The 230,686-nt window shown below is 64.5% G+C and carries 187 protein-coding genes and 1 tRNA gene (2 of these 188 cut by a window edge); 87 read left to right on the top strand and 101 right to left on the bottom strand.

What is annotated here, in order from left to right; genetic code table 11:
- The 3 genes from GGR36_RS14065 to GGR36_RS14055 all read right to left on the bottom strand — a co-directional run.
- Positions 1–35: the 5' portion of a hypothetical protein gene (locus GGR36_RS14065; protein ID WP_183635352.1), read on the bottom strand. Its footprint begins 691 nt before the window's first position; the window shows 35 of its 726 coding nt (coding positions 1–35); it begins with the start codon at positions 33–35; its stop codon lies beyond the left edge, outside the window.
- A 129-nt stretch (positions 36–164) separates the two neighbouring features.
- Complete coding sequence (locus tag GGR36_RS14060; protein WP_183635351.1) at positions 165–944, bottom strand: hypothetical protein; 780 nt, start codon at positions 942–944, stop codon at positions 165–167.
- Positions 945–960: 16 nt separating this feature from the next.
- The gene (locus GGR36_RS14055; protein WP_183635350.1) at positions 961–1,830 is read right to left on the bottom strand and encodes a hypothetical protein; all 870 of its coding nucleotides are present in this window, start codon (positions 1,828–1,830) and stop codon (positions 961–963) included.
- A 334-nt stretch (positions 1,831–2,164) separates the two neighbouring features.
- On the opposite strand from GGR36_RS14055, the gene GGR36_RS14050 reads away from it, so the two are divergent.
- Positions 2,165–2,335 carry a hypothetical protein gene (locus tag GGR36_RS14050; protein WP_183635349.1) on the top strand — a complete coding sequence of 57 codons (171 nt, stop codon included), beginning with the start codon at positions 2,165–2,167 and terminating at the stop codon, positions 2,333–2,335.
- A gap of 129 nt (positions 2,336–2,464) precedes the next feature.
- Complete coding sequence (locus GGR36_RS14045; RefSeq protein ID WP_183635348.1) at positions 2,465–2,992, top strand: hypothetical protein; 528 nt, start codon at positions 2,465–2,467, stop codon at positions 2,990–2,992.
- Positions 2,993–3,021: 29 nt separating this feature from the next.
- Here the strand turns inward: GGR36_RS14045 and GGR36_RS14040 are convergent, their stop codons facing one another.
- Positions 3,022–4,113, bottom strand: a complete 1,092-nt coding sequence (locus GGR36_RS14040) for an NADH:flavin oxidoreductase/NADH oxidase (protein WP_183635347.1) — start codon at positions 4,111–4,113, stop codon at positions 3,022–3,024.
- 32 nt (positions 4,114–4,145) lie between these two features.
- Positions 4,146–5,165, bottom strand: a complete 1,020-nt coding sequence (locus GGR36_RS14035) for a zinc-binding alcohol dehydrogenase family protein (protein ID WP_242533265.1) — start codon at positions 5,163–5,165, stop codon at positions 4,146–4,148.
- Positions 5,166–5,282: 117 nt separating this feature from the next.
- Between GGR36_RS14035 and GGR36_RS14030 the strand changes: the two genes are divergently transcribed.
- From GGR36_RS14030 to GGR36_RS14020, 3 genes are all read left to right on the top strand, one after another.
- Positions 5,283–6,194 (top strand): LysR family transcriptional regulator, encoded by a 912-nt coding sequence (locus GGR36_RS14030; RefSeq protein WP_183635346.1) that lies wholly within the window; start codon positions 5,283–5,285, stop codon positions 6,192–6,194.
- Positions 6,195–6,432: 238 nt separating this feature from the next.
- Entirely contained in the window at positions 6,433–6,603 is a 171-nt protein-coding gene (locus GGR36_RS14025; protein WP_183635345.1) for a hypothetical protein, read from the top strand.
- 125 nt (positions 6,604–6,728) lie between these two features.
- Positions 6,729–7,454 carry a restriction endonuclease gene (locus GGR36_RS14020; protein ID WP_183635344.1) on the top strand — a complete coding sequence of 242 codons (726 nt, stop codon included), beginning with the start codon at positions 6,729–6,731 and terminating at the stop codon, positions 7,452–7,454.
- A gap of 239 nt (positions 7,455–7,693) precedes the next feature.
- Here the strand turns inward: GGR36_RS14020 and GGR36_RS14015 are convergent, their stop codons facing one another.
- From GGR36_RS14015 to GGR36_RS22290, 5 genes are all read right to left on the bottom strand, one after another.
- Entirely contained in the window at positions 7,694–9,832 is a 2,139-nt protein-coding gene (locus GGR36_RS14015) for a DEAD/DEAH box helicase (RefSeq protein ID WP_183635343.1), read from the bottom strand.
- Positions 9,833–9,941: 109 nt separating this feature from the next.
- Positions 9,942–11,078 (bottom strand): FRG domain-containing protein, encoded by a 1,137-nt coding sequence (locus tag GGR36_RS14010; RefSeq protein ID WP_183635342.1) that lies wholly within the window; start codon positions 11,076–11,078, stop codon positions 9,942–9,944.
- A 101-nt stretch (positions 11,079–11,179) separates the two neighbouring features.
- Positions 11,180–13,168 (bottom strand): OPT family oligopeptide transporter, encoded by a 1,989-nt coding sequence (locus GGR36_RS14005; protein ID WP_183635341.1) that lies wholly within the window; start codon positions 13,166–13,168, stop codon positions 11,180–11,182.
- A gap of 133 nt (positions 13,169–13,301) precedes the next feature.
- Positions 13,302–13,646, bottom strand: coding sequence for a diacylglycerol kinase (locus tag GGR36_RS14000; RefSeq protein WP_183635340.1), 345 nt, complete (start codon positions 13,644–13,646; stop codon positions 13,302–13,304).
- Positions 13,643–14,335, bottom strand: coding sequence for a phosphatase PAP2 family protein (locus GGR36_RS22290; protein WP_183635339.1), 693 nt, complete (start codon positions 14,333–14,335; stop codon positions 13,643–13,645). The genes GGR36_RS14000 and GGR36_RS22290 overlap by 4 nt, the downstream gene beginning before the upstream one ends.
- Before the next feature lie 185 nt (positions 14,336–14,520).
- Here GGR36_RS22290 and GGR36_RS13990 point away from each other — a divergent pair, with 185 nt between their 5' ends.
- Positions 14,521–15,189 (top strand): hypothetical protein, encoded by a 669-nt coding sequence (locus tag GGR36_RS13990; RefSeq protein WP_183635338.1) that lies wholly within the window; start codon positions 14,521–14,523, stop codon positions 15,187–15,189.
- Positions 15,190–15,210: 21 nt separating this feature from the next.
- Here the strand turns inward: GGR36_RS13990 and GGR36_RS13985 are convergent, their stop codons facing one another.
- Positions 15,211–15,786, bottom strand: coding sequence for a DUF3568 family protein (locus GGR36_RS13985; protein WP_183635337.1), 576 nt, complete (start codon positions 15,784–15,786; stop codon positions 15,211–15,213).
- Positions 15,787–16,125: 339 nt separating this feature from the next.
- On the opposite strand from GGR36_RS13985, the gene GGR36_RS13980 reads away from it, so the two are divergent.
- The 5 genes from GGR36_RS13980 (at position 16,126) to hflX (ending at position 23,275) form a co-directional block, all read left to right on the top strand.
- Complete coding sequence (locus tag GGR36_RS13980) at positions 16,126–16,605, top strand: FKBP-type peptidyl-prolyl cis-trans isomerase (protein WP_183635336.1); 480 nt, start codon at positions 16,126–16,128, stop codon at positions 16,603–16,605.
- A 116-nt stretch (positions 16,606–16,721) separates the two neighbouring features.
- Positions 16,722–17,531, top strand: coding sequence for a hypothetical protein (locus GGR36_RS13975; RefSeq protein WP_183635335.1), 810 nt, complete (start codon positions 16,722–16,724; stop codon positions 17,529–17,531).
- A gap of 247 nt (positions 17,532–17,778) precedes the next feature.
- Positions 17,779–20,193, top strand: coding sequence for a carbohydrate-binding module family 20 domain-containing protein (locus GGR36_RS13970; protein WP_183635334.1), 2,415 nt, complete (start codon positions 17,779–17,781; stop codon positions 20,191–20,193).
- A gap of 267 nt (positions 20,194–20,460) precedes the next feature.
- On the top strand, positions 20,461–21,762 hold the full coding sequence (locus tag GGR36_RS13965) for a TolB family protein (RefSeq protein ID WP_183635333.1): 1,302 nt from the start codon (positions 20,461–20,463) through the stop codon (positions 21,760–21,762).
- 160 nt (positions 21,763–21,922) lie between these two features.
- On the top strand, positions 21,923–23,275 hold the full coding sequence (hflX, locus tag GGR36_RS13960) for a GTPase HflX (RefSeq protein ID WP_183635332.1): 1,353 nt from the start codon (positions 21,923–21,925) through the stop codon (positions 23,273–23,275).
- 93 nt (positions 23,276–23,368) lie between these two features.
- Here hflX and GGR36_RS13955 read toward each other — a convergent pair whose 3' ends face one another.
- Entirely contained in the window at positions 23,369–24,316 is a 948-nt protein-coding gene (locus GGR36_RS13955; protein WP_221229590.1) for a hypothetical protein, read from the bottom strand.
- Between the two features lie 296 nt (positions 24,317–24,612).
- On the opposite strand from GGR36_RS13955, the gene GGR36_RS13950 reads away from it, so the two are divergent.
- Positions 24,613–25,656 carry a hypothetical protein gene (locus GGR36_RS13950; RefSeq protein ID WP_183635330.1) on the top strand — a complete coding sequence of 348 codons (1,044 nt, stop codon included), beginning with the start codon at positions 24,613–24,615 and terminating at the stop codon, positions 25,654–25,656.
- Between the two features lie 318 nt (positions 25,657–25,974).
- Here the strand turns inward: GGR36_RS13950 and GGR36_RS13945 are convergent, their stop codons facing one another.
- The 4 genes from GGR36_RS13945 to GGR36_RS13930 form a co-directional block, all read right to left on the bottom strand.
- Entirely contained in the window at positions 25,975–26,838 is an 864-nt protein-coding gene (locus GGR36_RS13945; protein ID WP_183635329.1) for a GH12 family glycosyl hydrolase domain-containing protein, read from the bottom strand.
- Positions 26,839–27,182: 344 nt separating this feature from the next.
- Positions 27,183–28,373, bottom strand: a complete 1,191-nt coding sequence (locus GGR36_RS13940) for a cyanophycinase (RefSeq protein WP_183635328.1) — start codon at positions 28,371–28,373, stop codon at positions 27,183–27,185.
- Positions 28,374–28,607: 234 nt separating this feature from the next.
- Positions 28,608–29,048: a tetratricopeptide repeat protein gene (locus GGR36_RS13935; RefSeq protein ID WP_183635327.1), complete on the bottom strand. Its 441-nt coding sequence runs from the start codon at positions 29,046–29,048 to the stop codon at positions 28,608–28,610.
- Positions 29,045–30,532, bottom strand: a complete 1,488-nt coding sequence (locus GGR36_RS13930; RefSeq protein ID WP_183635326.1) for a multiheme c-type cytochrome — start codon at positions 30,530–30,532, stop codon at positions 29,045–29,047. Before GGR36_RS13930 ends, GGR36_RS13935 begins: the two co-directional genes overlap by 4 nt.
- 267 nt (positions 30,533–30,799) lie before the next feature.
- Between GGR36_RS13930 and GGR36_RS13925 the strand changes: the two genes are divergently transcribed.
- From GGR36_RS13925 to GGR36_RS13910, 4 genes are all read left to right on the top strand, one after another.
- Positions 30,800–31,432, top strand: a complete 633-nt coding sequence (locus tag GGR36_RS13925) for a diguanylate cyclase (RefSeq protein WP_183635325.1) — start codon at positions 30,800–30,802, stop codon at positions 31,430–31,432.
- Positions 31,433–31,575: 143 nt separating this feature from the next.
- On the top strand, positions 31,576–31,893 hold the full coding sequence (locus GGR36_RS13920; protein ID WP_183635324.1) for a co-chaperone GroES: 318 nt from the start codon (positions 31,576–31,578) through the stop codon (positions 31,891–31,893).
- Positions 31,894–31,943: 50 nt separating this feature from the next.
- Positions 31,944–33,566 carry a chaperonin GroEL gene (groL, locus tag GGR36_RS13915; protein WP_183635323.1) on the top strand — a complete coding sequence of 541 codons (1,623 nt, stop codon included), beginning with the start codon at positions 31,944–31,946 and terminating at the stop codon, positions 33,564–33,566.
- A gap of 143 nt (positions 33,567–33,709) precedes the next feature.
- Positions 33,710–34,762, top strand: coding sequence for a hypothetical protein (locus GGR36_RS13910; RefSeq protein ID WP_183635322.1), 1,053 nt, complete (start codon positions 33,710–33,712; stop codon positions 34,760–34,762).
- A gap of 179 nt (positions 34,763–34,941) precedes the next feature.
- Here the strand turns inward: GGR36_RS13910 and GGR36_RS13905 are convergent, their stop codons facing one another.
- Positions 34,942–35,880: an NADP-dependent oxidoreductase gene (locus tag GGR36_RS13905; RefSeq protein WP_183635321.1), complete on the bottom strand. Its 939-nt coding sequence runs from the start codon at positions 35,878–35,880 to the stop codon at positions 34,942–34,944.
- A 138-nt stretch (positions 35,881–36,018) separates the two neighbouring features.
- Between GGR36_RS13905 and GGR36_RS13900 the strand changes: the two genes are divergently transcribed.
- Complete coding sequence (locus tag GGR36_RS13900; protein WP_183635320.1) at positions 36,019–36,957, top strand: LysR family transcriptional regulator; 939 nt, start codon at positions 36,019–36,021, stop codon at positions 36,955–36,957.
- A gap of 153 nt (positions 36,958–37,110) precedes the next feature.
- Here the strand turns inward: GGR36_RS13900 and GGR36_RS13895 are convergent, their stop codons facing one another.
- The 4 genes from GGR36_RS13895 to katG all read right to left on the bottom strand — a co-directional run bounded on the left by GGR36_RS13895 (position 37,111) and on the right by katG (position 45,314).
- Positions 37,111–37,938: a substrate-binding periplasmic protein gene (locus GGR36_RS13895; RefSeq protein WP_183635319.1), complete on the bottom strand. Its 828-nt coding sequence runs from the start codon at positions 37,936–37,938 to the stop codon at positions 37,111–37,113.
- 306 nt (positions 37,939–38,244) lie between these two features.
- Positions 38,245–40,323, bottom strand: coding sequence for a methyl-accepting chemotaxis protein (locus GGR36_RS13890; protein WP_183635318.1), 2,079 nt, complete (start codon positions 40,321–40,323; stop codon positions 38,245–38,247).
- Positions 40,324–40,576: 253 nt separating this feature from the next.
- Positions 40,577–42,958, bottom strand: coding sequence for a penicillin-binding protein 1A (locus GGR36_RS13885; protein ID WP_338086698.1), 2,382 nt, complete (start codon positions 42,956–42,958; stop codon positions 40,577–40,579).
- Positions 42,959–43,109: 151 nt separating this feature from the next.
- Positions 43,110–45,314: a catalase/peroxidase HPI gene (gene katG, locus GGR36_RS13880; RefSeq protein ID WP_183635317.1), complete on the bottom strand. Its 2,205-nt coding sequence runs from the start codon at positions 45,312–45,314 to the stop codon at positions 43,110–43,112.
- 420 nt (positions 45,315–45,734) lie between these two features.
- Between katG and GGR36_RS13875 the strand changes: the two genes are divergently transcribed.
- A complete protein-coding gene (locus GGR36_RS13875) occupies positions 45,735–46,664 on the top strand; it encodes a hypothetical protein (RefSeq protein WP_207064437.1) in 930 nt (309 codons plus the stop codon).
- 305 nt (positions 46,665–46,969) lie between these two features.
- Entirely contained in the window at positions 46,970–47,245 is a 276-nt protein-coding gene (locus tag GGR36_RS13870; RefSeq protein ID WP_183635315.1) for a type II toxin-antitoxin system HicA family toxin, read from the top strand.
- Between the two features lie 227 nt (positions 47,246–47,472).
- Here the strand turns inward: GGR36_RS13870 and GGR36_RS13865 are convergent, their stop codons facing one another.
- From GGR36_RS13865 to GGR36_RS13825, 9 genes are all read right to left on the bottom strand, one after another.
- Positions 47,473–48,228, bottom strand: a complete 756-nt coding sequence (locus GGR36_RS13865) for a hypothetical protein (RefSeq protein ID WP_183635314.1) — start codon at positions 48,226–48,228, stop codon at positions 47,473–47,475.
- 146 nt (positions 48,229–48,374) lie between these two features.
- A complete protein-coding gene (locus tag GGR36_RS13860) occupies positions 48,375–49,397 on the bottom strand; it encodes a hypothetical protein (RefSeq protein ID WP_172202413.1) in 1,023 nt (340 codons plus the stop codon).
- Between the two features lie 28 nt (positions 49,398–49,425).
- Positions 49,426–51,090 carry an energy-dependent translational throttle protein EttA gene (gene ettA, locus GGR36_RS13855; protein WP_172202414.1) on the bottom strand — a complete coding sequence of 555 codons (1,665 nt, stop codon included), beginning with the start codon at positions 51,088–51,090 and terminating at the stop codon, positions 49,426–49,428.
- A gap of 91 nt (positions 51,091–51,181) precedes the next feature.
- Positions 51,182–52,177, bottom strand: a complete 996-nt coding sequence (locus GGR36_RS13850; RefSeq protein WP_183635313.1) for a hypothetical protein — start codon at positions 52,175–52,177, stop codon at positions 51,182–51,184.
- 6 nt (positions 52,178–52,183) lie between these two features.
- Positions 52,184–53,659 (bottom strand): MBOAT family O-acyltransferase, encoded by a 1,476-nt coding sequence (locus GGR36_RS13845; RefSeq protein ID WP_183635312.1) that lies wholly within the window; start codon positions 53,657–53,659, stop codon positions 52,184–52,186.
- A gap of 216 nt (positions 53,660–53,875) precedes the next feature.
- Positions 53,876–54,505 (bottom strand): carbonic anhydrase, encoded by a 630-nt coding sequence (locus GGR36_RS13840; RefSeq protein ID WP_183635311.1) that lies wholly within the window; start codon positions 54,503–54,505, stop codon positions 53,876–53,878.
- 181 nt (positions 54,506–54,686) lie between these two features.
- Positions 54,687–55,616, bottom strand: coding sequence for a hypothetical protein (locus tag GGR36_RS13835; protein WP_183635310.1), 930 nt, complete (start codon positions 55,614–55,616; stop codon positions 54,687–54,689).
- Positions 55,613–56,293, bottom strand: coding sequence for an RNA polymerase sigma factor (locus tag GGR36_RS13830; protein ID WP_207064436.1), 681 nt, complete (start codon positions 56,291–56,293; stop codon positions 55,613–55,615). Before GGR36_RS13830 ends, GGR36_RS13835 begins: the two co-directional genes overlap by 4 nt.
- A gap of 58 nt (positions 56,294–56,351) precedes the next feature.
- Positions 56,352–58,127 (bottom strand): vWA domain-containing protein, encoded by a 1,776-nt coding sequence (locus GGR36_RS13825; protein WP_183635309.1) that lies wholly within the window; start codon positions 58,125–58,127, stop codon positions 56,352–56,354.
- A gap of 168 nt (positions 58,128–58,295) precedes the next feature.
- Here GGR36_RS13825 and GGR36_RS13820 point away from each other — a divergent pair, with 168 nt between their 5' ends.
- The 3 genes from GGR36_RS13820 (at position 58,296) to GGR36_RS13810 (ending at position 64,047) form a co-directional block, all read left to right on the top strand.
- Positions 58,296–59,336 (top strand): adenosine deaminase, encoded by a 1,041-nt coding sequence (locus tag GGR36_RS13820; protein ID WP_183635308.1) that lies wholly within the window; start codon positions 58,296–58,298, stop codon positions 59,334–59,336.
- Positions 59,337–59,469: 133 nt separating this feature from the next.
- Positions 59,470–63,456 carry a Pls/PosA family non-ribosomal peptide synthetase gene (locus tag GGR36_RS13815; RefSeq protein WP_183635307.1) on the top strand — a complete coding sequence of 1,329 codons (3,987 nt, stop codon included), beginning with the start codon at positions 59,470–59,472 and terminating at the stop codon, positions 63,454–63,456.
- A 3-nt stretch (positions 63,457–63,459) separates the two neighbouring features.
- The gene (locus tag GGR36_RS13810) at positions 63,460–64,047 is read left to right on the top strand and encodes a 4'-phosphopantetheinyl transferase family protein (RefSeq protein ID WP_183635306.1); all 588 of its coding nucleotides are present in this window, start codon (positions 63,460–63,462) and stop codon (positions 64,045–64,047) included.
- On the opposite strand, the gene uvrA is transcribed toward GGR36_RS13810, so the two are convergent.
- Entirely contained in the window at positions 64,034–66,856 is a 2,823-nt protein-coding gene (gene uvrA / locus GGR36_RS13805) for an excinuclease ABC subunit UvrA (RefSeq protein ID WP_183635305.1), read from the bottom strand. The genes GGR36_RS13810 and uvrA overlap by 14 nt on opposite strands.
- A 111-nt stretch (positions 66,857–66,967) precedes the next feature.
- Here uvrA and GGR36_RS13800 point away from each other — a divergent pair, with 111 nt between their 5' ends.
- Positions 66,968–68,419: an MFS transporter gene (locus GGR36_RS13800; protein ID WP_338086697.1), complete on the top strand. Its 1,452-nt coding sequence runs from the start codon at positions 66,968–66,970 to the stop codon at positions 68,417–68,419.
- A gap of 309 nt (positions 68,420–68,728) precedes the next feature.
- Here GGR36_RS13800 and GGR36_RS13795 read toward each other — a convergent pair whose 3' ends face one another.
- Entirely contained in the window at positions 68,729–69,058 is a 330-nt protein-coding gene (locus GGR36_RS13795) for a hypothetical protein (protein ID WP_183635304.1), read from the bottom strand.
- Between the two features lie 203 nt (positions 69,059–69,261).
- Positions 69,262–69,573 carry a helix-turn-helix domain-containing protein gene (locus tag GGR36_RS13790; RefSeq protein ID WP_183635303.1) on the bottom strand — a complete coding sequence of 104 codons (312 nt, stop codon included), beginning with the start codon at positions 69,571–69,573 and terminating at the stop codon, positions 69,262–69,264.
- 121 nt (positions 69,574–69,694) lie between these two features.
- On the opposite strand from GGR36_RS13790, the gene GGR36_RS13785 reads away from it, so the two are divergent.
- From GGR36_RS13785 to GGR36_RS13730, 12 genes are all read left to right on the top strand, one after another.
- Entirely contained in the window at positions 69,695–70,168 is a 474-nt protein-coding gene (locus GGR36_RS13785; protein ID WP_183635302.1) for a hypothetical protein, read from the top strand.
- Positions 70,168–70,623, top strand: coding sequence for a hypothetical protein (locus tag GGR36_RS13780; protein WP_183635301.1), 456 nt, complete (start codon positions 70,168–70,170; stop codon positions 70,621–70,623). Before GGR36_RS13785 ends, GGR36_RS13780 begins: the two co-directional genes overlap by 1 nt.
- Before the next feature lie 359 nt (positions 70,624–70,982).
- The gene (locus GGR36_RS13775) at positions 70,983–71,471 is read left to right on the top strand and encodes an HAD domain-containing protein (RefSeq protein WP_207064435.1); all 489 of its coding nucleotides are present in this window, start codon (positions 70,983–70,985) and stop codon (positions 71,469–71,471) included.
- 794 nt (positions 71,472–72,265) lie between these two features.
- Entirely contained in the window at positions 72,266–73,171 is a 906-nt protein-coding gene (locus tag GGR36_RS13770; RefSeq protein ID WP_183635300.1) for a DUF4007 family protein, read from the top strand.
- Entirely contained in the window at positions 73,164–76,622 is a 3,459-nt protein-coding gene (locus GGR36_RS13765; RefSeq protein ID WP_183635299.1) for a hypothetical protein, read from the top strand. The genes GGR36_RS13770 and GGR36_RS13765 overlap by 8 nt, the downstream gene beginning before the upstream one ends.
- Positions 76,600–77,427, top strand: coding sequence for a phosphoadenosine phosphosulfate reductase domain-containing protein (locus tag GGR36_RS13760; RefSeq protein WP_183635298.1), 828 nt, complete (start codon positions 76,600–76,602; stop codon positions 77,425–77,427). The genes GGR36_RS13765 and GGR36_RS13760 overlap by 23 nt, the downstream gene beginning before the upstream one ends.
- 70 nt (positions 77,428–77,497) lie before the next feature.
- Positions 77,498–79,834 (top strand): ATP-binding protein, encoded by a 2,337-nt coding sequence (locus GGR36_RS13755; protein ID WP_183635297.1) that lies wholly within the window; start codon positions 77,498–77,500, stop codon positions 79,832–79,834.
- Positions 79,770–81,788 (top strand): hypothetical protein, encoded by a 2,019-nt coding sequence (locus GGR36_RS13750; protein WP_183635296.1) that lies wholly within the window; start codon positions 79,770–79,772, stop codon positions 81,786–81,788. Before GGR36_RS13755 ends, GGR36_RS13750 begins: the two co-directional genes overlap by 65 nt.
- A 31-nt stretch (positions 81,789–81,819) precedes the next feature.
- Positions 81,820–83,667, top strand: coding sequence for a hypothetical protein (locus tag GGR36_RS13745; protein ID WP_183635295.1), 1,848 nt, complete (start codon positions 81,820–81,822; stop codon positions 83,665–83,667).
- Positions 83,660–85,186, top strand: a complete 1,527-nt coding sequence (locus tag GGR36_RS13740; protein ID WP_183635294.1) for a hypothetical protein — start codon at positions 83,660–83,662, stop codon at positions 85,184–85,186. The genes GGR36_RS13745 and GGR36_RS13740 overlap by 8 nt, the downstream gene beginning before the upstream one ends.
- The gene (locus GGR36_RS13735) at positions 85,183–90,456 is read left to right on the top strand and encodes an FtsK/SpoIIIE domain-containing protein (protein ID WP_183635293.1); all 5,274 of its coding nucleotides are present in this window, start codon (positions 85,183–85,185) and stop codon (positions 90,454–90,456) included. The genes GGR36_RS13740 and GGR36_RS13735 overlap by 4 nt, the downstream gene beginning before the upstream one ends.
- 225 nt (positions 90,457–90,681) lie before the next feature.
- A complete protein-coding gene (locus GGR36_RS13730; RefSeq protein ID WP_338086696.1) occupies positions 90,682–91,581 on the top strand; it encodes a TIGR04255 family protein in 900 nt (299 codons plus the stop codon).
- Between the two features lie 328 nt (positions 91,582–91,909).
- On the opposite strand, the gene GGR36_RS22285 is transcribed toward GGR36_RS13730, so the two are convergent.
- Genes GGR36_RS22285 through GGR36_RS13710 form a run of 4 tightly spaced genes read right to left on the bottom strand, consistent with a single transcriptional unit; the run spans position 91,910 to position 98,229 of the window.
- Positions 91,910–93,859 carry a TnsD family Tn7-like transposition protein gene (locus tag GGR36_RS22285; RefSeq protein WP_338086695.1) on the bottom strand — a complete coding sequence of 650 codons (1,950 nt, stop codon included), beginning with the start codon at positions 93,857–93,859 and terminating at the stop codon, positions 91,910–91,912.
- Entirely contained in the window at positions 93,859–95,298 is a 1,440-nt protein-coding gene (locus GGR36_RS13720; RefSeq protein WP_183635290.1) for an ATP-binding protein, read from the bottom strand. The genes GGR36_RS22285 and GGR36_RS13720 overlap by 1 nt, the downstream gene beginning before the upstream one ends.
- On the bottom strand, positions 95,279–97,420 hold the full coding sequence (locus tag GGR36_RS13715) for a Mu transposase C-terminal domain-containing protein (protein WP_183635289.1): 2,142 nt from the start codon (positions 97,418–97,420) through the stop codon (positions 95,279–95,281). The genes GGR36_RS13720 and GGR36_RS13715 overlap by 20 nt, the downstream gene beginning before the upstream one ends.
- 5 nt (positions 97,421–97,425) lie before the next feature.
- Complete coding sequence (locus tag GGR36_RS13710; RefSeq protein WP_183635288.1) at positions 97,426–98,229, bottom strand: TnsA endonuclease N-terminal domain-containing protein; 804 nt, start codon at positions 98,227–98,229, stop codon at positions 97,426–97,428.
- A gap of 369 nt (positions 98,230–98,598) precedes the next feature.
- On the opposite strand from GGR36_RS13710, the gene ssb reads away from it, so the two are divergent.
- A complete protein-coding gene (gene ssb / locus GGR36_RS13705) occupies positions 98,599–99,108 on the top strand; it encodes a single-stranded DNA-binding protein (protein ID WP_183635287.1) in 510 nt (169 codons plus the stop codon).
- 177 nt (positions 99,109–99,285) lie between these two features.
- Positions 99,286–100,077 carry a nucleotidyltransferase domain-containing protein gene (locus GGR36_RS13700; RefSeq protein WP_183635286.1) on the top strand — a complete coding sequence of 264 codons (792 nt, stop codon included), beginning with the start codon at positions 99,286–99,288 and terminating at the stop codon, positions 100,075–100,077.
- A 120-nt stretch (positions 100,078–100,197) separates the two neighbouring features.
- Here the strand turns inward: GGR36_RS13700 and GGR36_RS13695 are convergent, their stop codons facing one another.
- The 3 genes from GGR36_RS13695 to GGR36_RS13685 form a co-directional block, all read right to left on the bottom strand.
- Positions 100,198–100,497, bottom strand: a complete 300-nt coding sequence (locus GGR36_RS13695) for an HU family DNA-binding protein (RefSeq protein ID WP_281391266.1) — start codon at positions 100,495–100,497, stop codon at positions 100,198–100,200.
- A gap of 96 nt (positions 100,498–100,593) precedes the next feature.
- Positions 100,594–100,827, bottom strand: coding sequence for a hypothetical protein (locus GGR36_RS13690; protein WP_183635285.1), 234 nt, complete (start codon positions 100,825–100,827; stop codon positions 100,594–100,596).
- A gap of 23 nt (positions 100,828–100,850) precedes the next feature.
- Positions 100,851–102,494, bottom strand: a complete 1,644-nt coding sequence (locus tag GGR36_RS13685) for a response regulator (RefSeq protein ID WP_183635284.1) — start codon at positions 102,492–102,494, stop codon at positions 100,851–100,853.
- Between the two features lie 154 nt (positions 102,495–102,648).
- On the opposite strand from GGR36_RS13685, the gene rapZ reads away from it, so the two are divergent.
- The 3 genes from rapZ to GGR36_RS13670 all read left to right on the top strand — a co-directional run bounded on the left by rapZ (position 102,649) and on the right by GGR36_RS13670 (position 104,515).
- Positions 102,649–103,491 carry an RNase adapter RapZ gene (rapZ, locus tag GGR36_RS13680; protein ID WP_183635283.1) on the top strand — a complete coding sequence of 281 codons (843 nt, stop codon included), beginning with the start codon at positions 102,649–102,651 and terminating at the stop codon, positions 103,489–103,491.
- A gap of 102 nt (positions 103,492–103,593) precedes the next feature.
- Positions 103,594–103,983: a NusG domain II-containing protein gene (locus GGR36_RS13675; RefSeq protein WP_183637069.1), complete on the top strand. Its 390-nt coding sequence runs from the start codon at positions 103,594–103,596 to the stop codon at positions 103,981–103,983.
- Positions 103,964–104,515, top strand: coding sequence for a Gx transporter family protein (locus tag GGR36_RS13670; RefSeq protein ID WP_183635282.1), 552 nt, complete (start codon positions 103,964–103,966; stop codon positions 104,513–104,515). Before GGR36_RS13675 ends, GGR36_RS13670 begins: the two co-directional genes overlap by 20 nt.
- Here the strand turns inward: GGR36_RS13670 and GGR36_RS13665 are convergent.
- The 5 genes from GGR36_RS13665 to thiD (GGR36_RS13645) all read right to left on the bottom strand — a co-directional run bounded on the left by GGR36_RS13665 (position 104,512) and on the right by thiD (GGR36_RS13645) (position 109,482).
- Positions 104,512–105,273 (bottom strand): substrate-binding periplasmic protein, encoded by a 762-nt coding sequence (locus tag GGR36_RS13665; RefSeq protein WP_183635281.1) that lies wholly within the window; start codon positions 105,271–105,273, stop codon positions 104,512–104,514. The genes GGR36_RS13670 and GGR36_RS13665 overlap by 4 nt on opposite strands.
- A gap of 112 nt (positions 105,274–105,385) precedes the next feature.
- Entirely contained in the window at positions 105,386–106,612 is a 1,227-nt protein-coding gene (locus GGR36_RS13660) for an MFS transporter (RefSeq protein ID WP_183635280.1), read from the bottom strand.
- A 100-nt stretch (positions 106,613–106,712) separates the two neighbouring features.
- A complete protein-coding gene (hemL, locus tag GGR36_RS13655) occupies positions 106,713–107,996 on the bottom strand; it encodes a glutamate-1-semialdehyde 2,1-aminomutase (protein ID WP_183635279.1) in 1,284 nt (427 codons plus the stop codon).
- A gap of 71 nt (positions 107,997–108,067) precedes the next feature.
- Entirely contained in the window at positions 108,068–108,694 is a 627-nt protein-coding gene (gene thiE, locus GGR36_RS13650; RefSeq protein WP_183635278.1) for a thiamine phosphate synthase, read from the bottom strand.
- On the bottom strand, positions 108,691–109,482 hold the full coding sequence (thiD, locus tag GGR36_RS13645) for a bifunctional hydroxymethylpyrimidine kinase/phosphomethylpyrimidine kinase (protein WP_338086694.1): 792 nt from the start codon (positions 109,480–109,482) through the stop codon (positions 108,691–108,693). The genes thiE and thiD (GGR36_RS13645) overlap by 4 nt, the downstream gene beginning before the upstream one ends.
- A gap of 140 nt (positions 109,483–109,622) precedes the next feature.
- On the opposite strand from thiD (GGR36_RS13645), the gene GGR36_RS13640 reads away from it, so the two are divergent.
- The 6 genes from GGR36_RS13640 (at position 109,623) to GGR36_RS13615 (ending at position 120,067) form a co-directional block, all read left to right on the top strand.
- A complete protein-coding gene (locus GGR36_RS13640) occupies positions 109,623–109,775 on the top strand; it encodes a rubredoxin (RefSeq protein WP_206256560.1) in 153 nt (50 codons plus the stop codon).
- 162 nt (positions 109,776–109,937) lie between these two features.
- Complete coding sequence (locus tag GGR36_RS13635) at positions 109,938–110,294, top strand: response regulator (RefSeq protein ID WP_183637066.1); 357 nt, start codon at positions 109,938–109,940, stop codon at positions 110,292–110,294.
- Between the two features lie 27 nt (positions 110,295–110,321).
- Positions 110,322–110,687, top strand: a complete 366-nt coding sequence (locus tag GGR36_RS13630; RefSeq protein WP_221229589.1) for a response regulator transcription factor — start codon at positions 110,322–110,324, stop codon at positions 110,685–110,687.
- A gap of 16 nt (positions 110,688–110,703) precedes the next feature.
- Positions 110,704–111,225, top strand: a complete 522-nt coding sequence (locus GGR36_RS13625; protein ID WP_183635276.1) for a chemotaxis protein CheW — start codon at positions 110,704–110,706, stop codon at positions 111,223–111,225.
- A gap of 64 nt (positions 111,226–111,289) precedes the next feature.
- Positions 111,290–113,443, top strand: a complete 2,154-nt coding sequence (locus GGR36_RS13620) for a methyl-accepting chemotaxis protein (RefSeq protein WP_183635275.1) — start codon at positions 111,290–111,292, stop codon at positions 113,441–113,443.
- Between the two features lie 36 nt (positions 113,444–113,479).
- A complete protein-coding gene (locus tag GGR36_RS13615; RefSeq protein WP_183635274.1) occupies positions 113,480–120,067 on the top strand; it encodes a hybrid sensor histidine kinase/response regulator in 6,588 nt (2,195 codons plus the stop codon).
- 107 nt (positions 120,068–120,174) lie between these two features.
- Here GGR36_RS13615 and GGR36_RS13610 read toward each other — a convergent pair whose 3' ends face one another.
- Genes GGR36_RS13610 through GGR36_RS13595 form a run of 4 tightly spaced genes read right to left on the bottom strand, consistent with a single transcriptional unit; the run spans position 120,175 to position 123,796 of the window.
- On the bottom strand, positions 120,175–120,903 hold the full coding sequence (locus GGR36_RS13610) for an NYN domain-containing protein (RefSeq protein WP_183635273.1): 729 nt from the start codon (positions 120,901–120,903) through the stop codon (positions 120,175–120,177).
- Positions 120,904–120,934: 31 nt separating this feature from the next.
- Positions 120,935–121,921, bottom strand: a complete 987-nt coding sequence (locus GGR36_RS13605; RefSeq protein ID WP_183635272.1) for a serine/threonine protein kinase — start codon at positions 121,919–121,921, stop codon at positions 120,935–120,937.
- 52 nt (positions 121,922–121,973) lie between these two features.
- The gene (locus tag GGR36_RS13600) at positions 121,974–122,822 is read right to left on the bottom strand and encodes a DUF6671 family protein (protein ID WP_183635271.1); all 849 of its coding nucleotides are present in this window, start codon (positions 122,820–122,822) and stop codon (positions 121,974–121,976) included.
- The gene (locus GGR36_RS13595; RefSeq protein ID WP_207064432.1) at positions 122,819–123,796 is read right to left on the bottom strand and encodes a sodium-dependent bicarbonate transport family permease; all 978 of its coding nucleotides are present in this window, start codon (positions 123,794–123,796) and stop codon (positions 122,819–122,821) included. Before GGR36_RS13595 ends, GGR36_RS13600 begins: the two co-directional genes overlap by 4 nt.
- 96 nt (positions 123,797–123,892) lie before the next feature.
- Between GGR36_RS13595 and GGR36_RS13590 the strand changes: the two genes are divergently transcribed.
- Together GGR36_RS13590 and GGR36_RS13585 are read left to right on the top strand one after the other, a co-directional pair.
- Positions 123,893–124,801, top strand: a complete 909-nt coding sequence (locus tag GGR36_RS13590; protein WP_244971066.1) for a LysR family transcriptional regulator — start codon at positions 123,893–123,895, stop codon at positions 124,799–124,801.
- Between the two features lie 85 nt (positions 124,802–124,886).
- On the top strand, positions 124,887–125,765 hold the full coding sequence (locus GGR36_RS13585; RefSeq protein ID WP_183635269.1) for a TIGR02285 family protein: 879 nt from the start codon (positions 124,887–124,889) through the stop codon (positions 125,763–125,765).
- Between the two features lie 68 nt (positions 125,766–125,833).
- Here GGR36_RS13585 and GGR36_RS13580 read toward each other — a convergent pair whose 3' ends face one another.
- From GGR36_RS13580 to GGR36_RS13535, 10 genes are all read right to left on the bottom strand, one after another.
- On the bottom strand, positions 125,834–127,849 hold the full coding sequence (locus GGR36_RS13580; RefSeq protein ID WP_183635268.1) for a M13 family metallopeptidase: 2,016 nt from the start codon (positions 127,847–127,849) through the stop codon (positions 125,834–125,836).
- A gap of 128 nt (positions 127,850–127,977) precedes the next feature.
- Positions 127,978–128,436, bottom strand: coding sequence for a DUF4440 domain-containing protein (locus GGR36_RS13575; protein WP_207064431.1), 459 nt, complete (start codon positions 128,434–128,436; stop codon positions 127,978–127,980).
- 38 nt (positions 128,437–128,474) lie between these two features.
- Positions 128,475–129,101 (bottom strand): glutathione S-transferase family protein, encoded by a 627-nt coding sequence (locus GGR36_RS13570; protein ID WP_183635266.1) that lies wholly within the window; start codon positions 129,099–129,101, stop codon positions 128,475–128,477.
- A gap of 466 nt (positions 129,102–129,567) precedes the next feature.
- Positions 129,568–130,521: a phosphatidate cytidylyltransferase gene (locus tag GGR36_RS13565; RefSeq protein ID WP_183635265.1), complete on the bottom strand. Its 954-nt coding sequence runs from the start codon at positions 130,519–130,521 to the stop codon at positions 129,568–129,570.
- Positions 130,518–130,937 (bottom strand): hypothetical protein, encoded by a 420-nt coding sequence (locus GGR36_RS13560; protein WP_183635264.1) that lies wholly within the window; start codon positions 130,935–130,937, stop codon positions 130,518–130,520. Before GGR36_RS13560 ends, GGR36_RS13565 begins: the two co-directional genes overlap by 4 nt.
- Entirely contained in the window at positions 130,934–132,244 is a 1,311-nt protein-coding gene (locus tag GGR36_RS13555; RefSeq protein WP_183635263.1) for a phosphatase PAP2/dual specificity phosphatase family protein, read from the bottom strand. Before GGR36_RS13555 ends, GGR36_RS13560 begins: the two co-directional genes overlap by 4 nt.
- Complete coding sequence (locus tag GGR36_RS13550) at positions 132,228–134,003, bottom strand: bifunctional alpha/beta hydrolase/class I SAM-dependent methyltransferase (protein ID WP_183635262.1); 1,776 nt, start codon at positions 134,001–134,003, stop codon at positions 132,228–132,230. Before GGR36_RS13550 ends, GGR36_RS13555 begins: the two co-directional genes overlap by 17 nt.
- A gap of 2 nt (positions 134,004–134,005) precedes the next feature.
- Positions 134,006–134,617, bottom strand: coding sequence for a CDP-alcohol phosphatidyltransferase family protein (locus GGR36_RS13545; RefSeq protein ID WP_183635261.1), 612 nt, complete (start codon positions 134,615–134,617; stop codon positions 134,006–134,008).
- A 161-nt stretch (positions 134,618–134,778) separates the two neighbouring features.
- The gene (locus GGR36_RS13540) at positions 134,779–138,687 is read right to left on the bottom strand and encodes a DUF3683 domain-containing protein (RefSeq protein ID WP_183635260.1); all 3,909 of its coding nucleotides are present in this window, start codon (positions 138,685–138,687) and stop codon (positions 134,779–134,781) included.
- Between the two features lie 271 nt (positions 138,688–138,958).
- A complete protein-coding gene (locus GGR36_RS13535; RefSeq protein WP_183635259.1) occupies positions 138,959–139,474 on the bottom strand; it encodes a cysteine hydrolase family protein in 516 nt (171 codons plus the stop codon).
- 151 nt (positions 139,475–139,625) lie between these two features.
- On the opposite strand from GGR36_RS13535, the gene GGR36_RS13530 reads away from it, so the two are divergent.
- Positions 139,626–140,576, top strand: coding sequence for a helix-turn-helix domain-containing protein (locus GGR36_RS13530; RefSeq protein WP_183635258.1), 951 nt, complete (start codon positions 139,626–139,628; stop codon positions 140,574–140,576).
- An 11-nt stretch (positions 140,577–140,587) separates the two neighbouring features.
- Here the strand turns inward: GGR36_RS13530 and putA are convergent, their stop codons facing one another.
- Positions 140,588–144,511 (bottom strand): trifunctional transcriptional regulator/proline dehydrogenase/L-glutamate gamma-semialdehyde dehydrogenase, encoded by a 3,924-nt coding sequence (putA, locus tag GGR36_RS13525; protein ID WP_183635257.1) that lies wholly within the window; start codon positions 144,509–144,511, stop codon positions 140,588–140,590.
- A 195-nt stretch (positions 144,512–144,706) separates the two neighbouring features.
- Between putA and GGR36_RS13520 the strand changes: the two genes are divergently transcribed.
- The 6 genes from GGR36_RS13520 (at position 144,707) to GGR36_RS13495 (ending at position 150,171) form a co-directional block, all read left to right on the top strand.
- The gene (locus tag GGR36_RS13520; protein ID WP_183635256.1) at positions 144,707–145,450 is read left to right on the top strand and encodes a DnaJ domain-containing protein; all 744 of its coding nucleotides are present in this window, start codon (positions 144,707–144,709) and stop codon (positions 145,448–145,450) included.
- Between the two features lie 34 nt (positions 145,451–145,484).
- A complete protein-coding gene (locus GGR36_RS13515; RefSeq protein ID WP_207064430.1) occupies positions 145,485–146,300 on the top strand; it encodes a DnaJ domain-containing protein in 816 nt (271 codons plus the stop codon).
- A 92-nt stretch (positions 146,301–146,392) separates the two neighbouring features.
- Entirely contained in the window at positions 146,393–146,890 is a 498-nt protein-coding gene (locus GGR36_RS13510) for a lipocalin family protein (protein WP_242533262.1), read from the top strand.
- The gene (locus tag GGR36_RS13505; RefSeq protein WP_183635253.1) at positions 146,887–147,162 is read left to right on the top strand and encodes a hypothetical protein; all 276 of its coding nucleotides are present in this window, start codon (positions 146,887–146,889) and stop codon (positions 147,160–147,162) included. Before GGR36_RS13510 ends, GGR36_RS13505 begins: the two co-directional genes overlap by 4 nt.
- A gap of 105 nt (positions 147,163–147,267) precedes the next feature.
- The gene (locus GGR36_RS13500) at positions 147,268–148,926 is read left to right on the top strand and encodes a magnesium transporter CorA family protein (protein ID WP_207064429.1); all 1,659 of its coding nucleotides are present in this window, start codon (positions 147,268–147,270) and stop codon (positions 148,924–148,926) included.
- A gap of 66 nt (positions 148,927–148,992) precedes the next feature.
- Positions 148,993–150,171 (top strand): HD-GYP domain-containing protein, encoded by a 1,179-nt coding sequence (locus GGR36_RS13495; RefSeq protein ID WP_183635251.1) that lies wholly within the window; start codon positions 148,993–148,995, stop codon positions 150,169–150,171.
- 14 nt (positions 150,172–150,185) lie between these two features.
- On the opposite strand, the gene trhA is transcribed toward GGR36_RS13495, so the two are convergent.
- The gene (gene trhA / locus GGR36_RS13490) at positions 150,186–150,830 is read right to left on the bottom strand and encodes a PAQR family membrane homeostasis protein TrhA (protein WP_183635250.1); all 645 of its coding nucleotides are present in this window, start codon (positions 150,828–150,830) and stop codon (positions 150,186–150,188) included.
- Positions 150,831–151,157: 327 nt separating this feature from the next.
- Here trhA and GGR36_RS13485 point away from each other — a divergent pair, with 327 nt between their 5' ends.
- The gene (locus GGR36_RS13485) at positions 151,158–151,505 is read left to right on the top strand and encodes a hypothetical protein (protein WP_183635249.1); all 348 of its coding nucleotides are present in this window, start codon (positions 151,158–151,160) and stop codon (positions 151,503–151,505) included.
- A gap of 137 nt (positions 151,506–151,642) precedes the next feature.
- Here the strand turns inward: GGR36_RS13485 and GGR36_RS13480 are convergent.
- Together GGR36_RS13480 and GGR36_RS13475 are read right to left on the bottom strand one after the other, a co-directional pair.
- Positions 151,643–151,716: transfer RNA gene (locus GGR36_RS13480), tRNA-Gly, on the bottom strand.
- Between the two features lie 85 nt (positions 151,717–151,801).
- Positions 151,802–153,583: an autotransporter domain-containing protein gene (locus GGR36_RS13475; RefSeq protein ID WP_183635248.1), complete on the bottom strand. Its 1,782-nt coding sequence runs from the start codon at positions 153,581–153,583 to the stop codon at positions 151,802–151,804.
- 152 nt (positions 153,584–153,735) lie between these two features.
- Here GGR36_RS13475 and thiS point away from each other — a divergent pair, with 152 nt between their 5' ends.
- From thiS to GGR36_RS13450, 5 genes are all read left to right on the top strand, one after another.
- Positions 153,736–153,939: a sulfur carrier protein ThiS gene (gene thiS, locus GGR36_RS13470; protein ID WP_207064428.1), complete on the top strand. Its 204-nt coding sequence runs from the start codon at positions 153,736–153,738 to the stop codon at positions 153,937–153,939.
- Positions 153,940–153,956: 17 nt separating this feature from the next.
- Positions 153,957–154,742, top strand: coding sequence for a thiazole synthase (locus tag GGR36_RS13465; RefSeq protein WP_183635247.1), 786 nt, complete (start codon positions 153,957–153,959; stop codon positions 154,740–154,742).
- Between the two features lie 105 nt (positions 154,743–154,847).
- Complete coding sequence (trmB, locus tag GGR36_RS13460; RefSeq protein WP_183635246.1) at positions 154,848–155,564, top strand: tRNA (guanosine(46)-N7)-methyltransferase TrmB; 717 nt, start codon at positions 154,848–154,850, stop codon at positions 155,562–155,564.
- Between the two features lie 2 nt (positions 155,565–155,566).
- On the top strand, positions 155,567–156,088 hold the full coding sequence (locus GGR36_RS13455; RefSeq protein WP_183635245.1) for a GNAT family N-acetyltransferase: 522 nt from the start codon (positions 155,567–155,569) through the stop codon (positions 156,086–156,088).
- A gap of 12 nt (positions 156,089–156,100) precedes the next feature.
- Entirely contained in the window at positions 156,101–156,982 is an 882-nt protein-coding gene (locus GGR36_RS13450; protein WP_183635244.1) for an aldo/keto reductase, read from the top strand.
- Positions 156,983–157,003: 21 nt separating this feature from the next.
- On the opposite strand, the gene GGR36_RS13445 is transcribed toward GGR36_RS13450, so the two are convergent.
- Positions 157,004–157,294, bottom strand: coding sequence for a hypothetical protein (locus GGR36_RS13445; protein WP_183635243.1), 291 nt, complete (start codon positions 157,292–157,294; stop codon positions 157,004–157,006).
- A 206-nt stretch (positions 157,295–157,500) separates the two neighbouring features.
- On the opposite strand from GGR36_RS13445, the gene GGR36_RS13440 reads away from it, so the two are divergent.
- On the top strand, positions 157,501–158,022 hold the full coding sequence (locus tag GGR36_RS13440) for a Spy/CpxP family protein refolding chaperone (protein WP_183635242.1): 522 nt from the start codon (positions 157,501–157,503) through the stop codon (positions 158,020–158,022).
- 85 nt (positions 158,023–158,107) lie between these two features.
- On the opposite strand, the gene GGR36_RS13435 is transcribed toward GGR36_RS13440, so the two are convergent.
- The 8 genes from GGR36_RS13435 to GGR36_RS13400 form a co-directional block, all read right to left on the bottom strand.
- Positions 158,108–159,208, bottom strand: a complete 1,101-nt coding sequence (locus tag GGR36_RS13435; protein ID WP_183635241.1) for an alkene reductase — start codon at positions 159,206–159,208, stop codon at positions 158,108–158,110.
- A gap of 93 nt (positions 159,209–159,301) precedes the next feature.
- On the bottom strand, positions 159,302–159,898 hold the full coding sequence (locus GGR36_RS13430; RefSeq protein ID WP_183635240.1) for a TetR/AcrR family transcriptional regulator: 597 nt from the start codon (positions 159,896–159,898) through the stop codon (positions 159,302–159,304).
- A gap of 61 nt (positions 159,899–159,959) precedes the next feature.
- Positions 159,960–161,396, bottom strand: a complete 1,437-nt coding sequence (locus GGR36_RS13425) for a cryptochrome/photolyase family protein (protein WP_183635239.1) — start codon at positions 161,394–161,396, stop codon at positions 159,960–159,962.
- Positions 161,397–161,470: 74 nt separating this feature from the next.
- Positions 161,471–163,483 (bottom strand): transglycosylase domain-containing protein, encoded by a 2,013-nt coding sequence (locus GGR36_RS13420; RefSeq protein ID WP_183635238.1) that lies wholly within the window; start codon positions 163,481–163,483, stop codon positions 161,471–161,473.
- A gap of 1 nt (position 163,484) precedes the next feature.
- A complete protein-coding gene (locus GGR36_RS13415; protein WP_183635237.1) occupies positions 163,485–164,576 on the bottom strand; it encodes a tRNA nucleotidyltransferase/poly(A) polymerase-related protein in 1,092 nt (363 codons plus the stop codon).
- Positions 164,576–165,220: a glutathione S-transferase family protein gene (locus GGR36_RS13410; RefSeq protein ID WP_183635236.1), complete on the bottom strand. Its 645-nt coding sequence runs from the start codon at positions 165,218–165,220 to the stop codon at positions 164,576–164,578. The genes GGR36_RS13415 and GGR36_RS13410 overlap by 1 nt, the downstream gene beginning before the upstream one ends.
- Before the next feature lie 15 nt (positions 165,221–165,235).
- On the bottom strand, positions 165,236–166,198 hold the full coding sequence (locus GGR36_RS13405) for a complex I NDUFA9 subunit family protein (protein ID WP_183635235.1): 963 nt from the start codon (positions 166,196–166,198) through the stop codon (positions 165,236–165,238).
- A gap of 24 nt (positions 166,199–166,222) precedes the next feature.
- Positions 166,223–168,178 carry a lytic transglycosylase domain-containing protein gene (locus GGR36_RS13400; RefSeq protein ID WP_183635234.1) on the bottom strand — a complete coding sequence of 652 codons (1,956 nt, stop codon included), beginning with the start codon at positions 168,176–168,178 and terminating at the stop codon, positions 166,223–166,225.
- Positions 168,179–168,286: 108 nt separating this feature from the next.
- Between GGR36_RS13400 and GGR36_RS13395 the strand changes: the two genes are divergently transcribed.
- The 3 genes from GGR36_RS13395 (at position 168,287) to GGR36_RS13385 (ending at position 170,604) form a co-directional block, all read left to right on the top strand.
- On the top strand, positions 168,287–168,907 hold the full coding sequence (locus GGR36_RS13395) for a 5-formyltetrahydrofolate cyclo-ligase (RefSeq protein WP_338086693.1): 621 nt from the start codon (positions 168,287–168,289) through the stop codon (positions 168,905–168,907).
- 66 nt (positions 168,908–168,973) lie between these two features.
- Entirely contained in the window at positions 168,974–169,606 is a 633-nt protein-coding gene (locus GGR36_RS13390) for a lysophospholipid acyltransferase family protein (RefSeq protein WP_183635233.1), read from the top strand.
- A complete protein-coding gene (locus GGR36_RS13385; RefSeq protein WP_242533261.1) occupies positions 169,603–170,604 on the top strand; it encodes a phosphatidate cytidylyltransferase in 1,002 nt (333 codons plus the stop codon). The genes GGR36_RS13390 and GGR36_RS13385 overlap by 4 nt, the downstream gene beginning before the upstream one ends.
- A gap of 64 nt (positions 170,605–170,668) precedes the next feature.
- Here GGR36_RS13385 and GGR36_RS13380 read toward each other — a convergent pair whose 3' ends face one another.
- Positions 170,669–171,847, bottom strand: a complete 1,179-nt coding sequence (locus GGR36_RS13380) for an NAD(P)H-dependent flavin oxidoreductase (protein WP_242533260.1) — start codon at positions 171,845–171,847, stop codon at positions 170,669–170,671.
- 167 nt (positions 171,848–172,014) lie between these two features.
- On the opposite strand from GGR36_RS13380, the gene GGR36_RS13375 reads away from it, so the two are divergent.
- The gene (locus GGR36_RS13375) at positions 172,015–172,701 is read left to right on the top strand and encodes a hypothetical protein (RefSeq protein ID WP_183635232.1); all 687 of its coding nucleotides are present in this window, start codon (positions 172,015–172,017) and stop codon (positions 172,699–172,701) included.
- On the opposite strand, the gene lptM is transcribed toward GGR36_RS13375, so the two are convergent.
- Positions 172,698–172,874: an LPS translocon maturation chaperone LptM gene (gene lptM, locus GGR36_RS13370; protein WP_183635231.1), complete on the bottom strand. Its 177-nt coding sequence runs from the start codon at positions 172,872–172,874 to the stop codon at positions 172,698–172,700. The genes GGR36_RS13375 and lptM overlap by 4 nt on opposite strands.
- A gap of 111 nt (positions 172,875–172,985) precedes the next feature.
- Here lptM and cyaY point away from each other — a divergent pair, with 111 nt between their 5' ends.
- Positions 172,986–173,312 carry an iron donor protein CyaY gene (cyaY, locus tag GGR36_RS13365; protein ID WP_183635230.1) on the top strand — a complete coding sequence of 109 codons (327 nt, stop codon included), beginning with the start codon at positions 172,986–172,988 and terminating at the stop codon, positions 173,310–173,312.
- Between the two features lie 34 nt (positions 173,313–173,346).
- Here the strand turns inward: cyaY and GGR36_RS13360 are convergent, their stop codons facing one another.
- Positions 173,347–175,728: a penicillin-binding protein 1A gene (locus GGR36_RS13360; protein WP_183635229.1), complete on the bottom strand. Its 2,382-nt coding sequence runs from the start codon at positions 175,726–175,728 to the stop codon at positions 173,347–173,349.
- A 170-nt stretch (positions 175,729–175,898) separates the two neighbouring features.
- On the opposite strand from GGR36_RS13360, the gene GGR36_RS13355 reads away from it, so the two are divergent.
- The 13 genes from GGR36_RS13355 to GGR36_RS13295 all read left to right on the top strand — a co-directional run bounded on the left by GGR36_RS13355 (position 175,899) and on the right by GGR36_RS13295 (position 193,913).
- A complete protein-coding gene (locus tag GGR36_RS13355; protein ID WP_207064426.1) occupies positions 175,899–176,978 on the top strand; it encodes a type IV pilus assembly protein PilM in 1,080 nt (359 codons plus the stop codon).
- Positions 176,975–177,568, top strand: a complete 594-nt coding sequence (locus GGR36_RS13350; RefSeq protein WP_183635228.1) for a PilN domain-containing protein — start codon at positions 176,975–176,977, stop codon at positions 177,566–177,568. Before GGR36_RS13355 ends, GGR36_RS13350 begins: the two co-directional genes overlap by 4 nt.
- The gene (locus tag GGR36_RS13345; protein ID WP_420847496.1) at positions 177,562–178,242 is read left to right on the top strand and encodes a type IV pilus inner membrane component PilO; all 681 of its coding nucleotides are present in this window, start codon (positions 177,562–177,564) and stop codon (positions 178,240–178,242) included. The genes GGR36_RS13350 and GGR36_RS13345 overlap by 7 nt, the downstream gene beginning before the upstream one ends.
- Positions 178,239–178,772 carry a pilus assembly protein PilP gene (locus tag GGR36_RS13340; protein WP_183635227.1) on the top strand — a complete coding sequence of 178 codons (534 nt, stop codon included), beginning with the start codon at positions 178,239–178,241 and terminating at the stop codon, positions 178,770–178,772. The genes GGR36_RS13345 and GGR36_RS13340 overlap by 4 nt, the downstream gene beginning before the upstream one ends.
- Entirely contained in the window at positions 178,769–180,904 is a 2,136-nt protein-coding gene (locus GGR36_RS13335) for a type IV pilus secretin PilQ (RefSeq protein ID WP_183635226.1), read from the top strand. The genes GGR36_RS13340 and GGR36_RS13335 overlap by 4 nt, the downstream gene beginning before the upstream one ends.
- A gap of 194 nt (positions 180,905–181,098) precedes the next feature.
- Positions 181,099–182,367, top strand: coding sequence for an Ig-like domain-containing protein (locus tag GGR36_RS13330; RefSeq protein WP_221229588.1), 1,269 nt, complete (start codon positions 181,099–181,101; stop codon positions 182,365–182,367).
- A gap of 100 nt (positions 182,368–182,467) precedes the next feature.
- On the top strand, positions 182,468–182,992 hold the full coding sequence (locus tag GGR36_RS13325) for a shikimate kinase (RefSeq protein WP_207064424.1): 525 nt from the start codon (positions 182,468–182,470) through the stop codon (positions 182,990–182,992).
- A complete protein-coding gene (gene aroB, locus GGR36_RS13320) occupies positions 182,962–184,056 on the top strand; it encodes a 3-dehydroquinate synthase (protein ID WP_183635224.1) in 1,095 nt (364 codons plus the stop codon). The genes GGR36_RS13325 and aroB overlap by 31 nt, the downstream gene beginning before the upstream one ends.
- On the top strand, positions 184,053–185,177 hold the full coding sequence (locus tag GGR36_RS13315; RefSeq protein ID WP_183635223.1) for a deoxyguanosinetriphosphate triphosphohydrolase: 1,125 nt from the start codon (positions 184,053–184,055) through the stop codon (positions 185,175–185,177). Before aroB ends, GGR36_RS13315 begins: the two co-directional genes overlap by 4 nt.
- A 5-nt stretch (positions 185,178–185,182) precedes the next feature.
- A complete protein-coding gene (locus GGR36_RS13310) occupies positions 185,183–185,872 on the top strand; it encodes a transposase (protein WP_183635222.1) in 690 nt (229 codons plus the stop codon).
- Positions 185,873–186,077: 205 nt separating this feature from the next.
- Complete coding sequence (locus tag GGR36_RS13305) at positions 186,078–190,763, top strand: glutamate synthase-related protein (protein ID WP_183635221.1); 4,686 nt, start codon at positions 186,078–186,080, stop codon at positions 190,761–190,763.
- Between the two features lie 23 nt (positions 190,764–190,786).
- Positions 190,787–192,271: a glutamate synthase subunit beta gene (locus GGR36_RS13300; RefSeq protein ID WP_183635220.1), complete on the top strand. Its 1,485-nt coding sequence runs from the start codon at positions 190,787–190,789 to the stop codon at positions 192,269–192,271.
- 235 nt (positions 192,272–192,506) lie between these two features.
- The gene (locus GGR36_RS13295) at positions 192,507–193,913 is read left to right on the top strand and encodes a M48 family metalloprotease (protein ID WP_183635219.1); all 1,407 of its coding nucleotides are present in this window, start codon (positions 192,507–192,509) and stop codon (positions 193,911–193,913) included.
- A gap of 36 nt (positions 193,914–193,949) precedes the next feature.
- Here the strand turns inward: GGR36_RS13295 and GGR36_RS13290 are convergent, their stop codons facing one another.
- Entirely contained in the window at positions 193,950–195,686 is a 1,737-nt protein-coding gene (locus tag GGR36_RS13290; RefSeq protein WP_183635218.1) for a sensor domain-containing protein, read from the bottom strand.
- 150 nt (positions 195,687–195,836) lie between these two features.
- Here GGR36_RS13290 and GGR36_RS13285 point away from each other — a divergent pair, with 150 nt between their 5' ends.
- Positions 195,837–196,928, top strand: coding sequence for an MBL fold metallo-hydrolase (locus GGR36_RS13285; RefSeq protein ID WP_183635217.1), 1,092 nt, complete (start codon positions 195,837–195,839; stop codon positions 196,926–196,928).
- Between the two features lie 21 nt (positions 196,929–196,949).
- Here the strand turns inward: GGR36_RS13285 and GGR36_RS13280 are convergent, their stop codons facing one another.
- From GGR36_RS13280 to GGR36_RS13265, 4 genes are all read right to left on the bottom strand, one after another.
- Positions 196,950–197,990 (bottom strand): S66 family peptidase, encoded by a 1,041-nt coding sequence (locus GGR36_RS13280; RefSeq protein WP_183635216.1) that lies wholly within the window; start codon positions 197,988–197,990, stop codon positions 196,950–196,952.
- Positions 197,991–198,114: 124 nt separating this feature from the next.
- Positions 198,115–198,372 carry a YkgJ family cysteine cluster protein gene (locus tag GGR36_RS13275; protein ID WP_183635215.1) on the bottom strand — a complete coding sequence of 86 codons (258 nt, stop codon included), beginning with the start codon at positions 198,370–198,372 and terminating at the stop codon, positions 198,115–198,117.
- The gene (locus GGR36_RS13270) at positions 198,372–199,106 is read right to left on the bottom strand and encodes a hypothetical protein (protein ID WP_183635214.1); all 735 of its coding nucleotides are present in this window, start codon (positions 199,104–199,106) and stop codon (positions 198,372–198,374) included. The genes GGR36_RS13275 and GGR36_RS13270 overlap by 1 nt, the downstream gene beginning before the upstream one ends.
- On the bottom strand, positions 199,103–199,765 hold the full coding sequence (locus GGR36_RS13265) for a YceH family protein (RefSeq protein ID WP_183635213.1): 663 nt from the start codon (positions 199,763–199,765) through the stop codon (positions 199,103–199,105). The genes GGR36_RS13270 and GGR36_RS13265 overlap by 4 nt, the downstream gene beginning before the upstream one ends.
- A gap of 289 nt (positions 199,766–200,054) precedes the next feature.
- Here GGR36_RS13265 and GGR36_RS13260 point away from each other — a divergent pair, with 289 nt between their 5' ends.
- Complete coding sequence (locus GGR36_RS13260) at positions 200,055–201,668, top strand: methyl-accepting chemotaxis protein (RefSeq protein ID WP_183635212.1); 1,614 nt, start codon at positions 200,055–200,057, stop codon at positions 201,666–201,668.
- Between the two features lie 192 nt (positions 201,669–201,860).
- Here GGR36_RS13260 and GGR36_RS13255 read toward each other — a convergent pair whose 3' ends face one another.
- The 13 genes from GGR36_RS13255 to thiD (GGR36_RS13195) all read right to left on the bottom strand — a co-directional run bounded on the left by GGR36_RS13255 (position 201,861) and on the right by thiD (GGR36_RS13195) (position 218,467).
- Positions 201,861–202,271 carry a phosphate ABC transporter substrate-binding protein gene (locus GGR36_RS13255; protein ID WP_183635211.1) on the bottom strand — a complete coding sequence of 137 codons (411 nt, stop codon included), beginning with the start codon at positions 202,269–202,271 and terminating at the stop codon, positions 201,861–201,863.
- A 10-nt stretch (positions 202,272–202,281) separates the two neighbouring features.
- The gene (locus GGR36_RS13250; RefSeq protein ID WP_183635210.1) at positions 202,282–203,520 is read right to left on the bottom strand and encodes a porin; all 1,239 of its coding nucleotides are present in this window, start codon (positions 203,518–203,520) and stop codon (positions 202,282–202,284) included.
- 198 nt (positions 203,521–203,718) lie between these two features.
- Positions 203,719–204,132 carry a phosphate ABC transporter substrate-binding protein gene (locus tag GGR36_RS13245; RefSeq protein ID WP_183635209.1) on the bottom strand — a complete coding sequence of 138 codons (414 nt, stop codon included), beginning with the start codon at positions 204,130–204,132 and terminating at the stop codon, positions 203,719–203,721.
- 13 nt (positions 204,133–204,145) lie between these two features.
- Positions 204,146–205,402 (bottom strand): hypothetical protein, encoded by a 1,257-nt coding sequence (locus tag GGR36_RS13240; RefSeq protein WP_183635208.1) that lies wholly within the window; start codon positions 205,400–205,402, stop codon positions 204,146–204,148.
- A 157-nt stretch (positions 205,403–205,559) separates the two neighbouring features.
- Positions 205,560–207,020, bottom strand: a complete 1,461-nt coding sequence (locus tag GGR36_RS13235; protein WP_183635207.1) for a diguanylate cyclase domain-containing protein — start codon at positions 207,018–207,020, stop codon at positions 205,560–205,562.
- A 158-nt stretch (positions 207,021–207,178) separates the two neighbouring features.
- Positions 207,179–208,378 carry an ABC transporter permease gene (locus tag GGR36_RS13230; RefSeq protein WP_183635206.1) on the bottom strand — a complete coding sequence of 400 codons (1,200 nt, stop codon included), beginning with the start codon at positions 208,376–208,378 and terminating at the stop codon, positions 207,179–207,181.
- 13 nt (positions 208,379–208,391) lie between these two features.
- Positions 208,392–209,612, bottom strand: coding sequence for an ABC transporter permease (locus GGR36_RS13225; protein WP_183635205.1), 1,221 nt, complete (start codon positions 209,610–209,612; stop codon positions 208,392–208,394).
- Between the two features lie 81 nt (positions 209,613–209,693).
- A complete protein-coding gene (locus GGR36_RS13220; RefSeq protein WP_183635204.1) occupies positions 209,694–210,377 on the bottom strand; it encodes an ABC transporter ATP-binding protein in 684 nt (227 codons plus the stop codon).
- Between the two features lie 80 nt (positions 210,378–210,457).
- Positions 210,458–211,402 carry a hypothetical protein gene (locus GGR36_RS13215; protein ID WP_183635203.1) on the bottom strand — a complete coding sequence of 315 codons (945 nt, stop codon included), beginning with the start codon at positions 211,400–211,402 and terminating at the stop codon, positions 210,458–210,460.
- Positions 211,403–212,221: 819 nt separating this feature from the next.
- Positions 212,222–213,406: an efflux RND transporter periplasmic adaptor subunit gene (locus GGR36_RS13210; RefSeq protein WP_183635202.1), complete on the bottom strand. Its 1,185-nt coding sequence runs from the start codon at positions 213,404–213,406 to the stop codon at positions 212,222–212,224.
- A gap of 121 nt (positions 213,407–213,527) precedes the next feature.
- Complete coding sequence (locus GGR36_RS13205; protein ID WP_183635201.1) at positions 213,528–214,127, bottom strand: hypothetical protein; 600 nt, start codon at positions 214,125–214,127, stop codon at positions 213,528–213,530.
- Between the two features lie 129 nt (positions 214,128–214,256).
- On the bottom strand, positions 214,257–217,568 hold the full coding sequence (locus GGR36_RS13200) for a DEAD/DEAH box helicase (protein ID WP_183635200.1): 3,312 nt from the start codon (positions 217,566–217,568) through the stop codon (positions 214,257–214,259).
- A 53-nt stretch (positions 217,569–217,621) separates the two neighbouring features.
- Positions 217,622–218,467, bottom strand: a complete 846-nt coding sequence (thiD, locus tag GGR36_RS13195) for a bifunctional hydroxymethylpyrimidine kinase/phosphomethylpyrimidine kinase (protein ID WP_183635199.1) — start codon at positions 218,465–218,467, stop codon at positions 217,622–217,624.
- Positions 218,468–218,634: 167 nt separating this feature from the next.
- Here thiD (GGR36_RS13195) and GGR36_RS13190 point away from each other — a divergent pair, with 167 nt between their 5' ends.
- From GGR36_RS13190 to GGR36_RS13180, 3 genes are all read left to right on the top strand, one after another.
- Positions 218,635–219,363, top strand: coding sequence for a transporter (locus GGR36_RS13190; protein WP_183635198.1), 729 nt, complete (start codon positions 218,635–218,637; stop codon positions 219,361–219,363).
- 101 nt (positions 219,364–219,464) lie between these two features.
- On the top strand, positions 219,465–221,105 hold the full coding sequence (locus tag GGR36_RS13185; protein WP_183635197.1) for a methyl-accepting chemotaxis protein: 1,641 nt from the start codon (positions 219,465–219,467) through the stop codon (positions 221,103–221,105).
- A 112-nt stretch (positions 221,106–221,217) separates the two neighbouring features.
- Complete coding sequence (locus GGR36_RS13180; protein ID WP_183635196.1) at positions 221,218–222,294, top strand: acyltransferase family protein; 1,077 nt, start codon at positions 221,218–221,220, stop codon at positions 222,292–222,294.
- Here the strand turns inward: GGR36_RS13180 and GGR36_RS13175 are convergent, their stop codons facing one another.
- From GGR36_RS13175 to GGR36_RS13140, 8 genes are all read right to left on the bottom strand, one after another.
- Positions 222,295–222,894 (bottom strand): NUDIX hydrolase, encoded by a 600-nt coding sequence (locus GGR36_RS13175; RefSeq protein WP_183635195.1) that lies wholly within the window; start codon positions 222,892–222,894, stop codon positions 222,295–222,297.
- A gap of 29 nt (positions 222,895–222,923) precedes the next feature.
- On the bottom strand, positions 222,924–223,574 hold the full coding sequence (gene alkB, locus GGR36_RS13170; protein ID WP_183635194.1) for a DNA oxidative demethylase AlkB: 651 nt from the start codon (positions 223,572–223,574) through the stop codon (positions 222,924–222,926).
- Positions 223,575–223,600: 26 nt separating this feature from the next.
- Positions 223,601–224,083, bottom strand: coding sequence for a hypothetical protein (locus tag GGR36_RS13165; protein WP_183635193.1), 483 nt, complete (start codon positions 224,081–224,083; stop codon positions 223,601–223,603).
- Between the two features lie 96 nt (positions 224,084–224,179).
- Entirely contained in the window at positions 224,180–226,171 is a 1,992-nt protein-coding gene (locus GGR36_RS13160) for a peptidase U32 family protein (RefSeq protein WP_183635192.1), read from the bottom strand.
- Positions 226,172–226,292: 121 nt separating this feature from the next.
- Positions 226,293–227,000: a substrate-binding periplasmic protein gene (locus GGR36_RS13155; protein WP_183635191.1), complete on the bottom strand. Its 708-nt coding sequence runs from the start codon at positions 226,998–227,000 to the stop codon at positions 226,293–226,295.
- A gap of 324 nt (positions 227,001–227,324) precedes the next feature.
- Positions 227,325–227,558: a hypothetical protein gene (locus tag GGR36_RS13150; RefSeq protein WP_183635190.1), complete on the bottom strand. Its 234-nt coding sequence runs from the start codon at positions 227,556–227,558 to the stop codon at positions 227,325–227,327.
- 198 nt (positions 227,559–227,756) lie between these two features.
- Positions 227,757–228,752, bottom strand: a complete 996-nt coding sequence (locus GGR36_RS13145) for a sensor domain-containing diguanylate cyclase (RefSeq protein ID WP_183635189.1) — start codon at positions 228,750–228,752, stop codon at positions 227,757–227,759.
- 188 nt (positions 228,753–228,940) lie between these two features.
- Positions 228,941–229,840 (bottom strand): LysR family transcriptional regulator, encoded by a 900-nt coding sequence (locus GGR36_RS13140; RefSeq protein ID WP_183635188.1) that lies wholly within the window; start codon positions 229,838–229,840, stop codon positions 228,941–228,943.
- A 154-nt stretch (positions 229,841–229,994) separates the two neighbouring features.
- Here GGR36_RS13140 and GGR36_RS13135 point away from each other — a divergent pair, with 154 nt between their 5' ends.
- Both GGR36_RS13135 and GGR36_RS13130 read left to right on the top strand, forming a co-directional pair.
- The gene (locus tag GGR36_RS13135; RefSeq protein ID WP_183635187.1) at positions 229,995–230,540 is read left to right on the top strand and encodes a carboxymuconolactone decarboxylase family protein; all 546 of its coding nucleotides are present in this window, start codon (positions 229,995–229,997) and stop codon (positions 230,538–230,540) included.
- 33 nt (positions 230,541–230,573) lie between these two features.
- Positions 230,574–230,686 carry the start of a YHS domain-containing (seleno)protein gene (locus tag GGR36_RS13130; protein WP_183635186.1) on the top strand. 391 nt of this gene lie beyond the right edge of the window, so only the first 113 of its 504 coding nucleotides appear in the window; the start codon lies at positions 230,574–230,576; its stop codon lies beyond the right edge, outside the window.

Genomic DNA, 230,686 nt, shown 5'->3' with positions numbered 1-230,686 from the left:
CTCGCGAGTGATAGTGCCGCAACGGCGATGGCCATCAGCCGGTTTCTGAGCATCTCCGTTCTCATTGTTTGCATGGACTTGATTCGCGGTTTCGGTACTCGTGCCCAGTAACGGATTGCCAGGCCGCCAGCCTCGTCGGGCACCCTGTTTCGGCCGGTTGAGGTCTATTGAACACAACTGTTGTCGGGCGGTGGGTCTTCGGGAATCTTCTTTCCGTTCAGAGATACCGGCTTCGCGAGAAAGCTCTGCTGCGACCATGACTTGCCCAGCTCAAAGATCAGCGCGTCAGTCGTCACCACGGGCGGGGACCACGTCTTTCCGTGATCATCTGAAAAGGACTGATAGACGGCATCGAACGTCTTTTCCCGGAAAAAACCTTCACGACTGCGGTGCAAGGGTTGTTCATAGACGAGTCGCTTTCCGGTCGGAAGGATGAAGGCGAAGTAGTAAGTGGCGTCTTTGATGCCGGCATCGTCCATCTGCTTGCGTTTCTCTGGCGGCAAGCGGTCCGGCACGAAACCTACACCGCCGGCGTCGAGCAATTCCCATGGGAGTTGTTCGCTCGAGAACCATCTGCCATCGGCTTCCCGAAACGTGTGTGGTCCCAATACGACCCCGTTCAAGACGCCAACATGCGCACAAACGGCTTCGAGGCTCGAGCGAGTCCTGTTGCCGTGGTAGTCAACTGCGACGGGCGTGTCGGTGACCTTGCCCTTCTTGTCGCGATAGCGTGCATCCCAGCTATGTCTGTCCGATTCGCGGGAGGCATGGACGAGCGGCACGGGCACGAGTGAGTAGTCGTACCTGGAACGGAACAGCACATGCGTGCCGTCGGGAAGCTGGCAATCGAGCCGGTCTTCCCTTTCGATGGCTTGGGCGGCAAGACTCGCCGCACAGCAGGCTGCGGCGAGGGTCAGGCGGCTGATCAGGAGGGGCGAAGGCATCGTTTCCTCGGCTGCTTTACAGCGAGGCCGGATCGAACTTCGAAGGGTCGAGCGGCTGTGAGAGGTGCACTTCGGTCGCGGTGCTGTCCACCGCGGCGGGGTCGCCCGCGCCGGCGCCCGGCTGCAGGATCTTGACAGCCAGCACTAGATTGTCCTGCCCCGCCACGCCCATCATCGGCACCGGCTTGCTGACCTGGGCGACGCACTCCGTCATGCGCTGCGCGGGGAACTCGTATTCCTTGCAGCGCTGGCCGGCGATGCTGCGTGTGCGGCCGGTGTCGACCACCGGGAACGCATCGGATGCGCTGGTGAGCAGGGTCGGGACCGCGCCGGAGGCAGCGAGTTGCTTGACTGCGGCTTCAAGGGCCGCGGGGTCGTCGGGCGTTTCGTCCAAACGCGCGTCGTAGGTGCTGCCGTGTCGCCCCCAGCGGATGTGGCGACCATTCGCAAAGCGCGCCTCGAAGCTCACCACCTCGCGGATCGGGCCGTAGGTGCAGTCTTCGCTCAGGCTGGAGTACTCATAGCCATGTTTGTAACTGGCAATGCGATCGCTGCCGAAGTAGCGCTCGGTGCGAAGGGTGCCGATGCGTGGGTCCAGCAGGTCGAGCGTCAGGGCAGGGGCGGCCGGCAAGCCCTGGGCTTCGCGCGCCGCAGCGCAGTTGTTCTGCAGCGTCAGCGCGATCTCCCGGAGCCATGCTGAAGGCACATCTTCGATTACGACGTAGTGCATGGCACTCGCTGCGGGTGTCGGCGCTGGGGCTGGCGCGGGGGTCGGGCTGCTGCTGACAGCCGGCGTGGGGCTGGAGGAGTCGCCGCCACCGCCGCCACAGGCGGTCACGAGAAGGGTGGTGGCGAGCACGCCTGCAAGACTGGTACGGTATTTCATGGGGGCCTCGAATGACATCTGAAGAGCGCCGGCCCAAGTGTTGTTTCGTTCAAGGCGGGCCGACGATGCTGCTGTGGCATGAGTATGCCAATGCAATAATCGCTGCCGCATGCGTTGCGACGCGGGCCTGTGATCCGGGTCACGTCGTCCGCCAACTCAAGTGCCCGGGGCCGTCACGCGGCGTGCCGTGGCGCCGTCTGCGGCCGGTTTTCTGCAGCCCGTTCCGCGCCGGCTGCAGTTCATCGCACGCCCGTCGCGGCCATCAGGGCATTGATCCATCCTTCACTCAACGCAGCACCGAACGCTGCCCCCAAGTGAAAGACAGGAGACCGCCATGAACGCCCTTCGCATCCGCCCGACCCAAGCCCTCGTCGCTGCCCTGATCGCCTTCGCCGGTGTTGCCGGTACGGTAGGTACGACCGTGATCGGATACCAGAAGGTCGCGGCGCAGGCTGTGGTACCCGCCAGCGTGATGGTGGCAACTGCGGGTCAGAACCGCGGCTGAATCCCAGCCGCGCCCTGCCCCGTTTCTTGAGAGGGCGGGACGCGCAATGCGCTGGGCCCGCCACGCGGTTCATGCCAAACGACTTTTCGAGTACCGTCCACCTGCACGGATTGCCGGAGAGGAGTCGCCATGGCTTTGACACTGAAGGACCAGCGCTGGATCGGATTGACCAAAGGCAGGGATGATCAAGGGTGTGGTGTCGCGTGCATCATCAGCGTGCTGACTTCCCTCGGTGCGGCGCCGACAGATTCGGCCGACCAGATCTTCAAGGCGGTGCAGGCGACCCGGCTGACTCGTCACCTCGGGGCTACGCCCGCGAACATTGCGGACTACCTGATCCAGCAAGGCCGTACCGTCTGGTACAGCATTGACCTGACGCATTTGACCCCGATCGCGGGCACGCTCTCGCTCGGACTGCGCTCATCCAATGCGACCAAATTGCCGCACCCGCCCGCCCACGGCGCAATCACGGCGGGTGGACCGCCGTATTTCATCCATTTCCTGAAAATCAAGGGGGCAAATCCGGCGGGGCATTTCGTCGTCAGCGACGGCCAGGGGAGCTACATGGACCCCGGCGCGCCAGGTTACGCAAAGATCGGTGCCTTCCCCGCCTGGAAGCACTTCTACGACACCGGCGTGACGCTGATCGTGCAGTAGCTGGCCGACGGAACGCGCGCGCGGCGCCGTCACTTGAAGAGCTTGTGCACGCCGTGTGGCTGCGAGCGCCAGTACTGCGGTGGTGCAGTGACCTGCGCGCCGAGCTTGGCGGCCGCGTGCCACGGCCAGTGCGGGTCGTAGAGCATGACGCGCGCTACGCCCACCATGTCGGCATGGCCGTTTGCGACGATGGCTTCGGCCTGCTCGGCGTCGGTGACCAGGCCGACCGCGATGGTCGGCAGCCCTGATTCGGCGCGGATGCGTGCGGCCAGCGGTACCTGGTAGTCCGGTGCCGGCGTGATCGCCTGCAAGGGCGATAGCCCGCCGCTGGAAACATGGATGAAGGCGCAATGGCGCTTGGCCAGTGCCTGCGCGAAGACCACGCTCTGCGCGATGTCCCAGCCGCCCTCGACCCAGTCGGTCGCCGAGATGCGGATGCCGACCGGCACGCTCGCCGGTAGCGCCTCGCGCACCGCATCGAACACCTGCAGCGGGAAGCGCATGCGGTTTTCCTGAGAGCCGCCGTATTCGTCTGTGCGAGCGTTCGACAGCGGTGAGAGGAACTGATGCAGCAGGTAGCCGTGCGCGGCGTGGATCTCGATCGCGTCGAAGCCGATGCGATGCGCGCGCTGCGCGGCCGTCACGAATGCCTGCAACACGCGTTGCAGGCCCGCCTGATCCAGCGCGAGCGGCGTGGCGTCGTGCTCGTTGAAGCTTAGTGCCGACGGTGCCACGGTCTGCCAGCCGCCCTGAGCCTCGCGCAATGCGGGGCCGCCGACCCAGGGCAGCGGGTTCGAGGCCTTGCGCCCGGCGTGACCGAGCTGGATCGCCAGCGGCATCTTCGAATACTTGCGCACGCTGTCGATGACCCCGGCCAGTGCGGCTTCCGTCGAATCGGACCAGAGGCCCAGATCCGCCGGCGAGATGCGCCCGGCGGGTTCCACCGCAGTGGCTTCGATGATCAGCAGGCCGGCACCCGAGAACGCGAGCTGGCCGAGGTGGATGCGGTGCCAGTCGGTGGCGTGGCCGTCTTCGGCCGAGTACTGGCACATCGGCGCGATGACGATGCGGTTTTCAAGCGTGAGGGGGCCGATCGAGTACGGCGTGAATAGTTGGCTCATGGTGTTCGTCCTTGTCGGGGCGCCGCGGCGCCTCAGAATCCTTCCAGCACGATCTTTCCGATCACGGTGCCGGTTTCCTGCAGACGATGCGCCTCGCGCAAGTTGGCGGCGTTGATCTTGCCCAGATGCCTGCGTGCCGTGCTGCGCACCGCGCCCTGATCCACCAGCTTCGCCAGTTCGCTCAAGAGATCGTGTTGTGCCTGCATGTCGTCGGTTTGATAGAGCGAACGGGTGAACATCAGTTCCCAGTGCAGGCTCAGGCTCTTGCGCTTGAGCAGGCGCACGTCGATCGCGTCGGGGTCGTCGATCAGGGCTAGCTTGCCCTGCGGTGCGAGGATCTCGACCAGTTGCGCGAAGTGCTGGTCGGTCTGCGTCAGGCTGATCACCTGGTCCACCGGCGGTAGCCCGAGCGCCGCGATCTGCAGCGCCATCGGCTGGCGGTGATCGATCACATGATGGGCGCCGAGTGTGCTGACCCACGCGCGCGATTCCGGCCGCGACGCGGTGGCGACCACCGTGAGCCCGGTGAGCTGGCGCGCGAGCTGGATCAGCACCGACCCGACGCCGCCCGCGGCGCCCACGATCAGCAGCGTGCTCGGCTTGCCGGCGCCGGCCAGTGGCACCTGCAAGCGATCGAACAGCAGTTCCCACGCGGTGATGCCGGTGAGCGGCAGCGCCGCGGCATCGGCGGCCGACAGCGACCGCGGCCGCAGCGCGACGATGCGTTCATCGACCAGCTGGAATTCGGCGTTGCTGCCGGGCCGGTCGATCGCGCCGGCGTACCAGACCTCGTCGCCCGGCTTGAACAGCGTGACCTGCGGGCCCACCTCGACCACCACGCCGACCGCGTCGAAGCCCAGCACGCGGGCATCGCCGGTGACCGGTGCGCCCTTGCGGACCTTGGTGTCCACCGGGTTCACCGACACCGCCTGCACCTGCACCAGCAGGTCGCGGCCCGCTGCCTGTGGGCGTGGCAGTTCGAGGTCGATCAGGCTGTCGGGCGCGTCGATGGCGCCGGGTTGGCGATAACCAACGGCTTTCATGAGGGACATTGGGGGCTCCTGTGAGTGCGGTGAGTCAATGGCTGCACTCTACGACGTCGTCGTGCGCGCGGTAATCCGGCTGAGGTTTGAATTACTATCAAACAGAATTTGAAATTAGGGGCCGCCATGCCGCATCTGTCCGATATCCAGCTCTTCATCCGCGTCAGCGAGGCCGGCGGGATCAGCGTCGCGGCACGCCAACTCGGTTTGACGCCTGCCACGGCCAGCGCGGCGCTCAAGCGGCTTGAACGCGAACTGGGCAGCCAGCTCTTCGAACGCTCGACCCGTTCGCTGCGGCTCACGCAGGCCGGGGAAGACTTTCTGCGCTACTGCGTGCAATCGACGCAAGCATTGGAAGAGGGCATGGCGGCGCTGCGGCAGGGGCGCGATTGTGTGTCCGGCGAGATCCACCTCGGCGCGCCGTCCGACCTCGGGCGCGACTATCTCGACGAGGTGCTGGAACCCTTCCGCCAGCAGCACCCGCAGGTGCGCATCGTGATGCATCTGTCCGACGGCCTGCACGACCTTTATCGCAATCCGATCGACCTCGTGCTGCGCTATGGACTGCTGCGCGATTCGACGCTGATCGCGCGCAAGCTGTGCGACAACGACCGCGTGATCTGCGCCGCGCCGGGCTACCTCGAGCGCCGGGGGCGGCCCGCCTCGGTGGAGGCGCTTGCCGCGCACAATTGCATCTGCTTCTACCGCAATGGCGAGCTTTACAACGACTGGCGGCTATTCCACGACGGTCGCACGCGCGAAGTGCGTGTCAGCGGCGACCGCGCGGCGGACGATGGTGCGCTGGTGCGCAAATGGGCGTTGCTCGGCCACGGCATCGCCTACAAGTCGCGCATCGACATCCACACCGATCTGGCTGCCGGGCGCCTGATCGATCTCTTCCCGGATGCGCAGTACGAGCAAGTGCCCTTGTTCGCGGTCTACCCCAGCCGCCAGTATCAGACGGCTCGGCTACAGGCGCTGCTGGCCTACCTGCAGAAGGTTTTCTCGCAGCCAGCCCCAGGCCAGACAACAGGCTGACCGGCACCGCCAACTGCCGAGGCGCGTCTCCACGCGCGCCATACGCGGCTGCGCTTGCAGGCTTGGATGTGCCCGGCGAGCCGCGCTATCTGCAGTCTGTTCCACCTTCCCTGCAGTTTGTCGCAAGGCGGTCGCGATGGCGCGGGCGTGCGTCCATCCTTCACTCAACGCAGCACCGATCCGGAGACGACCGACCCGCTGCGCCCCCGACGAATCGCATGAGTGAGAGGAAGCTGCCATGAAAACCATCGTATCCCGCCTGAACTACAAAGTCGTCGCCGCCGTGCTGGCGCTTGCCGGGTCGGCCCTGTGCCTGGGCACCACCCTGGTCGGTTATGAGCAGGTCGCCGCGCAGGCCGTCGTTGATGTGCCGGTGACGGTGGCCGCCGCGACGGATCACAAGGGCTGAACGGCACCGGGCGAGGCCCAGAACGCAGTGCAGCATGACAAGCTTCATGCTTCCGGAATGGTTGCGCTCGCGCCGCGCGGTATCGCGATGGCATGCTGAGCGCCAGTCAACCGGAGCCCCCAGCCATGACCGCCTACCCGACTCATTCCGACACTGCCGCGTCGCCTTTGCGATGGATCCTGGCGCTTGCCGCAGCGTCGCTCGCGCTGATCGCGCTGACCTCGCCAGCGGCTGCGCATCTGCAGGTCTCGCTGCGCGCGGCGGGATTCGCCGTGGTGGGCGGCCTCGCCCTGTTCGCGGCGGCGCTCTACCGGCGCAAGGATCGCCCGGCAGCGCCGCAGGATGACCCCGAGCTGACGCTGCTGGTGCTCGATCCCCCCAAGCGTGTGCCCTCGACCGCAAACCGCGTGTCCTCGGCCAACATCGAAGCGCCGCTTGCGCGGCGCGCCGAGAAGTGGTCGCCGGAGCTACTCGCGACCGTCAAGGGCGATCGTTTCGCCCGCCTGTGCGTGCGTTATCACGCAGCGCGTCTGCTGACTACCGAACCGATGCCGATGGCGAGCGGTCGCGGCCTGGCGGTGAGCGGCGCCGGGCTGGTCGTGCATGCGCTTTCGCACACCAACGAAATGGCTGGCGCCGACCAAATCGCCGACCTGATCGCCGACATGAGTCGCGCTACCGTGCAGCGCGGTGTGCTGATGAACGCCAGCGGCTTCACCGAAGAAGCCCGAAGCCTGGCGACGGCCCACGGCATCACGCTGATCGACAGCCGCCTGCTCTACCTGATGTTGCGCCGCCTGCCGGACGAGGCGCAGCGCGATTTGCTGGCGTTCGCGACCGGAAGCGCCTGAGCCAAATCCGCCGTCGGACCTGCCGACCTGGTCGGGCGCCCGGCGGACCCTCCCCGTGTTGCCGTCAGGCGCCGCCCTGGTCAACGATTGCGCCGGCGCCGACAGACAAGCCGCTGCGACATCCTGCGGCGGCCGAAACGTACTGGGGCAAACGCTGGCACGGTGATCCGCTCCGCTCACCCGTGACCCATGGCGACCTCGACAGCACTTGATCCTGCGAGGTCACCGGGTCGAGGCGTTCAGCGCGTCGGCTTCTTGCCCTTGGGCGGGCCCCAGGGCTTCTTGTCGCCAGCAAAGCCGGGTTTCGGGGGGCGATCGCCCCATGGGCGGGACGGGCGATCGTCGGCCGGGCGTGGCGGGCGGCGGTCGTCATCGAAACTGCGCGGGCGGTCACCCCAGGGGCGATCAGCTTGCGGGCGGTCAGCGGCCGGACGATCGCTTGCAGCGCGGTCCGGGTAAGGGCGCGGTGCTTGCGGGCGGTCGCCATAGGGACGCGCGGGCCGGTCGCCCCAGCTACGCTCGCCTTGCGGACGCGGCGGTCTGTCCGCTTGCGGGCGATCGCCCTGCGGCCGGTCGTTGCCCCAGCGCCCTTGCGGTTTGCGATCGTCGAAGCGCGGGGCGCCGCGATCGTTTTCGCGATGCCCCCAACCGCCGCCGCTGCGTTCTTCGCGGGAGTCGCGCCGCGGTGGCCGGCGGTCCATGCCTTCGTCCTCACCCTCGGCCATCGGCCGGATCGCCAGCGCCTGCCGACGCACGCGGATCGCGCCGATCTGTGCCAGCACGTCGGCGGGCAGGTCGCGCGGCAGTTCTACCGTGGAGAAGTCCGGGAACAGGTTGATCTGACCGATGTAGCGGCCTTCGATGCCGCCTTCGTTGGCGATCGCGCCGACGATCTCCTTCGGCATCACGCCGTCGTTGCGGCCCACGTTGATGCGGTAGCGCGCCAGTGCGCCAGCCGAGAACTCGCGGCGCTTGGCGAGGATCTCTTCGCGGTTCTCGCGCGTCGGGCGTTCGCTTTCGGGCCTTGCTGCGGGTTCATCCGGCCATTCGGCCGGGTCGAGCTTGAGCGGGCGCTCGCGTTGCGCGATCCAGGCCAGCGCAGCGGCGATTTCGTGTGCGGTGAGGTCCTGGTCGTCTTCCATCTGGCTCACCAGCTCGACGAAGTATTCCAGCGATTCGTTCTCGATCACCTCGGTGATCTGCTGCTTGAACTGCTCGGCGCGCTTGATCTCCACTTCGCTGCGCGTCGGCAGGCGCAGCGGTTCGATCGTCGCGCGGGTGACGCGCTCGATCGTCTTGAGCATGCGGAATTCGCGCGGGCTGACGAACAGGATCGCGTTGCCGGTGCGGCCCGCACGGCCGGTGCGGCCGATGCGGTGCACATAGGCTTCGGTGTCGTACGGAATGTCGTAGTTGATGACATGGGTGACGCGCGGCACATCGATACCGCGCGCCGCCACGTCGGTCGCGACGACGATGTCGAGCTGGCCGTTCTTCAGCTGCTCGATCACGCGTTCGCGCAGGCCCTGCGTCATGTCGCCGTTCAGCGCCGCAGCGGCGATGCCGCGTGCTTCGAGCTTCTGCGCCAGCTCTTCGGTGGCGATCTTGGTCCGCACGAACACGATCGCGGCGTCGAAGTCCTCTTCCACTTCAAGGATGCGCGTGAGGGCATCGAGCTTGTCCATGCCGCGTACGGTCCAGTAACGCTGGCGGATCGCCTCGACGGTGCTGGTCGCGGCGCGGATCTTCACCTCGCGCGGTTCGCGCAGGTAGGTGCGCGCGACACGGCGGATCGGCTCCGGCATGGTCGCCGAGAACAGCGCGGTCTGCCGCTCGGGCGGCGTGTGCTGGAGAATCCATTCAACATCGTCGATGAAGCCCATGCGCAGCATCTCGTCGGCTTCGTCGAGCACCATCACGCGCAGGTTCTCGAGTTCGAGGCTCTTGCGCTCGAGGTGGTCCATCACCCGGCCCGGCGTGCCGACGATCACCTGCGGCCCGCGCGACAGCGCCCGCAGCTGCACCACCATGCTCTGGCCGCCGTAGATCGGCAGCACATGGAAGCCGGGCAGGTGGTGGGCGTATTTCTGCAGGGCCTCGGCGACCTGGATCGCGAGTTCGCGCGTCGGCGTGAGCACCAGCGCTTGCGGGCGGCGCTCGGCGATGTCGATGCGCGAGAGCAGCGGAAGCGCAAAGGCCGCCGTCTTGCCGGTGCCGGTCTGCGCTTCGCCGATGATGTCGTTGCCTTCCAGCAGCAGCGGGATGCAGGCGGCCTGGATCGGCGAGGGGGTTTCGTAACCCACGTCGGCAAGCGCACGCAGCAGCGCTTCGGGCAGGCCGAGCTCGGCGAAGGTGGTCGGGGTGTTGGGTGTAGTCATGGCGGGGGCCCTGCGAGGACGGCCCGAAAACACGGGCCAACCCTGAAGTATCGCCGACGCGGCGCCGTTTGCCGAATATCTGCAGGGGGCGGACGCCCCGCAAGGCGCCTCAGGCGTCGGTCACGGTGTCGTGTGGGGGGCGCCAGCGGCTTGCGACGTCGCGCGACTGGTAGTCGAGCTCGGGGAACAAGGCGGCCTCGGTGATGCCGATCAGTGCCAGTTCACCCCGGATCGCCGCCCGCTTGGCGGCTGGAATGCGCAGCCACTTGAGGATGCGGGTGCGGCGTAGCGCGGCGTCGATGTCGAGCAGGTCGATCGGCGCGCCGATCGCGGTGGGCGAGAGCGCCTTGCCCGCCCAGGCGGCGGCGTCAGCGACAAAGCGTCCGCCGTGCAGCGTGAAGGTGCCGGACTGGTTGCGGATGCGCGGATTGCTGCGCGGCGGGAACACCGCCACTGGCATCGACAGGCGCACCGCGAGGCGTTCCGCGCTGGCCCAGTTGCCGTCGTCGAAGAGGTTGCCGGGCTTGACGCCACGCGGGCCGTTCATCGGTATGGCGCGCAAGTCCACCGCGGCCGGCGTGCTGGCGATCTGCGCCACCGGCACCGGTGTCTCGCCAATGGCGCCGAGCAGGCGGCCGTGGCGGTAAGTCTCGCCCGGCACATCGGGCGCCTGCAGGCTGCGCGCGACGCTGTCGCGCCAGGCTTCGCGGTTGCGCACCCGGCACAGTGCCGCGCGGGCGACCACGTCGGCATCGTCGGCATAGAGCAGTTCAGCGCTGCGCTGGCTCGCCGAGCTGTAGTAGTTGAGGCGCCGCGCGTTGAGGATCCACAGCGCGGCGTCTTCGTTGCCCCCATCCAGAGCGGGATCGCGCACCGCGAAGAAGAGCGCGACGAGCAGGTTCTCGCTCCAGTCGAGCAGGCGGGTCGGCGCGAGGTAGTGCTGCATCGTCACCAGCGCCGCAAAATCTGGCGTGCCGGGCGGCACTGCGTCGGGGTTCAGCGCGCGGAAGTGGCGGGTGAGCGAGACCTCGTCGATTGGCGCGGCGCCCGGCGTGGGCCGCAGCAGCGTCGGCACCAGTCGGTAGCTGGCGCGTTCGTGGCCGCGGAACCACAGTCCGAAGCGTGCATCGCCGCGGCGTGCGCTGGCTTCCGGCGCGAGCGCGTCGAGCAGTTTGCCGCGGGTCAGCGCGTCGATCGCCTGCGCGACGCTTTCGATGGTCTTCGATTCGGCGGGGATGTCGCGCATGCGGGTGGCCTGATCCGGGCGGGGCCTCAGATTCTACGTGGCGCCCAAAGAAAAACGGCGTGCGGGGTGCGCACGCCGTTTCGAGCCACGCTGAACTGGAATCAGATCAGCACATTGACGATTGCGTTGCCGATGCCAAGCAGCGCGGCGCCCGAAATCAGGCCGGCGCAGATCGGTTCAAGGCCGTCGACCCAGATCGCGTGGCCACGGGTGCCGGGCTTGCCTTCGTTGCGGCGGCTCATGACCCAGAACAGCAGCGCGCCGACGAACATCGTCAGCGATGCGTCCGGCGGCAGCACGACGCCAAGGCCGATCGACACCGCAGACAGCGGGAAGCGGCCCTTCGTGACGATCTTCGCCACTTCGATCGCGATTGCGGCGACACAGGCGAGCACCATCGCGATGACGGCGGAGGTCGGCAGCGAGGCCACGCCCTTGGCGATGATCTCGGCGACACCCTTCCACTGCAGCGCAGCGGGGAAGGCGAAGGCGTCCGAGACGATGGTGGTGGTCGAGCGCACGCCTTCGGCGTTCTTCGGCAGGAAGAGCAGGAAGAACAGCGGTGCGCAGGCGAGCGCGCCGGAGAAGATGCCGATCACATGGCCGATCGCCTGCTGGCGCGGCTTGGCGCCGAGCATGTAGCCCGGCTTGATGTCGGAGAGCAGGTTCGCCGCGTTGGCCGAGATCTCGGCCGTCATGCCGGCCGGCAGCAGGTTGCTGGCCGGGTTGCTGCGATCGAGCGCGCCGATCGAGAACTGCGTGATCTTCGCCATCGCGCCGAGCGGGATCCACGAGGTCAGCGCCATCGAATTGGTGCCGATGATGGTCAGCACGAAGATCAGCGGCAGCGAGACCACGCTCAGCAGCCAGGGCACGCCGAAGAACTCGTGCGTGACCCAGGCACCGAGCACGCTGAACAGCGGCACACCGACGTAGGACACCCACAGCGGCAGCTCGATGTCCTTGAGGATGTCCGGGCCGTTGCTGACCGCCTTGTTGCGGCCGCTCATCGACTTCCAGGCGCTCTTGAAGATCTCAGGGCGGCCGACGAGGCTGACCAGCGAACCGGTCACCATCATCGCGACACCCCACCACAGCGACCACTGGTTGACGATCTCGCCGCGGTTGATCGGGATCGGCGTGCCGTCGGCCGCCACGCGCGGCACGATGTCGCCGAGCTGGATCACGATCGGCGCGAGCACCGCGAAGTTGATGAAGCTGCCGAGCAGCACGCTGCTCGCGACCGCGATGCCCATCAGGCCGCCCACGCCGATCAGCGAGGCGTCCAGCGTCGCGCGCCAGCCGAGCTGGCGGATATCGGTACCGAGGATCTTCGGAATCCACAGGTGATAGGCGGTCGCGAGGTTGTAGTAGTAGGTGTCGATCCGCTCGTGGAAGGTCCAGGGCTCGGTCATGCCGGCCCACTTGTCCATCTGCAGCAGCTTGAACTGGATCAGCTTCATCCAGCCATCCGACACGATCATCTGGAAGAGGCCGGTGACCCCTGCCACCACCGCCAGCAGCCGCGCCTTGAAGATGCCGACCGCGGCATCGCTGGTGTAGAGCGAATCGAGCACCACGCCGCAGGCGCGCCCCTCGGGGAAGGGCATCTGTTGGTCGTTGACGAAGTAGCGTTTGAGCGGGAAGGCGATCAGCACGCCGAGGATCGCGACGATCACCTGCCAAACGACGATCTGCCACGCCGGGATGATCTTGTCGGTGATCAGCATGTAGGCCACGAGGCTCGCGGTGAGCGGCGTGGTCATGTAGCCCGCTGCGGTGGCGATCGACTGGGTGCAGTTGTTCTCCAGGATCGTCATGTCGCGTGTGATGCCCGCCTTGGAGAGCGAACGGAACAGCGCGAACGAGAGGATCACCGAGGTCAGGCCGACGCCAAGGCCAAGGCCTGTCTTCGCGCCGATGTAGAGCATGGTGGCAGAGAGGATGCCGCCGAGCAGGAAGCCGGTAAGTGCGGAGCGGATCGTGAGCTGGGCCATGTCGCCCCGATACACGTTCTTGAACCACCACTCGTCTTTTTGCGACCGCGTCCAGGTGCGGGTCTGTTCGTCGGTGAGGTGCTGAATGGCCATGAAATGTGTGCGCCTGTGGGTTGATTGGCAGTCTTGCAGTCGCGACGGGGTGCAACCGGGTGGGTTGCGCCATCGCGAGGCGGGCGCATTGTGACAGAGCGGTGACCCGGGAAGATAGGGTCCCGGTCAACCCTCAGCGGAACACAAAGGCCACGGCGACCGCCAGCGCGATCAGGCTGGTCACCAGCACCGCGCCGGCCGCGATGTCCTTGACGACACGGATCTCCGGGTGGCGTTCGGGGTGCAGGTGGTCGATCAGCGCTTCGAGCGCCGAATTGAAAAGTTCGGCCATCAGCACCAGGCCGACGGTGATCGCGCCGATCGCCCACCACACTGGCGCCGGCCGGGTGACCAGCAGCACACCCAGCACCGCTCCGGTGGCGAGCAAGTGCTGGCGGAAGCTGTGCTCGCGCCGGAAGGCGGCTTTGAGGCCATCCACCGCAAAGCCGAGCCGGCGCAGGAATGTCTGGCCTTTCATGTCTTGCGTCCCCTCTCGTGACCGGTCAGCTGCGCAAAGATCCAGCAGGCCAGAGCCCAGGCGGCGCCCAGTGCCCAGCCGGCGAGCACGTCGGATGGCCAATGCACGCCGAGATAGACGCGGCTCGCGCCGATCATCGCGGTGAGGCTCACCGCCAGCACCATCAGGTAGCGCTTCTGCCACCAGCCGTATGTGATGCGGGCCAGCAGGGCGCCGAGGGTCAGATACACCACGGCCGAGAGCATGGCGTGGCCACTCGGGAAGCTGGCGGTAAAGACCGTCGTGGCGTGCGGCACCAGATCCGGCCGAGGCCGCGCAAAGGCGGACTTGAGCAGCAGCGATGCCACCGCACCACTGACGGTCGCGGCGGCCACGAAGGCGGCGGTGCGCAGGTCGCGCCGAAGCAACAGGAAGACCACGCAGGCGGCGACCAGCATCCCGAGCACCGTCGGGCTGCCGAGCGCGCTGACATCGCGCACCGCCTCAGCGACCCAGGCTGGGCCGAGTGTTTGCGAAGGGTCTTGCGGGGCGCGCAGCGCCATCAGGATCGCCGTGTCGGTTGCATGGGTGCCACCGCTGGCGACCTCATCGGCGAGGGCAATGAACAGCGCCAGCACCGCGGCCACGATGCCGAGTGCCGCCAGGATGCGCGGTTCGAGCGCGCGGTGGATGTGGGTCAGGCGTGGCATGCAGCGGCTCGTGTATCTGGGGTAGGTGCCAGTGAGTCCCGTTGTGCGGGCGGCGCGTGCCGTCCAACGGCCACTCTAGCGGATGCGTAAGTGTATGGAGTGTCGCGTGACGATGCTGTAAGGAATTGCCACGCCGCACGGTCTCCCACTGCAGGGAGGCATAGCCGATGAAAAAGGGGCGAAACGTGGGAACAGCAATGGATGGGCGGCAGGGCGGCAAGCGGGTCATGGCAGCGCTGCTGATCGGTGGGCTGATGGTGGTCGCCGCGTTGGCGACGCGCGCATCGGACCGCGACGGCGAACAAGGCACGCCCGCGGACACGCAGGTGCGCCGCATCGCGGCTGTCGATGCCTTGCAGGGGCATGTGCAGCTCGCCACCGAACAGCTGGTGCAGCTGCTGGTGACACCGGAGCGCGAGCAGCGCGTGCCGATCTATGCCCGTATCGATGAGGAGAACGCGCAGGCCGACAAGGCGCTGGCGGATCTGGCTGCACTGTCGGCATCGCCGCAGGAGCGCGCGCACCTGAGTGCACTGCAGGATTTGCGTGCCCGCTACGGCGAGCTGTACACGGCGTCGGTGGAAGAGATCGAGCTCAACGGCGCCAAGGGGGCGCTGGCGCAGTTCTGGTCCGAAACCCGCGGCGCCTTGATGGCGCTAACGCAGGCCACTGCACACGCAGTTGACGACGAACGCGCCCGCTTGAAGGCGCTGCGCGCCGGGGAGGCGGTGGTCGAACGCGAGGCCTGGATGCGTGCCGGCCTTGCTGCGCTCGCCGTGTTGCTCGCGGCCGGCCTGGGCCGCTTGCTCAGCCACCACCGTGGCGCGGCGCGGCTGCAGCCGTCGGTACCCTGACACACCTGTGCGGCGTTGCGATCAGATCGAGGTCTTCTTCTTGTTCGAAGTGCCGTTCTTGCGTGTGCTGACGGGTTCGTCGCGAATGAATTTCGCGTTGTCGATCTTGCCCGCCCGGGCCGCAGCGTCGGCGGCTTCCGCCAGATCGACCACCGCGAGCGAGCGCTCGATCTGCGCCACGATTTCCTGGGCCGTGGCGCCATCCACCCGCAACAGGTCCTTGCGCGCGACGACATTGACGCGGGTGAGGGTGGGCGAGAGCGGTTCGAGTTCGACCGACACGTTCAGATTGCTGACCCGCGCACGCGTCACCTGGCCGCTACCGGTGCTGGCGACTTCATCCACTTCCAGGTACATCCGCTTCGATGCAATCCGGGTCGCCGCGTCGACCTTGCTGAACGGCTCGGTGAACGTGCGGCTGGCGGTACCGTTGAGCTGGTGAGAGAGCCCGGCACCGGCGCCCGCCCCGGCGAGGCTCACCGCAAGCGCAGCACATCCGTTGAGCAGTGCGAGCGCGAGGATCGCGGCGCCGAAGGTCGCCAGCATGCGGGTCAGGGCGTAGAGGCAATGTGCGGTTTGGGTGTGCAACGTTTGCATGGGGCGGTTTCCTGAAAGCGTGGTCAGCCGGGGAGCTTTTCCAGCGCTAGCAGCTGTTATGCCAGATGGATTGCCGCGCCAGGCGCAGGGGTGCGGTTTGCGGAGAGGCGCATGCGGTCTTGCCGACCGGCACGCCGCAGCCGTGAAGGCAGAATCCCCTTGCCGGGCAGCATGACGTTTCGCGTCACATCGCCATTCGCGCTCGGTCACCTGAGGTCGTGACCCGCCCCACGGCTGAACGCAGTGATCGCCGATCGGCCCCGACGCTCCGGGATTTGCCTTGTCCGCGCAACAAGCGAAAATGGCAGGCTATTCACTTTGTCCGGACGGGCTTGCGCCATGAAAATCGAAAAGAACACCGCCGTCACCCTGCGCCTGAAGGTCACCGACCCAAAGGGCGTGTTCGTCTACGACGACGGCAAGACGCCGATGTCTTACCTGCACGGCGGTTACGAGAACATCTTCGAGAAGCTTGAAGCGGTGCTCGAAGGGCAGGAGGCGGGCTTCGCCGCGACGGTCGATCTGAGCGCCGAAGAGGCTTTCGGCGAACGCGACGAGTCGCTTGTCACCACCATGCCCAAGAGCGAATTCCCGCCCGGCGTGAAGGTCGGCGGCCAGCTGCAGCGCATGGGTGCCGACGGCGAGATGCGCTACTTCTTCGTCACCAAGATCAAGGGCCCCACGGTGATGCTCGACGGCAACCACCCGCTCGCCGGCAAGCCGCTGCGCATCAGTATGAAAGTGGTCGAAGTGCGCGCCGCCACCGCCGAAGAGATCGAACACCAGCATGTGCATGGCGAACACGGGCACCACCACTGAGCAACGATTTGCCGGCACCTGCCGATGCCAGGTTGTTGACGCCGCGAGGTATCGCGGCGGCCGGCGCCGGGGTAGCGTGGCGGCGGGTGCCTTGTAGCCCGTCCTGAGAACTCACCATGACATTCAGACTCGTGGCGGTGGCCGCGTTGTGGATCCTGCTTTCGCACAGTGCCGCGGTATGGGCCGCCAAGCCGCAGCCTGAGGAAGACGACGACGAGGACGAGGAAGAGGACGTCTCCGATGAGATGCCGGCGGCGCCGGCACTGACGCCGCCTGCCGCGGGTGTCACGGCTGGCGAAAAGCCAGCGGTGCCGCCCGCAGACAGTGCGCGTACCGAAGGCGCCGACAAGGTGTCGTCGGGCGAAGAGGACGCCGAAACGCCTGAACGCGGGCTGTCGCTCTCGCTTTCCTACTACGCGATGCCGCAGGAGCCTGACTTCCTGACACCGGTGGTCGCCTTCGACCGCGGTCGCTTGCACCTGGAGGCGCGCTACAACTATGAGGCGCAGCACACCGGGTCGGTATTCGCCGGGGCGAGCTTTTCCGGCGGTGACGCGCTCAGCTGGTCGGTGACGCCCATCTTTGGCGTCGTCTTCGGCGACTACCAGGGCGTCGCGCCGGGCCTCGAGGCGAGCCTTGCCTGGAAGGACTTCGACTTCTACACCGAGTCGGAGTACTACATCGACCATCGCTCTTCCCGCCTCCATTACTTCAGCGCGTGGAATGAAATCGGCTGGCGGCCGATCGCGCCGCTGCGCATCGCGATGGTGACGCAACGCACCCGTCTGCTCCACCTGGAGCGGGATGTGCAGCGCGGGGCTTTGCTGCAGTGGACCCTCAAGCGCGGCGCGACGCTCGGTCTCAACTTCTTCAACCCCGGAAGCGATCGCCGCTTCACGATCTTTTCGCTGTCCACACAGTACTGATCAGGGTTTGTACCTACTCGCGGGCCGGTGGCGTTGCGCTGCAGGGCTTGCGCGAGAGTTTCGTCGCGCGCGCGCGATTGCAGCCTGAGCAGCGCGGGCGAAAACAGCAAAATCCGACAAATCCGCCAACGATGGCGCGCCGAGAATGCCACGCGCATGCTCGCTGCTGCGCATGCACCCTCCACTCCACATCCCCCGCGCGCGACCCCCCGCTTCCCGTCGCGTCGGGTTGTCCATGGACGACGCTATGACTGTCAAGATAATCGGTCGCCGTTTGGCGGCCTCCTTCGCCCTGATGGGCGCGGGGCTGATGCTGGCTCCGCTGGCCTCCGCTGCCGACTGGAAACCGGGCGTGCCCCGCACCGCCTATGTCAATCTGTTTGAATGGAGCTGGTCATCGGTCGCGCGCGAGTGCGTTACCGAGCTGGGCCCGAAAGGCTACGCGGCAGTGCAGGTGTCGCCGCCGCAGGAACACCTGAAGGGTTCCGAATGGTGGGTGCGTTACCAGCCGGTCAGCTACAAGCTCGATTCGCGCAGTGGCAATCGTCGCGAATTCTTCGCGATGGTGCAGATCTGTAAGGCCGCGGGCGTCGATGTGTATGTGGACGCGGTCATCAATCACATGGCGGGCGGCACCACGGGCGTCGGCACCGCAGGTTCGACCTACGGCAACTACATCTACCCGGCCGTTCCGTACGACCGCAGCAGCTTCCACACCCCGTCGTGCTCCATCGCTTCGAGCGACTACGACAACAACCGCAGCAACGTGACCCAGTGCGACCTGCCGGGCCTGCCCGATCTGGATACCGGCAACCCCGCGGTGCAGGACCGCATCGCCGCCTACCTGAAGGATCTGCTCTCGCTGGGCGTCAAGGGCTTCCGCATCGACGCGGCCAAGCACATCAAGCCGGAAGAGCTCGCGGCCATCAAGGCCAAGGTTCCCGGTGCCTACTTCCTGACCCAGGAGGTGATCAAGGACGGTTCGCTGTACAACTCGGGCGACATCAACAAGTACCCGGAGATCGGTACGGTCAACGAGTTCAGCTACGTCTACGCCATGAAAAACATGTTCATGAACATGTATGGCTTCAACCTGTCGCGCATGCCGGAAGCCTTTGCCAACTGGGGCATGTTCCCCAGCAACAAGGCCACCGTGTTCGTGAACAACCACGACACCGAACGCAAGTACTGCGACAAATACGCGCCGGGCGCCCAGTGCGATTCGATGAACACCTTTAGCGGCGACAAGCTCTACCTCGCCAACGTGTTCATGCTCGGCTACCCCTACGGCTATCCGCAGGTCATGTCGGGTTACTACTTCAACAGCCACGACATGGGCCCGGTCGGTCAGCCGTACAAGGGCTTCGAGCTGACGCCGTCGAACTGCAGCAGCGACCCGACGGCCGCGGGCAAGTGGGACTGCGTGCATCGCGACAAGCGCGTGGCGAACATGGTCGGCTTCCGCAACTTTACCGCCGCCTCGCCGCTGCGCCGCTGGGCTGCTGACGGTGAGAACCGCATCTCGTTCGTGCGCGGCAACAAGGGTTTCGTTGCCATCAACAACACGACCGATGTGTGGGCCAAGACCTTCGCCACCGGCCTGCCCGATGCGACCTATTGCAACGTGCTGACCAGCGACCAGCCTGAAACCGGATTCTGCCCGGCCGCGGCCCAGGTCAAGGTGGTCGGCGGCCAGGCCACGCTGAGCATCCCGGCCAACGCCGCTGTTGCGCTGCACTTCGGCGCAGTGGTTCAGCCGCTGATCCGTGCGCTGCCGAGCCGCATTCCCGACAGCCTCAACGTCGCTCGCAGCCAGGTCGTCACCTCGAAAGCGGTGCGTTCCTTCGACTTCGCGCCGGTCCTGGTCTCGGCGGTGGGCGGTGAAGTCAGTGTCGGCAACAGCGCCTTCGCGCCGACCGCCACGGTCAACCCGGGTCAGGTCTTCCGCATCCGCACCAGCGCGCCGGCCACCGATCACACGGCCAAGTTCGTCACCGTGCAGGTCGGCAAGGTCGCCACGCTGTGGAAGGTCGCCACCGGCGGCAACGAGTGCGTCGAAGCCTTCTGCCCGAGCGTCGCCCCGGTCGACTACACGCCGTCGTCGATCACCGGTGGTCAGCCGGTCACGATCTATTACATCGGTACGCTCGCCAACAGCAATGCGCTGACGATGCGCTGGGGCAACAGCGGCTGGAACAACGTGACCGATACCGTGCTGACCAAGCGCGGCGACGGTTTCTGGTCCGCCACCATCACCCCGCCGCCGAGCGCAACTGCGATCAACTTCGTGGTCACCGACGGTACCAACTGGGACAACAACAACGGTGGCAACTGGAACCTGCCGGTCACGCCGGCGGTGGATACCTCGGTCACGATGACCTTCAAGATCGTTGCCGAAACGGCGTGGGGCGAGAACGTCTACATCGTCGGCAACCGTCCGGAGATCGGCAACTGGGGCACGTCGCCGGACGCCTTCCGCCAGTGCACCCCGACCGCTTACCCGCAGTGGAGCTGCGTGATCAAGTTCCCGCAGGGTGGCATCGGTATCGAGTACAAGTTCCAGAAGATCGGCAACGGCAATGTCACCTGGGAGAACGGCGCAAACCGTTCGCTCACGCTGCCGAACGTCGATGCTGAAGTGGACGCGGGCAGCTTCCAGTAAGGCAGACTGTTTCCTGCCGGCGACGAGCCGGTGCTGCAAAGATAAGACCGCCCGGCCCTGACCGGGCGGTTTTCATTTCTGCGGGCGTTTCGTCGCGGCGCGCAATAGTCCCGCGGAATCTTCCAATCCGGATGCCGGGGGAATTTTGCCGCCGCCCATCCCGAACGCGCCAAGCGCAAGCTCTGCCAACCCAAGAGCGACGCAAGCGCATAGCATGTCCACCCGGCCGACGAGGCCACGACAAACGGACAGGCGGGAGATTGCGCGGTGCACATACTGTTGGGATTGCTGGTCGTCGGCGTGGTGGCTTACCTGATCTTTCGCGCGCGACAGTCGCCGCAGGCGCCGTTTGCTGCGGTGGCCGCCGCGAACCCCGAACTCGCCGAAGAAGCGGCCCGTCTCGATATCGCCTTCGTCTCCAACGGCAAACTCTTCTATCGCGCACCGGGTGACACCGTGCGTCAGCTTGAGAGTGCCCATGTGATCGAGGCGCAGGATCGCCGCGAACGCAGCAAGCAGCGCCACGGCTGGAAGCAGAACACCAGCTTCGGTGTGTCGGCCAATGGCGGCATGCGTAGCTTCGAGTCTGCCGACGCACCGACAGCCTTCACCTCGGCCACTTACGACGCGGGTGTCGGCGCCTTGCTGTACTTCCTCAAGGACGAAACGGTCGGTGGCCTGTTCGCCTGCCCGCCGGGCGCCAAATCCGAACAGCGCCTGCTGCTCAAGCAAGGCCTGCACCTTGAAGACCTCAACCTGTCACCGGACGCCCAACTGCTCGCCGCGACGTCAGTCCAGGGCGATGGCACCGCGAACATCGCGCTGCTCAACCGCGACGGCAGTGCGCTGCGCGAAGTCACTGCCGGCGATACCTACGATTCTTCACCGGGATGGATACCGGGCGTCGCGCAGCGCCTGCTGTTCCAGTCCGCCGGTCTGGCGCGCGATGAGCGCGGTTATGTGGTCGCGCAGGGCAACGCCACGATCCAGATGCTCAACATGGAATCGGGCACCGTTTCGCCTGTGCTCGAAGATCCACGATACGACTTCGTGCAACCGCGCGTCAGTCCGGACGGCAACCTGCTCTTCATCCGCCGCCCCTACGAAGTGCCGCGCTACGGTGCCGACAACTTCGTGCTCGACACGCTGCTGTTCCCCTTCCGGCTGTTGCGCGCGCTCTTCCACTTTCTCAACTTCTTCTCGCTGATGTATTCGCGCAAGCCGCTCACCAGCGCGTCCGGCCCCGCGATGCAGGCCGACATCAAGAACATCATGCTGCAGGGCAAGCGCATCGACGCCGAAAAGTCGCTGCGCAACGAGCGCCCGATCCATGGCGTGCCATCGCTGGTGCCGCGCAGTTGGGAACTGGTCAGCCGTACACCAGAAGGTGTCGACCGTGTGCTCGCCACCAATGTCGCGTCCTACGACCTTGGTCCCGGCGGGCGCATCGTGTATTCAAACGGCCGCGGGGTCTTCGTGCTTGCCGACGACGGCAAGACCGCGCTCGCACTCAAGAGCGATTTCATCGCACGGGTATTCGCTGCGCGGCTCGATCGCGCGCAAGTCTGAACATCCGGCCGCCTGCAGGCCGGGGCGCGCCGCGCTTAAAACCGCTGCGGCGGTACACCCACGGCGGCGCATCGCCCGGGTGCGCTTGCCCTTCCCCGGGGCAAGGCACGCCGTGGCAGGTACTATCTGTCTTTGCCCCACCCTGAGCAGCCCGCCCCGAATGCAAACCGAAGTCCCGAAGATGCCCGTGCGCGCCGTGGTCGCAGCGGTACAACTGCCCAACGTCAGCGACGTCGAGTTCGAAGCCTCACTGACCGAGCTGCGCGAACTCGCGAAGACGCTCGGGCTCACCGTCGTGCGTACCTTCACGCAGAAGCGGGCCGGCTTCGACCAGACCGGCTACCTGGGCATCGGCAAGCGGCAGGAGATTCACGCCTACGTGACCGGCGAGGCGGGTTTCGACGAAATGGACGGCACCCCGCTGTCGGTGGACCCCGAAGGCGGCGATATCGAAGTCGTGCTGGTCGACCACGAGATCTCGCCCTCGCAGGCGCGCAACTTGGAGCTGGCGGTGGGCTGCGAGGTGATGGACCGCACCATGGTCATCCTCGAGATCTTCCACCGCAACGCGCGTTCGCCGGCGGCCAAGGCGCAGGTCGAGATCGCGCGGCTGGGCTACATGGCGCCGCGCTTGCGCGAAGCGGCCAAGCTCGCCGGCCCGCAGGGGCGCCAGCGCAGCGGCGTGGGCGGCCGTGGCGCCGGTGAATCGCACACCGAACTTGACCGGCGCAAGATTCGCGACCGCATCGCCGAACTGCAGCTCGAAATCGTCGCCATGAACGCCGCGCGCGAGACCCAGCGCGCCCGCCGCCAGGGTCGCCAGAGTCTGCCCAGCGTCGCGCTCGTCGGCTACACCAACGCCGGCAAATCCACCCTGATGCGTGCGCTGACCGGCAGCGAAGTCCTCGTCGCCAACAAGCTGTTTGCCACCCTGGATACCACGGTGCGTGCGCTGTATCCGGAAAGCGTGCCGCGCATCCTCGTCAGCGACACGGTGGGCTTCATCAAGAACCTGCCGCATGGTCTCGTTGCGTCGTTCAAGTCCACGCTCGACGAAGCGCTCGACGCCGCGTTGCTTTTGCATGTGATCGACGCCAGCGACCCCGGCTTCGAGCGCCAGCTGATGGTGACCGATGAAGTGCTGAAGGAAATCGGCGCCGACGATCTGCCGCGCATCCGCGTCTTCAACAAGATCGACTTCGTTGGCGACGCTGCCGCACAGGCCGAATGCGAAGCCGCGCTGCGCGCACAGTACCCCGATTGCGTGGTGATGAGCGCCCGCAACCCGGACCACGTCGCGCGCATGCACCAGACCATCGTCGCCTTCTTCCAGCAGGATCTGGTCGAAGCCGAACTCTTCCTGCCCTGGTCCGCGCAGCAACTGCGCAAGGACATCTACGAGAACTGCCAGGTGCTGGAAGAACGCGCCGACGAAGACGGTGCGCACTTCCGCGTGCGCGGCGAAACCATCACGCTCAATCGCCTGCGCGAACTGGTCGCCCAGGCGCAATGAACAAAGCCCCCTGACGGGGGCTGCTACCTCGGTTGGGCATGTCGCGAACCGCGAATGGCGGCAGCGGCTTGTGCGTGCTCGCCGCAACAGCGCTCAGTCAGTTTGGCGCGGATAGTGCGCGCGCATCTGAAACGCCCAAGTCCAGGTGTTGTTCGGCATGACGGCAAAACCCAACGGCGGTGCGTCACTGCGTTGCGCGAAGGCGGGTTTCTCGCCCGTGCAATCTATCTTGCTGTCGCGATAGCCGGTGAGCTCAATCACATTTGCGCTTGGGTTCTTGAGCAAACTGCTGCCTTCAACAAACTGCGGCCACTTGGTCTGCGCTTGCGCCTGCAGTACCACCCTGCCAATCGCCGGCACATACCAGTACTGACTCACGGTGGCGCCCTTGAGCTCACGCGATGGTTTGGGTGGTTCCATGTGCTCAGCCAGTGCCGACTTCTTGTCGAGAAGACGCGGGTTCGACTTACGCCAGATGGCGATGCGATCAATCCGCAACGCGGTGAACGTCCCTGCGCCGATGCTGATCTCTTCCCAGCCAGCAGCTTTGCTGTCCGCCACCTCTTCGTAGTCGTAGCGATAGCCACCAATTTCAAGGCGGAATTCGCCCTCCTCGGTGAATTCGTCGCGCCAGGTATCACCAACCTTCACCGGAAAGCGGATCACCGCCTTTGTACCTTTGCGTGTCCGGCTCTCGTCGGCGTAGGTTTGCACCGGCTCGACCATGCGGATGCGCTCGTTTACCTCCAGCACCCGTCGGGTGGCGTCGGCTTCGATCAAACGTACGGTCGTACGTCGTGGTGAGTCGTCACCCGCGTACAGCCAGGTTGTGCCGGGTTCAAGAGTGGTCGGGTTTAGGGCAAGGGTTTGATCTGGCGGCGGCACATCACAAACAGCCTCGGCGGCACCGGCGTGGCACAGCGCCGCGATGATCAGCGAAATGAATGGCGAATTGCGCATGGGGAAGACTCGACCGGTTTGGGACGACGTTGCATCCGCGAAGCCGACTGGGCCGCGCGTCGCGGTGGATGCAATTGTCATTCAGCCGCAGCGCAGCCGCGCGACAGATCCGGCCCCGGCGTGTTGCGTTTCACGCCGGGGCCAAACTGGCGCGCCTGCCCGAACGCCAACCCGCCTCATCACGGGACGCTATAGCCACCGTCCACATTCAAGCCGTGGCCGCTGATGTAGCGCGCTGCGTAAGCTGCCCCGGCGCGGAGCAGTAACCCGACGAATAAGTTTCACTGAGCCGCGCGTCGCGAGCCCCGAATGGCTCAATATCCTCTCTGTGCGATTTGCGAGAATCGCTCCGCCCCCAACCACCGACCGTCACTCCAATGCCGATTAACGATCTCGCCCGCCGCTACCTCGACCACTTCGAACAAGGCCTCGAAATCCCCGGCGGACTACCGCACCGGAAGGCGCTGGCGCAGTTGCGGCTCGACTACAGCGCGCAGAGTCTGGAGCGTATCGATTTGCTTCTGCGCCAGATGCGCGAACGCCTCAAGCCCGAGCCGAACGCGTTCATCAATGACAGCGCCAATCAGAACCTGAGCTATCTGCTGGCTTTCTACATTGGCGAAACGATCTCGCGCTTCACTGGCCAGCGCTGCGACTGGTTCAAGTACGAAGAACTCCGGGAGATTGCGCCGCCCGAGTTGCTGGCCGACTACCCCTACGGATTCAACACCTCGATCACCTGCGTCTTTGAACGTGACGGTTTCTACGTGCCACTGTCGCCGGTGCTGCAGCAACTGTTCTTCGATGACCCGGACTTCACCGTCGCGAGTAGCGCGCAACGTGTGTTGCGACGGGTGCTCGACAAACCGGTTCTGACGCCACGCACCACCGGCGAACCCGCGCCGGTTCCGCAGAACCCGATCATTTACGAGGCCGTGGCCGAAGCCCTCGAGTTTGCGGGCAGCGCAACAGCGTTCGCAATATGGAATGTGATGGAAGGCAGCGATCACCCGCCCTCGCTGACGCATCGGTTTGCGTCGGGCAAAGTGCTGACCCAGAACATGATGTTCCTCAGCTGGAACGAAGCCATCGAGAACAGCAAGAAAGTACTGAAAAGCAACGCCGAAAACGCGCAGGTTTCCGCGCTCACCTACGACGGCTTCATCAACCTGCCAAGCCATCGCACGGATGCGCTGGTGCTAGAGCTTCAGGCCTATCAGCCCCTGCCGTTCACCGCGCACATCGTCATCCCGTACCGCAGCGCCAAGAAGCCGGAAGGCTTCGCACTCTATGCGCCGCGCGTGCTCGATCTCTCGATCGACGCTGCGCACCTGCCTGCGGTGCGTGAAGGCTTTTTCAGCGGCATCCGCAGTTTCAACCCCGGCGACATGTGGGACAAGCACTACCTTCCCGGAGTGTGAGCGGCGCGCTGTAGTCAGCCTTTGCCGCCGGCGTACTGGAGCGACGGCGATTCGCGCCGAAACGACTTCGGTACAACGCCGTGCGTGTCCCCCCGTTGGTGCGAGCAACGCACGCAAGTCAGGCGCACTGCGCCGCCAGACCGCCAACACTGGGCGGCACGCTTTGCTTGCTTTCTCGTTCTGGCGCCAGAAAGTGAAACGTCCACCGGGGGAACAGGGCCATCGTACGCATCACTTGCGGCAAGCGATGAACCTGCAAAAGGCGCGTCAAGCCAAAGCTCAACCCGCCCGGACGGTGCGGCCACCCAGCGCAGCAGATTACGGCGCCACATTCACCGCGAACTTCCGCACCCAAGTCGTTCCTGACCCGCCGACGACCTCATTGCCAAATTCCACGCTGGCCACGTAGTCGTCCGTGCTCACCAGGCCCTTGCCGACCATGTAGCGCAACAGCTCGTCGATCGGAATCTGGCCCTTGAGCTGGCGGGTCGGGCTGCGGAAGGAGTACAGCGTCCAGCCCCGACCGTCGCCACGGTTGCCGATGTTGTCGGCGCGGAACAGGTCGTAGCGCACGCCGCCGAGCATCGGCTGGTCGACGATCTGGCCGGCCGGCACGGCGCTTTGCTGGTAGTCCATCCAGAACATGATCTCTGTGGTGATCAGCTTCGGATTGGGCTGCTCGCTCCAGCTGCCGCTGCTGGTGAGCCAGATTTCGGGCGCGAGGTTGTAGCTGCCGGTAGCCTGCGTTTCGACCTCGTAATCCATGCTCAGGCGCTTCATCGCCGAGATCTTGAGCGGGAAGCGCGGGTCGGAGGGCTTGCCGCCGGACCAGGGCTTCCAGCCGAACATGATCTGCGGGTAGGCGAACACGGTGGGGTCCTGCCCCGGCCAGCTCCAGGTCCAGCCGATTTCGTTCTGGCCGTCCTTCGTGCGGCGCAGCAGGCATTGCTCCGGCGTGAAGCCGCGGGCCTTGTCGATGCCCCAGACGTTGTTCTCGTACTTGTAGGGGCCGACGATGGCGCTGGCCCAGGCGGCGCAGTCAGCCGTTGCACCGGCTTCGCTGTGGCCCGGCGCCGCGATCGTCGGGGCCTTCTGGGCCGGTGTGGCGTTGGGGGCTGCGGTGGGCATGCCGCCACAGGCGGCGAGTAGCAGGGCCAGGGGAGCAAACGGGGTAAGGCGCATCGGGTGTCTCCGTATCGTTATGTGGATGCGGTGGACTCTATCGGCGGGTGTTCGCGCGGCCCCTGTCGAAGCTTGCGATGCCATTGGTCCGGCTTGCGGTTTTTGCGCATGCGGCGCCGTTGCGCTCGCTTGCGTCGTGCGGGTGGTGCGCTGCAATCCGCCGTACGTGGCCTTGGCGTGTGAAGGGCGCCCGCAAAGAGAACCCGCGGAACGGGCAGGGGCCGGATGCCGGCGAGCCGCTGAGCCGGCAGGCTCAGCGGCTGTGCGCGCCGAGTGGGTCGAGCCGGGGCTTCAGGCCTGTCGTGCGGACGAGGTGAGGGCGCGGCGACGCGGGTGCTGCATCGTCAGAGCGGGTAGGCCCAAGGCAGCGCGGGCAGGCTGCCGTTCGTGACGTCGACATAGTGCGGCGTGAGTTGCGACCAGTCGGTCGAGAACCACGCGGAGAGGTCGAACACGGTGCTGGAGTCGCCGAGTTTCTGGATCTCGATGTTGGGCATGCTCAGCGGCACGCGCGCGGCGCACACAGACGGGTCGGCACGCGGACGCACGAAATACACGGCGCTTTCGGTGGTGGTGGAAACATTCGTCACACGCCTTGCGCTGATTACCGGCGCAGTGGCGTTGCGTTGCACCAGCAGCGCGGTTTCCACATCAACGCCGATGCCGCGCGCACCGCCGCTGCCGGTGCCAGACGCGAGTACGCCGCCGGCGCAACCGCCGCCTGCCGTATTCGGCTTGATCAGGCGTGCGACGAAGCTCAGCAGGCGGCCAAGGCGGTCGCGTGCGTCGAGGTGGGCGTCGAGGATGGTGTTGCGCAATGTGTCCGGCGAGATGAATCCCGCGCCGCCGAGCGGGTTCGGGTCGAAGCTCATGTACTTGTTGTACGGGTTGTCGAGCGCCTGCTTGCTGGTGACGGCACCGGCAAGTGCGGCGAAGTCTGCCCAACCCATCACCATCAGGCCGGCGCTGGTGCCGCCGATCGGTATGTTCTTGGCCATCAGGGTCTGCAGCGTGGTCTCTAGCGCCGTGCCTTTCCAGTACTTGAGGTAGTCGGACTGGTCGCCACCCGCGATCCAGAGCACCTGGGCGCGGCTGACGACCTGATTCACGAAAGCGTCATTGGCCGCCGCAACGCTGGGTATCACGAGCGTCTCGACCGAACTGACGCCGAGCGAGGCACCGCCGACCCAGCCATCGGCGATCGTGGCCGAGGTGCTGAGCGCCGCATCACTGTAGAAGATGTACGGGTTGTAGGCGTCGGTACCGGTGGCGCGGATCACCACCACGCGGCCGCCGCTGCCCGGGGTGATCCCGGCGCGCTGGATCATCCAGCGGTAGGCTTCGTCGACATCGGGCCCTCCGCCCATCAACACATACGAGGGCTGGCTCGGTGCCGGCACACTGACGCTTGCCGCGGTATTGCCGACCGCGGAATAGGTGTAAGGCACTTGATTCTTCGGCGCCGCAAGCGCGAGCGTGCAAGCCAGCGCGGCGACGATATGGGTGACCCAGCGGAGTGCGGTGCTGCCTTGCATGATGTCCTCTCTTCCGGGCGTGCGGCCAGCGCTCGAATACCACGGCGGGGTGCCGCGTCGGGTGGGTCGGCCACGGCCAATCCATCCCAGTATAGGCAGTGCGATACGCGCCAACCGGGAGCGTTTGACCTCGCCGTCAGAACCATCACGGCGCGGCGTCGGGCTGCGCCGAAAACGAACAACCCCGGATCCAGGCAATGACCCGAATCGGGGGGCGTTCTTGGGCGCATCGGTTTAGTGGCTGCGCGCGTCGAGCTTGGCCAGGAGCGGTTGCAGACTCTCCTTGCGCGCCGGGTCAACGCGGATCGCTTCGTCGAAGGCGGCGCGGGCAAGTTCCGTGTCGCCGCTGTGCAGGTAGGCCAGACCCATTCCAATCCAGGCCCTGCTGTTTGCGGGCTCGAGCGTGATTGCCTGCCTGTAGGTCGCCACGCTCTTGCTGATCTCCAGCTGCGAGAGCTGGAAGCCGGCGAGTCGCAGCAGCGCGGTGCCGGATTTCGGCTCGGCCGCGACGGCGGCGGCGAAGCTCTCACCCGCCTTGTCGAGCTTGCCTTCCGTCCAGTACTTGTCGGCGCGCGCGATCAGCGTTGCGGCCGAATTGGCGGCGGGCTCGGCCGCCACCGCCGTGACGCTGGCGGTGGCGACGAGCAGCGCCGCGAGGACGCTGCGCAGCCTCACTTCAGTGCCCCCTTGCCGTAGCGGTCTTCATAGCCCTGACGCACCTTCTCGATGGCGTCCTTGCTGATGCCGTTGAAGTACCAGTCGTGCCCCTCGATCGGCTTGAAGTACTTCTGCAGCAGCGCATCGGCGAAGGCTTCGTTGCCGTCCTTCTTGCGGACTGCTTCACGCATCTGCGGAATCCACTCGAAGTAGGTGCGCTGGGCAACCTGGTAGATGCCGTTCCACCAGGTGTAGTCCGGGCCCATCATTGCGGCGCCATGGCGGGCACGACGACCTTCGTGGTGCCAGATCTCCCACCAGGTCCACTCGATCTTCTCGTCGAACGGCGCGGAAGTCAGGTAGCCCTTGGCGGTCAGTTCGCCCATCATCGCCGCGATCGGCTTGGCGAACTTGTCGTTGTAGAGCTCCACCACGTCGTCGAACTGCTTGTAGTGGCCCTCGATCTGGCGCTTCGTATGGCAGGCGGTACAGACGTCCTGCATGGCCTTGCGGCGCTTCTCCCAGGTCACGACCTCGACGACCTTGGCACCCTTGTAGGTGTCGCCCACCTGCGGCAGCGCGATGCTCGCCGGCAGGTCGTAGGCCTTCTTGTCGTCGGTGCGGACCATGTTGAGCTTGACCGACACGGCCGGGCGCAGCGTCCAGGAGATGCGCTCGCCCACATCGTGCGTGACCTCCTGGCGCTCGGTCGCGCTCATGTGGCAGGTCGCGCAGGTCGGTGCGGCGGTGTAGTCCTTGCCGACCACCCACTTCTTCGACTTGAGGTTCATCTCCTCCTTGTGCGCGGCAAAGGCGATGCCGTGCTTGGATTCCTCGTAGATTTCCTTCTGCGGATGATCCGGGCCGAGGTGGCACTTGCCGCAGGTATCCGGCTCGCGCGCCTGCGCGGCCGAGAAGCGGTGGCGGCTGTGGCAGGCCGAGCAGGAGCCGAGCGAGCCATCCGGGTTGATGCGGCCAATGCCGGTATTCGGCCAGGTCTGCGGCGTCGGGCGGTTGTTCGCGTCGAGCGCCACCTTGCTGCCGTGACACTGCAGGCAGCCGGCGGTAACCGCGGCGGGGCCGCCGATCACTTCACCCATGATGTTGTCGAGCGAGGCCAGGATCTGGCCGCCCAGCGCATGGTGCGAAGGTTGCTGCTGATCCACTTCCTTCGCATGGCAGGTCGCGCAGACTTTCGGGCTCACGACGGTGGTGATGAAGTTCGGCTTGCCCTTGTACTCGCGGTGCTTGTACGCGCCTGGGGTGCCTTCGGTAGCCTTATGGCAGTCGTAGCAGTCGACGTTTTGCTTGGCGTGGCTGCTCTTCTTCCATTCCCCGACAAGGCCGGGGTTGTCATCCATGTGGCAGGCCACGCATTCCTTGCCGATGGCGATGTCCGTGGCCGATTTCTTCACTTTCGCGTCGGCGGCAAGCGCGCCGAACGAGAGCAGGGAACAGAGGCCGAGGATCACGCCTGCGAGGGCGATCCGACGAGGGTTCATGTTCAAGCCTTCCTGAGAGCTGTATGTGCGGGATGGATGCGGCGGCATCGATACGGGGCGCCGCAATGCCTGCGTAAATACCCCGCGCAGAGCGTCTGAAACCTTGATTCAGGACAATTTTCCGGACGCCGGACCGGAACTCCGCGTCCCGGCGGCTGTGACGCGGGCCGGCCCGCAGCTCGCCGCGACGGCTTGAAGGGCTTGCCCTGCGGCTTTCCTTCTCGTAATTTTTCGCCCTGCGTTGTTCTTGCTCATGAGGAGGTTCGCATGCGCATTTTCGACACCCTCTCGGCCCAGATCGACAGCATGGGCCTGCCACTCTTTGCGGTCAGCGTCGCGGCGGTTGCCCGCGCCGATACCCCGCTGCTGATGTTCATGCACTGGCACGGTTTCAGGCGCGAAGGCCCGCGTCTCGCGGCGGACGCCTCGCGCGAGCCGCGTCCGGTGGCCAGTTCGGCGCTGCAGATCAACCGCCGCTGGGGCGCCATCTCCCACATCGAATCGGACGTCCTCGATGCGGCCTGGCGGCTCGGCGCGTGGAATCTGGAACGCGACGAGAAGCGCGCCTGCAACACGATCGGGGCGCCACTCAGCGAAGCGCAGGCGTGCCGGCAAGCCTTCGGGGATTACCCGACTTTTGACGACCGTGAAACGCTACTGGCCGAAGCGCCGGAACGCGAATCGCTGATGCAGCTGGCGGCCGACGTCGGCTACGTGCTCTGGCAGTTTCGGCCAGTCGCTGGCGGCGTATGGGATGCGCACGAGGGCGACGACACGCTGGACGCCAGCGGCCACCGCGCGCCGCCTTGCCCGGTGGTGTGCGAGAGCCTCGCCGGAGGTGCGCGACGCAGCCGTCGCACGGTGTACCGCCTGGGTGCGGTGCATCATTTGATCGACTGAAAATGCCCTCTTGAAACCGCCGGGGGACGCCCCTATTTCGGCCCCGTTGGCCCCCGACAGGGCCGACGAGCCGGTGCAGCTGTGTGCGCACGGGGGCACCGCGCTCATCCGTTTCCGTTATCTGAATCGCACAGGAGATCGATATGCATATCCGTCCTCTGCACGACCGGATCATCGTCAAGCGGGTCGACAAGGCACGCCAGACCGCATCCGGCATCGTCATCCCCGATACGGCCTCTGAAAAGCCCGAACAAGGTGAAGTCCTCGCCGTCGGGCCGGGCAAGCGGCACACCGACGGCAGCCTGCTGGCGCTGCAGGTCAAGGTCGGCGACCTCGTTCTGTTCGGCAAGTACAGCGGCCAGACCGTCAAGCTCGACGATCAGGAATACCTGGTGCTGCGCGAGGAAGACGTGCTCGGCGTGATCGAAGGCGCCGGCGAAGCGAAGCTCAAGGTCGCGTAAGGCGCGAGCGTCCGTACCGTATCCCATTCCATTTTTACAGGAGCCAAGCCATGGCAGCGAAAGAAGTCCGCTTCCACGACAACGCCCGGGAACGTATTGTCACCGGCGTGAACATTCTCGCCAACGCGGTCAAAGTCACCCTCGGCCCGAAGGGCCGCAACGTCTTGCTGGCGCGCAGTTTCGGCGCGCCGCACATCACCAAGGACGGTGTCTCGGTCGCCAAGGAAATCGAACTCAAGGACAAGTTCGAAAATATGGGCGCGCAGATGCTCAAAGAAGTCGCCTCGAAAACGGCCGACGTGGCCGGCGACGGCACCACCACCGCAACGGTGCTGGCCCAGTCGATCGTGCAGGAAGGCATGAAGTACGTCGCCTCGGGCATGAACCCGATGGATCTCAAGCGCGGCATCGACAAGGCCGTGAGCGCGGTGGTCAAAGAGCTGCAAACGCTCTCGCGCCCGGTCACCAACAGCAAGGAGACGGCGCAGGTGGCGGCGCTGTCGGCCAACGCCGACGCTTCGATCGGCCAGATCATCGCCGACGCGATGGACAAGGTCGGCAAGGAAGGCGTGATCACCGTCGAGGACGGCAAGAGCCTTGAGAACGAACTCGAAGTCGTCGAAGGCATGCAGTTCGACCGCGGCTACCTGAGCCCCTACTTCATCAACAACCCCGAGAAACAGACCGCCGTTCTGGATGACCCGCTGATCCTCATCCACGACAAGAAGATCAGCAACATCCGCGACCTGCTGCCGGTGCTCGAAACCGTGGCCAAGGCCGGCAAGCCGTTGCTGATCATCGCCGAGGATATCGAAGGCGAGGCGCTGGCGACGCTGGTGGTCAACAGCATGCGTGGCGTGCTGAAGGTGGCGGCAGTGAAGGCGCCCGGCTTCGGCGACCGCCGCAAGGCCATGCTCGAAGACATCGCAATCCTCACCGGCGGCACCGTCATCTCGGAAGAGACCGGCCGGCAGCTTGAAAAGGCGACCCTGCAGGATCTGGGCCGCGCCAAGCGGGTCGAGATCGAGAAGGAAAACACCACGATCATCGACGGTGCCGGCGCCAAGGCCACGATCGAAGCGCGCGTGAAGACGATCCGCGCCCAGATCGAAAGTGCCACCAGCGACTACGATCGCGAGAAGCTGCAGGAACGGGTCGCCAAGCTCGCCGGCGGCGTGGCGGTGATCCGCGTCGGTGCCGCGACCGAAGTCGAGATGAAGGAGAAGAAGGATCGCGTCGACGACGCATTGCACGCCACTCGTGCGGCGGTGGAAGAGGGCATCGTCGCGGGCGGTGGTGTCGCACTGTTGCGCGCCCGCTCCCGCATCCAGAACCTCAAGGGCGACAACGCCGACCAGGACGCCGGCATCCGCATCGTGCTTCGCGCGCTCGAAGAGCCCCTGCGCGCGATTGCCGCGAACGCCGGCGACGAACCCTCGGTGGTGGTGAACAAGGTGCTCGAAGGCAGCGGTAACTTCGGCTACAACGCGGCCGACGGCAGCTACGGCGATCTGGTCGCGCTCGGCGTCATCGACCCGACCAAGGTCACCCGCTCAGCGCTGCAGAACGCCGCCTCGGTCGCCAGCCTGATCCTCACCACCGACGCCACGGTCGCCGAAGCGCCGCAGGAAGCCAAACCGGCCACCCCCGCGCACGCCGACATGGATTACTGATCCGCCCGCGTTCCATAGAAAAAGCCCGCTTCGGCGGGCTTTTTTTGCTGGCCGTCATTGAATGCCAGGTGGATGGTCGGCACAATGCGCCGCATGCCTCCCATCCCGCATTGCGGCACTGCCGCGCAAGTCCTCGTGCCCCGGTGCATCGCAAGGGTGACGCTGCGTCTGGCGATACGCGTACCCACATGCCGATGCACTTCGCGCTGATCGTCGCGAGGCAGCCGGGCGAAGCCGGCTTCTCGCTGGACGATGCCCTCGCGCCCTTCGCGTTGCACCCGAAGTCGGCGCGCTACCGCACGTTCCAGGACAAGTCCGAACTGCTGCGCTTCGAGTACGAGCATGGCTCCGTGGACCCGATCCTGTGGTTCACGCGCGAGGTGATCGAGCCGCACGCCGCCTTGATCAGCACTGAAACCGAGCCGTGCGATCGACCCCGCGACGGGGGCGCAGCGCCGACACGCCTGACCCCGCTGAAGGAGCTGTACCTGAGCTTCGAGGACTTCGTGCTCGAACAGGGCTACAGCCCGGACGCGCTGAAGGCGGGCCGCATTGGCTACTGGCACAACCCGAATGCCAGGTGGAGCGAGTGGCAGATCGGTGGCCGTTGGTGTGGTTTCTTCAAGGTCAAGGCCGGATTCGAGCATGCGACCCGGCTCGGTGCGCCGCTGCGCTACGACGACCCGCCGCCGGTCGGCTATGCGGACGTGTTGCTGAAGAAGCATTGGGATCTCGACGCGCAGCGCGATCAGAACGCGCAGGCCGCCCGGCAACGCTACGCTGCATTCACGCATGCGCAGCGGTGCGCACCGGGCGCAGGCAATGCCTCGGCAGAGCGGGTGCGCTCTGGCGGCGTGATTGCGATCGAGCGCGTAGCGGGCGAGCCGCTCGCACCGTGCGCGGCAGCCTGCACCTTGCCGGAGACCGGTGAAGCCCATGCCTACCCTGCCGTGACCCGACAGACGCTGGCGCGTTTCGCCGGCGACGAAGAGGGGCTCGTCGCCTATGTGCGGCAGAACACTGCCATGCCGTTCGCACTGCTGCTCGACGGCCAGTGGTTCGCCGAGGCCGACCCGTGGCGCCGCGATGCCAACCGCGCGCGCATGAACCCGGCCGACTGGGTGCGGATCGCGAGCGAGATGCTCGCCGCGCTGCCGGACGACACGGAACTGTTCGCCGTCGACTGCTACCGCTAACCGGCGGGTGTCGGCCGTGAGGGCATGAGCCCGCCAACTGGCGGGCTCATGCTTTGTCGCGCCGTGGCGCGCCCTTCATCGGACCATCACTCGCAATCTGCGGCGTATCCGCGACGCAGCCCCCGTGGGGGCGCTGGCGTAGCGACCGCGTTCGTTCTGCGTCTGCCAGCGGGGCAGGATCAGCTCACCTGGATCACGATCTTGCCGCGTGCCCGCCCGCTTTCGCTGCGGGCGTGTGCCGCCGCCACGTCCTTCAACGCGAACACGCTGTCGATCACCACGCGCAGCTTGCCGTTGTCGGCCAGTTGTGCGATCTGCTCGAGCTGCGTGCTGCTCGGTTGCACGAAGCAGAACAGCGGGGTGACACCGTGTTGCGCGGCGAGGCTGGCCTCGACGGCGCCAACGATGGTCACGATGCGGCCACCCTTGCGCAACGTGGCGAGCGACCCGGTCTGGATCTCGCCGCCAAGGGTGTCAAACACCACGTCGAGATCGCGCAGGCTGGCGAAATCCTGCTGGGTATAGTCGATGACTTCGTCGGCCCCGAGCGACTTCACCAGTTCGATATTGGCCGTTGACGTGGTGGTGATCACATGGGCGCCGCGCTGCTTTGCGAACTGGATCGCGAAGTTGCCGACACCGCCCGCACCGGCATGGATCAGCACGCGCTCGCCGGCTTGCAACTGCGCGTGGTCGAACAGCGATTGCCAGGCCGTCAGCGCGGTCAGCGGCACTGCAGCGGCTTGCTGCCAGGTGAGAGAAGCGGGCTTGCGGGCGATTTCCGACGCGCGCACGGCAATGTATTCGGCGTAGCTGCCGTTGCGCGCGATATCCGGTCGCGCATACACCGCGTCACCCACCTGCCAGCCGGTCACTTGTGCGCCAAGGGCAACAATTTCGCCAGCGAAGTCCCAGCCGAGCGTCAGCGGCATGGCATGCGGCAACACCGCCTTCAGGTAGCCCTCGCGGATCTTCCAGTCCACCGGGTTCACGCTGGCGGCATGAATGCGGACGAGCACATCGTCCGGCCCCGGCTGCGGCATCGGGACTTGTTCTACGGAAAGCACTTCCGGGCCGCCATAGTTGTGGATGACGGCGGCGAGATGGCTTGTGTTCATGGCGGACTCCAGATTCGGTTGAATTCGACAGGGGCTCAGATTAGCCGGCTTGCCCGCGCTTGATTAGCCACCGCCGAAGCACTAGATTGTTTCCTGTACGGAACCAATTGCCTGCTTGAAAACGCGCCGAAGCAACCCATGTCCATCCCCTTTGAACGCATTCCAGGCCTCTTGCTGTTCGCCCGTGTCGCCCGCAGCGGCAGCTTTTCCAGTGCGGCAACCGCGCTTGGGCTCAGCCGTTCGGCGGTCAGCAAGCAAGTGGCCGCTGTCGAGGCACAGATCGGCGGCCGGCTGATCCAGCGGACCACCCGCTCACTGGAACTGACCGAACTCGGCGAAGCGGTGCTGGCCGAGGCCGAGCGCATCGAAGCCGCACTGGAAGCGATCGACGACCTTGGCGCTGCCCACGCGCAGGAAGTGCGCGGCAAGCTGCGCGTGAGCAGTTCCACCGCAGCCGGGCGCGAACTGCTGGTGCCCCTGCTGCCGGAGTTTCACCGCCGCTACCCGGCGCTGGAACTGGAGCTGGGTCTGGAGGATCGCTTCGTCGATCTGGTGGCCGAGCGGGTGGATGTCGCGATCCGCATCGGCCACCTGCCGGATTCATCACTGGTGGCGCGCCGCCTCGGCGAGCTGACCTGGGCACTGGTGGCCAGCCCCGACTACCTCGCCCGTCGCGGCACGCCGGCGCGCCCCGAAGATCTCGCCGCACATGACTGCCTGTGCTACGGCAACGCGAAATTCCGCCAGGACACCTGGGGCTTCGTGGCAGACGGTGAACCGCGCCGCTTTCCGGTGCGCGGCGCACTCGTCATCAACGACGCCAGCGCGCTGGTCGACGCCGCGATCCGCGGCATGGGCGTACTGCTGATAGACCGCGCACTGGTGCAGCAACCGATAGAAGCCGGCCTGCTGCGCCCGCTGCTCCCCGACTACCCGCCAACACAAGGTGTGCCGGTGTACGTCGTCTACCCGGATCGCAGCCACCTCCCGGCCCGCACGCAAGCCTTCGTCGACTTCCTGCTCGAGCGCTTCGCGCCGCTGCTGGCGGCGACAGGGGATGCGGCACTTGCGCAGTAGGTTTCGCAGCACCCGGCTGCGGGGGCGCGTCGCCGCATAAACCGCGCAGCCGGGGCGCCCCGGCGCCCCATCCGGCGTAAGCCGTTCGGTCAAACACGGCGCGGGTAATGGCCCACGCACCCGCCGCGGTGACTGGCTATCGGCGGCTGTGCGTCACTTGCAGCCCAGCGTTTCCTTCGACGCACGGCAAGGGATGTAGCGCTCGATGATGCGAACGTAGCTGCCGTCTTCGAGCATCGTCTCTATCGCCCGATTGAAGCGGGTCACGAAGTCCGGATCGATCGTCGCTTTGCTCAGGGCCACCATCGACGCCTCGTTGGAGACGACCACCGAACTTTTCGCGATCGCCTGGTCCAGGCCCAGTTCGTGAATCTCGATGCGCCCGGTAGTCTCGTCTGCGATCAGGCCATCGATGCGATCTGCGGCGATCATGCGCCACGCGCCGCGCCGGTCTGAAATGAAGGTGACCTTCCGTGCAAAGGCCTCGTTGGCCATCAGCGTGTCGTAGTCGGGCCCATACGACACCTTGATTTGCGCGCCGAGCCGGAAGTCGGTCGACAGCAGGTCTTTCAGCGCCGCGATCTGGAAACGCTTGCTCGCAGCGGTGCCGATGAACAGCACATTGGGCGAGCGGTTCACCGCTCGCGAAAAGTAGGCGAAGCGCTCCCGTTCGGCCGTTTTCAGTGCGCCGGGCAGGATGTCGAGCCGCCCGGCCTCCAGCTCCACCAGCGCCCGCGCCCAGGGCATTTCGACAAACTGCGTCTTGCACTCAAGCCGCTCAAGCGCTTCCTGAACGAGGTCGGCGTAGATGCCCCGGATCGATCCGTCCTTGCTACGAAAAGTGTAGGGCGCGTCGTCCTTCCAGCGAACGCTCTTCTCGCAGATCGCCGCATCCGCCATGCCTGCGACCGAAGCCAGCAACAGGGCACACAGCGCCATGCGCGTGCGCGTGAATCGTCGTTGCGCAGAAACGATTGCCATACGCTAAAACCCCAGCTCGGCGTCCAGACGGCCACCATGGCGCCTCACGGTAGAACGGACAGCGAACGGCGCGATGCCCGCGCGTTCAAGGCCGCCATCACTATCACGCCTCGCCCTGCGACGGTCAATCGTCGGGCAAACGGATGGCGCCAGCGCGCGCGGGTTCGTGCCGTCCCGTCAATCGAGATGCACCGAATCCGCTGCGGCCTTTTCACCTTCCTTGCCTGGTCGCCCCTGCTTGTCGACCGTCCAATCGAAGTTGCGCCGCAGCAGTACGGCGTGCGCCGTGACCTGACGCCACGCGGTTCAGGCGATGCGGAACTGCTCGGTCAGCGCGTGGGTTTGGGCCGCGAGTTGCTCGAGGTGGCGGGCCGACTCGGCCACCAGCGTGGCGGCGGTGCTGCCGGTCTCGGCATTGCGGGCAACGAATTCGACCTGCTTGGTGATTTCGCGTGCGGCAGCCGCCTGTTCCCGCAGGGCGTGGCTGATGTCGTTGACCGCGGCGAGCACGCGCTGCGAACCGTCGAGGATGCCGGTGATGGACTGGCCTGCCTGCCGGGCAAGGTCCACGCCGCTGGCGGCCTGGGTGACGCTGCTGTTCATCTCCTGCACGGCGCGCTCGGTGCATTGCTGGATCTGGCTGATCATGCCGCCGATTTCACCGGTGGCCTTGCCGGTGCGCTCGGCCAGCTTGCGCACTTCGTCGGCCACCACGGCGAAACCGCGGCCCTGTTCGCCGGCACGGGCCGCTTCGATGGCGGCGTTGAGCGCGAGCAGGTTGGTCTGGTCCGACACCTCGCGGATCACGCCGACGATGCCGGAGATCTGGCGCGAGAGCTGTTCGAGTTCACCGATGCTGCCCGCGGCGGTGTTGATGGCGGCAGCGATGCGTTGCATTTCGCTGCTGGCCTCGCCGATCACCCTGCCGCCTTCGCTCGAGCTCTCGGAAGCTTCCTGCGTGGCGCCAGAGGCAAGATTGGCGCGATCCTCCACCATGTCGATCGATACCGACAGCTCCTCAACTGCGGCTGCCATGCCCGAAGCGGTGCTGGACTGGGACTGCGACACCTCGGCGCTGCGCCCGGCCGCCGCAGCGAGTTCCGATGAAGCCTGGTTGAGCGCTTCGGCGTTCTGGCGGATCGTGGCGATGAGCTCGTGCAACGAATTACGCATGATCGCCACGTCGCTGATCATTTCGCCCAGCTCGTCGTTGCTGCCGGGCGGTAGCGTGGCGGTCAGGTTGCCGCGTGCGATGGCGCGAGTGGCGTGGCGGGCGGCATGCAGGTTGCGCAGGATGTGGCGCTGGTTGGCGAGCGCGATCGCAAGCGTGAGGCCGCCACCCAGTACGATCAGCGCAATCGCGCGGACCATGCTGCTGGTGAAGCTGCGCTTGCTGGCTTCGTATGATTCGGTCGATGCGCTGACCTGGAAGGTCTTGAGGCGATCGATCGAGTCCTCCTGCACCATGCGCTGCGCCTGCAGATCCTCGTGGATGGTCTTGCGCGCGGCGTCAATGCTGCCGGCCTCGATCTGGCCCATGCCCTGCTCGATCAGCGCCCACATCGCGTCGCGCTGGGTAAGGTGGGCATCGGCCAGCGGCTTTTCGTCCGGTGTGACATCCGTCGCGAGGTAGCTCTGCCAGGCCTTGGCGATGCCGGCCTTGTTCTCGTTGATGGCGGCGCGGTGCCTTGCAAGCGCAGCCTTGTCGGCAGCCTCCTGCTCGGCGAGCAGCAGGTCGATCAGGCTCATCTGGTTCAGGTCGTTGATCTCCGCCAGCCGGTCGATCGGCACGAGCCTGTCTTCGTAGATGGTGGCAAGCGCATTGTTCGCGTGGCGCAGGTCGAACAGGCCGTCGCCGGCAACCACGGCAATCGTGAGCAGCGGAATCAGCACCATCAGCCACAGTCGTGAGGCGACACGCATGCCCGGCAGGCGCAGCCGGCTGCGACGCGTTCGCACCTGACCCTGGCTGAGGCGGATGCCGGGGTCCCCACGCATGCGGGCGTAAAGCGCTTCGGCTGCGGCGACCTCCTCGCGGCTGGGCCGGGTGCGTACCGATGAGTAGCCGCTGTCGTCCGGCAGCGGGGCAACCGAGGCCCGCACCCAGTAATGGTCGCCATTCTTGCGTCGGTTCTTGACCATGCCGGACCACGGGCGGCCCTTCTTCAGCGTGGCCCACAGATCGCGGAAGGCTTCTATCGGCATGTCCGGATGCCGAACGAGGTTGTGCGGCGCCCCGATCAGCTCCTCGCGGGTAAAGCCGGCGGCCTCGACAAACTCTTCATTGCAGGCGGTGATCTGCCCCTTGCGATCGGTGCGCGAAATGATCGCAGCGCCATCGTGCAACAGGTACTCGGTCTGGGTGACGGGCTGGTTGTTGCGCATTGGCGGCCTCGCTGACGAAGGGATGTCCTGCACTGCGTTGTAGATCAACGACATCCGATTCCAAGGACTTGAATGTCACCTGCGTGACACAGCGGGTGTTAGTCATGCGCCGAGCAAGCGCCCACGGCGACTTCGCGCCAGCGGTTCGGCCCGCAGCGGATGTGATCGGGCCACACGGCATGCACGGAGCGGCCAGATTCGCGCAACAAGGGGGATTCCTGCCGGCGCCCGCGTATTCCCGGCGTCTCCGGCGTCAGACCGGTGGGGAACTCGACGTCGCAGGCGGCACGCTTTTCTCCGGTGCCGGTGCCGATGATGTCGCGGGGGGGGTCGGTGCGCTCAAGGGGGCGTCCGGTTCCTGCAGGGCCGGCAGCTCGGCCGCGGATTCTGATGCGGGGGCCGAGGCTTCGGTTGCCGGCGGCTCACTCTGTGCGGCGACGGGTTCGGTTGCGCGTGGGCGGGGCGCCGAGGCCTCCGTCGTAGGCGCTTCGCCGAACAGCGATTGGTACCACGCGTGCAGGCGGCCGCTGAGGGTGGCGTCCTGCGCGCGCACGAAACGGGCGTTGCTGTCGATCAGGCGGGCGTTCTGCGCGCGTGAGAAGAAGTCGCCGACCATCGGCAGCGCGCTGTGCGCGCCCTGGCCCCAGTAGTTGCTGCGCAGCGTGATGCGGGCGTCGTTGAAGCCGACCCACGCGCCCGCCACGAGTTGTGGGTGCATCAGGATGAACCAGCCGTCGGTGTTGTCCTGCGTGGTGCCGGTTTTGCCGGCAAGGTCACCACGCACGCCGAAGCGGCCGCGGATGGCACTGCCGGTGCCGCGCTGCACGACACCCCGCATCGCGTCGAGCAGGGTGTCTTCAGCCTCTGCGGAAATTGCGCGCTCCGGGTCCGCCGGGCGGAATTCCTCCAGTACTTCGCCCTTGCGGTTCTCGATGCGCAGCACCATGGCCGGTGCGAGGTAGTGGCCGGCGTTCGCGATGGTGGCGTAAGCGCTGACCATTTCGTACAGCGTCACCGGGCTGGTTCCGAGCGCCAGCGAGGGCACCTCGTCGAGCTTGCTTTCGCGCACGCCCATCGCGCGCGCGAGCTTGGCGACGCGCGCTGGGCCTACCTGTTGCATCACCTGTGCGGTGATGCGGTTGCGCGATAGCGCGAGTGCGGTGGCGAGCGTCATCGGCTCGCCGCTCGGCGGCTCAGCGTCGTCCGGTTCCCACACCTCGCCACCGGGCAGCGGTATCTGCACCGGGGCGTCGACGAAGGTGTCGTCCGGCTTGGCGCCACGCTCGAAGGCGGCGCCGTAGACGAAGGGCTTGAAGGTGGAGCCCGGTTGGCGACGCGCCTGGCGCACATGATCGAAAGCGTCGACCGAGAAATCGCGACTGCCAACCCATGCGAGGATCGCGCCGCTGCGTGGATCGATTGCGAGGAAGCCGGCTTCGATACGTGTCTTCTCCTCACGCAGCTGCCGCATGAAGTCGGTGTCGCGCAGCAGCCGCTTGAGGGCCTCGTCCGCCGATTCGCCTGCAGCGGTGGCCGCTGCGAACGCAGCGCTGTCACGCACCAGCGCTTCGACCGTGCGATTGCCGGCACGCCATTGGCCGCCCCAGGCGCTGTTGGCAATACCCTGCAGGGCGCGCGTGCGTTGCTCCACTGCGCGCGCTGCAAAACCCTGCAGGCGCGAATCAATTGTGGTGCGCACCACCAACCCATCGGTGTAGATGTTGTAGTCGTGCTGGTCGGCCCAGTCGATCAGCCAGCGCTTCAACTGCACGGTGAAGTGGGGCGCGTCGCCCGGTTCAGCCGACTGGCGTTCGAAATCCAGCCTCAGCGGCCGCTTCGCCAGCGCTTCGTAACGCTCGGCGGAGAGCTTGTCCTGCTTCGCCATCAGCGCCAGCACCACGTTGCGCCGCTCGCGCGCACGGTCCGGGTTCAGCACCGGGTTGTAGTAGCTGGTGCCCTTCAACATGCCGATCAGCGTCGCGCTCTCGGATATATCCAGCGCGCGCGCCGGCTTGCCGAAGTAGGTGCGCGCCGCCATGTCGATGCCGTAGGCGTTGTAGAGGAAGGGCACCGTGTTGAGGTAGGTCTCGAGGATTTGCTGCTTCGAATACAGCGCCTCGATCTTCAGCGCGGTGATCGCTTCCTTGATCTTGCGGGTGATGTTCTGGCGGCGGCCGATTTCTTCCGGGAACAGGTTGCGCGCCAACTGCTGCGTGATCGTGGAGCCGCCCTGCGTGTCGCCTTGCAAGGTTGCCAGCGTCGCCCCGACCAGGCGGCGAAAGTCGATGCCGTGGTGGTCATAGAAACGCTTGTCCTCGGTTGCGATCAAGGCATCGATCACCCGCGGCGAAATCGCATCCAAGGGCACCCAGTCGCGGTTGCCGCGCTTGAACTCGGCAAGCGGCTTGCCGTCGGCGGTCAGCACCTGCGTCGGCGCTTCCTCGCGCGCCTTGCGGATATCCGAGATCCCTGGCGTAAAGGGAATCAGAACGATCACCCACGTGAGCAAGAGCGCAGGTGGCGTTGCCAGTGCGATCAGGATGTCGCGGCGCCGCGGATGGTGCAGTCGTTGCCACAGCGCGAGGAGCGCAGTCTTGATCGAAGGCCAGAGCGTCGGCGGCAGGGGTCGGGGCACGAAGTCTTGGTGAGCGGTCGGGGGATCGAGATTATGCGCGTAGGCCAGCCGCAGTGGCCGATCCGTACCAAAGGCCGTTGGGCTGCCGGAAACGGAGAAGCCCGCCGGGAAGCGGGCTTCTTGTGGATGATGCGAAGCCGCGTATTGGGGCCTACTTCAGATCAAACCGATCCAGGTCCATCACCTTCACCCACGCGGTGACGAAGTCGCGTACGAACTTCCCGCTCGCATCGCTTTGCGCATACACCTCGGCCAGCGCGCGCAGCTGCGAGTTGGAGCCGAACACCAGATCCACCCGGGTGCCGGTCCATTTCACGGCGCCGGTACGGCGGTCGCGGCCTTCGAAGCGCTGGGCGGTGTCATCCACCGGGTGCCACACCGTGCCCATGTCGAGCAGGTGGGTGAAGAAGTCGTTGGTGAGCTGGCCGGGGCGCTGTGTGAACACGCCGTCCTTCGATCCGCCGTAGTTCGCGCCGAGCGCGCGCAGGCCACCGACGAGCACCGTCATCTCGGGTGCGGAGAGTGTGAGCAGCTGCGCCTTGTCGACCAGCAACTCCTCGGCCGGCACGCGGTACTGCGCCTTCTGGTAGTTGCGGAAGCCATCGGCCTGCGGCTCCAGCGGTTCGAAGGATGCGGCGTCGGTCTGCGCTTCGGTGGCGTCCATGCGGCCGGGTGCGAAGGGCACTTCGATCTCCTGGCCGGCGGCCTTCGCGGCGGTTTCCACCGCGGCAGAACCTGCGAGCACGATCAGGTCGGCGAGCGATACCTTCTTGCCGCCCGTGGCCTGCGCGTTGAAGTCGCGCTGAACGCCTTCGAGCACGCCAAGTACCTTCGCCAGCTGTGCCGGCTGGTTCGCTTCCCAATCCTTCTGTGGCGCGAGGCGGATACGCGCACCGTTCGCGCCGCCGCGCTTGTCGGAGCCACGGAAGCTCGCCGCCGACGACCAGGCGGTGTAGACCAGCTCCGCCGTAGTCAGGCCCGAGGCGAGGATCTTTGCCTTCAAGGCGGCCACATCGGCGGCATCGATCAGCGGGTGATCCACCGTCGGAATCGGGTCTTGCCAGATCAGGTCTTCCGCCGGTACTTCCGGGCCAAGGTAACGATCCTTCGGGCCCATGTCGCGGTGGGTGAGCTTGAACCAGGCGCGGGCGAAGGCGTCGGCGAATGCGGCCGGGTCCTGGTGGAAGCGGCGCGAGATCTTTTCGTAGATCGGGTCGAAGCGCAGCGAAAGGTCGGCCGTGGTCATCATCGGCGGATGCTTCTTCGACGGGTCATGCGCATCCGGAATCATGTGCTCCGGCTTGCAGTTTTTCGCCACCCACTGGTGTGCGCCGGCCGGGCTCTTCGTGAGTTCCCACTCGTAGCCGAAGAGCATGTCGAAGTAGCCGTTGTCCCAGGTGGTGGGGTTGGGCTTCCAGGCACCCTCGATACCGCTGGTGGTGGTATGCACGCCTTTGCCGGTGCCGAGCTGGTTGATCCAGCCAAAGCCCTGCGCTTCAATCGGCGCGGCTTCCGGGGCGGGGCCGACCAGCGCCGGGTCACCCGCGCCGTGCGCCTTGCCGAAGGTGTGGCCACCGGCGACCAGTGCCACGGTTTCCTCATCGTTCATTGCCATGCGGGCGAAGGTCTCGCGCACGTCGCGGCCGCTCGCCACCGGGTCCGGCTTGCCGTCCGGCCCTTCCGGGTTCACATAGATCAGGCCCATCTGCACCGCGGCCAACGGTTTGGCCAGTTCGCGATTGCCGGAGTAACGGCTGTTGGGCTTGTCCGAAGTGGCGAGCCATTCCTTCTCCGCGCCCCAGTAGATGTCCTCTTCCGGCTGCCAGATGTCGGCGCGGCCGCCGCCGAAGCCGAAGGTCTTGAAGCCCATCGATTCGAGCGCGACGTTGCCGGCGAGGATCATCAGATCCGCCCAGGAGATGGCGTTGCCGTACTTCTGCTTGATCGGCCACAGCAGCCGGCGCGCCTTGTCGAGGTTGCCGTTATCCGGCCAGCTGTTGATCGGCGCGAAGCGCTGGTTGCCGGTGCCCGCACCACCGCGGCCGTCTGCCGTGCGGTAGGTGCCGGCGCTATGCCAGGCCATGCGGATCATCAGACCGCCGTAGTGGCCCCAGTCGGCTGGCCACCAGTCCTGCGAGTCGGTCATCAGCGCCTTGAGATCGGCCTTCAGCGCCGCGTAGTCGATCTTCCTGAACGCCTCGGCGTAGTCGAAGCCCGCGTCCATCGGATTCGAGGCCGGCGCGTGCTGGTGCAGGATCGAAAGGTTCAACTGGTTCGGCCACCAGTCGCGGTTCGATTGGCGTGCCGGGGTGGTACGGGAGCCGTGGCCGAAGGGGCATTTCTGTTCGCTGCTCATGGTCGCTGTCTCCGTGTAAGCCGATGAGTGGGTCTGGCTTTGAAGCGTAGATGCCAGCCGGGGGCCGATCCATTGAAATACGACGATGATTCCGATTAGAGAATGCTATTGCCTCTTGGTGACGTGATAGGGCAGAGGCTGTGGCGCGCCCGCGGCGCCCGCGAGAATGCTGTCTCGAAAGCCCCGGATGCCGGCCTGTGTCTTGAGCCGGGCCGCGGCTTTCGCGTACTGGCGCGCTGCATCGTCGAGTGCATCCGCGGCAAAGGTTTCAACGAAAGGTCTGGTCGATTGCGGCAAATCAGTTTCAAACGCCCCGATGACCTGCCCATAATGCTTGGAAAGGGCACCTGTTCCAGTACGGCAGGTGACCTTTAGCCCAGAAGCGTGCTTCCCGGCAAACTCATTTTCAGGAGTCCCCGCATGCTCGTCGCGTGTTCGTTCCGAACCTGGCTTCCGGCACTTGCACTGCTCATCGGCGCTGTGATTCCAGTGTCCGTTGCCATGTGTGCAACACCGGCGACGCAGCCGACGCTCGTCGTGAGCCGGTCGATCGGCGAAGGGCCCGCGGATACCCGCTACGACTACTACTGGAAGCTGCTCGACATGGCGCTGCGCGCAACGGAGGCGGACTACGGCCCCTATCGCGTGGAGAAGGTCGATCTGGGCGGGCGCCATGAAGAGGAGGAAGTGCGCGCGCTGGAGGCCGGCGACAAGATCACTGTTCTGGTTCGCGGCAACGTCATCGGCCTGGAGCGGCGCCTGCTCCCCATCCGCTTCCCGCTCGACAAGGGGCTGCTTGGCTACCGGGTGTTCATGATCAGGAAGGACACCCAGCCGGCCCTGAACAAGGTCAAGACGCTGGATGAGCTCACGCGATTCTCCATCGGGCAAGGCGCCGGCTGGTGGGACATCCAGGTGCTGACGAATGCCGGGTTTCGCGTGGACACCGGCGCAACCTACGAAGGCTTGTTCGGCATGCTTGCCGGCGGCCGTTTCGATCTGTTTTCGCGCGGCGTGATGGAAGTCGGCGAGGAACTCAATCGCTTTGGCCCGGCCTACCCCAATCTGGCGATCGAACAGAACCTCATGCTGCACTACCCGCTGACGCGGTACTTTTTCGTCAGCCGCACACCCGCCGGAAAGGCGCTGGCCAATCGCATCAACGAGGGGCTGGAGCGCATGCTGAAAGATGGCAGCTTCGACCGCGAGTTCAACGCGTTCAAGGCCAGCTTCGAAGCCACCATCCATTTCAAGAAAAGGCGATTGTTCCGGCTTGAAAGCCCCTTCTTCTCGCCAGAGACGCCCCTGGCGCGCAAGGAGCTCTGGTACGACCCGCTGTCAGAACGCTGACCGCCGGACGATCGGTTCGGAACAGGCACTGCAACCAGGCACTTCCCGCTTGGCACTTAGTGCCGCCGCTACAGCACCATGCCCTCAAGCTGCGTGGATTCGGGAGCCCGGATGCCGTGCAGGGCAGGGGTGCAGCGTGCCGCCAGGTCCTGCCTCGCAGTCACGGCTTTTGATCCGGGCCACAGGTTCAGCGACTCAACAGCAGTAAGGTGAACGGTGAGCACGGTCGTCATGTCTTTGCGGTGCCTTGGCCCCAGCCCGCCGATATCGGCGCGGGGCGTTGGCACCCAACCCGGGGGTACACCATGAGTCACCGCCACGCCCAGCTGCTGCGCACCATCTTCCACGACCCGCCCAGCGCCAACCTGCACTGGCGCGACATCGAATCGCTGCTGCGTCACGTTGGCGCCGAGCTCGAACAGCTCTCCGGCGCCCGCATCCGCGTCAAGCTCGGCCGCGCCGAAGAAATCGTCCACCACCCGCACCACAGCAACACGCTCGCGCCGCCTGCGGTGAAGCACCTGCGCGAGGTGCTCGCGCGCGGCGGGGTGACGCCGGGAACTTACGAGGCGGACGGATAACAGCCGCTTGCACGGCTCAGCCTCACATCGGGAGTGGCGGCGCGCCTGACGAAAGCCCCGGATTCCGGCTTACGCCGTCATCCGGGCTACTTGCTGACCGGATGTAGCGCAGCAAGTCCCGGATCAACGGCACATGTGATGCAATCTGCGCGTACCGGCATCCGCCGAAATCCGGACCCCTCGACGGCAGCGTGAGTAGTCATCAGCATATCCGAAGCGTCTGCGCGCTAGACGGAGTCCTCTACCATCTTCGAAAAGATCGCCCCGATCAATCTCAAACCAACCCTCGTCGGATGTAGAAAAAAAGCATCTGGACGCGGCACGTCACGTGAGTCAAGGCTGTAGTTGCTCCCGGCTAGGTGATGAAAATAATGGTTTCTCAATGTAACGAGAAAGTCGAACGCATCCTTCAAGCAAACATCGATCGATTGCCCGCCACTTACCGTCGCCTGCCTATTCTTTTCATTTATGTATGCAACGATCCGTGGCGAGATAGGGTCGTTAAACTCCATCCGACAAACCTCGCCGGCAAGCAAGGGGTCTCTACTCAAGAGTTGTCGTGAGAAATTGGAACAAAACTCTAACTCTCCTCCCTTAAAGTAGCCCTTTAGCTGATCGTATGCCTTCATGTATGAAACATTTTGACGGGCGTGATAGAGCGGAAAAGCGAAGCTAAGTTTCTCAAGTGCTCGATATAGGTGCACAAAGGCCGAAAGCCCCCGCTCGAGGTCAAGACAAACCACCGCTCTGGCTACCTCGTCTAGGAGCGAAGTAAAAAAACTGTGATTCCCTCCGGGATCGGACAAGTACTTTCGAACCGCAGGCATCGCGCTATACAGCAGAAAATCGCCGTTTCGATCCTGTATCCCCAAGGTCGGGAGCGCGGCCTTAACTCGGTCATGCAAAGAAAGGGCCGCGCCCTGTACGGCCCCCACAGCCATGTAATTCACCATCTGAGCGAATTCATGGCCGTCGAATCTCACGGCCACTCCACCGAGAAGAAGGCGACATAGGCCAAATGCCGGAGAAACGGAACCAGATCTACGTCTGTAACGCGACCAGTCGGCGAGCAACGTCGCCTCGGTGAGGGTTACCTCATCAAACGCTTCGCTGTCGCGTGCAGATCTCATTAGATGACACAAGAGATTGTGTCGAGCAACTCCGAGTCATCCAATATTGACAGTTTGCTGTAATTCTGGATGAAATGCTCCACTGCCTTTCTCCTCGCCATCCCTAGCCGGATCTTGGAAACGTCAATCCCGGAAAAGGCTTTCTCAAAGACCTCCACGGAGGACATGAAGTCAGCAGGACTGCAGGTGTTCAGAGCGGGCAAACCTTTCTTTGCGCCGGCACTAAAACCAATTAGATTGTTCTGAACTAGCAACCAGTTCTTTATTCGTTCGTTAGCCGTCCAGGCGCTAATCAAATCCACTACGTCGTCGAACTCAGACTCCGATTCACCCAAGTCGGAGTCCATGATTTTAGTCGCGATTAGCTCATCCATTTTTTCCTGAATGATCTTCTCGTTGTCTATATTGACGCTTCCGGTTAGGAAAGCTAAATAGGCCTTAATAAGGTCGACTTTCTTGAATGCTCCACGGAGCCGCTTCTGGCCCGGCTTCCTCTTCTCTGCCTGAAGAGGAATATCCGACTCTTCGAAATCGTAGACATTGGACGCGATTATCTCAATTTGATGCCGCGCTGTCATTGGCTTCTGGCCGTTATTCAGTGTGATCATCCTGTACAGCAGCAAATCCATTGATTTGCAGATCAGCGCGTTTACAAACAAGGGACGATTTAGGGGGAAGTCGCCAACACTGTCTGCTGCAGCGCGTCGGATGGTATTTAGACGCTGCATTCCATCGAGAATGAAGAAGTTGCCTATGTTTTCATCGATATAGTCACCAATAGCGGCTACATCGGCAGTCGGTGGATCGCTGTCGATGATGGCGATTGTCAAAGGGGGCATGATGCACCCCTTGACAATATCCTTTGCCAGTCGCTCATAGAACTTGTAACTCTGCAACTCTCGCTGAATTTCTAGCCGCCCAATCAACGGGACAAGCTTATCAATTGCGTATTCATAGGTAGTGGACGCCGTGATGAATGTGCTCCTCACGACCTCGTCGTAATCTACGCTCAGTACTTTCATCTCGGCATCCTGTAGGTGGTCCGTCGGTTTAACGGCTGATCGGCTTGTACCGAATCCGCTTCGGCTTCGCGCCTTCTTCGCCGAGTCGCTTCTTCTTGTCTTCTTCGTACTCGTGGTAGTTGCCGTTGAAGAAGGTCCATTGCGAATCGCCTTCGGCGGCGAGGATGTGGGTGGCGATGCGGTCGAGGAACCAGCGGTCGTGCGAGGTGACGAGCACGCAGCCGGAGAATTCGAGCAGCGCGTCTTCCAGCGCACGCAGCGTTTCAACGTCGAGGTCGTTTGACGGTTCGTCGAGCAGCAGCACGTTGGCGCCGGCGATCAGCGTCTTCGCCAGGTGCAGGCGGCCACGTTCACCGCCGGAGAGCTTGCCGACGATCTTCTGCTGGTCGCCGCCCTTGAAGTTGAAGCGGCCGATGTAAGCGCGGCTGGGCATTTCGAACTTGCCCACGGTCAGCACGTCGGCGCCGCCGGCGATGGCTTCGAACACCGTCTTGTCGGCGTCGAGGCCTTCGCGGGTCTGGTCGACGGCGGCGAGCTTCACGGTCTGGCCGATGATCACTTCGCCCGAATCCGGTTGCTCCTTGCCCATGATCATGCGGAACAGCGTGGACTTACCGGCGCCGTTCGGGCCGATCACGCCGACGATGGCGCCGGGCGGGATGCTGAAGTTGAGCTTGTCGATCAGCAGGCGATCACCAAAGCCCTTGGAGACATCCTTGAACTCGATCACCTGGTTGCCGAGGCGCTCGCCCGGCGGGATGAAGATCTCGTGGGTCTCGTTGCGCTTCTGGTATTCGACGTTGGACATTTCCTCGTAGCGGGCCAGACGCGCCTTGCTCTTGGCCTGACGGGCCTTGGCGCCCTGGCGCACCCATTCGAGTTCTTCCTTCATCGCCTTGCGGTGGGCGTCTTCCTGCTTCTGTTCCTGCGCGAGGCGGGCGCCCTTCTGCTCGAGCCAGCTGGAGTAGTTGCCCTTCCAGGGGATGCCTTCGCCGCGGTCCAGTTCGAGGATCCACTCGGCGGCGTTGTCGAGGAAGTAGCGGTCGTGAGTCACGGCCACCACGGTGCCGGGGAAGCGCACGAGGAACTGTTCCAGCCACTCGACCGATTCGGCGTCGAGGTGGTTGGTGGGTTCGTCGAGCAGCAGCATGTCCGGCTTGCTGAGCAGCAGCTTGGCGAGCGCCACGCGGCGCTTTTCGCCACCGGACAGCGGGCCGATCTTGGCGTCCCACGGCGGCAGGCGCAGTGCGTCGGCGGCGATTTCGAGCTGGGTGTCGAGATCCGCGCCCGAGGTGGCGATGATGTTCTCGTACTTGGCCTGCAGCTCGGCGAGCTTGTCGAAGTCGGCGTCCGGCTCGGCGTAGGCGGCGTACACCTCTTCGAGCTTGGTCTTCGCTTCCATGATCTCGCCCAGCGCGGATTCGACTTCCTCACGCACCGTCTTGTTGGCGTCGAGCTCCGGCTCCTGCGGCAGGTAGCCGATGCTCATGTTGGGCTGCCACTGCACCTCGCCGTCGTATTCCTTGTCGGCGCCGGCCATGATGCGCAGCACCGTCGACTTGCCCGAGCCGTTGAGGCCCAGCAGGCCGATCTTGGCGCCGGGGAAGAAGGAAAGGGAGATGTCCTTGATGATCTGACGCTTGGGCGGAACGATCTTGTTCACGCGCAGCATCGACATGACGTACTGGGCCATTTCAGCGTGCTTTCGGTGGTGATTCGGGGAACGGGCGGAAGCTTACCGGAAAGGGGCGCGCTTCCGCTGCCCCGGCCGGCGCCGGCCGGGCTCAGCGCATCCGCGCGGCTACCGCAGCGGCGACGAGGTCGCTTGCGAGCGGGTTCCAGTGGCCGTCTTGCGGCGACACGCGCAACGACAGGCGGCTATGCGCGGCATGCTCGCGGAACAGCGGGCCGGTCTTGATCACCGCGTAACCGGCTTGCTCAAGCGCCTGTTCGAGCAGGCTCAGCCCATAGCCGTGCACGTCGGGGTCGACGGGGTCGGCAATGACGAACACCGCCTGCGCCGGCGCGAGGGCTTTGAAGCGTTCGAGGAAGGCCGCCACCGCGGCGCGGTCGATCGCCTTGAGCGCCTCGCTCTCGGCGGTGTGAGCCTGCGGGCGGGGCTTGTCGGCGCCCTTGAAGATGCGCGCGACGCCCTCGGTGGTGAGCTTGACCTGCGAGAACAGGTATTGCGCCAGCGCCGACTCGCGTGCGATGCACTTGAGGGTGCCGGCGCCGGGCTGTGGTTCTTTGACGACCGCCCCGCTCGCGCGGTCGATACACAGACCGTGGATGTTGCCCGAGCCGCAGCGCACTTGCACCACGTCGCCGGACTCGATGACGAACACAAAGCGACGTGCCTGCAGTGTGCGCGATGCCCAGGCGGCGCGCTGCGCATAGTCGAGCAGGTTCGAACCCGGGCCGCCCAGCGCCCACCAGCGGGTGCCGGGTGTGCGGGCAGCCAGCCGTGCGGTGACGCGCTCGGGTTCCGGCAGCATGTTCGCTTCGACATAGCTGTCGCCGATCACCGCTACGCCGGCGGCGTCCGGCACGAAGTCCTCGCTTGCCAGGAAGCCGTAGTTGTTGGCGCGGTGTGAGAGCGCGCGTTCCAGCGCCCAGCCTTCCGACAGCGTGAAGCGATGGTGCGGCGGGTAAGTAAGGATCAGCGGATCGATGTAATAGCCGGTGAGGGTGGCGGTCGACACCGGCAGCAGGCGCAGCAGCAGTTCGAGCATCAGCGCGGTCAGGGCGATGCCGGCGAGGCACCAGGCGAGAGGTCGCATCGTCGTTCAGAAGTTGAAGTAGATGAACGGGCTGGCTGCGGCGCGCAGCTCACCGGTGAGCACGAGCAGGGTCGACAGCAGCAGGTAGCCGCCGAGCACCCCATAGCGCAAGGCGTGCGAGAGGTCGGGCCGCTGCCAGACGGACGCCAGGCGGTTGGAGTTGAAGGGCAGCACCGCGATCAGTCCGCATACCGCTACCCACAGCCAGCCGCGCGATTCCGCCAGGCCTTCGTTCCAGAGCAAGGGCAGGATGCCGGTGTGGGCCGAGCCAGCGTCCGCCAGCCCCGCCAGCATGCGCTGCGCGGTCAGGAAGTCAGGCGAACGGAAGAAGATCCACGCCAGCACGGCGGCGAGAAAGCAGGTCAGCCACGCGAGGCATTGGTACCAGCGCCGGTCAGACAGCCTGAGCACCGCTGCGGGCATGGCGGCGCGGTAGAGCTGATGCAGCACCAGATAGCCCCCGTGCAGCGCACCCCAGACGACAAACGTCCAGTTGGCGCCGTGCCACAGGCCGCCCAGCAACATGGTTACCAACAGATTGATCAGCCTTCGCGCGCGGCCATGCCGGTTGCCGCCGAGCGGGATGTAGAGGTAGTCGCGCAGGAAGGTCGACAGCGAGATGTGCCAGCGGCGCCAGAAGTCCGCGATGTCCAGCGCGCGGTAGGGCGAGTTGAAGTTGATTGGCAGGCGGATGTTGAACATCAGCGAAATGCCGACCGCCATGTCCGAATAGCCGGAAAAATCGAAATAGAGCTGGAAGGTGTAGGCCAGCGCGCCGAGCCAGGCTTCGCGCAGCGTCGGGTCCGCCCCCCCGGCCGCGCCGTTGAAGACGGCGTCGGCGTAGGCGGCAACGCCATCGGCGAGGACCAGTTTCTTGAACAGGCCGATGGTCAGCAGCGTGGCCCCTTCGAGCAGGTTCTGCGCATTGAAGCGGTAGGTCGAGGCGCGATCGAACTGCGGCATCATCTGCGCGTGGTGCAGGATCGGACCGGCCACCAGGTGCGGGAAGTAGGTGACGAACAGCGCGTAGTGCGGCAGCGAATAGTCCTTCGCCTTGCCGAGGAACGCATCGGACAGGTAGGCGATCTGGGTGAAGGTGAAGAACGAGATCCCGATTGGCAGCGTGATCTTCGCCAGCGTGAGCTGCAGGCCGCTCAGGGTCACCAACGAGTCGACAAAGAAATTGGCGTACTTGAAGTAGGCGAGGGCGGCGAGGTTGGCGACGATGCCGACGATCAGCCAGGCCTTCGCCCGCGGCGGGTGGGCCGCGTGGGCGGCAATGCGCTTGCCGACCCAGTAGTTGCCGAGGATGGACCCGGTCAGCAGCAGCAGGAACTGCGGCACCCAGTAGCCGTAGAAGTAGAACGAAGCGATGAGCAGCACGTGCGCGGCCCAGCCCGGCCGCCAGCGGCCCAGCGTGAAGAAGAGCGCGAGTACAACCGGCAGGAAGACGAACGCAAACGCGCCGCTGGTGAAGAGCATCGATCCCTCGTGGCAAGTTCTGCTGGTGGCGTCGCGCGCGAATGCCGGGGCCGGCGTGGCGGCCGTAGCGTCCTGGCGGCTGGCAGTGGCTCGCGCGCGGGACGCCCATTCTGTGCGTCGCGCCCGCTCGCCGGCAATGGCGTCGACGCCGCGGCGTGAACTACGTCGCAAGGGGGCTCGTGCCGGCGCCCGCTCAAGGCGCCCGGCGCATCTGCCTTACCCCGCCGGGTCGTCGAGAAACCGCACCCGGCCTGAATCCAGCTCGTAGATGGCGCCCACCAGTCGGATCTCGTTGCGCGCGAGCGCGGCGCGCCCCTCGGGCGAATCGTGCAGCTGGCGCAGCGTCCAGCGTACGTTGGCCTCGACTGCTGCGTGCATCAGCTGGTCGAGTGTTTGTGTCGGGTCGAGCCCATCGAGGGCAGGCACGATGTTGTCGAGCAGGATCTCGATCCGGCTGCCGTGTTCGGCACCTTCGAACTTGCTCGCCAGGGCCGCCTTCACCGCGCCGCAGCCTTCGTGCCCCATCACCACGAAGAGCGGCGTATGCAGGTGGCTGCCAGCGTACTGCAGGGTGCCGGCGATGGTCGGGCCGAGCACATTGCCGGCGACGCGGATGATGAAGAGTTCGCCGAAGCCGGCATCGAACACCAGTTCGGGCGGCACCCGGCTATCGCTGCAACCGAGGATGGTGGCGTAAGGCGCCTGCCCCTTGGCGAGATCGGCCAGCACTTCCTTCTGCACCGTGGGGAACTTCGCCTTGCCGGCGAGGAAGCGCTGGTTGCCTGCCTTGAGGCGCTCGAGCGCCTGCGCGGCAGTGATGTTCGGGCGTGCGTGTGGATCGGCCATGGCGGGCTCCAGATGGTGCCCGGCCGTGCCGGGCTCAGGGAAGGTCTGAATAAGTGGCTGCGACGGCGCATCGCTGCGTTGCGGCGTGCTCGCTCCCGCGCCTATCCATCTGATATGTCTTGGTCACTGCGCGCGCCGCGCCTTGCGCTGCATCCCTCTCGCTCACTCGTTCAGACCTTCCTTAGGGTGCGCGTTCGACTTCGGCGGCGAATGCGCGCAGGTCTTCCGGAAGCGTAGCGCCGGGGTGGGCGTCGCGCCAGCGTTTGAGCACGGCGCGTGCGTCGTCGCGGCGTTGTTCGCGCATGAGGCGGCGGATTTCGTCGAAGGTCTCGGCGTCGGGGCTTGCCGCGCTGTCCTCGGCAAGCGCGCGCTTCTGCATCAGGCGCGCGGCAGGCGCTTCGTTGGCGATGGCCTTGGCGGCGGGGGCTGCTGCGGGTGCGGGTGGCGGGGCCACCGAGGCGGCCACGCCGGATTCAGCGGCGCGCTCGCGGCGGGCTTCGGTGGCCTGCGTTGCGGTTGCGGGCGGCGCGGGTTTGGCGACGGCGCGGTCGGCGCTGCGATAGCGGACTTCGTCTTCCTCTGCGGGCGGCGGCGCCGCGGGGGTGGCCTGCTTCGGGAAGGCCTGCGGTGCCGGCGCGTCGAATGCCGCTTGGGCGCGCGGCGGCGCGGCCTCGCGCTGTGGTTCTGCCGATTTCTTTTCGGCCGACACGTCTGTCTTGCCGCGCGCATCAACTTCCTGCTTCGCGGCGACCTGTTCCGCGACGCTAGCCGGTGCCGGCAGGGCTGCCGGCGCCGGTTCGTAGGCGATACCCGGCGCATCGCGGTAGCCGCCGTCATCGAACCAGAATCGCCCGAGGCCGACCGCGAGCACCAGCGTTGCGGCCGCGGCCAGCGGCACACGGGCGCGCCGCCACCAGGGGAACGCAATGACTTGCGCGGTCGGCCGTTCAGCCGCGCCCGAGTCAGCATCCAGCTCGGCCACCACCGCAGCGCGCACACGGGCATCCAGCGTCGCGCCCGGTTCAGCCGGCAGCAGCGCGCGGTAGGCGTCCTGCACCTCTTGCAGTGCGCCCGCGTCGATGTAGTCAGCGGATTCGGTGGGGCGTGTCATGGCCAGATGCCGCGCAGCGCGGCCCTCAGTTTGGCGACGGCGTATCGCAGCCGGCTCTTTGCGGTTTCGACATTCACGCCCGTCAAACGTGCCACCTCTTCCAGCGGCAATTCGCTGTGCTCGCGCAGCAGGAAGGCTTCGCGCTGCACCGCCGGGAGCGCGGCGATGGCACGTGCGATGGCGGCGGCTTTCTGGCTGCGGTCCAGTGCGATATCCGGCGTGGGCGTATCGGAATCGGCGATTGTGTCGAAGGGGTCGGCATCGTCGTCGTGGGCTTGGAGCTCGCTTGCAAGCGCCGGGCGTTTCTCGCGCAGCAGATCGATCGTGCGATTGCGCGCAATCTGGAACAGCCAGGTGCGGAACTGCGCCGTGGGGCGGTACTGTGCCCGCGCCTTGGCGACCGACAGCCACACATCCTGGAACACGTCATCCACGGCAATCCCCTGGCCGATCAGCAGGCGCGCCACAAAGGCATACAGCCCCCGCTTGTGCCGCGCATACAGCGCATCGAACGCCGCCATGTCGCCTGCCGCGAACGCGAGCATCAGCGCTTCGTCGCTGTCGGTGGCGGGTGGGGCGGCGGGGTCAGGCATGGCGGCCGAGTATACCGCCGCCGCTTCCGCTGCCACGTGGGTCGAGGCGCGCAGGTTGGTGCTGAGCAACGCGAAGCCCGACATCAAGCTTGGATGACGAAGCCCTCGGGCTTCGCTGCGCCCAGCACCAACCTGCATTCGATCACCGCGCGACGCTGACTTGTTCCGGCGCCTTCGTCGACAGCGCGCTGGCGAGCTTAACCAGTCGCACGAACTCGCCCCGGTAGCCGAAGCGGTCGCTGCCTTTTGCGTTCGCGGCAAGTGCTTCGATCTGCGGGTAGCCGAACTGGCCAAGGTACTTGCCGCCGCGCAGTTGCTGGCCGAAGGCGGCGACCGCGGCAGCAAAGCGCAGGTCTTCGCTCGCCGCATTGAGGCTGCGTTTCACCGGCGTGGCGATTTCCTGTGCAGCTTCGCCGGCGTTGCCCTTGTAGCGCAGACGCAGCATGCCGAGCTCATCACTATGGAGCGTGGTCTTCGCCACCGGCTTGCCACCCCCGTAACGCGATTCGCCGAGCAGGCCCGGTTTGCCGACCAGCGCGACTTCGTACAGCGCGGTCACGGTGTGTCCGGCGCCGATCTCACCGGCATCGACCTTGTCGTTGCGGAAGTCCTCGCGCGCCAGGGTGCGGTTTTCGTAGCCGATCAGCCGGTACTCGGCGACCACGCCGGGGTTGAACTCCATCTGGATCTTCACGTCGCGCGCGACGACCGACAGCGTGGAACTGGCTTCCTCGACGAGCACCTTCTGCGCTTCGTTCAAGGTGTCGATGTATGAGTAGTTGCCGTCGCCGGCGTCGGCCAGCTGTTCCATCATTGCCTCGTTGTAGTTCGCTTCGCCAAAGCCCAGCGTGGTCAGCGAGATGCCACTCTTGCGCTTCTCCTCGACCATGCCCTTGAGTTGCGAGAAGTCAGTGACGCCGACATTGAAGTCGCCATCGGTGGCCAGCAGGATGCGGTTGATGCCGTCCTTCACGAAGCCCTGCTGCGCCATCTGGTAGGCGAGCTGGATCCCGGCTGCACCGGCGGTGGAGCCGCCCGCGATGAGCTGGTCGATGGCCATGCGGATCGCGGCCTTGTCGCTGCCGGCGGTGGGTGGCAGCACGACCCGCGTGCCGCTGGCGTAGGTGACGAGCGAGACATGGTCTTCCGCGCGCAGGCCATCCACCATCAGCTTCAACGCGTTCTTCAGCAGCGGCAGCTTGTTCGGCTCATCCATCGAGCCGGAGACATCGACGAGGAACACCAGATTGCTCGGCGGCAGCGTGGCGCGCGGCTTGTCGAAGGCCTTGATGCCGACGCGCAGGAGCAGGGTGTCCTTGTTCCACGGTGAGGCGGCGACCTCGGTGGTGACACCGAAGGGCGGGCGCTTGCCATCCACCACCCGCGGCTCGGCGTACTGGTAGGGGAAGTAGTTGATCAGTTCCTCGACGCGCACCGCGTCCGGCGGTGGCAGACGGCCGGCATTGAGGAAGCGGCGCACGTTGGCATAGGCGCCGGTATCCACGTCGATCGAGAAGGTGGAGAAGGGGTGCTCGGCGGCGGCGACGACGCCGTTGTCCTTGATCGGGTTGTAGCGCTCGCGGTCTTCCTGCGGCATCGCCACCGGCATCGGCGCGGGCATCGCCATCAGGGTCGGCTGCGCCATCACGGCTTTGGCCACCGGCGCTGCCGCGACGCGTTCCCGCATCTCGTTACGGCGCATTTCGTCGGCGACCGCACCGGCACGGTCGGCCTTCGCCTCCTTCGGTGTGCTGCCCGCCGGGGCCGTTGGTGCGGGCGGCGCGGCTTGGTCTTGCTCGACTGCGGTCGAAGTGCCGTTCGTGCCGCAGGCGGCCAGTGCGAGAGCGAGCGCCGAGGCCAGCGCGCCGTGGCGCAGCGGGAAGGCGGGCAGGGTGTCGCGATGCGTGATGTGGTTCATGTGAGGCTCCGTTGTCAAAGTGTCCGGGAGCGCCCGACTTGGGCGTCTGGGTACTGAAACGGAGCGCGCGCTGATATCGGGTTAAGGATCTTGAAAAATGTTTGCGGCGCGATCGCCGCGCCCTGCGCGCTATCCTGTCTGCCTCGATAAAGCCGCCAGGGAGCGATCATGCCCGCCACCATCCTCGACCTCGCCCTCGGCATGCCCAAAGCCGAACTGCACATCCACATCGAAGGCTCGCTGGAGCCGGAGCTGGCGTTCGCGTTGGCACAGCGCAATGGCGTGGCTTTGCCGTTCGCGGATGTCGATGCGCTGCGGCGCGCGTATGACTTCGAGGATCTACAATCCTTCCTCGACCTCTACTACGCCTGCGCCGCGGTGTTGCGCACCGAGGCGGATTTCCATGACCTGATGCTCGCCTACCTGCGCCGCGCAGCGGCCGATGGCGTGGTGCATGCCGAAGTGTTCTTCGATCCGCAGACACATACGCCGCGCGGCGTGCCGTTCGCGACGGTGCTGGCCGGGCTGGAATCCGGCGCCGAGGCGGCACGCAAGGAATCCGGCATCAGCACGCGGCTGATCCCCAATTTCCTGCGCCATCTTTCCGAGGAGGAAGGCTTCGCAGCGCTCGCCGAGATGGCGCCGTTCATCGACCGCATCCACGGCTTCGGGCTGGATTCGTCGGAGCGCGGGCATCCGCCGTCGAAGTTCGAGCGCCTGTTCGCGCGCTGCCGCGAACTGGGTAAACCGGTGGTCGCACATGCCGGGGAAGAGGGGCCGCCAGCCTACATCGTCGAAGCGCTGGATCTGCTGAAGGTGTCGCGCATCGACCATGGCGTGCGCGCGGTGGAAGATGCCGCGTTGATGGCACGGCTGGCGCGCGAGCGGATGCCGCTGACGGTGTGCCCTCTGTCGAACGTGCGGCTGTGCGTGTTCAAGGACATGCGCGAGCACACGCTGCCGGCGCTGCTGAAGCAGGGCCTCTGCGCCACGATCAACTGCGACGACCCGGCCTACTTCGGGGGCTATTTGGGCGACAACATTCGCGCGCTGCAGGCGGCCTTCGATTTCGATGCGTCCGTCTGGTACCGGCTGGCGCGCAACAGTTTCGAGGCGAGTTTCGTCGATGCCGCGCAGCGCGGCGTGTGGGTCGCAGCGCTGGATGCCTGCTTTACGCAGGCCGGCTATGCGGATGCCATCGCCGCCTGAAAGCCATCAAAGCCCGGAAGGAATGGGCATTGGCCGGGATGCTCCTGTGCCTTGCCTTGTGTGGCGTGCGAAAATGTCGAGTTAAGTTCGCCGGCACCGCTGGCGACAGGAAACCCGCAAGGTTCGTCCGCTCATGTCCCACACCGATATCCTCCAAGGCCCGCTTCGCCCGGAACTGATCCGCGACGAGATTCTCGCCGACCTGTTCGAAGCCAGCGCACGCCGCGCCCCCGATCAGATCGCGCTGATCCACGGCGAACGCAGCCTCAGCTATGCCGAACTCGATGCCCTCGCCGACCGCGCCGCTTCGCGTCTGATCGAGGCCGGCGTGCGGCCGGGCCAGATCGTCGGCCTGTGGTTGCCGCGCGGCATCGATCTGCTGGTAATGCAGCTGGCAATCGCGAAGACCGGCGCGGCCTGGCTGCCCACCGATGCCGACACGCCGGTCGACCGGGTTGCGGTGTGCCTGGACGATGCGGCTGCGCCAGGCCTGGTGACCTGCGAAGCCTTCGTCCCGCAACTCGCGGCCATCGGCCGCAGCGTGTGGACGGCCGAAGCGCTGCTGGCCGACACCGGTGCGCCGCTGCGCCGCCGCGAAGGCGCGCGCCCGGACCAACCGGCCTATGTGATCTATACCTCCGGTTCGACCGGCAAGCCCAAGGGCATCGCAATCAACCAGGGCAGCATCTGCCACTTCCTGCGCAGCGAAAACGCGGTGCTCGGCATCCGTGCCGACGACAAGGTGTACCAGGGCTTTTCGGTCGCCTTCGACATGTCCTTCGAAGAGATCTGGATCAGCTATCTGGTGGGCGCGACGCTGTGGATCGCGCCGAAGGAAATCGCCGCCGACCCGGATGTGCTGCCTCAGGCGCTGGCCGAGAACGGCATCACCGCGCTTCATGCGGTGCCGACCCTGCTCGCGCTGTTCGCACAGGATGTGCCCCACCTGCGGCTGATCAACCTCGGCGGCGAGATGTGTCCCGAGGCCTTGGTCGCCAAGTGGGCGCGGCCCGGCCGGCAGGTGTTCAACACCTACGGCCCGACCGAGGCCACGGTCTCCGCGAGTCTGGCCGAACTGCAGGCCGGCGAGCCGGTGACCATCGGTACCCCGTTGCCCAACTACGGCCTGCTGGTGATCGCGGCCGATGTCGAAAACGGCCTGCGCCTCTTGCCGCGCGGCGAAACGGGTGAGCTGTGCATCACCGGGCCGGGCGTTGCGGCGGGTTACCTCGGTCGGCCGGAGCTCACGGCGGAGAAATTCCTCGCCAACCCGTGGGCGACCGGCGACACCGACCGGCGCATGTATCGCACCGGCGATCTGGCGCGCATCGATGCCGATGGCCGCGTGCAGTGCCTGGGTCGCGCCGACGACCAGATCAAGATTCGCGGCTTCCGCGTCGAACTGGGCGAGATCGAGGCGGTGCTGGCGCAGCAGGCAGGCGTCGGCACGGTGGCGGTGCTGCTGCGCAACGACGACGGCATCGACCAGCTGGTGGCCTTCATCGTGCCCGAAGGCGACGCGCCGCTGCAGCCGGGGGCCTTGCGCGCCGCATTGGCCGAGCGTCTGCCGCCCTACATGGTGCCGGGGCGCTACGAGGCGATGACCGAGATGCCGCGCCTGACTTCCGGCAAGATCGACCGCAAGGCCTTGAAGGCGCTGCCGCTGACCCCGCTGGCGAGCGCCGAAGGATCTGACGTGGCCGAGACCGACGCCGAGCGGGTGCTGTTCGCCGCGCTCGAAAAGCTCTTCCCCGGCCAGCCGATCCGCCGTGACGCCGATTTCTTCTCCGACCTTGGCGGTCATTCGCTGTTCGCCGCGCGGCTCGCATCGGCCCTGCGTGCCGACCCGCGCTTTGCCGGCATGACGGTGCGCGACATCTACCTGCACCGCCGCATCGGCCACATTGCGGGCGTGCTCGAATCGATGCAGACCGCTGCGCCCGCGACGGCAATCGCGTGGACGCCGCCTTCGGCGTGGCGTCGCTGGCGCTGCGGCGTCGCCCAGGCCGCCGCGGTGCCGGGGCTGGTGGCGATCCGCATGGCGCAGTGGCTGGCGCCGTTCTTCACTTATCACTTCTTCACCGGTGACCCGGGCGATTCGATTCCCTTTGCGGTGGCGATGTCGGTGCTGGTGTTCCTGCTCGCGACGCTGGGCGAATTCGTGCTCGCCTTCGCCGGCAAGTGGCTGATCGCCGGCCGCCTGAAACCCGGTCGTTACCCGCTTTGGGGGCTGACCTATTACCGCTGGTGGCTCGCCGACCGCCTGGTCGAGGCGGCGCCCGCCTACCTGCTGAGCGGCTCTTCACTGTATGCGTGGTGGCTGCGCGCGCTGGGCGCCAGGATCGGCCGCGACGTGCAGATCGGCTCGATGACGCTGCGTGCGCCAGAACTGCTGACCGTGCACGACTACGCCAGCATCGGCAACGCGGTGAACTTCGAGAATGCCCGCGTCGTGCGCGGCGAACTGTTGCTCGGGCCGATCGAAGTCGGTGCGCACGGCTATGTTGGTTCGTATTCGGTACTCGAGGGCAATACGCGGGTCGCCGAGTGGGGCCACCTGGAAGGCCAGTCGGCGCTGGCCGACGGCGTGCATGTGCCGGCGCACCGGCGCTGGTCGGGCTCGCCCGCGCGCGACGTCGGTGAGGTTGATCCGGCAGCACTGGCGCCGCGCCCGCCGGTGAGCCGACTGCGCAGCGCGAGCGAAGGCCTGTTCTTTGTCGCCGGCGCGCTGCTGGTGGCCACGCTGTTCTTCATGCCCGTGTTCCCGACCTTCATCATGATCGACTGGCTCGACGAGATCGATGGTCTCGCCTGGGGGCAGAGCGATGTGGTGATGCTGCAACTGCTCGAGTACTTCCTCCTTGCGCTGCCGGCGAGTGCGGTGCTGGTGGTCGCGACGGCGCTGATCTCGGCCGGCATCCGCTGGAGTGTCTTGCCGCGGCTCAAGACCGGCAGCTGGCCGGTGCACAGCAACGTGTATTGCGGCAAGTGGCTGGTCAATCAGATCCAGGAGAACAGCCTGCAGATCCTGCATGGCGTGTATGCCACGGTGTATGCGCCGTTCTGGTACCGCCTGCTGGGCGCCAAGGTCGGCCGCGATGCCGAGATCTCGACCGCGCTGGGCGTGGTGCCGGACATGCTGACGCTGGGCGACGAAACCTTCATTGCCGATGCAGTATTGCTGGGCGACGAAGAGATCAACGGCGGCTGGATGACGATGCAGCCCACGGTGGTCGAACGGCGTAGCTTCGTCGGCAACGGCGCCTACGTGCCCGACGGCACGACGATTCCCGAGAATGTGCTGATCGGTGTGCTCTCGCGCATCCCGGATGCGACCGTGATGCAAAGCGGCGACACCTGGCTTGGCAGTCCGTCGATCAACCTGCCGGCACGCGAAACCACCAGCGGCTACCCTGAATCGCTGACCTTCCATCCTTCTCCGCTGCGCCGTATCGGCCGAGGACTGATCGAAGCCTTCCGCATCGTCTCGCCGCACGCGATCGTGATCGCAGTGGGCTACGCGATCGTGCTCGACGTGATGCCTGCCGCCGGTGCCGGCAACTGGGGCGAAGTGGCGTGGGATCTGACCGAGGCGGGCCTGCTGTTCGGATTGGCAACCTTCATCTTTGTGGCGCTGTTCAAGTGGCTGCTGCTGGGCCGCTACAAGACACGTGCGGTGCCGATGTGGACCCCCTTCGTATGGCTCTCGGAAGCGGCGACCAACATGTACGAAGGCATCGCGGTACCCAACTTCCTGCGCTACCTGCGTGGCACGCCGTGGCTGCCGGTGGCGATGAACCTGCTGGGCGCGCGTATCGGCCGCGGCGTGTATCTCGACACCACCGACATCACCGAATTCGACTGTGTGCACATCGGCGACTACAGCGAACTCAACGCGCTGACCTGTCCGCAGACCCACCTGTTCGAAGACCGCGTGATGAAGGTCGACCATGTCCGTATCGGCGCGCGAGTCAATATCGGCCCCCGTACGACGGTGCTGTACAGCGCCACGGTGGGCGACGATGCGCGACTGGGCCCGCTGACGCTGGTGATGAAGGGCGAGAACATCCCGCCGGCGAGCCCGTGGGCGGGTTGCCCCGCGGCGCCCTCACAGGGCTGACCCATGGACGACGCGGCGATCCCGGTGCCGCTGTGGCCGGACGCCGCGCCGCCGCCCGACGCGCGTCTCATCGTCATCGGCCTGCCGACCGCGCCCGACGCCCCGCGCGAACGAACCCGCCTGCAAGTGCGTCGTGTGCTGCGCGAGGTGCTTGCTGCGCGGCTGTCGCTGAGATTTGACAACGTTCCGCTGCAGACGACCCCGGGTCGCGCGCCGCGTCTTGCGGCGCCCTTCGCGCACATCGGCCTGTCGTTCGCGCATGAAGCGGGCTTGTCGTTGCTGGCGATCAGTTTCGACGGCGCGGTGGGGGTTGATCTGACGCCGCTCAGCGCCGTGCCGCAGGACTGGCCGGGCGTCGCGCGCGACTACTTTGGACCTGCAATCGCCGAGCGCCTTCTGCGCATCGCCGACGATGGCGCCGTGGCCGCTTTCGCAGCGGAATGGTCCGCGATGGAAGCCCGCCGCAAGTGCGCCGGAATGGCGCTGGTCGAGTGGCAGGGCAACGCCAGCCTGCCGCCCACGTCCACCAGCCCGCTTGCGCTGCCCCCCGGCTGGGTCGGCAGCCTGGCCAGACCGTTCAGCGCGGCGTGAGCAGCCGCCTGAGGTAGCTGCCGGTGTGGCTGAGCGGGTGGGCGGCCACCGCTTCGGGCGGGCCGGCGACGAGGATCTGGCCGCCGCCACCGCCGCCCTCCGGGCCCAGATCGATCAGCCAGTCGGCGGTCTTGATGACGTCGAGATTGTGCTCGATCACGACGATGGTGTTGCCGTGGTCGCGCAGGCGCGCGAGCACCTTGAGCAGCATCTCGATGTCCTGGAAGTGCAGGCCGGTGGTCGGTTCGTCGAGGATGTAGAGCGTGCGTCCGGTGTCGCGTTTGGAGAGCTCCAGCGCGAGTTTCACGCGCTGTGCTTCACCGCCTGAAAGGGTGGTGGCACTCTGGCCGAGGCGGATGTAACCGAGGCCTACGTCGAGCAGGGTTTCCAGCTTGCGTGCGACGGCCGGCACGGCGTCGAAGAAGGCGTGCGCTTCCTCCACCGTCATCGCCAGCACCTCGGCGATGCTCTTGCCGCGGTAACGGATTTCGAGCGTCTCTCGGTTGTAGCGCTGGCCGTGGCAGACGTCGCAGGGCACGAACACATCCGGCAGGAAGTGCATTTCCACCTTGATCATGCCGTCGCCCTGGCAGGCCTCGCAGCGGCCTCCCTTCACATTGAAGGAGAAGCGCCCCGGCCCGTAACCGCGTTCGCGCGCCGCCGGCACGCCGGCATAGAGCTCGCGGATCGGCGTCAGCAGGCCGGTGTAGGTGGCCGGGTTGGAGCGCGGTGTGCGGCCGATCGGCGCCTGGTCCACGCTGATGACCTTGTCGAACCACTCCAGCCCTTCGATCTCATCGTAAGGCGAGGGCTCGGCGACAGACCCGTAGAGATGCTTCGCTGCGATGGCATAGAGCGTGTCGTTGATCAGCGTGCTCTTGCCGGAACCCGATACCCCGGTGACACAGGTGAACAGGCCCACCGGCAATTCCAGCGTGACGTGCTTGAGGTTGTTGCCGTGCGCGCCCTTGAGTCGCAGCACCCTCTCGCTGTCGGGCGCTTTGCGCTCGCCCGGCAGCGCGATGACCCTGCGGCCGGAGAGATAGGCGCCTGTGGTGGAATCCGGGTGGGCCTCTACCTCAGCCGGCTTGCCCTGCGCGATGACCTGGCCGCCGTGCTCGCCGGCCCCCGGGCCCATGTCCACGACGAAATCCGCAGCGCGGATCGCGTCTTCGTCATGTTCGACCACGATCACCGTATTGCCGATGTCGCGCAGCCGCGCCAGTGTGCCCAGCAGGCGGTCGTTATCACGCTGGTGCAAGCCGATCGAGGGTTCGTCGAGCACGTACATCACGCCGGTGAGGCCGGAGCCGATCTGGCTCGCCAGCCGGATGCGCTGTGCCTCGCCGCCAGACAGTGTGTCGGCGCTGCGTTCGAGCATCAGGTAATCGAGCCCGACGTCGATCAGGAACTGCAGCCGCGCCGAGATCTCATGCACGATCTTGTCTGCGATCTGCGCGCGGTGGCCTTCGAGCTTGAGCGTGTCGAAGAAGTGCTTGCACTCGGCCAGTGCGAGATGTCCGATCTGCGGCAAGGTGCGGTCGCCAATGAAGACGTGGCGTGCCTCTTCGCGCAGTCGCGTTCCTTCGCAGCTGGGGCAGGACTGGTGGCTGCGGTACTTCGCAAGTTCCTCGCGCACCGCGATTGAATCGGTTTCGCGGTAGCGGCGTTCGAGGTTGGGAACGATGCCCTCGAAGCTGTGTTCCTTGGTGACGTTGCGGCCGTTCTCGGAGAGGTACTTGAAGGCGATCTTGGTCTTGCCGGAGCCATACAGCACGATCTGCTGCATCTCGGGCGGCAGCTCCTCGAAGGTGGCGTCGATGTCGAAGCCGTAGTGTGTCGCCAGGCTCTGCAGCATCTGGAAGTAGAACTGGTTGCGCCGATCCCAGCCGCGGATCGCGCCGCTCGCCAGCGACAGGTGCGGGAAGGCGACCACGCGCGTCGGGTCGAAGAACTCCATCGTGCCGAGGCCGTCGCACTTGGGGCAGGCGCCGACCGGGTTGTTGAACGAGAACAGGCGCGGTTCGAGCTCGGCAATCGCGTAGCTGCACACCGGGCAGGCGAATCGGGCAGAGAAGAGGTGCTCCTTGCCGTCATCCATCTCGACGGCCAGTGCGCGCCCCTCGGCGTGCGCCAGTGCGGTCTCGAAGCTCTCGGCCAGCCGCTGGCGCGCATCGGCGCGCACCTTGAGGCGATCGACGACGATGTCGATCGAGTGCTTGCCGGTCTTTTCGAGTTTCGGCAGTGCGTCGATCTCGTGCAGCGTGCCGTCGATGCGCAGGCGCACGAAACCCTGTGCGCGCAGCTCGGCAAACATGTCTTCGAAGCTGCCCTTGCGCTCTGTCACCACCGGCGCGAGCACCATCACCTTGGTGTCTTCGGGCAGCGCGAGCACGCTGTCGACCATCTGCGACACGCTCTGTGCCGCGAGCGGCAACTTGTGCTCCGGGCAGTGCGGCTGGCCCGCGCGGGCGTATAGCAGGCGCAGGTAGTCGTGGATCTCGGTGACGGTGCCGACGGTCGAACGCGGGTTGTGGCTGGTCGCCTTCTGCTCGATCGAGATCGCCGGCGAGAGGCCTTCGATCAGGTCGACGTCCGGCTTTTCCATCAGCTGCAGGAACTGCCTTGCGTACGCCGACAGCGATTCGACATAGCGGCGCTGCCCTTCGGCGTAGAGCGTGTCGAAGGCGAGCGAGCTCTTGCCCGAGCCCGACAGCCCGGTGATCACCGTGAGCTTGTTGCGCGGGATGTCGAGCGAGATGTTCTTCAGGTTGTGCGTGCGCGCACCGCGGATCTTGATGTCGTCCAAGGCCTGTCACCCGTGAGGAAGCGGATCGGCGCGCCGGAAACAGGTTGTCTCCGGCTGCAGAAGGGCAACCTGCTAATATACGCAACTCGCTGATTCAAAGCCATTTTCCCGATGTCATCCCCGTTCTCCGACCGCATGAGTGCGCAGGAACGCCGCGCCGGCGCCACGCTGGCCGCGATCTTTGCGTTGCGCATGCTCGGGCTGTTCCTGATCCTGCCGGTGTTCTCGGTCTTCGCGAAGACGCTGCCGGGCGGCAACGACCTGCAATGGGCCGGCCTGGCGCTGGGTGCCTTCGGCATGGTGCAGGCGATCTTCCAGGTGCCCTTCGGTGTCGCGTCGGACCGCTTCGGCCGCAAGCCGGTGATCGTGTTCGGCCTGCTGATGTTCGCTGCCGGTTGTGCGCTGGCGGCCTGGGCGCCCAACATCGGCTGGATGATCGCGGCGCGTGCGCTGCAGGGGGCTGGCGCGATCTCCGCCGCGGTGTCGGCGCTCGCCGCAGACCTCACCCGCGAGCAGCATCGCACCAAGGTGATGGCGATGATCGGATCGACGATCGGGCTGGTGTTTGCCGTGTCGCTGGTCGCCTCGCCAGCGCTGTATCAGTGGATCGGCATGCACGGCATGTTCCTGCTCACCGGCGCACTCTCGCTGCTGGCGATCCCGGTGTTGCTGCGCGCGGTGCCGACGCCGCCGCGCATCGAAACCGCCATGCCGCGCGTACCTCTGCGCAGCGTGCTCGCCGATAGCCAGCTCGCGCCACTGCATTTCGGCGTGTTCGCGATCCACATGATCCAGATGGGCATGTTCCTGATCGTGCCGCGCATTCTGGTCGATGCCGAACACCTGCCGCTGGCCGAGCACTGGAAGATCTACCTGCCCGTCGTGCTGGCGAGCTTCATGCTGATGGTGCCGGCGATCATCTATGCGGAGCGCAAACGCCAGCTGCGACGCGTGCTGCTTGCCTCGATCGTGTTGCTGGCGGCGACCCAGCTGGGTTTCCTGCTGGCGCACGACGCCTTCTGGCCGATCGTCGCGCTGTTGTTCCTGTTCTTTGTCGGCTTCAACATCGTCGAAGCCTCGCTGCCCTCGCTGGTGTCGCGCATCGCGCCGCCGCAGGCCAAGGGCGCGGCGCTGGGGGTCTACAACACCTCGCAGTCGATCGGCGCAGCGCTGGGTGGCGCGGCGGGCGGCGCCATTGCGGTGCACTTCGGCCCGCATGCGGTGTTTGCTGCGACCACCCTGTTGGCCGTGATCTGGTGGCTCTGGGCGCGTACGATGCGCAACCCGCCGCAGCTGACCGAACGCGAAATCGCGATCGACCCGCACATCGAGATCGCCAGCTTCCGCCGCGAACTGCTGGCGCTGCCCGGCGTGCGCGAAGCCATCGTCGTTCCCGAGCGGCGGATGGCATACTTGAAGGTCAATCCCGAGCGCTGGGATGAAGCGTCCCTGCGCCGACTCACTGGATGTCAAGGGGTAATTAATTCTGTCCAGATCGACGCAGCTCCCGACAATTTATTCTGTCCAAAATCTACAAAGGACGATTTATTTTGTCAGCAGTAAGACTGCGCGAAGTTCAACCAATGCCGGGCGATCGACTACATTGGCTTGCATACTTCCGAGCGAAGTTCGTTCGTGATGCTCCGATCCGATCATTTGAAGGAGTTATGCGGGCGTCGCTTTCGGGGCGATAGCGAGTTCTTAAACACCGCGGGCGAAGGTGCCGTGCTGGCTTGCGCCCATCCTCGACAGGATGAACCGGGATATCAAATATGGGGTTGAGTAAGCGTGCTGTTTTCGGGGCGGATCGAATCGCCCGCGGCACAGTTTCTTGACATCCATGCATACCAAAGAGCTGAAAATCTTCGTGCCTTAGTGGCTGCTCTTCGTTCGAGCGAGGATATCTTCGGTCACGTCCACAAAGGACTGGACAACATTGATCTGGCACCACAGTTCCCAAGCATACGCGCCTTCGGTGTTCAGTCCTGGGGCTCCCTGTAGGTGATACACCCGCCCCGATTGGGTTCTGCCGCGCGCGGTGATCGGATCGAACGTGACGATGGCACTTGAAACGCGTCCGCGATTTCGCGCGCCGACATGGCCCACAAAATGCCACGTCGCGCTTTCTATTTCGTAGACGCACCATCGCGTCAGGATGACAGTTGGCTCCTCTTCGAGGCTGCCAACGATCCAGGGCGCCATGCCATCCCGCCTTCCGCTAGCGCAGAGACTGTACAAAAAAACATTATTATAATGCTTAGCTTACGAGAAAAAGCATGACTAAGTTCTGGGGTGTCGCGGCGCAGCTGCTTAAGTTAGGCCAGCTTTCCCGGCAGACCAATCGCCTTTAGGCACGCCTGGTCAATGCAAGGCATGGCATCGTGCAGCTGCAATTGCCGTCCGTCTCAGCCGTCGGTGTCATCCAGCATGGTGATGAGCGCACGCAAACGTGTCTCAGGCAAGTGACCCGCCAGCCGGATGAGCGTCGCCAGGTCATCGCGGGGTTCAAACAGGTAGGACTGCGGGACATCGAGCGCCTGAGCGAGCCGTTGCACGGTATGAAGATCCGGCATGTGCTTGCCGCGCTCGTATTGGTTGATGCGTGCGCTCGCAGCAAATTCGTCGACGCCTGCAAGAATGCCCAATTGCTTCTGAGAGACGCCGCGCGCTTCTCGTGCGGCTCTAAGCCTGAGCGCAAAGACTGCAGGTGCTCCCATCTCCAACCCAATCCCCGTTGACGAGGACTAAGAGAGTCTTAGGAAACAAATTGACCGAATACTAAGGAATCCTTAGTGTTGACCGCCGTTATCGACACCTTGTTCTAAGGAGAACTCGTCAATGAAATGCGCTCAACATGTCGCGCTTGATGCGGTGGCAACGTGCGGCAAGTGCGGTCGTGGTCTCTGTGCGGACTGCGTCGGCGTCTTCGCGGTACCGATGTGCGGTACGTGTGCCACCTCGCACAACAAAGGCGTCACAAAGTCGCTGTGGCTTCAGCTCACGCTTATGGTCGTCCTGTTTGTGGGAGCGTTCTTGCTCTTCATTGGCCAGACGTCCTTTGGTCAGGCGCTCTGGTTCGCGCTGATCGCAGGCTTCTTCCCGTCCGGCTGGCAATTCATGGGACGCTATTTCTCCCCAAGCGGAGGCTACTTCTCGCCGCTGATGCGATGGATCAATCTCGCAGTCCAAGTCTTCGCAGCCGGGTTCCTCGGCGTCGTAGTCGGACCGATCTTCTTGTTTCGCACTTGGCGCGAATTTCGCAACGTACGCAGTGCAAGAGACGCCCTAGCCAGGCACGAGGACACAGCCTGATGTCGCGTCGGGCCGACGGCGCAATGCAACTCTTGGGCTACGAGCAGCGGCGGTCCTCGAAGGACTCGGATCGCAACAGCGGCGCGCAACAGGACGTTTGTCGCCTGCTGCGAATCCTTGAACGCGCCGGGTATTCTGCGAACGCCAACGACGTCGAGGCGGCGTACCGGGACTACTCCGCGTCACTATGCGCGGAATGGCTGCATCTCGACGATGACGACGAACGGCTCCTGTGCGTTCTCCTTGCACGGCTGGTCCCTGTGACTACAGCGATCACGGCCGCTGAAACCGTGGGCATCGTGCAGGCCGATTCCTCGGGGCGGCTGTTTATACCTTTGCCACAGCCGGTGGTCGACGCCCTGCAGCTGCGCGCCGGGGCGCAGTTGGTCTTTGAGCATGCGGGTCAGAGCCTGCGCGTGACGCCGCTGCGTCACGCACCGGGCGAGATCGCCTGATTTGTTGGGTGGGGAACGGAGCACAACTCATGGTGACACAAACGGCACCGACCCACTGTCACGTCCGCCTTGCGCCGGTCGGCGATGGCTCGGGCGACGTTTGGGCCCCACTTCCGGACGTGCTGCTGCGGCGGGCCCACTGGCGGGTCGGCGATCGGATAAACGTCCATGCGCGGAACGAAGAAATCGTCCTCAAACGGGTTCGCTCGCGACCCTTAAAACCGCGACCCAAGCGTCAAGCAACGCAGAAGCCGCCCCTGCGCACGCGGCACAAAGCATTTCGGCCGCTCTGCCACAATCAACACTGAAATGGCCACCTTTCAAGGCGGTGATCCAATTCTCAGGATGGAGCCGTCCTGGTGATCCTGTTTCTCGACTTCGATGGCGTCCTGCATCCGGACGATGTGCGTCTGCGAGGTCGCACTCCCTATCTCGCCGTGCCCGGCGAACTTTTCATGTGGGCACCCAGACTTGAAACGGTGCTGGCCGCCGCGCCGCAGGTGCGGCTGGTGCTCTCGACAAGTTGGGTGAGGCATCTGGGCTACTCACGCGCCCGGCAAGCGCTCCCCTTCTCACTCCAAGAGCGTGTCATCGGGGCAACCTGGCATTCGGCACTGCTGGGCGGCCGGCCGCGTGGTGACGTCTGCGACTGGGACTTTCTTAGCCGCTACGAACAGATTGAACACTATGTGCGGCGAGCAGCCCTCGATCGCTGGGTGGCGGTCGACGATGCTGTGGAAGGCTGGCCATCCGCCGCCCAGCAGCACTTGGTTGCCGCGCATCCGGAGCGGGGACTTGGCGATGATGAGACGCTTGAGCGCCTAGCCAAGCTCCTTGGACGGCCGTAGGGCGATCGTCAGGCGTTTTCTGAAGAAAATTTACAATCGATGGCAGGTGCTGCCCCCTGATTCGCTTGGCTGCGGATTCCGGTGGCCGCTGTTCCGCTCTGTTGGTGGTGGCCGATTGACTGGCCGCGGGGTTTTTTGGCCAGAAGTCGACCTTCCTTCAGGGTCGCGACTCGGTTTGTCCGTGGGGACCAGAGGTGGTCACCCGCAAGAATAAGAATGACGCGGGTACCGCGCGGGAGCTTCGCGAAGACCTTGCCGGCGCTCGACGCCGTCACCGACTCCAGCTTCAACCTCGGGCCGAAAGGTCAGCCGGCGCTTTTATGGCGGCATCATTCCCGTGGGGTGTTGAGAACTGGCGCGACAAATTAGGCAGCTCGAGCAAAGGCGCGTGATCCACTGCCTCCTGGTAGCCGAGAGATTCATGACGACGCTCCTCTCCGGCGGCCAGGCGAGCTGGTGATTGCTGTCCACCACGCCTTCATACGGAATCAATTCGAGTCGGTATCCCCAATCTATGACAACACCCCCCTAGGTTAATATCTCTAACATTTAGAACTTAGTTTTCGCTCTGGCGAGTACTCCATGAAGATTCGTTTCGGCACAAGAAAGTACAGAAAATGGGAAGAAATGCCCTCAGTGAGGCGTTATTGCGCAATGCTTGGCATCCAAGAGGGTGAATAGGTGGATTTGTACTTCGAGGCCGCTATCAAGGCCATCATTATCGAGCGCACGCCATCAACCGACGCAGCTGAGGCTTCCGTCAGCGCGAAACTCATCAATAAGGCGAGAACACCATGACAATCGCCGATCGCTTCTCCGGACATGAGTCCTTCGTGTGCCGATACGGCTGGCTGCCCAAGGCCTATCAGGCGGTTTCGGCGAATCCCGACCTCCTGAAGGATGAAGAGCGGGCGATGCATACACTGGGCATCGGCCGCAACATGTTGAAGTCGCTGCAGTTCTGGTGCGAGGCCATGGGCGTTCTTGTGCCCGTGACGGGGCATGGTCACCGCCCTGGCCCCATCGGACGCAAGCTGCTCGATCCCGAGTACGGGTGGGATCAGCATCTGGAGTCTCTTGAGTCGCTGTGGTTGCTGCATTGGCGTCTGTGTACTCGTGCGGCGCTGGCAGCTTGGTCGGAGGTATTTGGCGAGGGGCGGCTTGTGCGCTTCGACCGCCAACGGCTGGTTGCGGCGCTGGCGCAACGTGCCGCAGGCTCGGCAAGGCCGCTCGCCGCAAGCACACTGGAGCAACATGCCGCTATCTTTCTCCAGAGCTACTACCAAGCCGAACGCAGCGGCGACGACACCTCCTGGTGCCCGCTGCAGGACCTTGCATTGTTGCGCGCCGCCAAGGAAGAAGATGGTCGTATCGTCTTCAACACCGATCTTCGCGCGCCGATCGGTTTGAGCCTGCGGGTGTTTGCTATAGCGTTGGTGGAGTTCGTTGCCTTGTCCGACAAAGGCTCCACATCGGTGGATTTCCATCGTCTTCTCAAGGGCATGCACAGCCCGGGGGTGGTCTTCCGCCTGGATGAATACCAGTTGCGCGCTTTCGTGGAGAACGTGGCGCAAGGTCCTTTGCGCGATGCCATGCGTTTCGTTGACACGTCCGACACTCAAAGTGTCGTACTCCACCGCGACCGCATCGATCCGAACTACCTGCTGGACGCAAATGATGAGACTCCCGCTCATGCTTAAACGAATCATCGAAGGCCTGGAGTTGAACGCGTACCACACACGCTCGATCTCGCTGAGCCGCGATCTTCACGACGAAACGGCCGTCTCCAGCTACCTGCCCACATCCAATGCCGTACGGGCGCTAAAGCAGATCGGCACGTCGCTTGCGGAGCGACAGAACCAGCGCGCGTGGAAAGTAGTCGGCCCGTACGGAAGCGGTAAGTCCGCGTTGGGGATCGTGCTTGCCCAATTACTCACCGGCCGTGATGCTCATCCTGCGGTCTGGGAGCTGTTGCGTGGCGCTTCCCCGTCTACCGCCAATCTATTTACAGCCTCCAGGCGTTTTGCGCTCGCGATCGTTGGGGCACGGCTGTCGATCGGATTGGCGCTGGAAGCGGAGATCCATCGCGCCCTGGATGGATGGCCCAGGGGCAAGGAGGTTAACGCGCTCAGGCATCACCTGAGCGAGCCGGGCTTCTACAAGGGGCGCCCCATCAATGCGGTTGCTGGAGAACTGATGCGCGAATTTGCATCCGTTGCTCGCACGCAGGGGTTCTCCGGCACGTTGCTCCTGGTTGATGAGGTGGGTAAGTTCATCGAACACGCCGCAATGCACCCAGAGGCCGGCGACCTGATCGCGCTTCAGCAGCTGGCTGAGGAGGCATGCCGGCAGGGGGACGACTCACTCGCGATAGTGGTGCTTCAGCACCAGCACTTTGCCAGCTACGCCGCGGGCGTTGGGCGCGCCCTCGGCGATGAGTGGCACAAGGTTGCATCGCGCTTCGAGGAGATTCCCTTCGACGAGCCGGTCGAGCGCTATGCGCACTTCGCGGCCCATGCGCTCGGCGCCAAGCCGGCGCTGCACCGCGATCCCAAGCTCGTGGAAACCGCACGGGATCTATTCGGCATGGCGCTGGAGCAGTCCATCTTACGTGCGCCAACCTCCGCTGACCATGGTCTATTCCTGCACCCTGAGAAGCTCTACCCGCTCCATCCGCTGACGCTCGCTTCGCTGGCCATCGTTTCCAAACGGTACGGTCAGAGCGAACGCTCATTCCACGCATTCCTCAACAGCAGCGAGCCGGCGGGGCTTCGGGACTTCGCGCAGGTCACGCCCGCAGAGGGGTATCCGTGGTATCGCTTGGCTCACCTCTTCGACTATCTGGCCTCCGGCCACGGGTTGCGTTTTCGCGACCTAGCCGCTGAGCGCCGTTGGGCGTTCGCACTCACTAGTATTGAGCGGCAGGCGAAGGACGCGGACGCCCTCGCGGCACTCAAGACCATTGCCGTGCTGGAGTTGGTCCAGGCACCACTCGCGCTACGTATCACACCGGAGTTGGTCGCGTTCGCGATCGGCGGTCTAGATGTGTCCGAGATTCGGGCGCTGCTGGACCGCCTTGTGGACCAAGGCTATTTGATCCGCCGACATAGCCGTTCCGAATATGGATTCGCCGTGTCGGATGCCATTAACATCGAAGCGCTCTATGACCATGCGGCGCAGGCCGGCGACGGCGAGCTCACCGTGCGCGGCGCCTCGCACGCGCTGGGGAATCGGCTGGTCGTAGCCAACAAGCACTATGACCGGCGGGGAACGATCCGCACCCTGGCCATAGACGTCGGAACCGTTGGTGCCCCGCCTCACGCTGGCGCCCGCAGAAGTGACGCTGACGGGCAACCTGACGGCTGGCTGCGCCTAATCTTGGTGACTGCAGGCTCGCAGGACGAGCAACAGGCACTGGATCTTGTGCGGAGCGCGGACGATCCGCTCAGCTTGCACTGCTGCGTCTCATTGTCCGCCCAAGGGCGCGCGGCGCTCGCGGAGCTGGCGATCTGGCTGGCGGTCCGGGGCGAGATATCCGCCAAGCGGCTGGATCCCTGGACCAGCCAGTACGTCGACAGCCGGCTCCACCAGGCCAAGGAGGATGTCAATGCGCTCGTGTTTTCCGCATTGGTGCCTAGCCCAGGCCGTCCAGGGCCGGTGTACTGGCACCAGGGTGAAGCTGTGCCAGATAGCGAGTCGATGAACGTTGGCCAAGTGGCGTCTTGGATGTTCGAGAAGGTCTTCCACCGTGCGCCGCGCATTATCAACGAGCTGATCAACAAGGATCGCCCGGCGTCCGCTATCGTGCTTGCGCGTCAGCGACTGCTTGACGCTCTGCTGACTGGCTCTGGCGCAGCCCCTCTCTTCCGCGACAACGAGTACCCGCCCGAGCGGCTGATCCATGCCACGCTGCTGCGCGACACGGGCATCTGGCAGGCTGACGGCAACGACTGGAAACTGGTCGAACCCAGGGCAGGGGCTCGCGTCGATATCTGCGCACTCTGGACCGAGATCTCGCACGTCATGGCGAGCAAGGATGCTCCCACGTTCGAGCAAGTGCTGCAGGCGCTGGCTGCGCCACCCCTGGGTGTGCGCAATGGCCCGGCCAGCGTTTGGGTCACGCTCTATCTGATGATTCATCGCAGCCGCTGCGCCGTCTTTGAGCGCGGCACGCTGGTGCTGGAACTCACGAACGAGCATCTACAGCGCATGCATCGGAATCCGCATACGTTCACGGTGCACGAACTCTCGCAGGTGCAGGGAGGCCCAAATTTACTACGTGACTACGGCGCCGTGCTCGCCTCGCTTGGAATGGCGCCAGGTGGCGACTCGACCTATCTGGAGCTGGCTCGCGCGCTGTATCGTTGGTTTGCACGGCTGTCGGATTTCACCCAGCAGACAGGGCGGGTCAGCAAAGATGCTGCATTGATTCGCTCGGTCCTGCGCAAAGCGCAGGACCCAATACAACTCTTGACCTCGACGCTGCCGCAGGCGCACGCCCAAAGTAAGGGGACACGCCCCTTCGTGGAGTGGCTGTCAACAGCGCTAACCGACCTGGGCATGAGTCAACGCAAGCTGCAGGAGACGGTCATCACTGAGTTGGGGCAGGCGCTTGAGGTGGTCGGCCCGCTCGGCGAGATTCGAAGCCGGTTGCAGGCGGAATGCTCGGGCGCCGCGACCGGATTGGCAGACACCCGACTTAAGAGCTTTATCCTGCGTTGCACGGATTTGACGCTGACGGATGAGAAGTGGCTTGATTCCGTCGCCAGTCTACTCGTCCAACGCCCTTTGGACGTCTGGACAGACGAGACCATCGACCGATTTGCACAGGCAGTGACGGACATTTCTGGCCACTATCGACGTTGGCTGCGCCTAGTGATGCAACGCAAAGGCGCCCCGCGCGCCGCCGAGCGCTATGTGAGCCTGACGCTTACTAGCGCCAGCGGGCAGGAGTCTGCGCTGCTGGTTGCCACGACGGAGCATTCCACTCGGCTTGCGCGCAGTGTGTTGAACTTGCTCGCGCAGGAGGCCGGTTCTGACTCAAAGACCGCCGCTGCGGCACTGGCGCAGGCGCTGCAGGATCTGCAAGTAACACGTGTACAGACGGACTCAACCGGGGAGAAAACACATGGCAAGCGAGAAGCGGGTTAGGCACATCCTCAGCTTGTCCGGTGGGAAGGACAGTGCGGCGTTGGCCATCTACCTGCGCGACCGCGTGCCGGAGATGGAATACATCTTCAGTGACACGCGCAAGGAGCTTCCCGAAACCTACGAGTATCTCCAGCGCATCTCGAACTACCTCGGTAGGGAGGTAACGCATCTCAATGCGGACGTCGGGTTCGACCACTGGTACGACATGTACGGCGGCATGATTCCGTCCAATCACCGGCGTTGGTGTACGCGGGCATTGAAGCTCAAGCCTTTCGAACAACATTGCGGCAACGACGAGGTCGTGAACTACGTGGGGCTGCGCGCTGACGAGGACCGCAGCGGCTACATCAGCCACAAGCCGAACATCAAGGCGGTCTATCCGTTTCGCGAAGACGGGCTGGTGTTACGCGACATCGAGGAGATCTTGCGGACTTCCGGCGTGGGCATGCCGCCTTATACACGCTGGGGACGCACCCGATCAGGCTGCTACTTTTGCTTCTACCAACAAAAGATCGAGTGGGTCCGCCTCAAGGAAACGCACCCGGATCTGTACGAAAAGGCCAAGGCGTACGAGAAGCCATACGAGAAGACCGGTAACTTCTTCACGTGGAGCCAGGGGGAAAGCCTGGCAGAGCTAGAGCGGCCGGAACGCATGGAGGAAATTAAGCGCGAGCACGTGATCCGCATTGAGCGCAAGGCGCAGCGCCGTGAGAACGTGACGCTGATGGAGGTATTCGCCCAGGCGGATTCCGCCGAGCTACCGGAGGACGATGATGATCAAGGATGCCTCGTATGTCAGCTGTAACTGCTGTTGGGCATAGTTGCTTGTGGGTATAACAGTCAAAGCTCGCGTCCTCCTTGAGCTCGGTGCGGAGTTGATCAGCTCCGACCAGATTGCAATCTATGAGTTGGTGAAGAACTCGTTAGATGCGCGGGCAACTCGCATAGAGGTCCACGTTCGCATCACATTGCCCCGCAGTGAATACCTCAGCATTCGCAAAATACTTGAGCGATCGGCCCAGAAGAACGAAAGGCTCTCTCGGGACATGGTTCGGCAAATGCTCGAAGCCGGCGTGGAGCCCACGGCTGCGAAGGCGGACCGTGATGCATTCCTAGATAGGGCGCTGTCGCCTTCAAGCGGGGATTACATTCAGGCACTTGATGCCGCCTACGAAGTCTGCAATTGGATCGAGATTTCTGACGATGGTGGTGGCATGTCGTTCGAGGATCTTGGTGGCATCTACCTCACGATTGGCACCACTCACCGCCTGGATGATCGACTGCGCGGCAGCGCCCACACAGTGCTCGGAGAAAAGGGCATCGGCCGCCTCTCTGCCGTGCGCCTTGGAGATCAACTTCACGTCTTGACGTCCAAGAAGGGCGACAGAACGTTGCACGAACTCAAGATCGACTGGGCTACGATCAAGCGCAATCCACACCTCAACCTAGACGACTTCCCAGCAGCTCCTAACGTCGGCCCGAAGAAGAAAAAAGCGTCTGACCACGGCACGATCATCCGCATGTCCAACCTGACGAGCGAGTGGTCGATCGAAAAGATGGAGTCTCTTGCGAAGACAGATTTCGCTAAGTTGGTGGATCCGTTCCTGACTTCGTTCAGCCGCCCGAATGTGCGGCTGTACTTTAATGAACAGTCAGTCGACATCCCTTCGTTTCAGACGCGTCAGCTCACATACGCGCATGCGCGATGCTCAGCGAGTTTCGCGCTCGATGCTGACGGGCAACCTGTCCTATCGGGTGAGGTGACGTACAAGTCCTACGGACAGAGCAAAACCTTCAGCCTGGAGGGGGTGCATCTTCTCAGCGCACTGACTTTGAAAGGAAAGCGTCCGAAGACCGGCGAGGAATTCCGGCCGGCGGTTACCCTGATGCAGGGTCTTGCGAGCCTTGGCTCTTTTGAGATGGAGGCGCATTGGTTTAACCGGCAGAAGCTTCGCCTCGATAAGCCTGATGGCTATGAAGCCGCCCTGCAGTGGTTGACGCGCTGGGGCGGAGGGTTACTGCTTTATCGCGATCACTATCGTGTCTATCCGTACGCGGAGCCGCGTGACGACTGGCTTGATCTGGACGGCATTGCGTTGGCCACGCAGGGCTACAAGATGAATCGAAAACAGCTGGTCGGTGCGGTTCGGATTTCTAGTCGTGGCAATCCACAGCTCCAGGATCAGACCAATCGGGAAGGCTTGCGCGACACGGAAGAAAAGGCGGCGCTGATCGCGCTATTGCGCCACATCTTAGTGGTCGAGTTCAAGAGCTACCTCAACGCTGTTGAGGGGGCACAGGACGAGTCGGCTGCCAAAGAGTTTCCGAAGCTGGAGAAGCGCCTGGAGGAGGCCCAGAAGCAAGCGTTGAAACAGGTCCAGCATCTGAGAACCAAGGTAAAAGCTCCAGAAGACGTTGCAGCGATCAACACTCTGCTTGCTCGCATGACGGACATGTCGGAAGCCTGGGAGCGTTCGAAGATGACCGTTCGTGCCTATGAGGAGGACATTGACAAGTACGTCCATCTCGCGGGCGTCGGCCTAATGACGGAGTTCATCTTCCATGAATTGGCGCGCCTTTCCGCAAACGCCTTGAAGTTGCTGCAGACCTACAAGTCGAGCAACGCCACCGAAAACCGCCAGCTTCGGAACCTGCGAGATCAACTGAGCACTCTCGAGAGGCGGATCCGGGTCTTGGATCCTTTGTCGACGCCGGGGCGTCAAAGGAAGGAATCGTTTGACCTAGTTCAGATGCTGCGGGATGTCGTTGAAATGCACGAACCCCAATTTGGGCGCCATGGAATCCGAGTAGACCTGACCGGTCTGGGCAAGACGGTCGTGCTGATTAAGGCCGTCCGCGGGCAGCTTCTGCAGATCGTAGAAAACTTCATCTCCAATTCGGTTTATTGGCTCAAGCTGCTTGCGACAACGACGAAGTTCGAGCCCGTCATTAGCTTCAGCATCGACAGGGCTGCCAACACACTCACCGTTTTGGACAACGGTCCTGGTATCCCAGAAGACCGCGGCGATGAAGTATTCAATGCGTTCTTCACGACCAAGCCTTCTGGCGAAGGTCGCGGGATGGGTTTGTATATCGCGAAGAAGCTTGCGGAAGGTAATGCGATGGAAATCGGACTTGCGGAAGCCGATGAAGACCGGATCCATCATGGATTCGTTGTCAGCTATAGAGGGGCAAGGGATGGAGGCTCTTGAAGAAGCGCTCGTCAAGCCGTTAAAGAAAGTGGTCGTTATCGACGATGCCTATGCATCGGCTGATCCCGCCGATATTGATGGGGAAGCGGTATCCCGATTTCGCGACACCCTACTCGATGTACCGAAGCGGTTGACGCAGGTGAAGCGGGAATTTCATCGCCCAGGGCTTGATCCCTCGGTCCCGCTGCACCTTGATGAGCTTCTTCAAGACACTGCCACTGTGGCCCGGCTTTGGGCCTTGCGAAAGAGGCAGGCTTGGTCCTGGCTAGTTGAAACTGTCTTCCGAAAGTATGCAGAGGACCTAGAAGAGAAGCGAGGGGCTCTCGAAGGGCTTGAGGGCTTCTTGAATGAGCAGAAATGGCGCGTCAATCGCGTTTCGAAGTTTGACCCCTCGACGCTCGATGTTACCGGATACCAGGTCATCTTTCTGGACTTCTACCTCAAAGACGAGAGAGACCCAGAGCGGTCATTAGCCCGAGCCGCGCAGCTTGCTCAACTGATCATTGATGCGAGACAGAAAGGTGCTCTCAAGCAGTACCCGCTGGTTGTACTGATGTCGTCGAGGCCAGGGGCGGCGGAACAGCAGGGAGCTTTCAAGGAACGAACGGGGCTTCGGGCAGATTTTTTCTGCTTCGTCGAGAAGAACCAGATCGCCCAGCAGCTCATGCCGAAGCTCAGACGCATGCTCGAGGGCTACCATGGCAAACAGTCTTGGGCGCACATGCTCGACGAGTTCTGGCTGGGCGCCATTCGCGCAGCGAAAACGTTGCGGCAGAATCTGTCGAAGATCGAGCCTTCGGAAATTGCTCTGCTTCATGAAGCAGAGCTCGCTGTCGAAGAGGCTAGGCTGCCTGATTACCTATCATGGTTAGTCTCGGAGTCGCTCGCGAGCAGTCTACTGGAGGACGCGGGAGTGCGGGGTTTGGGGGCGCAACTGCCAGACTTGATCGGGCACAGCGCGTTTCCCGGGACGGTACCGCCCGGCAGTCGACTGGCCGAGATGCACGTGCGCTCGGTGATGCGGCTCGATCTCACTGACGACCTCCCAGAGACCAAGAGTTCGCCCGTCCAACTGGGTGACCTCTTCGCGAGATTGAACGGGGACGGTACACCGAAGGAGTTCCTTCTCGTGGTCGATCAGAGCTGTGACCTCGCAAGGCCCCATTCCAGTCAGAAGACCGTGGTCTTGTGCCTGCGCTGTGTTCCGCAAGAGATCAGCGACGTGGCACTCGCGTTCTATCGGACGGCGTATGGATCGGTCGACTTGGTCAGCATGACCTGCGGCGAGGGGCAAAAGTACTACCTGGCGAGTTGGGATCCGGTGAACCCCACGACACCGGAATTGGCGGAACTATCCCATCGCAGGGGGAGCATCAAACGGGTGGCTCGATTGAAGCCAGTTGCTGCGCTTGCACGTCAAGAAGACTTAACTCAGCGTGTCGGGCGGATCGGTCAGCCTGTTGCGCCGCCGTCGGTGACAGCATATCGCGCAAAGCTGGTCCTGATAGGCAAAGATGGGTTCCAGAAGGAATTTGATGCCACTAAAGAGCCTTGGGCTTCAGTGGTCATCGTGCAAGGACGCCATATGCCCAAGCCAGACCCTGTCGGCGGCGGTGCAGCATCGAAGAAGAAGCCTCCGACAACGACGACCTTGAGTCTGACATCGGACTTCGGCGAATGGCTCTCGGGCAAGCTGGACCGCGCACACCTGGCAGACGCTCAAGCTTCCAGCCAAGCCAAACTGCTGAAGCAGCACTTGGCAGCTGGGACGGTACAGCGCGTGAGCTTTGAGAGCGGGGACCAGATTAAGGCGAGCCTTGGGCAGGCATGGAGAAGGGCAAGCCTTAAGAAGCCACCGACTTCCATCCATTGCGTCTTCGACAAGACCATACCAAAGGATCTGACGGATGCCATGATCGTGCTGCTTTTAACGCCTTATGAGCAGCAGCTCTGATACTTACTTTAATGCTGTTGGAGAAGGGACAATGACGGTTGACGCCGAAAAATGGATCAGCTTCGTCAGGCAATATGGTCCTCTCGCGCGCAATGCGAACATGTACGACGAGGAGATTCGGCGCTGGTCGAAGAAACTCAACGTCAGACCTATTGCCTTCGAACATCCGCTCAGCCGGGACGTGCTTGCCTCCTTCACTGACCGCAAAGTAGGCCACGGTGGCGTGGTCATACTCACCGGCACAGCTGGTGACGGTAAAAGCCACCTCTGCTACCAAGTATGGGAAGCGCTGGGAGGCTCACCCGACGCCTGGGCCAGCAATACGTCCTATTTCAAGATGCCTGTGACTATCAATGGCCACACCTACACACTCCATCTCATTCGCGACCTGACACCGTTCTGCAAGAATGATCCGGACGGCTCAAAGGCCCAGCTTCTGCGAGAGCTTAGCTCGGCAATATTCGAGCCCTCGTCCGACCTATTCCTCGTCGCAGCCAATGACGGGCCACTCGTTGAAAACTGGCGCAAGCTCGGTGCTTATGGCGCCGCACAACGCGCCTTGGCGTTGTTCGAAGCCCGGCTCATGAATGACGAAGATCCAGAGCCGACCGACCGGTTGCACTTCTTCAATCTCAGCGCCGTGTCCAGTGCGGCCGTACTAGCACTCTGTCTCGATGCACTCCTCGGCCATGAAGGCTGGGAGAGTTGCTATGCGGCCGCGCAACAGAACGGATTCTTCGGTCCCACATGTCCGATCAGGCACAATTTTGAGCTCTTGCGCGACCCGCTCGTGCGTTCCCGGCTCGTGGCGCTATTCCAACTTCTTGACTTCAACGAGCTCCATACGCCGATCCGGCGCGTCCTTCTACTGCTTGCCAACGCAATCCTGGGCCATCCCGCAGCTAAGGACGGTCTCATGTCTGCATCTGACGTGGCCAAGATCATCGCCGCAGGAGAAACCCACAAGGCGAGTCTTTTCGCCAATATCTTCGGTGCCAATCTGAAGAGCGCGAAACGCGATGCGCAGGAAATCTTCGACTATCTCAGTCGGTTTGGTATCGGTTTTGAGACCACGAACCGGATAGATAACATCCTGATTTTCGGTTCGGAAGACGAGAACGTCAGCCAATATTTTCATGACCTGGTCGAGGCCGACTGCTTCTATGGTGCAACCGAACGATATCGCGGCGAGCAACGCAGGTATATCGAGACGCCAGACGCGCAAAACGGCGACCGGCACCCCTTCCTAGACATGCTCGTTGACCAACGGCGCGGGTTGTTTTTCAAGATTCCAGATGCCCACGCCGACGAACTGAAACTTTGGTGCCTAACCGTATTCAATAGTGCTGGCGAATATCTGCGCGATATCACGCGGCCTTTAAACGACGGAAGACGTGTGTCGCGTCAAACAGTGAGCAAGCTCGTAAATGGACTCAACCGTATCTTCACTGGACTCCTTACCACGACAAAGAGCGAGCTGTTGCTAGCGACCAGTCTTTCGCACTCCGGCGCCAAGATTAGCCAATTGCTCGAAGACAAAGTCGCCATCAACTCCCATGGGCGTGTGGAGCGAGTCGAAATATCCCTTTTCCGAGAGTTTCCGCATCTCATTGTGACGCTGCCCAACGGACAAACGAGATCGCTGGCCCTCAACCTCACGCGCTACGAATTCCTCATGCGCGTGAGCGATGGCGCGCTACCTGGCAATTTCTCCCGGGAGTGCTATGAGGATCTGTTGGCATTCAAGAGCGCTCTTCTCTCGGCTGCAGCGATCGACCGTCATACGCAGTACGACGATGATGCTTTGATATTCCGACTCCTTGCCCTGGATATCGCCGGGAATGCCATCGACCAAGTAGTAGAGATCTCAAATGACTGAAATCGTCGTGCTCCCTCCGCCGCCGGTAAAATATCACGACGACAATGACCTGTGGCTCGACGAGCAAATATGGGGCCACCGACTCTGGGAGCAAGATCCATGGCTCTTATTCCTCGAATTTCTCTCCGTCGCAGAAGCTTCTCATACGACCGGAAAGCTATTTTCTGATGACGCGACAACGTTTCCATTCAGCTTCCGGCCGGCGCAACGGCCATATCTGCGTAATCTCTTGTTCAACAATGAGAAACTGCTAGAGTTTGCTGATCTCTATCCCGATAACGAAACCGGATGGGCTAAATGGCTTGAGTGGATGCAGAACAACGCCAAAATGGTCGCCCACCGCGATTTTTCTTACCTCAAGAAGAGATTTGAAAACTTCCAACAGCTCGTCAAAGTCATTGAAATGCTGCGCTCTGCTACGATCGAGAGCAGCATGAATAAGAGATGGAGTTCACGCTTCGTATTTCCGTTTGGGCGCCATGCGATTTATGAGGATCTCAATACGGAGGGTGGCCGCGAATACATCAATTTCACGCGCAACGGCGACCTGCTTTATCAGATGCTCGCGCGATCAAGCGCCGCACCTGAGCTCGCGCGACATTTTGCACATCTGTTCGAGCGACGTGATCCCTGCGATCGCCTGACCGAACTCCTCCAACCGGAAATCCCCGAGGAGCGACATACACGAACCGGCAGCTACTTGCCGTACGCGAAGCATCCCGCCTTTGAGATGTTGGCTCAAGATTGGCTGGCCGTTCTCGAGCTCCAGCTTCCGAGATTCGACGCCTATCCGTACCTGACGATCCTTGGCGCGCTTCACATCACTCTTTACCAGCTGCAGGTCGCTGCCCACGTCTGTGACAAGCCCAAGCCCCACTTCATTTGCGAAGTTGTCGCGCCCAAGAAGACGCTGGTTCGCGAGCTTTCGGCCGGCAATTACATCGTGAACAACCAATTGTCTATTTCGGCAGTCGATACCTATGTGCGAAATATCGGCAATTCGCCAGAATGGATTGCAGCGGCGGCAGAGCAGTCTGGTTTTGCTGCTTGCCGCGAAATCATGCGAGAAAAAGTTCGTTGGCCCAATGCGAAGTACACCGGTCCAGCCGAACCTGACGCTCTCCTTGAGGACCTACGTCATAAAGCGCAGCGCCGCCATATTCAGCATACGGCCAACATCCACAATAGCCTCGGACGAGGCGCAGGGCTGGTCTCGCGTCGCGGCACCAATCGGTTGCGCTACGCACCAACCGATGAACTCCTCAAGGCACTAATCCTCGCCAACGTTCCTGTGCGCATGGACTACGGCCAATTCCTTGGCCGCCTCTACGATCGCTACGGCCTTGTCTTCGGAGAGCAGGAGGGCCAGCTCTCCATTACCACAGAAGACTTTGATAAGCGTGCGTTTCAAGCCAATTCCTCGCGGCTCGAAAACCGCCTCAAGACAATCGGGATGCTTCGGCGCCTCTCTGACGCCTGCGCTTATGTCGAAAATCCCTTGCGGAGATCTGCAGCATGAACGTAGCCTCGCTTGTAGGCGCAGTCGGCGCCGCCTATCTCCGCGAAGAGCTCCAGACCGATGTAGGTGCAGTGCAGTCCACCGCACGCTATGTGCTCAATCTCAGCGCCGAACAGGTCGCGGCCGTCGCACGTGCGGTGCTTGCGGACCCTTTCCTCAATGACCGCATTGACATCAAGCTACCAATTTCGCTCGCAAACGGCCAAGGTTTACCCGCAGAAATACTGACGACCGAGAGCGCAACATTCTATCGGAATGCTGACTGCCAGAAGACCGCCTATCTACTCGCCGAACACGAACATGGCGAAGACGCCTCGATCCGTGAAATCGCGAGACTTGGCCCCCCTGAACTACTAGAGCGCATCGATCTTTGGGTCCGGGAGGCTTCAAAGGGTCTGCCTATCGCCCAGGAACAGCAAAGATGGTGGGAAAAAGCCCTAACCGGGCTCCGCGATCTTCGTATCGTCTCGATCGACCGCTTTGCCGTCTATATCTTGCGCACCCGCCAAGAGAACGAGGAAACGGGACGCCCCATCATCGACGCGCTGGGTGCCGCAATGCCAGCACTACGTCTGCCAAAAGACCCTGCGTGTTTCGGAAGCCTCAAAGAGCGGCAGCGTGGTCATGCATCGGCATGGAAGCAGCAATTCAACAATGCTCACAAGAGGCGATCTGGGCTGCTCCTCAAGCAGACCTCAAGCCAGCTCCTACTCAGCGAAGAAGACTTGCGCACAGCGTTCGAAAAAGTTGCGCACCAGATCCCGAATGCCTGCTACCCCGCGATCGAAGCCTTTATCAGGGCGCCCAGCGGCTGGAATGCGCAGGCCGAAGCTTTGGCCGAACAAGATTGGGAGCAAATTAAGCCGATCTTCGATGGCCTGCAGCGCGAGAAATTCAACCTTGGCAAGAACACACTTGAATACTTCAGTGAGCTAGAAGAAGACAAGCTTGACGAGGAAGAGCGGGAATATCTCAAGCTATTGTCCAAGCGGTCGGAAAAAATCGATGAAGACACGGACTTCTATGAATCCCACCGCAGCGAAATCAAAGACGACAAGAAGCTGAAGTCTGCTTGGGATCGTTTTGTATATGGCCGCCCCATCGAAACAAGCGACTTCATTGCCGGCATTTGCGCGGTTATGGAGCCACTTTACAATCGCATGCCGCCGGGCAATCAGCGCAAGCTGAAAATCAAATGCGAATCCGCGACAAAGAGAGACCTGCGTTCTCTCAACTATGAAGCCGGTCTCTATTTCGCGCACCGTTACGCCGGCCTACGTCGTCTGTTCGGAGGGATGATCGATTGGGATGTCGGCGATCTTTTCGAATTCGAGCAGCTTGTCTCCGACTGGAAGAAGGGCGATAAGGCCAAGAATAAGCTCAACACCTCCACCGCCAAACCGGCGCTGCAGCTCAAATTCGTCGTCGAATTGGAGACAACGACCAATGAGGACAGCATTCAAAAGCACTCGACGCAGCTGATCTGGCGCTATAACCCCTCATGCGTCGCCAGCCAACTGGTCGACGACTGGGGGCGGGTGACCCAAAATCCCTTCACTGCCTGCCGCACGCAGCGCGAATTTGCCGCCGACAAATCGATCGATTTGGCCAACGTAAGAACGTTCATGCCGGCGTTTGACCGTGATCGCGGTTCATTTGTGCCAGCGGCCAAACCTGACCGGAATCTCGACACGCTTTGGCGCAAGAATCTCAAAGAATGCGTTGATCAAGCCTATCTCTCCGCCCAGGATGCCAAGACGTTGGGAGACGCCTTTGCAACCTTTGAAAATGCCTACAAGCTCGCAGTTGCCGATTTCTCGACAAAAGGCGGTGGCGCTGACTCCGTACTCAATCAGACGATAGCGTACGCCGCACTGCTCGAAACCGTCCTAACTTTGGCCAAAGGCGATCGCAATCGCGACAAGCTGCTCAAGCCACTGCTCATGATTGGTGTCGCGCCGATCGACGGTGGCAGGCCGGCGGCCGTGGTCGCGCCCTGGCATCCGATGCGTCTGGCTGCCATATGGCGAAAGTGTCAGCTCGCCCTCGATCTCGTTAGTCAGGTTCTCGGCAGCATAGAGGCGGAGGGTGATCCCAAGCTATTCTTCCGGGATATCGCCCATGATTTTGAGCACGCGCTTTACCCTGAGATTGTGCCGATCTGGACGAATGACGGCCCGCAATTTCTCACTGCAAGCGACGTGGTCGCCGACTACAGCCTGCATGAACCCCCAGTCGCTGACCCCAAAGGCGAGAACGACACAAATGAAAGCCCAGCAGAGGGCGGCTCCTGCGTCTACGATCTCGTCAAGCGCTATCTCGCACTGCAGCCGCACGAACGGTCCAACATGTCGGTCGTGCTGTTCAATTGTGATTCCGCGCGGCTGCCTCAGGCGGTCGTGGCAAAGATCGGCGGCATGCAGGACGACGAGGACGACGTCCGATGTCAAGTCCTGCTGCGTCACATTGAAAGCCAGAAGCTTCGTAACATCTATTGCTCGATCTTGAGCTCCGAAGCTACGGCAGACGCCTATAGCGCGAGTGAAGCCTCTCAAGATTTCATGGCCCGCCTGCGGATTTCGGTGATTGCTGACCAAGCACCGCCGCCCAACCCCAAAGACGGCCATCCATACGACATTGTATTTTCGCAAGATGTCATATCGCGTCACGCGCAACTTGAATGGTATCTCGAACAAGGCGAACCAGCCGACATTCGCAAGCTGTTGCCATCACGCTGGTCGCGGCGCCGGCCGGCTGCCCGAGACGACCTAAAATCAGCGGTCTTCCTATGCTGCCCAGTACAAAGTGCTGAGGGCTGGGCCTATATCTCTGCTGTCGCGAGCATTTTTAAAGGTGACCGCGATGAATCGACATCAAAACGTCTCTTGCCTGTACGCCAACTAGATTTCGCCGACGGCCGGACCAAACGCATCTTCGAAGAGACTCACGACCTAGGTAATTGGGTCGTCAATTTCGATGAGCTTCTCGATCGGCGTCAGCTGATGAATCACCAAGTCCGGGTCATTCGCTACAAGCAGATCTCGACGCAGGGGCGCAATCTAATCATTTCTTCGCGCGCTCCAATGACGCTTTTGCGCTCGATGATTGTGAGCCGCCTCAAGGCCCTGCAGCTACCGCTATCCTGCTCTGAGGTGCGAACACTGGCCGATCGCTTGATCGATGACGCCAATGATGTATCTGGTGACATCGTGCTGCGGGCCGCTACATGCGGCCAGAGCGCCAGCGAACTGATGGGCGTCGTTTTGAGCCGCCGGATGTTGCGAGATGACCTTGGGCCCGATCAACTGATCGGCTGGTACTTCCTTGATGACTACGCGTCATGGCTTGGTCAGCGAGAACAACAGATCGCCGATTTGCTCGCAATCTGCCCCCAGGTAGCTGAGGACGGCACACTGCGGATCGCGCTCGCTGTAAGCGAAGCGAAATACGTCGAGATTGAGAGCCTAGCCACCAAGCGCAAAGAGTCGCAGAAGCAGCTGCGCGATACACTTGAGCGCCTGGAAGACGCCATCTTTGGCGATCCGGAGCGGCTCGACCGCCAGTCTTGGCTGGCTCGGCTGGCTGACCTTATGCTTGATGGTATCCGCGTCCCGGCCGCCCGCGGCATCGATCTTGGCCAATGGCGTCGCGCCATGCGCGAAGGCCGGTGCGAAGTCCACCTCAAAGGCCTCTCGCACGTCTTCGTCCCGACATCGTCTGACGCAGACGATCTAACGATCGCGACCGAGGTCGCCGACGCTCACTGCGCCTATCAGGAAATCATCGGTCGCAAGGCGCTCAAGCAGCTCTTGATGGCCTACTGGCACAACCAGAGTACTGCCGACGTCCGGCGCGGCATGGGCTTCTACCATATGGATTTTGAGCCAATCTGGCGTGCTCCCGGCTCCGGCATTGCGTTTCTCCGCAGCGCATATTGCGCGCCTGTCCGCAGACCGGCGTCCCTGCCTGCGCCCCCTGCTTCTGAAGCGCCAGACACCCCCGCTGGAGTGCCGACGGAACCGAGCATAGAGAACGCGTTCCACGCGCAGGCCCCAGGCGATAGCGTGCAGTTACCCATCTTTTCTTCGCCGGCACGGGCGCATTCTCATTGGGCTTATTCGGAGATCGCCGATTTGCTCGCGTCGGCGCTTCACATGGTCCCTATCGCACCTGAAGAAGGGGAATGGCTCAAGCAAACAGCCTTTTCGACGCGCAGCGCCCTGCAGCAGTTACAGCTTCAGGCCAAATTAATCGGTTCGGCCCTTACGCCCAATTCTGCGCTACTGCGGTTCGCCGGCAACGCAAACCTCACTGTCGAGCAGGTCTTGAAGAAGCGGTCCGAGCTTTTGACGACCTATGGACTGAACGTCATCTCGGTCCGTCCAGAACCCGGTGCCGTCATCGTCGCTGTGGAGCGGCCCAAACGCCGGGTCATTGATATCCGCTCCCTCTGGGCCGACTGGTCACCGGCCTCGAACGGTTGGGGTAATCAAGAGCTCATGATCGCAGTGCAAGAAAATTCAGGCGCTCCCCTATTTCTCTCGCCTGCTAAAGACCATGCACCACACACGCTGATCGCGGGGAGCACCGGCAGTGGCAAGTCCGTGTTGATGCAGAACATCATCATGGGGATCGCTGCGACTAACACACCGGAACAAGCGAAGATCGTCCTGATCGACCCCAAACAAGGCGTTGACTACTTTGCTTTCGATAGGTTGCCGCATATCGACGGCGGTGTCATCGATGATCAGGGCTTGGCAACTAAGCGGCTCGAAGAACTCGTGGCCGAAATGGATCTCCGCTACGCACGCTTCAAGGAAACGCGCGTATCCAATCTGGCCGCCTTCAATGCCAAGGTCGCAGCAAACGAACGCTTGCCTGTCATCTGGCTCATTCACGACGAATTCGCCGAATGGATGCTTACGGAAGACTATAAGGTGGCCGTGTCGGCTATTGTTCAGCGGCTCGGTGTGAAAGCTCGTGCCGCAGGCATCTATCTAATCTTCGCCGCTCAGCGGCCCGATGCCAATGTTATGCCGATGCAGCTACGCGCAAACTTAGGCAATCGTCTAATTCTACGTGTCGACTCAGAAGGGACATCCGAAATCGCTCTTGGCGAAAAAGGCGCGGAACGCCTGCTGGGCAAAGGTCACCTGTTAGCGAAACTCGAAGGCGAGAGGGAGATGATCTACGCCCAAGTTCCGTTTGTCGATATTGAATTCGTCGAGACGATCATAATGAAAATGCTCAAAGGGCACACGGCCGTCTAGACTGTGCCTCCTGCAGGCCGCCTGCGTGTCGGGTCAGTTTTAGGTGATCGCCAACAGCTTATCCAGAACGACCGACGGGAGGTAGGCTCAAGCATTGTTCCGGGCCTTGTGCAGCGATTCTCCTAGCAACTCGTTTCGGTGCGCGCTTTGCACCAGCCGATCGAGAATCGCCACAACCTGTCGCCGCAAGGATGGTGGAAGCGAGCGTATTGCGGTGTAAAGTGAGTGCATCCTGCGATCACGCCCGTAGTCAGCGCTCCCAGCAGAGATAGCCTCTTGGGAAGCATTCTGCCCACCCGAGCCTGCCATGGAGGACACCGAGTGGGCACTCGCCTAACGCATGCACCCGTCATCCTGACGCTATGCCAAGTGGTATTCAACGACATCCCAGACTGGGATGTGAAATTTCAAAGCGGATTGCGTTCGGCGGTCATCAATGCCGGCTATCCGCTGACTTGGTCCGAGCAGATTCCTGCAGTAGGGCTACTTCCCGCCTTTAGCGAGGATATGGCGCAAGGACTGCGGACTCAGCCCCAGATCATGTGGCGCTGGCTGGCGCGCTCTATCGACAACTGTACAGCGTTCGTTTTCAGCTCCAACGCAGTGTCAATGATGACCGCCGCGTACGGGGACTATGCAGGTCTGAAGCGCCGATTCGGTAGTGTCCTCAGGCTCGTGGAGCAATTCTTAGAACCTAAAGCGGTGGTCCGTACTGGGCTGCGTTACGTGAACCTCATGAAATTTGAAGGCAGGCCCGCAAGCGAGATTCTCGCTTCGAGCGTGCATGGCGCGGCCGACGATCCGGGTTCGCTCGGCACGCCGACGCAAACGCACTGTGAGGCGGTATTTCAGATTGCCGGCGGGACGCTGATCGCCCGAACGGTGACCCGGAACGGAGAATTCGCGATCGCGGCCGAACTGATGCCGCTGCCAGTGACGCTCAGCGAAGAGCGAATCGCTGGTGATCTGGGCCACTATGCCTTGGTCGACATTGACCATTTTGTGCAAACCAACGATTCGTACGAGATTGCACGGGTCCTGCAGCGGCTCGACACGTCGCATGATACGGCGAGCATGGCTTTCGAATCGATTACGACCGAGGAGGCAAGGACACGATGGCTGTAACCGGATTGAACCCAGGTGAGCGGCATGCGCTTATGTCACCTCGCATCGCGTGCGCTTGGATCACATCATGTATCGGACCAATACCGCCGGTGCGACGATCGAGCCCTAATGGTATTTGACACAGAGAAGCGTTTGGGACGATGCGGCTTTCGCCTAGGCGTCCGTGACATGTAAGATTTAAAGGCGCGACGAACTCTAGGATGGTGACGTCGCGTATCACCAGGCAGGGACGACCCGAAATCCAAGGGATAGCGTGCGCGGCATGGCCCGCTTTGCCTCTTTTCCGAAGTGCTCCATGCATCAACGAAAGGCATGCGCCGGTCACTGACTAATTGTTCCATGGGGCGAGTGAGCAGCGACCGTCAAAAGTCAGCCCCAGCTCGGCTGCTACCTCAATGACGCAGTCGCGTTGTTCAATGAGTTGTCGTGCAGGTAAACGCGCAACCCGACGTAGCTGATTAATCGAGATTGGGATGCGTTGCACCGCATACTTATGAAGCGCCCAGCGAATCGTTCGTTTGCGGAACTGGTCCCTGGTTTCGGCTAACTTCTCCGCTTCTGCCTTTGCATGTGGGTAGTGATGTTGAGTGTTTCGGCTCAAGACACTCAAGGCGCCAGCGGTAGACAACAAGCGAGTTGGCGTCAGTCGGGTCGGTCGATCATTTTTGGTCATTTCCTCGTGCACAGTGTCCCGAATACATAAAACGGCGTCTTGGTCCAGTTGGTGCCATTCCTTGCGTGTTCCCCGAGTTTCATTGTGGCCATTCCTTATGGGGGCGGGGAGGTTGCTATCAAGCCAATTTCGGTCGTACTCACGTAGCCAGTCGTAAGTGCCAACATGGCTCGTGGCGAAATCATTGCGGGTCTTGCTTGGGTTGCTACGAAAAAACGAGTGGAGAGCTTCTCGATGCTTCTCTCGCTGTCGTGCGATGGTGGCCTCGCGGTGGGCAGTTCCCAGTTCCGGTTTGTCGAGTTCTATCAGGAGAATTGACCACTCTGAAACATCGAACTGCCGTGCAATTTCGTTTTTGGGCATTCCCTGGCTCAATGCGCTGCGAACGGTGGCCAGGCGCTCAGCGCCGAGCCTCTTTGCACTGGCCGGCCGCAATGGCAGGCGGATGCCGTGATGTCGCATATCAGATGCCAGTACATAGGCATGAACCCCTAAGCGCTGGGCGGCGACGGTAATCTTCCCTTCAGCGCAGTTGAGTGCTGATGAGATGGCTCGCGCGTCTAGATGAGTCCGTCCGTTGCTGCTACGCTGCCCGTAACCAGTTGGCTGTTTGTCCATCCTTTGCTCGTGTTCAACTGCTATCGGTTTCCAGAGTGTCGCGACGTCATGCGTTATCAGTCGAGTGAGCAGCAGCATGCGCAGGACGTTTGGAATGCGCCGGCCATCTAGCGCGCTACGTGTCAGCATTCTTCCGGGACGGTGTTTGCAGGGTTGGGACCCGCACCAACATCCAGCGCCAAGCTCCCGAAGAAGTGGCTCGCCGAAGTGATCGAATAAGGCTTGCATCATGGCGGCAGAATTGAGGCCGCCACGCACCGCCGCAAAACCACCGTTCCTCAACGCCGCGAAGAGATGGGCAGCAGTGGGTTCGCTTGGAATCGGTGCAGCCAAGATGGCGCTGACCTGCTGCGACAACCAAAGCCAGCCGGCTGCCGTCAGGGCATCGTGCCCTATCTCGAACATAGGGGGGAGGAGCGGATCGCTACATCCGCAGCGGCCAGCGACCTGCCACATGCTGACGGCTTTGCGCGTGCTTTGGCAGCGCACGCAGCTTGAATGCAATGGTCGAGCATGGGCCGCACACATTCGCACGAATGGCGGTTGGTGTTGACGGTAAAACACGGGGAAGCCTAACGTCTTGAGATCCTGTGCGAAACAGTCCGGGCAGTATTTGCCGGCATGCAGCTGGTTTCGTGACTGAGTGACGGTGATTCCCAGTGTCGCCTCAGGGTTTGTGCTGGCGCCAGCGGTGATAGTGGTCAGGGTATCGGCAGCACGTTTGGGATGGGCAAAGTGCAGAAAGAGCGGAATGAGCGTGTGATCTTGGGCAATCCGCTCCGGCGCCCCCTCCCATGGATGCCCCGGAGGAAGTATCGACACGAAGGGTCGGAGGTCATGAGGTATCAGGGAACTTGCCGAGGCGATGCGCAGCCCGAGCAATTTGAGGTGGCGTACCTTCGGCGTGGAGCTGCGTGCGAGATGGCGTGCGACTACCGAGGCGAAAGTCTCCCCAGGTTGCGCAATGGGGAACCCCGGTAGCTTCATCACTTGTCGAGGAGGGGGAGAAGGTCGTTGATCGAGTCGGCCATCACGAGTTTTCTGATCTGCTCGTCGGTCAATACCGAGGTGGGTTTAGGCGCTTGCCGGGGGCGTTTCCCAGAATTTGCCTTTGCTTTGGCATCCGGCGTCAGGGAGGATGGTGGCGCTTCCGAGTCGGCCGAAGCCTCCGCTTCACAGGGGGGGGCGTCGGCGCCCAGCTCGTCTGCGCTGCGGTCGATGGTCGGGTAGGCGTTCCGGTAAAGATCTTCGAACTGATCCATCAGGCGAGAGTCTCCCGACTGGAGAATGCGGATTGCCGGGTGCAGGGGGCTCATTCGTTCCAGGTACACCTTGCGGATCAGGTCGGCATCAACGGTTTCGGCGCCATCGTCCTCCATCGCCGCGAGTTGCGCGGCAGCCAGGACCGAAAGCATGATGCCGCTAATGCCTTGGCAGACGTCGTATAGGGCTTCAGCGACCTCGTTGGAGTATTCGACGGGTTTGCGTACCCATTGGTATTCCCAGGCGGCGCTGCAGAGCAGATCCCAGGCCTCGTCCTCGTGCGACAAGGGTCGCTCAAGATCGAAAAAGCCACCTTCGCATAGCCGTCGCGCCGAGCTCATCGTTCCCTCAAGCAGCTTGAGCGCCTTGTACGTGCCGATCACCACGATGGGAAGGCCAAGTTCGTCTCTCAGATTGACCAGCAGGGCGATGATCTTTGCTGCTCCCACACCCATCAGCGAGAGATTCTGGAATTCGTCGAGCACCAGCATTCCAACGTGGTGGTTGGTGACAATTTTCCGGATTTCCTTGAGGTACAGGCTCCGGTCACCTCTATGCTTGCTGAAGATGCCTCCATACAGCGTTGTGCGTAGGACGTGGTCGGTGTGGTCACCAAAGGTGGAACATAGGGTGCCGAGTGTGCAGTGTTCGGGGAGATTGCGTCGTAGCCAGAGAATTTGTGTCTCCGGAAAGTTTGCGTCGCGAAATCTAGTGTGGTGGCACACCTGATTGCCGGCGTAGGCAAGGATTCGGTCCATGAGGGTTGATTTGCCCATTCCCGAATGCCCGGCTACGAAGGATATTGTCGAGCGAAATGGCACGCTTGTCGGCCCGCCATACAGGATGGCTTGTCCCTCGGGGGTCATGGGATTGCGGGCCATGTAGCTGTCGAACATCTGGGAGGTAATGCCGATCAGCGCCCTGCGATGGGCTGGCAGGTTCGGGATGAAAAAGCGCCGCAGTCTATTAACCCGTAGACGGCGTACGGGGGTGGGCAATTCACGCTCAGCGGGATTGAATTTGGCCTGTAGCCCGAGAGCGAGGAATGCGTCGGCGTCGTTATCGGGCGGCAGCCGCAAATGCGCGAGCAGCGGGTTGTCGTCGATATCGGGGACGCCGATGCTTCGGTAGAGCGGGCCGATTTCAGGTCTTGCTGATTGCATCGACTTTGCTCCACAGTTGTTTGAATTTGTCAGCCGTGCTCGGTTTGACTGAGGAGTCGGCAACGGCGCTGGCTGCGGGAGGGGCGACTGTTTCAAGTAGCAACGTCGTCGGCAGCGATTCATTCAACCCGGGGGAGCGCTCGTTGGCCCGTTCCTGGGCTCTGTTTTCGCGAATTCCGGCTTTGGCCGCACTGGTTTTGATCGGTGTTTCCTTCTTCCCCTTGACCGCATCCTTGATTGTCTGACGGATGAACGCCTGGCGTTCACGCCGCTTGCCATGGGCATTGAAGGCCGCCTGGCGAGTCAGTACCTCCTGCCAGCCGCGATAACTTGCCGCTTCAGCAAACGAAGCCTTGAGACGGTAGATTTCGGGGTCGGTGTTAAAGGCGGGTGTCCAGGAGCTGCCTTTCCGGTCGTAGAAGTAGACTTCGGACGCCAATAGCGGATTGTAGGCGACAGACAGTTTGACCTTGTCGTCGATGGCCGCAGCCAGATAGCCGAGTTCGCGCAGGCGATCGCAATTGAAAACTTCGCCCTTGGCGTGGATGCCCTGGGACGTGACCGTTGCCCGCGTTGTAGTGAGGAGATGTTCGTAAACGAAGTGCGACCCCATTTTGCGAGTGAATCCGGCGCGATGCGTTAGGCCCCATTCGTAGAAGCCTATGCGGCTTGCCACTTTCGCACCTTCCGGCAGCGCATCCGGCGGAATGCGTTTTGCCTCGACGGGTTCGCGATTGATGTCCATGATGATTTCGACCAGAATGCGCTCGAATTCGAGGATGTCTAGGGCTGCGGCTTTCTTGCCATCGGGGTCGCGACGCTTGCGAATTTTGGCGAAACGGCCGGGGAGGTCGAAGCGGCCTCTCTGTGGGTTCTTGATTTCGGCGTGTTTGCCTTCCACAGTCCCTTTCGCTTCCGGTGTCATGGGAGGTGGCGTTTCGACCCGAATGCCGGAAGCGGGAAACTCCTGCCCCATGTTCGAGACGAGTTCGGCACGGTCGGCCCGCAGCATATTGGGCAATTCCCGACACGGCCAGTCCTTAGCTTCATAGGGGAGGCCCAGCCGCTCGAACACCGCCCCTTTGTCGCTGAAGCAGTTGTATAGCGCCAGAGCGGCGGTTGCCCAGCTTGGGTTTTCCAGGGTGACGGAGTAGCCGACGATGGCCCCGGAATAGATGTCCACGATGAGATACACGGTAGGTCTGCCGACGAGCTTGCCCTTGGTCAGTCGGGACACGAGCTGGATCTGGAAGTAGGTGGCATCGATCTCGAAGAATCCCGGACCGATGGCGTCATCGGTAGCCTTGCCTCGATTGCCGCGAGGCAGTTCGGCATCTCGCTGGAAGGCTGCCTTTTTGAGCTGGCGGAAACGATACCGAGTCTGGGGCCAGGTTGGCGCGCGGTATTTATCAATCAGGGCGGGGTCCAAGAAGTACCCGCTGTCGTTTGGCGAGAAGGCGCTGGCGGGTATCCTGTAGATATCGATGAGCATGTCGTGGTAAGCGTCAAGCCATTTCTTCTTCTGCTTCACGACGTACAGATCCCAGGCCTTGACGATGCTGGCCATGACTTCATGGGCCGGAGCGTCAGAAGCCGACTTCGGAACCCGTCCGGTGACGCCGCGCTTCTTTCCCCGCTCTTGGGGTTTCACTAACCGGTCGGCATCTCCGTCAAGGAATGCCCGTAGCACTGCCCCCGGGTTCCGCCCGGAGCGCAGCCATGCACAGAGCCAGCGCTTGATCGTTCTGCCGTTGAGCCCCATCGACTTTGCGATGTCGGCAATGGCACCGGCCAACGTCTTGCGTGTGTGCAGCAAGGCGGGTTCTCTCGCAAAGATCTCCGTGGCTTTAAGGATGTTTTTGTAACGTTCTGTCGCGCCTTTGGGCAGCTTTCCAGGGGTGGGAGGAATCATCAGGTAGGGGTCTGCAATTTTTCGCAGCGCGTCGGATTTGAGGTGCTCAAGCCAGTCGCGGTAGCTGATGGTGAAGGGGAGTGAGTTGGCTGCTTCCCCGACCTCGATGAGGATGATTTTTTCGCGCCCCACTGTTTCGATGACGCGCACCGGGCCGTTGATCTTCGGCAAAGGTGTTGTCGGTTGGAAAACATCGTGGATGGCAAACATGATCCCTACCTTGAAATAAGCACGACAGGTGAACGATGGTCCAGCCGCGCCGTATCGATGTCGATACGGCTGGCTCGCTTCCAGACCGCGGTGCCCAGCAAGGCGTGACCTGTCTGGATATCGAGACTCAGGTCACGGCTAGTCTTGCTCAGGACGTTGTTGAAGCAACGGTTCGGGCTATGGTTTGCTTCAAATTGCCGGCTGAAATGGGCCGGATCAACGCCGGATTTTGTTGCCCGGTCGTCGTTGAGGGCCATCTCGAAAAATAGGAGATTCTCTGCCCGAACATTCGGGATGTTCTTTTCAGTGGCGAGGATCCAGCGGATTCCGCGGCGGTTCCAATAGAGGCGTTCGATGAGCAATTTTTCCAGGACGCGAGGCTCTAGGTCCTTGGTGAGCTTGACGCTGACGGCGATCAACTCCATTCCATCGGGTCGCTTCATCGTCAGCAGCAGGTCGGTTGTGATGACGGTGGGCGTAGTGGTGGCCGGATACCTCGGGTGTTTGATCCCCAACTGGCGGGCGATCGACTGTGTTTCGTCCCACGGCAGGAGGGCAAATTGCTCCCGGATGTCGAGTATGGAGGAGCAATATTCGGCGACGAGATGGACCTTGAATTCCTGTCTCGACAAGTAATGATGATTTCGCCCAGTAGCCCAACTCTTGACGGTATTGGAAGCCCCGATCGAAGGAACGTCGCGGACGAACACGAAGGGCTTGTACGCCATACCGGCTCCCTGGCCGAAGCCAGCCTCGATCCAGCGTTCAACAATTTTCGGCGAGGGGCGGCGTGCCTTGGTTCCAGCCATGAGGGATGGGTTATACGTGATGAGCTGTGGAGGCAGCGATTAAGACAGCTGTCATTTCGGTCCGTGCTGATGAGACCGGTGATTGATCATCGTCGAAACGAAGGGTGCGTCACGGCCCGCTGATGCAGTCTTTTGCAAACGGGTCCCTCAGTATCGGGTAAGTGAATTCAATCTAACGGGGCTCCTTGCGGTACACTGAAAGGTTACGAACTATGTCGTGAGCAGTTTGATTCTGAACCGCTCATCGTATGCAATCTACTACCACGGCATCGAATTTGGACAAATTAATTGTCCTTAACGTGGTTTTACGGACAAATAGATTGTCTCTTGGACAAAATTGTTTGTCCCCAGACATGGAGGAAAAGCCTGATGGCTTCTGTGAACAAGGTAATCCTCGTCGGCAACCTCGGCGCCGACCCGGAGACCCGCTACGCCCCGAGCGGCGACGCGATCTGCAACATCCGTATCGCGACCACCGACACCTGGCGCGACAAGGCGACCGGCGAAAAGAAGGAAGCCACCGAATGGCACCGCGTCGCCTTCTTCGGCAAGCTCGCCGAGATCGCCGGCCAGTACCTGAAGAAGGGTTCGTCGGTGTATATCGAAGGCAGCCTGCGCACCCGCAAGTGGCAGGACAAGGAAGGCCGTGACCAATACACCACCGAAATCCGCGCCGACCAGATGCAGATGCTGGGTGGGCGTGGCGGCATGGGCGGCGAAGGTGGCGGGTCGCGCGGTGGTGACGATTACAGTCAGGCGCCGCGCGGCAACAACCAGGGCGGCGGCAACGCGCGTCCGCAGTCGCGCCCGGCGCCCGCGCCGGCCCCCAGCCAAGGCGGCAATAATTTCGGCGACTTCGACGACGATATTCCCTTCTAGACAGCACAGATTTGCCACGTGATCGACGATCCGTGGTCGCCCCTGCGAAACCCCGGCCATGGATTTGGTCGGGGTTTCGCGCTTTTGGGCATCGCCGCGGCGCAAGGCCCGCGCGACGATCGTGCGAGACGCAAGAGGCCACCGCACAAGCGGCCTCGCACCTGCCAGGAGAGTCACGTGATTCGTTTCGCGCATCATCAACACACTGTTAACAACGTGCTGCAGCACTTTGCCGGGCATCAATCGGTCGAGGCCGTCCTGCTCGCCGGTTCGATCGCGCATGGCTATGCGCGCGCCGAGTCGGATGTCGATGTGCTGATTCTCGTGACGGCGGAGGAATTCGCGCGTCGGCAGGCCGAGTGCGCATTGACGCTTTACGACCCGGCGCTTGCGACGTATGCCGGTGGCTACGTCGACGGCAAGTTCATCCATCGCGGCTTCATCGAGCAGGTGGCGCGTTCGGGCAGCGACGCTGCGCGCTATGCGTTCAAGGACGCGCGGGTGCTGTGGTCGCGGATCGACGATCTTGAGCAACTTGTCGCCGATGCGTCGCGCTACCCGGTTGCGGACAAGGCCGAGCGGCTCGCGCGCTTCTTTGCGCAACTGGAGGCGTGGCACTGGTACGCGCAGGAGGCGCTCCGCGTCGACAACGCGTATCTGCTGACGGTGGCCTGTGCCAAGCTGGCCCTCTTCGGCGCTCGCCTCGTGCTGGCTGAGAACGAGTGGCTCTTTCCGTTTCACAAGTGGTTGCTGCGCGAACTGGCGGCAGTCCCCGAGCAGCCGGCTGGCCTCGTCGAGGCGCTCGATGACCTGATGCGCCGGCCCGACGCGCAGCGGATCGAATGTTTCTATACGCTGGTGCGCGGCTTCCGCCCATGGCCCGAAGGGCCGGCGCCGTGGCCGATGCGATTCATGCGTGACAGCGAACTCAACTGGATGGGTGGCACGCCGCCGGTGGACGACCTGTGAATCCTGGCGCCAGAAGGTGCAGGCGGGCAGCATCTGCGCCGTGGCCGGAAACGCAAACGCCCCGCAAAGGCGGGGCGTTCGGGCTGTCGGGCGGCGTGAGCCGCGCGATGCGGCGGTCGATTACTTGTTGACCGCGGCCTTCAGCTTGGCGCCGGCGCTGAACGTCGGGGCCTTCGAAGCAGCGATCTGGATCGCTTCGCCGGTCTTCGGGTTGCGGCCGGTGCGGGCGGCGCGCTTGCTGACCGAGAAGGAGCCGAAGCCAACCAGGGAGATTTCGTCGCCAGCGGCCAGGGTCTCGGTGACGACGTCCAGCAGGCCGTCGAGGGCCTTGGCGGAGTCGGTCTTGGTGAAGCCGGTCTTGGCGGCCAGCGCGTCGATGAGTTCGGATTTGTTCATGATTCGGGTTCTTTTCCGGGTTATGTGAAAAGCGTGTGGCCACGCTGGAAGGGGATGTTATCCCATGATCGGGCGAAATGGCGCTGTCTCGCCCGAAAACATTGGGCTTGCAGCGAAAAATCAGTGTCCATCGGTGTGCGGCGCGACCAGCCCCCGCCATTGCAGCACGTCGGGCATGCTGCGCGGCACCTCGATTCCGAATATGCGGCGGCTCGCCCACCAGCCGGTTTCGCCGTTGAGGCGCGCCCAGCGGGCCATGCAATGCTCGCCGTCTTCGGTCAGCACTTCATACCACCCTTCTCGAGCCGGATCGGTGGCGGCGGGAAACCATGCGGTGCGTTGCGCGTCGGGCATGTCGTCTCCGGGGCTGTGTTGCATCAGCTGTTTGCGGCTGGGTTTTCGATGGCCTTGCGGGTCGTCGGCTTATGGCGATCGGCGCCATTTCGTGCGGCGATCCGGTCATAGCGGATATGCGCCTGGATCACCTCGCGCTCGCGCGGGGCGACGCTGAAAGTGTCGATCAGCAATTCCCGGCACGCAGCAGCTTCGGCTTCGTCCCATTTTGCGTCGAGCGAGGCCAGCGCGTTCGCGAGGGCCTTGAGCAGGCGCGCGGTTTCGATCTCGTCGGCAAGGCTTTCCGCTGGCGCTTCGGTTGCGGGAATTTCGACCGGCGCGGGCGGAGTTGCCTGCATTGGCGGCGGCGTCACCGAGGCGGATGCCGGGGGGGGCGTGTCGGGGCGCAGGCGTCCGAGTCGCCGCCGCAGGCTGGCGTCGAGCGAACCAGCCCCTTCGCCGATGCGTTCGGCAACTTTCAGTGCGTCGTCGGTGCGTCCGGTGTCGACACAGACTTCGGCGAGATCAACTGCGATCGTGGGAGCGATGTCGGGCGTCTCCTGATGCGTGGCCAGCGCGCGGTCGATCGCCTGATTCGCCGCGTCGGTGTCTCCGGCAATGTGCCGCTGCCTTGCAATCGCGACTTCGGTTGCGATGATGCCTTCGGGGGTGTCCGAAAAGCTGTTGCGCATGGTCTTGAGGCGCTCGTCGGCTTCCTTGCGGGTGTTTTCCTCGACAAGGTTCTTCATCAGCGTGAGGTGATCGTCGAGCTTGCCGCGGCCGCTTTTGTGGGTACGGTCGACTACCTTGCGCATGGCGGCCGCAGCGCGCGGGTGGTCGCCGGTTTCAGAGGCGAGCTTGCCGAGATGGCGCAGTCGCTCGGTGTTGGCCGGCGAAAGCGCGTCGGCACGCTCCAGGTATTCCATGGCCGCCGCCAGATCACCGCGCTGTTCATGGGTGCGGGCGAGGAAGTCATAGACCGAGAGGAACTCCGGGCAATCGGTGTTGAGCTTCGTCGCCTCTGCCGCGGCCTCGTCGATCAGCCCGCGCTTCTGCAGCACCATCGCAAAACCCATGCGCGCCCACGGCACGGCACGCTGAGTCGATACCGAAGCGTAGATTTCCGCGGCCTCGTCCAGGCGCTCCAGCGTGAGCAAGGCTTCGGCCTTGATCCGTAGCGCATCCAGCGTGTGGTGCGTCTTTCCGGCGATGACCTTGTCGCAGGCTTCGATCACACCCGGATAGTCATGCACGGCGAGGCGCGCGAACACATCCTTGAGGATCTGCTTCTTCATCAGCGCCGCCATGACCCGGTGACTGAGGTCGTTGGCGGAGAAGGGCTTGATCAGATAGTCGTCCGGGGCGAACTCGACAGCAGAAATCACGCGTTTGTAGGTGCGCTCGCCGGTGACGATCATGAATACCGAGGAGAGCGGCAGCAGGCTCTGGTAGCGCAGGTCCTCCAGCAGATCGACGCCGTCCTTCTGGTTGTCGAGGTGGTGGTCGCACAGCACCACGTCGAAGCCGCCGGTCTTGCAGTGCCTCAGCAAGTCGGTGGCGTTGGCGGCCATGCTCGCCTGCTGAATGCCGATCAGTGCCAGCTGGGTGCGCAGCCAGGTGCGCACCGAGCTTTGCTGGTCGGCGATCAGTACCCGTATCTGGGTGAGGTCAAGTTGCGGCAGCTTCAATCGGACGACTCCATCGGACCGTGCCTGGCCCTGTTGCGTGCGGTGTCATTCGCCATTAACGGCACCAGGTGCATGATGCTTGACCACCATAGAGTCCTGACAGCCTGTCTTGCATCCGTTATGCTCGACGCGCTCCCCCGCGCAGACCCCGACCATGCAACTGATCCTGATCTCCGGCCTTTCCGGTTCTGGCAAGAGTATCGCGCTCGCGGTGCTCGAAGATGCCGGCTATTACTGCGTCGATAACCTTCCGGCGCCGCTTCTGCCGCATCTGGTGAACGAACTGGCTGCGGCAGGATACAGCCGCGTCGGCGTGGCGGTCGACGTGCGCGGCGGATCCAGCCTGCAAGCCCTGCCGCAGACGGTCAAGACCCTCAAAGGCATGGTCGACGATGTGCGCTTCATTTTTCTCGAGGCGCGCAACACCACGCTGATCGCCCGTTTTTCCGAGACGCGGCGCCGCCACCCGCTGGCTGACGATGGGGTGACGCTGCTTGAAGCCATCGAGCGCGAGCGCGACGCGCTGGAGGACATCGGCGAACTCGGGCAGCGGATCGACACCAGCGACCTGCATCCCAACACCCTGCGCGGCTGGCTGAAAGACCTGATCCAGGCGAATCCGGCGCAGGGCCTGACGCTGCTGGTGGAATCCTTCGGTTTCAAGCACGGCATCCCGCTCGATGCCGATCTGGTGTTCGACGTGCGCTGCCTGCCCAACCCGTTCTACGACCCGGCGCTGCGGCCGCTGACCGGGCGCGATCGGCCGGTGATCGATTTCCTCTGCAGCCATGAGGAAGTGGGGCGCATGATCGAAGACATCGGCAACTGGCTCGAACGCTGGTTGCCTGCCTACATGCGTGACAGCCGCGCCTATCTGACGCTGGCCATCGGCTGTACCGGCGGCCAGCACCGCAGCGTTTATATTGCGGAGACGATTGCCGAGCGCTTCAAGGATCAGGTGCGGGTGCTGGTGCGGCATCGCACGCTCAAGACCTGAAGCCGCGCGCAGCATGCCCGAGCAAAGTCATCACCGATCGCCTGCCGTCGCGAAGCCGGCGCAGAACGCGCCTGTCCTTGCGGCATCGGCGCCGGCGGCGTGATGCGCTTGCGTGCGCGCGACTGGCTGGCGCTGCTGCGTCCCGGTGACGTCGCGGTGATCCTGACCGCGGCCGCGGGGGTCGGTGCGCTGGGCCAGCACTTCTGGCGCGGCGGCGAAGCCGACCGGGCGGAGATCCGCGCGGCCGGTCGTGTCTTCGCGCAGGTGTCGCTCGACGCGGAACGGGTGATCGAAGTGCCCGGCCCGCTCGGCATCACCCGCATCCAAGTTGCGCCCGGCCGGGCGCGCGTCGCGAGCGACCCTGGGCCGCGCCAGTACTGCGTGCGTCAGGGCTGGCTGAGCACGGCAGGTGCCGTGGCGATCTGCGCGCCGAACGAAGTCACCCTGTCGCTGCTTGCCCGCCGCCCCGCCTATGACTCGCTCGGTTATTGAACTGAAGCCGGACGCATCCGACCTCCGCGTCGCGCGCTTCGCGTGCGCGGCGATCGTCCTTTCGCTGGCGGAAGCGGCGATTCCGCTGCCCTTGCCGGGCGTCAAGCCGGGGCTCGGCAACATCGTCGTGCTGATCGTGCTGTGGCGCTGGGGGTGGCGCGATGCGGCCTGGGTCGCCCTGTTGCGGGTCTTTGTCGCGAGCCTTCTGCTCGGCCAGTTTCTCGCGCCGGGTTTCTTTCTCGGGCTGAGCGGGGGGCTCGCCAGTCTGCTTGCGCTGGGGGGCGCGATGCACCTGCCGCGACGCTGGTTCGGGCCGGTCACGGCCAGCCTGTGTGCCGCATTTGCCCATATTGGCGCGCAACTCGTCGTGGCCCGCCTGTGGCTGGTGCCGCACGACGGCGTGTTCGCGCTGGCGCCGATATTTGCATTGGCGGCGCTGGTGTTCGGCACGGTCAATGGTCTGGTGGCAGCGCGCATGTTGTGCGAGCTCGACGTCCGCCCGCTGACGCCAGACGCGCCAGCAGCAGACTAGGGGCGCACCAGGCGCTGGGTCGCGCTTCGGTCGAAGATCCGGCTCCAGGCGATGCGGATGCGGTCCACCGTTGCCGGCGGGGTTGCCAGACTGGCGGCCAGATAGAGTCGCAGTTTGAGCCCCAGCGGCATGACGAATTCGAACTGACTGCAGTCGAGGTTTTCTTCGCGACAGGCCGCAGCGAGTCCGTCCGGCGAGATCGGCAGATAGTCGAGGCGACCGGCGAGCATCAGGCGCAGGCCTTGGGCGCCGCTGGCAATCGACAGCAGTTCGGCGTCGGGCCGAAAGCCGTTCTGTAACAGGAAGGTCTCGCGAGCATCTCGCTTGACGACACCGATCATGTGTCCGTGCAGCTCATCCAGCGACCTGGGTTGCAGATCGCCACGGCGCGCCAGTTTGTAGATCCGGTGCTCCAGCGTGTCGAGCTGGCCGATCCAGATGAAGCCGGCCTCCCGCTCGGCGGTTCTCGCCAGCGGGTAGAGCAGCATCGGCGTACGTGCTTCGGCGGTCTGCATCACGGCGGCCCAGGCGCGCATGTCCAGGCGGTACGCGACGCCGGCTTCGGCGAGTACCTGCTCGACCAGCGCGGTGGATGTGCCGACCACCTCTCCATTGCGCAGGTAGCTCTGCGGATAAACCTCCTCCGTCATCACCAGCAGTTCGCCAGAGGCTGAGGCGGGCGCCATAACGCAGCCCAGCGTCGCGGCGATCAGGAATGCTTGGGTGACGATGCGGCGGCAGGCAGGCAAGGGTCGCATGCGGCAATGTCCAGAAGCGTGACTTCCAGTCTAGGCGCCGACGCCGGTACTTGCCGGGCGAATCGCGCGGGCGATGACCCGGATGAAGCCAGGGCCGCGAGACGCCCCGAATTCAAGCGGCCGTGACGGCACGGGCGACCGGTGCTTCGCGAATCGGCAGGTTCACCAGCGCGGCCGCGCCTGCCAGCGCGATATCGGCGTACCACATCGCGTCGTAGCTGCCGAGGCGCGTGATGGCGATGCCGCCAAGCCAGGCGCCGAGAAAGCCGCCGATCTGGTGCGACAGCAAGGTCAAGCCGAACAGCGTGGCCAGATAGCGGTGGCCGAACAGCTTGCCGACCACCGCGGCGGTGGGTGGTACGGTGGCGAGCCAGGTCAGGCCCAGCCCGGCGGCGAAGAGATAGAAGGTCAGCGGCGTTTTCGGCGCGACCAGATAGAGCGCCACCAGCAGCGCGCGCGAGCCGTACATCCAGAACAGCACGTACTTGCTGCGCATGCGCTGCACCGCCCAGCCGGCGGCAAGGCTGCCGAAGATGTTGGCGAGCCCGATGATCGCCAGCGACCAGCTCGCCACATTGCCCGGCAGGCCGCACAGCTGCACTTCGCCCGGCAGGTGGGTGACGAGGAAGGCGATGTGGAAGCCGCAGGTGAAGAAACCGGCGTGCAGCAGCAGGTAGCTGCGGTCGCCCATCGCGTCCCCAATTGCCGCGCGCAAGCCGCGGTCGGCTGGAGCGTGCGGCGCGGCTGGCTGTTGCGGCACATTGTGATCGCCGACCAGAGGCCGGATCAGCGGCAGCGCCGCGAGCGAGATCAGCGCGAGCGAGAACATCGCGCCCATCCAGCCAAAGCCGCCGATCAGGCGCTGCACCAGCGGCGCGAACACGAACTGGCCGAAGGATCCGCCGGCGTTGATGATGCCGGACGCCATGCCGCGTTTTTCCATCGGCAGTTTGCGGGCGGCGGCGCCGATCAGCACCGAGAAGCTGCCCGCACCGGCGCCTGCGGCGGTCAGTACGCCGATCGCGAGCGACAGCCCGAAGGCGGACTGCATCAAGGGTGTCAGTGCGAGTCCGACCGCCATCAGGAAGGTGCCGCCGACCAGCACGCGGCCCGGTCCCCAGCGGTCTGCGATGGCGCCCGCCACCGGTTGGGCCGCACCCCACATGAACTGGCCAATCGCCATGGCGAAGCTGATCGTGACGACACCCAGGCCGGTCGCGCTGTTGATCGGCGACACGAAGAGCCCCATCGACTGCCGTGCGCCCATCGTGATCATCAGGATCGCGGCCGCGGCGAGGGTGACGGTCCACCAGGTGCGTGCTTGGGTCGGGGTCAGCATGGCGGCTCCGTTCAGGGAAGGCGGCGATTATCGGGGCCGCGCCGTGCGGCCGCCATCCGTACCGATACGGAGGCGACAATGCCGCCCCCGTTCGGGTCGATCAGCCGAGCGCGGCGAACACCGCGTCAGCAGCGGCGATCGTTGCCGCAACGTCGGCTTCGGTGTGCGCCGCCGACACGAAACCGGCCTCGAACGAGGCCGGCGCGAAGTAGTGGCCGGCGTCCAGCATGCCGTGGAAGAAGCGGTTGAAGCCTTCCTTGTCGCAGGCCATGACCTCGTTGTAGCTCGAGGGTAGTGTCGTGCTGAAGTAAAGCCCGAACATGCCGCCGACCGCCTGGGCACAGAAGGCGACACCGTGCTGCTTCGCCGCCGCGGCAAGGCCGTCGGTGAGCTGCTTCGTCCGCGCCGAAAGGTTCTCGTAGAAGCCCGGAGCGCTGATCAGGCGCAGGGTTTCGAGGCCCGCAGCCACCGCCACCGGGCTGCCTGACAAGGTGCCCGCCTGATACACCGCGCCAAGCGGTGAAATCTTTTCCATGATCTCGCGCCGGCCGCCGAAGGCGCCCACCGGCATGCCGCCGCCGATCACCTTGCCCAGCGTCACCAGATCCGCATCGATGCCGAACAGGCCTTGCGCGCCCTTCGGGCCGACGCGGAAGCCAGTCATCACCTCGTCGAAGATCAGGATGCTGCCGTGCTTGCTGCACAGCGCACGCAGCGCGTCGAGGAAGGCGCGGCTGGGCATCACGAGGTTCATGTTGCCGACCACCGGTTCGAGGATCACCGTGGCGATCTCGCCGCCGCGGTTGGCAAACACTTCTTCAAGCGCGGTGACATCGTTGTACGGCAGCACGATGGTGTGCTTGGCGAAGTCCGCCGGCACACCGCCCGAGGACGGGTTGCCGAAGGTCAGCAGGCCCGAGCCGGCCTTCACCAGCAGGCTGTCGGCATGGCCGTGGTAGCAGCCTTCGAACTTCACGATCGCGTCGCGACCGGTGAAACCGCGCGCGAGCCGGATCGCGCTCATCGTTGCCTCGGTGCCCGACGACACCAGCCGCACCATGTCGAGGTTGGGCACGAGGCGGCACAGGGTTTCCGCCATCTCGACCTCGATCTCGGTCGGTGCGCCGAACGAGAGCCCCAGCGCTGCTTTCTCCTGCACCGCGCGGATCACGTCCGGGTGGGCGTGGCCGAGGATCGCCGGGCCCCAGGAGCCGACATAGTCGATGTACGCCTTGCCGTTGGCGTCCCACAGCCGGCTGCCCTGGGCGCGGGCAAAGAAACGCGGCGTGCCGCCGACGTTGCGGAAGGCGCGAACGGGCGAATTGACGCCGCCGGGGATGCTGCGTTGGGCGCGGTCGAAGAGCTCTTGATTGCGATCGGACATGGTTGGGACTCGGGAATGCGATTTCGAGGCCGGCGATTGTCTCACTGCCGGGCGCTCGCGTCCCGTGCCGATCAGTGGCTGGCGAACAGTGCGGTGTACGCTGCAGCGCGCTCGCGCGGCGCGGCGGATTCGTAAAGATCGCTGATTACCGCGAGCAGGTCGGCGCCAGCGGCGACCAGCGCGCCGGCGTTCTCAGCGGTGATGCCGCCAATGCAGGCCACCGGCTTGCCGAACGCACGCGCTGCGCCGAGCAGCGACATCGGTGCCGGCGGCGCATGGGGTTTGGTCGGCGATGCGAACATCGCGCCGAAGGCGACGTAGTCGGCGCCGCCCTCCGCCGCATCGCGCGCACGGTCGAGATCGGCATAGCACGACACGCCGATGATCGCCTTGGCACCAAGCTGCGCGCGCGCCGCTGCAAGTTCGCCATCGTCGCGGCCGATGTGGGCGCCGTCCGCGCCAATTGCGGAAGCAAGTGCCACATCGTCGTTGATCAGCAGGGGTACGTCGAGTTCCCGGCAGAGTGCGCACAATTGCGTGGCCTGCTGATGCGCCAACGCGGCGTCGGCCGACTTGTTGCGGTACTGCAGCAGCACGGCACCGCCGAGCAGGACCTCGCGGGTGACCGCGATCAGGCGCGCCGTGTCAGCCCAGTCGGGCGTGATCGCATACAGGCCCCGGCGCAGTCGGGGATTCACGCCGGACCCTTTGCGAAGCGCCGTGGCAGCCGAGCGCCCATCCCCGGGTTGGTGCCTTGTGCGAGCGCCTGCCAGACGTAGGCCTGCGCGCTACGGACTGCCTCCGAGAGTTCGATACCGTTCGCGAGCCGGCTGGCGATGGCCGCGGAAAGGGTAATGCCCGCGCCAAGGAAGCTGCCGGGCAGGCGCTCCCAGGCATCCGCGCGGATGACGCCATGAACCCCGTAGAGCGTGTTGATGACCTGTCGCGTTGGTTCGTGGCTGCCGGTAATCAGCACCTGGCCGCATCCCGAATCGAGCAGCGCCTGCGCACAGCTGGCGAGCGGCACCGGCATCACGCCGTCGCCGGTTTCGTGATCAGTGGTGAGCTGGCGGGCCTCAAGGCTGTTTGCCATGAACAGGCTGGCCTGCGGCAACAAAAGTTCACAAATCGCATCCGCGAGGTCTTCTTCCGCGCCCTCGCCCTCGGTGGCGGCTTGCAGATCAGGGTCGAGCACCACCGGAATGTCGGGATAGTCGGACAGCAGGGCTGCGACCAGCGCGATCGAATGGGTGTCCGACAGCGCCCCGACATGGAAGGCTGCGACGGGCAGATCTTCAAGCAGGGTGCGGGCCTGCTCGTCGATGACCTCGGCGTCGATCGACCAGAACATCTCCAGCCCGCGGGTGTCTCGTGCGCAGAGTCCGGTGATCACGCTCGCCGGGTGGGCGCCGTTGGCGGCGATCGTCAGCGCTGCACCTTGGCTCCCGGCGCCCCCGGTGGGGTCGCTGAAAGCGAAGCTGAGCACTACCGGAAGTGCGGCGGGATCAGGCTGGGAGGGCATTGGAGGACGGCGGGCGGGGCCGCCAAATGCGGTAAGATCGCAAAATCTTAAATGAAATCCATAAAGAAATGAGCCTGGCTGCCGATACCCCGATGCGTACCTGGATGTGCCTGATCTGCGGTTTCATCTATGACGAGGCTCAAGGCTTGCCGGACGAGGGCATTGCGCCGGGAACGCGGTGGGAGGATGTGCCGCCGAACTGGACGTGTCCGGAGTGCGAGGCGCGCAAGGACGATTTTGAGCTGGTCGAGATTTGAACGGATATTGCGCTGCAGGGCTCGCAGGCCTGCAATTGCATGGTTGTACAGGCAATTTCAGTTATATTCACGCGTCACACCAAAAATTCCAACAACATTCGGGCATGAATTGCGGAGGTATGCGTCTTGGCTGATGCTTCAACCCTAAACGGCGTGAAAGTGATGGTCATTGATGATTCCAATACCATCCGGCGCAGTGCTGAAATCTTTCTCGCCCAGGCCGGTTGCCAGGTATTGCTCGCCGAAGACGGTTTCGATGCGCTCGCGAAGATCGCCGACCATCATCCCGACATCGTCTTCGTCGACATCATGATGCCGCGGCTCGATGGCTATCAGACCTGCGCGCTGATCAAGAAGAACCCCAAGTTTTCCGGTACGCCGGTGATCATGCTGTCGTCGAAGGACGGTCTGTTTGACCGGGCCCGCGGTCGCATGGTCGGATCCAACGAGTATCTAACCAAACCCTTCACCAAGGACAGCCTGCTCAAGGCGGTGGCCGCCCACTCCGGCCGCGCCTGAACCCCTGCGAGCACATAAGGAGCACCCATGCCGATCAAGAAAATTCTCATCGTCGATGATTCGCCCACGGACCGTTTTGCCTTGATGGAGTTCCTCGTCAAGCAGGGCTACAACGTCGTCACTGCCGAGGATGGCGCGGATGGCGTGCAGAAGGCCAAGGCTGAACTGCCCGATCTGATCCTGATGGACGTCGTGATGCCGGGCATCAACGGTTATCAGGCGACGCGCACGATCTCGCGCGAGGACACCACGCGCCACATTCCGATCTTCATGTGCACCTCGAAGGATCAGGAAACCGACAAGATCTGGGGCATGCGTCAGGGCGCGAACGACTACCTGACCAAGCCGCTCGATCTCGACCTGCTGCTCGAAAAAATCAAGGCCCTGGGCTGATACCGGAGCGGCGCGAATGGCCAAGCGAATCAGCCTCCGGGAGTTTCAACAGGATCTGTCGAATCGTCTCGCGGGCACCAAGAACGCGCCGGCCAAACCGGCCCTGCTCGCAATTCTTGCCGGTGGCGAGGGATGGCTGGTGGATCTGGCCGAGACGGGCGAGATTCTCGCCGTCCCTGCAATTGCGCCAGTGCCGCTGACCCACGAATGGTTCCGCGGGCTCGCGAACGTGCGCGGCAACCTCTTCAGCGTGGTTGATTTTCCGGCGTTTCTCGGGCTCTCCCAGGTCGTCACCGGCAGCCAGTCCCGACTTTTGCTGGTCGGTGCCCGTCTTGGCGTGAATACCGCCCTGTTGGTCACCCGGGCAATCGGCCTGCGTAACCCCGACGACTTTGACCCTGATCCTCGCTTCCATGATCCCCGGCCATGGGTCGCCGGTGGTCTGCGCGACAGCCAGGACCGACTCTGGAAACGCTTGTCGGTGCGGCAACTGCTTGCCGAACCGCGTTTCCTCGATGCAGCCAATGTTGCGCATTGATCGCTTTGACTGAAATTACGCGTTTTTACACAACAACATAACGTCCGCACCTCGGAGTACCTGCATGGCCCTCAAACTGTTCGGCCGCTCTCTCGGCCAGAAGCGCACCAGCGCGGAGCTGTCCGGCGACAGCACGATCATGGAAGACACGGTGATGGAGGCCAAGGCGGGCAGTCCCGGCGGCGGCCTTTCCGGGCTGCCCTTCCTTGGGGGCAAGACCGTTGCCGAGCAGTTGCGACTGCTGGGTATCCTCTTCGGCGCCTTCACGCTGATCGCGGTGGTGCTGACCGGCATGCAACTGCGCAACGCTGGTTATGGCACGGCGTATGTGTCGGCCGCAGGGCAGATGCGCACCTTGTCGCAGCGTCTTGCAAAAGCCGCGCAGCAGGCCTTGCAGGGTAACCCCGGCGCCTTTACCGAACTCAAGGACAGCCGCGAGCGGTTCGAGCACCTGGTCGGCGCCGTGACCAACGGCGGCGACGTCGATGGCACCTCGGTACCTGCGAGCCCCCGCGCAGTCCGCGAGGAACTCGATGCCGTCACCAAGCTGTGGGAAAAGACCAACAAGGACGCGCAGCAGCTGATCGGTCAGCAGAAGAACCTTTCGACCCTCGGCGCAGCGGTGACGACGATCAACTCCGAAAACCCGAAGCTGCTCGATCTGTCGGAGCAGGTCGCGGCCTTGAAGCTGCAGACGGGCGGCAGCGCGCGTGAAATCGCGACCGCCAACCAGGTGGTGATGCTGACGCAGCGGATGGCGAAGAACGCCAACGCGCTGCTCGTCGCCGACGCGATCGACCCGGAAGTGGCCTTCCTGCTCGGCAAGGATGCGAATACCTTCCGCGAGCTGATCGAGATCCTGCTGTCGATGACCTCGACCGCGGCCGACCGCGACATGTACAACAAGATCGGCGCCCTGAAGGAAGCCGGTGAAGAGCACCTGCAAGGGGTTCAGAGCATCCTTGGCAACATCCAGCTGCTGGTGCAAGCCAAGCGTGCCGGTAGCCAGATCTTCAACGACTCCACCAAGCTGCTGACTGCCACCGACGCGCTGGCGACGGCCTACAACAAGAGCTACGTCGGCTTTACCTGGATGACGGTGTTCATTGCGGCCTTTACTGGTCTCGCGCTGCTTGCCCTCGCCGCACTCGCCAAGGTCTACAACGACGACCTGAAAACGCGCCAGTCCGAAGCGGAACGTCAGCGTGCTCAGGCCGAAGGTGAAAAGAACGCCACCCAGCAGGCGATTCTGCGGCTGATGAACGAGATGGGCGACTTGGCTGACGGTGACTTGACGGTGCGTGCAACGGTGACCGAAGACATTACCGGCGCCATCGCCGACTCGGTGAACTACACCATTGAAGAACTCTCGGTTCTGGTGCGCCGCCTGAACGACGCGGCCGGTCGCGTGACCGCCGCGACCGAGTCCGCGAAGCAGACCTCGGACGAACTGATCGATGCGGCCGAAAAGCAGTCCCGCGAAATTCAGCAAGCCGGTGCGCAGGTCACCGAGATGGCGCGTCAGATGACCGACGTGTCCGGCTCCGCGATGCAGTCCGCACAGGTGGCCCGTCGCTCCCTGGACGCGGCCCGCAAGGGTCAGGACGCGGTGCAGAACACGATCAAGGGCATGAACGAAATCCGCGAGCAGATCCAGGAAACCTCGAAGCGCATCAAGCGCCTCGGCGAAAGCTCGCAGGAGATCGGTGAAATCGTGGAACTGATTTCCGACATTACCGAACAGACCAACGTGCTCGCGTTGAACGCCGCCATCCAGGCCGCATCCGCGGGTGAAGCCGGCCGAGGCTTCACGGTGGTTGCGGAAGAAGTGCAGCGCCTCGCAGAACGTTCAGCAGAAGCCACCAAGCAGATCGCGGCGATCGTGAAGACCATTCAGACCGACACGCAGGATGCGGTGGCCGCTATGGAAAACTCGACCCGCGGTGTGGTGGATGGCGCCAAGCTGTCCGACGCGGCAGGTCAAGCGCTGGTCGAACTCGGTGACGTGTCGGTGGAAGTGGCCACGCTGGTCGAAAAGATCTCGTCCGATACGCAGAAACAGGCGAACGTCGCGACCGAGGTGGCCGGCACCATGCGCGATATCCAGAGCCTGAACGAACAAACCACCCGCGGCACGCAACAAACCGCCGTCTCGATTGGCCAGCTCGCCGACCTCGCGGTCGAATTGAAGGGCTCGGTCTCTGGCTTCAAGGTGTAAGACCCGCAGGGAAAGACGCTGACGATGAATTCCGAGATGGAACTCGATATCGCCCCGCTCACATGGGTCAGGGGCGAGATCGACGCGGCCCTTGCACGGGCGCAGGATGCGGTCAACAAGGTAGAAGCCGGGGAAGGCCGCAGCGAACAGCTGCGATTCGCCCAGAACCATGTCCATCAGGTTCAGGGTGCGCTTTCCGTCGTCGGTCTGGACGGCGTCACGCAATTCGCCGAGGCCTTGGATGGTTTGCTCGCAGCGCTTGCGGGCGGCCAGCTCGACTACGCGGACAGCCATGCACCGCTGCTGCGTCGTGCCCTGATTGCGCTGGGCAACTATCTGGCAGAACTGCAGGACGGTGCGCCGCACCAGCCCCTGCGGCTGTATCCGCTTTATGCAGAGCTTGCGGAAGCGCGCGGCTTCGACGTGCCCGGTCAGAGCGAGTTGTTCTTCCCGAATCTTGCGGTGCGCGCAGCCAATGAGCCGCACGCCACGCTTGATCCCGCGACAGCGGCCAAGGAACTGCGACTGGCGCGCGCCCGTTTCGAGAAGGGGCTGCTCTCGTGGTTGCGTGAACCGACTTCGGACAACGGCCCTCGTCTGATGCTGGTGGCGATCCAGCGAATCGCCCAGATCAACCCGGCACCCGGGGCGCAGAGCTTCTGGTGGGCGTCGATCGCGTTCTTCGAGGGGCTCGCCCAGCAGCTGATCAAGGCCGATCGCGATGCCCAGCGACTCTGTCGCCGCATCGACACCCAGATGCGACGCCTGCTCGAAGGCTCGCATGTGGTGGCGGAGCGCCTCGTGCGCGACGTCCTGTTCCATGTCGCAAGCTCTGGCGTCAATACCGAGCATGCCCGCGCCGTTCGCAGCGCCTTCCGGCTTGACGCCCTGCTGCCGAGCGGAGACGACGCCCGTATCGCCGAAACGCCGCTCGCGCCGGTTCAACGTGCCTTGCGTGAAGCAATTGAAAACGCCAAAGACTCCTGGAACAAGTTTGCGGCGGGTGCGGCGGTCGGCCTCCCACAGCTTCAGGATCATCTGGTCGCGGCTCGTGCTCCGCTGCAAACCCTGCATCAACCTGCAGTGGCGCGCTTGGTCGAGGCCTTGCATGCGACGGCCACCTGGCTGCGCAAGGATCCGCTGAAGTCCACCGACGATTTGTCGATGGACGTGGCCACCGCGCTGCTGATCGCCGAACAAGCGGTCGATCCCGCCTCCTCACCCAGCCAGGATCTGCTGCAGCGCCAGGTCGACGCGCTGGTCGCTCGCCTCGCCGCGCGCGAAGCCGGACGCGATCCGGGCGAACTCGACGACCATCTGTTCGGCGAGAGCTCGCGCCGGGCCCAGGAGCGCCTGTTCTTCAACCAGCTGGCGCGCGAGATCCAGACCAGTCTGGGCCAGGTTGAACAGACGCTCGATGGTTTCTTCCGCAACCCGTCCAATAAAGCCGCACTCGCAGGCTTGAGCGCACCGCTCAAGCAGGTCGAGGGTGCGTTTGCGATGCTCGGGGAGGCAGACGCCGCGAAGCTCGTGGCCGACAACGCCGAACGCGTTGCCGCGCTGGCCACCACCGATGAGCTCGTTCCAGAAGCATGCGAAAAGATCGCACACGAGTTTTCAGCGTTGGGGTTCTTCGTCGACGCCCTGCGCTTCGGCCCGGCCCGCCTCGACAAGTTCCTGGCACCGCAAGGTGGCGCGGTGGCGCCCGAGGCGCCCGCAACGATCGAGGCTGAGGTTCGTCAGCAGAGTCGCGAAACGCAACAACTCGTCCAGCAACTGGCCGAGGCGCCCGCTGACGCGAAGGTGCGAGAGGAACTCAAGCAGAACCTCGAAACGCTGCGAGAAGACGCTGCGCTGCTTGCCGATACCAAGCTTGAGCAGCAGGCCCGCGAGGCGCTCGCCGCCCTCAAGACCGGTGATGACTCCGCAAAGGTTCAGGAAGCGGTTGCTGCGATCGCTCCGGTCGCTGCGCCGGAACCCTCGGCGGACGCGGCACGTCTCATCGCTGCAAGCGAAGACGAGGTGGATGCCGAACTGCTAGCGATCTTCCTCGAGGAAGCACACGAGGTCCTGGATACCATCCGTAGCCATCGCGAAGCCGCTGCACTTGACCCGCATAACCAAGAGAACATCGTCACCATCCGTCGCGGCTTCCACACCCTCAAGGGTTCGAGCCGGATGGTCGGTTTGAACGATTTCTCTGACGCCGCCAAGGCGGTCGAGTTCACGCTCAACCGTTGGTTGCAGCAAGAGCGCGACGCAACCAAACCCTTCCTCGATCTGGTCGGGAACGCACATACCCTGTTTGCGGCCTGGGTTGCCCAGCTTGACGCGGGTGGCAGCACCTGGCGTGACGCGTCGAGTCTGACCGCCGAGACGCAGCGTGTGGACGCCCTGCTCGAAGGGGCGCCGGTTGAGGATGCCACCCCTGCGCCTGCGGCTGTCGCACCGACGCTGGTGGTGCCGCCGGCAGCGCCCGTGGCGGCTCCGCTCGAAGAGCCTGAGGCGCTGGCCGAGTTCGATCTGGAACTCGACTCCGGTGAGCCAGAGCTGGACATGTCCTCCACGCTGCTGGCCCCGGTTCAGGATGCCGGACGCGAGCCTGAGCCAGAGACGGTCGACCTTACCGCGACGCTGCTTGCGCCCTTTGACGACGCCGTGAGCGCATCGGAACCTGCTGAACCTTTGATGGCCGATCTCGACGAGATCAAGGCCGAGGCCGACGAGCGCGAACCGGAAGTCTTTGATCTGACCGCCAGCCTGATTGGCCCGGATGACCTCGCGGCATTCGGCGCTGAATCGGAGCCGGTGGAACCCGAGCCGGACATGTTCGAGCCGCTCGAACCGCCGAAGGCAACGGATGCCGAATCCGCTGCAACGGTTGACTTCGATCTCGCCGAGGTATCGCTGACCGACGAAGAAGCGATGCCTTCGCATGTCGATGAAGAAGAAGTCGACCTGACTGCAACGCTGCTTGCGCCGCTCGAAATGCGCGAAGCCTTCCTGCGACCGGAAGAAGAGGCGGCACCGGCGCCATTGGTCGAAGAGCTGCCTGCGCTTGACCTCGATCTGGGGCAGGAGGAAACGTCCGAGGCCTTCGTCGGTACCACCCTGGAACCCCAGCTGGAGTTCGTCGAAGCGCCCTTCGCAGCAGAGGAGCCCGAAGCTGTTGCCTCCCAGCAACCGGAGGTAGCACCGACGCTTGAGGACACCGCGTCTGTCGAACCCCTGCCGGTTCCCGAAACCGTGGCGGAAGCCGAGGTCGCAACCGAGTTGTTGCCGGAGGTCTCGCCGGAACTTGCGGAACCCGCCATAGAAGAAGTCCTCACGGTAGCGGAAGCAACGCCGGAAATAGAGGCAACGCCGGAAGCGCTCGCCGATGCGAGCGAAGCGGAATTGCTCCCCGAGCTAACGCTTCCCACCCTCGAAGACGAAGTGGCGGATGCCCAGTCCTTGGCAGAGCTTGATCTGCTTGATGCCGTCGCCCTCGAAGGCGAGAGCAGTGAGTCGGAATCGCCGGTTGTTGAACTGATCGAACCAGTCGACTTGTCGTTGGAGCCGGCCGGAGCCGGTGCCGAAGAGTTTGATGAACTCGATGTCATTTCGACCATTGGCGCGGGCGACCTGACACTCGAAGAACCGGAAATCCCCACGCCGGAACCCGACACAATCCGGCTCGGTGATCTGGAGATTTCACGCCAGCTGTTCGAGCTCTACATCGCGGAAGCACATCAGCACATCGAGACGCTGCGCGAGGAGTTGCCGCGCTTCCAGCACAACCCGGTGTTGATACCGCAAGAGCCGGTGATCCGCGCGGCGCACACGCTCGGTGGCATCTCGGGCACCGCAAGGGTCGATGCGGTCCGCGCCTTGGCAAAGGCGCTCGAACATGCCCTCGCCAAGCTTCACCTCGCCGAGCGTGCACCGACGCCGGAGCAGGCCGATCTGTTCAGCGCAAGCGGGCAGCGCCTCGAGGCGATGATTGCCGAAATCGATGCGCGGATCCTGCCGCTTGATACCCCCGAGTTGGTTGACGCGCTCGAGGCCGTGGTTGCGCACACCGAACCCGAGGAAGAACAGCCCTCAGAGCCGCTCGCAGCCCTCGAGCAGGAAGTCGAAGCGGAAGCTCAGCCGACTGTCGAGCCCGAAAGCGGCGCCGCGTTGCTGGAGCCCGAAACGGCCGAGGCGACCGCTCAACTGGACGAACTCGCCGCACCTGAGGCCGAGCGCACGGAAGCGCAGTTCGATCAGGCGCCGGTTGCTGACTACGTTGAGCAAGCGGTACTGGCGCCCGAGGCGCCGGAGCCCGAGCGCGCCGTCGTTCGCGATGACCTCGACGAACAACTGTTGCCGATCTTCTTTGAAGAAGCGCACGAACTGATGCGTGACCTCGCCGGCGAGGCGCGCAAGCTCTACAACGCAGCAGAGGCCGAAGAGGGTGCGCAAGCGTTCGCACGTTTGCTCCACACCCTCAAGGGCAGCGCGCGCATGGCTGGTGCCATGACGCTCGGCGAGTTTGTGCACGGCATCGAGAACCGCTTGCTGCATGCACGCGATTCCGGTCTGGCGGGCAACCAACTCGCCGATGAGATGGAAAACGGTCTCGATGCGGTCGGCCATATGCTGCGCCGCATGGAGCGCGGAGAACCCGCGATCGCGCCGGCCGTAACGCCGGCGCCGGCACCTGCTCCGATCGAAGCGCCAGTAGAGGGCGGCGAAGCCGCCCAGGCGCCGGTGGCAGTTCCGAAGCCGGCCGCGCCGGCGATGGTCTCTGTCGAGGACGCCGAGAGCCAGGCCGGTCCGCGCGCAACGCTGCGCGTGCGTTCCGACATGGTCGACCGCTTCGTTAACGAGGCCGGCGAAATCTCGATCGCGCGTACCCGGATCGAAGGCGAACTCCGCACACTGCGTCGCTCGCTGCTCGATCTTACGGAAAACGTGATTCGTCTGCGCAACCAGCTGCGCGAGGTCGAAATCGCGGCCGAAACGCAGATGCAGACGCGCGTCGCTCAAGCCGAACACCAGCACGCGGATTTCGACCCGCTCGAATTCGACCGCTTCACCCGCTTCCAGGAACTGACGCGGATGATGGCCGAGTCGGTCGGTGACGTCACGACGATCCAGCAGAACTTGCTGAAGAACCTCGATGCCGCCGATACCGCGCTGCATGTACAGGGGCGTTTGTCGCGCGATCTTCAGCAAGCGCTGATGGGCGTGCGAATGGTGCCGTTCGACGAGTTGTCGGATCGTCTCTATCGCGTGGTACGACAGACGGCGAAGGAGCTCGGCAAGCGTGCCAACCTTGACGTACGTGGTGGCAGCATCGAAATCGACCGCGGCGTGCTGGACAAGATGACCGCGCCGATCGAGCACCTGCTGCGCAACGCGGTTGCGCACGGCCTCGAGCTGCCGGAACAGCGTCGCGAGGCGGGCAAGCCCGAGATCGGCCAGATAACGCTCAGCGTGACCCAGCGCAGTAACGAAGTCGCGATCGAGTTGGCGGACGATGGCCGCGGTCTGGACTATGCGGGCATCCGCAATCGCGCCGAGTCGCGCGGCCTGCTTACGCCGGGCGAGGCAGTCAGCGAAGCACGCCTGACCCAGTTCATCTTCGAGGCAGGTTTCACCACCGCCGAGAAGGTGTCCGAGGTGGCCGGCCGTGGCGTCGGCATGGACGTGGTGAAGAACGAGACCACCGGTGTCGGTGGCCGTATCGACGTCGGCTCGGTGCAGGGCCAGGGTGCGCGCTTCGTGATTCACCTGCCGCTGACCCTGGCGGTGACGCAGGCCTTGCTGGTGCGGTCTGGCGAGCGGACTTTCGCGATCCCGTCGAACATGGTCGAGCAGGTGCTCGAGCTCAAGCAGGACGCCCTTGACGAAATGCGTGCGCGTGGTTTCGCGCTGTGGAAGGATCAGAAGTACCCGTTCTACTACCTGCCGCGCTTGCTGGGCGACAGCAAATCGCAACCGGCAGCCGGTCGATTCCATTGGGTGCTCCTGCTGCGTGTCGGTACCGATGCGATTGCGCTGTATATCGACGAACTGCGGGGCAACCAGGAAATTGTGGTCAAGAACGCCGGGCCGCAGTTCACGCGCTTGCAGGGCTTCAGCGGTGCGACCGTGCTGGCGGACGGCGAGATCTCGCTGATCGTCAATCCGGTGGTGCTTGCCGTCCAGTCGCAGGTGGCCATTGCGAAGGTGGAAGCCGCGGTAGCGGCAGGCGAGGCGCCAGCCGAACCGGTGCGCGATACCGCGTATGTGCCGACGGTGATGGTGGTCGACGATTCGCTCACGGTTCGCAAGATCACCAGCCGCCTGCTCGAACGCGAAGGCTATCGCGTGGTTACCGCGAAGGATGGTGTCGATGCGCTGGAGCAGTTGGTCGAAACCATGCCGGACGTGATGCTGCTCGATATCGAAATGCCGCGGATGGACGGCTTCGACCTGACGCGCAACATCCGCGCCGACGAACGCCTGCGTCCGTTGCCGATCATCATGATCACCTCGCGTATGGCCGACAAGCACCGCAACTACGCGTTCGAGATCGGTGTGAATCACTATCTTGGCAAGCCGTACAACGAAGAGGAACTGCTTGGTCTGATCAAGAACTTCGTCGGGCGCTGAGTCAAACGCCGCAAGGCGCTCCGTTTCAGGGAGAGCCCAAAAAGAAAGGCCGTCACGAAAGCGACGGCCTTTCTGTTTTGTGGCGTGCTGTCACGCGCCAGTGCAACTCACCCTGTCTTGCGTTTCTTGTCGCGCACGAACGGATGGCCTTCCCGGCGCGTGACCTCGAACAGGTCGATGGCCTCGAACAGATCCACCAGTTTCTTGTAGCCGTAGTTGCGTGAGTCGAACGATGCCTGGTTGCCGATCAACGCCCCGGCCTTCGCCAACGCCGCCCAGCCCTGATCATCCTCGGCCGCGCGCACGGCATTGCGCAGCAGGTTCATCAACCGCGCATCGCCCTTCAACGCCTTGGCGTCCTTCGGCGCAGGGGACGTGACCTCCTCGGGCGCCTCGCCGCTCGCCTCCTGCTCCAGATAGAGGAAGGTCGAGCAAGCGTTTACAAGCGCGATGGGCGTCTTGCGTTCGCCAAAGCCGATCACCCGCTTCCCGGCCGCCTGCAAGCGCGTCGCCAGCGGTGTGAAATCGCAGTCGGACGAGGCAATCGCGAAGACATCGATCTCGCGCGAATACAGCGTATCCATCACGTCGATCGCGAGCGCAAGATCGGTCGCGTTCTTGCCCTTGGTGTAGTCGATCTGGTGCATGGGCTGGATCGCATGCAGGTTCAGCACCGCCTCCCAGCCATTGAGGCGATCGCTCTTCCAGTTGCCGTAGGCGCGCCGGATGCAAACCGTACCGTGGCGCGCCAACTCGGCGAGGATCACGTCGATGTAGAGGGCGGGCGCGTTATCGGCGTCGATGAAGAGGGCGACGCGGCGTTCGTCGAGCGGCATGCTTGGCCTCACGGAACAAGTGGAAAGCGGTTCAGACGACCAGCGCCGGCTCGTCCATCAGGGCAATCTGTTCACGCAGCGCGAGAATCTGGTCCTGCCACCAGCGCTGCGTTGCGAACCAGGGGAAGGCGGCGGGGAAGGCCGGGTCATCCCAACGGCTGGCGATCCAGCACGCATAGTGCAGCAGCCGCAGCGTGCGCAGCGCTTCGATCAGGTACAACTCGCGCCGGTCGAACTCGGCGAAGTCCTCGTAGCCGGCCAGCACGTCGCACAGCTGCCGCTGCTGATCGGCGCGTTCGCCCGATAACAACATCCACAGGTCCTGCACCGCCGGGCCGTTGCGGGCATCGTCGAAGTCGACGAAATGCGGCCCGTCGTCGGTCCACAGGATGTTGCCTGCGTGGCAGTCGCCATGCAGCCGCAGCGTGCCGACTTCGCCTGCACGCTCGTAACAGCGTCGCACGCCGGCCAGCGCGTGTGCCACCGTGGTGTTCCAGCTCTCGAGCAGGTCGGTGGGTACGCAGCCGTGCGCGGCGATCCAGTCGCGCGGTGTTTCACCAAAGCTCGCGATGTCGAGTGCTGGCCGATGCGTGAAAGCGTGCGTCGCGCCGCGCGCGTGGATGCGGCCGAGGAAGCGCCCGATCCATTCGAGCACGTCCGGGCGGTCAAACTCGGGCGCACGGCCCCCGCGCCTTGGAAACAGCGCGAAGCGAAAGCCGCCGTGGCGATGCAGGGTCGACTCGTTGAACACGAGCGGCGCCACGACCGGGATCTCGGCGTCCGCCAGCTCGCGGGCGAAGGCATGCTCCTCCAGGATCTGGGCGTCGCTCCAGCGTTCCGGCCGGTAGAACTTCGCGACCAGCGGTGCCTCGTCCTCGATCCAGATCTGCCAGACCCGGTTCTCGTAGCTGTTCAGCGCAAGCAAGCGTCCGTCCGCCCGCAGGCCAAGCGACTCCACCGCGTCGAGCAGTGTGTCGGGCGTGAGCCGCGCGTAAGGGTGGGGATTGTCGGTGGTCATGCTGGATCCAGTGGACGGACCTGCACACCTTACCATCGTCCGACGACGGCCTTCAGGGATTGCAGAGCGGACAGCGCAGCGCGTCGGCAAAGCCAGTGCGCACGCGCTCGCAGGTGTACGGGCAGCGCAGGCAGCGCCAGCGCCGGCCCGCCGGCTCGGAGGTCGGAAAGCCACAGGCGACGCAGGGCAAGCCGCGCACCGCCACGGCCTCGCCGAAACCCGGTGCCCCGCAGTCGGGGCAGGCCGTGCGGAGGCGGTTCGCCAGCCGCCATGCGGCGCGTGTGATGTGCCGCATGCGTGTCGGGTTCAGGTGCGCGCGCAAGTCGCTGCGCAGTTCGGCTGCGCCGTGGCTTGCCAGCGTCGAAGCCAGCACTTCGCACAATGCCCCGACGGTTGTGATGCCGGTGCTATGGGCGACCGCCGCACCCGGCGCTGCCACCATCAGGCCATGCGCCGGAAAGCCAAAGGCCGGCAACGCGGTTTCAAGCTCTTCGAGCCGTGAAAGCGTGTGGGTGCGGTGCATCGGCCGCAGGCTCGCACTGCTCACCGTCAGCTCGAAGTCTTCGTCGAGCTCGTGCCAACGCAGGTACTCGATATTGACCGCAAGCCACGGCATCGCGGGATGGGGGCCAAAGCTGCCTTCCGATGCGATGACGATACGGGCATCCGGGCGGGCCTCCCGGCACGCGGCCACTTTCGCCGACAGCGCAGCAAGTGCGCCGTCGGGTCGCGGAATGCTGCCGCTGAAACTGCCGAAGCGGTCGGTGTCGATCGACACTTCCTCCACCGCGATCCCGAGCGCAGGGCCGAGCGCCGCACCGAGCGCCCGGCCCTTGCCATGCAGCGTGGGCAGCAGCGCCGTCTGACCTGACCAGTGGCTCGCGATGCGTCGCCCGATCATGACCAGAGTCGGGTGACTGCCGCGGAATAGAGCGGTATCCCGATCAGGATGTTGAAGGGGAAGGTCAGCCCCAGCGCCATGCCGAAGTACAAACCCGGCCGCGCTTCCGGAATCGCCTCGCGTACGACGGCGGGCACCACGATGTAGGAGGCACTGGCAGCGAGCACGGCCAGCAGTGTCGCGTCACCGGCCGGCAGTCCGAACAGTGCGGCCAGCGCGATCGCGAGGCCGGCATGCACCAGCGGCCCGGCGAGCCCGTACGCGACGAGCAGGGGCGATGTGCCGCGCAGTCCACCCAGATTGCGCGCAACGGTCAGGCCCATGTCCATCAGGAACAGCGCCAGCATGCCCTTGAACAGGTTGCCCGAGAACGGCTCCATCACGGCCTTGCCGGCGTCGCCGGTGAGCACCCCCACCGCAAGGCTGCCCAGCAGCAAGAGCTGGTTGCCGTCGGTCAAGGCTTCGCGCAGCAGTTCGCCGGTGCTGTGCGATGCCGCCGCATTGTCGGCGCGGCCTTCGATGCGCCGGGCATGCGCGGCGAGCGCCACCGCCATGATGATCGCCGGGGTTTCCATCAGCGTCAGTGCGACCGCCATGTGGCCGCCGAAGTCGATGCCGTTGCGCGAGAGGAACTGCGTCGCGGCGATGAAAGTGACGGCGCTCACCGAACCGTATGTCGCCGCGATGGCCGCAGCGTCATAGCGCGACACGATGCGCGCGAGCAGCAGGTAGCCGATCGCCGGAATCACCAGCGCAAGCAGCAAGGCAGCGCCGAGCGCAATCAGTACGTTTGCGCCAAGCCCGCTGTGGGCCAACGCGAACCCGCCCTTGAGGCCGACCGACATCAGCAGGTAGAGCGAGAGGAATTTCGCGATCGCGGGTGGAATTTCGAGGTTCGAGCGCAACGCCCCGGCAAGGATGCCGAATACGAAGAACAGGATCGCGGGGTCAAGCAGGTTTTGCAACGCGTTCATCAGAAGGTGCCCGATTTTTGGTTCTGGAGTGGGTGCGATCCTAGGCAATCGATGGCATCATGAAAAATCGATTATTCAGATGAAAGCCATAGAGAAATGGCGATGCATGCGACCTTGCGTCAGCTGCGCCTGTTTCTGGCGCTGGCAGAGACAGGCAGCGTCACCGCCGCGGCGCGTGAGCAGCACGTCACCCAGCCCACCGTATCGATGCAACTCAAGCAGCTCGCCGATAGCGTGGGCCTGCCGCTTTACGAAGTCACCGGGCGCAAGCTGCACCTTACCGAAGCCGGTGAGCGCCTGGCCCAGACCTGCCGTGATCTGTTCGATCGCTGGGACGCCTTCGAGATGGAGGTGGACGGTTTGCGGGGCCTGACGCGGGGCCGCCTGCGTGTGGCGGTGGTGAGCACCGCCAAATACTTCATCCCGCGACTGCTGGGTCCCTTCAGCGAACGCTACCCGGCTATCGAGGTCTCGCTGGAGGTCGCCAATCGCGACAGGATCGTCAGCCGACTCGAACAGAACCTCGACGATCTGGTGATCATGACTGCGCCGCCCGAGCACCTCGATCTGCGCACCGAGCCCCTGCTGGAGAATCCGCTGGTACTGGTCGGTGCGCTCGCGCATCCCCTTGCCAAGCGCACCCGGCCGGCGCCGCGCGGGGTGTTGAGCCAGGAACGATTCATCCTGCGCGAACCGGGTTCCGGCACCCGCATCAGTTGCGAACGCGCCTTTGCCGAATGGGGTTTCGTGCCTCAGGTGCGCATGGCCTTGGGCAGCAACGAGGCGATCAAGCAGGCGGTGGCGGGCGGCTACGGTATCGCCGTGCTGTCGCGCCACGCGCTCGACCGCGATCCGCAGCATGACGGACTGGCCTTGCTGCAGGTGCAGGGCTTTCCCATCCGCTCGCGCTGGTACCTGGTCACGCGGCGCGAGAAGCGCCTGTCGCCGGTCGCGGAGGCCTTTCTCGCATTCGTCAAGGCGTCGGTCGAGACCGTCAAAGCCTAATGACGCCCTCGCGCCGCCGCGCGCGGAAAGCTATGCTCGCAAGATTCCGATCGAACACGGAGCACGGATTGTGGGCCGGCATACGGTGGCGAAACTTCTGGCGAATCTTCTCGCTGCGCTGCTGACGACGCTTCCGTCACTGGCGTCGGCGGAACTGCCGCAGGTGCGCTGGCTGGTGCTCGATTTCGTTCCCTACCATGTGCTTGAAGGTCCGAACCGCGGTACCGGGCTGCGCGACCAGTACCTCGATACGTTGATCCGGCGCTTGCCCGAATTTCGCCACCAGATCGAGATCAGCGGTACGGAGCGCATGTTCGTGCTGATGAAGACCGGGCAGCCGGTGTGTACGCTTTCCATGTTGCGCGTGCCGGAACGCGAATCCTTCGCGGTGTTTTCGAACAAACCCTACTTCTGGCAACTCGCGCCGGTGCTGATTGCGCGCAAGGGCTACACGCCGCCAAGCGGCTGGCAGCGTGACAAGGACGGCGAGGTGAGCCTGAGTGGATTGCTCGAACGCGGCGGCGTAACCCTTGGAACCCTGCCGAAACGGCGATTCGGCAAGGAGCTCGACGACGTTATCGAGCGGATGCGGGCGGAGCACCCCGGCACCGTTCTCGACTTTACCGAGCATGGCCTGCTGGCTGGCCTGCTGCGACTGGTCGGGCGCGGCCGCGTCGACGTCACGCTGGGCTACGCAATCGAGGTAGAGCAGTTGCGGCGCGACCTGCCGGAACTCGGCGAGTTCGACTACTTTGGTCTGGTCGAGGCGCCTGACATGATCCCCACCTATGTTTCATGCAGTCGCAGCCCGCTCGGGCGCGACGTGATTTCAGCGGTCAATGCGCTTTCCGGTATGGACACCGCGAAACAGAAACTGCGCGATCAATACGGCGCGATGCTGCCAGAGGGCGAGCGCAAACGTTACCGCGCCCAACTGCAGAGTGCAGACAAACTTGGCGAGTAGCGTTTGCGCGTGATCCAGCAAATACGGCCACCCAGAGGTGGCCGTTTCCGGTTCTGCCGTTACTCGCCTTACCAGATGCGGATACGCTCCGCGTCGGCCTTGAACATGCCATCACCGGGCTTGGTACCGAATGCGGCATGGAAGCCGTCGTGGTTCACCGCAGCGCCATTGGCGCGGAACTTCGGTGGCGAGTGCGGATCGATCGTCAGCAACTGCAGCGAGCGTTCTTCGCGCACCTTCTCACGCCAGGCCTGCGACCAGCCGAGGAAGAAGCGCTGATCGCCGGTATAGCCGTCGATGACCGGTGCGTCCTTGCCGCCGAGCGACAGCTTGTAGGCCTTGTAGGCGATCTGCAGGCCTGACAGGTCGGCGATGTTCTCGCCCAGTGTCAGCATGCCGTTGAGCTTGTGGCCGGGAATCGGCTCGTAGGTCTCGTACTGGGCGACCAGCTTGGCGCCCAACGCCTCAAAGGCCTTGCGGTCTTCGTCGGTCCACCAGTTCTGCAGTTTGCCATCGCCATCGAACTGGCTGCCCTGATCGTCGAAACCGTGGCTGATCTCGTGCCCGATCACCGCACCGATCGCACCATAGTTGGCGGCATCATCGGCCGTCATGTCAAAGAACGGCGGCTGCAGGATCGCGGCGGGGAAGACGATCTCGTTGAGGCTCGGGTTGTAGTAGGCGTTCACTGTTTGCGGCGTCATGCCCCATTCGCCGCGATCGACCGGCTTGCCCGCCTTGGCGGCGATGCGCTGCCATTCGAACTGGCCGGAGCGTTCGCGATTGCCGAAGGCGTCGCCTTCCTTGACGGTGAGCTTGCTGTAGTCACGCCAGGTGTCGGGGTAACCGATCTTGGTCATGTACTTGGACAGCTTGTCCTTGGCTTGCAGCTTGGTTGTCGGCGACATCCACGTGAGGCCGTCGATCGACTGGCCATAGGCCTTCATCAGGTTGGCGACCAGTTCCTGCATGCGTGCCTTGTAGGCGGGCGGGAAGTGGCGCGCCACATAGACCTGGCCGACCGCTTCGCCGAGCGCGCCGTTGACCTCCGCGGTGCCCTTCTGCCAGCGCGGCTTGTCTTCCGTGGTGCCGGTCAGCGCCTTGCCATGGAAGGCGAAGTGCGCGTCGCGGAAGGACTTGGGCAGGACATCGGCGGCTTCGTCCAGCGTGCGTAGCTTCAGGTAGGGCTTGAGCTCGGCGAGCGGCGTCTCGCCAAGGATCTTGGCGATTGCGATCGTCGCGCTCGGCTGCGACACCGACAGGCGATCGATGCCGGCAAGGCTGCCTGCCCGCAGGAAGGTCGGCCAGTCCAGACCCGGCGCAGCTTTGGCCAGCTCATCCGGCGTCATCGGGTTGTAGATTTTCACCGGATTGCGGTTTTCAACCTTGTCCCAGTGTACTTCCGCGATGCGCTTCTCGAGGGCGAACACCTGCTTTGCGGTGGCTTCCGGATGCTTGTCGCCAGTGAGTCGCGCCAGGGTCGCGAGGTAGCCTTCGTATGCCGCGCGTGCCTTCGCAAAACGCTCGTCGTCCTTGAGGTAGTAGTCGCGATCCGGCATGCCGAGGCCGCCTTGCCAGGTCAGCGCGCGGTTGGTCGTCGGATCCTTGAAATCAGCCATCACCCACAGGTTGATCGGCGGGTTGGCTGCGCCCTGTACGCTGCCCATCCAGGTGGCAAGGTCTTTCGGCGACTTGATCGCGTCAATCCGCGCGAGCGCAGACTTCACCGGCTTGAGCCCAGCCTTGTCGATCGTCGCGGTGTCGATGTAGGAGCCGTAGAACGCGGAAATCTTCTGTTCGACGCTGCCTGCCTTCTGCTTCTTGGCGGCCAGTTCTTCGACGATGGCGCGCACTTCCTTGTCGGACTTGTCACGCAACTGGATGAAGGTGCCGTAGTCCGCCTTGTCGGCGGGTATTTCAGTCGTGTCGACCCAGCGACCGTTGGCGGCGCGGAAGAGGTCGTCCTGCGCGCGCGAGGCCGGGTCGAATCCGGATTTGTCGAGGCCCGCGCTCAGTGGCGCGGCTATGGCGAGTCCGGCAGCAAACAGGAGCGCAGCAAGCGGCGCGAGACGTAAGACTTTCATGCAATGTCCTTGTGGGAACCAGACGAAAAAGGGCAGCCTGTCGGCCGTCCGCAACGAGTTTGCGACTTTAGCCGAGCACTTGCTGGCCGCGGGCGGGATTCGTATCGTTTTGTAGCAAAACGGCGACGTTACGGGGCTGCGGGGGTGCAGGCATCGTCGCCCTTGTCGAAAATGATCTGCCACGCGCCAGAAGCGTCGCGCCGCCAGATCGAGGTGAAATGCGCGATGAGCTTGCCCTCGCGATCCCGCACCGGGCCGGTGCTGAGCGCGAGCGTGCCGGCGTCATTGACCTCAACCTCGCCCGGAGCCCAGGAAAACGGTGCTTGCTCGGCTGCGAAGTAGCGTTGCCAGGCTTGCGCGACGGCCACCCGGCCGCGCAGGGCTGACGTGCCGGTGAGGAAGACCGTGTCCTCGGCGAGGAAGCCGGTGAACGCGGCATGGTCCCGCTTTGCCATCGTGTGCGCGAACGCCGCTTCGGTTGCGATCACCTGCGAACGGAGCGCGTTGCGATCCAGCTGCGTCGGCGCGCTCGCACAGGCCGCCAGAATGAAACTCGCCGTGGCCAGCAGAGCAACCCGATGCGTCACGCCTGCGCCTCCACGCCATGGCTTTTGCATGGCGTGGCTCACGCTTGTGCGGCGGCGAGTTGGGCGTCCTTGGCGCGGGCGCCGACGAAGGCTGGCCGAGCGGCAACCCGTGCGATGTACGCATCGATCGCCGGCGTGTGCGCCACGAGGCCGAACCCGGTGGTCCAGCCCAGCGCGGTCCCCCACAGTACGTCCGCTGCGCTGAAGCGATCGCCCAGCAGGTAGTCGCCCTGCGCCAGTTGATCATCAATGGTCTTGATTGTGGTGGCGTAGTCGCCATAGGGCGATGTGGCCATCGGCGCCGGCTCGCGTTTCAGCGCGCGGTCCACGACCGCCGGCTCGAAACAGCTGCCGTAGAACGCAATCCACCGCAGATAGGGGCCGCGCAACGGATCCCCGATGGCGGGAGCGAGTCCGCTATCCGGAAATGCATCGGCGAGGTAAATGTAGAGCGCAACCTGTTCGGTGATCAGTGCGTCGCCGTGCCGCACTGCGGGCACCTTGCCCATCGGGTTCACCGCCAGGTACTCGGGCTTGCGTTGCTCGCCAGCCTTCAGATTGAGGACGTTCAGTTCGTAAGCGACGCCGAGTTCTTCAAGCAGGGTCAGTACGCCGGTCGATCGGGTGTGGGGGGCGTGGAAGAGCGTGACTGCGGGTGTGGTCATCTTCACTGATTCCTTGCAGGTCCGTGCAATTTGCCGTGCGCGAGACAAGCCCGCGCTCGGGACGCGATTCTTCCTGCTGCAGTCTAGATGCAACGCGCGCTGGATGCGATGCCTGCCGATGCGATCAGCACGGGAATCGGACCCTTCACCGCTGATGGTGCCAAGTGGTGCAGTGGCCCTGGAGATTGAATGCGCTGAGCACGCAAGGGCAGCAACGGCGGGTGTGCGGTGGCGTGCCCGAAGCGTCGCACAAGTTACGGCACGAGGTGCTTTGACATGCGCCGATCAGGGGTTCCCCGTGCGCAACTATTCAGCGATCGGGGCCAACGGAGAGATCGCGGTCGCGGATCCGCTTGGCGCTCGTTCCTGTCTTGGGGGCGCTCTTGAACGTGTAGTCCGCGGGAGGTTCGATCAAACGTGCGCTGCGCCGAGCGCAACACCGATGGCCGCTACACATGCAGAGCGATCAACTCCACCAGAAGCGCACGATATGGAAGAAAAGTGGCGCGGAGAACACCATGGAATCGAGGCGATCCAGCATGCCACCATGGCCTTCGATCACCACCCCCCAGTCCTTCACCCCGTGGTCGCGCTTGACGGCGCTCAGTACGAGACCACTGCAGAACCCCATCAGGGTCACCAGCAGGGCGATCAGACCTGACTGCAGTGCGGTAAACGGCGTCAGCGGATGCAGCAGCACGCCCAGCAGGCTTGCGCTCGCCACGCCGCCGACGAGGCCTTCCACGGTCTTCGATGGCGACAGCACCGGTGCTAGCTTGTGCCGGCCGAACAGCTTGCCCCAGATGTACTGGAGCACGTCGCTGCCCTGCACGACTACGATCAGGTAAGCCATCAGCAGAACGTTCCTGCCTTCGTAGCCGGGAATCTCAAGGTTCAGCAGGGCAGGTACATGCGACACCGCATACACGCAGACCATCAGGCCCCATTGCAGGCTGGCGGTGCGCGCCAGGAAGTGGTCGGCGTCCTGCGGCAGTGCGGCGAGAATCGGCAGCAGCGCAAAGGCATACACCGGGATGAAAATCGCGAACAGCCCGTACCAGTTCACCCACAGCAGACCGTACTGCAGCGGTAATACGATGAAGCACGCAGCAGCCACCGCATAGCGGTCGCTGCGCCCGCAGCGCATCACCTGCACGAACTCTCGCAAAGCCACGCAGGAGAGCGCGAGAAACAGCAGCAACACGGCTTCGCGCCCTGCAGCGAAGGCAATCACCAGCACGCCGATCATCCACCACCACGCACGCAGTCGGGCGTTCAGGTTGTCGATCACGGCGTGGGGCTGCTGCGGCGCGAAGCGCCACTTCAATGCGAAACCCAGCAGCGTTGCGATCGACAGGACTGCGGCGACGCTGCCGAACAGCGCCCAGGCGCCCTGGGGCAGATGGGTGAGGTTTGTCATCGCAGCACCACCACCCACAGCACGAACGACTGCAGAACCGCCAGCACCGCGGCTGTCGTGACCCAGCGACGCAAACCGCGAATGCGATCGGGCAACGCGCGCTCGCGTGGCGGCTTGGCGCGATCGAGCACCAGGCCAAGCCCGGCGTCGAGTTTCGTCAGCACATCGTTGGGTGCGATCGTTCCCAAATCGATTGCAAGATCCGCGAACAGCAGCCGGTCAAGCTCCAGCCGCAGCGCCACGTAAAGCGCTGCCAACGCAAGCATCAGACTGAGCGCGAGCAAGGCGGGCGGTTCGCCGTGCCCGGCCCGCGCAACGACCAGGAGACCCGCAAGCATGGTCCATGCACAAGGCCAGCGCCCACCCGCCGCCAGCCCCGCCGCCACGCTTGAAGCCCAGCGCACGTCACCGTTCATTGCAAACCCTCCGCATAGCGCCCCAGCGCAGCAACGTGCGCATCGCCGAACACGACATGGGGTCGCGCGGCACGCACACGTGCGATGGCGCTAGCAGGCGAGTGGCCCTGCGACACCAGCCAAGCCGCCACCGCCAGCGCGCTGCGCGAGAAGCCCAGCGCGCAGCACACCAGCAGACGCCCTCTTGCGCGTTCGGTCTCGATCAACCGCGCCGCGTCGGCGAGTGTCGCCACCGCCGGGGCCAGCAGATCCAGCGCAGGAAGGTGTTGCACCCGCATCGGCGGCAGTGGGTTATGCATCTCGGGGGCGAGATCGATCACGCCGCTCAGCGCAAGCGCCTCGGCATCCTTGCGGCTGGGCATGCGGCCAAGCAGTACGCCGGGTGCCACTTCCACCGCCGGCGCTAAACGATGTGTCCACGCGCGGGAGTTGAGCCAAGTCGCAATCAGATAAGGCGCGAGCAAAAGCCGCACTGGCCAGGCGTGTCGCCCATCGCCATGCTTGCCCAGCGCGCGCGGACCGAGCCAAAGGTAGGCCAGCGCGACAAGCAGCAAACTCGCCGCCGGCCACCACAGCCACAGCGCGGCGCCTCCACCGAACGCCGCGGCGCGCGCACAACTGGCGGCAGCGGCGGCATAGAGCGCGCCGAGACGCACCGCGGCACGATTGGCACGGTACGCGCCACGACGCAAGGGTGACGGCTCGTCGAATGGCAGCGCCCAGACGAGGAGGCACGCAAGCAATGCCCCGGTCGGCAGGTCGATGAAATGGTGCTGGAAGGTCGTCAGCACCGATACGCCGATCAGCGCGAACCAGATATCTAACAGTCTGCGTGGCAGACCCAGCAGATGGCGTGCATACAGCGACCAGAGCAGCACCAGCAGCGAAATGTGGAGCGATGGCGCCTGGTTGAAGGGTTTGTCGAAACTGCCCAGCGCGGTGAACATCGCGCCCCACAGCCCATCGGCTTGCGGCCGCTCGAAACCGAAGCGCAGCGGCCAGATCAGGAAACAGGCAACCGATATGCATTGCACCGCAAACAGGCGGGATACATGGGTGCGCAGCTCTGCCCGCGTGGTGCAGACAAACAGCGATGCCGCGTAGAACAGGTCGATCGACCAGTAAGGCAGAATCGTCCACGGCACGAACGGGATCGAGTGCTCCCACGCGAAGAGGATGCTGCCAACCTCGCTGCGTTCCGCTGCGATGGCGTTGGCCCAGCCGTAGCTGATGAAGAACAGCGGCCCCAGCAGCGCTAGCCAACCGGCCGCTTCGCGCCAGGGGCGCGCTTCAGGCGGCTGCTGCATGGGTTGCAGCGCGGCGGCGGGCGATTGACACCGTAAAGATTCCCCAGCGGTCGATCGACTGGGCGATCTTCTCGAAGCCCGCCTCGGCCACCAGTTGATCCAGCTCGGCCTGCGTACGCCGGCGCATGACCCAGGGCTCGCCGTCGCGGTGACTGCTGAGTGTGCGCGCAATGAGCTCCAGCTGCGGGTGCCAGGGCTGGCCGGTGTAGATCAGGTAGCCGCCGGGCGCAACGGCTGCGCCGAGCGCACCCAGCGAGCGCCGCACCGGCGTGTTGTCGGGGAACAGCTCATAGAGACCGGATACCACGGCCACGGTCGGCGCCGGGTACAGCGATGCGTAGCTGGCCGGGTCGAAGGCATCGGCCTGTTCGAAGCGGGCGATGCGACCGACGCCGCGCTCGGCGATCAGCGCTTTGCCATCGCTCAGGTTGATCGGGCTGTAGTCACGCAGGCGGATCGAGGCCGGCGCAATTGGCAGGCGCGCGATGCTGTCGAGGATGTAGCGCCCATGGCCGGCCGCCACATCGAGCAGGTGCAGCGGCTGGCCCGCTGCGTGCAGCGCGTCCGCGGCTCGCGCGATGGCCGCCTCCAGATGCAGCTTGCGCTGGCGGATACCGCGCCAGCCAATCGCGTTGAGGTAGTTGCGATCGGTCAGCCAGCCCAGCCCGAGCCAGCCGCTCGGCTTGTTGCGATAGACGTAGTCGAGTGTCGAGCCGGAATCAAAACCGGTGCGCAGCCCCAGCCGCATGCCGGTGGATAGCCGCCCGAGCGTTCGCATCGCGACGCGCATCGACGCGAAGACAGCGCCGGCGAGAAGGCCCGGCGCAGCGCACAGGCGCTGGTATTCGTCGAAGGTGTGGCCGCGCTCGTGCGCATCGCGCAGGTCCGGCACTTCCGGCACGGCTGCAAAGCGCGCCAGCACGAAGTCGCGGATCTCGGCCACGACCGGCGCGCGATCGCGCTCGCCGAGGGTGTCGTGGCGGAAACCCGGCAGCACGCGGCAAAGCTTGGTCGCACTGCCGAGTGCGTCGAAAAACGCATGCTGAGGCGCATGCCGCACAACCCAGTCGTCACCCGAAATGAACAGCTGCGTCGGTACATGGATCGCTGCCGCATCGGCCACCACACGCTCTGCGGCGTCGTAGAGCCCCTGCAGCACATTCACCGAGATCGGCCGCGTGATGAGCGGGTCGGTGTCGTAGCTCGCGGCGCGTGCTTGATCGTGCGTGAGATAGCGCGCCTTTACGTAACTCGTCACCTTGAAGTCGCCCAGGACTTTGTGCATCAAGGCAAGGCCCGGGCGCGCGAGCGGTACGTAGAGCTTCACGCTGAAGGCTGGGGAGGCCAGCACCTGCGCACGCAGCGGCGGCGCGTAGTCATGCACCCAGGTCGCCGCGATCACGGCGCCCACGCTTTGCGCCACCACCGCGGTGTCTTGCGCGGCAAAACCGTGCTGGGCATGGATGTGGCGGGAGAAGGCTTCCAGGTCGGCTACCGAATGCATGAAGCTCGGACTGAATCCGCGCTCGCCGGGGGAGCGGCCATGGCCGCGTGCATCCCACGCGAAGAAGTCGAAATCCGGCAAGTCCAGCTCATCGACCAGATGTGCCATGCGGCCGGAGTGCTCGTGGCCGCGGTGCAGCAGGATGATCGCGCCGCGTGATGTGGCGCCGCTCGCCGGCCAGTGCCGGTAGAACAGCGGCGCACCGTCATGGCTGACGAACTGCGTTTCATGGACTGTGCGTTGAGTGAGCGACATGGTCAGTTCCGGATCGGGGGAATTTCGTACAGTGCGGCGCGGATTCGGCGGGCGGTGGTGAGGAGCACGAGCAGGCAGAAGCCGGCCCAGATCGGGATCCAGGAGATGGTCGGCACCCAGCCGAGCGCCACGAGCAAGCCCAGCAGTCCGATCACGAAGGCGCGATCACTCTTGCCCAGAGGCCCGTCATAGCGTCGCGAACCACCGGCCGCGGCGGCATGAATGCCGACAAGCTCACTGATGATCGACAGGCAGATCGCGCCCCACACCAGCGTTGCACTGGTGCCGGCAAGTTTCATGAAGGGCGCCAGCAACGCCGCGTCGGACACGACATCGCCCAACTCGTTGAGGAAGCCGCCGAGCACCGAGCGCTGGCCAAATTCTCGCGCCAGCATGCCGTCGACCGCGTTGAGCGCCATCCGCAGCAGGCACCACAGCGGCAGTAGCGCAAACAGCGGTGCAATTGGTTTTAACCACAGCGTGGCCCCAAGGAGAACCGATAGCAACGCTGCAAGAATGGTGATGAAGTTGGCGGTAACGCCAACGCGGAAGAGCCGCTCGACGAGCGGGCGCAGCAAGGACTGGAACGCTGGTTTCAGCGCGTAGAGCGACATGACAACCCCGGTTGGATAGCGGGCGCAGTCTATGCCGTATGGATTGTTTCCGTGTGTGAGCAATTCACACCGAATGTTAGCGGCGGGCCCACGACGGCAAGTTCGCCAGAAAGAACGGGCGCCTCGCGGCGCCCGTTTCGCATCAATCCGGTCGGCCTGCCTTAAAGCAGCACGCGTTCGATGCCGCCCTTGTTGGCGGTGTCGACGAAACGCTCCATCCAGTCTTCACCGAGCAGGTGACGCGCCATCTCGATCACGATGTAGTCGGCATCCAGACCTTGCACATCGTCCTTGTAGCGCTGCAGGCCCTGCAGGCAGGCGGGGCAGGACGTGAGGATCTTTACCTCCCCTTCGAAGCCATCGCCGCGCAGCGCACCGGCACCCTTTTGCATTTCTTCTTCCTTGCGGAAACGCACCTGGGTCGCGATCTCTGGCCGTGCGATGGCGAAGGTGCCCGCTTCGCCGCAGCAGCGGTCGTTCTTCGCGATCTTGCTGCCGTCGGCGGTCTGCACCAGCGCGTTGACGGTCTTCACCGGGTCTTGCAGTTTCATCGGGCTGTGGCAGGGGTCGTGATACATGTAGCGCACCCCTTTCACGCCCTCGAGCTTGACGCCCTTTTCGAGCAGGAATTCGTGGATGTCGATCAAGCGGCAGCCGGGGAAGATCTTCTCGAATTCGTACATCGTGAGCTGGTCGTAGCAAGTGCCGCAGCTCACCACCACCGTCTTGATGTCGAGGTAGTTGAGCGTATTCGCCACGCGGTGGAAGAGCACCCGGTTGTCGGTGGTGATCTTGTCGGCCTTGTCGTAGTCGCCGGAGCCGCGCTGCGGGTAGCCGCAGCACAGGTAACCCGGCGGCAGCACGGTCTGCACGCCGACCTCGTAGAGCATTGCCTGCGTCGCGAGCCCGACCTGAGAGAACAGGCGTTCCGAGCCGCAGCCGGGGAAGTAGAACACCGCCTCGGAATCCGGCCGCGTTCGCTGCGGGTCGCGGATCACCGGCACGATGCTCGCGTCCTCGATGTCGAGCAGCGCGCGGGCGGTCTTGTTCGGCAGCTTGCCCGGCATCTTTTTGTTCACGAAGTGGATCACCTGCGCCCGGATGTTCGGCTTGCCAACGGTGGAGGGCGGCTGCGTGACCGATTCCCGCGTCAGCGGCCTGAGCATGTCGACGCCAAGGCGCTGCGCCTTGTAGGCCCATTCGATGCTGGTCTTGCGCAGGAACTTGATGGTCTGCGGGTTCTTCGTATTGAGGAACCACATCGCGACCTTCTTCGCCGGACTGTTGCTCTGCTTGCCCATCTTGCGCAGCAGGTTGCGCATGTTCATCGACACATCGCCGAAGTCGATGTCGACCGGGCAGGGCGTCACGCACTTGTGGCACACGGTGCAGTGGTCGGCGACGTCCTCGAACTCTTCCCAGTGGCGGATCGAAATGCCGCGACGGGTCTGTTCCTCGTAGAGGAAGGCCTCGATCAACAACGAAGTTGCGAGGATCTTGTTGCGCGGCGAGTAGAGCAGGTTGGCGCGCGGCACGTGGGTCGCGCAGACCGGCTTGCACTTGCCGCAGCGCAGGCAGTCCTTGACCGAATCGGAGATCGAGCCGATGTCGCTCTGCTGCATGATGAGCGACTCGTGGCCCATCAGGTTGAAGCTCGGCGTGTAGGCGTGCGTCAGGTCGCCGCCGGGCATCAGCTTGCCCTTGTTGAAGCGGCCTTCGGGGTCCACCTTCTGCTTGTAGGCGCGGAAGGGCGCCATCTCGGCGTCAGTGAGGAATTCGAGCTTCGTGATGCCGATGCCATGCTCGCCGGAGATCACGCCATTGAGGCTGCGTGCGAGTGCCATGATGCGGCTGACGGTGGCATTGGCCTCCTGCAGCATCTCGTAGTGATCGGAGTTCACCGGCAGGTTGGTGTGCACGTTGCCGTCGCCGGCGTGCATGTGCAGCGCCACGAACACGCGGCCGCGCAAGACCTCCTTGTGGATCGCGAGAATGCGTTCGCGCAGCGGATCGAAGACCTTGCCCTCGAAGATGTCTTCGAGCTGCGGCAGCAGTTCCGCTTTCCATGAGATACGTACCGAATAGTCCTGCACACGGTGGAACAGGCGCGGATTGGCCGCTCGGTTGCTGAGCGGGCCGGCGGTGACGCCGTAGTCCGCGAAGCGCGCCTCCGCTTCGGCGAGTGGCGTGTCGAGCTGGTCGAAGATCCACTGCCAGCGGGCACGCACCTGCGACAGCAATTCCAGCGCGTGGGCACGGCGGTCGCCGATCAGCTCCTCGGCGTCGCCGGTCGCTTCGCCGCGATGCAGCGGAAGTTCGCCGTGCAGGAATTCGCTCAGCGCATCGGCGAGCCGCAGCTTGTTGCGGATCGAGAGTTCGATGTTGAAGCGTTCGATGCCGTCGCAATAGTCGCCCATGCGATCGAGCGGAATCACGACGTCCTCGTTCACCTTGAACGCGTTGGTGTGCTTCGCGATCGCCGCGGTGCGCGAACGATCGAGCCAGAACTTCTTGCGTGTCTCGGCGGTGACTGCAATGAAGCCCTCGGCGCCGCGCGCATTGCAGATGCGCACGACCTCGGAGGTCGCCAGCATCACTGCATTCTCGTCATCGCCGACGATGTCGCCGATCAGCACCATCTTCGGGCGCCCATGGCGCTTGGCCTTGGGCGCGTAGCCGACCGCCTTCACATAGCGTTCGTCGAGGTGTTCGAGGCCTGCAAGCTGCACGCCGCCCGGCCGCTGGTCGAGGTAGTCCTTGATCTCGACGATCGCCGGCACCGCCTCGCGCACCTGGCCGTAGAACTCGAGGCACACGGTGCGGGTGTGGGCAGGCAGACGATGCAGGATCCAGCAGGCCGAGGTGATGATGCCGTCGGTGCCTTCCTTCTGCACGCCCGGCACGCCGCCGAGGAACTTGTCGGTGACGTCCTTGCCGAGTCCGACCTTGCGAAATGCGGCGCCCGGCATCTCGATGATCTCTTCGCCGAGCGGGCGCTTGCCCGATTCGTCGAACTTCTTGAGCCGGAACTGGACGGTTTCCTGATCGTGGATCTTGCCGAGGTTGTGGTTCAGGCGTTCAACGATGAGCCAGTTGCCGTCGGGCATCACCATCTTCCACCAGGCCAGGTTGTCGAGCGCGGTGCCCCACAGCACGGCCTTCTTGCCACCCGCATTCATGGCGATATTGCCGCCGATGCAGGAGGCATCGGCCGAGGTCGGGTCGCAGGCGAACACCAGGCCGACGCCTTCGGCGGCGTCCATCACCCGGCGGGTGACGACGCCCGCGCCGGTGGTGATGGTGGCGTAGGGGCGGTCGAGGCCGGGTAGCGTCTGCTGTTCGACCTTGCCCAGTTCGGTCAGCTTCTCGGTGTTGATCACCGCCGAGTAGGGCGACAGCGGCACGGCGCCGCCGGTGTAGCCGGTGCCACCCCCGCGCGGGATGATCGTCAGGCCCAGTTCGATACAGCCGCGCACCAGATGGCCAATTTCCTCTTCGGTGTCCGGGTACAGCACCACAAAGGGATATTCGACGCGCCAGTCAGTCGCGTCGGTGACGTGCGATACCCGTGCCATGCCGTCGAAGGCGATGTTGTCGCGACGTGTGTGTTTCGACAGCAGCTTTTCGGTGCGCTTGCGCAGGTCGTAGGTCGTTTCGAAATGGCGCTGGAAGGCGTCGACTGCCTTGTTGGCGGCCGTCACCAGTTGCGCCACCGTGTTGGCGCGCACCGGATCTTCCGCCTCGGCCGCAGCGCGACGCTTCTCGATTTCGTCAAGGCGGTGACGCAGCGCGCCGATCAGCGCGCCGCGCCGATCGCGGTTGTCGACGAGGTCGTCTTCCAGGTAGGGATTGCGCTGCACGACCCAGATGTCGCCCAGTACCTCGTAAAGCATCCGGGCGGAACGGCCAGTCACCCGCTCGGCGCGCAGGGATTCGAGCACCGACCACATCTCCTCGCCGAGCAGGCGGATCACGATCTCGCGATCGGAGAAGGAGGTGTAGTTGTAGGGAATCTCGCGCAGGCGGGTCGGCGCAGGGGTCTCGCGGACGAACTCGGGGGCGGCTTGCATCAGGCGGTCCTGTTTGTGTGCGGCACGGCACGCTTCTGGGGAAGCCGGCCATTTTATCCCGCCAACCCGGCCCATGCACCCGGAAATTCAAGACCTTACGCGGGGTGTGGGCAAGTTCAGGGCAACAAAATTGCCGAAGTCAGGCCTTCGACACCACACCTCGCAAGGGGTTCGGATGCTGCGTTGCAGAAAGCTTGCGCGCGCGGGCACCCCAAAATCGCTGCGGATGTGTCAGTGCGGCGACGCATCCGCGGTCCGGATGACCGGTCGATCAGATCGCATCCGCAGCCAGCGCCAGAGTCACGCGGGTCGACAGCGCGTTGAGCGCGATCAGGTGAAGCATCTGGCTGACGGTGGTGCAGCAGTCGCTCAGCACCGTCACGGCGTAGGGCTCGGCGGCCTTCGAGATCGCGGTATGGGTCACGCAGTTCTGCGTCATCATGCCGCACACCAGCAGCTCGGTTGCGCCCAGCGCGTCGAGCGTTGCCTTCAGCGTGGTGTCGTGGAAGGCATCGGCAAAGTGCTTCACCACCACTGGCGCGTCCGGGGCCGCGGCGAGAATGCGCGGATGGATCTCGACCCCCGGTGTGCCGGCGTTGAAAAAGGGCGCGATGCCGCGTGACGCGTCGGCGATGTGCTGAACATGGATCACCGGCACGCCCTTGGCACGCGCTTGCTCGATTGCGCGCTCGACGTTGGCGAGCGTTTCCTCCGGATGCCACTGCGGGAATTTGCCGTCGGGGAAGTAGTCGTTCTGCAGGTCGATGACGATCAGTGCCTTGCTCATGGATGGGCTCCTTGCGGGGAAGTGCGTATTGGTGAGGCGCATTGTTCGCCTTGCGCCGCCTGCGACGTGAGTGGCCTGAACGACAAACTCCGATAAGATCGGGCCAATCCCTTCGTCGGGCCTCCCGCCCGTGCCTACCCGGAGTGCAGCGATGGAAAAGCCGGTGGTCGCCGTGGTGGCCTTCGACCAGATCAGCCCCTTCCACCTGTCGGTTCCCTGCGTGGTGTTCGGCGACACCCACCCAGGCGTACCGCGTTTCGATCTGCAGGTCTGCGCCGCCGAAACCGGCCCGCTGCGCACCACGGCGGGCTTCCGGGTGCAGGTCGATCATGGGCTGGAGGCCCTGGCACGGGCGCAGATCGTGATCGTTCCGAGCTGGCGCGACCCGGCCGAGTGCGCGCCGCAGGCGCTGTGCGAGGCGTTGCGGGCCGCCCATGCGCACGGCGCCCAACTGGTCGGGCTGTGCCTGGGCGCCTTCGTGCTGGCCGACGCCGGTTTGCTCGATGGTCGCCGCGCGACCACCCACTGGGCGGCGGCACATGCCTTCGCGCAGCGCTACCCGAAGGTGGTGCTGGATGCCGACGTGCTCTACGTCGAGGACGGCCCCATGCTCACCTCGGCAGGCACCGCGGCGGGCATCGACTGCTGCCTGCATCTGCTGCGCCAGCGCTACGGCGGTGAAATCGCGAACCGTGTTGCGCGCCGCCTTGTAACACCGCCGCACCGCCAGGGCGGGCAGGCACAGTTCATCGAGCAACCGCTGCCGGCGCACCCGCGCGATTCGCGCCTGACCGATCTGCTCGACTGGGTCCGGGCGCATCTCGACCAGCCGCACTCGCTCGACAGCCTCGCCGCGCGCACGCTGATGAGCCGCCGCACCTTCACCCGCCATTTCCGCCAGATCACCGGTACCACGGTCGGCGACTGGCTGCTCGGTGAGCGCCTCGCGCTGAGCCAGCGCCTGCTCGAGACCACCGACCAGCCGGTCGAGCGCATCGCCGCGCTGGCTGGCTTCGGTTCAGCGGTGTCGCTGCGCCAGCACTTCGGCCGCGCCTTCGGCGTGTCGCCGAGTGCCTGGCGGCAGACTTTTCGTGGCGCGTGATCCTGCGGCCGTCAGCCGATCATCATCAGCGACGCATTTCCCCCCGCGGCCGAGGTGTTGAGGGAGACCACGCGTTCGGCGAGCAGGCGTTCGAGCGGGTAGTGGCCGCGGCCATCGCCGGTGGTGCAGCTGAGGAGCGAACCGTCCCGTTCCGCCAGCGCACGCTGGTGGTTGCGCAGCCGGTCCGCGTCGCCGACGTAGAGCACGGCGTCGACGTGGGCGGCGAGCGGTTCCGCGCGCCAGTCGATGCGTTCGGCCAGCGGTGCCGGCAGGCTCGCGAACAGCGCGCGGGCGTCGTCGCGGTCCTGGAACCGGGCGCGGTTGCCGGTTGCGAGGCAGGCTGCCAGTTGCGGCACCAGCGCGTCGGCGTCATCGGCGAGGCAGAGCACCGTGCCGCGCGGCATCAGCGCATAGAGGTTGGCTTCGCCGGTGGGGCCGGGCAAGCCCAGCACCCGACCGACTGGCGGATCGCTGGCGAGCGCACTGACGAGCGCCTGTGCCGACGAACCCTCGGCGCACCAGCGGGCAAGCAGGCTCAGGCGCTCGCGGGCTTCGGCCTGGAGCAAGGCGCCCTGTGATTCCAGCGGCGACAGCGCACCGCGCGCCTGCAGGCTGGCCTGCGTGCCGCCGGCTGCGGGTAAGGTGCGTGCGCCGCCCAGCACCAGCCGCGACAGCGCAAGCGGTCCGCCGGCCTTGGGCCCGGTGCCCGAGAGGCCCTCGCCGCCGAAGGGCTGCACGCCGACCACGGCGCCGATCACGTTGCGGTTCACATACAGGTTGCCGACCTTTGCATGCGTGGTGAGGTAGCCGATTGTCTCGTCGATGCGGGTGTGCAGGCCCATCGTCAGGCCGTAGCCGGTGGCGTGGATCTGTTCCAGCAGTGCCGGCAGATCCTCGCGGCGGTAGCGCAGCACATGCAGTACCGGGCCAAACACTTCGCGCTGCAGCGCTGCGAGGTCCGGCAGTTCGATCACCGTGGGCGGCACAAAGCTGCCGTGCGCGCAGCTGTCGGGAAGCGGCGTCTGGTGGATGCGGCAGCCGCGCGCACGCAGGCGTTCGATATGGGTGAGGATGCCGTTGCGCGCTTCGGCGTCGATCACCGGGCCAACGTCGGTGGCAAGCCGGTCCGGCGGGCCGATCACCAGTTCGGCCATCGCGCCGCGCAGCATCTCGATTACCCGGTCGGCGATCTCGTCCTGCAGGCACAGCACACGCAGCGCCGAACAGCGCTGCCCGGCCGAATCGAAGGCGGAACCGATCGCGTCATTCACCACCTGTTCGAGCAGCGCGGAGGAGTCGACCAGCATCGCGTTCTGGCCGCCTGTTTCGGCGATCAGCGGCACTGGCGAGCCGTCGGGCAGCAGGCGGCCGGCGAGCTGACGGGCGATCAGGCGCGCGACTTCGGTGGAGCCGGTGAACATCACGCCGCGCACCAGCGGGTCGGCGACCAGTGCGGCGCCAACCGTCTCACCGCGGCCGGGCAAGAGTTGCAGCGCGCCGGCCGGCACGCCGGCTTCGTGCAGCAGCCGCACCGCGGCGGCGGCGATCAGCGGCGTCTGCTCGGCCGGTTTGGCGAGCACTACGTTGCCGGCCGCGAGTGCGGCAGCGATCTGCCCGGTGAAGATCGCGAGCGGGAAGTTCCAGGGGCTGATGCAGACCACCGGGCCGAGTGGGCGGGCGCCATCGTTGGCACGCGCCAGGCCGGCGTAGTAACGCAGGAAGTCCACCGCCTCGCGCACCTCGCCGACCGCGTTCGGCAGCGATTTGCCGGCTTCGCGGATCGCCAGCCCGATCAGCGCATGGCGTTCCGCTTCGAAACGGTCGGCGGCGCGCTCCAGCACCGCGGCGCGTTCGCCGGCAGGCGTGGATTGCCACACCGGCTGCGCGTGGAAGGCGTGGCCCAGTGCGTCGGCCACATCCTGCGTGCTGGCTTCGATCACCTCGCCGACCCCATCGCGCCGATCCGCCGGATTCGTGACCGGCTGGGCGAGACCGGCACGCGGGCCGTCGGCCAGCAGCGGCACGGCGCGCCAGGTCTGCTCGCGGGTTGCCAGCAAACCGGCGGAGACCGATGCGAGCCGGTGTTCGTTGGAGAGATCGAGCCCCGCCGAATTGAGTCGCCCATCCGGGAACAAGGCGCGCGGCAGCGGGATCGCCGGATGTGGCGCGCCCACCGGCTGCAGCGCTTCGGCCTCGGCGACCGGGTCGCCGGCCAGTTCCGCGACCGGCACCTTGTCGTTACCGACCTTGTTCACGAAGGAACTGTTGGCGCCGTTCTCCAGCAGCCGGCGGACGAGGTAAGGCAGCAGCGTCTCGTGCGAGCCGACCGGCGCATACACGCGGCACGGGCGGCCGAGCTTGTCCGCGCCCACCACTTCTTCGTACAACGGTTCGCCCATGCCGTGCAGACACTGGAATTCGTACTGGCCGGCGTAGAAATTCTGCCCGGCCATCTGGTAAATCGCGGCCACGGTGTAGGCGTTGTGCGTGGCGAACTGCGGGTAGATCGCCTCGGGTGCGTCGAGCAGCTTGCGTGCGCAGCCGAGGTAGGCGACATCGGTGTGCAGCTTGCGCGTCCACACCGGGTAGCCTTCGAGGCCGTCCACCTGGGCGCGCTTGATCTCGCTGTCCCAGTAGGCGCCCTTCACCAGCCGCACCATCAGGCGCCGGCGGCTGCGGCGGGCGAGTTCGATGACGAAGTCGACCACATGCGGCGCGCGCTTCAGATAGGCCTGGATCACGAAACCGATGCCATGCCAGCCCGCCAGATCAGGCTCGAAGCACAGGCGTTCGAGCAGGTCGAGCGAGATTTCGAGCCGGTCGGCTTCCTCCGCGTCGATGTTGAGCCCGATGTCGTAGCGGCGCGCGAGCTTCGTCAGCGCGGCTAGGCGCGGATACAACTCGTCCATCACGCGGTCGCGCTGGGCGCGGCTGTAGCGCGGATGCAGCGCCGACAGCTTGACCGAGATGCCGGGCCCTTCGTAGATGCCGCGCCCGGCGGCGGCGCGACCGATGGCGTGGATCGCCTGCTCGTAGGCAGCGTAGTAGCGCTCGGCGTCGGTGGCGGTCAGCGCGGCTTCGCCGAGCATGTCGTAGGAGTAGCGGAAGCCCTTGGCCTCGTGGCTGCGCGCGTTCTCCAGCGCTTCGGCAATCGTTTCGCCGGTGACGAACTGCTCGCCCATCAGGCGCATCGCCATGTCCACGCCCTTGCGCACGACCGGCTCGCCGCTCTTGGCGATCAGCTTCGAGAGCGCGTTGTTGAGGCCCGATTCCGACTGCGTGCCGACCAGCTTGCCGGTGATGAGCAGGCCCCAGGTGGCGGCGTTCACGAACAGCGATTCGGACTGGCCGAGGTGCGCCGCCCAGTCGCCGCGGCCGACCTTGTCGCGGATCAGTGCGTCGCGGGTGGCGCGGTCGGGGATGCGTAGCAGCGCTTCGGCAAGGCACATCAGCGCCACGCCCTCCTGGCTGGAGAGCTCGAACTCGTGCAGCAGGCCCTGCACCAGGCCATTGCGGCCGCCGCCGGTGCCTTTCGCACGCAGCGCTTCGACCAGCTGCGTCGCCAGCGTGCGGGTCGCATCGGTGCGTTCGGCCGACTGGCGCGCCAGTGGCAACAGCATTGCCAGCGCTTCGGGTTCCGGCCGGCGGTAGGCGGCGGTGATGGCGGCGCGCAGTTCGCTCTGCGGTTGCACCCCAAGCGCCAGGTCGAGGAAGGGTTGCGGCCCTTCGGCCGGGGCCGGGCGCTCGTCCGCCTCGATCAGCGCACCGCTGCCGTCGTATTCCGGCGGTGTGTGGCCGTGTTCCAGCGCGTCGAGGTAATGGAAGATGGCCTGCTTGATCAGCCAGTGCGGCGTGCGCTCAAGCCCTTGTGCGGCCTGGCGGATGCGTTCGCGTGCGGCGTCGTCGAGTTTGACGCCGAGGGTGGTGGCGGACATGGTTGCACCTGTGTTCTCTGTGGGTGCAACCAGCATAGGTGGCGGCGGCGCCTACGGCTAGTCGATCAACGACAATCTTGGTCGCGTCTGCGGCGCAGATGCCGCCAGTGCAGTGGCCCGGCTGCAAAGTAAGTGGCAGAAAGCTTGGCCCGCACCGGCTAGAATCGGCCACTCCCGCCCCCCAAACCGACTGCCATGCCTCGCACGCTTTATCAGATTCTGGGCTGCCATCCGCACGCGACTGCCGACGAGCTGTGCGCTGCTTGGCAGCGGCTTTCGGTGCCGCTCGAACGCGAGGCTGCGACAAGCGGCACATCCGCCAGCCGCCTGGCCGAGATCAACGCCGCCTGGGGCGTTCTCGGCAACCCGGAAGCACGCGCCGCTTACGACGCGACCTTGCCGCCAGAAGCTTTCGATGTGCTGCCGGAGCCGGAGATGCTGCCGGAACCGGCCGGTCGGCCACTCTTCGACTGGCGCGCGGGGCGCCTGATCATCACCATCGCGGCTTTGACGCTGATCGCGTTTGGATGGTCCAGCTGCCGTGCCTGGATGTGGAACCGCAACGAAGCGGCCAGTGCCGAAGCCTGGCAAGCCGAGCTGCGCGCACGCGAAGCGGCGGCGCGCACCGAGGGGCAAACGCAGGGGGGCGATGGCGCGCCTGGCGAATCGTGGGAGGCGCGCGCGCAGCGTGACGCCGACCAGCGCGCCTTCGAGGAAGCGCGGCGGCGCTCGGACGAAAACATGGCCGATCGCGAACGCAACCGCGAAAACGAGGCCGCCGAGGCGCAGGCGGCGCGCGAGCGTGCGGAGGCCGAGCGCGAGCAAGCGCGCGAGGACGCGGCGGAGGAAGCCCAGCGACAACGGGAACGCACTGAACGCGAACGCGCCGAAGTCGAACGTCTGCAGGAAGAGAACAATCGCGTGATGCGCTTGCGCTGAGCCCCCGGAAATGACCTCAACAGTGAACGCCACAATGAAGAAGACGCTTTACGACGTGCTGGGATTGCCGCAGGACGCCGATGAAGCGGCCCTGCGCGCGGCTGGAGAACGGCTCTTGGCCGAGTTCGCACCGGAGCGGGCGACGCCGGATACCGCAGAGGACTTCGCGACGCGCCGCGTGGCTGTGAAGGAAGCGATCTACACATTGTGCGACGCCAACCGACGCGCCTCCTATGATGGCTCGCTGCGCCCCAGCATCACGCCCGACGAAGCCTTGGCGGCGTTTGCGCCTGAGGCGGGCGAGGTGTCGGGCGGATTCCGTTTCGCGCAGGTCGGCCGCCTTGCGTGGGTGTTGCTTGCGCTGATCGTGGTCCTGCCCGCCGGCTGGTGGTTCCGCCTCGGCTCAGTCGTGGGCCACCCCGAGGATGTCGCCGCACGCCAGCGGGCGGAAGTCGAGCGGATCGAGCGGGAGCAGAGCGAAGGGCCGCCGCGTTCTCCGGAAGAGGAGGCGCGCTACCAGCAGGAGCGCGAAGCGCGCGAGCAGGAGTGGCGCGCGCGCCGCGAACGTGAAGCGGCCGAGCGCGCCGAGCGCACGCGCCAGCAGGAACTCGACCGCGCGCGCAGCGAGGCGGACCGTGTGTCGAGCGATCTTGAATACAGCATGCAGCGCGCCGAGCAGGAAGAACGCGCGCGCAGCGAGCAATTGCGTCGCGAGGCCGAGCGGACCGCCGCCGAAGATCGACGCGAGCGGGCGCGGCTGGCCGAGGAGTCAAAACGCCGCCTGGAGCGCGACAAGGCATACCTCGAACGCCTGGAACGGGAGAACGCGCGGCGGATGAATCTCGAATGAGGCGGGAACCCTTTGCGCCGGGCTTTGCCTGAGCAAGACCTGATTGCTACTGGACCGCCATGCTGACGAGCGCATTTTCCCGCACCCTTCTGTTGAGTCTTGCCCTGATCCTCGCGCCCACCGCGCGTGCCGCCGAACCGCCCCCGGTGGTGAGCCAGGTCGATCTGACGCGTTACGCTGGCCTGTGGTACGAGATTGCGTCCTTCCCCAACTTCTTCCAGCGCGGTTGCGTGGCGACCACCGCCGAATACGGCCTGCGCGAGGGCGGCGTCTCGGTGAAGAACCGTTGCCGCAAGGACACCCTCGACGGCGAGTGGAAACAAAGCGAGGGGCGTGCCCGCGTCGTCGCACCGGGCAAGCTGAAGGTGTCTTTCTTCTGGCCTTTCGAGGGTGACTACTGGGTGCTCGCACTCGATCCGGACTACCGCTGGGCGCTGGTCGGCGGACCGGGCCGCGACTACCTGTGGGTGCTCTCACGCACGCCGCAGATGGCGGATGCGACCTATGCCGAGATCACCGCGCGGGCGGCGGCTCTGGGCTACGACCTGAGCCAGCTGCGCCGCACCCCGCAACCGGGCGGGCCGTCATGACCGACGTCGGCCGACTGCGCGAACGGCTGGCCGAACTGCGCGGCGAACCGCGCGCGATCGACAGCTTCCTGAGCGACTGGCGAGCCGGCGCAGCGGCGCTCTGCGCGCGTCTGCCACCGCGTTTCGCCGAGGTCTCGCAGGATCTGCTGACGCGGCTGGAATCGAGCCGTCTGTTCTCGGGTGATGCCTGCGCCTTCAGCCGCGACGATCTGCTCGATGCGTTTGCGGTGTGGCTCGACAAGGCCGAGGCGCGTCTCGACGCCGGAGGCTGAGCGGCGGGAATCGACGCGGCTGCTGCACTCGGGCATTCTTGCCGCAGTTCGGCAGTCGCGAGGTTTCCGATGGCGCAGGCAGAGGCAGCATCCGCATCCGCTCAAATGGTCCGGCATTTCCGCCATATCCTGCTGTGGCCCCTGCAACTGGAGGCTGCGCACGGCGCAGAGGTCGGCCGCAAACCCTGGCGCATGCTAGACGACCCGCGCTGGCAGCACCGCTGGCACCGCGTAGCGGATGAATTCACCGAAGACCCGCGCGACTTCCAGGAACGCCACTACAAGGAGTTCGTCTCCTTCCTGCCGTATGTGCAGCGCTTTCTGTACGGCGATCCGCGGCGTGCCGACGACCTTCCCGAAGGGCCGCTCGCCGCGGCACCGATGCGGGTGTTCCGGCGCGACGATGTGCGCGCGCTGCGGGTGACGGTGACGCAGGGCGATACACCGGTCCGACTCGATGTCGAACATGTCGACCTGTACTTCTTCCTCGATCTCGACCTGATCCTTCTGAACGTCGAGTTGCAGGCGAACGACCTGCCGCTCGATACGGTGCAGGAATTGCTGTATCGCTTCGGGCGTGCCTATCCCTCTGGCTGGGATGATGCCGGGCAGGGCTTGCATAACCTCTACCGGGCCGAATGGCTGGGCGACGACGATGCGGTACTGGCGCAGTCCGACAGCGATGACCGTGCGCGCTACCTCGCCTTCGTGTGCCAGAACCGCGCGCCGTGCGTGGGTGCGCATTGGGACTGGCTGTTGCGACCGCTGGTGTCCGATCATGTGCGCGACGAGGGCCCGCTGCGCTACCGGCAGATCGAGTACCACCGCATGCCCTTTATGGCCTTCCTCGCGCTGGAGAATCCGCGCGCGCTCACACGTGACGACTTCATCCACCTCGGTCTGATCTCGCACCTGCGACCAGGCGACCCTTTGCCGGTGCGCGATCCGTCGGTGACCGAGTTCGAGCGGCGCTACTGTGACGACCGCTACTGGAGCGGGAGCGAGGCCGGTCCGAACACCCGCTTCCTGTGCTCCGGCCAGTCGATGATCGTGGTCGGCGAAGGCAAGAGCGAGTTCTTCTGCTGCCGCGAGCGTGGGCTGCTGGCGCAGTTCCGCCACCAGTACTTCCTGCTGTTCGTGATCGCCCACTTCCACCGTGCCGCGCTGCTGGTGTTCTCGGACCGGCTGGCTGCTGCGATCAGCGGGCTCGACATCCGCAGCGTCGACTCGGTGCGCCTGTTCAAGCGGCGTATCCGCGCGATCTTCGCGCTCTTCCTGGGCTTCACGCACCGCTACTGGTTCCCGGAAATCTCCGAGCGTGGCCAGGTGCAGTCGCTGTTTCGGCGCGCCTCGACGCACCTGGGCAACGATGCGCTCTTCGCGCAGGTGAAGGAACAAGTCGCCGAGATGAGCAACTACCTCGACAGCGACAGCGCGCGGCGCCAGTCGAACACGGTGGTGCGGCTGACGGTGGTAACCATCCTCGGGCTGATCGGATCAGTCTCGACCGGATTCCTTGGCATGAACCTGATCGCAGAGGCCGAAGCGCCGCTGCTCCACCGCATCAACTACTTCGTGGTGGTGGTGCTGGCCTCGGCGCTACTGACCTTCTTCGCGATTGCGAAATCGAAACGTTTGTCCGACTTCCTCGAAGATCTGTCGGATGAGTCACTGCCGCTGAGGAAGAAGGTCGTCGCACTGTTTCGCGCGATGCGAAATCCGGCACCGCCGGAAAAAACCAGCGAACGCGGCGTGCTCAAGTGACACGGTCGTGCGGCCGATAACCCAGACATGCGGGCGCCGATGCCCGTTTCGAACCGGAATCCAGCAATGCGATCAGTCCGCCTCTCGCGCAGTGCGCTGCGCGTGAATGAGCCGCTCCCGTGGGACGTCTTCGACGCCAACGGGACGCTGCTGCTGCGCCGCGGCTTCCGGGTGCAGATGCCGGACCAGCTCGATCACTTGGTCGCGCGCGGCGCCTATGTGCAGGACTATGTTGATGCCCCGTCACCGACCGGCATCGGGCCGGCGCGGCCACAGGCTCCGCGCCCGCCGATTGCCGACCCGGTGGGTGGCTGGCAGCGCACCGAGAGCCGGCTCGCCAACTTGCTGCATGCCTTCGAGCGTACGCCGGATGTCGCCGAACGGCTGACCGACCTTGCGCCTATGGTCACCCAGCTTTGCGACCGGGATCCGGATCTTGCCTTGTTCCAGATGATCCGCTGGCGGGGCACCAATTACGGTGTGGCGCACGCGATTCACGCCGCCACCGTCTGCGAACTGATCACCCGCCGGCTCGGCTGGCCGGCCAGCCAACGCATGACGCTGCTGCGTGCCGCGCTGAGCATGAACGTCGGCATGCGCCAGCTGCAAAGCAGCCTGGTGTCGCAGACTGCGCCGCTCAGCGATCCTCAGCGCGAGCTGATCAGCCAGCACCCGGTGCGTGGCCTGCACATGCTCGAACGCGTTGGCGTGGACGACGATGACTGGTTGCGGGCGGTCGCACTGCACCACGAAAGCCCGGACCGCATGCCGGTACGCGTGCGCCACGGGTCGGCGGCGCAGCTGGCCGAAGTAATCCGGCTCGCCGACATCTTCGGCGCCAAGGTCAGCCCGCGCGCGAGTCGCCCGGCCCTGTCGCCGGATCAGGCCCTGCGCGAGACCTTCATGAGCCACGGGGGTACCGACAATCCGCTGGTCGCGGCGCTGGTGCGGGAAATGGGCATCTATCCGCCCGGCACCGGCGTGCGGCTGGCGAGCGGCGAACTGGGGCTGGTGATCCGACGCGGCGAGCGCGCGAACCAGCCTGTCGTGTATGCGGTGATCAACCGCAACGGGCAGTTCTACATGGAGCCGGTCGTGCGAGACACGGCGCGGGCCCAGTTTGCCGTCACCGGCACTGTGCCTGCGGAGCGCTTCAGCCAGCTGATGCTCGATCCGGCGCGGGTATTCGGCTACGAACCGCGTCGCCGCAGCCGACCCTTCGATACGCTCGAATTCGAATTCTGAATTGCCGCGTGCGGTTAGCCGGCGTGATAGAGCACGGCGAAGAAGTGGCAGGCCGTTCCGGCGATCACGAACAAGTGCCAGACGAAGTGCCCGAAGCGGAGCCGTGCGTCCAGCGCGTAGAACACCACGCCGCCGCTGTAAGCGAGCCCGCCGGCGAGCAGTAGCAACAGACCGGACGTCGCCATCCGCGTCACCATCGGTACCGTTGCCGCGACGATCAGCCAGCCCATCGCCAGATAGAGTCCGTTCGATACCCACGGATTCGAGAGCCGCTCGAACTGCATCAGCAGCAAGCCGAGTCCGGCAATGCCCCAGACCAGACCAAACAGCGTCCAGCCCAGCGTACCGCTCAGCACCCCGAGGGTGAAGGGGGTGTAGGTGCCGGCGATCAGCAGGAAGATTGCTGCGTGGTCGAGCTTGCGGAACACCTGCTTCACTTGGCCTTGCGGCATCAAGTGGTAAAGCGAAGAGTTCAGGTACATCAGCACCATGCTGATCGCGAATACGACGGCCCCGACGACATTGGCGCTGGTGCCGGTGCGTAGCGTGCTGACAATCAGGATCGGCGCCGCAACCAATGCGGCAAGCAGGCCGAGGCCATGGCTGATCGAGTTTGCCAACTCCTCGGCGTGCGTCTGGAGGCGTTTTTTGACTTTCATTGGGGCGAGTCCTGCTGGCCGGAATCCTAGTCGGCAGCATCGCTCTCACTGCGCCAACGCACCTTGAGCAGGGTCATTTGCGGCAACGCTACCCGCGCTTGATCGGTGCCCAATCGCTCGAGATATTGCGGCGGCGCACCATTTGCGAGCGACGGAGATCACCTTGCCGGTGGAGGATGCGCCCGTTCGCATCACTTGTCGTAACGCTGACGAGGCAAGGCGGCATGCTGCGAGAGAGCAGGTTGCCACGTTGAGTTTTTGTGCGATGCGGCAAATTGGCATGCGATATGCGTGGGGTGGGTACCCCCAATGCCGAGGAGTGCAGCCATGAAACCGATGCCTTCCGTCCTGTTTGCTGCCGTGCTGCTTATGGCACCCCTTACCACCCACGCCGCGGACTCGGACCGTCTCGCGATCGCTTTCGCAGGCGATACGTTTGGTGCTCCGGCCCGACTGGATGCGATGTCCTGGTCCGCGACGTCTGATGCCGGTGACACCGACGCCGTACCCCGTGGCATGGCGCCGGCCGGGTTGCCGATGGGATCGGAGCGTGCCGGTGGCGGCGCAGTCTCGGCGTCCCGCGACGTCCCGCCTGAGTCGCAAACGCGGCCCACCTGGCTCCTGCTCGCCGGCCTTGGTGTGGTGATCGTCTTGAGTCGTCGTTGCTCGCGATAGCTCTGCGCGCGGATCGGCGTGCTGCGGCGTGCAACGATCATCGCCGCCCGGGTTTCAGCCCGAAGACACGCCCAGGTCGCGCGAACGCGGATGCGCCGTCCAAAGACGCCAAAGGGAGAGGGAAAGTACTAACGAGGTGGAGCGGGCGATGGGAATCGAACCCACGGCTCTAGCTTGGGAAGCTAGGGTATTACCATTATACGACGCCCGCTCGGGCGGCCTCCGGCTGACCAGCCGGAAGGAACAACGGCCCGGATTGTACCGGGCCGTCGGGTGATCAGGCAAACGACGCAGGGTCAGAACGCGTAGCGCAGGCCAGCGCTGAGGGTGTAGTCGGAGATGTCCTTGCGGCCGAAATTGCCGTCGAACTCGACCCAGGCGCCGAGTGCCGGATTGAGGAGGAAGCGGCTACCCAGTTGCACGCTTGCGGCGGTCTGGTCGATCTTGGCTGCCGGCAAGGCATAGCTGCCGGTGTAGACCGACGGCAGGCCGACCTGGATGTCGCGATCACTGCTGTCGATGAAGTCGTGCTCGACGCCGAGCCGGCCGTAGGGGATGAAGCCGCCCGCATCGTAGGTCATCTGGTAGGCGAGGTGGCCGAGCACCGATTGGCGTACCTGCGAACCGAAGCTCAGCGCGGTCGAGGCACCGTTTGCGTTCGATTCGTTGAATGCGCGCACCTGCACCCGCTGTGCGGTCAAGCCCGCGACCGGACCATGCGTCAGCTTGCCCGACTGCAGTTGGTAGAAGGCCTGCATGCCCGCCGAAATGTTCGAACCCTCGGTTTCGCCATCGACAGTGCGGGTGACCGGGCCGAGTTTGACGTCGCGCGACGTGTTGTACCCGATGTAGCCAACCGTACCGGCAAAGGACAAGCCGAGCTGACCCAGGATCACGCCGCCGTAGAAGCTCGCGGAGACTTCGTTCTGGGTGTAGGAGCCGCCGTTCTGCGCGAAGTCCGGCTTGTAGGTATTGAAGTTGAAGGCGACGCCCATGCCGCCCAGACGCGTGCGGGTGTCGTAACCGGCCGTGAACCCGTAGGGCAGGCCATCGGCACCGCCCAGGGCCTGGTCGTCACCGTATTTGACCTGGCCGCCAGTCAGCGTCGCCCAGACGCGGCTGGGCCGGGTCGGCGATTCCATGCCCTGATCCAGCAGGAGGTTGGTCAGGGTGCTGCGGGTGCGCACCGGCGTTTCTGCCAGCATGCCGATTTGTTGCGGCGCCATCAGCATGGAGTAGGCGTAGTCGGCCAGGATGACGTGCGCGGCGGTGGTCGGATGCACGTCGTCGGCGAACGCGTAAGTCTTGTCGGCGTTTGGCGTGACGTAGTTGGCCGGGAAGCAGCTACTGGAACTCACTGCGCCGCAAGCGCGGTCGGTCGTATTGGTCAAGCCGAAGCTTGCGCCATGAGCACGGACCTCGCGCAGAAGGTTGAAGGTGTCCAGCGGAATGACATTCAGCCCCGCGGCAGCGATCCGACCGAACAGGACCTTGTTGTAGTTGTCCGAAAGCGAGGTCAGCAACGCAGCATTGGTTGGACCAACCGATGCACCAAGCGGCGTTGCCCCAATATCCGGCAGGTTCGGAACCAGAACATACTTCGCGCCGGCATTCAGCAATTTCTTGATCATTGCCGTTTGCTCGGTCGTGGTGCTCAGTACGTAGTTGGTAATGGAATTGGCGTCTGTGCCGAAGGTGGTCACAGCGTAGAAGATATCGTTGTTGCCGCCCCATACTGTGTACAGGGTGCGGCTGTCCGCCTTGCCACCATGATCGCCGAGGTAACGATCCAGCTGCTGCACCATCGACTCTTGGCCGGCGGGCGTGGTGACGCGCGCGCCGCCCTGCGCGTAGTCGGTTCCGGTCGTGCCCGGCTTGGCGGTCACCGCCGATGTGCCGAGCTGCCCCGCGAGGTTCTCAGCCCAGACATTGCCCGGATTGGTCGTCCACTTGGATCCGAAAAACCCCGAGTCGGTGAGGCTGTCGCCAAAGAAAACGGTTGCGTTGAAATCGGACGCGGCGGCCGGGAACGACAAAAGCGCTGCAACGGCGAGTCCGAGCGGACGGCGGATGAACATCAGTGTCTCCTCAAGTGCAAATCTTATTGTTTGACGGCCGGCGTATACGCGACCGTATGGGTGGGGGCACTTTGCATCAATCGGCGCGGGGCGGCAAGCCAAAAGCTGTAACGTGCGCGTGCTAGAATCCGCGCCTCTGTCGCGGAAATGCCATGATCGAGATCGTCCTCAACGGCGCCCCGCAAACCCTGCCCGCCGAAACCACCGTCGCCCAGTTGCTCGAACGCCTCGGCTATGCCGGAAAGCGTCTCGCGGTCGAACGCAACGGCGAAATCGTTCCCAAAGGTCGCCATGCCGATGCCCGGCTCACTCAGGGCGACCGCATTGAAATCGTCGTCGCCGTCGGCGGCGGCTGAGGCCAGAGTCCGTAACCATGACTGATTCGCTGATCATTGCTGGTACCGAGTATTCGTCCCGATTGCTGGTGGGCACCGGCAAGTACAAGGATTTCGCGCAGACCCGCGAGGCCATCGTCGCCTCGGGCGCGCAGATCGTGACCGTGGCGATTCGCCGCACCAACATCGGCCAGGATCCGAACGCGCCCAGTCTGCTCGACGCGCTGCCGCCGTCCGAATTCACCTACCTGCCCAATACCGCCGGCTGCTACAGCGCGGACGACGCGGTACGCACGCTGCGGTTGGCGCGCGAACTGCTCGACGGGCACGACCTCGTCAAGCTCGAGGTGCTGGGTGATCCGCACACGCTGTTCCCGAACATGCCGGAGACCTTGAAGGCCGCCGAGACCTTGGTGAAGGATGGATTCAAGGTGATGGTGTACTGCTCCGACGACCCGATCCAGGCAAAGATGCTCGAAGACATCGGTTGCGTGGCGGTGATGCCGCTCGCCTCGCTGATCGGCTCGGGCATGGGCATCCTGAATCCGTGGAACCTCAAGTTGATCATCGAACAGGCCAAGGTGCCGGTGATCGTCGACGCTGGTGTCGGCACCGCGTCGGATGCTGCGATCGCGATGGAGCTGGGTTGCGACGGGGTGCTGATGAACACCGCGATCGCGCTCGCTCAGGATCCGGTGCTGATGGCGGGGGCGATGAAGAAGGCGGTGGAGGCCGGCCGCGAGGCCTACCGCGCCGGCCGCATGCCGAAGAAGTTCTACTCGGCCAGCCCGAGTTCGCCCACCAGTGGCCTGATCGGCAGCTGAGCGCCGCGCGCCCGGCGCCGCAGGCCACAGTGGCCACGCAAGAGAAGCAATACTGATTCCGCGCCGATCCGCGACACCCGCGGTCGCGCTTTGTGGATGGTCTGCATGAGCGACACCCCTGAAACCCGCAAGCACCTCTCGGTCGATGATCCGAAGACGCGCCCCATACGCAGCTACGTCGTGCGCCAGGGGCGCATGTCGCCGGCGCAGGAGCGTTTCATTGCTGAAGGCATGCCGCGCTGGGGCATCGACTACCGCCGGGGTGCGCTCGACTATGACACCGCCTTCGGGCGCAGTGCGCCGACCATTCTTGAAATCGGTTTCGGCATGGGTGACACCACGGCGACCATTGCGCAGGCGCGGCCGGGCGACAACTTCCTCGGCATCGAAGTGCACGGCCCTGGCGTCGGCAATCTTTGCAAGCTGATCGAAGAGCGCGGCATCACCAACATCCGCGTGATGCAGCACGACGCGTTCGAAGTGGTGCGCGACATGATCGGCGAGAACTCGCTTGCCGGCGTGCATGTGTATTTTCCCGACCCCTGGCACAAGGCACGCCACAACAAACGCCGCCTGATCCAGGAACCGTTCGTGCAACAGCTCGCGCAACGCCTTACTCCGGGCGGCTACATCCATTGCGCGACCGATTGGGAAGACTACGCGGTGCAGATGCTCGAAGTGCTTTCTGGCGAGCCCCTGCTGGAAAACTCCGCGGACGGCTATGCGCCTAAACCGGACTATCGTCCGCTGACCAAATTTGAAAACCGTGGTCTCAAGCTCGGCCACGGGGTGTGGGATCTGGTCTTCCGGCGCAAGGCGTGACGATGGCCACATCGCCGTCATCCAAGCCGACCGCGTCGCCGCTCGACGAAACGCTGATCGACGAAATCCTCGCCCTCGACCTGCTCACGCTGAAAGCGCACACCGAGCAGGCCGGCGACCGCATCGACGCGGCGCCGCACCGGGCGCGCCTGTGCGAGATCCTGCCGGTGTCACGCCTTTCACCGGTGCGTCGCGATGGCAGGCTGGTAGCCTACGGCATGGTGACGCAACATGCGTACGCGACCTGGATCGTCACCGCATTCAACATTCATCCCGCGCATCGCACCGCCGGCGTGATGCGTCAGATGCTCGCCGGCATGGCGGCGCTGATCGAGAGCCTCGGGCTCGACGAGATCTGCAGCCACGTTTACAAGGCCAACGCGGCATCGGTGCGATTCCATACCGCGCTCGGATTCGCAATCAATCGCGAGAATGACAAGGCCTACGAGTTCGTGGCGCCGGTCGGCTATCTGCTGGGCGGCGCGCGTGCCGACCGCTTACTGCGGCGCGCTGTCGCAATCTGATCGAAGGGCTCGATGATGATTCCGCGGCGAAGCTACGGCAGTACCGGCATCGAAGTTTCCGCGCTCGGTCTGGGCGCCGGGCAGATCGGCGACGCCCGCCTTGCCGAAGCCGACGTCGCGCGACTGCTGGAAAGCGCCGTCGATGCGGGAATCACACTGATCGACACCGCGCGCGGTTACGGCCTGTCCGAAGAACGCATTGGCCGTCATCTTGCGCATCGGCGCAGCGACATCGTGCTGTCGACCAAGCTCGGCTATGGCATCGAAGGGTTTGCGGACTGGACCGGCCCCTGCGTCAGCGCCGGGGTCGAGGCGGCCCTGCAGCGCATGCGCACCGACCGCATCGACATCGTTCACCTTCATTCCTGTCCCGCCGAAGTGCTTGCGCGGGGCGAAGTAATCGCCGCGCTCGAAAAGGCGAAACGGGAAGGCAAGCTGCGTGCGATCGCCTATTCCGGCGAGAACGAAGACCTCGATTTCGCGATCGACTGCGGTCGTTTCGATGGTTTCATGGCCTCGCTGAACCTCTGCGACCAGCGCGTCATCGACCACGCCCTGCCGAGAATGAAAGGCAAGGGTTTCATCGCCAAGCGCCCTGCCGCGAACCACCCCTGGCGTTTCGCCACACAACCGGTCGGCGACTACTGCGAAGAGTACTGGCTGCGTTGGCGCGCGATGGGGGCGAGCAATTTCGGGCGCCCGTGGGGCGAACTCGCGCTACGTTTCGTCGCCTCGATTCCGGGTGTCAGCAGCGCGATCGTCGGCACCGCGAATCCGCTCAATCTGGCGCAGAACATTGCCTGGTTCTCCGCTGGGCAACTGCCGGACTACTTCGTCGGCAGTCTTCGTGCAGCCTTTAAGCAGCACGACAGCGCTTGGCGCGGGCAGCTCTGAGCCTGCCCACGGCGCGGCGGTTCACACTGTCTTCAGGGTGCCTGCCGCTTCGATGTCTTTCAGATGCCGGGTGCCCGCAAGCCGGTCGAGGGCGGCCAGCGGCAACTGCACGAACAGGTCGATGCGGTGATGCAGCTCCATGAACAGGTGGTTGAAACCGTGAGCGATTGCGGCCGGGCTACCGTCGCCGACTTCCGGATGCGGTACGTCCCATAGGGCGATCGCCGGATGCCCCGGCCATTCCGGCACCAGCTCATCGGGGGGGCGGTCGCACCGTAAGAGCACGATGAATCGATGCTCGGAAGCGGACATGGCGCATCCATTCTTGATGTCTGGAAGCTCTCCGAAGTTCATGTCAGCGGCTCGCGGCGCCAATACTTGAGGCGGCTACGCACATCGCGGACACACCTGGAAACATACGCCACCGGCAGGGGAACACATCGGCGCGCGGCCTCTGCTTCAATGCAAGTGTGGGCTCCGGTGTGGCACCGGGCCCGATCTGAAAGACGGAGAAAATCATGAAGACCTTCAAATCGAGATCCCTGGCGTGGCTTGCGACCGGCGCGCTGACCGTGGCCGCAGCTGCACCGCTGGCTGCCGCGGCGCGCGGCGACTGCCCGACGGGCGGAGCGGGGCCGATGCACGGCGACCCGGCGCACATGGAGCAGATGGCAGGCAGGCGTTTCGACGCGCTGCACGACGCGCTCAAGCTCAGCGCTGCGCAGGAGCCGGCATGGAAGGCGTTCCGCGACGGCATCACCAACGACATGGCACAGATGGCCAAGAGTCGCCCTGACCCTGCCGCCTTGCGCGACAAGCCGGCGCCGGAACGCATGGCGGCGATGCTTGAGCACGCCAAGCTGCATCAGGCTCAGATGGAAAAGCATCTGGCGGCGCTGACGAAGTTCTACGACCAGCTCACACCCGAGCAGAAGAAGACCTTTGACGCGCAACACATGATGGGCCCGCGTTGGGGCGATGGCCGGCATGGTCCGCGCGGCGGCGGCCCCGGCCCGGCGCCGAAAGACGGTCAGTTGTGAGTTCAGGTTGCGGTTCGGCGTGAGGGCAGACCGCAAGAAAGCAACCGGCCGGGCTTACCCCGGCCGGTTTGCTGTTGACTGACGATCAGGCAGTGAGCGTCGGGTAGTCGGTGTAGCCCTTCTCGGCGCCGCCATAGAAGGTCGACGCGTCCGGCGCGTTCACTTCGGCGCCGCGGGCAAAGCGTGCCGGCAGGTCCGGGTTGGCAATGAAGGGGCGGCCGAAGGCCACCGCGTCGCCGGTGCCGCTGGCGATCAGCGCTTCCGCCTTGTCCTTCGTGTAGCCGCCGGCAAACACCAGCACGCCGTGATAGCGCTGCCGGAGGCCGGCGCGGAAGGCATCCGTCAGTTGGGGGCCGCCGGCCCAGTCGGGCTCGGCCACGTGCACATAGGCCAGCTTGCGGGCGTCGAACTGGGTCACGAGGTGGAAGGCCATGGCTTCGGCCTCGGTGTCGCTGATGTCGTTGAAGGTGCCGAATGGCGAAATCCGGATGCCGGTGCGCTCTGCGCCGATCTCGGCGACGACGGCATCCACCACTTCCAGCGTCAGGCGCGCGCGGTTCTCGACGCTGCCGCCGTAGGCATCGGTGCGCTGGTTCGGGCCGGTGCTCTGGAACTGATCGAGCAGATAACCGTTGGCCGCATGGATCTCGACCAGATCGAAACCGGTATCGATCGCGCGCCGGGCGGCAGCGCGATAGGCTGCGACGATGCCCGGAAGCTCTTCGACTTCGAGCGCGCGCGGCAGATCGGTCTGCACCATGCCCATGCTCCCGTCCGGGTGCACCACGAAGGTTTGCGCATTGGCCTGGATCGCCGAGGGCGCGACAGGCTGCTTGAGACCCGGCTGCACATGGCGGTGCGAGATGCGGCCGACATGCCACAGTTGCAGGGCGATATGGCCGCCGGCCGCGTGTACCGCGTCGGTGACCAGCTTCCAGCCGGCCTGTTGTTCGTCGCTGTGGATGCCTGGCGTCCACGCATAGCCCTGACCTTCGGGCATCACTTGCGTGGCCTCGGTGACGATCAGGCCGGCGGAGGCGCGCTGGGCGTAGTAAGTGGCGTTCAGCGCGGTCGGCACATTGCCGGGCTGTGAGGCGCGCTGACGCGTCAGCGGCGCCATGAAGACGCGGTTCGGCAGCGTGAGGCTGCCCAGTTTCAGTGGGGAAAGCAGCTTGTCGGCAGACATGTCGGAACTCCAGATGTGATCGAAAAACACCGGTAATTAGACCGGTCGGCTAGTGTGTGAGAAAAAAGGAAGGTGTTCGGGCACAGGGTGCGGTCAGAGGGCGTCCGCGCCGAGCAGATGCAAGGTGTGGTGCCACGCAGCTTCGAAGGGCTGCGCACTGTGCTGCGCCTTGGCCAGCACGCTGGCGCCGATCCATAGCGCGTAGAGCGTGACCGCGAGCGAGGCGGGCTCCAGCCCGCCCGGCAGTGAGCCATCGAGCCTTGCGCTCTCGAGCGCAGCCGCAATGCGGGCGGTGATGCGTTGGGTGCCGGTTTCCAGTGCGCGGCGCATCGGCTCGGACAGATCCGCCACCTCGGCGGCGAGTTTCACCGCCAGGCACTGTTGCGCGCAGGCGCCGCCATCGCGATGGCGATCCATCCATTCGGCAAAGTAGCCCAGCACCCGTGCGCGGCCGGTGCCGTTCGTGGCACCGAACTGCTGATCGAGTTGCTCGAGGTAATTGGCGAAATAGCGTTCAAGTAGCGCCACGCCGAAGGCTTCCTTCGACGGGAACCAGTGATAGAACGAGCCCTTTGGCACGCCGGCGGCCGCCAGGATCGGGCCGAGCCCGACCGCGGAGAAGCCCTTGCCCAGGATCAGGCCTTCTGCGGTGTCAAGAATATGCGCGCGTGTGTCGGTCGGTCGGTCCATGGCCGTATCGTACTAGACCGGTCGTCTAGTACGCAAGTGTCGCGATCTGATGGCTGTGCGCTCAGGCGGGCGTTGCGCGAACCGACTTGAAGCGCGCGAGGGTCGCGGCGCGCGCTGCGGCATGGTCCACGATGGGGGGCGGATAGTCGGTGCCGATCCGGCAGCCGCAGGCCGCCTGCTCCATCGGGCTCATCAGCCAGGGCGCGTGGATGTGGCGATCCGGCACGGCGGCGAGTTCGGGCAAGTAGCGCCGGATGAAGCGCCCGCCCGGGTCGAACTTTTCCGACTGGGTGACCGGGTTGAAGATGCGGAACCAGGGCTGGGCATCGCAGCCGGTCGATGCCGCCCATTGCCAGCCACCGTTGTTGGCGGCGAGGTCATAGTCAAGCAGCTGCGCGGCGAAATAGCGCTCGCCGCGCAGCCAGTGGATGCCGAGGTCCTTGGTCAGGAAGCTCGCGACAACCATGCGCAGGCGGTTGTGCATCCAGCCAGTCTGGTTGATCTGGCGCATCGCTGCGTCCACCAGCGGATAGCCGGTGCGTGCCTCGCACCATGCGGCAAAGTGTGCATCGGCCTCCGCACCTTCTTCCCAGCGCAGCGCGTCGAACTCCGGCTTGAAACTGCGCGAAACGACGTCCGGCCGGTGCCACAGTATCTGCTGGTAGAACTCGCGCCAGATCAGCTCGTTGAGCCAGGTGTCAGCCCCCTCGCTGGTCTGCATCAGCGCGAATCGGGCGAGCTCGCGCACGCTGATCGTGCCGAAGCGCAGATGCGCCGACAGGTAAGAGACACCCTTGAGCGCGGGGAAATCGCGGGTGCGCTGGTAGTCGGCGATGCGTTGCTTGAAGTCCTGCCACAGCGTGCGGGCGCCGGACATGCCGCATGGCATGCGCAGCGCGGTCAGATTGGTCGCTTCAAAGCCGAGTTCGCCCAGCGAGGGCAGGCGCTCTTCGCTGGTGGGCACCGCCAGGTGCGACCGATACGCTTCGAGCGGGTAGGCATCTACGTGGGCCGCGGTCAGCGCCTTGCGCCAGGCATTGCGGTAGGGCGTGAACACCGCGAACGGTTTGCCGCTGCCGGTCAGGATTTCCGCCTTCTCGAAGACGACCTGGTCCTTGAAGGTATGCAGTGCGATGCCGGCGGCGCCGAGTGCCCCACGCACGGCATCGTCGCGGGCCAGCGCGTCGGGTTCATAGTCATGGTTGGCGTACACCGCGCTGACGCCCAGCTCCACCGCGAGACGCGGAATCGCATCGCGCGCGCTGGCATGGCGCACGATCAGGCTGCCGCCCTGTGCACGCAGGGCCGCGTCGAGCTCGACGACGCCGGCATGGATGAACTCGACGCGGCGGTCGCGCCGCGCAGGCAGCGCATCGAGGATGTCGCGATCGAACACGAAGGCGCAATACACGCGCGGATGCGATGCGAGGGCGTGGTAAAGCGCGGCGTGATCATGGTCGCGCAGATCGCGACGGAACCAGACGAGGGCGGCGGACATCGGCGTCGGCAAAGGAAGGATGTCAGACAGACCGCATCAGCGCCGTGGAGTTCAGCCAGAGGCATGGAAGCCAACTACTTTTCGTCTGCGCTGTCCTGGTATTCGAGATCGAATTCCCGCTGGTCAAGTGGCGTGCCGTCTGCGGCGCGCAGTTCGATGCGATAGTGGCCGGCCGGGGGTGCCCACAGGATCTGCGACCCTTCGCCGAGCAACTCGCCCTCTGCCCACCAGTGGCCGACGCCTGCGGGATCGCGGGCCTCCAGCGTGAGGGCCTCGCCCGCTCGCAGGGTGATGCGCGTGACCCCGGATGCCGGCTGAAGAATGACGTGCGCAGGCGCGTAGGCATTGGCTGGCGGCGCGGACAAACCGACTTCCGTGCCGCGCAGGAACCACTCACGGCGGGCGGGTTCGACGGGCGGTTCGAAGGCCACCACACCCTGGACGAGGCCGGACGGTGTGCGCGGCGCGCGCGAGGCCGGCAAACCGATGCGCTTCACGATCTCGCGCAAGGCGCGCGCTGCGAGCCGGGCGGGGCTCTCCGCGCCGCTGCCTTCACCGCTGACCAGCACCGCCACTGCGACGCGCTCACCGGCTGAATACGCGATGCAGCGCTCTCCGCTCACATCGCTCATCCACCAGAGCGCCTGCCATCCGGCGTCCGGCAGCATCAACTCGGCCGCCTGGCCGCGTTGGGTCGGGTCGGCAAGCGTGTCTGCGACGATGAAACTCACGTCACTGCGCCAGATCCGCCGGGGCGCGACCACCGGGCCGTCGCTCAGCCAGCGGGCGGCCTGCCAGGTGCCGCCAGAGCTGAGCGGGCGCAGCGCCTGCGCCACTTGCAGCAGGTTCGCTTCGGGCGGCGCCGTACTGTCGCGCGGCATTTCGACGCCCACCTGTCGCAGGCGCTCGATCGGCAATTCGGCGAGCGTGAGCAATGCCGCCAGGGTGCCGGGGTCCGGCTGCTGCAGCGTTGTGCGCAAGCTCTTCCAGGGCGCATCGCCCACCGGCGCGGTGGCGAACAGGCTTGCCGCCGTGGCGCTGCGGCGCTCGATGGCGTTCGCTGCGGCAAAGGGCAGCCACAGGGCTGGCAGCTGGCTGCGTACGTTCGTCACGGCGTCGGCGGTGTTCGCGTCGATGCCGCCGACCCAGGCGCGTACGCTCGCGTCGCCCTGGTCGAGCACGATCACCGCAGCGTTGCTGACATGTCTCGCCGCTGCCTGCACCGCCTCGCGCAGGCCCGTGGTCGCGGCTTGCTGCATCGCGCTGTCGAGTGTCGAGGTCACATGCGCGCCGCCCGCATGCAGCACGCGCTGCGCCAGATGCGGGGCGAGCGTGTAGCGCGGGCGGTTACGTGGCGCATCGAGCCGGCTGGAGAGCGCGGTGACGCGCGGGCACAGGTTGCCGACGCCCATCTTCCGCGCACGCGCGCAGGCACGCTTGGCGACACGCTCGGCGCGACCGTTGGGGCTCGGTAGCAAGGCGGTGATCAGCAGGGCCTCGGGTCGGTCGAGTGCCGAGGGTGGCTTGCCGAACATCACCGCGCTGGCGGCGTGCACCCCCTGCAAGTCGCCGCGGAACGGCGCCAGATTGAGGTAGGCCTCGAGTATTTGCGCCTTGGTCCAGCGCTGTTCGAGTTCCTGCGCGGCCAGCCCCTGATCCCACTTCTGCGCATAAGTGCGGCGTCCGCCGGGCACGTTTGGCAGCGCGATCGCGGGGTCGAGCAGGCCCGCCAGCTGCATCGTCAGCGTCGAACCGCCACGCTTGTTGTCGTGCAGCAGGTTGTGCCACAGCGAGCCGATGAAGGCGCGCCAGTCCACGCCTTCGTGTTCGTAGAAGCGGTGGTCTTCAGCCGCGATCAGCGCTTCGCGCAGGGATGGGGAGAACTGCGCCAGCGGCACCCATTCGAAACGGCGCACCTTGGGGTCGAAACGCAGATCGGCGAGCGGCTCGCCATTGCGGTCGAGCAACACCGCATCGGAAGGCCGGTACGCGGCCCGGACCTGTTCAAAGGTTGGCAATTCGGCCCGTGCGGTGGCGCTGCAAAGCAGCAGCGCGAGCAAGCCCAAGCGCACCCACACGGCTAACACGCTAGGCAAGGCCCTTGGCCACGGCCTCGACGCGCGCCTCCCGCACACGACGCGGGATCTCGTTCTTCTCGGCACACTGGCGCGCGATCGCGCCGGCGTCGACGGCGCGGGCCCGCGACAATCCGGCCTGGATGCGATCGAGCGCAACGCCGGGTACCAGGTGGGCTGCGCAGGCGAGCAGGTCGGCGAAGCGATGTGGGCGGCGCCATGCGTCGCAGCGATCAAACAGCGCAATCAGCGTGGCGGCGTCGAGCGACGCGGTCTTCTCGAAAACCTGCTGTTCGCCCCACAGCAGCTCGGCCAGCTCGCGGCATTCGGTCGGCACCCGCAGGTCGATGCACAGCGCTTCGAGCGAGGCGACGCTGTCGAGCGCTGCGGCGAGCAAGGCAAAGCGCCCGGTGAGGCCCAGCTCGCCAGCCGTGTCGAGCCGGCGCGCGATCAGGCCGCCATGTTGCGCCCAGGTCTGAGCAAGGGCCGGTGCGATACGCGTCATGGCGCCGCACCCGGCGAGCACATCAAGCATGCGCGAGGGTTTTGCGGCGAGCAGGCCGCGCGCGATTTCTTGCCATACGCGCTCGGCGACCAGGTGGTCGACCTCGCCGCTGGTGACCATGTCGCGCATCAGGGCCATCGTTTCCGGCGCGACGCTGAAATCGGGAAAGCGTGCGGCGAAGCGCGCCAGCCGCAAGATCCGCACCGGGTCTTCGGCAAACGCGGCGCTGACATGGCGCAGCACCTTTGCGGCGAGGTCGCGCTGGCCGCCGTAGGGATCGATCAGGCTGCCGTCGGCGTCACGCGCGATGGCGTTGATCGTCAGATCGCGGCGCAGCAGGTCTTCTTCCAGCGTCACCTCCGGTGCGGCGTGGAAGGCGAAGCCGTGGTAGCCGGGCGCCGTCTTGCGCTCGGTGCGCGCAAGCGCGTATTCCTCTTGCGTGTGCGGATGCAGGAAGACCGGGAAATCGCGGCCGACGGCGCGGTAGCCCTTGGCGATCATCTCGTCGGGCGTCGCGCCGACCACCACCCAGTCGCGATCGACGACCGGCAGGCCGAGCAGTGCGTCGCGCACGGCGCCGCCGACGACGTAGCTTTTCATCACTCCGGCAGCTCGTCGGCCGGAACGATTTCGGTCTCTGCCAGCGCGCCGGCCTGCCACTCACGCATCGCCGGGTGTGCCAGCATGTTTGCAAGGTAGGCGCCGGCCGCACCGCTTGGCGTCACCGCGTAACTCATGAAGCGGAAACACACCGGCGCGTACATCGCGTCGGCGGCACTGAAGGCACCGAACAGGTAGGGGCCGCGTGCGCCGTAGCGCCGACGGCAGTCTTCCCAGATCGCGACGATGCGCGCGATGTCGGCTTCCGAGGCCGGCGTGCGGCCGCGGCCAGGGAGTGCGCGGCGGATGTTCATCGGCATCTGGCTGCGCAATGCGGTGAAGCCGGAATGCATCTCGGCGCAGATCGCCCGTGCGTGCGCGCGCTCGGCGACCGTTTCCGGCCATAACTGCGGAAAGCGTTCGGCCAGGGTCTCGATGATCGCGAGCGAGTCCCATACGGTGAGGTCCTCGTCGATCAGGCAGGGCACCCGGCCCGATGGCGAGTGGGCGAGGATCTGCGCCGGCGTGTCCGGCTGATCGAGCAGCACCCGGACTTCCTCGAAGGGCTGGCCGACGGCGCGCAGCGCCAGCCAGGCACGCAGCGACCAGGAGGAGTAGTTCTTGTTGGCGATGACCAGTTTCATCGTGCGTGCTCCGGGTCAGGATTCGTCACGGGAGGCCGCGCGCATCTGGTCGAAGCGTCGGCGCAGGTTCTTGCCGCCCAGCCAGGCTGGCGCCACCGCTTCGAGCGCCGTCGGTGCCAGTCCGAAGGGTTGCGGCGCGCCGCTCGCAACGTTGTCGCGATCCATCGAACGCACGTTGTCGGGGCTCATCAGATCGCCCGGCAGCCAGGCGAGCACCTGCGCCTGCATCATCGCGAACAGACGGTGCAGCCCGATGACATAAACGCGATGGCCACTTTCGGCAGCGGCGTAACGCACCAGTTCGGCCAGCGTGTAGACCTTGGGGCCGGCAAGCTCGTGGGTCTCGCCGATGCCCAGGTCGCGTTCCAGTGCGGCGAGGATCGCGCGGCTGACATCGCCGACGAACACCGGCTGGAAGCGCGCATTTGCTCCGCCCAGTGGCATCACCGGAAAGAGGCCGGTGAGCGAGGCAAAGAGGTTGAGGAAACGGTCTTCCGGACCGAATACCACCGAGGGTCGGAAGATGGTCCATTCGATGGTGTCGCCCGCAGCGCGGATCGCGGCCTCGCCATCCGCCTTCGAACGCAGGTATTCGGAGGGGCCGGCGACGTCGGCGCCGAGCGCACTGACATGCACCAGCCGCCTGACGCCACTCGCCGTCGCCGCGGCCACCAGACGCCGCGGCAACTCGACGTGGGCACGCGCAAAATCGCTGCCGTAGGGTGAGCCGCTACGCGAATGCAGCACGCCAACCAGATTCACCACTGCATCGACACCCTGACAAAGCCGTTCCAGCACGCCGTCGGCGAAGATGTCGGCTTGTACCACTTGAGCAGTGGGCAGCAGGTACAGACGCTGCGCACGTTCGATCCGGCGCGTCGGGACGATCACGCGTATTCCGCGTGCTGACAGCTGGTTGGCGAGGTGGCGTCCGAGGAATCCGGTGCCGCCGATCAGAAGTACGCTTTGCAGTTTCATCGTGGGCGTTTCGGTGTGGGTGGGTCAGCGCGCGCCGTCGGCGGCGGGCATTTCGTTGAGTTCGGGCGAGTCGATGCCTGGCGTGCCATTCGCCTGCACGGTGCCGAGGCGTTGCTTGAGCGACTGCGGCTGGCCGGTCAGCACGGCGGCGTAGGCGACCGTGTTGGCGAGCACTTTCTTCACATAGTCGCGGGTTTCAGCAATCGGGATTGTTTCGGCGAACACCGCGCCTTCCAGTGGTTCGGCCGCTTTCCAGCGCGGCACGCGGCCGGGGCCGGCGTTGTAGGCGGCCGAGGCGAGCGCCGGATGGCCGTCGAGGCGGTCGAGCACCATCTTCAGGTAGGCGGTGCCGAGGGTCACGTTGGTATCCATGTCCAGCACCTGGCCGCGCGCATAGGGCATGCCGATGCGCTTGGCGACGTAGCTGGCGGTGCCGGGCATCACCTGCATCAGGCCCTGCGCGCCGGCGGATGACTTGGCGACGGTCACGAAGCGGCTTTCCTGCCGCATCAAGCCATACACCCAATACACATCGAGCCCCCAGCGTCGGCTTGCCGGCTCCACCTTGTCGTAGAACGGGACGAGGTAGCGCAGCCCGAAGTCGTGTTCGGTGGCGGTGCGATCGGCGCTGTAGATGGCGCGGTCGTACAACTGCTCGCGTCGCGCCACCTCCGCGGCGGCGAGCAGGAAGCGATCATCGGCGCCGCGCATGGCCCAGTTCCACTCGCGCACACCGTCGAGCCGGCCGTCGAGCCGCAACAGCGCCAGCGCGCGGCGGATCGAGACATCCGATTCGACCCTGGCGACTTCCGCACGGCTGGGCGGCTTGGCGCCTTTGGGCGCCACGAAGGGGCGACCGAGCTCTTCGCCGGCGAGCATGCCGTAGAAGGTCGGCGCGCCGGCGATGCGTTCGAGTTCCTCGCGCCCCTGCGCGGCGCGGTTGGTTTCGAGCAGCGCGCGGCCATACCAGTAAGTCCATTCCGGCTGGCTGCGCTGTGCCGGCTGCATTGCCTCGATCGCGCGGCGCACTTCACCCCAGGCGTGCGCGCGCAGCGCGGCGCGGACCTGCCAGGCGCGCGATTCGTCCGAGAGCGGCGAGCTGCCTGCGGCGCGGTACCACGACAGGGCTTCCGGCTGGTAGCCACGCGCCGCCTGCCAGCCCAGCACGCCCGAGAGCCAGGCGCGATCACCCGCCGAGAGCGCGGTGCCGAGCGCTTCTACGCGCGCTGCGGCGGCACGATAGTCGGACTGGGCGAGGCGCGAGAGTGCCAGCACGGTGACTTCGCGCTGGCTGCGGCTGACCGGCTTCGGGTTCTTCGTGAGCCAGCGCAGCGGGTTGTCGAGCGCCTCGGCGATGGCGGCGGGTGGTGCGACCGCATCGGGCAGGTCGTCGAGCGTGGCGCGCGCCGCACCGTAGCGGCGGGCATCGACCAGCAGGCGGGCGCGCAGCCAGTGGGCGTCCTCGTCCTTTGTGGCGCCGACGGCGCTGATGATGGGGGCGCAGGCGTCACCCGGCTCGGCGTTGCTGTCCCAGATCGCAGTCGCATCGGCGAGCGCCTGCGGGTCGCGCTGCGCCAGTCGCGCCTGCAGCGTCCAGCAGGTCACCTCCTGATCCGGTTGGCGCAGCATGGCGCTCTCGCGTAGCACCACATCCCAGCGTTGCGCGCGCACGGCAGCGCGGATCCAGTCGTTGCGGGCGCGCTCGGCGAGCAACGTGCCTTCTTCCCGGGCGATGAAGCGTGCAAGATCGGCTTCGACGTCGTCCTTGCGTGCAAGCCGGATCGACAGCGCCCAGTAGTCGATATAGCCGTCGAGCGGGTCGCCGCTGCGGTGTGCGGTGAGCTGGTTGATGCGTGCCAGATCGCCATTGCGGGCAGCGTCGCGTGCGGCGAGGAAGCGTTCGTCACCGCCGGCGGCATGCGCCGTTGCGCTGTAGCTGATCGTGCCTATCGCCAGCACTGCGCACAAATACTGTTTCATTGCCTAAACTCCCTGCGTCTGCGCAGCCTTGCTGCAGACTGTCGCAAACAGTGCCCGCTGTCCGCCAAGATGACGAAACGGGCGTCGATCACCTTTGAAGGATAGCATTTGTCGCCCCCCTCCACCGTGCCGGAAACCCCGCCAGACAAGGCATTGCGCGGTGCCATGCGGCGCCGCGCGATCGCCGCGCGGGAAGCCCTGGACGTCGCGCAGCGCTCACGGATGACCGCCGCGCTGGTCGAACACCTCGCCCCCTTGCTCGATCGCCTGTCGCCGCGTGTCCTCGGTTTCTGCTGGCCTTACCGCGGCGAGCCTGATCTCACAGGCTTTGTCGCTGACTGGCTCGGCGCTGCGCCGGGCCGCGTCGCAGCGCTGCCGGTGGTGCTCGCGCCAGACCAGCCACTGGCCTTTTCCGCATGGACGCCGGGCGAAACGTTGCAGCCCGATGCTTTCGGCATCCCGGTGCCGGCAGAGTTCCGCCGCTGTGATCCAGATCTGGTGCTGGTGCCGGTCAACGCCTTTGACGGCGCCGGTTACCGCCTCGGCTATGGCGGTGGTTTCTTCGACCGTACGCTGGCGGCTCGCGAGCCGGCGCCCCGTTCGATCGGGGTCGGATTTGAGCTCGGGCGGGTGGAGAGCATCCTGCCGGCGCCGCATGACCGTCCGCTCGACTGGATCGTCACCGAAACCGGTACGTGCGGCCCTTTTCGTGGTGAGAATGCCTTTTGATGCAGCGACTTGCGCGATGCCCGAGGGCGGTTCACCATGCGCGCCTCCTTACTTGATGCAGCCCCGATGTCCTTAGAGTCTTTCGTTGCCTGGGGGATATGCGGTTTTGCCCGCATGCTCACCGGCGTTCAGGCGCGGTGGTTGGGATGTGCGCCCGCGCCGGTCCAGCGCATCTATTTTGCGAACCACTCCAGCCATGTGGATTTCGTGCTGATCTGGGCGAGTCTTCCCAAGGCCCTGCGGCGACGGACCCGGCCAGTAGCGGGCTCGGATTATTGGGAAACCTCGCCGGTCCGGCGTTTCCTGATCCACAAGGTATTTCGCGCGGTGCTGGTGGACCGTTCGCGTTCGGGCGGCGGTGACCCGCTTGAAGTGATGCGCGCCGCGCTGGATGCAGGCGACTCGCTGATCATCTTCCCGGAAGGTACGCGCAACCTGGGCGACGAGCTGCTGCCCTTCAAGGCGGGCCTGTTCCACCTTGCCGAAAGCCACCCCAAGGTCGAACTGGTGCCGGTCTGGCTGGCGAACCTCAATCGGGTGATGCCAAAAGGGCAGGTGATTCCGGTGCCGCTGATCTGCTCGGTCGGCTTCGGCGAGCCAATCGGGCTGGCGCAGGACGAAGACCGCGACGACTTCCTGCATCGCGCGCGCAGCGTGCTGCAATCGTGGGCGCCGAAAGGCGAGGAGCCGCTCGAATGATGAAGTTCGGCATCGACCTGGGCAAACTGCCGGTGCCGCCGTGGACCGGCCCCACACTCGGCCCGCGCACGACGACCGCGCTGCTCTTTGCCGGCGTTTTCGTGGTGCTGATCATGGCGACGCTGTTCGGCCGCTACCTGCGGCGCCGGGTGCGCGGACGCCGGGTCGGCGTGATCGAAAGCTATGTGGCGCGAGTGCGCGGCTGGTGGATCATGGTCGCGTGGATCGGGTTGGCGTTTTTGGCCGGTCGCAAGGGCGTCGCCTTGCTGTTCGCGTTTGCGTCCTTCGGCACCCTGCGCGAATTCATCACGCTGTCGCCCACCCGCATCGGCGATCACTGGACGCTGCTCGCGGCCTTCTTCCTGGTGTTGCCGCTGCACTACCTGGGCATCTGGCACGGCTGGCTGACCTTCACCGAGCTGTGGGTGCCGGTCTTCGCCTTCCTCTTCCTGCCGATCGTGTCGGCGCTGCGGGGTGACGCCAAGCGTTTCATGGACCGCGCCGCCAACGTGCAGTGGGGCCTGATGATCTGCGTGTACTGCCTGTCGAACGTGCCGCAGCTGTTGAGCCTGCGCATCCCGGACTACGCGGGGCGCCACCTGCTGTTGATCGCGTTCCTGGTGCTGGTGGTGCAGAGCGGCGACGTGCTGCAGAAGTTCTTCTCGGCCCGTCTTGGCCGGACACCGGCGGCGCCGGGTGTATCGCTCACGCGAACCTGGGAGGGCCTGGTTCTGGGCGGCTTCGGTGCCGCCTTGCTGGGCGCGATGCTGGCCTGGATAACGCCGTTCGGCGTGTGGGCCGCGTTCGGCATTGCGCTCGCGGCGACCTGGATGGGCTTCCTCGGCAGCCTGGTGATGACGGCCATCAAGCGCGATCGCGGCGTGCGTTACTGGGGCCATTCGATCGTCGGCCACGGCGGCATGCTCGACCGCGTCGCGCCGGTTGCCTTCGCGGCACCGATCTACTTCCACCTGGTGCGCTACTTCTACGCGGTCTGAGGCGTGCTGCCCGAATGAAAAAGGCCGGCGATGTGCCGGCCTTTTACTGCCTGCTTGCCGCGGATCAGGCGTGTGCCGGGCGCAGGTCGGCGAGCAGGTATTCGATCAGTTCGCGTACCGAACGCATCTCGGTGCCGAAGGGGAGCGTGCCTTTGCCGCGGAAGAACAGGCCCTTGGCAATGTCGCCCTTCACCGCGTGGGCAAGCTGGTTGTCGATGCAGAACTGGCCGAACTTCGAGAGCTTGTCGCGCAGGCCGCACTGCAGCAGGCAATCCCACTTGAGCGTGCATTGGCGTTCGCCGCCGTCTTCACGCGCCGCGGCATCCTGCAGACGAGACTCGCGCTTGAGGTAATTGCTCAGCCAGGGGGTCGCCACCGCACGCGCCGGCAGGCCCGCGCAGCTGGTGAATTCGACGATGTCCTGTTCGTTCGCGCCCATCAGCACCTGCTTGAAAGCGTCGGCCGCATCGCCTTCCCGCGTCACCGCGAAGGCCGTGCCCACCTGCACCGCCGAACCTCCCAGCTCCATGACGCGACGCACCTTGTCGTGGGTGTCGATACCGCCGGCCGGAATCAGCGGGATCTGCTCGGTCGAGAGACCGAGACCACGAATCGCTTCGAGGCATTCCGGCACGACCTTCTCGAAGTCGAAGCGCGAATCAGTGGTACCGGCCACGTTCGCCGCGCCAAGGTGGCCGCCTGCCCAGCCCGGATGCTCCAGCACGATGGCGTCGGGCAAGCGGTTCTTCTTCATCCAGCGCTTGAGGACCACCGTGACGCCGCGCGCGTCCGAGAGGATCGGAATCAGCGCGATGTCGGGGTGATCGGCGGTGAGTTCGGGCAGATCGAGCGGCAGGCCGGCGCCCATCACGATCGCATCGGCGCCGCTGCGGCAGGCCTGACGCACATAGTCGGCGTACTGGGTCACCGCGCGCATCACATTCACCGCGACAACACCGACGCCTTTGGCCAGTTCGCGGGCGGCGGCGATCTCGCGGTCCAGCGCGGTCAGGTTCGCGGCCTCGATGGCGGCCTTGTCGCGGCAGCGGCCGGTGGCCTCTTCAAGATCCGGATGCAGACGACGCAGATCGACGCTCGCGATGGTCCCGACACCGCCGAGCGCAGCCACTGCGCCAGCCAGCCGATGGGCCGACACACCGACGCCCATGCCGCCCTGCACGATAGGCAGGAGTTGTTTTCCGCGCAGCACAAGCGGCTTGAAGGCGTGCTGGATCATCGACATTGGCGTATTTCCTCGGGGGCAAAGTCCGGCACTGTTGCATTGCACACACATTACAGCCTTGATCCGTCGCAAACGCCCGCAGCTATGCGCTTGACTGCCATGAACGCATGTTTGCACTGCGCAACAATCGGGGACTGTGTGAGCCCTTTTGCGCTGAGAGGCATCCCATGAATGCAGGCGCCTACGACTTCATTGATGCCTATTGCGAGCGGGCGGGCCCGGGTTTGTGGGCCGAACCGCTCAGCGCGCTAAGCAATCTTGCCTTCGTGATCACGGCCTTGATTGCGTGGCGTCGCCTGCATGGGCGCGACGCTGTCACTGACCTGCGCCTTCTGGCGGGCCTGATCTTCTGCATCGCGATCGGCAGCCTGGCCTTCCACACCGTCGCGCAGCGCTGGGCCATGTTCCTCGATACCGGTTTCATCACGCTCTTCCTGCTTGTGTATCTGCACCGTTTTCTGGTGCGGCGCGCGGGGTTGGGCACGCGGTCGGCTCTGGCGGGCGTGGCGGTCTTCATCGCTATTGATCTCGGACTGCCGGAAGCGATGTCGCAACTCCCGCTCAATGGATCCGAGTTCTACGCGGGCGCCGCACTTGCGCTGTTGGTCGCGGCGCTGTGGACGACGCGGAAGGGCGTGCCCGGCGGGCCTGCGCTGGTGCAGGCGCTTGCGATGTTAGTCGGAGCCCTGCTCGCCCGCAGTGTCGACCAGGCGCTGTGTACGGTCTGGCCGAGCGGGACGCACTTCATCTGGCACCTGCTCAACGCGCCGGTGCTGGACGCATTGATGCGCGCGATCTCCGCAAGCGATCCGCGCAGTGCGGCGGAAGCCGGTGCGGGATACCCGGCGCGTTAAGGGGTGCCTGCTTTGTTACTATCGGGCACGGCTTGTGTCGGCGCTGACTGCGCCGGCATTGCCGGGGGTACGGTTTTCGGCGGGGGCGGCAGATAGAGGGGGCCCTTGATGCCGCAGGCGCCGAGCAGCATGACGGCGATGCAAATCAGGATGTGTGTCGGACGGGCGGACATTCGGCTTCCATCGGGCCGCGCGCAGCGCGGCATTCAAATCAACATAACAGCAGTCGGCACCCGCGCGCCGGGCGCTGGGGCTGTGCCGGATGCTAGCAGACAGGGACGGGGATGGACGAAGCAGTCTTCAATCCGCTCGCAGAGCAAGAGCTTGTGCTGATCGAGCGTGCTTTCGACGACGCCGGGATGGACGTTGAAGTCCAGCCGGGCAATGTGCTGCAGATCGAATTCGACGATGGCAGCCAGATGATCATCAATCGTCACAGCGCTGCGCGAGAGATCTGGGTTGCCGCCAGACTCGGCGGCTTCCATTTCCGTTACGACGGGCGGCAGTGGGTCGGTACCCGCGATGGCGCCGAACTCTGGACCTGCCTGAACCGGCTCGCGAGCGCGCAGGCGGGCGAGCCGGTGAGTCTGGTTCGCGGCGACGCGGCCTGATTTCGACGGCGCGACCCTGAGGTCGCCCGCCGTATCAACCGCGTGGCACCTCGCCGGTCACCTCATTGTGCGGTGCCCGCGGTAATGGTGTTGGCTGCGGCTGAACCGGCAGCACCGGGCTTGGTGCCGGCGCAGGGCCTGGAGCACTCTGAGGCGCTGCGGCTTCGCCTTCGGCCGGCGCTTCCGCGTCGGGTGGCGGTGCGCCGAGACGCTCTTCGTACACAAAGTCGCCACGGCCGTCATTGGTCGTGACGGCAACCAGACCTTGCGGCACTTCGAAAATCTTCTCCGGTACGCCCTGCAGCGCTTTCGCCATGAAGTTGATCCAAACCGGCAAGGCCGCGGCGCCACCGGTTTCGCCGGAGCCGAGCTTGCGCGGCGTGTCGTATCCGATCCAGGCAATGCCCACCAGCGAAGGCTGGTAGCCGCAGAACCAGGCGTCAACGTATTCGTTGGTCGTGCCGGTCTTGCCCGCGAGGTCGTTGCGTTTGAGCGCAAGAGCCTTGGTTGCGGTGCCATGGCGCACGACGTCCTTCATCATGCTGTCCATCAGCCAGGCGTTGCGCGGGTCGATCACACGCGGCGCGCCATCCGACGCGCTGGTGATCTGCGTGCGGGCGAGCACGCGGCCCTGGCTGTCCTGCATCTCTTTGACGATGAAGGGCTGAACACGATATCCGCCGTTGGCGAAGACGGAATACGCCTGGGCCATCTGCCACGGGGTCACCGAACCGGCGCCGAGCGCCATCGTGAGGTAGGCGGGGTGTTTGTCGGGGTCGAAACCAAATCGCGCGGCGTAGTCCTGCGCGTACTGAGGACCGATCGAGTTGAGCAATCGGATCGAGACCATGTTCTTCGATTTGGCCAGCGCCGCGCGAATTGACATTGGCCCCTCGTACTTGCCGTCGTAGTTCTTCGGCTCCCAAGCCTGGCTGCCGGTCTGCCCGGACGAGAACGACAGCGGTGCGTCGTCGACGATGCTGCTCGGCGTGTAGCCCTTTTCAAGTGCGGCCGAGTAGATGAAGGGCTTGAAGCTCGACCCTGGTTGCCGCCACGCCTGTGTTGCATGGTTGAACTTGTTGCGGTTGTAGTCGAAGCCGCCGGCAAGCGCACGCACGGCGCCAGTCTGCGGATCGACCGCGATGAAGGCACCCTCGACATCGGGCACCTGCACGATCTCCCATCCCTTGCTGCCTTTGGCGACACGGATCACCGCGCCGCGTCTCAGCCGTTTGGCGGGCGCCGCATTGTCGGCGAGCATCGGCGACACGAAACGAAGACCTTGCCCGGTGAATTCAAGAACCTCGCCGCCGCGGGTATAGGCGCGGATACGTGCGCTGCTTGCCTCCAGCAGGATCGCCGGAATCATCTCGCCGTTGTCGGGGAAATCCTCAAGCAGTACATCGAGTTGCTCATCAGTGTCGCCCTTGATGCCGGCCATATCGACATAGGCCTCGGCGCCGCGATAAGCGTGCCGGCGTTCGTAGTCGAGCAAGCCTCGGCGCAGTGCGAGATAGGCCGCTTCCTGGTCCGCTGCCTTGACCGTCGTGATGACCCGAACGCCCGCGGTATACGCGGCATCCTTGAACTGTTCGACGGCCATCTGGCGCGCCATCTCGGCGACGTACTCGCCGTGCACCGGATAGTTTTCCGAACCACCCCTCACAGGCTTGAGTTGCGCTTTGAGTGCGTCCTCATACTCCGCCGCAGTGATGAAGTTGAGTTCTTTCATGCGCCGCAAGACGTAGTGCTGGCGCAAGGTTGCGCGGGCCGGGTTGGTAATCGGGTTGTAAGCGGAAGGTGCCTTCGGTAGCCCTGCCAACATGGCTGCCTCGGCAATATTCAACTGTCCCAGATTCTTGCCGTAATAGATCTGGGAGGCCGCTGCAAAGCCGTAGGCACGCTGACCGAGATAGATCTGATTGAAATACAGCTCGAGGATCTGATCCTTGGTGAGGTTCTTTTCGATCTTGATCGACAGCAGAATCTCGTAAAGCTTGCGGCTGTAACTTTTCTCGCGGGTGAGAAAGAAGTTTCGGGCGACTTGCATGGTGATCGTGCTTGCGCCCTGACGCTTTCCGCCAGAAGTGAGGTTGGCTACCGCAGCGCGCAGGAATCCGGCGATGTCGACGCCGCCATGTTCGTAGAAGCGATCGTCCTCTGCCGCGAGGACGGCGTTCTTCATGTGGGCCGGGACTTCCTGGATTTTCGCGAAAGTGCGCCTTTCTTCGCCGAACTCGCCGATGAGCTGGCCATCCTCGGTGAATACGCGGAGCGGGATGCGTGGCCGATAGTCGGTCAGCGCTTCCAGGGTCGGCAGCTTGGGCCAGGCAAAGGCCACCGCAAGCCCGACCGTGGCGGCAGCCAGAAGTATCAGACCGATGAAAATCGCGAATATGTAGGTTGCGTAACGCATGGCACTGGCGTCAGGACGGGAAGGCGGATTATAGGCGAGGCAAGGCGTGCGGCCGGCCGAACATTCCTAATTCATACTTTTGTCTTTACATCTGCTAAAAGTTACTGCTAGGATTTCAAGTAAATTGTGGCAATTGTGCCTAATTTGTTGATTAAAAAGGGCATTTTCCCGTGATCGACTTCTCTTCGATCTTCGCCGGAAAAGCGAGGCCGCTGATCGGTCTGGACATCTCGTCCTCGGCTGTCAAGCTGGTCGAGTTGTCCGACGTCAACGGCCGTCAGCGACGGCTGGAGCGTTACGCGATTGAACCGTTGCCCCGCGATGCGGTGAGCGACGGCAATATCGCGCAGCTCGATGTGGTGGCGGACGCTGTGCGCCGCGCCTGGAAACGGATGTCGACGACAACGCGACATGTCGGCCTTGCGCTGCCTGCCGGAGCGGTGATCACGAAGAAGATCATCCTGCCCGCTGGTTTGCGAGAGACCGAGATGGAGGTGCAGGTCGAGTCCGAAGCGAACCAGTACATCCCGTTCGCGATCGAGGAGGTTAACCTCGACTTTCAGGTACTGGGCCCGGCGCCTGGTGGCGAGGACGAGGTCGAAGTGCTGATCGCGGCCTCCCGCAAGGAGAAAGTCGAGGACCGTGTCGCGGTTGCGGAATCCGCGGGCCTCAAGCCGCAGGTGATGGACGTTGAGTCCTTTGCCGCGCAGGCGGCGCTGGATCTCATCCGGGCACAACTCCCCGAGGGCGGCAAGAATCGAATCGTCGCCCTGGTGGATGCTGGCGCGAATATGCTCAAGACGACGGTCTTCCGCAACGAACAACAGCTCTACACGCGAGAGCAGGCCTTTGGCGGAAATCAGCTGACGCAGGATATTGCACGCCAATACGGCATGAACGTTGACGAGGCTGAATCTGCGAAGCGCACCGGAAGTCTTCCGGAGAACTTTGAAGTGGAACTGCTGCGACCGTTCATGGACAGTCTGGCGCTGGAAGTTTCGCGCGCGCTGCAGTTCTTCTTTACTTCGACCACTTTCAATCAGGTCGATCACGTCATTCTGGCGGGCGGTTGCGCCGTGATTCCCGGTCTCGATCAGGTGGTGTCTTCACGGACCCAGATCCCGACCGTGACGGCAAACCCTTTTTCGGGCATGGCTCTGGCGCAGCGCATCCGTCCCAAGAGCCTGGCGTCGGATGCTCCAGCGCTAATGGTCGCCTGCGGACTGGCTTTGCGGAGGTTTGACGAATGATCCGCATCAACCTACTTCCGCACCGAGAAGAAGCAAGACGCCAGCGGCGGCAACAGTTTTATGTCCTTGCAGTTGCTACCTTGATCGGCGGTGCTGTGATCGCCTTGGCGGTGCATTCGTTCAACCAGTCGAGGATCGAGTCGCAGCAGGCAGACAACGATTTCCTGAAAAGCGAAATCGCCAAGCTTGACAAGGACATCGCTGAAATCAAGCGATTGAAGGAACAAACGCAAGCCTTGCTGTCGCGCAAACAGGTGATTGAGCAATTGCAGAGTCACCGCGCTGAAACCGTTCATATCTTCAATGAACTGGCGAAGTTGGTGCCCGAAGGTGTTTTCCTAAAGGGCATCAAGCAGGCCGGACTCAAGATCACGCTCAGCGGCTATACCCAGTCGAACGCTCGGGTTTCAACGCTGATGCGTAACCTCGACGCATCGCCGGTTCTGGAGCGCCCGGTTCTCATCGAGATCAAGGCGGCGGAATTGAACAAGCGCCGCGTTTCGGAATTCACGCTGGATATCTACGTGGAGAGGGCGAAGTCAGAGACTGACGACAAGAAGCCTGCGACGCCGACGGAGAAGAAATCGTGACCGCGCCCGTTCTGAAGAAACTGAGCGAAATCCGGTTCGATCGAATCGTCCAGGATTTCAGGCAACTCGATCCGAATGACCCTGGGCTTTGGCCGCTCGCCCCGCGCATTGCCGCGTTGGTCGGCATTTTGGTGGTGCTTTTGGGCGTTGCCTGGTGGTTTGACTGGAAATCCCAGGGCGAAGAGCTTGAGCAGAAACTGCAGGAAGAGAGCCAGCTCAAGGAGGAGTGGCTGGGGAAGAAACGGCAGGCCGTCAATCTTGATGAGCATCGCAAGCAACTCGCGGAGATCGACCGTCAGTTCGGCGCTTTGCTCAAACAATTGCCGAGCAAGACCGAGATGGAGAACCTGCTGATTGACGTGAACCAGGCCGGTCTCGGGCGCGGTCTCCAGTTCGAACTCTGGAAGCCGGGAACCGAGCAGCTACGCGATTTTTATGCCGAGGTACCTGTCGCAATCCGGATCACAGGTAACTACCACGACATTGGCAACTTTGTTGGAGACGTTGCGAAGCTTCCCCGGATCGTTACGCTGAACGAGATTGCACTTGAGACCAATAAGGACGGCAGCCTCAAGATGGACGCAGTGGCACTGACCTACCGGTATCTTGATGACGCGGAAGTTGCCAAGCAGCGTCGCGACAAAGCCGCGCAGAACAAAGGCGGTGCGAAATGAAAATTGCGCCTTCTCGTGCAATTAGCGGAGTGACGGTAGCGCTTGCATTGGCGGTGCTTTCCGGCTGTGGTGGCGGTGACCACGCGGGCGTCAGGCAATGGATGGAAGAGTCTTCCAAGGACCTCAAGGGGCGCGTCCCGCCCCTTCCGCAACTACAAACGTTTCCAGTAGTCGCCTACGATGCGGGCGCCCTCATTGATCCGTTCCGCCCCGCCAAAATTGAAGCCGCAAAAGGTGGTGGTGGCGGCGCAAAACCGGACCTGAACCGTCGTCGTGAGCCGTTGGAATCCTATCCGCTTGAGAGCCTCCGAATGGTGGGCATCTTGAGCATGAAGGGCAAGCCGATGGCAATCATTAGCGCAGACAAAACGCTTTACCAAGTTGGGGTCGGAAATTACATGGGTCAGAACTTTGGGGTGATTACTAACGTCTCCGAGAGCGAGATTACGCTGAAGGAACTGATCGAAGATACCAATGGAGACTGGGTGGAGCGTGTGAATACGCTTCAACTGCAGGAGGCCACGAAATGAGACTGTTTACCCGGATGGCGTATGCCGCCGTAATCGGCGCAATGGCTCTCATGCCGTTTGCTGCGTCGGCCCAGACTGCTGCGGAAACTGCAAACAGCATTGAAGCGGTGGGTGTTGCGAAACAAGGCAATGGCATCGTGGTGAAGATCACCTTGAAAAAGGCGATCCAATCGGTGCCAGGAAGCTTCTCTGTAGCCAACCCGGCGCGCATTGCAATCGACTTTCCAGCGACAATTAACGGTACCGGAAAAGGTTCCCAAGTCTTCAATGAGGGCGACCTGAGAAGCGCCAACATTGTCCAGGCAGGTGATCGGACACGGTTGGTACTGAACCTTCAGCGCCCGCTTGCCTATGAGACCCGGATTGAAGACAAGAACGTCGTTGTAACACTCGCCGGCTCGGCCGCCGCCTCTGTTGCGCCCCAAACCGCGAAGTTTGCTGAAGCAACGCCCGCCAGCTCTGGCCATGCAATTCGTGACATCAACTTCAGGCGCGGGAAAGACGGCGAAGCGCGTGTGATCGTCGATTTGTCTGATCCGGGCGTCGGCATCGACATTCAACAACAAGGCAATAATCTCGTTGTTGATTTCGCCCGCGCCTCGTTGCCGGAACAACTTCGCAAACGACTTGATGTGACCGATTTCGCGACGCCGGTAACTTCGATCACGTCGACCCCGCAAGGGTCGGGCGTACGTATGGTGATCGCGCCGAAAGGCCTCTGGGAGCACAACGCTTATCAAAGCGACAATCAGTTCGTTGTCGAGGTCAAGCAGGTTCAAGAAGATCCGCGCAAGCTGGTACAGGGGGCCGGTCGTCAGAAGTACGCAGGCGACAAACTCTCGCTCAATTTCCAGAATATCGACGTCCGTTCTGTCCTGCAGGTGATTGCCGACTTCACGAACTTCAACATCATTACAAGCGACTCGGTGACCGGCAATTTGACGCTGCGACTTAAAGACGTGCCCTGGGATCAGGCGCTGGACATCATCCTCCAGGCCAAGGGGCTCGACATGCGCAAGAACGGCAATGTGATATGGATCGCGCCGCGTGATGAACTTGCAACGCGTGAGCGGCTTGAATTCGAAGCGCGTCAGCAGATCACCGATCTCGAACCGTTGCGCACGGAAAGTTTCCAGATCAACTATCACAAGGCGACTTCAGTAGCGGCTTTCCTGCGCAATCGGGATCAGACGATCCTGTCCAAGCGCGGAAGCGTCGTTGTCGACGAGCGCACCAATAAACTCTTCGTTTCCGATATTGGCTCTCGCCTGGATGATATCCGGCGCGTTGTTTCGGAAATCGACGTGCCGGTGAGGCAAGTTCTCATCGAAGCCCAAATTGTGGAGGCTGCGGATACCTTCACCCGGAATCTCGGAGTGCGGCTCGGGTTTGGCGGTAGTGCCGGTGGTGTGGTTGGCACTACTACGGACGGGCGTAGCGTAGGCCGTAACAACTTCGGTGCAGGGATTGGGCAGACGACGTACCAGGCTGGCTTGGTTGAAACGAAGCCGAATCTCTACACCGATGGCCTTGCGGTCAATCTGCCCGCTGGGGCGATTGCCGCCAAAGCCGCCGGCGCTCTGTCGTTTGTGCTGTGGAATAGCAACGCTACACGCTTCCTTGCACTAGAAATCTCGGCACTTGAAGCCGACGGCAAAGGAAAAGTAATTTCCCGCCCGCGCGTCATGACTGCTGACCAAGTTGAGGCCATCATCGAGCAAGGCGTTGAGATTCCCTATCAGCAAGCGACAAGCTCTGGTGCAACAAGTGTGTCGTTTAGAAAGGCTAACCTTGCGCTAAAGGTGAAGCCTCAAATCACGCCTGACGGAAAGATCATGATGAGTCTGGACGTCAACAAGGACACCCCCAATACGAAAATCTCCACGAGCAGCGGCATTGCGATCGACACCAAACACGTGAAGACCGAAGTGCTTGTGGAGAATGGTGGCACCGTTGTCATTGGTGGCATCTACACGCAAGAGACGACCAATCAGACTACCAAGATTCCGTTCCTCGGCGATCTTCCTGTTGCTGGATATCTTTTCCGTGACAATGCGCGTGTTGACGACAAGACAGAGCTGCTCGTTTTCATCACACCACGAATCGTGTCTGATCAGAGCGCAGCTCGCTAAGGCGCCTTGATTTCTGAATGCTGCAGGCCGCTGTGCGGTTGGAGGTAAATGGAATGTTGAAACGTTTGTTGGGTTGGTCGGCGCTGATACTTGGCTCGGCTGTGCTATTGGGTGGTTGTGGTGGCGGTAGCGGGGCGTGTGGGCTTCCGGATTGCGGTACAACCAAGCCCAATCCCGATGCTGCCGCCTATGTCATGAAGATCGCGACGTACAAGGCAAACGGGGATCCGTTCGACAACGTCACCGATGGTCTTGTCTTTCCGGAAACAACCGAAATCAGGGTCACGGTTACGGACAAGGCAGGTGTCGCCGTGCCGGCGCAAATCGTCACCGCAACTGTGAGTGACCCTGCTCTGGCTGCGCTGACCGCTAGCACCGCGCTGACGGATTCCACGGGGATGGGAAAGTTCAAGATCACGGCGGCTGCGTCGTCTTCGACCGGTGCAGTAACCTTCACAGCTAAAGCGACAATCGTTAACGGTACGACCAGCACAGACGTGTCGCAGCCGATCGCGTTTCGGATCAACGAGAAGAAATTCACGACCACCCCGGGTGAACCTGCCTATGTCCGGTACGTGAGCGCTACGCCAACCCGCATCTTTGTCAAAGGTGGGGCGCTGGGTGCAGCGAATGCATCGGAAAAGGCGACTGTCACATTCAAGGTGTTTGACTCGAATAACACTGCGCTGGCCAACAAGACTGTCTATTTCACGGTGACCCGCCGGAATGGCGGAATCCTGACTAACGGCAACGATGGCAGCGTTGATACCACGGTCAAAACAGACGCCGATGGTCTTGCCAGCGTCACCGTGACCGCTGGTGTGGAGCCGATCAGTATCAACGTGATCGCGTGGGCGGTCGATACAGCAGGGACAACCAAGACGCCCGAAGTCTGGTCGGATGACCAGATCGTGATCTCTGGCCGCAAACCCGATCAGACAAAGTTCTTCATGCTTTGGGACTCGGGCGCCACCTGCAATAAGCTTGGTGACCGCACCTATCCCTGTCTCTTTACCGTCTATGTAGCCGATGAAAAAGGGGACCCGGTAGCCGACGGCACGGTCGTCAACATGGTCAGCGATACCGGGGTCGTTGTTGCGACCAAGCTCGCAGGGCAGCCTTCCGGCGCTTGCCTGACTGTCAATAGCCAGTGCTCGGCAAACTATACGGGTAAGGGCACCGTAAGTCTTGGCAAACACCACATCATCGCCTACTCGGTCGGGAACTATCTCCAGAGTCCGCTCGCTACACCCAAGGGTTACGCGAGCGAGCCGATCACGATTGATGGTTCGTGGGTGGCGAACGCTCTTGGTTTGGTTTCGAACGGTGGAAACGTCATCGTCAATAACAAGCCGGTGGACTCGTCGGGTTTCGGTGATGCCGATTACTACGTCCGCAACTGTTTGTCAGACACTGGTACAGAGGCGAACATGAAGTTAAATACGTGTATCCCTAAGGACTGACCACTAGTTCGCACATTGCAAAGCTCGCGCTGGCTTTGTGATATTCAGGGAGGGGCCGGTTATCATCGGCTCCTCTTTCATTTTCTGTCTGGCGAAGACCGTGAGGAATATTGTTTTGGTGGGGCTGATGGGATCAGGAAAAACGACCATCGGCCGCCTCATTGCCAGAAGAATCGGCGCAACGTTCTACGATTCCGATCACGAGATTGAACGAAGGACCGGCGTCAGAATTCCGACGATCTTTGACCTTGAAGGTGAGGCGGGATTCAGACGGCGGGAGACCGCAACGATCGAGGAGTTGATGAAACTCCCAAATGTTGTGGTGGCCACTGGCGGCGGGGCCGTACTGGATCCGCGCACTCGCGCCCTGTTGCAGCAACTTGGTTGGACGGTCTATCTGGATGTACCGGTTGTCCAACTCTATGAGCGAACGAAGGGGGATCCGAACCGACCGTTGCTCCAGGTCGACGACCCGCTTCGAACCTTGAATGATTTGCGCGTTCTGCGCGATCCCTTGTACCGCGAAGTTGCTGACTTCATCCTCGATGGCTCGCGGTACCATTCCAGTTCTGCAGTGAACAGGATTCTGAAGGAATGGGAGAAGCAGTCCGCGTCCTCGAAGTAGCGCTTGGTGATCGCGCCTATCCAATTGTGATTGGTGCCGGTTTGCTGTCGGTCGGCGCACGGCTGGTACCGTATCTGAAACGGAAGAAGGCGGTCGTCGTTACCAATACGACCGTGGCGCCGCTCTATTTGGATCTGCTGACCGACGCACTTGCAGCCGAAGGCGTAAGTTGTGAAAGCGTCGTGCTGCCGGACGGAGAGTCCCACAAAGATTGGCAGACGCTGAACCTGATCTACGACGCGCTGCTCGGCAGTCATGCCGAGCGGTCGACCACCCTGATTGCACTGGGCGGCGGCGTGATCGGGGATATGACGGGGTTTGCCGCGGCCACCTACCAGCGTGGCGCGCCCTTCATCCAGATCCCCACGACCTTGCTCTCGCAGGTTGATTCGTCCGTCGGCGGGAAGACCGCAATCAATCACCCGCTGGGGAAGAACATGATCGGCGCGTTCTACCAACCGCGCCTGGTCATTGCCGACATCGGAACGCTGGCGACCCTGCCAGACCGCGAACTGAAGGCCGGTTTGGCCGAAGTGATCAAGTACGGCTTGATCCGCGATCCGGCCTTCTTTGAGTGGATCGAGCGCCATCTTGATGCCCTGCTCGCGAGGGATCCAGAGGCGCTCGCACATGCGGTCGAGGTCTCTTGCCGTAACAAGGCGGAAGTGGTCGCGGCCGATGAGACAGAGCAAGGGGAGCGCGCGACACTCAACCTCGGCCATACCTTCGGGCATGCGATTGAAACCGGCATGGGTTACGGCGTCTGGCTGCATGGCGAGGCCGTTGCCGCCGGCACCGTCATGGCGCTGGCGCTTTCGAAACGCCTGGGCTGGCTAAGCGACGTAGAGATCGACCGTGCTGTCCGGCTGTTCGCGCGCGCAGGCCTGCCGACCAAAGGGCCGGTGCTCGGCGCGCAGCGTTACCTGGAGTTGATGCGGCATGACAAGAAAGTCGCTGATGGCCAATTGCGACTGATTCTGCTGAAGGGGATTGGCCGCGCAGTGATTCACAGCGGCGCGACCGATGGCGAAGTCTGCGCCGCGATTGAGGCTTGTTGCGAATGAGCATGGCGCCCTACGCCGTATCCGAGGCGAACTCCTGCGGCCGCAGGATCTTCGAGGCGCGGCCTGAGGGACGCGGCGAGTTTCAGCGTGACCGCGACCGGATAGTTCATTCGACTGCGTTTCGCCGTCTCGAATACAAGACCCAGGTCTTTGTGAATCATGAAGGCGATCTCTTTCGTACGCGCCTCACCCACAGCATCGAGGTCGCCCAGATCGCGCGCTCGATCGCGCGCGTGCTTGCGGTCAATGAGGACTTGTCGGAAGCGATTGCCTTCGCACACGATCTCGGCCACACGCCTTTTGGCCATGCTGGCCAGGATGCGTTGAACGAGTGCATGAAGGCCTACGGCGGGTTTGAACACAACCTGCAGTCCTTACGCACTGTTGAAGTACTGGAGGAGCATTACGCCGAATTCTCCGGCCTCAACCTCATGTACGAGACGCGCGAAGGCATCCTGAAACACTGTTCGCTGCCAAATGCGCGGCTGCTGGGCGACCTCGGCAAGCGCTTCATCGATAAACGGCAGCCTTCGCTCGAAGCGCAGCTGAACAACTACGCCGATGAAATCGCGTACAACAATCACGACCTGGACGATGGACTGCGGTCGGGCCTGCTGAGCCTCGAGCAGCTGGAGTCGGTCGAGCTTGTGGCGAAACACATGCAAGCGGTTCGCGAGCGGCATCCGGGTTTGGCGGAGCGCAAGTTGATCCATGAAACCCTGCGTCGCCTCATCAATGCGCAGACCATCGATCTGATCGAGACCACACAGGCCCAAATCAGCGCACACCGGATCGAAACACTCGAAGACGTTCATGCGGCGCCACGACTGGCCGGCTTCAGTGAGGCCATGCACCAAGCGCTCAAGCCGCTGAGGGTGTTTCTGCGTGAACAGCTGTACTGGAACTTCCGCGTTCTGCGCGAAATGGCAAAGGCCAAGCGCATCATTCGCGACCTCTTCGATGCCTTCATGAGTGACCCGCGTCTGTTGCCACCGCAGTACCAGCGCAAGGCCGACGAGGACAAGGCGCGCGCCATCGCCGACTATATCGCCGGCATGACTGATCGCTATGCCATGAAGGAGCATCGTCGCCTCTTTGCCATTGGCGACACCGGCCTGTAAGTCAAATGGCCCGACTGGCGCGTCTGTACGTACCCGGATTGCCACAGCTGATTACGCAACGCGGCAACAACCGGACGGCGCTGTTCATCGACGAGACCGACTACCAGCAATTTCTCCAGTGCCTGCGCGACGGCCTCAAGGAGTGCGCGGTGCAGCTTCACGCCTATGTGCTGATGCCTGACCACGTGCACTTTCTCGCGACCGGAGCAGACGAACGGAGCATTCCGAACTGGATGCAACGGCAGGGGCGTCGTTATGTCCGTTGGTTCAACGACCGGCATCGGCGTACGGGCACACTTTGGGAAGGGCGCTATCGATCCACCGTCCTGGAGCCGTCCCAGTGGCTGCTTGCGAGCTACCGCTATGTGGACACCAACCCGGTGCGCAGTGGGGCGGTGCCAGAAGCCCCCTACTGGCCGTGGTCGAGTGCGCGCACGCACCTCGGGCTTGAAAGTGATCCTCACCTCACCGATCACACCCAATTCTGGTCCCTGGGAAACACCCCTTTTGAACGGCAAGCGAGCTATCGACGTTACCTGGAACAGGGGGCGGGCAAGACCGAGTTGGAAGCGATCCGTTATGCAGCCCATCGTGGCTGGTTGCTGGGTCACCTCGAAAGCGACCCCAGCGCCCCGCCACCCAGTCGCCGAATGGCGCCATTGCCCAAAGGCAGGCCGAGCAAGTCCAAGGCGTAGCCGCCCGCATGCGTCTGCTTCGCGCGAGCTCTGCACCAAATTGATGTGTCCCCATTTCAAACCCGCACCGGAATCAGGCATTCACTAAATCTACTCTGACCCCGTTTTATAGCGCTTGAGCCCACGCGCTCTGTGGGTTTATTGTTCGGCCGTCCCGGCCATGGGCCGGCCTACGCGCGCACGCGCGCCGCAATGGGAGCAAGAGATGGAACAGCGCCAGGGTCTGTACGATCCCGCCAATGAAAAGGACGCCTGCGGCGTCGGCTTCGTGGCCCACATCAAGGGTCAGAAGAATCACGAGATCGTCCAGAACGGTCTGAAGATCCTTGAGAACATCGATCACCGCGGCGCGGTGGGCGCGGACCCGCTGATGGGCGACGGCGCGGGCATCCTGATCCAGATTCCTGACCAGCTCTATCGCGAAGAGTTGGCTACCCAGGGCGTCAAACTGCCGCCGCCGGGCGAGTACGGTGTCGGCATGATCTTCCTGCCGAAGGAAGCCGCGTCGCGCCTCGCCTGCGAGCAGGAAATGGAACGCGCCGTGCGCGCCGAAGGCCAGGTCGTGCTCGGTTGGCGCGACGTGCCGGTCGATCGCGAGATGCCGATGTCGCCGACGGTGCGCGCCAAGGAACCGGTGATCCGCCAGATCTTCATCGGCCGCGGCCCCGACGTGATGGTCACCGAAGCGCTCGAACGCAAGCTCTACGCAATCCGCAAGATTGCAAGCCACGCGATCCAGAACCTCAAGCTCAAGCACGGCAAGGAATACTTCGTGCCGTCGATGTCGGCGCGCACGATCGTCTACAAGGGCCTGCTGCTCGCCAACCAGGTCGGCGTGTACTACAAGGATCTCGCCGATCCGCGATGTATCTCTGCCTTGGCGCTGGTGCACCAGCGTTTCTCGACCAACACCTTCCCGGAGTGGCCGCTGGCCCACCCGTACCGGATGATCGCGCACAACGGCGAGATCAACACGGTGAAGGGCAACTTCAACTGGCTGCGCGCGCGCGAAGGCGTAATGAAGTCGGCGGTGCTGGGCGACGACCTGAAGAAGCTCTATCCGATCGTGTACGAAGGCCAGTCGGATACCGCGACTTTCGACAACTGCATCGAACTGCTGACGATGGCGGGCTACCCGCTCGCGCAAGCGGCGATGATGATGATTCCGGAAGCGTGGGAACAGCACACGCTGATGGACGAGAACCGCCGCGCCTTCTACGAGTACCACGCCGCGATGATGGAGCCGTGGGACGGCCCCGCCGCGATCGCCTTCACCGATGGCCGCCAGATCGGTGCGACGCTCGATCGTAACGGCCTGCGCCCCGCCCGCTACCTCGTTACCGACGACGACCTCGTCGTGATGGCTTCGGAGGCCGGCGTGCTGCCGATTCCCGAGAGCAAGATCGTCAAGAAGTGGCGTCTGCAGCCGGGCAAGATGTTCCTGATCGACATGGAAGCCGGCCGCATCATCGACGACAAGGAACTCAAGGATTCGCTGGCCAACGCCAAGCCTTACCGCGAGTGGATCAAGCGCATCCAGGTCAAGCTCGACGAAGTCGATGGCCCGGAAGCCCAGCAGGAAGTGCGCGCCTCGCTGCTCGATCGCCAGCAGGCCTTCGGCTACACGCAGGAAGACATCAAGTTCCTGATGGCGCCGATGGCGGCGAGCGGTGAAGAAGCGATCGGCTCGATGGGCAACGACTCGCCGCTGGCGGTCATGTCCAACAAGCACAAGCCGCTCTACAACTACTTCAAGCAGCTCTTTGCGCAGGTGACGAACCCGCCGATCGACCCGATCCGCGAACAGATCGTGATGTCGACGGTGTCCTTCATCGGGCCGAAGCCGAACCTGCTCGACCTCAACAACATCAACCCGCCGATGCGTCTCGAAGTCTCCCAGCCGGTGCTGGACTTCAAGGACATGGCGAAGCTGCGCGAGATCGAGAAGTACACCGACAACAAGTTCAAGTCCTACGAACTGAACATCTGCTACCCGGTCGCCTGGGGCCGCGACGGCATCGAGGCGCGCATCGCCTCGCTGTGCGCGGAAGCCGAAGATGCGGTGCGCTCCGGCTACACCGTGCTGATCGTGTCGGACCGCAAGATCGACGCACAGAACGTCGCGATCCCGGCCCTTCTGGCCACGTCGGCGATCCACCAGCACCTCGTCGGAAAGGGCCTGCGGACCTCGACCGGTCTCGTCGTCGAGACTGGCTCGGCTCGCGAAGTGCACCACTTCGCACTGCTGGGCGGTTACGGCGCCGAAGCGGTGCACCCCTACCTCGCGATGGAAACCCTGCGCGAGATGGCGAAGGACATGCCGGCCGAGCTGGGCCCGGACAAGGCGGTGAAGAACTTCGTCAAAGCGGTGGGCAAGGGCCTCAACAAGGTCATGTCCAAGATGGGCATCTCGACCTACATGTCCTACTGCGGCGCGCAGATCTTCGAAGCGATCGGCCTCAATTCCGACCTGGTGAAGAAGTACTTCAAGGGCACGGCGTCCAACGTTGAGGGCATCGGCATCTTTGAAGTGGCCGAGGAAGCCCTGCGTCTGCACGCTGCCGCCTTCGGTCACGACCCGGTGCTGGCCAACGCACTCGATGCCGGCGGTGAATACGCCTTCCGTATCCGCGGCGAAGAGCACATGTGGACGCCGGATGCGATCGCCAAACTGCAACACTCGACCCGCTCGAACAGCTTCCAGAACTACAAGGAATACGCCCAGATCATCAACGACCAGACCAAGCGCCACATGACGCTGCGCGGTCTGTTCGAGTTCAAGATCGATCCGGCCAAGGCGATCCCGCTCGACGAAGTCGAACCGGCAAAGGAAATCGTCAAGCGTTTCGCCACCGGTGCAATGTCGCTCGGCTCGATCTCGACCGAAGCGCACTCGACGCTGGCCATCGCGATGAACCGCATCGGCGGCAAGTCGAACACCGGTGAAGGCGGCGAGGACGAGGCGCGCTACGCCAAGGAGATGAAGGGCATCTTCATCAAGAAGGGCGAAACCCTTGCAGGCATCGTCGGCAAGGCGCAAATCGAGCGCGACATTGAGCTGCAGGAAGGCGACTCGCTGCGCTCCAAGATCAAGCAAGTGGCGTCGGGCCGCTTCGGTGTGACCGCCGAGTACCTGGTGTCCGCCGACCAGATCCAGATCAAGATGGCGCAGGGCGCCAAACCTGGCGAGGGCGGCCAGCTCCCGGGCCACAAGGTGTCCGAGTACATCGCGAAGCTGCGTTTCTCGGTGCCGGGCGTCGGTCTGATCTCGCCGCCGCCGCACCACGACATCTACTCGATCGAGGATCTGGCGCAGCTGATCCACGACCTGAAGAACGTCAATCCGACGGCCAGCATCTCGGTGAAGCTGGTGTCGGAAGTCGGTGTCGGCACGGTTGCCGCAGGTGTCAGCAAGTGCAAGGCCGATCACATCGTGATCGCCGGCCACGACGGTGGCACGGGCGCTTCGCCGCTGTCCTCGATCAAGCATGCCGGTTCGCCGTGGGAACTCGGCCTGGCCGAAACGCAGCAGACCCTGGTGCTCAACGGCCTGCGTGGCCGCGTGATCGTGCAGGCCGATGGTCAGATGAAGACCGGCCGCGACGTCGCGATCGCCGCGCTGTTGGGTGCCGACGAGTTCGGTTTCGCGACCGCGCCGCTGGTCGTCGAAGGCTGCATCATGATGCGCAAGTGCCACCTGAACACCTGCCCGGTGGGTGTGGCGACGCAGGATCCGGAGCTGCGCAAGAAGTTCTCGGGCCGCCCGGAGCACGTGGTCAACTTCTTCTTCTTCATCGCGGAAGAAGTGCGCGAGATCATGGCCCAACTGGGCATCCGCAAGTTCGAGGACCTCATCGGCCGTGCCGATCTGCTCGACAAGAAGAAGGCGATCTCGCACTGGAAGGCGAAGGGGCTGGACTTCAGCCGCATCTTCCATCTGCCGGAAGTGCCCGAGAGCGTCGCTCGCCGCGCCACCGACACGCAGGATCACCTGCTTGAGCGCGCCCTCGATCACAAGCTGATCGAACAGGCCAAGCCGGCACTGGAAAAGGGCGAGCGTGTCTCGTTCATCACCCCGATCCGCAACGTCAATCGTTCCGCCGGCGCGATGCTGTCGGGCGAAGTGGCGAAGCGTTACGGCCACGCCGGTCTGCCGGACGACACCATCCACATCCAGCTCGCCGGTACCGCCGGCCAGAGCTTTGGCGCCTTCCTGGCGCACGGCGTGACGCTGGATCTGGTTGGCGAAGGCAACGACTATGTTGGCAAGGGTCTGGCCGGTGGTCGCGTCATCGTGCGCAGCCCGAACGACTTCCGTGGTTTCGGGCCGGAGCACATCATCGTCGGCAACACCGTGCTGTTCGGTGCCACCGGTGGCGAGGCCTACTTCAACGGCGTCGGCGGCGAGCGCTTCGCGGTGCGTAATTCGGGTGCGGCGGCGGTTGTCGAAGGCGTGGGTGACCACGGCTGCGAATACATGACCGGCGGCACCGTGATAGTGCTGGGCGATACCGGCCGCAACTTCGCGGCGGGTATGTCGGGTGGCGTGGCTTACATCTACGACCCGGATCGCGTCTTCGCGCAGAAGTGCAACCTCTCGATGGTCGACGTCGAGCCGTTGCTCAGCAGCGCCGAGCAGGAAGCCAAGGTCGAGCGCGCACTGTGGCATGCCGTCACCCGTGGTGGCGAGGGCGAGACCGACGAGGCGATCCTCAAGCGTCTGGTCGAGCGCCACTTCCGCTACACCGGCAGCTTCCGTGCGAAGACGTTGATCGAGAAGTGGGCCGAATCCCGCGCAGCCTTCGTCAAGGTAATGCCGAAGGAATACCGTCGTGCGCTGAAGGAATTGGCTGCCGCCAAGGCCGCAGCAGCTTCTGCGACAACCGCCTGATCGAGAAACCGGAGAAAACGAAAATGGGTAAGGTCACCGGATTCATGGAATTCGCGCGCGTCGAAGAAGGCTACGAGGCCGCCGACAAGCGCAAGCAGCATTACAAGGAGTTCGTGCTCACGCTGAGTGACGAACAGGCCAAGGTGCAGGGCGCACGCTGCATGGACTGCGGCATCCCGTTCTGCAACAACGGGTGCCCGGTCAACAACATCATCCCGGACTTCAATGACCTGGTGTATCACCAGGACTGGAAGGCGGCGATCGAGACACTGCACTCGACCAACAACTTCCCGGAGTTCACCGGCCGCATCTGTCCGGCGCCGTGCGAGGCCGCCTGCACGCTGGGCATCCACGAGTTGCCGGTCGGCATCAAGTCGATCGAGCACGCAATCATCGACAAGGCCTGGGCGAATGGCTGGGTGCAGCCGCAGCCGCCGCTGCAGAAGACCGGCAAGAAGGTTGCCATCGTCGGTTCCGGCCCCGCGGGCCTCGCCGCTGCGCAGCAACTGGCGCGCGCCGGCCACGATGTGACGGTGTTCGAGAAGAGCTCGCGTATCGGCGGCCTGCTGCGCTACGGCATCCCCGATTTCAAGCTCGACAAGGGCAACATCGACCGCCGCCTCGAGCAGTTGAAGGCCGAAGGTGTCGTCTTCAAGACCGGCGTGTACGTGGGCAAGGGTGGCCTGCCGAAGGGCGTGGGTTCCGATGCCAAGCAGACCATCGATCCCGAGCAACTCAAGGCCGAGTTCGACGCCGTGGTGCTCGCTGCTGGTTCGGAAATCCCGCGTGATCTGCCGGTGCCGGGCCGCGAGCTCGAAGGCGTGCATTTTGCGATGGAGTTCCTGCCGCAGCAGAACAAGGTCAATGCGGGCGACAAGCTCAAGGACCAGATCAAGGCGACCGGCAAGCATGTCGTCGTGATCGGCGGCGGTGATACCGGTTCCGACTGCGTGGGTACCTCGAATCGCCACGGCGCGAAAAGCGTGACCCAGTTCGAGCTGATGCCGATGCCGCCGGAGAAGGAGAACAAGATGCTGGTGTGGCCGTACTGGCCGACCAAGCTGCGTACTTCTTCATCGCACGACGAAGGCTGCGAGCGCGACTGGTCGATCACCACCAAGTCCTTCAAGGGCGAGAACGGCAAGCTCAAGGCGGTCGTTACCGCCCGCGTCGAGTGGACCAAGGACGAGAAGACCGGCCAGATGAAGATGACCGAAGTCGCGGGTTCCGAGAAGGAATTGCCGGCCGATCTCGTGTTCCTCGCGATGGGCTTCGTGAATCCGCTCGGTTCGATGCTTGAAGCCTTCGGCGTCGATAAGGATGGCCGTGGCAACGCCAAGGCCAGCACCGAGGGTGCGGGTGCCTACGCCACCAATGTGCCGAAGGTGTTCGCGGCAGGTGACGTGCGCCGCGGGCAGTCGCTCGTGGTGTGGGCGATCCGCGAAGGCCGCCAGGCCGCACGTGCCGTTGATGAATTCCTGATGGGCGAGAGCGTGCTGCCGCGCTGACCGACTCAGGCTTCGGCTCGGAACGGGCGACGTGGGGAATGGCCCCTGCGTCGCCCGTTTTCTTTGCTGCGGCAGGATCGGCCGCGCAGGCGTGTCCGCTGCACTCTGCATTGAGTAAACTGCGACCCATTGCCACCCCGGGCGCAGTGCTGACTGATCGTCGTCGCCCGCTTGCTCGCGACGCTGCCCGCACACCAGAAAGAATCACATGCATAGAAGATCACGCGCCGTCCTGATGTCAGCCGTCCTGGTTGCGGCCTGCGTCGGCATGCCGAGCACGGAAGTCGATCGTCAGATGGGGCAGCAGGCCGCCCAGTCAGTGGCCAGCGACATCGGGCTCGTCGATGACCCGGCGCTGATCGCCTATGTGGACAGTGTCGGCCAGCGCGTTGCGGCTGCGCTGCCCAAGCGTCAGTTCAACTACCACTTCTCGGTCGTCGATCAGGTGGAGCCGAATGCCTTTGCGGTGCCCGGCGGCTACATCTACGTCTCTCGCGGCCTGCTCGCGCTGATCCGCTCCGAGGACGAACTCGCCGGCGTGCTGGGTCACGAGATCCAGCATGTGGAGCGTCGCCATTCGGTGCGCCAGATGAAGAAGGAGCAGCGGCTGGGTCTGCTTGCGCTGCCCGGCGAACTGGTTGGCGGCATCATCAGTGATGACCTCGCGGTGCTGGCTTCCAAGCCCTTCCAGGCAGTCGCTGCCGGCTACAGCCGCGATCAGGAACGCGAAGCGGATGCGCTGGGCCAGCCCCTAGCCGCTGCGGCCGGCTACAACCCGCTCGCCATCGCGACGATTCTCGACCGCATGGAACACTTCATCGAGACGATGACGGACGAGAAGCGTGCGCCCACCTTCTTCGACAGCCACCCGAGCACGCCGGAGCGTGTCGGCACGCTGACTCGCACCGCAGCCAGTCTGACGGCGGCTCCGTTGCCGCGCATCGCGGCTGACGAGGCGGCGCTGATGAAGAAACTCGACGGCCTGCTGGTTGGCCCCGACCCGGCAGAAGGCGTGGTTCACGACGAGACCTTCCTGCATCCGGACCTCGGTTTCCGCATGGTGTTCCCGAAGGGCTGGCTGGTGGAAAACACCCGCAAGACGGTGAACGCCATGGCGCCGACCAAGGATGGCGTCGCGGTGTTTGGCCTCGCAGGCGAGGGGTCGGCCGACGATCTGCCGAAAATTGCCAAGGCGTTCTCCGAGAAGCTCGCGCGCAAATACCGCGCTACGCCCCAGCAGATCGAAGCCACCACTGCCAACGGGCTGCCGGCCCGCGCGCTCTACCTGACCGACAAGAGCGGCAAGGAAGCGGTGCACCTCTACTTCCTGTGGGTGGTGCTGGGCAAGAACATCTACCAGATGATCGGCCTCGCGCCCGACCACCAGAAGGTGCTGGTGCGCGGCATCGCCGACAGCCTGCGTCCGCTCAATGCCAGCGAGCGCGCGTCGATCACCGAACTGCGCCTGCAAATCCTCGCTGCGCGCAGCGGCGAGGCCATACCGGCCGTCAACAAGCGCGCCGGCGGCACGCTTGCCGCAGCACTGGTGGCGGCGATGAACGGCGTGGGCGAGAACGTGCCGTTCAAGGGCGGCGAGCTCGTCAAGGTGCCGGTGCGCAAGCCCTACCGTTCCCCACGCTGACCCAAGCTGCGCCTTGCCCCGCATCGGGCGAGGCGCTCAGGCATGGGCGTGGATGCAGATCGCATCACGCCCCTTTGCCTTGGCGTCGTACATCGCCTGATCGGCGAACTTGAGGATGTCGGAGGCGCTCGTCTCCTGGCCCATGAACAGCATGATGCCGACGCTCGCGGTGCAGCGATGTTCGATGATCTGGTCGCTGCCGCGCTCGCGCGGCTTGATCAGGCGATAGGGCGTGGATAGCGCGCCGCGGATCTTTTCGGCGACCAGGTGGGCCGATGCGGCGGAAGCGTCCGCGTCGCCGTTCAATTCCTTGAGCACCACGACGAACTCGTCGCCGCCAAAACGCGCCACGGTGTCCATCTGGCGGGTACATGCGCGCAGGCGCGCAGCGGCCTCCGCCAGCAGCAGGTCGCCGACGCCATGGCCATGTGCATCGTTGAGCGGCTTGAAATTATCGAGGTCGATGAACATCGCGGCGCCGAAGCGTCCGCTGCGCTTGCTCGCCGCCATCGCGTGGCCGAGGCGGTCGTCGAGCAGGCGCCGGTTGGGCAGCCCGGTCAGCGTGTCGTAGAAGGCGTATCGGCGGATCTGTTCTTCCATCGCCTTGCGGTCGGTGATGTCTTTCACCGTGGCGATGAAGCCGACCTGCCTGCCGCTGTCGTCACGCAGCGACGAGGCGCTGACGATCACCGGGAAACGCTCGCCGGTCTTCTTCATGAAGGTCAACTCGAAGCTGCCCGGCTCGCCCCGCAAGGTCTGGACAAAGGCGCGCTGGATCTCGCCATGCGCTTCCGGCGGCCAGTACGGGAAGGGCGCGCTGCGGCCCACCAGTTCGTCGCGGGAGAAGCCCGTCATCGCGCATAGCGCCGGGTTGGCGTCCCTCGAAACGCCGTGGATGTCGAGTACCGAGAAGCCATCCTGCATCGAGGCGATCAAGTTCTCGGAGAAATGCAGTGCCGCCTTCAGTTCCTCTTCGGCCTGTTTGAGCCGGGTGATGTTGTGGTGCGCAACGACGATCCGCGTCGCCAGGGACTCACGGACCCGCGTGGCACGGGCAAGAAACCAGCGCTGCTCGCCCGGCGAGTGGCAGGGGTAGGTCGCCTCGAAGCTTTCACGCGTGCCGGCCAGCAATTCCTGCAACAGCGGGGCGATGCACTCGGCGCTGTGCGTCCCGGTCTCACTCCCGCAATTGCACGCGTTCAGGCAGCTTACGCCTTCGTCGCAGCGGCACGCCTCGCCATGGTTGTCGTGGCAAAAGTCGCGCCAGGCTTGATTGACGGCGATGATGCGGCCGCTTTCATCGATGACGCAGATGTTGGCCTGCAGGCTGTCGAGCACCGACTGCGTGAAGGCGCGTGATTCCTGCAAGGCGCATTCCACCCGGCAGCGCTCGGTGATGTCGGAGACGTACACCAGGCGAAGCGCGACGCCGTCGGCGCCTTCCACCCGTGCCGACTTCACCAGCACCCGCAGTGGGGTGCCGTCGCGCCGCACCACGTCGAGTTCGCCGTCGAAGGGGATCTGCTCGGTCAGGAAGGCGCGATGCCGGCCGATGATCTGCTCACGGGCCTGCGGCGGCAGAATCACTTCGAGGTTCTGGCCGAGCAGTTCATCGTTCGAGTAGCCGTACAGCGCACTGTAGGCAGGGTTCACCGCCTCGTAGACGCCGGCCTCGTTGATCACGGCGATGCCGATCGGGGATTGCGCCAGCACATAGTCGAAATGCATCGCCGTGGCCACCGCAGCGGTCGCTGGCGTGCTTGCATGTGTCATCGTGTGCGTTCCCCCGAAGCCGACGATCCCTCCTGTGGATTCTAGGCCCAGCCTGCCTTTGACGCCATCGGCATGTGCCGCGCAGGGATTGCGCCGCGCGCCGCGAGGGCTTACCGTGTCTGCCAACCACATCGCATGGCGAGGGCTCCCATGTATGGCGCACTGGTTTTTCGACAGCTCTTCGACGCCGCGTCCTCCACCTACACCTACCTGCTTGGCGATCCGCTCACCCGCGAAGCGGTGCTGATCGACCCGGTCTTCGAGCAGCACCTGCGCGACCGCGCCTTGATCGAGGAACTGGGCTTGCGTCTGGTGAGTGTGCTCGATACCCACTGCCACGCCGACCATGTGACCGGCGCCTGGCTGATGCAGGCCGCCACGGGCTGCCGCATCGGCGTCTCGCGTCGATACGGCGATGCCCTGCAGGGCGCCGACCTGCGCCTTGAGCACGGCGAACGTGTCGTCTTCGGCAAGCGTTATCTCGAAGTCCGCGCCACGCCGGGCCATACCGAGGGCTGCCTGAGCTTCATCAGCGACGACCTCGGGCTGGCCTTCACCGGCGATGCGCTGCTGATCCGTGGCTGCGGCCGCTGCGACTTCCAGCAGGGTGACGCGCACACCTTGTTCCGCTCGATCCGCGAACAGCTCTTCAGCCTGCCGGACGACTGCCTGATCTTTCCGGCGCATGACTACGCCGGCCGCACCATGTCGTCGGTGGGCGAAGAGCGTGCGTACAACCCGCGCCTCGGCGGGCATGCCGACGAGCGCGACTTCGTCGGCTTCATGGAAAACCTGCAACTTCCCCATCCCAAGCAGATCGCGCTGGCCTTGCCGGCCAACCTGCGCTCGGGCAAACCGGAGGACGGACAGGTGCCGCAGCCCGCCGAATGGGGTCCGGTGCGCCAGAGCTATGCCGGTTTGCTGGAGATCGATCCGGAGTGGGTCGCCGAGCATCTGCCGGAGGTGCTGATTCTCGACGTGCGTCGCCGCGACGAGATGGACGACCGCCTCGGCCACCTGCCCGCCGCCCGTCTGATCCCGCTCGACGAACTGCGCGCGCGCGCCGCCGAGTTGCCGCGTGAGCGGCCGATCGTTGCCGTCTGCCACGCCGGCATGCGTTCCGGGCAGGCGACGGTGATCCTGCGGCAGGCGGGTGTCACGCAGGTGGCGAACCTGCGTGGTGGCATGTTGCTGTGGCAGCAGATGGGGCTGCCGGTCGAACACGGCCCCATCGCCGGCTGATACGCCGACGCGCGGCCCGGCTCAGACCAGCCGCTGTTCGATCTGTGCCGCGCCGTCGGCGTAACGCACCTCGGCCAGCGCGCCGTTAATCAGCAGCCACTGCGGCGGCATGTGGCCGATGTCGCAACCGAGCAGCACCGGGCAGGGCAGATCAGCCAGCCCGCTCACCAGCGCCTCGCGCTGGTTCAGCCACTCCGGTGTGCGCACGTCGCCCGCGCTGCTGCGCCCGACCAGCACGCCGGCGAGACCCTCGAACCAGCCGGCGAGCTTGAGGCCCTGCAGCACGCACAGGAACTCGCTGGGGCGCAGGTTGCAGTTCTCGAAGTAGAGGATTGCGCCGGCATCGCCCGCCTCGCGCACGAAGCGCGGCACGTCGCCGCACGGGCTGCCGGCAAGGTTGCGCACGGTGTCGAGGCAGCCGCCAATCAGGCGGCCGGAAAACTGCACCGCGCGGCCGGGGTTCACGTCCAGCAGGGCGAGCCGGGTCGGGATCTGCGGTGCGAAGACCCGTTCCGGGTGGATGGTGTAGTCACCCCAGTCGGCCTGCCAGGCGGCCGAACTGCGCTGCGTGAAGGCGCCACCCGGCGCACTGCCGAGCGCCGGCAACAGGCCGGTGATCAGCGGATCGGTCTGGCCCGGCACCAGATCCATCAGGCAGGGGCCATGCGCAGTCGCCCAGCGCAGGCGCAAGGTCAGCGCCATCAGCAGGGTGGAGGTGTCGGAGTAGCCGAGCAGCCAGGTGGGTGTGAGTTGTTCGGTGGCCTGCCAGTCGAGGCGCGGCAGCACCTCGATTGCCAGCTCCCCGCCCCAAGGCGGCATCACCGCCGCGATCGCCGGGTCGAGCAGGCAGTGCATCAGTTCGGCGGCGCGCTGCGCGGCGGGTGCGCTGGCCTGCTTGTGCTGGGTGCGCAGGCAGTGGCCTTCGAGCGGCGTCAGGCCTTGTTGGCGCAGCCATGCGAGGGCTAGGTCGAGCCGCGGGTGACAGTCGGCCCCGACGCCCGACGAAGGGGCGGTCACGGCCACGCGCGCGCCGGCGCGCAAGGGTGCGGGGTATCGGATCATGCCGCGCAGCATGCCAGCCCCGGCGCTGCGGTGTCCTGTGTTGCATCAGGGCAAGCTCGCAGTGCGGCGTGTACGCCGCTTGCCTCGCACCAGCGTGTTTGCTGGCGCGCCGGTGACGTGAGGCTCAGTCGCTGCGGGTCTGCGCTTCCAGCGTTGCGAGGTAGTGCAAGGCATGGGCGCGTTCGCTGCCGCACATCTCTCCGGACGGCTGCAGCCCGCCGCAGCACGCCGGCCGCCGGGGGTCACCGAAGAGCTTGCAGCGCAGCTGATCGTCAAGCTGGATGCAGGGCACGCCCGCCGGTTTGCCGTGTGGCATGCCCGGTATCGGTGAGGTGATCGACGGCGCGATGCAGCACGCCGCACAGCCAGGGCGGCAGTCCATCAGCCGGCGTCCGGTGTGTGGCTGATCCAGCCGACGAGGTGATGCTGGTCGTCGCGCAGCGGCCAGTCCGTGCACGCGAAGGCTTCGCCATGCGCGAGCGCAAAGCTGCCGTGGTCGGTGACTTCGATCGTGCCACCCTGCCAGAAGTGCGCGATCAGCGCGTCGAAAGGGGTGCCTGCGGCGATCGTTTGAACGCCGTGTCGATCAACCGGGCGCGCCGACGACGCAATGTCGTGCCAGCTCGCCCAATGCAGTCCGGCCAATGCCTGCCGCAGGCCGGCGTACCAGGCGGCGTTGTCGCCATCGGGCGCGACCTGCCCGAGCAGGTTGCAGAACAGCACCGCATGGTCGGCGTACTGCGTGCGCAGCGTGGCGAGACCGCCGGGCGCAAATACGTCGAGCGTGTCGAAATGCAGCCGCGGCGAGGCGATACGGCGCGCCAGAGCGAGCCGTGCGAGCGGGTCCGGTTCGAGTACGCGGATTTCGTCGAAGCGGGTGAACAGCGCGTCGGGCAGCGTCCAGCCCGCGCTGGGGCCGATCAGCAAGAGGCGCGCACAGGGTGGTCGCCAGGCGTCCAGCCAGTGGGCGAGCGTGTTACGGAAGGCCGACCATTCGCGAGCGCGCCGGCGCAGGGCGGTGAGGTGCCAGCGCAGCCCGCCGCTGGTGTGCATCAGGTGGTTCGCGAGTCGCGGCGCCGCCAGGGGCGCCGGCAGCTCGTCGGCCGGGCAGATCACGCGACGTCGTCCGGCGATTCGCCGAGCTTTTCGTACAGGCGCGCGAGCTGGGCACGAACGGTCGCGAGCTCGTCTTCAAGGCGCGCGACGCGGTCGGCGAGCAGCGGGTCGCGGCTGGCGGCAGCGAGCGGGGCGGCGCTGGGCTGTGGCAGGTCGGGCGTGCCTGAAAGCAGGTGAGCCCAGCGGTTTTCGCGCGCCCCCGGTGCGCGGGGCAGTTCCAGCACCAGCGCGCCGGCACTGCGTTCGGCCAGTTCGGTCAGGAAGGCTTCGACGGAAGAGACGTCGGCGAACTTGTGCAGACGTTCGCAATTGGCGCGCAATTCTGCCGCGGTCTGCGGGCCGCGCAGCATCAGCACGGTCAGCAGCGCCACCGACTGTGACGGCACCTGCAGTACGCGGCCGAGATTGTGGCTGTAGCGGGTGACCCGGCTGCCCGAGCTTTCGATGATGAGGCTGTGGCTGCGCAGCGCGTCGAGCGCGAGCAGCACTTCGGCTTCGCTCGCATCGATCACCGGGTCGCGGCTAGTTTTCTGGTTGCATCCGGCGATCAGCGCGTTGAGCGAGAGCGGATAGGTATCGGGGACGGTGTGCTCTTTTTCGACCAGTACGCCGAGCACACGGGTTTCAAGCAGGGAAAGCGGCGGCAGCGGATGCGGCATGGGACTCAGGTTCTGCAAATGGGAATCGATGGCGATTGTGCCATCCAAACCTCGGTGATGACGCGTTGGCGGTGAATCTCTGGCGGCGCGCCTGCAGAAGCGCCCCTGCCCTAAAGTTTTCGTCGCCCGCTGCCGTCAACCTGCTTGTTCGGCCATGAATTGTCGCGGTGGCTGGGGCCGGACTTGCCTGCAAGCGGATTGCTTCAGGTGCGAGCGCACGCCGGGCGGTGGGGGAATCGCCGGGCGCTGACGTCCCTGTCTGCCGCACACCTTCCGAGGGCGGTTTTCCATGTCGATCTCAACGCGACTCCGACTGATGCTGATCCTGGCCATCGTGGCACTGCTCACGATCGGCGGCGTGAATCTGGTTTCGTACGGCAAGATTCAGAGACAGGTGGATCAGATCACCACCAACGCGGCGCCGAGCATCATCGTCGTCGGCGAAGTGAGCAATAACTATCGCGATTTGCGCAGCCAACTGCTTTCGGTGCTGATGGAACAGGACGCCGACCTGAAGAAGGCCTTCGTCGAGAAGAGCAAGCTCATGGAAGACGAAGGTCTGAAGAAGCTCAAGAGCTATGAGCCGCTGATTTCCGACGACGGTGATCGCAAGGCCTACGACAAGCTCAAGGCCGCGTTCACCGCCTACCTGGAGGCTTACCACGCCACCGAGGATGCTGCGGTAGGCGGCAAGGCCGACGAGGCGACGATGCTGATGTTCAGCAAGGTGATGCCTACGTCGCAGCAAGTCGAGGAATCGCTGCAAACTCTTCTCAAGGGCAACCAGGATGGCTTCGTGCAGGCGCAAGAGGAAGTCAACAGGGTGCAGCGCTCGGCGCAGGCCATCAGCATTGGCGTGAACCTCCTGTCCATCCTTGGCCTGCTGGTGTTTGGCGTGTTGGTGATCCGCGCGATCCGTGCGCCGCTCGCATCAATGGAGCGTACCGTCGAGTCGATCGAGCGCGACCTGGACTTTACCCGCCGTGTGCCACTGCGTAGCCGCGACGAAATCGGGGCCACCGTGCAGGCCTTCAATCGCCTGCTCGACAAGTTGCAGGAGAGCCTGCGCGATATTTCCTCGGCTTCAGAGGGGGTGTCGCGTCAGGCGCAGGACGTTGCCCACGCAGCGCAGGAGATGCTCGATGGCTCGCGCGTGGCGAGCGACGCGTCCAGCGCGATGGCCGCCACGGTTGAAGAGGTGACCGTCAGCATCAACCATGTGGCCGATCGCGCCAACGACGCGGCGGTCGAGAGTCGCCAATCGGGCGAGCGCGCTCAGCAGGGCGAGGCCGTGATCAACGGTACGGTGGCCGAAATCAACGGCATTGCCGATCGCGTCCATGAAGCCGCGCAGAAGATCGAGGTGCTGGCATCCGAGGCGCTCAGCATCAATGCCGTGGTCACCGTGATCAAGGAGGTGGCTGACCAGACCAACCTGCTTGCGCTCAACGCCGCGATCGAGGCCGCCCGCGCGGGTGAGCAGGGCCGCGGCTTCGCGGTGGTGGCGGACGAAGTGCGCAAGCTTGCCGAACGCACCGCCCATTCGACGCAGGAGATCAGTACCCTCATCGGCCGCATCCAGGCGAGCGCCGAAGGCGCGGTCGATCAGATGCGCGGTGTGGTGAACCGGGTTGAAATCGGGGTCAAGCAGGCGACGGAAGCCGGCACGGCGATCCAGGAAATCCGCAGCAGCTCGGGCCAGGTCGTCGGCATGGTGGGCGACATCTCGCATGCCATCCGCGAGCAGAGCGCGGCGTCCACGAACATCGCCCAGCAGGTCGAGCGGATCGCGCAAGTCTCGGAAGAAACCAACGCCTCTGCGCGGCAGACCTCGGAATCGGCAGAGTCGCTCAAGGCGCTCGCCAGCCAGATGCAGCAGGCGGTGTCGAAGTACAAGATCTGATCCCGCATCTCGCGACAGCAGGCCCCGCCCGGATTGTCCGGGCGGGGCCTTGTTCTTTGGCGGGCAAGGACTGCATCGGCGGCTTTAGGGAAGAGCGATCGATGATGCGTTGAGGTGCAACCGTGACGCGGACAAGAAAATGGCCCTCACGGGGCGGGCCATCGGGGTCTTCGTTTGCGGCTCAGGTCGAGATCAGGGGTAGACCACCTTCAGCGAGCTATCGACCTGCCCCTTGTCCAGGTAGATCAGCACCGAAGGATCGTCCGCCGCCATCTTCTTGGCTTCCGCAAGCGAGGCGACCTCTTTCGGCGGTCCGCCGAGGCCGGTGAACTGCAGCTTGGCGTAGTGCGCCTTGAGCTGATCCTGCGATTTGCCAATTACTGAATTGCCGAAATCATCTTTCGGGCTGCCAGCATAGTCGATCGGTTTTGCCGGGTTGCCATTGATGGCTTTCGCCTTGCCGAGAAAGACTTCGCTGACTTGCCCCTTGTTGAGCCCGCCGAGCGGCGATTTCGCGCCCGCGGCGACCACGGTTTCGGCGCTCGCCAGGGTGGGAAGTGCCGCGATCAGGGACGCGAGGCAGAGCTTTTTGAACATGCGCATGTCTGCCTCCTCAGAAGACGAAGTCGAGCGCGGCCGAGTAGACGTTGGTGCGGCCGTCGTAAGTGGTTGGCGACAAATTCACGAAGGCGCCTGAGAAGGGCGCGTCCTTGTGGTCGTGCTTGACCATCTCGGCCTGCAACTTGAGTGCGACGTTGCGATAGAAGTCCCAACGCACGCCCATGCCGAAGATCTCGCGATCGGAGGCATTGCCGTAGTACTTGGCCTTCAACGCAGCGGCTGCAAGTGCGCCAAAGCCCGTGCCGGTGGCGGTGAAGTCGTTGAGGCTGTGCGTCTTGAAGCCCGAGTAGGAAAGGTAGGGCGTGAACGCGCCCCAGCGATAGGCGCCCAGCAACAGCCAGCCGCTGGTCTTGGGCAGCAAGCCGTCTTCCGCCTGTCGGTAGCCATATTCCGCCTGCGCGTACCAGTTGCCTTCGTCGTAGGCTGCGCCGAGGCCGTAGAACTGACCGCTCGTGCCTTCAACGGTGTTGCGGAAGCGCGGCGCTTCGGCGGTGCATGCCGGGCATCCTGCGGACACGAGCGGGTTTTCCAGCAGCGCTGCCGAGGCCAGGGCGGTGTCGGCTGCTTCGCCGACGATCTTGATCTTGATCGCGGTGCCGCTGGCGCGCAGCGTCCATGGCCCGACGCTGTATGTCGCGGCTGCGCCGAACACCGAGTCGGCCTTGTATTCAGCCGAGGGGATCGCGAGGCTCGATTTGCCGCCGAAGCCCTGTACTTGCAGGTGCCCTGCACCGACCTCAGTGCCATACACGACCTCAGCGCCGTCGTGACGCGAAAGCGGGTAGTTGCCAGCCATTTCCAGGCTGTAGCGCACCGGGGTCAGCGAGTAACCCACAAAGCGGTAGTCCGACTGCATGAACACAGGTGTCACCATGCGGCCTGCGCGCACGCGCCAGCTGTCGTTGATGGTCCACATCACGTTGGCCCATTCGACTTCCGCCTTGTACTCGCCGGTGTTGCGCTGCATGGCCAGCACCTGCAGCACGCCGCTGAACTGGCCGCCGCGGTTGAAGTCCAGCTGCACCGCCAGGCGCGAGTCGACGTCGGTAGCCCAGTCATTCCCCTTGGCGTTTTTCTGGAATGGATAGTGGAAGCCGACGTCCTTGTCGTCGGTCTCCGATGCGGCGATCGTGCCGTAACCCGAGAACGCGAGCCAGTCGAACTGGCCATCCGCCGCGTGGGCGAACGGGCTCAGTGCGAGGCCGACCGCGATTGCAATCCGCTTGTGCATGTTTCCCCCGATATGAGTCGTGCTGCGACCCGGCCGGTCTGGGCCGGTTCCGATATGTGTCGCGCGAGCGCAGGGTCACCCGTGGTGACCTGTCTGTTTAAGCGGCGAGGGGGGCGAAAACTTTAGGATTTCATGCGTCTGAAGCAAACAACGGCCCTCGCGGGCCGTTTGTACTGATTCGGTTCCGGTGGCGATCGATCAGGGCGTGCCGACAACCTTCAGGCTACCGTCCATCTGGGCCTTGTCGAGGAAGATCAGAACGCTTGGATCGTCTGCGGCGAGCTTCTTGGCCTCGGCGAGTGAGCCGACCTCTTTCGGTGGTCCGCCCAGACCGGTGAATTGCAGCTTGGCGTAATGCGCCTTGAGCTGGTCGGAAGACTTTCCGAGCCAGGCATCCCAGAACTCGGCCTTGGGGGCGCCAACGTAGTCAATGGGCTTGACCGGGTTGCCGCCGACGGTTTTCGCCTTGCCCAGGAAGACTTCGGCAACCTGTGCCTTGGTGACGCCGGCGAGCGGCGACTTGGCGCCGGCGGCGACCACCACTTCGGCCAGGCAGAGTGTCGATGCCATTGCGCAGGCACCGGCAACGATGAGCTTGAACGTGAGCTTCATGGCTGGGCCTCCGTCAGAAGATGAAGTCGATGGTGGCGGTATAGACGTTCACCTTGCCGTCGTAGGTCGTCGGCGAAAGGTTGGTGAACGCGCCTGACCATCCATAGCTCGGCCGGTCGTGCTTGACCAGATCCGCCTGCAGCTTCAACGCGACGTTGGTGTAGAAGTCCCAGCGAACGCCAACGCTCGTCATGCTGCGCGAGCTGTTGTTGGCCTTGAGCAATCCGTTGTACTGCGCGGCGACAATGCCGGGGATGCCGGGCAGTGCTGGCAGCGCCGCCTCGTCGTTTGACTTGGTCTTGAAGACGGCGTAGCTCAGGAAGGGTGTGAAGCGCTTCCAGCGATACGCGCCGAGTGCGAGGTAGCTGTCGACACTCGGGAAGAACCCGTCGATCTTGCGGTGGCCGAACTCCAGTTGTCCGTACCAGGTGTCGTCGTCGTAGATGCCGCCGATCGTCAGGAAGTCGGCTGACATACCTGCAACGGAGGTGTCGAGTTTCTGCGCCTCTTCAGCGCAGTTGCTGCAGGCGGCGGGCGGGATCGCATGCAGTACCTTGCTCGCGAGGTTGAATGTCGGGACCGCGTCGCCAACCGTTTTCATGTCGCGCACCGCGCTACCGGCAAGGCGCACGGTCCACGGGCCGGTGCTGTAGGTGCCTGAAACCCCATAGATGCCACCCACATCCAGCGAGTTCTTGCCGAGCGCGTTGATGAAGTCGTACTTGGTCTTGCCGGCATAGCCTTGCACCTGCAGGCGACCATTCCAGACCTCGGTGTTGTAGAGCACCTCGGCGCCATCGTGGCGGCTGAGCGGATAGTTGCCCGACATTTCCAGGCTGTAGCGCACCGGGATGATCGAGTAGCCGACGTTCTTGTAGTCCGACGCGAGGAACACCGGCGTCACCATGCGGCCGGCACGTACCCGCCAGTTCTCGTTGATCGTCCACATTACGTTGGCCCACTCGACCTCGGCACGGAACTCGCCCTGATAACGTTGCGTGGCCATGACCTGCAGAACGCCGCTGAAGGTGCCGCCGCGATTGACGTCGAACTGTGCGGCGATACGGCTATCGACGTCGGTTGCCCAGTCATTGGCCTTGCCGTTCTTCTGATAGGGCATGCGGAACGAGACCGCCTTGTCGTCGGTTTCCGAGGCACCGATGGTGCCGAAGCCAGAAAAGCTGAGCCAGTCGAACTGGCCTTCCGCTGCGTGCGCGATCGGGCTCAAGACGAGCCCGATCGCCATGGCAATGGCTGTGCGTTTGTTCATGTTTCCCCCGATAGATGTCGTGCGGCGAAGCGGCCGGTCTGTGCCGGTCTGTGCCGGTCTGGGCGTGCGCCGCGCCAGCGCAAGGCCGCCCCCCGGCGACCTGTATCGGTAAGCGGCGGGGACCGCCAAAACTTTAGGAATATTTCGCCCGGAGGCTTCAGTTGCCGGACCGGCCGGGTGCGGCGCCGCGGTCCGCATGCGCGAGTCGCCGGCCGCCAGCGTGCTTGGCGGCGTACATGGCGCTGTCGGCGGCCTTGAGCAGCCCCGCGGTGTCGCTGCCGTCGTCCGGCGACAGCGCGAGCCCGATGCTGGCCGACATCGGGATGCGCAGCGCGCCCTGCAGCAGAGGCTGGGCCAGCGCCTCGAGCATGCGTCGCCCGAGGGTGTCGAGTTCCTCGCGGTCGTGCAGCGTGCTGAATACGCACACGAACTCATCGCCGCCCAGCCGCGCCACCGTATCGCCGGCGCGGGCGCAGGCGGCCAGTCGCTGCGCAACGGCCTGCAATACGCAATCACCGGTGGCGTGGCCGTAGGTGTCGTTGATTGGCTTGAAACCGTCGAGGTCGACCATCGCGACCCCAACCTTGTGATAGCCGCGCTGTGCTTGCGCCAGCGCAATCGTGAGCCGGTCGTCGAGCATGCGGCGGTTGGGCAGACCGGTCAGCGCATCATGCAGCGCAAGCTGGCGCAGCCGCGACTCGGCGTCGACCCGCTCGCTGATGTCGAGCAGCGTCACCACCCGCACTTTTCCTTCGTCGGTGCCGATCTCGCCGTGACTCAGGGCGACGTGGAAGTCGCCGCCATCGGGGCGCTCGCCACGCCATACGCCCTCATCCGCGTCCAGGAAGGTGGTCACGCGATGCCCGCGCAGCGTGTCGATACCGCGCCCGAGTATGCGCATCGCGGCCGGATTGGCCGCGACGATTTGCTCGTCGTTGTCGAGCAGGCATACGCCGGCGGCGATCTGGTCGATCATGCCTTCCAGCTGCTGGCCGCGTCGGTCGGCCGCGCGATAGCGCGCCAGCAGCAACACGATCACCAGGGCGAAGTTCAGCAAGGCAAGACTGAATGCGCCCATCTGGACAGCACGCAGGGCTTGCGTGCGTTCGAGCGACACCGCTTCGATGCGCGACGTGAGGCGGTTCATCAGGTCGAGCAGTTCGGCCTCGTGGGCGCCCAGTTCCTGCGCGATGCGCTGGCGCGGCGCGGGGGCAGCTTCGAGGCCCAGCACGCGCACCGTCGCCATGATCGGCCGCCACAGCGTGCGCGCCTGTGCCAGCAACTCGATCGCAACCGGGTCGTCGATTGGCGTCACCTGCACTCGGCGGCCGTTGCCGGCGGTGACCTCGCCGCCATCACCGAAGCCCTGCAGGGTTTCGTCGAACAAGCGCGCGGCTTCGAATAGTTCGACCTCGGCCGCCGCGAGCCGGGTGCCGTCTTCGGCTGAAAGGGTCTGCAGCGCGGCCTTGGTCATGCGTTGCGACAGCATCCGCTGGCGTCCGGCCAGATTGATCTCGACCGAGGTTTCGTCGAGTTCGTGCGAGATCCACAGGTTGATCGCCAGCACGCTCGAATCGAGCAGCATGAACATCGCCACCGAGATGGCGATGGCCTTCATCGGACTTCGGCGCAACGCGGACTGGAGCATCGGCACCCTCGCGGAGTTCTGCACGATTGATGCTACGCCCTTCGGGCGGACGCGGCACCACGCCGCTATGCCGCCTTGACACAGGTACAACGCGCCGCCGGCCCGCCTTGAATTCCGTGCCGGTGCAGCTATTCGGCCCGCAAGGCCTCGAGCGGATCGAGCCGCGCCGCGTGGATCGCCGGTGCCACGCCGGCGGCCAGCCCGACGCTCACCGCGACGCCTTCGGCGAGCAGTGCGTACAGCCACGGAATGCTCACCGGCAGGGCCGGCACCGCCAGCTTGAGCAAACCGGCAATGCCGCCACCCAGTACCAGCCCGGCGACGCCTCCGATGGCGGCGAGCAGGGTCGCTTCAGCAAGGAACAGCCAAAGGATGCGCTGGCGCGTGGCGCCGATCGCGCGCAAGAGGCCGATCTCGGCGGTGCGCTCAGATACCGCGATGGTCAGGATCGTCAGGATGCCGACGCCGCCGACCAGCAGCGAGATCCCGCCGATCGCCGCCACCGCAAAGGTCAGCGTGTCGAGGATGGTGCCGAACACATCCAGCATCTGTTGCTGCGTGATGATCGTGAAATCCTCGCCTCCGTGGCGGGCGCCCAGCACCTGCTTGATGCTGGCCACCACTTCTTCCACCGGCGCGGTCGGTTCATGCACGACATGGATTTCCATCAGACCTTCGCGGTTGAACATGTCGAGCGCTCGGCCCACCGGAATATAGGCGGTGTCGTCGAGGTCGAAGCCGAGCATCTGGCCCTTGGGCGCCATCACGCCGACCACGATGTAGCGTTCGCTGCCAATGCGCACATGGGCGCCCAGCGGCTGCGCGCCGGCGAAAAGCTCGCGCGCGACCTTGCTGCCCAGCACCGCGAAGGCGCGTGCGCTGCGCGGGTCGTCGTCGGGCAGGAACTGGCCGCTCGCCACCTTCATCTGCAGCGCATCGGGAAAGCGGTGGCCGACGCCATACAGGGTGATGCGCCGTGTGCGCGTGCCGTGCTTGATCTCGGCGTTGCCCTGCACCATCGGATCGGTGAGCCTGACCCAGGCGGCGCGCTGCAGCGCGATCGCATCGTCGATCGAGAGCGGCCGCGTGGTGTTGATGCCGCCCAGCGGCGCACCGTGCGTCTGCGACTTGCCCGGCTGCACCGACATCAGGTTGGTGCCGAACTGCGTGAACTCGGCGATCACATAGTGATGCAGGCCCTCGCCGATCGCGGTGAGCAGGATCACCGCGGCAATGCCGACTGCCACGCCCAGCGCAGACAGTGCGGTGCGCATCCGGTGCGCGGTGAGCGAAGCGAGCGTGAAGCGGGCGAGGTCGGCGTGGCGCATGCTCGTGTTCCCCCTAGCGCCGCGACAAGGCGTGCACCGGGTCGAGCTGCGCCGCGCGCCGCGCCGGCATCACCGTGAACACCACCGCGGTGACGACCGCGGTGAGGGGCGCAGCCAGCAACGCCCACCACGGTGCTGCAAACGGAATCGTCGGATAGGCTGCGACCAGTGCCTGCTGGCCCAGCAAGCCCACCGCCAGGCCGGCCGCTGCCCCGCCCAGCGCCAGCAGCACCGCCTCGCTGAAGAAGATGTGGCGGATCTCCGCGGCGGTCGCGCCCAGTGCTTTCAGCAGCCCGATCTCGCTGCGCCGTTGTGCGACCGAAATCAGCATCACGTTCATCACCAGGATGCCCGCGACCGCGAGGCTGATCGCGGCAAGCCCGCCGATCGCCAGCGTCAGCGTGCCGAGGATACGGTCGAAGGTCGCCAGCACCGCATCCTGCGTGATCACCGTGACATCGCGCTCGCCCTCGTGGCGCTGCTGCATGATCGATTCGGCATCGGCCTTCGCCTGCGGCACCTGGTCGCGCTGCTTGGCTTCCAGCAGCACGCGGAACAGGCCCTCGGTGTTGAACAGCGCCTGTGCGGCGGCCACCGGAACGATCACCACCTCGTCGGTGTCGATACCCAGCGAGGTGCCTTGTTTGCCGAGCACGCCGATCACGCGGAAGCGGCGGTCGCCGATGCGCAGCCAGCGGCCCAGCGGCGGCTGCTTGCCGAACAGCTCCAGCGCCACCGTGCGGCCGATCACGCACACCTGCTGCGCATGGTGCGGGTCGCCGCCGGGCAGGAACACCCCTTGCGACAAGGACATGTTCCGGATCGCAAGGAAGTCGGTGGTCGAGCCGAGCACCGGCCCCTCGCGCACGCGCGCATCGGCGCCATCGGCCGCGCGCACCGCACCAAGGCCGACGATCAGCGGCGCAAGGCGACGTACCGCAAGGCTGCGTGAGAGCGCGAGCGCGTCGTCCAGCGTGATGTCGCGGGTCGTTTCGCCGCTCGCGATCGACGGCCCGGCGCCGGCGGTTTCCGAGCGTCCCGGCAACACGATCACGAGGTTCGTGCCGAGCGCGCCGAACTGGTCGGCCACATAGCGCCGCGCGCCTTCGCCCAGTGCGCTGACCAGCACCACCGCCGCCACCCCGATGCCCATCGCCAGCAGCACCAGCGCCGTCCGCACCACGCCGCCGCGCACCACGCGCGCGGCGTACAGCAGCAGGTCGGCGGCGCGCATGCCCGTCACCCCTCGCCGCCAGAGGGTGACGACGCCATGTCTGGCGGCAGGGCACATAGCCGGACGTGCGTGGTGCGCATCTCAAGCGCCCTCCGGAACGATCTCGCCGTCCACCATGTGCAGCTGCCGCTGCGCACGCCGGCCGAGTTCCGGATCGTGGGTCACGACGATCAGCGTGGCGCCAGCCGCCTGCAGCCCTTCGAGCAGGGCGATCACTTCCTGCCCGGTATGGCGGTCGAGGTTACCGGTGGGTTCGTCGGCCAGGATCAGCGAGGGCCGCATCGCCATCGCGCGCGCAATCGCCACCCGCTGACATTGCCCGCCCGAAAGCTGGTTCGGCCGGTGGTCGGCGCGCGGCGTAAGGCCGTAGTCGCGTAGCAGCACTTCCACGCGGGCGGCGCGCTCGGCCGGGTCGATGCCGGCCAGCACCATCGGCAACTCGATGTTCTCGCACGCGGTCAGCCGCGGCACCAGATGGAAGGACTGGAACACGAAGCCGATCTTCTCGCGCCGCGCCCGCGCCAGCGCGTCGTCGTCCAGCCCGGTGACGTCGCTGCCGTCGAGCAGGTAGTGACCGCTGTCCGGCCGGTCGAGCAGGCCCAGCACGTTCAACAGCGTCGACTTGCCCGAGCCCGACGGGCCCATGATCGCGATGTACTCGCCCTGCGCGATGCTCAGGTCCAGCCCGCGCAGCGCGTTGACCGTCTCGTCGCCGACGGTGAAGCGGCGGGTGATGGCGGAGAGGAGGATCAGGGGTGGGGGCATGCTTTCGCTTCTTGCGGGAGATGAAGCGGGATCGCCTTCCGCGAACCCGGTCTATCGGACTCTCTGGATCATTGTGGTCATCAGTGCTCGCCTTCAAACTTGCTGTCATCGAAGGCGGCTTTAAGTGTGTAGCGAAAGATGCTCAACAGTTCTCCGAGCGACTTTGCCAGCCGGTCGTGATCGCCAAGGGCACCTTTTCCTCGATGAACGAGATTGCTCCTCACTTGGTAGTAATACTTCATGGCCTCTAACGGTTTTTCTGGATCAAGAATGCTCTTCTTCTTTGGGTCATCGGCACGCTGCACTGAGCGTTTATCGCTCGGTGCAAACTTGCGGAGAGCGGCCACAAATGCGGGTTCAGATGCAATTCTCAAGACCTTCTCTGTCGCTTTGTCTCGCAGGTGGTATCTCAGAGACGCATAGCGTTCAATTGAAGACCACAGCAATAGGTAAGCCATTTCGAGCCGAAACAAGGGTTTCAGGTCAGTGGGCGATTTCTCGCCTCTATTCTGTTTCAAGGTTTCTTCTACGACCTCAAGGGCGTCCGTGAAGAGAGGGTCTTTCCTCCCGTCCCAAGCCTCCTCCAAGGCGTGGGAGCCCTTATCTGGCGAAATGCCAACCAACAGATTGACAATTTGGCCTCCTGCGTCGGCCGTTCCCCAGCGGTACTGCTTCTCCGGCTCAAGATCTGAGATTCGTTGGTAGGCAGCAAGCTGACACTCAGTGCGAAATTGAATCAATACCCCATCTAACCTGCCTGGCAATTCAATTGCCGCAATGGGCAACCCATCTCGTATCTTCAATTGGCCATCGACCGTTCCCTCGAAGCATAGCGAAACGAACTCCTTAATCTGAAGAAAGGCCAGTTCTCCCGGTTTGAATACGCCGTAAGCAAAGAATGGGAGTGACAGATCCTTCGGGTGGGGCAAACGGTTTCCATTTTGTTCGTGCGTTTGGCAGTTCATTGTCGTGTCGCTATCTGTCTGGTTCTGCCGCGTGTGACCGCAGGTTGGGGTGAGTTTCACGAACCCCAACGTTTGGCGAGATCAGCTTTCTCGTGTTGTTCGCTGAAGTGGTTGGTGTGCCAACGTGCATCGGCCGGGAGTCCGTCCCGGCGGCCGGGTTCCTTTCTCTTGCTTGCCCAAGAGAAAGGAACCAAAGACAAGGGCACCCGGCGTTCGCGGTCGGGCGCGTTGCGCCCGACTTCCCTGCGTTGCTCGCACAACCGGGGGCCTGCGGAACTCGCCCTCGCTGCGCTCGGAGCTCAGACAGTCCTCGGCCTTCTTCCCGGTCGCGCTGCGCTACTCGGCGCTCTCGACGGGACCCGAAAGTCAAAACCTTCGCTTGAACAACGCTTGTGGATTGTTCGTCACGTGGATGGAGCGAAGCGGAATTCGACGTCGCCCCAAATGGTTCAGACGCAGATCCAGGAGTTCGGCCCACCGCCTGCATCCGGTCTGCGAGATACAGACAGCGATGAAACGTAGACGCTTTTCCATTCCCCTCTGAAACGCCGAGCAGCACAGAAGCATCGGGTTCCGACGCACGTAGTGCGGCGGTGGCGAGGACTGTTTGAGCACCGAGCGTAGCGAGGGCGAGTTCCGCAGCCACCCGATGCTTCGAGCAGCGCAGGGCACCCCGCCGCAGGCGGGGCGTTGAAGCGGGGCGGCACTCTTTGCTTACTTTCTGGTGCTGTTGCCAGAAAGTAAGACGCCCGCCGGGGCGGGACCCGGCTTGACCGGACACGCCGTCGCAGCGCGACACCGTCCGTCGCAAGCCGAAACGTTCGGCTACGCAGTCCTCAACCCAGCCTACGCGGGATGGCGTCGCCCGCCAGCGCGACTTCATTTCTTCAATACCTCCACTTCCGCCTTCACCCCCGCCTTCACGCCCGCGCGATCCAGCGAGGTCACGATGCGATCCCCCTTCACCAGTCCGCTCGCGACTTCCGTGAACGCCCAGTTCGAAAGGCCCGGCGTGAAGCCCGCTTCCTTCAGCACGCCATCGTTGCCGAGCACCAGCACCCGGTTGCCCGGCATCACTGCGGCGGTGGGGATGCGCAGCACCGGGTCGCGGGCGCTTACGATGATGTCGACATCGGCGCTGTAGCCGATCAGCAATGCCTTGGCGTCGGCGGTGTCGGTGAAGTGGACTTCGACTTCAGCGGTGCGCGCCTGTTTTTCGAGCGCGAGCACGTAGGGGGCGATGCGCTTTACGGTGCCCTTGAAATGGCGGCCGCGGAAGGCGTCGAGTGTGATGCGCGCGTCCATGCCGAGCTTGAGCCGCGCGGCGTCGACTTCGTCGATCGGCGCGCTGACGTAAAGGCAGCTGTCGTCGATCAGGTCGACCGCCGGCAGCGTCGGGATGCCGGGCGGCGAGGGGGTCAGGTACTCGCCGACCTCGCCATTGAGTTCGGCGACGATGCCGTCGAAGGGCGCACGCAGCACGGTGCGTTCGGTGTCGGCGCGCGAGGCACCGATGCGTGCTTCGGCCTCGGCGATCTGCGCGGTGGCGGCGCCGCAGGCGGCGGCGGTGGATTGGGCTTCGGACTGGCTGCGCTGGATGCCCTCGGGTGACAGGAAGCCCTGGTCGCGCAGCTGTTGGGCGCGATGTGCATTGGCGGCGGCGGTATTGGCGACAGTGCAAGCCTCGCGCGCATGGGCGCGGGCGCTTTGCAGCTGCTCGCGCGCGACCCGTTCGCGGGCAACGAAGTCGTCGTTCCACAATTCCAGCAGCAGCTGCCCGGCTTTGACCCGCTGCCCTTTCTTCACCGCCAGCGTGCCGATGCGGCCGCCGGCGGGCGGCGCGAGCTTGGCGCGACGGCAGGCGGTGACCGAGCCGGCGCGGGTGTTCGAAACGGTGGCTTCGACGCGGCCGGGCTGGACCTCGGCGACGGTCACCGTGACCGGCGCAGGGCGGGTAAGCCTGATGGCAAACAGGGCTACGGCGATCAGCAGCGCGAGCGCCAGCGCGATGCGGCGCCGGGCCTTGGGGCGGGCTTTCTTCGGTGCGGTCTGGGGCGAGTCCATCGGGGCCTCTTGCACGGATAGCGCAGCCGACACTACACCCCTTCGGCGTCGTGCGGGGTTTGCGCGGCGTCAGGGTCGCGGCGGGTGTGCCGCTGTTGCGTGGGCCGAGGCGGTCCGCCGCTCAGGCGGCGAGTGCGCCTTCAAGCTCGCCCACCTCTTTCTTGTAACGCACGAAGGTCGCGCTGTCCGCCAGCTGCGGATTGGTGCATCGGAAGACCATGCTGCCGTCTTCACCGGGCGCGCCGGCGTAGCCGAAGATGTTGAGTGCGAGCACTTCGCGCTGGGTCACGCGCAGGAAGGGTTTGTCGCCCGCGTGGAAGTCGAGCTGTTTCGCGCCGGCGAAGCCCATGCGCTTATCGTTGCCGGCGGCGACCCAGGCGCTTTCGAGCCGATCGGTGTGTACCAGCGTGAACGGGCCGTGCGAGTGGATGCCGCCGAGGATGAAGGCGTCGTTGTAGAACAGGCGCCAGCGGTCCTGGTTGCTGGTGTCGACGAAGATGCCGCCACCATCGAAGACGGATTTGTTCTTCGCAAGCAGGTCCTGCAGGTGTTCGATCAGGCCGATGTTGAGCCCGCTGCGGGCACCCTGCTCAAGCCCGTGCAGGTAGTACCTGAAGGCGGTTGCGGCCTGCGCGAAATCGGCCTTTGCGTCGAACTGGTAAGTGGTTTTGTGTGCGGCGAGGAAGTCCGACTTGAACGCCACGAAAGTCTCATAGGCCATGATCCAAGCTCCACGAGCAATACGGCGAGATGCCTGATTGCAGCCTAGGCCCGCAGCGCACGATCGCAAGCGGGTCCGTCGGTGTCGTTGACGCAGGGCCAAGGCGGCTCGCCGGCCGCGATCAGGGCATCAGTCCGGCAGCGGTGCGAACAGCGCCTGTAGCCCGGCTTCGTCGAATTTCGCGTCGCCCGCGTGGTCTTCGGAGAGGATGCCGGCGGCGAGTGCGGCCTTCTGTTCCTGCAGCGCGAGGATCTTCTCTTCGATGCTGCCCGCCACCACGAGTTTGTAGACGAACACATTCTTCGTCTGGCCGATGCGGTGGGCGCGGTCGGTGGCCTGGTCTTCGGCCGCGGGGTTCCACCACGGGTCGAAGTGGATCACCGTGTCGGCGGCGGTGAGGTTGAGGCCCACGCCACCGGCTTTCAGGCTGATCAGGAAGACCGGCGCATCGCCGTTCTGGAACGCTTCCACCACCGCCTGACGGTCGCGCGTGCTGCCGTCCAGCCTCAAATGCGCGATCTTCGCCTCGGCGAGTGCGTCAGCGATCAGATCCAGCATGGTCGTGAATTGCGAGAACAGCAGCACCCGGCGGCCCTCTTCGACGAGGCCGGGCAGCAGGTCCATCAGCAGGTCGAGCTTGGTATGCTCCTTCACCTTGGCGGCGGCCGGCGTTTGTAGCAGGCGCGGGTCGCAGCAGACCTGGCGCAGCTTGAGCAGCGCATCAAGGATCACGATCTGGCTGCGGGCAAAGCCGCGCGCGGCCACTTCGTCACGGATGCGTTTGTCCATCGTCGCGCGCACGGTCTCGTACAGATCGCGCTGGCGGCCTTCGAGTTCGACGCTGCGCACGATGATGGTCTTGGGTGGCAGTTCGGCGGCCACTTCCTGCTTGCGGCGCCGCAGGATGAAGGGCGCCAGGCGCCGCGCCAGCAGCTCGCGCCGCAGCAGGTTGCCGTGCTTTTCGATCGGCGTGCGCCAGGCCTGCGTGAAGGCTTTGGCGTCGCCGAGGAAACCGGGCATCAGGAAGTCGAATTGCGACCACAGCTCGCCGAGGTGGTTTTCCAGCGGCGTGCCGGTGAGGCAGAGGCGATGCCGCGCATCGACTTCGCGTACCACCTGGGCGGCGAGGCTGCGAACGTTCTTCACCGTCTGCGCTTCGTCGAGGATCAGGAAGTGCCAGCTGCGCGCGGTCAGCGCCTCGCGGTCGCGTGCCAGCAGCGGGTAAGTGGTCAGCACCACGTCGTGGCTGTCGATCGATTCGAAGTGTTCACGGCGATCGGCGCCGTGAAGCTTGAGCACGCGCAGGTCCGGCGCGAAGCGGGCGGCTTCCTGCTGCCAGTTGAACACCAGCGAGGTCGGCAGCACCACCAGCGAGGGGCGGTCCATGCGGCCGGCGCGCTTTTCGGTCAGCAGGTGAGCGAGGGTCTGCGCGGTCTTGCCGAGCCCCATGTCGTCGGCCAGGATGCCGCCCAGTTCATGCGCACGCAGGTGCTGCATCCACGCGAGGCCTTCCCGCTGGTAGGCGCGCAGGGTGCCGGTGAATCCCTCGGGTGGCTCCACCGGTGCCACGTTCGCGGCATCGGCGAGGCGCGCAATCCAGGGCGCAAGGCGGTCTACGCCATCCAGCGTCCAGTCGCTGTCGGTGAAGGCCTGCTTGAGGCGCGGCGCATCCAGCGCACTGAGCTTGAGCGTGCCGTTGGGCGTGTCGAACAGATCCACCAGCGTCGACGCGAGCGGCTTTATGCGCGCCGCGGGAAGCTGGATGCGTGCGCCGTCCGGGCCTAGCAGTTCGATCGCCTCGTCATCGGCAATTGCGTCAATCGCGGCGCGGTCGAGCCAGCGCGTGTCGCGGCGGAACAGCACATAGAGCAGCGGCGCAAGATCGAGCCGCTGGCCGTTCACCTCGATGCCGAGCGAGAGGGCCAGCCAGCCGTTGCCGTCTTCTTCCAGTTCCGCATGCCAGTCATCGACGGTGAGCACATGGTGGCGGAAGTCTGCCGCGCACTCGATCTGCCAGCCGGCCGCGCGCAATGCGGGCGCCTCGGCGCTGAAGAATTCCCGCCAGGCCTCTTCGCTGGCGAGCCCCAGCATGCCGGTCGGGAGCCGTTCGAAGCTGCTCAGCGCGCGCGGCGGCGTCGGCGCAAAGCCGGCGCGCTTGAGCGCGGCCAGCGCATCGGCTTCGGCCCTTTCGTCGCGCACGACGCGGGCAGCGCGGCCGTTGGGCAGCGTGATCAGCGATTCATCGCTGCCCGCGGGCAGTTCGGCATCGCCATAGCGGAAGGCCGCTTGCGCGTAGTCGTAGGTGGCGTGCAGGGTCTGCGGGTAGTCGCGGTGCGGCATCAATTGCCACACATGCAGGCTTTGCAGATGCAACACCGGTTGCAGGTCGGTTTCGATGGTCGGCAACTGCGCCGCGGCGGGCGGTGGCAGCGTCGGCGCGACGTCGGCGAGCACGCCAGCTACCAAGGCCAGCTCAGCGCCGTTGAGCGGCGGCAGGTGCAGCGCTTCGGCCACGACATCGGCTTCCGGCACGGTCAGTGCGCCGCACTCGCCGTTGTGATCCAGATATCGGAAGGGTTGGGTGTCGAGCACCACCTGCGCTGCGGGTGTTGCCTCGAGGTGGGCGCGCAGCCCGCCTTCGCGTGCGGGCTGCCAGCTCATGCGGCCGGGGCGCGGGGCGCCGCGGGTCAGCGGCAATTCGCCGGGAAGGTCCGGCTCGTCTTCGTTGCCGACGAAGGCGCGCCCGGTGTCGAGCAGTGCATCGATCAGCAGGCTGCCATGGCGCCCGATCAGCGGCACTTCGCCCCAGCTGCCATAACGCTGGATGCTGCGTTCGGTGGCGCGGATCTGGCGCAGCACCGGCAGGTCGTCTTCCGCGACGAAGGCCGGCGGCTTGAGCAGCGCCTGATCGACGTTGTACCAGGACTCGGCCTGCGCGATGTGGCCGTCCGCGTTCAGGCGCACCTTGTGGATGACGAGGTTCGCGCCCATCCCCAGCACACCCGGCACCACGGTGTAGCGCAGCATCTGGCGATTGGTCGGCTTCTTCGGCTTGCTCGCGTTGCGTGACTTGGCGATGCGGGCGCGCAGTTGCTGCGCCCACTCCAGCACTTCGGCGCGCGGCTTTTCGACCAGCGCGCCGGGCCGCTTGGCGGCCAGCAGCACCGCGACGACATGCTTGCAGCGCCCGCCGACCGGGCAGGAACAACGGCTCGCGATCTCGATCGTGATTTCACCGAGCAGTTCGCGTTGGCTCAGGCGTACCACGGTGCGGTAGGGGCGTGGCGCCGAGCCGGTGACGTTGGCCATCAAGGCGTCGCCGGACAGCTCCAGATCACGCACGCGCCCGGTGTACTGCCGGCCACGCGCCAGCGCCGCGCTGGAGAAGAATTCTTCCAGCGTGGCGTCGTCGAGGCGGGTGAGCAGGTCGGTGAGCGGCATCGGCGCGTCGGGTCAGGCAAAGCCTGCAAGCATACCTGCCCCTTCTGACACCGTCAGGGCCGTGCCTTGGGCCAGATCGCGTGGAAGTGATGCACCGGGCCGTGGCCTTTGCCGACATCCAGGTCGCCGGATGCGGCAATCGCGCGCAGCAGCCATTCGCGGGCGTGGCGCACCGCGGCCTCGACCGGGCGCATCTGCCCGGCGGCTTGTGGCAGCAGCGCCGCGATCGCGGACGACAGCGTGCAACCGGTGCCGTGCGTGTTCTTGGTGTCGATGCGCGGCGCCGGCAGTTCGACCATGCGGTCGCCGTCGAAGAGCAGGTCGACCAGTTCGTCGCCCGGCAGGTGGCCGCCCTTGAGCAGCACCCAGCGTTCGCTGGAGAGCGGCAACAGCTCGCGCAGGCGTTCGGCGGCGCGGTACATCTCCTTGACCGTTTCCGGTGCGCGCTGTTCGAGCAGCACGCCGGCTTCCGGCAGATTCGGGGTGATCATGAAGCTTTGCGGCAGCAGCGCTTCCTTGAGCATCGCGACGGCATTCTTCGCAAGCAGATGGTCGCCGCTCTTGGCGACCATCACCGGATCGCAGACGACGAATCTGGCGGCGTAGTGAGCGAGCCGGTCGGCCACCGTGGCGACAATGTCAGCGCTGCCCAGCATGCCGAGCTTCACAGCGTCGATCCGCACGTCGGCAAACAGGGTGTCGATCTGCAGGCGCAGGAAATCGACGGGCGGCGTGTGTACGCCGGTCACGGCCTGCGTGTTCTGCGCGGTGAGGGCGGCAACGACGCCGCAGCCGTAGGCGCCGAGTGCGGAGAAGGTTTTCAGGTCGGCATAGATGCCGGCGCCGCCGGAAGGGTCGACGCCGGCAATCGAAAGGGTGTTCGGTTTGATGTGGGTCATGCGGAGTCCGGGTGACTGGCGCCACCATTCAAATGAGAATTAATCGCAACAACTGCGGAGCTGCGATGAGGAAGATTCAAGTTCGCCTTCGGTTTGGCCGTTTGAGCGGTGAGTGGACATGATTGTTGCACTGCCTTGGTCCGGACGCGGCGGAGACGGAAACTGACATGCGATCAATACTGATCATGCTGGGCTTGCTGCCCCTGGCTGCGGAGGCTGCGCATCCGCTCTATACCGACGATACCGGCACGCAAGGGGCGGGCGGATGGCAGCTGGAGCTCAATGCCGACCGCAACCTGCAGCGCGATGGTAGCCCCGCGACGATGCTCGGCAATGCGACGCTGACGTTCGGCGCAACCGACACGCTGGATGCGTTTGTGAGCGCAAGCTGGCTGCGCCAGTGGGATGGCGAATCGAGCCGGCAAGGCGCCGGCGACGTCGCGCTCGGCGTGAAGTGGCGTGCGCTGGAATCAGGCGGCTTCGCGCTGGCACTCAAGCCCGCGGTGCAGTTGCCCACCGGCTCGCGTGAAGCGGGCCTTGGGAACGGACAGGCCTTCTACAGCCTGGGCCTGATCGCAAGCTGGAGCGGCGAGGACTGGATGCTGATGGCGAACGCCGGCGCGGCCTACCTCACCGCCGATACCGGCAACCGCAAGCGCATCTACAGCGTCGCCGGTGGCGGCTTTTACCGCGTCACGCCAACCGTTCGGCTCGCTGGCGAACTCGTTTCGTACTCCAGCTCCGACCTGGCGCAAAGCGAAGACCCTGCCTTCGCTACGCTGGGCCTGATCTACAGCCCGGCCGATACGCTTGATTTCGATGTCGGAATTCGTGCCGGCCTGAACGATGCGATCTTCCGCAGCTCCTTCGGCGCCGGTGTGACCTGGCGCTGGTGAGCGCAGCTCAAGCTGGCCGTCGTGCGGTCGTAAATCCTTTGAACGCCGATACGCGCGCGGGCCCCCCGCCCGGCGCGTTCAAGGTGCTACGGACCCATTCCATGAAACAGATCAAACCGCTTTTGCGTGGCTTCGTCGTTCTGGTGCTGATCCTGGTCAGCGCATTGACGGCGACCGTGGTTTTCCAGCTCAGCTACCTTGAACGCCGCAGCGAGTACGAACACAGCATCACCGACAAGCTGGTGGATGGCCTTGGCGAAGCCCGCCTGCAGGTCGTGCAGGTACAGCAGTTCCTCACCGACGCCTCGGCCACCGGCGAGCAGGATGGCATCGACGATGGCAAGAAGGCCTACGACGCCACGATCAAGGCGCTCGAAGAGATTGTCCGTCTCGCGCCGGAGCACGCTCAGGCGGTAGACGTACTCAAGGCAAGCGTCGGCAAACTGCATGAAACCGGGCTGCGCATGGTCGCCGGCTACAAGGAAAGCCGTGAGGCCGGCAACGCGATCATGAAGGCGCCCGATGGCTTCGATCAGCAGTCCGAAGCGACGCAGAAGCTGGTGGAGGCGCTCGCTGCCACCATCAACGGGCAGCAGCGCGAAGCCGTTGATACGGTGACCCGATCGATCCGCCTCACGCGCTGGACCTGCGGCGTACTTGGCCTGGCGCTGGCGCTGTTCGTCGTCATCGGATCGATTCGCCTGTATCGCCTGATCATCGCCGAAATCGGCGCCGAACCCGCGATCGGCGTCGAGATTGCGCGGCAGCTGGCCAGCGGCGACCTCTCCGAAGTCAAGGCCGCGGAAGGGGCTCCCGGCGACAGCCTGATCGCGCACCTGCGCACCATGCGGGCCAAGTGGACCGATGTTGCCAGCGGCTTGCGCGGGCATGCCGCGCTGATGATCGCTGCGTCATCCGAACTGGCGAGCAACTCGCACGCGCTGGCCGAGGGCAGCATGATGCAGAGTGCCGCAACCTCGGCGATCGCCTCCAACATCGAGCAACTGTCGGCCAGCGTGGACGAGATCGCCCTGCAGGCCGCCGAAGCCAATGCCGAAGTTGCCAAACTCGGCCAGCAGGCCGAATCGAGCGGTGCGGTGATCGAAAAGGTGGCCGACGAAGTGCACGCAGTGGCCAGCACCGTCGGCGAAGCGGCCGGGCAGGTGGCTGAACTGGAACGTCGCGCGGAAGAGATCGCCGGCATCGTCACCTCGATCCGAGAAATTGCCGACCAGACCAATTTGCTGGCGCTCAATGCGGCGATCGAAGCGGCGCGGGCCGGCGAATCGGGGCGGGGCTTCGCGGTCGTGGCGGACGAAGTGCGCAAGCTTGCCGACCGCACCGGGGCGTCCACCGTATCGATCAGCAAGATGATCGACGAGGTGCGCGGCGCGACCGAACGCATCGTGGCGACCATGCGCGAGGGTGAAGCGCGGGTCGAGTCGAGCGTTGCGCTCGCGCGTGAAGCCTATGCCGCCATGCGCGAGGTGCGCAGCGTGTCGGCGAGCGCCTGCGAACAGGTCGACCGCATCAACCACGCACTGACCGAGCAGCGCCAGAACACCCACGACATCGCACGTCACATGGAAGGCATCGCTGATTCGACCACCGTGAACGCGAACGCGGCGGAAGGCGTCGCGGTGACCAGCCGCAATATCGACAGCCTTGCCCAGGCGATCGAGCACGATGTCGGCTATTTCAAGACCAGCGCCACCAGCGGCGGTTCGGCAGAACTCTGGTAACACATCCGCCGGCGATCTTGCTGGCTAAAGACCTGCTACGGCAGGTAGAATCGCGCGCTTTCCAGAATCCCTGACGCGGCAGCGCCCACAAGGCGGCTGCCGCGCGCGTTACATGAGCGGCACTTCCCTTCGTTTCCCGGCCGTCGAGGCGCTACGCGCACTCGCCTCGCAGCTGATCGTGCTGCACCACATCGCCTTCTACGGCCCCATGTCCGATGTGGCCCAGAGCGTGGCCCCGGACCTGCTCGCATGGCTGAGCCAGCATGGCAGACTGGCCGTGCAGGTCTTCTTCGTGCTGGCCGGTTTCATGGCGGCGCGTGGCCTCGCGCCGGACGGGCGACTGCGCGCGGTTCAGCCGCTGCATGGTCTGGTCTGGCAGCGCTATCTGCGGGTCGGGTTGCCCTATCTGGCGATGCTGGCGCTGAGCCTGGTCGCCGCGGCGCTGGCACGCGAACTGATCGATCACGACTCGATTCCGCAGGCGCCAGACCTGTTCCAGCTGGCCGCGCATGTGCTGTTGTTGCAGAACCTGCTGGGCGTCGAATCGCTGTCGGCGGGGGTCTGGTATGTCGCGATCGACCTGCAGCTGTTCGCCCTGTTTGCCGGCCTGCTGGCCTTGTCACGCCGTACGGGCGGGCGCCACACATCGGCGCTGCTGGTCAGCTGCCTCGCGCTGGCGTCGTTGTTCTATTTCAATCGCGATGCAATGTGGGACGTCTGCGCGCTGTACTTCTTCGCCGCCTATGCTGCCGGCGCGCTGGCGTGGTGGATCGGGGCGCGGCGCGATGCACCAAGCTGGCTGCTGATCCTTGCCATCGTCGCGACGCTCGCGTTGATGGTGGACTTCCGCACACGCATCGCGGTGGCCGCCGCAACGGCGCTGCTGCTGGGCTTTGGCCGCTATGCCGGCTGGTTGTCACGCCCGATCCGCCTGCCGGGCGTTGCCTTTCTGGGCCGCATTTCCTACGCCCTGTTCCTGGTGCACTTCCCGGTCTTCCTGATCGTGAACGCAGCCTTCTCACGCTTTGTGCCGGAAGTGCCGGAACTGCACGCGCTGGGCATGGTGCTGACCTGGCTCATCAGCATTTGCGCGGCATCGCTCTTCCACTACCGTCTCGAAGTGCCGCTGGTCGCCTGGGCAACCCGGCCGCGCGCCGGGCTCGGCGATCTGGCCGCGAGCCGCGCCTGATCAAGCTCGGGCGGTGCGGGCCGGGAACAGGTTCAGCGCCGCCCACTGCAGCAGCATGATCGTCTTCGCGTCGCAGATGCGGCCGTCAGCGACCATCGCCATCGCGTCGTCGAAGTCCAGTTCGAAGACTTCGATGTCCTCGCCTTCGTGTTCGAGCCCGCCGCCCTCGCTGACCTTGTCCTGCGGGTCGTATTCGGCGACGAACAGGTGCAGGCGTTCGGTCACCGCGCCGGGGCTCATGAAGGCCTCGCAGACTTTGCGCACGTTGCCGACGCGGTAGCCGGCCTCCTCCTCGGCCTCGGCGCGGATGCGCGTTTCCGGATCCGCCTCGTCGAGCAAGCCTGCCGGCACTTCGATCATCAGGTCGTCGTGGTGATTGACGAAGGCCGGGTAGCGGAACTGCCGTGTCATGACCACCGTACGCCGCGGCAGGCTGTAGAGCAGGATCGCCGCACCATTGCCGCGGTCGTAGCTTTCGCGGTGCTGCGCCTGCCAGCGGCCGTCACGGCGGCGGAACTCGAAATGCGTGGTCTTCAGGATGTACCAGTTGTCCGACAGCAATCGTTCTTCGAGGACGCGTACCCGATCCGCAATGCTCATGGTGCTTCTCCGTGATTCATGGGGGCTGCTCAAGCGGCGCGCCTGAAGGTCAGGTTGATGCGCTGCGCGCCAAGCAGTGAGTGTATCCCCTCGGCGAGCGGCTTCACGCCGTGGAAGCGCAGGCGGTCCGGCCCGCCCCACACCAGCACGTCGCCGTGATACAGCGTGAGCTGCCGCACCGGGTCGCTTCGCGTCAGCCCGCCGAACAGGAACACCGCCGGCAGCCCGAGCGATACCGAGACGATAGGCGCGGAAAGGTCCCGTTCGTCACGGTCCTGATGCAGTGATAGACGCGTTCCCGGCGCATAGCGGTTGATCAGGCAGGCGTCGGGGGCGAAGTCCGGAAAGCCGGCCAGGGTGGCAGCGCTGCGCGCAAGATCGCGTAAGACATCGGGCATTGGCGGCCATGGCTGCCCGGTCTCGGGGTCACTTGCCTGATAGCGATACCCGCTGCGATCGCTGACCCAGCCGAGTGGCCCGCAGTTGCTCATGGCAACCGACATGCGCTGGCCGCCCGGCGTAATCAGATGCCGCAACGGGGATTGCGCAAGGATGTGGCCGAGCGCTTCGAGCAAAGCGGGGGCCTGCGCTTCGGCGAAACCGTGCAGGAGGAACGTGCCGGCGGAGAGAGGCTCGACGCCAGCGGGGCCGTGCGCCGGGCCGAACAGGTCAGCGGCCATCGCACGCGATCAAGTGCTGTGCGGTTTCAGCACTGTGGCCCTGCAAGGCAGTACGCATCGAGCGCATTGGCGACGAGGCGTTCCAGCGTCCGCTTGTCGACTTCCGCTTTCAGGACGAAGCCGTTGATCTGCAGGCCGGCATAGCGTGCCTTGCCGGCCAGGTCTGCCCCGGAGGTCCGTACGATGATCTGCACGCGATGGTTTTCCAGGTCGTCGCGCACGGTTCGCACGATGCGCACGCCGGAGTCGTAGTCGGCCAGCACGCCTTCGAGCAGGATCAGTGCGGGGGCTACAAGCTCGGGCAGAACGTGCATCGTTTCGGGTTCCGAAAAGGTGCTGACGAAGCGCAGCGGGCGCCCGTGGAACTCGAAGTGCCGCAGCGCCATGCGGGTCGTGCCATGGGAATCACCATCGCTGTCCACCAGCAGCACCAGCCAGCCGTCAGCGCCGCGCAGCGGTGGCGTGGTTTCCGCTTCCCCGTCATCCTCGATGAACAGCAGTTCGTCCATGGCGGCCGCAGCCTGTTTTGCCAGTGGCAATGCTGCAGTGTAGGCCCGCGATGCAACGCGATTCAATCGCCGGGCGCCGAACGGGTGCCCGCCGGATCAGGGCAGCGTCGGCGCGTCGGCGCGCCGCTTGTAGAAGGTGACAGGCGCGCTGGCCGGCACCTGCGTGGGCGGCGGGCTTTGCAGGATGTGCTTCTTGGCCTTGCCGATCACATGCATCTCGCAGGGGCGGCAGTCGAACTTCAGAGTGAAGCGTTCGTTGCCATTCACCAGCGTCATCGGCTCGGCGCGCACCTGCCCCTGCACGCCTTGCACGCCCTTGGCCTGCTTGGGGCAGAGGTTGAAGGAGAAGCGCAGGCAGTGCTTGGTGATCATCAGCGGCACTTCGCCGGCTTCCTCGTGCGCTTCGTAGGCCGCGGCGATCAGCTTGACGCCGTGGCGGGTGTAGAAGTCGCGCGCCGCCTGGTTGTAGACGTTGGCGAGGAAGGACAGCGTCTCGTCCGGGTAGGGCACCGGCGGTTCCACTTCCGGCCGGCGCAGCGGGCGCTGCCAGCCGGCGAGGCGCGCGGCCATCAGGCGCTCTGCGGCGTCGCGGCGCAGCGCGTTGGCGACCGAGGCCGGCACAAACAGCGGCGCCGACCACGCCAGCGTGAGTTCCTGCAGCGCGAATTCGGTGGCGCCGAACTTGGAGAGGTGCTCGCGCAGCGTCGACTCGGCGCGGGCTACGTTCTGCGCCGGCTGCTTGTCGAAAGCGGCTTCGGCGGTGGCGCTGAAACCGTCCTCATCCGTCAGCGTCAGTGCGAGGCCGTTGGTGGTCTCGGCGCACTGCGCCCACACGGCGATGCGGCGTTCGGCCGATTTCTTAAGTAGCGCGAGTTCCCAGGCGTGGTCGCGGTTGCGGCTGACCGCCACGCCGGGCTTGAGGCCCGGCAACTGCGCCACCGGCTCGTTCGGGAACACACGCCACAGCGTGCCTTCCTCGCCGGCGCCGAGTTGTTCGACCACATTGGCCTGCAGGCCAACGACTTCGCGCTTGTGCATGTAGTTGAGCCCGTCGCCGTTGGCGAGGGGCTCGCGCGCGTCGATCTCGAAGCTGTCCTTGCCGACACGGGTGACGGTGCCGAGCGAGAGTCCGACGAAGGTCGGCGTGTCGAAGGCGCCGATGTCGGCCTTGCGGCCGGTGGCGAAGTAGTCGGTCGCGCCGCGGTGGAAGGTCTTGTCCGGGTTCGGTGTGAAGAAGAGTTCGGTGCGGCCGCTGGAACTGCGCCCAAGCTCGGGCTGCGCCTCGATCAGGTCGTCGAGCAGGCGGCGGTAGTGGCCGGTGATGTTCTTGACGTAGCTCGCGTCCTTGTAGCGCCCTTCGATCTTGAAGCTGCGCACGCCGGCGGCGATCAGGTGGGCGAGGTTGGCACTCTGGTTGTTGTCCTTCATCGACAGCAGGTGCTTCTCGAAGGCCACCACGCGGCCTTGCTGGTCCTGCAGCGTGTAGGGCAGGCGGCAGGCCTGCGAGCAGTCGCCGCGGTTGGCGCTGCGCCCGGTGTGGGCGTGGCTGATGTTGCACTGGCCGGAGAAGGCCACACACAGCGCGCCGTGGATGAAGTGTTCGATCACCGTGTCGGCCGGCACCGCTGCCCGCACCGCGGCGATCTGCTCGATCGTCAGCTCGCGCGCCAGCACGATCTGCGAGAAGCCCGACTCGGCGAGGAACTTGGCCTTCTCGACGCTGCGGATGTCGCACTGCGTCGAGGCGTGCAGCTCGATCGGCGGAATGTCGAGTTCGAGCAGGCCCATGTCCTGCACGATCAGCGCATCGACGCCGGCGTCGTAGAGCTCATGCACCAGCTTGCGAGCAGGCTCCAGCTCCGCGTCGTGCAGGATGGTGTTGAGCGTGACGAAGATGCGCGCCCGGTAGCGGTGCGCGAAGGCCACCAGCCCGGCGATCTCGCTGACGGTGTTGCTGGCGTTGTGGCGCGCGCCGAACGAGGGGCCGCCGATGTACACCGCGTCCGCGCCGTGCAGGATCGCCTCGCGGCCGATCTCCGCGGTTTTCGCGGGGGAAAGCAGTTCAAGCGGGTGGGTGGGCAGGTTCATCGTTATCTCGTCAGGGGTGATTCGTCGCCGGCCCAAGGGGAGCGGTTTCAGGAGGGCGCGGATTCTAGCGCGAGCGGAACGCCGTATCGAGCGGAAACGCCTTTTGCTTTGCCGGGTTGGCTCACGGCTGGCCCAAGACGGGGGCTAGCTCGCTCGGTGCGACCAATCCCGGGCGTGCCCATGCCGGTATTCGAGATTCGTACTGTCGCCAGAACCCGCCTTCGGCGAGGGCTTTACGGATCGCCTGCGTCAAGCGTTCGCGGTCCGCAGCCGACAGGCGCGAGCGTGACAGGTAGATCCCGTTGATTGTCGTGCCGAGCGACGGCATCGGTGTGACTACCAGTTTGTCGACAAGTTCGGGATGCGCTTGGACCGAGGCGGCGAACTGGCTCGGCGCGACAATGGTGGCCTGCGCGTAGCCGATCGACAGTTTGCGCGCGATCGTATCGGTGTCTTTTACTTCTTCCAGCCGCCTGATTGCCCGCAATGTTTCCAGCTGGCTGCGGTATGCCGGGCCGTAGTCGTAGCCCCGCACGACATTGACCATCAGATCGCCGTTGGCGAGCTGTGTCAGCGGTGGCGTCGTGCTGCGGGTTTTCAACGTGATCAGCGCGATCCGGCCGCCGTGCGTGGGCAGGAACGCTCCGGCAGCGTCACGCTCTGGAAGCTGGACCGCCATGATCATGTCTACGTCACCCTCAAGGAAGGTTTGCAGCGCCCGCGCTCGAGGCATCGCTTCATACACGAAGCGGCAACCGGTGCTGCGACTCAGTTCTTCGAGGAATTCCGGGAACACGCCGCTGACCGCGCCTTGCCTATCGACTTCCATCAGCAGACCGTTGGAACTGGCCGCGACGCTGATCGGCCGCGAACAGCCTGGCGCTCCGCTGACCGGTGTCGCAGGTGCAGGGTTCTTGGGGGGAGCGAGGGGCGCAGCATGGGCGCTGACGAGTGCAAGACCCGCCATGCACAGGGCCCAAGCTGGCCGACGTGCTCCCTTGCGCTTGCGGGCACAGGGCAGGGCGACCGGCATGTGTCGTGTTGGCATCTTGCAGGGTGATGGGCGCAGGCTTGCAGGGCGGACTCTTTTATAGTCCTGCCGCGTCTGCACAGCAAGGCTCCAACACGGTTGCCGCGTTGGTGTGGCGGCTGCTTATCCGATTGAGATCACTGCGGGGCCTTCGGCACTGCTATCGGCCTCGGGGCGATGCGGCTCCACCCCCGGCGCGCGCGGCGTCTCGCCGTAGCGCAAGCCTTCGGGGTGGCTTTCGGTGGCGTACGCGGCATCGAAACCAACGTCGCCGATCAGTGTGGGTCGTTTGGTATTGAAGCGGGCTTGCCCGATCGGATCGTCGTCGCCGGGCCTGCGTGCGGTGTGCTGGTCCATGCTGCTTCCCCCTGTTGGTGCGCTGCCGGTAGGCGGCGCTTGTCTGGCCGCCGCGGGGTCGCCGCAGCGGGCACGTATTTGACGCGCAAGCCGGGCACTAGTTCTGGCGCGAACACCGGCGGCGATTCATCCTTCTTGATAGGCGCATCGCCACGTTTGCGCAATGTCGGTTGTCCTCGCGGGGGGTGCGTGTCGCCGTCACCCGCCGATGACGAGGCAGTTGCGACCAGCGGCCTTGGCACGCAGCAAAGCGTGATCGGCGCGCTGCAGCAGCGTGTCGAGTCCATCGTCGCGCTCTGCATCGTAGTGCGCGATGCCGATGCTCAGGGTGCATTGGAAGGTTTGATGATTCCACCGGTGCTCCACGGTTGCACAGGATTCGCGCAGGCGGTCGGCGATGTGTTCGGCTTCCCGGGCGTCGGTGTCAGGCAGCAGGACGAGGAATTCTTCGCCGCCGTACCGCCCGATCAGGTCTGTCTGGCGCAGCGCCGTCTGGAAGACGTGCGAAAGTGCTCGCAGCACCTGATCGCCAGCGGCGTGGCCGAAGCGGTCGTTGATGTCCTTGAAATGGTCCAGATCCAGCATCAGCACGGCCAGGGGCTGGCCGGTGCGGACGACACGCCTGAATTCACGCGTGGCCAGTTCGAAAAGGTGCCGGCGGTTGTAGAGGCCGGTCAGGCCGTCGCGAGTCGCGAGTTCGGTCAGCCGCGCATTGGCGCATTCGAGTTCCGCGGTGCGTTCGGCGACACGCCGTTCGAGCGCTGCGTTGGCGTCGCGCAGGTAGGCTTCGGCCTTGCGCAGCGCCGTGATGTCGCGCGAGATGCCGAGGATGTAGTCGACCTTGCCGCTGCGGCCCTGTGCCGGCACCATCAACGTCTGCCAGATGCGTGGCTCTGCGCCTGCCGGGCCGCCGCTTTCCTCGTAGGTCATCGGTTCGCCGCTGTCGGCGCACGCGCGGTAACGGCCCTCGACCAGCGCGAGGTACTCGGCCGGAACGACTTCGCCGAGCGGCAGGCCGGCGACCGCCTCGCTGGGGCGCCCGATCACCGCCGCGAGCGTCGGGTTGATCGCCTCGACGACAAAGCGGCCATCGCTTTCGCAACGGATCACGAACACATTGTCCGGAAATCGTTGCCACAGCTGCTCGAACGCAGGGAATCGTCGCCGTAGCACGGTGATGAAGCGTCTCGGCAATCGGGACTCCCTGCGCGTGTTCATGAGAGGTGTCGGGACGAAGCCGCCGCCGGATGTGGCGTCAATCCGGGCGGCGCGGTGAGGCTGACGGTCGTCAACGTCAGCTGATCACACGCCGCTTCGGCGTGGGGTGACGCAACGCAAACGCGGCAGTTGCAAGGCGCTGCGCCGAGGGGCGTACTTCGATGTCAGTTCAACGAGGGGTCGCGGCGCAGCCGTTCGGCGATCAGGTCGACGAAGCTGCGGATCTTGGCCGAGGCGTTGCGCCCTTCGCGATGCAGCACATGAATCGGCATGCGCGCCGGTTCGTACTCGCTCAGCACCACCTTCAGTTCGCCGGCGGCCAGTTGCGGCGCGATCTGGTACGAAATCAGGCGCGTGATGCCGGTTCCGCGCAGCGCCGCTTCGATGGCCGCGTCGTTGCTGGTGACGGTGAGGCGGGGCTTGATGCGCACGGCGATCGGGCTGCCCTCGCGCATGAACTTCCATTCGACGGTCGGGCTCAGGCTGCTGGCGACGATGATCGGGTGTTGCGCGAGGTCTTCCGGCTGCTGCGGGATGCCGTGCTGCGCGAGGTAGGCCGGTGACGCGCAGATCACCCGTCGCACATGGCCCACACGTAGCGCCTTGTAGCTGGAGTCGGCCAGCTCGCCGATGCGGATGCCGACGTCGATGCCTTCTTCGAGCATGTTGACGACGCGGTCGAGAAACATCGCGGACACCGTGGTTTCGGGGTAGCGCTGCAGGTAGTCGGTGATGCCCGGCATCACGTACATGCGGCCGAACAGCACCGGCGCGGTAATCGTCAGGTGGCCGCGCGGTTCGGCATTGATGCCCACCGCGGCTTCGTCCGCTTCGTCGGCTGCGGCGATCACGCGCCGTGCGTCATCCAGATAGCGCTGGCCGGCCTCGGTCACGCGCACATAGCGGGTGGTGCGGGTCAGCAGCTTCACGCCGAGCCGCTCTTCCAGCGCCGCGATCGCGCGGGTGACCGCCGGTGGCGACATCGCCAGCTTGCGCGCCCCGCCCGCGAAGCTCTCGGCCTCGGCCACCGCGACAAACACGCTCATCAGATGCAGTCGATCCATGTGTCGGGTTCCGTTCTTGTATTCCACTAAACGCAAGTATCAATTGTATTTGATGTGGATTCTTCTCTGCGGTGGAAGTTGGAAGAATGCATCCATCCGCTGAGCACCTGTGACGCGGCAACGAAACCCAGCACCTCCATTGAAAGGAATTCCCATGAGCCGCATCAACGTCGTCACCCTCGAAACCGCCAACGCCGAACAGAAGGCGCTGCTCGAAGCGATCCAGTCGCAGCTGGGCATGGTGCCCAACTTCCTCAAGGTCTTCGCGAACTCGCCGGTTGCGCTGCGCGCCTTTCTGGGCCTGCATGGCGTGGCGAACGAGGGCAGCCTCGACGCCGCCACCCGCGAACGCATCGCACTGGCGCTGGCGCAGCAGAACGCCTGCGAGTACTGCCTCTCGGCGCACACGGCGATCGGCCGCAAGGCGGGCCTCACCGGCGACGAAATCAGCGCCAACCGCGCCGGCACCAGTCAGGACGCCAAGGCCGCCGTCGCGGTGAAGTTCGCCCGCTCGCTGGTCGAGCACGGCGGCGACGTCACCAGCGCCGAAATCGCCGCAGCACGCGCCGCCGGCTACAGCGACGCCGATCTGGTCGAAATCATCACCCACGTCGGCATGAACGTGCTGACCAACATCCTGGGCAAGGCGAGCCGGCTGGAAATCGACTTCCCCAAGGTCGCGCTCAACGCAGTGGCCTGAACCCCTATCCATCTCACGACACAAGGACCGATCATGAAAACCTACCGCTTTGCCCGCCGTACCTTGCTCGCCGCCCTGATTGGCGGCACCGCGCTCGTCGCGCTCGCGCCGCAGGCTGCATTCGCCTACGACGAAGCCTCGACCAG

The organism is Niveibacterium umoris (assembly GCF_014197015.1).
Classification (GTDB): Bacteria; Pseudomonadota; Gammaproteobacteria; order Burkholderiales; family Rhodocyclaceae; genus Niveibacterium; species Niveibacterium umoris.
Note: the sequence above shows the minus strand (reverse complement) of the source record. Positions and strands in the feature narration are given on the sequence as shown.

Bases quoted from the DNA above. Each gene is read 5' to 3' on its own strand.
- GGR36_RS14060 (WP_183635351.1), bottom strand. From the start codon at position 944: ATGCCTTCGCCCCTCCTGATCAGCCGCCTGACCCTCGCCGCAGCCTGC.
- GGR36_RS14055 (WP_183635350.1), bottom strand. From the start codon at position 1,830: ATGAAATACCGTACCAGTCTTGCAGGCGTGCTCGCCACCACCCTTCTC.
- GGR36_RS14050 (WP_183635349.1), top strand. From the start codon at position 2,165: ATGAACGCCCTTCGCATCCGCCCGACCCAAGCCCTCGTCGCTGCCCTG.
- GGR36_RS14045 (WP_183635348.1), top strand. From the start codon at position 2,465: ATGGCTTTGACACTGAAGGACCAGCGCTGGATCGGATTGACCAAAGGC.
- GGR36_RS14040 (WP_183635347.1), bottom strand. From the start codon at position 4,113: ATGAGCCAACTATTCACGCCGTACTCGATCGGCCCCCTCACGCTTGAA.
- GGR36_RS14035 (WP_242533265.1), bottom strand. From the start codon at position 5,165: ATGTCCCTCATGAAAGCCGTTGGTTATCGCCAACCCGGCGCCATCGAC.
- GGR36_RS14030 (WP_183635346.1), top strand. From the start codon at position 5,283: ATGCCGCATCTGTCCGATATCCAGCTCTTCATCCGCGTCAGCGAGGCC.
- GGR36_RS14025 (WP_183635345.1), top strand. From the start codon at position 6,433: ATGAAAACCATCGTATCCCGCCTGAACTACAAAGTCGTCGCCGCCGTG.
- GGR36_RS14020 (WP_183635344.1), top strand. From the start codon at position 6,729: ATGACCGCCTACCCGACTCATTCCGACACTGCCGCGTCGCCTTTGCGA.
- GGR36_RS14015 (WP_183635343.1), bottom strand. From the start codon at position 9,832: ATGACTACACCCAACACCCCGACCACCTTCGCCGAGCTCGGCCTGCCC.
- GGR36_RS14010 (WP_183635342.1), bottom strand. From the start codon at position 11,078: ATGCGCGACATCCCCGCCGAATCGAAGACCATCGAAAGCGTCGCGCAG.
- GGR36_RS14005 (WP_183635341.1), bottom strand. From the start codon at position 13,168: ATGGCCATTCAGCACCTCACCGACGAACAGACCCGCACCTGGACGCGG.
- GGR36_RS14000 (WP_183635340.1), bottom strand. From the start codon at position 13,646: ATGAAAGGCCAGACATTCCTGCGCCGGCTCGGCTTTGCGGTGGATGGC.
- GGR36_RS22290 (WP_183635339.1), bottom strand. From the start codon at position 14,335: ATGCCACGCCTGACCCACATCCACCGCGCGCTCGAACCGCGCATCCTG.
- GGR36_RS13985 (WP_183635337.1), bottom strand. From the start codon at position 15,786: ATGCAAACGTTGCACACCCAAACCGCACATTGCCTCTACGCCCTGACC.
- GGR36_RS13980 (WP_183635336.1), top strand. From the start codon at position 16,126: ATGAAAATCGAAAAGAACACCGCCGTCACCCTGCGCCTGAAGGTCACC.
- GGR36_RS13975 (WP_183635335.1), top strand. From the start codon at position 16,722: ATGACATTCAGACTCGTGGCGGTGGCCGCGTTGTGGATCCTGCTTTCG.
- GGR36_RS13970 (WP_183635334.1), top strand. From the start codon at position 17,779: ATGACTGTCAAGATAATCGGTCGCCGTTTGGCGGCCTCCTTCGCCCTG.
- hflX (WP_183635332.1), top strand. From the start codon at position 21,923: ATGCAAACCGAAGTCCCGAAGATGCCCGTGCGCGCCGTGGTCGCAGCG.
- GGR36_RS13955 (WP_221229590.1), bottom strand. From the start codon at position 24,316: ATGACAATTGCATCCACCGCGACGCGCGGCCCAGTCGGCTTCGCGGAT.
- GGR36_RS13950 (WP_183635330.1), top strand. From the start codon at position 24,613: ATGCCGATTAACGATCTCGCCCGCCGCTACCTCGACCACTTCGAACAA.
- GGR36_RS13945 (WP_183635329.1), bottom strand. From the start codon at position 26,838: ATGCGCCTTACCCCGTTTGCTCCCCTGGCCCTGCTACTCGCCGCCTGT.
- GGR36_RS13940 (WP_183635328.1), bottom strand. From the start codon at position 28,373: ATGCAAGGCAGCACCGCACTCCGCTGGGTCACCCATATCGTCGCCGCG.
- GGR36_RS13930 (WP_183635326.1), bottom strand. From the start codon at position 30,532: ATGAACCCTCGTCGGATCGCCCTCGCAGGCGTGATCCTCGGCCTCTGT.
- GGR36_RS13925 (WP_183635325.1), top strand. From the start codon at position 30,800: ATGCGCATTTTCGACACCCTCTCGGCCCAGATCGACAGCATGGGCCTG.
- GGR36_RS13920 (WP_183635324.1), top strand. From the start codon at position 31,576: ATGCATATCCGTCCTCTGCACGACCGGATCATCGTCAAGCGGGTCGAC.
- groL (WP_183635323.1), top strand. From the start codon at position 31,944: ATGGCAGCGAAAGAAGTCCGCTTCCACGACAACGCCCGGGAACGTATT.
- GGR36_RS13905 (WP_183635321.1), bottom strand. From the start codon at position 35,880: ATGAACACAAGCCATCTCGCCGCCGTCATCCACAACTATGGCGGCCCG.
- GGR36_RS13900 (WP_183635320.1), top strand. From the start codon at position 36,019: ATGTCCATCCCCTTTGAACGCATTCCAGGCCTCTTGCTGTTCGCCCGT.
- GGR36_RS13895 (WP_183635319.1), bottom strand. From the start codon at position 37,938: ATGGCAATCGTTTCTGCGCAACGACGATTCACGCGCACGCGCATGGCG.
- GGR36_RS13890 (WP_183635318.1), bottom strand. From the start codon at position 40,323: ATGCGCAACAACCAGCCCGTCACCCAGACCGAGTACCTGTTGCACGAT.
- katG (WP_183635317.1), bottom strand. From the start codon at position 45,314: ATGAGCAGCGAACAGAAATGCCCCTTCGGCCACGGCTCCCGTACCACC.
- GGR36_RS13875 (WP_207064437.1), top strand. From the start codon at position 45,735: ATGCTCGTCGCGTGTTCGTTCCGAACCTGGCTTCCGGCACTTGCACTG.
- GGR36_RS13870 (WP_183635315.1), top strand. From the start codon at position 46,970: ATGAGTCACCGCCACGCCCAGCTGCTGCGCACCATCTTCCACGACCCG.
- GGR36_RS13860 (WP_172202413.1), bottom strand. From the start codon at position 49,397: ATGAAAGTACTGAGCGTAGATTACGACGAGGTCGTGAGGAGCACATTC.
- ettA (WP_172202414.1), bottom strand. From the start codon at position 51,090: ATGGCCCAGTACGTCATGTCGATGCTGCGCGTGAACAAGATCGTTCCG.
- GGR36_RS13850 (WP_183635313.1), bottom strand. From the start codon at position 52,177: ATGCGACCTCTCGCCTGGTGCCTCGCCGGCATCGCCCTGACCGCGCTG.
- GGR36_RS13845 (WP_183635312.1), bottom strand. From the start codon at position 53,659: ATGCTCTTCACCAGCGGCGCGTTTGCGTTCGTCTTCCTGCCGGTTGTA.
- GGR36_RS13840 (WP_183635311.1), bottom strand. From the start codon at position 54,505: ATGGCCGATCCACACGCACGCCCGAACATCACTGCCGCGCAGGCGCTC.
- GGR36_RS13835 (WP_183635310.1), bottom strand. From the start codon at position 55,616: ATGACACGCCCCACCGAATCCGCTGACTACATCGACGCGGGCGCACTG.
- GGR36_RS13830 (WP_207064436.1), bottom strand. From the start codon at position 56,293: ATGTCGGGCTTCGCGTTGCTCAGCACCAACCTGCGCGCCTCGACCCAC.
- GGR36_RS13825 (WP_183635309.1), bottom strand. From the start codon at position 58,127: ATGAACCACATCACGCATCGCGACACCCTGCCCGCCTTCCCGCTGCGC.
- GGR36_RS13820 (WP_183635308.1), top strand. From the start codon at position 58,296: ATGCCCGCCACCATCCTCGACCTCGCCCTCGGCATGCCCAAAGCCGAA.
- GGR36_RS13815 (WP_183635307.1), top strand. From the start codon at position 59,470: ATGTCCCACACCGATATCCTCCAAGGCCCGCTTCGCCCGGAACTGATC.
- GGR36_RS13810 (WP_183635306.1), top strand. From the start codon at position 63,460: ATGGACGACGCGGCGATCCCGGTGCCGCTGTGGCCGGACGCCGCGCCG.
- GGR36_RS13800 (WP_338086697.1), top strand. From the start codon at position 66,968: ATGTCATCCCCGTTCTCCGACCGCATGAGTGCGCAGGAACGCCGCGCC.
- GGR36_RS13795 (WP_183635304.1), bottom strand. From the start codon at position 69,058: ATGGCGCCCTGGATCGTTGGCAGCCTCGAAGAGGAGCCAACTGTCATC.
- GGR36_RS13790 (WP_183635303.1), bottom strand. From the start codon at position 69,573: ATGGGAGCACCTGCAGTCTTTGCGCTCAGGCTTAGAGCCGCACGAGAA.
- GGR36_RS13785 (WP_183635302.1), top strand. From the start codon at position 69,695: ATGAAATGCGCTCAACATGTCGCGCTTGATGCGGTGGCAACGTGCGGC.
- GGR36_RS13780 (WP_183635301.1), top strand. From the start codon at position 70,168: ATGTCGCGTCGGGCCGACGGCGCAATGCAACTCTTGGGCTACGAGCAG.
- GGR36_RS13770 (WP_183635300.1), top strand. From the start codon at position 72,266: ATGACAATCGCCGATCGCTTCTCCGGACATGAGTCCTTCGTGTGCCGA.
- GGR36_RS13765 (WP_183635299.1), top strand. From the start codon at position 73,164: ATGCTTAAACGAATCATCGAAGGCCTGGAGTTGAACGCGTACCACACA.
- GGR36_RS13760 (WP_183635298.1), top strand. From the start codon at position 76,600: ATGGCAAGCGAGAAGCGGGTTAGGCACATCCTCAGCTTGTCCGGTGGG.
- GGR36_RS13750 (WP_183635296.1), top strand. From the start codon at position 79,770: ATGAAGACCGGATCCATCATGGATTCGTTGTCAGCTATAGAGGGGCAA.
- GGR36_RS13745 (WP_183635295.1), top strand. From the start codon at position 81,820: ATGACGGTTGACGCCGAAAAATGGATCAGCTTCGTCAGGCAATATGGT.
- GGR36_RS13740 (WP_183635294.1), top strand. From the start codon at position 83,660: ATGACTGAAATCGTCGTGCTCCCTCCGCCGCCGGTAAAATATCACGAC.
- GGR36_RS13735 (WP_183635293.1), top strand. From the start codon at position 85,183: ATGAACGTAGCCTCGCTTGTAGGCGCAGTCGGCGCCGCCTATCTCCGC.
- GGR36_RS22285 (WP_338086695.1), bottom strand. From the start codon at position 93,859: ATGAAGCTACCGGGGTTCCCCATTGCGCAACCTGGGGAGACTTTCGCC.
- GGR36_RS13720 (WP_183635290.1), bottom strand. From the start codon at position 95,298: ATGCAATCAGCAAGACCTGAAATCGGCCCGCTCTACCGAAGCATCGGC.
- GGR36_RS13715 (WP_183635289.1), bottom strand. From the start codon at position 97,420: ATGTTTGCCATCCACGATGTTTTCCAACCGACAACACCTTTGCCGAAG.
- GGR36_RS13710 (WP_183635288.1), bottom strand. From the start codon at position 98,229: ATGGCTGGAACCAAGGCACGCCGCCCCTCGCCGAAAATTGTTGAACGC.
- ssb (WP_183635287.1), top strand. From the start codon at position 98,599: ATGGCTTCTGTGAACAAGGTAATCCTCGTCGGCAACCTCGGCGCCGAC.
- GGR36_RS13690 (WP_183635285.1), bottom strand. From the start codon at position 100,827: ATGCCCGACGCGCAACGCACCGCATGGTTTCCCGCCGCCACCGATCCG.
- rapZ (WP_183635283.1), top strand. From the start codon at position 102,649: ATGCAACTGATCCTGATCTCCGGCCTTTCCGGTTCTGGCAAGAGTATC.
- GGR36_RS13675 (WP_183637069.1), top strand. From the start codon at position 103,594: ATGCGCTTGCGTGCGCGCGACTGGCTGGCGCTGCTGCGTCCCGGTGAC.
- GGR36_RS13670 (WP_183635282.1), top strand. From the start codon at position 103,964: ATGACTCGCTCGGTTATTGAACTGAAGCCGGACGCATCCGACCTCCGC.
- GGR36_RS13665 (WP_183635281.1), bottom strand. From the start codon at position 105,273: ATGCGACCCTTGCCTGCCTGCCGCCGCATCGTCACCCAAGCATTCCTG.
- GGR36_RS13660 (WP_183635280.1), bottom strand. From the start codon at position 106,612: ATGCTGACCCCGACCCAAGCACGCACCTGGTGGACCGTCACCCTCGCC.
- hemL (WP_183635279.1), bottom strand. From the start codon at position 107,996: ATGTCCGATCGCAATCAAGAGCTCTTCGACCGCGCCCAACGCAGCATC.
- GGR36_RS13640 (WP_206256560.1), top strand. From the start codon at position 109,623: ATGTGCCTGATCTGCGGTTTCATCTATGACGAGGCTCAAGGCTTGCCG.
- GGR36_RS13635 (WP_183637066.1), top strand. From the start codon at position 109,938: ATGGTCATTGATGATTCCAATACCATCCGGCGCAGTGCTGAAATCTTT.
- GGR36_RS13630 (WP_221229589.1), top strand. From the start codon at position 110,322: ATGCCGATCAAGAAAATTCTCATCGTCGATGATTCGCCCACGGACCGT.
- GGR36_RS13625 (WP_183635276.1), top strand. From the start codon at position 110,704: ATGGCCAAGCGAATCAGCCTCCGGGAGTTTCAACAGGATCTGTCGAAT.
- GGR36_RS13620 (WP_183635275.1), top strand. From the start codon at position 111,290: ATGGCCCTCAAACTGTTCGGCCGCTCTCTCGGCCAGAAGCGCACCAGC.
- GGR36_RS13615 (WP_183635274.1), top strand. From the start codon at position 113,480: ATGGAACTCGATATCGCCCCGCTCACATGGGTCAGGGGCGAGATCGAC.
- GGR36_RS13610 (WP_183635273.1), bottom strand. From the start codon at position 120,903: ATGCCGCTCGACGAACGCCGCGTCGCCCTCTTCATCGACGCCGATAAC.
- GGR36_RS13605 (WP_183635272.1), bottom strand. From the start codon at position 121,921: ATGACCACCGACAATCCCCACCCTTACGCGCGGCTCACGCCCGACACA.
- GGR36_RS13600 (WP_183635271.1), bottom strand. From the start codon at position 122,822: ATGATCGGGCGACGCATCGCGAGCCACTGGTCAGGTCAGACGGCGCTG.
- GGR36_RS13595 (WP_207064432.1), bottom strand. From the start codon at position 123,796: ATGAACGCGTTGCAAAACCTGCTTGACCCCGCGATCCTGTTCTTCGTA.
- GGR36_RS13590 (WP_244971066.1), top strand. From the start codon at position 123,893: ATGGCGATGCATGCGACCTTGCGTCAGCTGCGCCTGTTTCTGGCGCTG.
- GGR36_RS13580 (WP_183635268.1), bottom strand. From the start codon at position 127,849: ATGAAAGTCTTACGTCTCGCGCCGCTTGCTGCGCTCCTGTTTGCTGCC.
- GGR36_RS13570 (WP_183635266.1), bottom strand. From the start codon at position 129,101: ATGACCACACCCGCAGTCACGCTCTTCCACGCCCCCCACACCCGATCG.
- GGR36_RS13565 (WP_183635265.1), bottom strand. From the start codon at position 130,521: ATGACAAACCTCACCCATCTGCCCCAGGGCGCCTGGGCGCTGTTCGGC.
- GGR36_RS13560 (WP_183635264.1), bottom strand. From the start codon at position 130,937: ATGAACGGTGACGTGCGCTGGGCTTCAAGCGTGGCGGCGGGGCTGGCG.
- GGR36_RS13555 (WP_183635263.1), bottom strand. From the start codon at position 132,244: ATGCAGCAGCCGCCTGAAGCGCGCCCCTGGCGCGAAGCGGCCGGTTGG.
- GGR36_RS13550 (WP_183635262.1), bottom strand. From the start codon at position 134,003: ATGTCGCTCACTCAACGCACAGTCCATGAAACGCAGTTCGTCAGCCAT.
- GGR36_RS13545 (WP_183635261.1), bottom strand. From the start codon at position 134,617: ATGTCGCTCTACGCGCTGAAACCAGCGTTCCAGTCCTTGCTGCGCCCG.
- GGR36_RS13540 (WP_183635260.1), bottom strand. From the start codon at position 138,687: ATGCAAGCCGCCCCCGAGTTCGTCCGCGAGACCCCTGCGCCGACCCGC.
- GGR36_RS13535 (WP_183635259.1), bottom strand. From the start codon at position 139,474: ATGAGCAAGGCACTGATCGTCATCGACCTGCAGAACGACTACTTCCCC.
- GGR36_RS13530 (WP_183635258.1), top strand. From the start codon at position 139,626: ATGGAAAAGCCGGTGGTCGCCGTGGTGGCCTTCGACCAGATCAGCCCC.
- putA (WP_183635257.1), bottom strand. From the start codon at position 144,511: ATGTCCGCCACCACCCTCGGCGTCAAACTCGACGACGCCGCACGCGAA.
- GGR36_RS13520 (WP_183635256.1), top strand. From the start codon at position 144,707: ATGCCTCGCACGCTTTATCAGATTCTGGGCTGCCATCCGCACGCGACT.
- GGR36_RS13515 (WP_207064430.1), top strand. From the start codon at position 145,485: ATGAAGAAGACGCTTTACGACGTGCTGGGATTGCCGCAGGACGCCGAT.
- GGR36_RS13505 (WP_183635253.1), top strand. From the start codon at position 146,887: ATGACCGACGTCGGCCGACTGCGCGAACGGCTGGCCGAACTGCGCGGC.
- GGR36_RS13500 (WP_207064429.1), top strand. From the start codon at position 147,268: ATGGTCCGGCATTTCCGCCATATCCTGCTGTGGCCCCTGCAACTGGAG.
- GGR36_RS13495 (WP_183635251.1), top strand. From the start codon at position 148,993: ATGCGATCAGTCCGCCTCTCGCGCAGTGCGCTGCGCGTGAATGAGCCG.
- trhA (WP_183635250.1), bottom strand. From the start codon at position 150,830: ATGAAAGTCAAAAAACGCCTCCAGACGCACGCCGAGGAGTTGGCAAAC.
- GGR36_RS13485 (WP_183635249.1), top strand. From the start codon at position 151,158: ATGAAACCGATGCCTTCCGTCCTGTTTGCTGCCGTGCTGCTTATGGCA.
- GGR36_RS13475 (WP_183635248.1), bottom strand. From the start codon at position 153,583: ATGTTCATCCGCCGTCCGCTCGGACTCGCCGTTGCAGCGCTTTTGTCG.
- thiS (WP_207064428.1), top strand. From the start codon at position 153,736: ATGATCGAGATCGTCCTCAACGGCGCCCCGCAAACCCTGCCCGCCGAA.
- GGR36_RS13465 (WP_183635247.1), top strand. From the start codon at position 153,957: ATGACTGATTCGCTGATCATTGCTGGTACCGAGTATTCGTCCCGATTG.
- trmB (WP_183635246.1), top strand. From the start codon at position 154,848: ATGAGCGACACCCCTGAAACCCGCAAGCACCTCTCGGTCGATGATCCG.
- GGR36_RS13455 (WP_183635245.1), top strand. From the start codon at position 155,567: ATGGCCACATCGCCGTCATCCAAGCCGACCGCGTCGCCGCTCGACGAA.
- GGR36_RS13450 (WP_183635244.1), top strand. From the start codon at position 156,101: ATGATGATTCCGCGGCGAAGCTACGGCAGTACCGGCATCGAAGTTTCC.
- GGR36_RS13445 (WP_183635243.1), bottom strand. From the start codon at position 157,294: ATGTCCGCTTCCGAGCATCGATTCATCGTGCTCTTACGGTGCGACCGC.
- GGR36_RS13440 (WP_183635242.1), top strand. From the start codon at position 157,501: ATGAAGACCTTCAAATCGAGATCCCTGGCGTGGCTTGCGACCGGCGCG.
- GGR36_RS13435 (WP_183635241.1), bottom strand. From the start codon at position 159,208: ATGTCTGCCGACAAGCTGCTTTCCCCACTGAAACTGGGCAGCCTCACG.
- GGR36_RS13430 (WP_183635240.1), bottom strand. From the start codon at position 159,898: ATGGACCGACCGACCGACACACGCGCGCATATTCTTGACACCGCAGAA.
- GGR36_RS13425 (WP_183635239.1), bottom strand. From the start codon at position 161,396: ATGTCCGCCGCCCTCGTCTGGTTCCGTCGCGATCTGCGCGACCATGAT.
- GGR36_RS13415 (WP_183635237.1), bottom strand. From the start codon at position 164,576: ATGAAAAGCTACGTCGTCGGCGGCGCCGTGCGCGACGCACTGCTCGGC.
- GGR36_RS13410 (WP_183635236.1), bottom strand. From the start codon at position 165,220: ATGAAACTGGTCATCGCCAACAAGAACTACTCCTCCTGGTCGCTGCGT.
- GGR36_RS13405 (WP_183635235.1), bottom strand. From the start codon at position 166,198: ATGAAACTGCAAAGCGTACTTCTGATCGGCGGCACCGGATTCCTCGGA.
- GGR36_RS13400 (WP_183635234.1), bottom strand. From the start codon at position 168,178: ATGAAACAGTATTTGTGCGCAGTGCTGGCGATAGGCACGATCAGCTAC.
- GGR36_RS13390 (WP_183635233.1), top strand. From the start codon at position 168,974: ATGTCCTTAGAGTCTTTCGTTGCCTGGGGGATATGCGGTTTTGCCCGC.
- GGR36_RS13385 (WP_242533261.1), top strand. From the start codon at position 169,603: ATGATGAAGTTCGGCATCGACCTGGGCAAACTGCCGGTGCCGCCGTGG.
- GGR36_RS13380 (WP_242533260.1), bottom strand. From the start codon at position 171,847: ATGTCGATGATCCAGCACGCCTTCAAGCCGCTTGTGCTGCGCGGAAAA.
- GGR36_RS13375 (WP_183635232.1), top strand. From the start codon at position 172,015: ATGAATGCAGGCGCCTACGACTTCATTGATGCCTATTGCGAGCGGGCG.
- lptM (WP_183635231.1), bottom strand. From the start codon at position 172,874: ATGTCCGCCCGTCCGACACACATCCTGATTTGCATCGCCGTCATGCTG.
- cyaY (WP_183635230.1), top strand. From the start codon at position 172,986: ATGGACGAAGCAGTCTTCAATCCGCTCGCAGAGCAAGAGCTTGTGCTG.
- GGR36_RS13360 (WP_183635229.1), bottom strand. From the start codon at position 175,728: ATGCGTTACGCAACCTACATATTCGCGATTTTCATCGGTCTGATACTT.
- GGR36_RS13350 (WP_183635228.1), top strand. From the start codon at position 176,975: ATGATCCGCATCAACCTACTTCCGCACCGAGAAGAAGCAAGACGCCAG.
- GGR36_RS13340 (WP_183635227.1), top strand. From the start codon at position 178,239: ATGAAAATTGCGCCTTCTCGTGCAATTAGCGGAGTGACGGTAGCGCTT.
- GGR36_RS13335 (WP_183635226.1), top strand. From the start codon at position 178,769: ATGAGACTGTTTACCCGGATGGCGTATGCCGCCGTAATCGGCGCAATG.
- GGR36_RS13330 (WP_221229588.1), top strand. From the start codon at position 181,099: ATGAAGATCGCGACGTACAAGGCAAACGGGGATCCGTTCGACAACGTC.
- aroB (WP_183635224.1), top strand. From the start codon at position 182,962: ATGGGAGAAGCAGTCCGCGTCCTCGAAGTAGCGCTTGGTGATCGCGCC.
- GGR36_RS13315 (WP_183635223.1), top strand. From the start codon at position 184,053: ATGAGCATGGCGCCCTACGCCGTATCCGAGGCGAACTCCTGCGGCCGC.
- GGR36_RS13310 (WP_183635222.1), top strand. From the start codon at position 185,183: ATGGCCCGACTGGCGCGTCTGTACGTACCCGGATTGCCACAGCTGATT.
- GGR36_RS13305 (WP_183635221.1), top strand. From the start codon at position 186,078: ATGGAACAGCGCCAGGGTCTGTACGATCCCGCCAATGAAAAGGACGCC.
- GGR36_RS13300 (WP_183635220.1), top strand. From the start codon at position 190,787: ATGGGTAAGGTCACCGGATTCATGGAATTCGCGCGCGTCGAAGAAGGC.
- GGR36_RS13295 (WP_183635219.1), top strand. From the start codon at position 192,507: ATGTCAGCCGTCCTGGTTGCGGCCTGCGTCGGCATGCCGAGCACGGAA.
- GGR36_RS13290 (WP_183635218.1), bottom strand. From the start codon at position 195,686: ATGACACATGCAAGCACGCCAGCGACCGCTGCGGTGGCCACGGCGATG.
- GGR36_RS13285 (WP_183635217.1), top strand. From the start codon at position 195,837: ATGTATGGCGCACTGGTTTTTCGACAGCTCTTCGACGCCGCGTCCTCC.
- GGR36_RS13280 (WP_183635216.1), bottom strand. From the start codon at position 197,990: ATGATCCGATACCCCGCACCCTTGCGCGCCGGCGCGCGCGTGGCCGTG.
- GGR36_RS13275 (WP_183635215.1), bottom strand. From the start codon at position 198,372: ATGGACTGCCGCCCTGGCTGTGCGGCGTGCTGCATCGCGCCGTCGATC.
- GGR36_RS13265 (WP_183635213.1), bottom strand. From the start codon at position 199,765: ATGCCGCATCCGCTGCCGCCGCTTTCCCTGCTTGAAACCCGTGTGCTC.
- GGR36_RS13260 (WP_183635212.1), top strand. From the start codon at position 200,055: ATGTCGATCTCAACGCGACTCCGACTGATGCTGATCCTGGCCATCGTG.
- GGR36_RS13255 (WP_183635211.1), bottom strand. From the start codon at position 202,271: ATGCGCATGTTCAAAAAGCTCTGCCTCGCGTCCCTGATCGCGGCACTT.
- GGR36_RS13250 (WP_183635210.1), bottom strand. From the start codon at position 203,520: ATGCACAAGCGGATTGCAATCGCGGTCGGCCTCGCACTGAGCCCGTTC.
- GGR36_RS13245 (WP_183635209.1), bottom strand. From the start codon at position 204,132: ATGAAGCTCACGTTCAAGCTCATCGTTGCCGGTGCCTGCGCAATGGCA.
- GGR36_RS13240 (WP_183635208.1), bottom strand. From the start codon at position 205,402: ATGAACAAACGCACAGCCATTGCCATGGCGATCGGGCTCGTCTTGAGC.
- GGR36_RS13235 (WP_183635207.1), bottom strand. From the start codon at position 207,020: ATGAAGGCCATCGCCATCTCGGTGGCGATGTTCATGCTGCTCGATTCG.
- GGR36_RS13230 (WP_183635206.1), bottom strand. From the start codon at position 208,378: ATGCGCCACGCCGACCTCGCCCGCTTCACGCTCGCTTCGCTCACCGCG.
- GGR36_RS13225 (WP_183635205.1), bottom strand. From the start codon at position 209,612: ATGCGCGCCGCCGACCTGCTGCTGTACGCCGCGCGCGTGGTGCGCGGC.
- GGR36_RS13220 (WP_183635204.1), bottom strand. From the start codon at position 210,377: ATGCCCCCACCCCTGATCCTCCTCTCCGCCATCACCCGCCGCTTCACC.
- GGR36_RS13210 (WP_183635202.1), bottom strand. From the start codon at position 213,406: ATGGACTCGCCCCAGACCGCACCGAAGAAAGCCCGCCCCAAGGCCCGG.
- GGR36_RS13205 (WP_183635201.1), bottom strand. From the start codon at position 214,127: ATGGCCTATGAGACTTTCGTGGCGTTCAAGTCGGACTTCCTCGCCGCA.
- GGR36_RS13200 (WP_183635200.1), bottom strand. From the start codon at position 217,568: ATGCCGCTCACCGACCTGCTCACCCGCCTCGACGACGCCACGCTGGAA.
- thiD (WP_183635199.1), bottom strand. From the start codon at position 218,467: ATGACCCACATCAAACCGAACACCCTTTCGATTGCCGGCGTCGACCCT.
- GGR36_RS13190 (WP_183635198.1), top strand. From the start codon at position 218,635: ATGCGATCAATACTGATCATGCTGGGCTTGCTGCCCCTGGCTGCGGAG.
- GGR36_RS13185 (WP_183635197.1), top strand. From the start codon at position 219,465: ATGAAACAGATCAAACCGCTTTTGCGTGGCTTCGTCGTTCTGGTGCTG.
- GGR36_RS13180 (WP_183635196.1), top strand. From the start codon at position 221,218: ATGAGCGGCACTTCCCTTCGTTTCCCGGCCGTCGAGGCGCTACGCGCA.
- GGR36_RS13175 (WP_183635195.1), bottom strand. From the start codon at position 222,894: ATGAGCATTGCGGATCGGGTACGCGTCCTCGAAGAACGATTGCTGTCG.
- alkB (WP_183635194.1), bottom strand. From the start codon at position 223,574: ATGGCCGCTGACCTGTTCGGCCCGGCGCACGGCCCCGCTGGCGTCGAG.
- GGR36_RS13165 (WP_183635193.1), bottom strand. From the start codon at position 224,083: ATGGACGAACTGCTGTTCATCGAGGATGACGGGGAAGCGGAAACCACG.
- GGR36_RS13160 (WP_183635192.1), bottom strand. From the start codon at position 226,171: ATGAACCTGCCCACCCACCCGCTTGAACTGCTTTCCCCCGCGAAAACC.
- GGR36_RS13155 (WP_183635191.1), bottom strand. From the start codon at position 227,000: ATGGAAGTCGATAGGCAAGGCGCGGTCAGCGGCGTGTTCCCGGAATTC.
- GGR36_RS13150 (WP_183635190.1), bottom strand. From the start codon at position 227,558: ATGGACCAGCACACCGCACGCAGGCCCGGCGACGACGATCCGATCGGG.
- GGR36_RS13140 (WP_183635188.1), bottom strand. From the start codon at position 229,840: ATGGATCGACTGCATCTGATGAGCGTGTTTGTCGCGGTGGCCGAGGCC.
- GGR36_RS13135 (WP_183635187.1), top strand. From the start codon at position 229,995: ATGAGCCGCATCAACGTCGTCACCCTCGAAACCGCCAACGCCGAACAG.